Here is a 230,686-nt window from a genome sequence, read left to right as displayed (position 1 = left end):
CGAAGGCACGATGGTCGCGCTCAGCGGCGCCGAATACCGGCTGCTGCGCGTGTTCGTCGACAATCCGCAGCGCGTGCTGACGCGCGACCAGCTGCTCAATCTCACGCAGGGACGGCAGTCCGATCCGTTCGAGCGGTCGATCGACCTGCTCGTGAGCCGGCTGCGCCAGCGGCTGCGCGACGGCGCGCGCGAGCCGCGCTACATCAAGACGCTGCGCAACGAGGGCTACGTGTTCTCGTCGGCGGTGACCGCGGTCGAAGGTGGCGCATGAGCTCGCGCGCGTTGTCGGCGTTGTCGTTGTGGCACTGGCCGCGTTCGCTGTTCGCGCGGCTCGCGCTGATTCTGTGCGTCGGCCTCGCGCTCGCGCAGACGCTGTCGTTCTGGCTGACCGTGACCGAGCGCGACCAGGCGACCACCAACCTGATGATGGGCTACATCGAGCGCGAAGTCGCCAGTTCGGTCGCGCTGCTCGACAACCTGCCGCCCGCGCAGCGCGCCGCGTGGGTGCCGCGTCTCGCGCGGCGCAGCTACACGTTCATTCTTGGGCCGGGGCAGACCGGCACGCCGCCGGAGGCGCGCCTGTCAGCGCGCGTCGAGCGCTCGATCTCGGACGGCATCGGCGGCGACTATCCGCTGACCGCGAACGCGATTCCCGGCGATCGCGAGCATCTGCAGGTGCATCTGCGCCTGACCGACGGTTCGCCGCTGACGATCGACATCCATCCGATGTCGACGGTGCCGCTGTCGGGCTGGCTGCCGTACGTGCTGGCGCTGCAGCTCGCGGTGCTGGCTGCGTGCTGCTGGTTCGCGGTGCGGCTCGCGACGCGGCCGCTGAACCAGCTCGCGCAGGCGGCCGACGCGCTCGGCCCCGACCTGAAGGGCGAGCGTCTCGACGAGAACGGGCCGTCCGAGGTCGCGCGCGCGGCCCGCGCGTTCAACGCGATGCAGGAGCGCATCGCGCAGTACATGGCCGAGCGCATGCAGATCCTCGCATCGATCTCGCATGATTTGCAGACGCCGATCACGCGGATGCGGCTGCGTGTCGATACGATGGACGACGACGTGCAAGGCGCGAAGCTGCGCCACGATCTGCTCGAGATGGAGCATCTGGTGAAGGAGGGCGTTGCGTATGCGCGCACGCTGCACGGCACCGACGAGGCCGCGCGCCGCATCGATCTCGACGCGCTGCTCGACAGCATCGTGTGCGACTACACGGATGCGGGGCAGGATGTCGCGTTGCACAGCGGCGGGCCGCTCGCGCTCGTCACGCGGCCGAAGGCGCTGCGCCGGATAGTCGGCAATCTGGTCGACAACGCGCTGAAGTTCGCGGGCGCAGCGGAGATCGACGTGCAGGCGGCGCCCGACGGCGGCGCGGTGATCGCGGTGCGCGACCGCGGGCCGGGCATCCCGGACGATCAGCTCGATGCGGTGTTCGAGCCGTTCCGACGCGTGGAGACGTCGCGCAACCGCGATACGGGCGGCACGGGCCTCGGCCTCGCGATCGCGCGGCAGCTCGCGCTCGCGATGAGCGGCACGCTGACGCTGCGCAACCGGGAGGATGGGGGCGGGCTGGAGGCGCGGTTGACGTTGGTGAATGCGGGGTGATGGGGGGAGCGGGGAAGTACGGGCGCCGATCACGCGAGACGAATCGTGCGAGATGAATCAAGCGTGACGAGCGAAGTGCGACGAAGCAAATGTATATGGCTGGACTAGACCAAACAGACAGCGCCAGGTGTCTGACTAAGTTCCGGCCAGGATCGGACGCTCGACATATGAGGCTAGATTGCCGACAATCCGGCGATGTCCGAACTGAAAGAGTGACTCAACTGATGCAGCTGCAATGTTTGCCGCCCGAGATCGCGCTGCAATCGATTTCACCAAGGGAAATCGTCCTTCCGCTAAATGCGGCTATCGCAGCCATCGACTACTGTGCGAACAACAAGATTCGCATCCTGGGTTGGGAAGGATGGATTCAGTCGCCGGATGGACGGGTCGGTCACGGTAACGCGCCGCAGGGAACGACGAGTCTGGAGGATCTTTCGATACCGGAAGCCGCGGATTTCTGCCGTCGGACAATCGCGGCGGCGGCATTGGAGTGGACGGAAAATAATCTCGGAACGACGGACAGACTGCACTTCTGTATTACCGTTGAAGCCAATGATGCGGCGACAAATTCATAGGCATTTGACGGCCATGAAGCAGACGTTCGACATCGTTGTCTGAATCGCAGACAATGACCGCGATCCATCACAAAACGCCGCCATTTAGAGGACGGACATTGATCGATGTTGTTCGGTTCAAAATCTGAGTTTGCCATCGAAGCCATGATCGAACCTGGTCTGGTCCCGCCTTCCGCCGTCTACGGGCGAATGCAAGTATGGTGCGCAAATACATCGATAGGGGATTTTTCTAATCCTCGATGTTCTTTGTATCCGGCATATCTCGGATTCAAACAGCTCGTGGGAGCCCTTCCAAATCTTTGGCGAAGTGATCTGGACGGTCTGAGCGACGAACAATTAATTGATCGTCTTGATCGACTTCTGTACGGGGCTCAAGGCGACGAATTGCTTGAAGACGACGATCGAACCATCTTCGAATGCAAGCGCGATCGGGAAAAATATGGTGCTTTCAATTTCTTGACGAATTGGGGCGAGCAATTCGACCGGGAAGGCAAGGCTTTCATTTTCTGCCCACCGGCACAACCAGCGAAGATTCTTGTTCTGCGACGCGGCTCCGACACGGTTCAGCCCTTGCATGCATCGATACCCGCCGCCGCCGACGCTATCGATAAGTTCCTCAGGTGGTTTGATGAGTCATCAGCGCTGCTTGCCAACCAAAACCCAATCTAGCCGCGCACGTTGAACGGCTGCTTTGGGGAAGGTCGAAGGTCCGCAACGGGTCGGGTTCGGCCAACGGCATCAGGCGACAGTCGGCCAGAACGAGCCGTCGAACCGATGCGTCCAGATCGACGATGATCGCGCTTCCGCAGACTCGCTCAAGCTCGCCGGCTCCGACTATCTCAGCTGGCATACGCAGAGGCTGCCTTAAATCCACTGGTCGTTCTCGACAGTACGCTCGCCCGCTGCGCCGTCGCCCGTGTTCACCACACCTCGCGGCTCGATCAGCAGCAGCTTTACTTCGGCATTTGCACAGGGCTTGTGTTCGACGCCCTTCGGCACCACCGCCATCTGACCGGCACGCAACACAATAGAACCATCGCCCGAAGGGCCCGCGCGAAATTCGATACGCAACTCGCCTCCGAGCACGATGAACGTTTCGTCGGTATCGGCATGGCGGTGCCACTGAAACTCGCTTTCGACTTTCACAACCTTGAACTGATAGTCATTCATTTCCGCGACGACACGCGGTTGCCAGTGACCGTCGATCAGCGCGATCTTGCCGGTCAAATCGATGGTCTGGCACTGGCCGCGTTCGGCCGGCACGTTGTTGTGTTTCGAGGATTGGGACACCGTTCTCTCCGTTCAAGGGGCAATGCTTCGAGGATATACATGCTCCTTGCGGCCGTATTGAACGATCGTGTGTGTTTTCAGCCGCGGTGAATGCTGCCCGTGACCTGGAGCCAGCGCCCTGGCGTCAGCCCGAATGTTTTCGAGAAGTGTCGCGTCATGTGGCTCTGATCAGAAAAACCCGCGGCCGCAGCGGCGTGAGCGAGCGAGGTGCCAGCGAGCAGCATGCGGCGCACCGTATCGAGGCGCCGCATCGTCAGATAACGGTACGGGCTCGTGCCGTAGAAGGTGCGAAAGTCGTGCGACAGACTCCAGCGATCGCGGCCCGTCGCCGCTTCAAGTTCGACGAGCGTGACGACGCGCGCGCAGTTCACGTGCAAATAGTCGCGCGCGCGCCGCGCCGCGAGGAAATCGCCTTTCGGACGGCGTGTGGGCGTGCCGGCAACAGCGGCAATCGCATGCGTCAGTTCGACGAGGGCATCGCTTTGTTCAAGCGGTTCAAGCCTATAGCCGACGTGCTGCAGCAATGTCGTGGTTGCCGCCGCAAGGCGCGCATCGGTCGTCACGCCGCCTTCGAGGAACGGCAGCGCGCGCCCGCCGAGCACGTCCTGAAAAAGCGCGGGTTCCACGTAGATCATCCGGTACCGAAACCCTTCGTCGGTGCCCGCCTGACCATCGTGAGCCTCGTCGGGATGCAGCACCATCGTGTGGCCTGCCAGGCTGTTTCGCAGGCTGCGCCGATAGTTGAAACTCTGGACGCCAGCGAGCGTGCGACCAATCGCATAGGTATCGTGGCGGTGCATGGCATACGCCTTGCCGTGAAACCACGCTTCGATGCGTTCGACACCTTCTATCGGCTCGGCGCGCCTTACCCAGTCGGGGCATGAGATTGCGGGTTGTCGGTTCATGATGTAGAGCGTGGATGGCCTGACGCATCACGCTGCGGCACGGGCGCTCAGGCGCTGTACGATGCAAAGCCGCTATCCGAATTGTCGCATCGGATAGTCCACTAGCGATGACATGCTACGGTCGACGCGCCGGGTTGAAACGCGGCCGTTCGCGACGCCAAGAGACCACCATTTGAAAACAGCGCAACCCTACGCCTTGATATCTGTTGCCGCGAGATTCCGAACTTCTCTCGGTCGAAGGATTTTTTCAACGAGCCGAGCCGACATCTGACGGCTCAGTAGTCTCTGCAAGTTCGCAAGCAGTCGATTTCGCGTCCCCACAACCCGATAGCTCAGATTACGATCGAGCGCCCACAACGCATCCCGCACCACGTTGGCGACCGGCATCGGCACGCCGACTGCAGCCTCCTTCGCGCCAACAACGTCGAAAAACGGCCGTTTGCGTGGCGCCGGGACATAGCGCGACGACCCGGATGCCCCGCTGCCGGTTTTCAGCCCAAACAGCTTCCGAAAATGACAGGAGAAAGGCCTTCGTCGCGCCGTAGACGGCCATATACGGATCGGGCTGGAATGCCGCGGTTGACGCGACGTTGATGACTGCGCCGCCGGATCGCGCTTGCATCCCCGGCAGCAGAAGATGAGTCAGCTCGATCGCGGCGATGCAGTTCACCAGGACTTCATCGCGCTGGCGCGTCAGCGGAATCGTTTCAAAGCGCCCGTAAGCTGCGAAGCCCGCATTGTTGATCAGCACATCGACGAACGTGCCGGTCCCCTTCAGATGGCGATCGATCGTGTCGACGGCGTCGGCTGCGCTCAGGTCGACCGTCAGAAAATCGGCGTCGCACGCGTAATCGCGCCGCAGTTCCGCGGCCAGATCACGCAGCTTGTCGTGAGAGCGTGCGACCAGCAGGAGTCTCGCACCGCGTTCGGCCAACGCGTGGGCAAACGCGCGCCCGATACCCGATGATGCACCCGTGACGAGTGCTGTTTTTCCGCCAAAATCGAAAGATTTGCTCATGGGCTGCTGATGGAGTGGAACGGGAGTTGCACTCTAAACCGTTGACTATAGGCAACGGTCAAGCGTAAATGACGGTCCACGACATTGATTGGAGGCAGCATGCGCATCGGCGAGCTATGCAAGCGGGCGGGTGTATCGCGCGACACCGTCCGTTACTACGAGCGTATGGGTCTGCTGGATAAAGCAACGCAAGGTAACGCGACGAACACTTACAAGCACTATTCCGAACTTTCGTTACAGCGGATACGGCTGATCGTCCACGCGAAGGCGTTGGGCTTCACGCTGGCGGAAATTGGCGACGTTGTCCATGTATGGGAAAGTCCGACGTTCGGCGTTGACCAAAAGGTCGCGTCCCTGCAAGCAAAGCTCGCCGAACTCGACGCAAAGAGTCTCGCGTTGACCACGCTGCGAACCGGGCTGCTGAATGCGCTGGCCAAAGTTGGCGGCGATTGTGTCGAAGAAGTAGCGTGATCAGTCGCGGCCGTGCAAGTGTCATCCTGCCCCGCACAGGAACTTCGATGGCCGCTTTGATCGCCCGTGAGGGTCCCTTCAGGGTCGGGTTGAGCCAGTCGCTGCCTGCCGGGGCTGCGGCCGGCCGAGTCCGGCCACAAACGGTCAGTCGGAAGACCACGCTCAAAGCGGCCATTCGCCGGTATTGACCTGCGCAGCCAAACGACGCTAGGATCGTCAGCATGATTAGTCGCTCCAAATCCCTCTTTTCGCTGGTCCGCGCATGTTGTCAAAACGTGCCGGGGAGATGCTGCGTCTAGCGATTAACTACACGTCGCATCAATCGCCTCTGGCCGCCCGTTGCAAAACCGGCGGCCTTTTTGTTTTTGCCCCCTTCGAGACGGAGAGAGTTGATGCAACTTACGTTGTATGACACCTGGTCGCGTACCGTGCGCTCGTTCACGCCAATTCACGCTGGCCGCGTTGGCATGTATTGCTGCGGCCCCACCGTCTATGACCATGCGCATATCGGCAATCTAAGAACGTATGTGTTCGAAGACATTCTGCGCCGGGTGCTCATTCGCAACGGCTACGAGGTCCGTCACGTCGTCAATATCACCGATGTCGGTCATCTGACTTCGGATGCTGACGAAGGCGAAGACAAGATGGAAAAAGGTAGCAGACGGACCGGAGAGTCAGCATGGGCTATCGCTCAGCGCTACACCGAGGCCTTCTTCGCGGATTGGCATGCCCTCAACTTGCTGGAGCCGACGGTATGGTGCCGTGCGACCGATCACATCGCCGAACAGATCGCGTTTATCGGCGAGTTGGAACGGTCAGGCTACGTATACAGGACCAACGACGGCCTCTATTTCGACACAAAAAAGCAGGACGATTACGGCTTTCTGGCCCGGCTCGACCGTGCCGGCCTGCAGGCGGGCAAGCGCGTCGTAGTTGGTGCCAAGCGGAACATCACAGATTTTGCGCTATGGAAGTTCAGTCCGGCGGGCGTAACGCGGCAGATGGAATGGGATAGCCCATGGGGGCGTGGATTTCCGGGCTGGCATATTGAGTGCTCGGCCATGTCGGCGAAGCACCTCGGCATCTGGTTCGACATCCACTGTGGCGGAGAAGACCATATCGCCGTGCATCACAGCAACGAGATTGCACAAACTCAAGCGGCCCACGGCACTCGGCTTGCGAACTTCTGGATGCACGGACATTTTCTAACGCTCGATGCCAACACGAAGATGTCGAAGTCGAGTGGCGATTTTGTTCGCTTGCAGACCTTGCGCACTCGGAACATCGATCCACTTGCCTACCGTTTCCTGTGCATGACGGCTCATTACCGGAGCAAGCTGCATTTCAGCTGGGCGTCTCTTGACGCAGCGCAGACAGCCTTGAACCGGCTGAGGCATCTCTATTCCGGTTGGCCGGACGGTGGCCGCATCGATCCGGATTTCGCCGCGCGCTTCGACGCCGAAGTGAATGAGGACCTGAATCTGCCGAGGGCATTGGCCGTGCTATGGGAGTTGGTCAAGAGCGAGCTCCCATCTGCGACCTTGAAAGCGACTGTCGACAGCTTTGATTATGTTCTGGGCCTTGGGTTACGCGATTGGAAGCCAGTTGCGTCTGACATTCCGGAAAGCATCCGAGTGTTGCTCGGTGAACGTGCTCAGGCCCGAGAGGCAAAGGATTGGGCAAAGGCCGATGAGATACGAAAGATGTTAAACGCCCGAGGCTGGAGAGTCGAGGATGGCAACGACGGACAACGTCTGATCGAAATCGCCACGCCCTCGACAGATATCTGAATGGGTGTTAGCTGCATGGGAGCCGCACTGAATGTCCGGATGGCACAGGCTCGATTGACCGCTTGGGGTCGGTGCGCGCCGTCCTCCGATCCAACGCAGTGTGACGGCGGCATCGGGCGGTCGTCGGCCACAAGCGGTCGGCCGACCACGCAGTCGGAATCGGCGACAATCACGACGAGTTGAGCATATTCCGTGCGACCATGTCCAATGACCAAAGAAATGTTTGCCAGCGATTCGGTACAGAATAATGCGTATGAACACTTTGGGAAGCTCTGAATTACGACGCACTTTGATGGCACTGGGGATCGTCCTGTTGACCGGTGTCTCTATGTTCTACGCGACCGACGAGGTCGGGCAAGCAGATATTGATCGTCCATCGATTGAGCGAACAACCACCAAGACCGCTGGTGTTTGGCAGTCCACGACGCGTATGGTGCTCGCCCGCTACGGGCATACCGCAACCTTGCTACCCAATGGCAAGGTGCTGGTGGCTGGTGGTTTCGGTGGCCCCGGAGGCGGCGGTCTTCTGGCGGTGAGCGAGCTTTACGATCCCGCCCACCCAAAATGGTCCAAGGCGGGCGCCATGGTGCTTCCACGCCAAGCGCACAAAGCGGTCTTGTTGGCCGATGGCAATGTGTTGGTGGCCGGCGGGCTGGCCGCTGACTCAAATAACCTCTCTGCGACGCCTTCGGCTGAGGTCTATAGCCCTACCCGTGGCGTTTGGAATCGTGTCGGGAACATGGCGACGGGGCGATTGGGTCATACGATGACTGTCTTGAAGGACGGTCGCGTGCTTGTCACCGGCGGCCATCGCGCGGATGACGTGATGGATGACGACGCTTTTGCTTCGGCCGAGCTGTTCAATCCCACCGATGGCCAATGGGCAGTCACCGCCAGTATGAGTATTGGACGTCGGGGCCACACTGCCACGCTGTTGCCGAACGGCAAGGTGCTTGTGGTTGGCGGGAGAATGGCGGGGAGCAACGGCGACGCGACCGCCATGGCTGAACTCTTTGACCCCGTCAAAGATACTTGGGTAGCGGTTGCCCCGATGAGGAACGCGCGCTACGGTCACTCCGCAACGCTTCTGCGAAGTGGGAAGGTACTCGTCGTGGGGGGCGAGGACGTCAAGAAAGCCGGCGACGACACCAAGAGGTTGGATGCCGCGATGGCGGAAGTCGTCAAGGAGAAAGGCTCGGACTTCACATCGACCGACTTGGCCATCGCGCTTGCCAAGGATCCCGGGCCTTATCGAAGCTTGGCCGAAATTTACGATCCAGTCACGAACCAGTGGTCGCCCGCGGGAAACCTGAACGCGGCGCGATCTGGGGCTCGCGCTGTGCTGTTGCCGAATGGAAACGTGCTTGTGGCACGAGGCGCTGATGACGAAAGCCTCGACCTTAATTCTTCAGAGATCTATGACGTAAAGACGGGTGTGTGGCGCCTGACGGCGCCCATGAACGACGGCGTGGGCATAGGGGCCACGCTTACCGTGCTGCCCGGTGGTGAGGTGCTCGCTGCGGGCGGGGATCGAGGTTACGTCAAGTCCAAGCCGGGCCTTCGAGAGCGTTTGGCGCAAGGAATCTATCGGGCAGACGATTTCAACGATAACAGCGCACTCTCCTCCGCAGAAATCCTGCGCTACTGATCACTTGATGCGACGCACCTCGCGAAACGCTGCGTTGGTCACGTTCATGTACAACCGATAAGCCACAGCAGAACCCGGAGCGGTGGGGAGGAGACTACGCTAACACGAACGACTGGTTCGGAGAAAAACGGGTGACCGCAGTGGGTCGATCACGGCCCTTGATGAAGTGACGGCAAAAGCAATCTTAGACCTGATCTGACGCTAACTGAGACATCAGGTCTTGACTTACGCAAATTCAAACGCGCCGAACCAAGCGCACCCGACTAAGCGCACCGCCCCACGGCCCCACCGCTGTCACAACACCGTCCACCTCGCGCCGCGCGTGCCGAAGCACACAGCCTCAAACCCGCTGCAGATGCGCATCGACGAGCGGCGCGAGCGTATCGGCATGCACGGCCGCGAGATCGTGCCGGCCGCCCGGCACCAGATGCAGCCGCGCATCGGGCAGCCGTTCGAGCAGGCGCTGGCCGGCCGCGACCGGGCTGATCGGATCGTCGTCTCCCCACAGCAGCAGCGTCGGTTGTGCGATGCGTCCGATCGCGTCGGACAGGTCGACGTGCAACGTCAGGAACCAGTCGGGCAAGTGCGGATTTGCGCGCGCGAAATCGGTGCGCCAGTCCTGCGCGCCGAGGCCGCGCATGTCGAGGCCGCCGGACGTGACCGTCAGCACCAGATGCGTGACGAGTGCCGGACGTTCGAGCGCCGCGTGCATCGCAATGACCCCGCCCATCGATTGCGCGATCACGGCGGTCGGCCGGTCGATCGTGTGCAGCACGCGGCGCACGAGGCCGTCGAAATCGGTGACGTCGGGATCGGCTGGCGTGTCGCCGAAGCCCGGATAGCCGACGATGCGCCGTTCGGCCGGATGCACGAGGCGGCTCGCGAGCGGCTGCCAGAACGCGGTGCTGCCCGACGCGCCGGGGAGGAAAAGCAGTTGCGAAGGAACGGGCATCGGGCGGTGATTTTCCAGTAAAAGAAGGATGGCGAACGTGACCTGACGGCGCGTCAGCAGCGGCCGGTGCGCAGCGCGACGGCCCACTCGTCGCGGCCGCGCGCGGCGGCCGTGTCGGCAGCCGTCTGCCAGTCGTATTCGACGGTATGAAGTTCGGCGTGCCAGCCCGCCGGCGTGCGCGACACGATCGCATAGCGCGCGTGCGGCGAGCCGGTTTCGATCCGGTGCGGATACGGCAAATCGTCCGCATAGGCCGGCAGCCCGACGCTTCCAGGGTTGACGATCGTGCGGCCGTCGGCGAGCCGCGCGACGCGCGGCACATGCGTGTGGCCGCACAGGATCAGCGACGCCGGCTCGTCTCCGGCGCGCTGCGCGATTTCGTCGGGCGTCGCCGCGCGGCAGCCGTCGCGCGTCACCGTTTCGACAAAATAGTCGAGGTCGCTCGCGGGCGTGCCGTGCACCAGCAGCACGTCGTCGCCGAGCGTCGCGCGTTCGGGCAATGCGGCGAGCCACGCGCGGTGGCGCTCGTGCAGCGTGTCGTGCGCCCAACGGTCGGACAGCCCCATCGCGTCGCGCATGCGCTCCAGCAGTTGCCGTTCGTGATTGCCGCGGATCGTCGGCAGATCGAGTGCGATCAGGCGATCGGCCGTTTCCGCCGGATGGAGCGCGCCCGAGACGATATCGCCGAGATTGACGATCACGTCGGCGCCGCGGCGGCGCACGTCGTCGAGCACCGCGTCGAGCGCGGCGAGGTTGCCGTGGATGTCGGACAGCGCAGCGATTTTCATGGCGGGGCGAGTCGAGCCGGGGAATGCCGATTGTCGCGAATTCGCCGCGGGCCGTCCAATCGCTTCGACGGCGGGCGCAGTGCCATTCACGAGGCCGGTGCCGGTCGCCCGACGCGTCAGTCCGTCGCGAGGCGCGCGTATATCGCGAAATCGCCGGGCACGCCGCGCACCATCCGGGACGCACGCGACAATATTTTTTTCTTTCATTTAAATTTCTATTTGTAATCATTCAATCGATTCCGCGCGCGATAAAACCGCTGTGCGAAAATCAGAAAAAATGACATGCGCGCATCGAATTATTCGGAATAAAGTGCCGAAAAATTCGGCCTGCACAATGCGGGCGCGACACATCGTAGCGTAGCGGCACGCCCAGCGTTGACGAGCAAAGCGCGCGACATCCGCATAACGTAAAGCCGCAAAATAATTCTCGGCACAATTTGATGGAATTTTTCAGAAATCACCAATGTTTCATCTGCGCCGAATTACAGTATCAACAAACAATCGTCCGGGAGCCTCAGTCATGTCAGTGAAACGAATCGGCGCGGTATTGCTTGCGGCATGCATGATGCTCACGGCACCGCTCGCCCACGCGCAGACGCAATACTCGACGGACTGGCTCGCCAACACGTTCGGCACGCTCGCCGCGCACGTGGGCAACGGCGCGCGCTCGCTGTGGGTCGCGCCCGAAGGCGTGATCTATACGTCGTCGCGCTGGGACGAGAACGCCGGCGGCGTCGCGATCTACCAGAACGGGCAGACGCTCGGCACGATCGGCATCCATGACGAGTTCCAGGGCGGCGCGATCACCGGCAACGCGAATTCGCTGTTCGTCGCGCTCGGCTACAACCGCACGTTCGGCAGCGGCTCGGTGGGGCGCTACAACCGCAGCACGAACCAGCGCGACCTGCGCATCCCGGTCAGCACGTGGACGGGCATCCAGTACGCCGACGTGATCACCGGCCTCGCGGCGGCCGGCAACCTGCTGTACGCGAGCGACTTCTACGGCAACCGCGTGCGCGTGTACACGACGGACGGCGTGTGGCAGCGCGACATCGCGGTGTCGGGGCCGGGCGCGCTCGCGCTCGACGCGGCCGGCAACCTGTGGGTTGCGCGCAAGAGCGCGGGCGTGGTCGCGCAGTTCAGCCCGAGCGGCACCGCGCTGGGCACGATCCAGATGGCGGCCCGCGCGCGGCCGGCTTCGCTTTATTTCGATGCGCCGAGCGGGCAGTTGCTGGTGGGCGATGAAGGCCCGGACATGAACATCAAGATATACGCGCTCGCGGGCCAGCCCGCGCAGGTCGGCACGTTCGGCGTGCAGGGCGGCTATCTCGACACGACGACGGGCATCAAGGGGCAGGTCGGCGACAAGCGCTTCACGCGCGTCGCGGGCATCGGCAAGGACGCGGCCGGCAACCTGTACGTGCTCAACAACGCGTGGGGCGGCGGCTGGGATCTCGGCCGCAACGGCAGCACCGACCTCCATTCGTACAGCCCGACCGGCCTCTTGCAATGGAAGTTGCAGGCGCTGAACTTCGAGGCAGCCGCGGCGCCCGATCCGCTCACCGACGGCGCGTTCTTCTACAGCGGCAACACCGTGTACACCGGCACCGCGGGCGGCACGTTCGTCGCGAACACGATCGATCCGTTCACCTATCCGAAGGATCCGCGCCTCGACATGAACGACTATCAGCGCGGCCAGCATTTCGGTCAGCTCGCGTGGGTGAACGGCACGCGGATGCTCGTCGCGACCGGGCAGAACCCCGGCAACTACAACATCTATCACTTCAACGCGGCGAACGGCTACATCGCGATTCCCGACGGCTCGATCCCCGGCAAGCCGTTCAATACGAGCCTGCAGGCGACCGCCGGTTTCATGCTCGACGACAACGGCGACGTCTGGGCCGGCCTCGATCGCACCAATACGATCTCGCACTATCCGATGACGGGCCTCGACGCGACCGGCAAGCCGTCATGGGGCAAGCCGGTGCAGATTCCGATTCCGCGCACGGTGCTGCCGCTCACGCGGATCATCTATCAGGCCGACAGCGACACGATGATCCTCGCGCAGGGCATCGCGGGCACCTGGGACTGGACGGCGATGAACGGGCACATCGAGGTCTATCGCGGCTGGAAAGCCGGCAATACGACCACGCCGAACGTCGCGATCGACCTGACCAGCGCGAACCCGAAGTCGATCGCGGCAGCAGGCCATTACCTGTTCGTCGGCTACGTGCACACGGTGCCGAACGTCGACGTGTTCGATCTGAACACCGGCAGCCTCGTCACCACGCTGACGAACTCGAACACCGCGGCGATGGATGTCGGCAACGACGTCGACTCGATGTACGGAATTCGCGCGTATCTGCGCTCGACGGGCGAGTACGTGATCACGAAGGACAATTACAACGGTTCGAGTCTCGTCGTGTATCGCTGGCGGCCGTGATGCGCGTGTGGCGCGCGGCCGCCGCACATCAGAACGACACCGTGGTCGTCAGCGTGACGAGCCGCGGCTCGCCGACCGCCACGATCAGGTTGCTGTTGCTCGACGGGTAGTAGGTCTTGTCGAGCAGGTTCTTCACGTTCAGCTGGATGCGCGTCGGGAACTTGCCGACCATCGTTTCATACGCGGCGAACGCATCGACCGTCACGTAGCCGGGCAGCGTGAAGCTGTTGGCGGTGTCGCCGGGCCGCGCGCCGACCAGCCGCGCGCCGCCGCCGAAGCGCCAGCGTCCGGGCAGATTCGCGATCGCCGTGTCGTACACCGCGAACAGGCTGCCGGTGTGGCGCGCGACGTTGACGAGCGGCGTGTTGCTGTCGCGATCGTTCGCGTTCGTGTAGGCGTAGCTGCCGATCAGGCTCAGGTGCCGCGTGAGCTGCCCGGCGACGTCGAGCTCGATCCCGCGCGAGCGCGCGGTGCCGATCGTCGACGTGAGGTCGCCCACGGTGACCGCGACGTTGCGCTTGTCGATCTGGTAAGCGGCGAGCGTGCCGCTGATCGCGGGCGTCATGCTGAACTTCAGCCCGGCCTCCAGCACGCGGCCGAACTCCGGCGCGAGCGGCGCGGCGACGTTCGACGCGACGTTCGGCTTGAACGAGCGGCTCACGTTCGCGTACGCGGTCAGCGACGGCGTGAGCGCATACGCGAGCCCGAACTGCGGCAGCCACACGTTGCCGTGCGAGCGGTCGGCGAACACGAACGGCCGGCCCATTCCCGATTCCTGCTGCCAGTCCTCCCAGCGCAGCCCCGCCGACGCGGTGAGCCGCTCGGTGAGCTTCACCGTGTCCTGCACGATCATCGAATACGCGTGGACTTTCGACAGCGAATCGCTTTGCTTGGCGCTGACCGTGCCGCCCGGCGCGAGCAGGCCGTACACGGGATCGTAGAGATCGAAGCCCTTGGTCGCCGTGCCGCGGATCGTGTCGCCGCGGAAGCTGCGCTGCAGTTCGTATTCGCCGCCGATGTACAGCGCATGGTGCATCCCGGCGAGCGTCAGGTTGCCGAGCAGGCCGAGCGTCGCGATCTGGTCGGCGTCGTTGCGGCCGAGGTTCGCGTCGGACGAGCGCGTCAGCGCGCCGGTCTTGCTGTTGAACGCAGCCGCGCGCGTGAGGTACTGATCGTAGCGATCGCGGCCCCAGCCGTAGGTCGCGCGGACACGCCACGCGTCGGAGAAGCGATGCTCGATGCGCGCGCGCAGCGTTTCCTGGATGCCGCCGCTCTGCGACCACGCCTCCTCGTAGCGGCGGTAGCGCAGCGCATCGTCGGGGCGGCCGTTGACGAGCACGGTGCCGCGGTCGAACGGCGTCGTGTAGTCGACGTATTGATAGGCGACGTCGATCGACGTGTTCGCGTCGTGCCACGACAGCGCGGGCGCGATCAGCGCATCGCGCTCGCGGCCGAAGCTGCGCCAGTAGCGGCTTGTGTCGTATTCGCCGGTGAGGCGGAACGCGAGCGTGCCGCCGGCGACCTGCCCCGGCTTGCCGAGCGGGCCGGTGAGGTCGAACTGCGCGCTGCTGCCGCCATGGCTCGTGCGCGATGCCGAGATCGAGCCGCCGAATTCGGCCTCCGGCTTGCGCGTGACGAGATTGATCACGCCGCCCGGGTCCTGCATCCCGTACAGGAGCGAAGCCGGGCCCTTCAGCACTTCGACGCGATCGATCGTCGCGAGATAGCTGTGCAGCACCGGCGTACGGACGCCGTCGACGAGCACCGAGCCGTCGTTGTTCGAACCGAAGCCGCGCTTGATGAACGCATCGCGCGTGCCGCCGAGCGTGTTGGTCTGCGTGATGCCGCTGACGTTGCCGAGCACGTCGTCGAGCGAGTTCGCGTGCTGGTCCTCCATCACGGCGCTGCTGACGACGGCGATCGATTGCGGAATGTCCTTGAGCGCGCGATCGTCGCCGCCCGCGATGCTGCTGGTGCGCGGCTGGTAGCCGACGGTCGGATCGGCGACCGCCGACGCGCTGACGCTGATCGCCGGCAGTTCGCGCTCGGCCGCGGGCGGCGCGGCGGGCGACGCCGCGTCGGCCGCCGAGGCCGCCGAGGCAGGCGCGGCACGCTGGGCCTGCGCGTGTGCGCCGCCGGCGACGCAAAGGGTGATCAGGGCAGGCAGGCCCGCGCGCCACGGACGCAAAGCCCGCGCGCGGCGGAGCGGTCGACGAAATGACATGAATCGTTCAATGACGGAGTGCTGAGGAAAGAGCCGCAGCGTCCGAATGCGTCACCGCGGCAGGATGCGCATGATATATGTAATGAGAATCGTTTTCAATTGTAAATGTGGGACGGCGCACGTCGAAGCCGTCGCGGCCGCGGCTCGCGAAGTGACCGCCGTGTGGGTGACACGTCGATCGTCTGCTGCATCGGGAACGGCGGCCTATGGCCGCCCGCGTGCCGCGTCTACAGGTCGAGCACGAGCAGGTCGCTGCGGGCACGCGAACAGCACGGCATGAACTGGTCGCCGGCGGCCTGTTCCACTTCCGTCAGATACGAATCGCGATGGTCGGGCTCACCTTCGAGCACGCGCGTCACGCAAGTGCCGCATATGCCCTGCTCGCACGAGGTCAGCACGTCGATGCCGTGGGCCGCGAGGGCGGCGACGACCGTGCAATCCGCCGGCACGTCGACCACCTTGCCGCTGCTCGCGAGCCGGACCTGGAACGCGCGCTCCGCACCCGACGCGACGACCGCGCCGCCGAAGAACTCGTAGTGCAGCCGCGCGTCGGGCCAGCCGCGTGCGCGTGCGGCGTCCAGCACCGCGTCCATGAAGCCGCGCGGGCCGCAGACGTACAGGTGCGTGCCGGCAGGCGCCGCGTCGAGCGCGGCGGGGAGATCGAAGCGCTGCGCGGCGTCGCCGTCGTCGACGTGCAGGCGCGTGCGGTCGCGGAACGCGGCGGTATTGATCTGCTCGACGAACGCCATGCGTTCGAGCGAGCGCGCGCAGTAATGCAGGTCGAACGACTCGCCGGCCGCGGACAACTGTTCGGCCATGCTGAGCATCGGCGTGACGCCGATGCCGCCGGCGAGCAGCAGATGGTGTGAGGCGTCGCGCGCGAGAGGGAACTGATTGCGCGGCATGCCGATGCGCAGCGTGTCGCCCTGCCTGACCTCATCGTGAATCGCACGTGAGCCGCCGCGGCCGTCGGCGTCGCGCAGCACCGCGATCCGATAGCGATCGCCGTGGCGCGGGTCGTTGCACAGCGAATACTGGCGCACGAGGCCGCCCGGCAGATGGACGTCGATATGGGCGCCGGCGTCGAAGCGCGGCAGCGGCGAACCGTCGTCGGCGACGAATTCGAAGCCGCAGATGTCGCGCGCTTCCTGCCACTTGCGGGCGACCCGGACGGTCAGCGTCGGCGCGCTCACGACGCCGCCTCGATCCGCACGACAGCACCCGCGGCCGACGGCGCGCCGGCCGCCTCCTCGGCGGCGAGCAACCGGTCGATCACCTTGCGCGACAGCACGCCGCCCGCGTCGATATTGAGCTTCAGCAGCTTGCGCTCGGGCCATTGCTCGAGATTGCGCTGCTGGCGCTCGAGCATCTCGAGATCCTCGGCGAAGATCTTGCCCTGGCCTTCGCGGATCGTCGCGGTCAGCGCATCGTCGTCGGGCCGGAAGTTGCGCGCCATTCCCCAGAAATACCAGATCGAACCGTCGGTTTCCGGCGTGATGAAATCGACGACGATCGACGACGCCTTGTGCTCCGCCGGCGCGTCGTAGCCGCCGTGGCCCGCATGCGCGACGCCCACTTCGATCATCACGTGGCTCGGTGGCGTGAAGCGGCAGATCTGCCAGCGGTCGACCGGCACATCGTCGGCGAGCCCGTTGCCGCGCAGCGCCATCTGCCAGAACGGCGGCGGCATCACGTTGTGCATGAAGCGGCTCGTGACGACTTCGTCGCCGTGGCTGGTGGTCTTCGGCGGTGCTTCGTCGATTTCCTTCTGGCCGATGCTCGTCGCGTGCACGTAGGTCTCGTGCGTGAGGTCCATCAGGTTGTCGATCATCAGCCGGTAGTCGCAACGGATGTGATACAGGCCGCCGCCGTGCGCCCACGCCGGATCGTCGGCCCACGTCAGCGCGGGCAGGGCGGCCGGATCGGCGCGGGACGCATCGCCCGGCCACACCCACACGAAGCCGTAACGCTCGACCACCGGAAAGCTGCGGATCGCCGGAAAGCCGCCGACGCGCTGGCCGGGCATCGCCGCCGTCTTGCCGTTGCAGCCCATCTCCAGCCCGTGATAGCCGCAGACGAGCACGCCGTCGCGCACGAAGCCGAGCGACAGCGGCGCGCCGCGGTGCGGGCAGAAATCCTCGAGCGCGGCGACGCGGCCGTCCGCCGCGCGATAGAACACCATCGATTCGTTGCAGATTTTGCGGCCGAGCGGCTTGCCGTCGATTTCATCGGGCGTGCATGCCACGTACCAAGCGTTCTTGAGAAACACGTTCGTCGTCTCCTTCGGGGCGGTGCCGGTGGTCGGCACTTCTTCATTCCGTGTACTGAATGAGATTCAGTGTACTTATCGAAATGGGCGACGACAAGGCGGGCGGTATACTGGTTTTCCCGGCCAATGGCGCGACGCCGCGCGATGCCGCTGGCGCGCGCGACCGCGTGCGCCGCCTTATGTGACCGACTCATCCATGGAAAAAACGAATCCCGCCAGCGCGCCGGCTTTCCCGTTCGATCTGTACGACGAACCGGGACACCTGATCCGGCGTGCGCACCAGATCGCGGTGGCGATGTTCTACGAGAAGCTGGGGCGCGACGTCACGCCGGTGCAGTACGCGGTGCTGAGGATGCTCCAGGAAAGCCCCGGGCTCGACCAGGTGACGCTGGCGCAGCGCGTCGCGCTCGACACGTCGACGACCGCCGATCTGGCGGCGCGCCTCGAAGCGAAAGGGTTGATCGTGCGCGAAGTGCTGCCGCGGCGGCAGCGGCGCCTGCTGTTGACGCCGGCGGGCGTCGAACTGCTCACGCATCTGATTCCGTCGGTGCAGGCGTTGCGCGCGGGCCTGTTCGACGGGATGGGCGAAGACGACTCACGCGAACTGGTGCGGCTGTTGCGCAAGTTCGTCCATTTGAACAACGAGCAAAGCCGCGCGCCGTTGCGGGCCGCGGACGCGTCGTAGCGGCAGCGAGGCGCCATCGCGCCACGCGCGTCGAGCTACGGATCACGGCGGCACAACTTCGCCGCCCGCATCATGCCTCCGGCGCGTGTCCTTCCAGCCGGCGCATCGCTTCGGCCACCTCGTTCCTGAAGCGCACCAGCGCCGCCTGCTCCGGCGCGGGCGGCTGCACGGCCGCCCACAGCATGTCGATCAGCTGCGTGGCCGTCGTTTCCGTGTCGAGCTTGCGGTGCCCGAGGATCGCGTCCCACAGCACGTGCTCGATCGGCCCGAACACCATCGAGCGCAGCAGGCTCAGCGGCATGTCGCCGCGCACCTGGCCGGCCGCCTGGCCGCGCGCCAGCACATCCATCAGCGGCGCCGTGTAGCGGCGCTGCAGCGCGGTCAGCTCGTCGCTCAGCGCATGCTGCTTCGCGCGGCCTTCCGACAGCACCAGCGCACACAGCCCCGTGCCGTTCACCAGCATCAGCCGCAGGTGCGTGCGCACGATGAACGCGAACTGCTGCTGCACCGACGCGTCCTGCGGCATGCCGAGTTCGAACGCGGCGATGATCTCGTCGTACCAGTCGGCGATCACGCGCGCGCACAGCTCGCGCTTGCCGCGGAAATAGCTGAACACCGTCGCCTCCGACACGCCGACGCGCTGCGCGATCTCGGCAGCCGTCGCATGCTCGTAGCCCTTTTCGGCGAACACCTCGCGCCCGGCGCGCAGGATGTCCTGCACGCGCTGCTGGGACTTGCGCCCGGCGGGGGCGCGCGACGGCTCGGCGCGCTCGGCTTTGGCGGTGGCGGTCATGGTGTCGGGGCGGGCGTCTGTCATGCCCGCAATGATATCTGAGTGTCACTCAAAAAACTATTGACGCCAAACCGGACGACGCGCGAAACTGTGCGAAATATACGCTGCATTGGCTTAATGAATCGACGCATTGATCCGATTTGAGCGAAACTCAGAAATCGGCGCATGCGCAACTTTCTGGAGACGGAGGAGACATGATCAACCTGCCTGGCGTGCAATTCATGCTCGGTGAAGACATCGAGATGCTGCGCGACGCCGTCGCGACGTTCGCGGCGAAGGAAATCACGCCGCGCGCGGCGGAGGTCGACCGCACCGACCAGTTTCCGATGGATTTGTGGAAGAAGTTCGGCGATCTCGGCGTGCTCGGCATGACCGTCTCCGAGGAATACGGCGGCGCGAACCTGGGCTACACGGCGCACATGGTCGCGATGGAGGAGATCTCGCGCGCCTCGGCGTCGATCGGCCTGTCGTACGGCGCGCACTCGAACCTGTGCGTGAACCAGATCCACCGCAACGGCAGCGACGCGCAAAAGCGCAAGTACCTGCCGAAGCTCGTGTCGGGCGAACACATCGGCGCGCTCGCGATGAGCGAGCCGAACGCCGGCTCCGACGTCGTCAGCATGAAGCTGCGCGCGGACAAGCACGGCGACCGCTACGTGCTCAACGGCACGAAGATGTGGATCACCAACGGCCCCGACTGCGACACGCTGGTGGTCTACGCGAAGACGGACGTCGACGCCGGCTCGCGCGGCATCACCGCGTTCATCGTCGAGAAGGGGATGAAGGGCTTCTCGGTCGCGCAAAAGCTCGACAAGCTCGGCATGCGCGGCTCGCACACGGGCGAGCTGGTGTTCCAGGACGTCGAAGTGCCGGAGGAGAACATCCTCGGCCAGCTCAACGGCGGCGTGAAGGTGCTGATGAGCGGCCTCGACTACGAGCGCGCGGTGCTGTCGGGCGGCCCGACGGGCATCATGGCCGCGTGTCTCGACGCGGTGGTCCCGTATATCCACGACCGCAAGCAGTTCGGCCAGTCAATCGGCGAATTCCAGCTGATCCAGGGCAAGGTCGCCGACATGTACACGACGTTCCAGGCGTGCCGCGCGTATCTGTACGCGGTCGGCCGCCATCTCGACTCGGCCGGCAGCGACCACCTGCGCCAGGTGCGCAAGGACTGTGCGGGCGTGATCCTGTACACGGCCGAGAAGGCCACCTGGATGGCCGGCGAGGCGATCCAGATCCTCGGCGGCAACGGCTACATCAACGAATATCCGGTCGGCCGGCTGTGGCGCGATGCGAAGCTGTACGAGATCGGCGCCGGCACCAGCGAGATCCGCCGCATGCTGATCGGCCGCGAGCTGTTCGCGGAAACGATGTAACGCCCCACGTCACGCGAACGGAGCCTCGCCGATGCCGATCATCGAATCGAAACTGAACCCGCGCTCGGAAGACTTCCGCGCGAACGCCGCGGCGCTGGAGGCCGTCGTCGCCGATCTGCGCGCGAAGATCGAACAGCTCGCGCAAGGCGGCGGCCAGGCCGCGCGCGACAAGCACCTCGCGCGCGGCAAACTGCTGCCGCGCGACCGGATCGCCCAGCTGCTCGACCCCGGTGCGCCGTTCCTCGAGCTGTCGCAGCTCGCCGCGAACGGGATGTACAACGACGACGCGCCGGGCGCGGGCCTGATCACCGGGATCGGCCGCATCGCCGGCCGCGAATGCGTGATCGTGTGCAACGACGCGACGGTCAAGGGCGGCACCTACTACCCGATGACCGTGAAGAAGCATCTGCGCGCGCAGGAAATCGCCGCGGAAAACCGCCTGCCGTGCGTGTACCTCGTCGATTCGGGCGGCGCGAACCTGCCGAATCAGGACGACGTGTTTCCCGATCGCGACCACTTCGGCCGGATCTTCTACAACCAGGCGACGATGTCGGCCGCGGGCATCGCGCAGATCGCGGTCGTGATGGGCTCGTGCACGGCCGGCGGCGCGTATGTGCCGGCGATGAGCGACGAGTCGATCATCGTGAAGAACCAGGGGACGATTTTCCTCGGCGGACCGCCGCTCGTGAAGGCCGCGACCGGCGAGGAAGTGAGCGCCGAGGATCTCGGCGGCGGCGACGTGCACACGCGGCTGTCGGGCGTGGTCGACCACCTCGCGCAGAACGACGCGCACGCGCTGTCGATCGCCCGCAACATCGTCAGCCATCTCGCGCCGAAGATCGCCGCGCCGGTCGCGCTGCGCGAGCCGAAGCCGCCGCGCTACGACGCGCGCAGCCTGTACGGCGCGATTCCGGTCGATACGCGCAAGCCGTTCGACGTGCGCGAGGTGATCGCGCGGATCGTCGACGATTCGGAATTCGATGAATTCAAGGCGCGCTTCGGCACGACGCTTGTCACGGGCTTCGCGCACATCTGGGGCCATCCGGTCGGGATCGTCGCGAACAACGGCATCCTGTTCTCCGAATCGGCCGTGAAGGGCGCGCATTTCATCGAGCTGTGCTGCCAGCGCAAGATCCCGCTCGTGTTCCTGCAGAACATCACCGGCTTCATGGTCGGCCGCAAGTACGAGAACGAAGGCATCGCGCGCCACGGCGCGAAGATGGTGACGGCCGTGTCGAACGCGAAGGTGCCGAAGTTCACGGTGATCATCGGCGGCTCGTTCGGCGCGGGCAACTACGGAATGTGCGGCCGCGCGTTCGGCGCGCGCTTCCTGTGGATGTGGCCGAACGCGCGTATCTCGGTGATGGGCGGCGAGCAGGCGGCCTCGGTGCTCGCCACCGTGCGTCGCGACGGGATCGAGGCGAAGGGCGGCACGTGGTCGGCCGACGAAGAGGAAGCGTTCAAGCAGCCGATCCGCGATCAATACGAGCGCCAGGGCCATCCGTACTACGCGAGCGCGCGGCTGTGGGACGACGGCGTGATCGATCCGGCGCAGACGCGCGACGTGCTCGGGCTCGGCCTCGCTGCGTCGATGAATGCGCCGATCGACGAGACGCGCTTCGGCGTGTTCCGCATGTGACGGCGCGGAGGACTCACCGATGCGATACGAAACGATCAAGGTAACCGAGGCCGGCCGCGTGGCGACCGTCACGCTCGCGCGGCCGGACGTGCGCAACGCGTTCAACGAGACGACGATCGCCGAGCTGACCACCGCGTTCGAATGGCTCGACGCGCATGCGGGCGTGCGGGCGGTCGTGCTCGCCGCCGAAGGCGCGGCGTTCTGCGCGGGCGCGGACCTGAACTGGATGAAGAAGATGGCCGGTTACTCGGACGCCGAGAACCGCGCCGACGCGCGCAAGCTCGCGCGCATGCTCGAGGCGATCCACGGCTGCAGCAAGCCGGTGATCGCGCGCGTGCACGGCGACGCGTATGCGGGCGGCGTGGGCCTCGTCGCGGCGGCCGACATCGCGATCGCGGCCGACGGCGTGAAGTTCTGCCTGTCGGAGGCGCGGCTCGGGCTGATCCCCGCGACGATCGCGCCGTACGTGGTGCGCGCGATGGGCGAGCGGGCGGCGCGCCGCTACTTCACGACGGCCGAAGTGTTCGACGGCGCGCGCGCCGCGTCGCTCGGCTTCGTTCACGACACGGTGCCGGCCGCGGCGCTCGACGACACGGTCGCGAAGCTGGCCGCGACGCTCGTCGCGAACGGCCCCGACGCGGTGCGGGCCTGCAAGCGGCTCGTTGCCGACGTGGCAGGCCGGCCGCTCGACGCGACGCTCATCGAGCAGACCGCCGACTGGATCGCGCGCACCCGCGCCGGCGCGGAAGCGCGCGAAGGGATCGCGTCCTTCCTCGAAAAACGCACGCCTTCGTGGCGTGACTGACGGCGTGCCCATCACTTTCCGGACGACATCGAAGCCATGTTCGACAAGATTCTGATCGCCAATCGCGGCGAAATCGCCTGCCGCGTCGCCGCGACGTGCAAACGTCTCGGGATTGCGAGCGTCGCCGTCTATTCCGACGCGGACGCGAACGCGAAGCACGTCGCCGCCTGCGACGAAGCCGTGCACATCGGCGGCTCGGCGGCCGCGGACAGCTACCTGCGCATCGAGCGCATCATCGACGCCGCGCGCGCCACCGGCGCGCAGGCCATCCACCCCGGCTACGGCTTCCTGTCCGAGAACGAGGATTTCGCGCAGGCGTGTCACGCGGCCGGCATCGCGTTCATCGGGCCGCCGGTCGACGCGATCGCGGCGATGGGCTCGAAGGCGGCCGCGAAGGCGCTGATGCACGCGGCGGCGGTGCCGCTCGTGCCCGGCTATCACGGCGACGACCAGACGCCGGCCCATCTGCATCGCGAAGCCGACCGGATCGGCTACCCGGTGCTGCTGAAGGCGAGTGCGGGCGGCGGCGGCAAGGGGATGCGCGTGGTCGAGCGCTCGGAGGACTTTCCGGCGGCGCTCGCGTCGTGCCAGCGCGAGGCCGCGAGCAGCTTCGGCAACGATCGCGTGCTGATCGAGAAGTACCTGACGCGGCCACGTCACGTCGAAGTGCAGGTGTTCGGCGACACGCACGGCAACACCGTCTACCTGTTCGATCGCGACTGCTCGGTGCAGCGTCGTCACCAGAAGGTGCTCGAGGAAGCGCCGGCGCCCGGCCTGCACGACGACGTGCGGCAGGCGATGGGCGAAGCGGCCGTCGCGGCGGCGCGCGCGGTCGGCTACGTCGGCGCGGGCACCGTCGAATTCATCATGACGGGCGACGCGTTCTATTTCATGGAAATGAACACGCGGCTGCAGGTCGAGCATCCGGTGACCGAGATGGTCACGGGGCTCGATCTCGTCGAATGGCAGCTGCGCGTCGCCGCGGGCGAGCCGCTGCCGTTGCAGCAGCACGAGCTGCGCGTGCAGGGCCATGCGATCGAGGCGCGCCTCTATGCGGAGAATCCGGCGCGCGGCTTCCTGCCGTCCACCGGCACGCTCAGGCATTTGCGGCTGCCGGACGGCGTCGAGTTCGCGATCGGCGCGCCGGTGCGCGTCGACAGCGGCGTGCGCGAAGGCGATGCGATCACGCCGTTCTACGATCCGATGATCGCGAAGCTGATCGTGCACGGCGCGGATCGTGCGGAAGCGCTCGGCCGGATGCTGCGCGCGCTGCGCGCGTGCGAAGTGGTCGGGCTGCACACCAACGCGGCGTTTCTGCAGCGGATCGTCGCGTGCGAGCCGTTCACGATGCCCGATCTCGACACGGGCCTGATCGAGCGCAATCACGACGCGCTGTTCGCGCCGCGCAAGCCGCCGCGCGCGGCGCTCGCGCTGGCGTGCGCGGCGCTCTTCGCGCGCGAGCGCGACGCGGCCGCGCATGCGGGCCGCTCGCCGTGGTGCGCGCTGCCGGATTGGCGTCTGAACGCCGGCTATCGCCGCACGCTCGAATGGCATGAGCCGGAGCGCGAAGTGGACCTGACGGTCGCGTACGACGACGACGGCGGCCGTGCGTGCCTCGCGATCGGCGACGCCGCCGCGCAGCCGTTCGAGTGGACGCGCGGCGCGACGCCGCTCGACTTCGACGTGACGCTCGGCGGCGTGCGCAGCAGCGGGCGCGTCTATGCCGACGGCGATACGTTCCACGTGTTCACGCAGGGCGCGGCCGAGACGTTCGAATGGCGCAACCTGCTCGCGCATGCGGGCGATGCCGAGCACGGCGGCGGCCGCCTGACCGCGCCGATGCCCGGCAAGGTGATCGCGGTGCTGGTCGAGCCGGGCCAGAAGGTCGAGGCCGGCACGCCGCTGATCGTGATGGAAGCGATGAAGATGGAGCACACGATCGGCGCGCCGGGGCCGGGCGTCGTCGCCGAAGTGCTGTACGGCGTCGGCGATCAGGTCGCCGATGGCGCGCAGCTGCTGATGATGGCGGAAGGCTGATGCAGGCAGCGGCCGAGCGTCGGCCGGCAGGCCGGGCGAGACGGCGGCTGCCGTCGCAGCGGCAGCGGCAAGCAGCAGGTTGATCGGCGTTGGAAACGCGTGAAAAGCCCGCGCTCGGGCGCACGTTCGAGTGGCCGGGCGCCCGCGCGGCGCATGACGATCCATGACAGTCGGGCGGCGCACGCTACGTTAGACTGGCGGATAGTTCGCGCGGCTGCCGGCCGCGCTACACTGCGTCCAGTCCATCTCTCCTCCCGCCCACGATGAAGTCTCCTGTCCTGAACGGCCTGCGTATCGGTATCACGATCGGCCTGCGCACCGCCGACGAAAGCATGTGGATCAACGGCATCAAGCAGAACGCACTGTTTCTCGCGAAGCTGTTGATGGCGTCGCCGCACGGCTACCGCGTGACGCTGGTCAACACGACCGACGTGCCGTTGACCGACGCGCTGCCGTGGGATCGCACCGTGTACGACACGCGCGCGTTCGCCGACATGAAGGATGCGCTCGACGTGGTGATCGAACTGGGCGGCCAGATCGACGGCGCGCAGACGGCCTACCTGAAGGCGCGCGGCGCGAAGCTCGTCAGCTACTGCTGCGGCGTCGAGTACATCAACGCGATGGAGTCGATGCTGTTCGGCCGCCGGATGTGGGATTCGCTGTTCATCAACCGCGGCTACGACGAGGTGTGGGCGATTCCGCAGATCGCGCCGTCGTCGCTGCCGTTCCTGCAGTCGCTGCGCCGCTGTCCGGGGCGCGTGGTGCCGTTCGTGTGGGACCCGATGTTCGTCACCGAGCGTGCGGCCGTGCTGCCCGGGCACGGCGAATACCGGCCGCGCACCGAGCCCGGCAAGCGGCTCACGGTGATGGAGCCGAACCACGACGTCGTGAAGTTCTGCGTGTATCCGATGCTGATCATCGACGAAGCGTATCGGCGCGACCCCGACGCGATCTGCTTCACGCACGTGACGAACGCCGACCGGCTTGCGCACGACAGCCCCGAGTTCGTGATGCTGATGAACTACCTGGACATCGTGCGCGCGGGCAAGGCGAGCTTCGTCGGGCGCTTCGAGACGCCGCTGTTCCTCGCCGACATGACCGACGTCGTCGTGTCGCATCAATGGTCGAACCCGCTCAACTACTTCTATTTCGACGTGTGCTGGCAGGGCTATCCGCTCGTGCACAACGCCAGCCTCGCGCCCGATCTCGGCTACTACTATCCGGACAACGACGTGCAGAAGGGCGCGGATGCGCTGCTGCACGCGCTGCATACGCACGACGACGACTGGGAAGGCTACACGCGGCGTCAGCGCGAGATCCTGCGCCGCTACACGTCGGCGAACCCGGCGCTGGTCGCCGAATACGACGCGCTGTTCGCGAATCTGATCGGCGCGACGCTCGCGTGACGGGCAACGCGATTCCCGGATTCAGGTCCGAGACAATCGCTGGCGACGCGATAAAAAAAGAAACCGTCGAAACGGGGAGATTCGACGGTTTGAAGGCACGAAAATCGACGGCTCCGAGGGGGAAGTCCGTCAGAAATAATTTTATAGGTTAACTGGTCTGAAAGATTGTTAAACATCTTTCGGCAGATAATCGTAAGATTATTTGAAGATCAATTGTCTATTTGATTTTTCAGAATTGCGTTTCGTGAGTTATCAATCTCGCTTGCGGCAGCGGCATTCGATCCGGCCGCGACCGGACACTTAATATTCGCTATTGATTGTTCTGCCGCGTGGCGCGACGGCGTTGCGTTTCGGCAGATTCGGCGGATTCGGCCGCCAATATCGAAAATACATAATCGTCACATCAAATTAATAACGTTCAGGCGTTTTCGAACAAATCGAACCATGCTGAGTGTCGGCGGATGAGAGGCGCCGGCGGCCGAACCCGATTGTTTCCGAATCGGCGGGTTATGTGACCTGCCGCACCGTCAATGAATCGGGTGCGTGGTGTATTAATGGTATTTGAATATCCTTGACAATGCCGTGTTTGACGGCGCGCCGGCATGAAACGTACGCTGTCGGAAAAGATGAAAACCTGAGGATGGGCCGGGTAAGCGGTGGCACGTGTCGTGGTCGGCATCTGCCATATGTTTCGTGAGCGCGGGCCGTCCATCGGCGGCTCGCCATTTGCCGGAGCGCCGGATGAATGCGGTCGAACCTCGCCTGGAGGCTAACAGGGAACGGAATCGGGACGATATCGAGTGCGTGTTCGGCGCGTCGGACGATCACCCGGATTCCGCGTCGGTACGCAGTTTCGTCGAAAGCCGGCTCGGGTTCGCGCGCGAGCCCGTATGCCGGGCCGATCTGTCCGGCGGCGTTCTGTATCACGAATGCCTCGCGCGGTTGCGCTGGGGCGCGGGCGAGAGTTTGGCGCCAGGCGCATTTCTGCCGCGCCTCGAGGCGCTCGGCCTGATGCGCTGGTTCGACCGGCTCGTGGTCGGCCGGACGATCGATGCGCTGCGTGCCGATCCGAATGCCGTATACGGCTGCAACATCGCGGCGGCGAGTGCGGTGCTCGACAGCGCGTGGCTAGCGATCTTCCGGCGCCTCGAACGTGAGCCGTCGGTTGCAGCGCGGCTGGTCGTCGAGATCACGGAGACGGAGCCGCTGAACCCCGTTGCCGGGCGCGCGTTCGTGCATCGGTTCCGCCAGGCCGGCTGCCGCGTCGCGATCGACGATTTCGGCGTCGGCTACAGTGCGCTGAACAATCTGGTGGTCGGCAATCCGGACATCGTGAAGCTCGACCGGTCGGTGCTATCGCTGATCAAGCGCAATGCGATCGGGCGCTACCAGTTTCGCCGGCTCATTGCGTTCGCGCACGAGAATGCGCGACACGTCGTCGTCGAAGGCGTCGAGAACGAACTCGACCGGGAGATTCTGGTGGATTCCGGCGTCGCGTGGGCGCAGGGCATCCGCTTCTCGTGGCGGTCGCCGGCCGCCGCGTGACAGCGTGGCAGCACGCGTCGGTACGGTATCGGACAATGGCGGATCGCAAAGGAGCGAGAGCATGGCGGTGACGAAGCTGAAGACCGGACACGGGGTGCACGAGCGGCGCGATGGCGCAGGCGCGCTGGTCGCGCTCGCCGAGCTGGCCGACATGCTGCGGGAGTTCAATGCCGAAGCCCGCGAGGCAGCCGATGCGGCCGTCGACATCGCCCCGTTTCTCGAAGGCCTGAAAGCCGTCGAACGGCATATTCGCGCGCTGAAGCCGCTCGATGCCGACGGCCGCGAGTGCGCGGCGCGGCATTATTTTGCCGGCGTGTTCGCCGGCGCCTGCGGCGACGATTCGGTGATCGCGCGCGGTGTGTCGGGCAGCCTCGCGCAGCAGGCGCGCGGCTTCAGCGGGATGGCGGCGCGCTGTTTCGCGCGCGTGGCGCGCATCGGGCAACGGCATGGCCGCGTATTCGCCACGTGGCGCGCACAGCGCGAGCCGGCCTAGCGGCCGATCGCGGGTGTCGGCCGCTTGTCGTCGGCCGCTTCGTCAGTCACTTCCGGAACTCTCCAAGCACGTACGTGAGCGCGCGATCGATCGCGTCATCCCATCGGCCGGGATGGGCGGCGCGCGCTATCCGGACACTGCGGTACAGCGCCGTCTGCGAACCGGTTTCCCAGCGCGCATCGGCCTTCGGGCTCAGCAGCAGAACTGCCGGCACGCCCAACGCGCCGGCCAGATGGATATGCGCGGTGCAGGTCGTGACGACCGCGTCCATCGCGAGCATCAGCGCGGCCAGGTCGCTGAAATCCTCGATCGCATGATGCGCGAAGGTGATCGGCAGATCCGTCTGCTCGGACTGCGCGGACATTTCGCGATTCACGCAGTACGCCGCGTGTCCGTGCAGGCGTGCGAGCGGCGCCAGATCGCGCACGCTGGCCGCTCGCAGAAAGCGTGCGTCGCTCTCTTCGCGACCGCGCCAGTTCAGCCCGATGCGGCGCGTGCCGGGCGCGCTGCCGTCGCGCGCGATGCGCTCGCGCCACGCGGCCGCGCGCTCCGGCGGGCATGACAGATAGGTGGCCGGTGCGTGCTCCGGCGCCGGCGCAAAGCCGAAGATTGCGGCCAGCACGAGGAACGAGCACCAGTAGTCGTGTGCAAGTTCCGACGCGTCGATCCACGGGCCCTGCGCGGCGACGAATTCGATCTGCGGGAACGTGTGGCGCATCAGCGTGGCCAGCGCGGCCGGGACGATGACCGTCACCGCCGCGCAGCCGAGCGCGTCGAGCGCATGCAGGTAGCGCGCGTATTGAAGCTGATCGCCAATGCCGCCGTAGCTGACCACGAGCAGCCGCTTGCCGTGCAGCGGCTGGCCGTCGTAGAGCCGCTCGATCGGCAACCCGAACTGCGCGGCGCTCAGCACTTTCTCGCTGGCGATGGTCGCGCGTGCGGCTTCGTCGCGCCGGCCGGCGCGCAGCAGCAGCGCCGAGCGCACCAGCTCGACGCGGCCGCGCAGCGGGTCGGGCAGTACGGCCCGGTCGCCGAAGCGTTCGAGCGCCGCGAGGCCGGCGTCGGGCACGCCGGCGAAGCCGTAGCACGACGCGAGCTGGAACGCGATCGCATCGTCGTCGAGGCCGCGGCCGCGCGCGCGTAGCCAGCGGTCGATCGCGTGCCCCCATTCGCAGCGCGCCTCGTGCTCGAGCGCGCGGTTCCAGTTCGTTTCGGGCGCGTCGGCGTCCGCTATCGCAGCGGCGGCAGCGCCGCGTTGCGCAGCCGGCGCGGTGACGAGCGGCTCGCCCGAGATGAACAACCGCTGCCGGTCCCAGCGCGCATTCGGCACGCACAGCATGTTGAGCCCGTCGATCTGGAAGAACGTGTAGTCGAGCCCGGCAAATGTGTCGGCGATCGCCTCCATGCCGACCTTCCAGTACTCGATCCAGCACCACGGCAGATGCGTTTCGATCAGCTGCCGCGCGCCGCGCAGCGCGTCGATCTCCATCCCTTCGATGTCGAGCTTCAGAAAATCGAGCCGCGGCAGGCCGAGCGAATCGAGTCTGACGATCGGCGTCGGCGTGCCGCCCGCCGCGTGTTCGCCGACGAGCGAGACCTGGCCGAAGTCGCTCGCGCGTCCGTAGTCGACGTCCGGCACTTTCATCGTGCCGTTGCTGCTGCCGAGCCCCATGTTGAGCAGATGGAGGTTGTCGAGCTCATTGAGCGCGATGGTGCCGCCCAGCGCATGATAGAGCGTGCGCTGCGGCTCGAAGGCGTACACCTGGCCGCCGCGCTCGCGCAGCCGGTGCGCAATCGGCACGCACACCAGCCCGGCGTTCGCGCCGCCGTCCACCGCGATCGCGCCGTCGGGCAGCTGGTCGATCACGTGCATGATCGTGTCGAGCTCGCGCTGGATATGCGGGCGGCCGGTCTTGATCAGCGCGTCGGCCTGCAGGTCGCAGTGCCGATTGATCAGGAACGGGCCGTGGATCGATTCGATCACGACGAAATTGCGGATGGTCTGATTCATCGGCGCGCGGATGGATGGGATGTGGGGAAGGCCGTCAGCCCGGCGTACGGCCGCCGAACAGGCGCTGGATCTGCTCCGAATACGTACGCACGTTGTGCTCGGCGAGCGTATCGACCTGTTGCAGGCAGCGGCGTGCCGCCGCCGCGTAGTCGTCGAGCCGCGCGTCGTGCGTCTGCGCGGCGGTTGCGATCGCTTGCGCGGCGTCGAAGATTTCGAAGTCCGGATAGTAATAGCCGACGTCGCGCAGGAACGCCGAGTTGTGCACGAGCGGGTAGTTGCCGTACAGCGCGTCGTACAGCAGGTAGTTCAGGCCGTTTTCCCAGTGGTGCGACACGACGATGTCGGTATGATGCGCGGCCCACGCGACGAACGGCGCGCGCACGTCCGCCGTCGCCTTGCCGTCGCGCACCATCTCGAGCCCGAGCGCGAGGTGCTTGAAGGCGACGTTTTCCTTCTTGTCGAACGTGTTGGTCATGTACACGTGTTCGATCAGGTCGGGATGCTCGACGTAGCATGCGTTCGCGGCGAGCATCGGCACGATCGAGCTTTTCACGACGTTCAGGTTCGGCTCGAAGAACGCGATGCGCTTGGCCGGCCCGTGATTGCGGTAGCCGAAGCGCGCCTTGAGCTCGGGGTCGGCGTCGAGGCTGCGTTCGATGAAGTACGGCGACCAGATGTGCGGCAGCTCGATCACCGGCGCGCGATAGACCGCGCGGAAATATGCCGCGCACGTATGCATGTGCTGCGGATTGGTCCAGATCTCGTCGAACTGCACGCGGTTCGGGTTCGGCCGCCAGTCGTTCTTGCCGAAGTTGATCGTCTCGACCGCGATCACGTAGTCGTTGCCGAAGCGGTACGACACGCACTTGCCGCCGCGTCGGCGCACGGCGTCCGTGTGCGACGAGTCGATGAACGCGTTCATCTCGATCAGCAGGTCGGTGTCGTGGACGATCGCCGACAGCGGCCGCAGTGCGTCGCCGAACGCGTCCATCATCAGCGCCGGCGGATAGTCGGTGATGCCGTCGTCGTGCGCGAGCCACACGTTGCCGATCAGCGGCGAGCGTTTCAGCAGCATGTAGAGGAACACGCAATGCTGGTTCGCGCCGTTGTACCAGATCGACTGCGCGGAGTCGCGCTGCACGTTCATCGTAATCGCGACATTGATCTTCATCGCTGGCTCCGGGCGCGCGGCTTAGGGCGCGTAGTTTTGCGATTGACGCGGCACGTAGCCGGTCAGATGCCAGAGGCCGTCGTCCTCGAGGCGGAAGCTGAGCTTTTCGTACACGGTCGTGCCGGTGGTGAGCGTCGTTGCATAGTCGACGTTCGCGTACAGCCCGTCCGGCGTCGTGCCCGCGTTCGTATAGCGGATCCGCGTGATCTGCGCCCAGCCGCGATGACGCACCGTGCCGACCGACTGGCGCGCGCGCTGCATGTCGGCCGCGAACTGGTCCTGCTTGATGCGCGCCTTCACGAACGCGGCCGAATCGGCCCATACCGCGCCGTACTGGCCCGCGTCGAGCTGCTTGAAGACGGTGTCGGCGTCGCGCAGCAGCGCGTCCGCCGATTCGCCGCCGGCCTGCGCGTGCGCGCCGATCGCGAGGGACGCGGCGGCGCAGCCGATCAGCCATTTCGCGCGGGAGAGGGACGGGTGTGCGTTCATGTCGGAGTCCGGAAAGGGCGGCGCGTCATGCGTCGCGATAGAGCGCCGCGATCGCGTCCGAATAGGCGGCGACGTTCTCGGGGTTGTAGATGCTGACCGAGTCGAGCACGTGCTTCGATTGCTCGCGGTAGGCGTCGAGGTTCGCGTCGTGTTGCGCGAACGCCTGCAGCAGCGCCCGGCCGCCGGCCTGACAGTCGAAGTCCGGATAGAAATACCCGGCCTTGCCGAGGAACGGCGAGTTGTGGATCAGCGGATAGTCGCCGTACAGCAGTTCGTAATAGAGGTAGTTTTGCGCGTTTTCCCACGTGTGCGACACGACCGCGTCGCCGTAGGCGGCCATGAACTCGTAGACCGCATAGCGGCTTTCGAACGTCGTGATGCCGTGGTTCACGATGTCGAGGCTCTTCGCGAAGTGGACGAAGGTCGGATGCTCTTTCAGATGCAGCGTGTTGCACACGCGCACGAATTCGAGGAAATCCGGCTTCGCGCGATAGGCCTCCTCGGCCACCAGCATCGGAATGATGCTCGTTTTCACCATGCAGATGTTCGGCTCGAACATCGTCACGCGCCAGCGCGGCTTGCCCGGCCGATAGCCGTACGACAAGCCGGCGCCGAGCGTCGCGCGCGCCTTGTCGAACAGCATCGGATGCCAGATGTGCGGGACGATCGTCACCGGCGCGCGCAGGCCCGTCTGGTAGTAGTGCAGGCACGAGCGCTCGAATTCCGGAATCGTCCACACCGCGTCGTACGGCGCGCCCGAGAACAGGAAGCCCGACGGCTTGTCGAACATCGCGCGCTCGATGTCGATCACGTAGTCGTTGCCGACCCGCATCGTGACGACCTTGCCGCCGCGCTCGTGGAAGGCGCGCAGGTAGTCCGCGCCGAACTGCGCGCTCATTTCGATCAGTACGTCGCAGCGCTCGAGCGCTTCGTCCATCGACAGCAGCGGCACGTCCCATTCGCCGAGCATCATCTGCGGATCGGCGACCTGTTCGCCGCCGTTCACCATCACGGCTTCGGCGACGAGCGGCGACTGGCGCAGCAGCAGGATCAGCAGCAGGCAGTTCTGGAAGATGCCGTTTTCCCACAGCGACTGGCCGGCGCCGCGTACGAACAGCGACACGCCGACGACGAGACGCTTGCCCTCGCCGGGCGCTTGACGGGCATTGGAGTCCGACATGCGTATGCTCCGGTTCAGGCGACCAGGCGCGCGACGAACGCGTCCAGGTTCGCGGGGTTGTCGATCGAGACGGCCTGCAGCAGCCGGCCGGCCTTCGCGCGATAGTCGTCGAGCCGCTCGTCGTGATGCAGCCACGCGTCGTACAGCGCGCGGCCGCCTGCGGCCGAATCGAAGTCCGGATAGTAGTAGCCGGCGTCGCCGAGCAGCGTCGAGTTGTGGATCAGCGGATAGCCGCCGTACAGCACGTCGTAGTAAAGGTAGTTCTGCGGATTTTCCCAGTGATGCGAGACGACCGCATCGGCGTGGCGGGCCATGAAGCCCGGCAGGTCCATGCGCGGCTCGAACGTCGCCTTCTGCTGGCGCACGAGGTCGAGGTTGTTGGCGAAATGGACGAAGGTCGGATGCGCCTTCATGTGAATCGAATTGACGACGAACAGATGTTGCACGGCCTCCGGATGCGCGCGATAGAACTCGTCGCACGCGAGCATCGGGTAATGGCACGACTTGACGACCGAGATGTTCGGTTCGAGCGTCGCGAGGTGCCACGGGCGGCGGCCGGGCCGATAGCCGAAGGTCACGCCTCCGCTCGCGAGCGCGGCGATGCGGCGGTCGAGGAAATACGGCGACCACAGATGCGGCATCGTATGGACCGGCGCGCGCGTGAGCGTGCGCAACAGCGGCACGTCGATTTTCTGCGACTTCTCGAGCACCCACACTTCGTCGAACTGCGTGCCGTTGAACACGTGGCCCGACGGCTTGCCGAAGATCGGCGTTTCGGCGAGACCGCTGTAGGTATGGCCGACGTAGCACGCGACGAGCTTCGTGCCGAGCGCCTTTACGTGTCTGAGCCATTCGACCGGCAGTTGTGCGCCCATCTCGATCACGACGTCGATGTCGTGCGTGACGTCCGTGGGTTTCACGAGCGGTATGTCGAGGCTGTCGAGTTCGAGGCCGGCGGGCAGCGCGTTCGCGTCGCCGCCGTTCAGGAAGTAGACCGGACCGATGCGGTCCGAGCGCTTGAGCATCATCGCGAGATACGCGATGTTCTGATGAATGCCGTTTTCCCAGATTGCCTGGCCGTCACGCGCAAACAGCGAGATGCCGACCGCCGGTCGTTCTCTGCGAGTGCCGCCTGACGCGGCTTGATCGATGTACGTCACCGGTTGGTTTCCTCTGCGGCGTCGCGCGTCAGGCGCTGGTGTCGAGCGACTGGCCGGCGGACGGCGCGCCGTGGATTGTCGTGGTTGCGTTCGCGTCGGCGCGCGCTGACGACGGATCGGGCGGCGCGGATCGCGAGGCGGCCGCCGGATTCCGGTGTGTCGTCGCGCGAAGCTGGCACGGCGCGCGACGCGGGCGGAAAGTTCCGGCGACAGTCTGCGGCGATTGTGGCACGGAAGACGCCGGTTTGTGGAGGGCCATGACGATGTTTGACATAGCGGAGGGTCGGCGCCGGGGCCGCTGTTCGGCGCGTCAGCGCTTCAGCGAGATCTCGACGCGGCGGTTCGCCGCACGGCCTTCGGCCGTCGCGTTCGACCCGACCGGATCGGCGCTGCCGCGGCCGGCGACCGCCATCGTATGAGCTTTCAGCCCGTGCGCGTGCAGGTAGCGCGCGACGACGTCCGCCCGGCGTTTCGACAGCGCGAGATTGGCCGCGTCGCTGCCGGCCGAGTCGGTATAGCCGGTGACCGTCACTTCGGTGTACGTGTGGTCTTCGCGTTCGCTCAGCAGCTTGTCGAGCGATGCGCGCGCGGCGGGCGTCAGCGTGGCCTGGCCCGTTGCGAACAGCGCGTCGCCCGCGAGGTTCACGTGTTCGACCGCCGCGGGCGCGGGCGCCGGTGTCGGCACGGGCGCGGCGGCCGCGGCCGTTTCGGCTGGTGCGGCGCCGCACTGGAAGACCAGCGTGGCCGGATCGGCGTGGTTGCGCAGTGCATGCGCCGAATCGGCGACGCGCACCGGCTGCTCGCCGCAGATCTTGCGCGCGGCGTTCATGCAGGTCTGCGGGCCCGACAGCAAGCCGTGGCAGTCGACCTGGAACGTGCGCACGCCGTCGCGCGGCTGCAGTTCGGAGGCGCTGTAGGTCGGGCCGGATGCGGTCGAGCACGCGGCGAGGCCCAGCGCCGAGAGCGCGAGCGCAAGAGCGAGTTTGTTCACGGTTACGTCCTCAAAACTGGAGTTGACTGAAGCGCGCGGCACGCCGCACGCCGCCCGGCCGGTGGGCCGGACGGGCGGCGTGCTGCGCGACGGGTTACTTCCACTGATACAGCATGCCGGCGCCGATCACCTTCTGACCGCCGCTGAAGCCGCCGTTGATCGACGCCTTCAGGTTCTCCGTGATGCGCGCCTGCATGTTGACCGCCATCGCCTTCTGGCCGAGGAACGTCGACGTGCCGATACCCATCCCGAAGTTGGCGTCGCGGTCCATCTGCGGGATCGAGGCCATCGCGCCGACGGCCGCGATGCCCTGCTTCGCCATCTGGTCCGTCTGCTGCAGTTGCGTGCCGAGCGAGTTGATCTGCGACTGCTGGCCCGACAGCGCGGTCGACAGCGTCGTCTGCACTTGCGTCAGCTGGTTCACGTTCACCGCGTCGGTGCCTTGCGTGCCCGGCGCGACGTTCGTGATCTGGCGCTGCTGCGTGTCGCTGCCGACCGACACCACGTTCGAACGGCCGCCGTCGCTCGAATTCGCGCCGATCGCCACCGAGTTCGAGCCGGCGGTGACGGTCGGGCGGTCGGTGCCGGTGCCGTTCATGTCGGCCGCGATGCCGGAGTTGTTCGCCGTACGCGCCTGGTTGTTGTTCACCGTCGTCGACAGCTGGTTCAGCGTGTTGCTGATGCTCGTCACGCCGGTCGACAGCGACGCCACCGTGCTGTTGGTCGAGCTCAGGCCGGTGGACAGCGAGCCGATGCCGGTCGAGGTCGACGTGGACAGCGACGTGAGGTTGCTGTTGGTCGAGCTCAAGCCGGTGGACAGCGAGCCGATCGCGGTCGAGGTCGACGTGGACAGCGACGTGAGGTTGCTGTTGGTCGAGCTCAGGCCGGTGGACAGCGAGCCGATCCCGGTCGACAGCGACGAGATGTTCGAGGCCGTCGACGTCGACAGGCTGCTGATGGCCAGGTTCGTTGCGTTGAGCTGGCTGCCGTTGACGGCGTCCGTGCTGGTGGCCGAGACGCGGCCTGCGGCGACGTTCGTGATCTGACGTTCGGCGCCCGGTGCGCCGACGCTGAAGACGCCCACCGGTGCGATGCCGCTGACCGCGTACGTGACGCCTCCGACCGTCATGCTCGACACCGCGACTGCATTGCTCGTGGTCGAGTTCGCGCCCATCGCGATCGAGTTGGCGACGTTGGCCTGCGCGTTCGTGCCGAACGCGAGGGCGTCGGTGGCCGTGGCCGCTGCGGCGGAGCCGTAGGCTTGCGCACCGGTGGCGCTGGCGACCGCGTTGCTGCCGAGCGCGAGCGCGCCGGTGCCGGTTGCCGTGTTCGCGTTGCCGAGTGCCACTGCGCCGGTGCCGGTCGCCGTGTCGTTCGCGCCCATCGCGACTGCGCCGGTGCCCGTTGCGACGCTCGGGTCGCCGATGGCGACCGCGCCGTCGCCGCTCGCCGTGTTGCCGGAGCCGATCGACACCGCCTTGCCGCCGGTGGCCGATGCGTTCTGGCCGATCGCGACGGCACCGGCGGTTTGCGCGTTCGAGCCGTCGCCGACGGCGACGCTGCTCGCGCCGGCGGCGCTGGCGTTCACGCCGGCTGCGAGGGCGTTGACGCCCGTCGCGCCGTCGTTCGCGTAGTTGCCTTGCTGCGTGCCGTTGTCGTTGACGCTGAAGTAGTGCGTCTTCGCAGCTTCGATCGCGGTCGACGTCGAGGTGGACAGGGACGTGATCGAGCTCGTGGCCGACGAGAGGCCGGTCGAGGTCGAGGTCGACAGCGATGTCACCGTGCTGTCGGTGGAACTCAGGCCGGTGGAGAGGGAGCTGAGGCCGGTCGAGGTCGAGGTGGAGAGCGAGGCGACCGTGCTGTTGGTCGAGCTCAGGCCGGTGGACAGCGAGTTGATGCCCGTGGAAGTCGAGGTGGACAGCGACGTGATCGAGCTCGTGGCCGACGACAGACCCGTCGACGTGGATGTCGAGAGCGATGCCACCGAGCTGTCGGTCGAGCTCAGTCCGGTGGACAGCGAGTTGATGCCCGTGGAAGTCGACGTGGAGAGCGAGCTGATTGAGCTCGTCGCCGACGACAACCCCGTCGACGTCGAAGTCGAGAGCGATGCCACCGAACTGTCCGTCGAGCTGAGGCCGGTGGACAGCGAGCTGATACCGGTCGAGGTCGACGTGGACAACGACGAGATCGAGCTGGTCGTGGACGAGAGGCCCGTCGACAGCGAGCTAATGCCCGTGGAGGTCGAGGTGGACAGCGAGCTGATCGAACTCGTCGCCGACGACAACCCCGTTGACGTCGAGGTCGAGAGCGACGCGACCGAGCTATCGGTCGAACTGAGGCCCGTGGACAACGAGCTGATGCCGGTCGAGGTCGACGTGGACAGCGACGTGATCGAGCTGGTGGCCGACGAGAGACCGGTCGACGTGGAGGTCGACAGCGAAGCGACCGAACTATCGGTCGAGCTCAGACCGGTGGACAGCGAGCTGATGCCGGTCGAGGTCGACGTGGACAGCGACGTGATCGAACTCGTGGCCGACGACAGACCGGTCGACGTGGAGGTCGACAGCGAGACCACCGAGCTGTCGGTCGAGCTCAGGCCGGTAGACAGCGAGCTGATTGAGCTGGTGGCCGACGAGAGACCGGTCGACGTGGAGGTCGACAGCGAAGCGACCGAACTATCGGTCGAGCTCAGACCGGTGGACAGCGAGCTGATGCCGGTCGAGGTCGACGTGGACAGCGACGTGATCGAACTCGTGGCCGACGACAGACCGGTCGACGTGGAGGTCGACAGCGAGACCACCGAGCTGTCGGTCGAGCTCAGGCCGGTAGACAGCGAGCTGATTGAGCTGGTGGCCGACGAGAGACCGGTCGACGTGGAGGTCGACAGCGAAGCGACCGAACTATCGGTCGAGCTCAGACCGGTGGACAACGAGCTGATACCGGTCGAGGTCGACGTGGAGAGCGACGAGATTGAGCTGGTCGCCGACGACAGACCCGTCGACGTGGAGGTCGACAGCGAGGCGACCGAGCTGTCGGTCGAGCTCAGGCCGGTCGAGAGCGAGCTGATACCCGTCGAGGTTGACGTGGACAGCGACGAGATTGAGCTGGTCGCCGACGACAGACCGGTCGACGTCGAGGTCGACAGCGAGGCGACCGAGCTGTCGGTCGAGCTCAGGCCGGTCGAGAGCGAGCTGATACCGGTCGAGGTCGAGGTGGAGAGCGACGTGATTGAGCTGGTTGCCGACGACAGACCCGTCGACGTGGAGGTCGACAGCGAGGCGACCGAGCTGTCGGTCGAGCTCAGGCCGGTCGAGAGCGAGCTGATACCGGTCGAGGTCGACGTGGAGAGCGACGAGATTGAGCTGGTCGCCGACGACAGACCCGTCGACGTGGAGGTCGACAGCGAAGCCACCGAACTGTCGGTCGAGCTCAGGCCAGTCGACAGCGAACTGATGCCCGTCGAAGTCGACGTGGACAGCGAGGTGATCGAGCTGGTCGCCGACGACAGACCTGTCGACGTGGACGTCGACAGCGAGGCGACCGAACTGTCGGTCGAGCTCAGGCCAGTCGACAGGGAGCTGATGCCCGTCGAAGTCGACGTGGACAGCGACGTGATCGAGCTGGTTGCCGACGACAGACCGGTCGACGTGGAGGTCGACAGCGAGGCGACCGAGCTATCTGTCGAGCTCAGGCCAGTCGACAGCGAGCTGATACCGGTCGAAGTCGAGGTGGACAGGGACGTGATCGAGCTGGTGGCCGACGACAGTCCGGTCGACGTGGAGGTCGACAGCGAGGCGACCGAACTATCGGTGGAGCTGAGGCCGGTGGACAGCGAGCTGATCGAGCTGGTCGCCGACGAGAGGCCGGTCGACGTGGACGTCGAGAGCGAGGCGACCGAACTGTCGGTCGAGCTGATACCCGTCGACAGCGAGCTGATACCCGTCGAGGTCGACGTGGACAGCGAACTGATCGAGCTGGTCGCGGACGAGAGGCCGGTCGACGTGGACGTCGACAACGAGGCCACCGAGCTATCGGTCGAGCTCAAGCCGGTCGACAGCGAGCTGATACCCGTCGAGGTCGACGTGGACAGCGACGTGATCGAGCTGGTCGCGGACGAGAGGCCGGTCGACGTGGACGTCGACAACGACGTCACCGTGCTGTCGGTCGAGCTGAGGCCCGTCGACAGCGAGCTGATACCGGTCGAGGTCGAGGTGGACAGGGACGTGATTGAGCTGGTCGCCGACGAGAGGCCCGTCGACGTGGACGTCGACAGCGACGCCACCGAACTGTCGGTGGAGCTCAGACCCGTCGACAGCGAGCTGATGCCGGTCGAAGTCGAGGTGGACAGCGAGCTGATCGAGCTGGTGGCCGACGACAGCCCGGTCGACGTGGACGTCGAGAGCGAGGCGACCGAACTGTCGGTCGAGCTCAGGCCCGTGGACAGCGAGCTGATGCCGGTCGAGGTCGACGTGGACAACGATGTGATCGAACTGGTCGCGGACGAGAGGCCGGTCGAGGTGGAAGTCGACAGCGAGGCCACTGAACTGTCGGTCGAGCTGAGGCCCGTGGACAACGAGTTGATGCCCGTCGAAGTCGACGTGGACAGCGAGGTGATCGAGCTGGCGGCCGACGACAGGCCCGTCGAGGTCGAGGTGGACAGCGACGCCACCGAGCTATCGGTGGAGCTGAGGCCCGTGGACAGCGAGCTGATGCCGGTCGAGGTCGACGTGGACAACGACGAGATCGAGCTGGTCGCCGACGAGAGACCCGTCGACGTGGACGTGGAGAGCGAGGCGACCGAGCTATCGGTCGAGCTCAGGCCAGTCGACAGCGAGCTGATGCCCGTCGACGTGGACGTCGACAGCGAGGCCACGGTGCTGTCGGTCGAGCTGAGGCCAGTCGACAGCGAGCTGATCGAGCTGGTTGCCGACGACAAACCCGTCGACGTCGAGGTCGACAACGACGCCACCGAACTATCAGTCGAGCTCAACCCCGTCGACAACGAAGTGATGCCGGTCGACAGCGACGAGATTGCGCTGCTGGACGACGACACCGTCGTCGACAGCGAATTCACCACCGAGTTGGTCGCGAACAGTTGCGAGCCGTTGATCGCATCGGTGCTGGTGGGCGTGATCTGGCCTGCCGCGACGTTGGTGATCTGGCGCGTGATGCCGGCGCTCGGGTCGCCGACGCTGACGGTGCTCGTCGGGTTGCCGCCCGCGAACGTGGTGGTCACGCCGCCGACGGTGCCGGTCGGCGTCGGGTTGGGCGCCGCGGTGACCGAACCGTTGCCGAGCGCGACGTCGCCGGCGTTGTTGGCGATGGCGTTCGGGCCGATCGCGACCGAGTCGGCGCCGAGCGCCTGGCTGTCGGCGGCCGTCGAATTCGCGTGGAAATACTTGATGCCCTGGCTGTTGATGCTGTCGATCGCCGAGCCGACGCTGTTCGCGGTGGACGTCGTACCGTTCGCGTTGTACATCGTGTACGACGGAGCGGACATGGTGCCGGTCGCCGGATCGTAGGCGGCGCCGCCGCCGAGCGCCGCGGCGGTGCTGCTGCCGAGATTGTCGGTCTTGGTCACGACCGTGCTCAGGCCGGTGGACAGCGAGCCGATGCCGGTCGATGTCGAGGTGGACAGCGACGTGATTGAGCTGTTGGCCGACGACAGGCCCGTCGACGTGGACGTCGACAGCGAAGCCACCGTCCTATTGGTCGAGCTGAGACCGGTGGACAGCGAGCCGATGCCGGTCGATGTCGAGGTGGACAGCGACGTGATCGAGCTGGTGGCCGACGAGAGGCCGGTCGACGTGGAGGTCGACAGCGAGGCAACCGAGCTGTCGGTGGAACTCAGACCCGTGGACAACGAGCTGATGCCCGTGGAAGTCGACGTGGACAGAGAGCCGATCGAGCTGGTCGCCGACGAAAGGCCCGTCGACGTGGACGTCGAGAGCGAGGCGACCGAGCTGTCGGTCGAACTGAGGCCGGTCGACAGCGAGCTGATACCGGTCGAGGCCGACGTGGAGAGCGAGCTGATCGAACTGGTCGCGGACGACAGACCGGTCGATGTCGAAGTCGACAGTGAGGCCACCGAGCTATCGGTCGAACTCAAGCCCGTCGACAACGAGCTGATACCGGTCGAGGTCGACGTGGACAGCGACGTGACGGAGCTATTGGTCGAGCTCAGTCCGGTGGACAACGAACTGATACCCGTCGACGTCGACGTGGACAGAGAGCCGATCGAGCTGGTCGCCGACGAAAGGCCCGTCGACGTGGACGACGACAGCGACGTTACCGAACTATTAGTCGAGCTCAGGCCTGTCGACAACGAACTGATGCCGGTCGAGGTCGAGGTGGAGAGCGAGGTGATCGAGCTGGTGGCCGACGAGAGGCCGGTCGACGTGGAGGTTGACAGCGACGCAACCGAGCTGTCGGTGGAACTCAGACCCGTGGACAACGAGCTGATACCGGTCGACGTCGAGGTGGACAGCGACGTGATCGAACTCGTGGCCGACGACAAGCCGGTCGACGTGGACGTCGAGAGCGATGCCACCGAGCTATCGGTCGAGCTCAGGCCTGTTGACAACGAGCTGATACCGGTCGAGGTCGACGTGGAGAGCGACGTGACGGAGCTCGTCGCCGACGAGAGGCCGGTCGACGTCGACGTCGACAGTGAGGCTACCGAACTGTCGGTCGAGCTCAGGCCGGTGGACAACGAGCTGATACCGGTCGAGGTCGACGTGGACAGCGACGTGATCGAGCTGGTGGCCGACGACAAGCCCGTCGACGTGGACGACGACAGTGACGTCACCGAACTGTTGGTCGAGCTGAGGCCGGTGGACAGTGAGCTGATACCCGTCGAGGTCGAGGTGGAAAGCGACGTGATCGAACTCGTGGCCGATGACAAGCCGGTCGACGTGGACGACGACAGCGACGTCACCGAGCTGTTGGTCGAGCTGAGGCCGGTGGACAGCGAGCTGATACCCGTCGACGTCGAGGTGGACAGCGATGTGATCGAGCTCGTTGCCGACGACAAGCCCGTCGACGTGGACGACGACAGCGACGTCACTGAGCTATTAGTCGAGCTCAGGCCCGTCGACAGGGAACTGATACCGGTCGAGGTCGAAGTGGAAAGCGAGACCACCGAACTATTGGTCGAGCTGAGACCTGTCGACAACGAGCTGATGCCCGTGGACGTCGAGGTGGACAGCGACGTGATCGAGCTATTGGCCGACGACAGCCCCGTCGACGTGAAGGTCGAAAGCGACGTCACCGAACTGTTGGTCGAGCTCAGGCCGGTGGACAGCGAGCTGATACCCGTCGAGGTCGAAGTGGAAAGCGAGCTGATCGAACTGGTTGCCGACGACAGACCCGTCGAAGCCGAAGTTGACAGCGACGTGATCGAGCTGGTGGCCGATGACAAGCCCGTCGACGTGGACGACGAAAGCGACGTCACCGAGCTGTTGGTGGAGCTCAGGCCGGTGGACAGCGAGCTGATGCCGGTCGACGTCGAGGTGGACAGCGAGACCACCGAACTATTGGTCGAGCTGAGACCCGTCGACAACGAGCTGATGCCCGTGGAAGTCGACGTAGACAGCGACGTAATCGCGCTATTGGCCGACGAGAGGCCGGTCGACGTCGACGACGAAAGCGACGTCACCGAACTATTGGTCGAACTGAGCCCGGTCGACAGCGAGCTGATACCCGTGGAAGTCGACGTAGAAAGCGATGTCACCGAACTATTGGTCGAACTGAGGCCCGTGGACAACGAACTGATGCCGGTCGAAGTCGACGTAGAAAGCGAAGTAATCGAACTACCAACCGTCGACAGCCCCGTCGACGTCGAAGTCGAAAGACTGCTGATACTTGACGTCGTCGTGCTGGCGACCGAATAGAGCTGGCTTCCGTTGACCGCATCGGTGCTGCCCGAAGTCACGAGCCCGGCCGCGACGTTCTGGATCCGCCGCTCCGCGCCGGGGCTGCCGATGCTCACGACCCCCGCGGCCGAGCTCGTGCCGGCGAACCCGGTGAAGGTCTGCGTGCCGACCGTCGCGTTGCTGACGGCCCCGGTGCCTGCCGTCGTCGTGCTGCTCGCGCTGGTGGTCACGGCGTTCTTGCCGAGCGCGACCGAGCCGGCGACGTTGGCCGTCGCGCCGTTGCCGAGCGCGGTCGCGCCGCTGGCCGCCGCGGTCGCGGCGGAACCCAGCGCCGTTGCGTCGGTGCCGGCCGACGTGACGACCGAGTTGGCGCCGATCGCAACGCCCGACGTCGCCGCCGCATCGACATTGGAGAACCGGCCGATCGCGATCGCGTTCGTGCCTGCCGCGACCGCACCGCCCGTGCCGCTGCTGTTGCCGCCGCCCAGCGCGACCGAACTGATGCCCGATGCCGTCGTGTCGTTGCCGACCGCGGTCGCGCCGGTATTGAGTGCCGTGGAGCCGGAACCGATGCCGATCGAGCTCGAGCCGGTGGCCACGGAACGCTGACCGAATGCTTGCGAATAGTTGCCCGACGCTGTCGCGTTCGCGCCAATCGCGATCGAGGTTGCGCCGCTGGCCGTCGTCGTGCTGCCGGCGTTGCCGCCGATCGCGATCGCCTGCGACCCCGACGCGACGACGGAGCCGCCGAACCCGCCCGCACTGTACTGCGCGTGCGCGACGTTGCCGACCGTCGCCCCCGCGACGAGCGCCACTGCCGCAACAGCCTTCGCGACGGCGGATTTGTTCGGCTTACCCCGTGCCGAGTCGTGTTCCGAGGCCGCGACCCAGGCGCCGAGAGCTTCGTTCCAGATCGAGCGGTATGTGCGGTTCATGTCCTGCTGCCTCCAAATAAGCGCGCCGCACACACCGCCTTTCATTAGACGAATATTTCGTGCGCTCGCGCGAAACTCTTAATCGATGCGCGAATTTTATTTGAGGCGTTATTTGGAAATTGATAAACAGTGATAAATGTAGTGCGTGGAAGTTTAAAGAATCGTTAATACATCGCGATTTGATGTATTGATTAACAACCAATCCGAAAGTATGAAGAGTTGTTTTTGTAAAGTGCCGGAGGTCTGATGTTCACGCATAAAAGTCGTTTGAAATCAATGGTTTGCATGGGTTGTTTGCGCGATGGCGCGCATTTTGGCCCCGAAAAGGTAGGAAGAATTGAATAGCAAACGTTTGCGCGTCGCATGTTTCTTTCTGTTCTGTAATGCGACCACGATGTCGATCTACAAGAATATGAACATATTTATCAATTCGCTATTTTAATATCATGAGTGGCATTTTTATTATGTCGTTAATCATGGGAGATAATCGATTGACGACGCGGGGCGAGCCGTCGCGATATGCTGATTTGCGCATCGCGCCGCCCGCGCTGGTCCGTCGGGCGGGCTTCCGGCAGCGCTCACTATCAGTCGATGACAAAGAAACCGCTGCAGCGCAATCGCTCGCTAATTGAGAGCACATGTTGAAACGATCCTATTGATCGTGTTCCATATGGCGGGCAATTGAGCGATTCGGCTAATCGCAGATGGGGGCAGCCGGAGGCTCCAACCGCTCGGCTGCGCGAAGCCACCGGCGGGCGCGAAATTGTCAGATCATCGCCGCCGCGTCCGGGCCGACTGTCCACGGCGCAACTCCGTTACGAGGAGCGGCAAGCCGAGCAGCGAAGTGGAAACGCGAGTAGGAACGGCGATGCGCCATCGCATTCGAAACGGCCGTGCGGTAATGGCCGCGCACTGACCGGCATCGTGTCGCGCGCGATGCGACCCGGCCAAATCGGGAACCGTGCGTTTTTGCTCCGGGAGCAAGCCTGCAAACGTTGCGCGGCGGGCACAGCATGAGCCGGACGACACCACGATGGCGCCACCTGCCGCCCCGTTGGCCAGCACGAATCGCCGGCGGTCCGCGGCCGCGATACTCGTTCGCCGCAGAACCGCCCCGTCGCAACGACGCCTATTTCCGCAGAAAGCGCAGCGCGAGCCGCGCCATGCGCGGCACGAACGTCGGGCGCAGCAGCCGCTCGTCGTACCCGGCCATGCGTCGGTCGTTCTCCGTCAGACACAGCTCGATCAGCTCGCGCGGGTCGAGTGCGTCGCCGATTTCGGCGGTGCTCGTCGCCGGAAAGTTCGCGTCGTGCGCCACGCCGTCCGTATCGATCCCGCGCGCGATGCCGACGCGCTCCCATATCAGGAACGCCCATACGGCGACGACACGGGCGAAGAACCACGGTCGTCGCCACCACGGCAGATTGCGCCAGTACCACGCGTACCAGTTCACGAAGAACAGGATGTGGCGGCCTTCCTCCTGGATCACCGGTTCGAACGTCTCGACGAGTTCGGCCGGGAAATAGCCGGAGCGCTGCGCGGAGCGGAACAGCCCGAACGCGAAGAAGCTGTCGATGCATTCGCTGAAGCCGGTCACCATCCACGACCACTCCGCGTCCTTCGGCGCCGGATACGGCGGTTCGGGCGCAAGCTCGATGCCGTATGCGGCCACCAGCTTCGACAGCACGACCTTGTGGCGCGCTTCCTCGCCGCCGTCCATGTCGAGTGCGCTGCGCAGTAGCGGATCGTCGACGGTTGCCGCGAAGGTGGCGACGCGGACCGACGCGCGGCCTTCCGTCTGCACGGCGATGTCCCAGATCGGCAGCGACGTGAGCCGCTTGAGCGCGTCGGGTTTCAGCGGCGGCCAGTCGATGACGGCCGGTTTGTATGGGTTGTGCGTATCGAGGAGCATGCGGCAGAACATCCGCTTGTGCGCATCGGAACCGATCTTGACGGGACCTTGACTCTCGAAGGTCCAGTGGCGCATGGCGTGATCTGCCGCTGCATGTTGTTCCTGCAGCGTGTCGGACATGGCTATTGTTATACGATTACAAGACGAAAGATTCTTGCATAGCTTTCGTCAGCGCGTATTTTCGTGCAGCCCGGCGCTGCCGCGCGTCGCGTTCAGGCCTGCGTGTCGACCCACAGGCGTCCCCAGCGGGATGCATACGCGAGCGCGTGTTCCTCTTCGAAAAAGAAATCGATCGCGTCGAACGACACGGCGCGCGGCGACGGGCCGCCGCTCGCCTTCTCGATCGTCAGGTTCGCGGCGAACAGCCCGTTCGGCAGACGGGCGGCGGCGGGGGCGACTTCGTAGCCCTTGTAGCGGATCGTGCGGTTCATGGCTCGCGCGTGGAAGGTACGGGCTTTCAGCGTACGAAAACCCGCGCCGCGCGTGAACCAATCTTTCGGCCAATGCTAATCACGCGGTGAGCCGAATCGTTATCGGCTGGGGGAGTCGCGAACGGCGGGAGCATCGCGGCGGACGCCGCTTGAACGTGCGAACGCCGCGCGCGCGGCGAACGTCGCCGGCCGCGCGCGGGCGGTGTGCGGTTACTGGTTGGCGATCTTCAGTACGGGCGCGAGCGCGTCGACCGATGCAGCGTGCGTGGCCGCGCGATGCGACGCGAACGCGAGCGCGAATTCAGCCGCCTGCGAGCCGACCGTCTCGAGCTGCGCGACGACCTTCGGGTCCGAGCAGCTTTCGGCGCTCTCGAAGCGCGTTTCGAGCGTATTGACGGTCGCACCGAACGGCGTCGGCCAGCCGCGCAACGCATGGACGATCGACCGCAGCGACGTGAGCACGGTGCCGGCGGCCTGCCAGCCGTACGCGGTGACGATCAGGCCGACCGCGCGGCCGTCCAGATACGGGCGCTCGTCGGCGCGCAGTTCCTCGAGCGTGTCGAGCGCGTTCTTCACGAGGCCGGACACGCCGCCGTGATAGCCCGGCGTCGCGATGATGATCGCGTCGGCCTCGCGCACGGCGTCGATCAGCTCGCGCTGTGCGTCGGTCAAGGCCTTGTGCTCGGGGGCGTAGTGCGGCAGCGTGTGCAAGAACGGGCCGTCGAACAGGCGCGTGCGCGCACCGGCCGCCTGTGCGCCGCGCAGCGCGAACGACAGCGCGCGCTCGGTCGACGATGCGGCCCGGGTGGTGCCGCCGATGCCGACCACGAACGGCCGGCGGTGTTGATCGAATGCAGTCAAGGGGCGCTCCTTGGGGATGGTTGCCCGGCTAAGCGCAGGCTTAAAACCAGATGGTAACGACCCCGCCGCCACTCTGAAAACGACTTTTCGTTCTATCGATATGCGATGCGCGCAGGTCGCGCGCGGATGCGGCGCCGCAGATGGATAGCAGAAATGCTTGGTTGGGACGCCATGCCGGGCTCGATATGATGAGCCCGTCTCCTCCATGATGTCTCTACTGACATGGGTTGGCCCCGCCGCGCGGATGCAGGCGGGGCTTTTTTTCGTCCGGCGCCGCAAAGGCGCGGCTTACTCGAACACCGGCCGGAAGAAGCTGCGCTCGTAGCTGACGATGCAGCGCGTTTCCTCCGCGTAACGGAACGCGGCCTGGCATGCCGGGTCGGCCTTCGAGCGTTCGCGGTAGCGCTCGTATTCGGCAAGGCTCGGGAACGAGAACATCGCGAGCGCGATGTTGCTCGCGCCCTCGGACGGCAGGAAGTAGCCGTGATGCGTGCCGCCGAATTGCTCGACGAGCGGAATCCACATCTTGCCGTAGGTTTCGAACTGCTCGAGTTTGTACGGATCGACGACGTAACGAAGAAAGCAGGTGACCATGGGCGCTCGCAGGGCGATGAACGAGCAGCGAGCATGGAATGCGCGGCCGGCCGTGTCAACGGGGCGCCGTCCCGCGCATGGGTCCGGCGCCGTCATCCTGCCGCGCGATGCCACGTCATTCGTCGCGCTTGCGTACCTCGCCGCTGCCGCGCGCGAGACGCCACGCGATCGTGCCGAGCACCGCGACCGCGGCGACCAGCGCGCCCCACAGCACGTAGCGGCGGGTCGCGTCCGCGTCGGCGCTCGGCTCCGGCGCGGCCTCCGACGTCGCCAAAGCCGCGCCCACGCGCGCGGGACGCACTTCGGGCGCCATGCCGATCAGCAGCGCATCGCGGCTCACGGCCGACGACGACAGCGCCGCATTGCCGACTCCGAGCGTGAAGGGCGGCGTGCCGCGCGCGACGAACGTCAGTGCGGCCGGATGCCAGCCGATCGCCACGGCCGGCTGACCGCCGCCGAGCCCGCCGTTGCGCATGTCGACGACGATGCGCCAAGCCCGGTCGGGATTCGGCGCGAACGCGAGCGGCGGGTTGCGTTGCTCGCCGCCGTCGCGTTGCAGCCGGAACAGCACCGCATCGGCGACGTCGCGCCACGGCGACTGCGCATCGCTGCGGCTCTGCACCGTTGCGCGCGCAACCGTATTCGGCTGCGGCAGGTCGATGCGCAAGCGGTCGACCGGATACGGGCCGTCGGTGTCGAACCGGTATTCGCCCGGCGTGTCGCCGGCTCGCACGTGTACGGCGTCGCGCCATTGACGCGGCACCGCGGCGGCTTCCACCGCGCGCGCATCGCGCGGACGCGTCTCGACGTCGATCGAAGCGATCGACGGCACGTCGTCGAGCCATTCGAGCCGCAGGTAGCGCGAACTCATGCCGTCGAGTGCGATACGTTCCTGCACCAGCGTGTCGCCGCCGCGTGCCACCTTCAGCAACTGCACGCTGCCGAGCGAGCGCCAGTCGTGCAGATCGTCGCTGGCCTCGACCGCGACGCGTCCCTGGTAGCTGTCGTCGCCGAGGTGCACGAGCAGCGCGTCGACGTCGCCGTCCGCATGAGACAGGTCGACGAGATCCACCGCATGCGTCGCGCGTGCCGGCGCGGCGAGCGTCGCGCGTAGCGAGCCGTCCGGCGCGACCGCTACGCCGAGCGGTGCGCGGTCGTCGTTCCCGCGCGTGCGCGGCAGCGCGAACCAGTGTGCCGGCGTGCGCGTCGGCGGCAACGCGGCCGCGGTCGTCGCGGGCGCATCGAGCGAATACGGCACCGGCTCGCCCGCGCCGTTGAAGATCCGCACGTCGCCGAGGTCGTCGCGCCGGCTGCCCGCATAGACGGGTTGCGGCACGGTGAGCTGGTAATACGCGGCGCTGCCGTCGAGATCGAGCGCGAAGCGCCGTGCGACGCGTTCGGCGCCGGGCGGGCCGCCAGCGGCCGCGAACGATGTCAGCAGGCTCAGGCTGAGCAGGGCTGCGAGTCGCTTCATGATTGGCGATCGTCCGGTTGAGCCGCTGCCTTCGGCGGCAGCGGCGAGAAATAGCCGATCAACAGCAGCAGCACACCGATGCCGATGAACGACACGATGCGTTCGATGCCGGTGACGTGCGACAGGTCGAACACGAACAGCTTGATCACCGTGAGCGCGAGCAGCGCGGCGCCGACGAACCACAGCGGACGCAGCCCGCGGCGCGTTGCCCAGATCATCGTCGCGAGCGCGCAGAGCGTCCAGTACACGGACACGGACGCCTGCACGAGCGTCGATTCCGCCATCGCGTCGAACGCATAAGGCACGCCCGCCCAGTGATGGAGCGTGCGCAGCAGGATCGCGTTCAGCCACAGGAACGCCGTCGCGCCGGCCGCCGCGAGCAGCTCGACGCGATACGCGCCGAACGACCAGCCGAGCCGGCGCACGCGCACGAACCACGACGCGGCGAGCGCGTAGACGGCCACCAGCACGAGATCGAGCGGATTGAGCAGCGGGATGCGCGCCCAGCTGCCGCCGTCCTGCGTGAAGTTCGCGTAGAAGGTCCAGAGCCACATCACGACGATCAGCGGCAGCGACGCGAGCGCGCAGATGCGTGCGATGGCGTCGCGCCGCATCAGCCACATGCCTGCGAACGCGAACACGCTCCAGCCGACCATGAACACCTGCTGAATGCCGAACGACGACAGCACGGCGTCGACGTCGTAAGCGAGGTGGAAATGGTGATGCAGCGTGCGCAGCAGCAGCGCGTTGAACCACAGGAACACCGTCGCGAGCGCCGCGAGATCGGCCGCGAGCGGATGCCACGTCACGCCGAGCGCTTTCAGGCGGCGCAGCCACATCGCGAACGCGACGAAGATCAACAGCTGCGCGACGTCGAGCGGATTGAGGATCGGCAGCCAGAACAGCGGCGACGCGTCGCCGTCGCTCGTCACGCTCGCGATGCTCCACAGCCACAGCAACGCGGCGAGCGGTGCGGCGCCCCACAGCTGGTAGGCGCGCGGGTACGCGCCGATCGGCCAGCGCAGCCGCGAGCCGGGGCCCGAAACCAGCAGGAGCAGCGCGCCGAAGCCGTACGCCCATGCGCTCCAGCTCCACGCGCCTTCGGGCACGAACGCGCGCAAGCGCCAGAAGCCTTCGAGCGAGCACAAGCCGCACAAGGTCCAGAACATCAGCGTGTGCAGCGGCGCGAGCCACGCCGCGGGCACGGCTGCGACGGTCGGCGCGCCGGCTGCGGCGCGGGCCGTCGCCGAGGCCGCCGAGGCGGGGATCGCGCGCGACTGGCGCAGCAGCAGCGCATAGCATGCGATCACGGCGATCGGCCACGCGAACGCGCCCATGCCGGACAGCGGCGCGTCGTGCGTATCGAACGCGCGGATGGCGAGCAGCGCGAGCACCGGCGTCAACGCGAGCGCAGGCCATTCGGCGATCGGCCACGCGAGCTTGCGGCGCGCCAGGTGCGCGAGCCATGCGGTGCCGGCCGCGAACAGCGCGGTCGCATCGACGACGAAGCGGTCCGCATGCAGATCGACGTGGCGGCTCGCATAGACGAGGATCTCGTGCAGCCCGCCGCTGAGCCACCACAACAGCCCCCAGACCGCGGCCGCGGAGCCCACGTCGGGCATCCACGCATGCCATGCGCGCGCTTCGTTGCGCCCGTGCAGCCACCAGCCGGTGAAGAGCCCGGCGAGCGCGATCAGCAGCATCGCGATGTACGGGCTGTTGAGCACCGGCAGCGCGTTCGCGTCGGGCGCGCCGAGCAGGCTCGTGAAGAACGCGCCGGCGGCCGCGAGTTGCATCGACAGGCCGAAGGCGAACGGCGCGAGGCGCCGTTCACGCACGCCGACCCACACGATCGCCGCGCCTTCGATCGCCCACGCGGCGCTCGTCGTCGGGCCGGAGAACGCGAGCGGCACCGCGAGCGTCGCGAAGATCACCGCGAGCGCGAGCATCGCGTCGAACAGCAGCGCGAGACGCGCGCGGCGCCGCGCGAGCCACGCGACGACCACGAGGTAGAACGCCGACAGCGCGACCGCGCTCCACGCGAGCGCGAACGGGATGTCCTTCACGAGCGCCGCCTGCAGCGCGGTCGCGACGATCGGCGTGCCGAACACGAGCGTGCCGTCGACGTAGTGACGCAGCGCCAGCTCGCGCTTCACCGCATACAGCAGCGCGATGCCGACGTACATCAGGAAGAACAGGATCAGGAACGGTTCGGTGCTCGCCAGCAACGCGGGACGATACGCGGTCACGCCCCACGCCGAACCGATCGTGAACGTGAACACGAAGCCGAGCAGATTCAGCGGACGCCAAGCCTTGAACCATGCGATCGCGAACACGCCCGCGTTCAGCAATGCGTAGTAGCTGAACAGCGCGACGTGGCTGCCGTGTCCGGTCGACAGCAGCACCGGCGCGAGGAAGCCGCCCGCGGTGCCCATGAACGCGAGCGGCAGCGCGTTCTGCATCACCGCGAGGAACGCGCCGAGCGCGCATATCGCGACCATCAGCGGGAACGCCGCGCCGACCGGCAGCAGCGCGTAGAGCTTGGTGGCGGCGAAGATCGTCAGATACAGGATGCCGATGCCGCCGCCTTGCAGCACGAGCCCGTATGCCGCGCGCCGCGCGCGCACGCGCCAGCCGATCGCGAGCAGCGCGGCCGCGGCGAGCGCGGTGCCGGCCAGGCGGAATTCGATCGGCAGCAGGTCGTTGTCGGCGGCGTACTTGAGCAGGAACGCGACACCGAAGAACAGCACGATGATGCCGACCCGCACGACCGTGTTGCCGCCGAGCAGCCAGTCGCGTGCGGCGCGCAGCGCGCGCTCCGCGATACCGGGCTCGCGCGGCTTCGGCGGGGCGGGTGGGGCAGGCGGTGCAGGCGGCGTGGTCGCGGCGCGCGTAGTAAGCGTCGGTGCGACGGCGGCCGCAGGCTCGGCGCTCGCGCGCGCCGAAGCGGCAGGCGCGGGCGCAGGCGCAGGCGCAACCGCGATCGTCGACGCCGGCGTGGCGACACGCACGGCCGCCGGTTGCACCGATGGTTGCGGCGGCATCGCGGCGGGTGACGGCGTGACAGCCGGTTTGCCCACCGGTATGACCGCCGACGCGTGCGCGGCGCTGCCGGCCGCGACGCCGGCGTTCGCGCCGGCCAGCTGCCCGCGTAGCGCGTCGAGCTCGTGGGTGAGCGCGTCGACGGTCGCTTCGAGCCGCGCGACGCGATCGGCGAGCGGCACCACCACAGATGGCGGCGCGCTGCCGGGTGTGGAAATTGCAGATGCGTCGGATGTCGTGTCGCCGCTCGTGCGCCTGCCTTCCTGCAGCGCGTAGCCGACGCAGAATCCGGTCACCGCGCCGAGCAGCGCGCCGGTGGTGACCGAGACATCCCCGAACAATGCGGCGATACCGCCCGCGATGAAGCCGATTGCGGCCAAGGCCCAAGTCATCGCCTAACTCCCTCTCTCATTTCGTTATCGTCCTTCGATCGTCGCGCTGCCCGATCGAGGCGGTTTTTCCATTCTGGCCGGCAGGCGAACCGGCATGCGCGCACCGCTCGAGCGTGCGCCGCGCAAGGCGCGCGGTGATGTCCCGAATGGCGTGGTTGCCGGCAATGTATCACAGTGGCCATGCGGGAATTTCAGGGTTGCCGACGGCCCGCGAACGTGGCGGTACACGTTCGCGATGCAGTCTTTTCGTACGACCATTCTTTTAATTTGCGCACGGCGCCGCGACGCGGCCGATCGGACGCAAAATTGTCGTAAAGCGACGCGCGCCACTTGTGTTTTTTCGCCCGACTGCGCGGGCTGCGCGTCGCGCTGCTGCGCACAAGTCCGGGACGCGATGCCCGTCGTTGCTGACGCTGCGCGTAGTGCGTCGCCGCAATCGGGGGCCGCCGCGCGCCGCGGCCCGCGGGGCGCGGCTGTGGGGTGTGTCGTATTTGCGCAAGCGTTTGTCGTAATTCGTCGGCAGGTCGGGGTTTTTTCTGGCAACTATGTAGGCACGCTAGACACGCGTGAGTCCCCGCTACACGAGGAGAAGGTTTCGATGGATGCCCCCAAGGTCGTGGTCGAAGGTCTGTGCAAGGTGTTTGGAAGTAACCCGCAACAGGCGCTCGACATGCTCGCCGCCGGCGCGACGAAAGATGATGTGCTCAAGCGTACCGGTCAGGTCGTCGGCGTGCACAACGTATCGTTCGACGTGCAGGAAGGCGAAATATTCGTGCTGATGGGCCTGTCCGGCTCCGGCAAATCCACGCTGATCCGCCTCGTGAACCGGCTGGTCGATCCGAGCGCCGGCAAGGTGCTGATCGACGGGCTCGACGTCGCGTCGGCGCGCCGCTCGGCGCTCACCGCGCTGCGCCGCAAGGACATGAGCATGGTGTTTCAGTCGTTCGCGCTGATGCCGCATCGCACCGTGGTGTCGAACGCCGCGTTCGGCCTCGAGGTCGCGGGCGTCGGCAAGAAGGAGCGCGAGCGGCGCGCGATGGAAGTGCTCGAGCAGGTCGGGCTCGCGCCGTTCTCGCACAAGCTGCCGTCCGAGCTGTCGGGCGGGATGCAGCAGCGCGTCGGCCTCGCCCGCGCGCTCGCGGTGAACCCGTCGCTGATGATCATGGACGAGGCGTTCTCCGCGCTCGATCCGCTCAAGCGCCGCGAAATGCAGGACGTGCTGCTGCAACTGCAGAAGGAGCAGCGCCGCACGATCATGTTCGTGTCGCACGATCTCGAAGAGGCGCTGCGCATCGGCAACCGCATCGCGATCATGGAAGGCGGCCGGCTCGTGCAGGTCGGCACGCCGCAGGACATCATCGCGAACCCGGCCGACGAGTACGTACGCGCGTTCTTCGACGGCATCGACACCAGCCGCTACCTGACGGCCGGCGACCTGATGCAGACGGGCGCCGTGCCGCTCGTGTCGAAGTGCGATGCGGAAGGCGTCGCAGCGACGCTGAACGGCAGCGCCGAATATGCGTTCGTGCTCGACGCGCAACGCAAGATCCGCGGCTTCGTCACGCGCGACGCGCTCGGTCAGGCCACGCCGTCGGTGCGGCCGATCGAGAGCATCCGGCGCGACGCGTCGCTCGAACATGTCGTCGCGCGCGTCGTCGCGAGCCCGAATGCGCTGCCCGTCGTCGACGACGAAGGCTGCTACTGCGGCTCGGTCGACCGCGCACTTATCCTGAAGGCCATCACGCGTTCGCGAGGCTCCCATGTCTGAAATCATTCCACTCGGCAGCTGGGTCGACCAGTCCGTTCACTATCTGCTCGATCACGACGCAAAGACCTTCGACGCGATCGGCCAGGCGATCGAGAGCCTCGCCGCATTGGTCGAACACGGCCTGCAGGCGATTCCGATGTGGCTGATGATGGCGATCTTCATCGGCGTCGGGCTGTGGCGCGTCGGCTGGCGCTTCGCGCTGTTCACCACCGCATCGCTGCTGCTGATCTTCGCGACCGGCTTCTGGGATCAGACGGTCATCACGCTCGGCCTCACGCTGTCGTCGACGATCATCAGCCTCGTGCTCGGCATTCCGCTCGGCATCTGGGCGGCCAAGAGCAAGTGGGTCGCCGCGACCCTGCGCCCGGTCCTCGACCTGATGCAGACGATGCCCGCCTTCGTCTATCTGATTCCGGCCGCGATGCTGTTCGGCCTCGGCCGCGTGCCGGGCATCCTGTCGACGGTGATCTTCGCGATGCCGCCGGCCGTGCGGCTGACGAGCCTCGGCATCCGCCACGTGAACCGCGAGATCGTCGAAGCCGGCCAGGCGTTCGGCTGCACGCCGTGGCAACTGCTGTACAAGGTGCAGTTCCCGAACGCGCTGCCGTCGATCATGCAGGGCGTGAACCAGACGATCATGATGGCGCTGTCGATGGTCATCATCGCGTCGATGGTCGGCGCGGGCGGTCTCGGCAACGACGTGCTGGCGAGTATCCAGCGCCTCGACATCGGCCTCGGCTTCGAAAGCGGTCTGTCGGTCGTGCTGCTCGCGATCATCCTCGACCGCATCACCGAGAGCTTCGGCCGCGCGCCGGGTGCCGTGAAAGCGCCGCTGTTCTCGGGCCTGAAGCACCTGTTCCGCGCGAAGGCCGCGCCCGCGCAAGCGTAACGCCCGGCGGCCGCGCGCTGCGGCCGCTTTTCCCGATCCGATACCGGCTTCCGTGGCCTGCGCCACGGGGCTGGCTGCGTGCAACCTGATCAACCGTTCGCCAGGAGCCCGATGTGACGTTCGCCGCCGCCGCACCCGCCCCCTGCGTTTCACCGGTTTCTTCCCTCGCTCATTTCGGTTTTCTCACGCTGCCGAACTTCTCGATGATCGCGTTTTCGAGCGCGGTCGAAGTGCTTCGGATGGCCAATTACGTCGGCCGCGCCGATCACTACAAGTGGTCGATCTATTCGCTCGACGGCAAGCCGGCGCAGGCCAGCAACGGCATCGCGGTGCGGCCCACTCAGGCGCTCGACCATGACAACCTGCCCGACGTGATGATCGTGTGCGGCGGCGTGCGCATCCGCGACGTGGTCGACGACGTCGCGCGCGACACGTTGCTCGCGCTCGCCGAGCGCGGGCTGCCGCTCGGCGGCATCTGCACCGGCGCGTATGCGCTGATGTCGAGTGGGTTGCTCGACGGCTATCGCTGCACCGTGCATTGGGAGAATCTGTCGGCGCTGCATGCCGAGTTTCCGCGCGTCGGTTTCGCCGACGAGCTGTTCGTCGTCGATCGCGACCGCCTCACCTGCACCGGCGGCACCGCGCCGCTCGACCTGATGCTGAACCTCGTCGGCATGCGCTTCGGCCAGCAGCTCGCCGCGCAGGTGTCCGAGCAATTCATTCTCGAACGTATCCGCAGCGCCACCGACACGCAGCCGATTCCGGTCGATGCGCGCGTGGGTTTTTCGCGGGCGGAGCTGATCGAGGTCGTGCGGCTGATGGAGGCGAACATCGAGGAGCCGCTGTCGCTCGAGGAGCTCGCGCGGCTCGTGCGGCTGTCGCAGCGTCACCTGCAGCGCATGTTCAAGGTGTATCTGAACGTCTCGCCCACCCACTACTACCTGACGCTGCGACTGAAGCGCGCGCGCGACCTGCTGCGCACGACCGACGCGTCGATTGCGCGCGTGACGACGACGTGCGGCTTTCATTCGCCGTGTCATTTCAGCAAGGCGTATCGCGCGCAGTTCGGTCACGCGCCGAGCTACGAGCGCCGCCTGCCGGGGCGCTGACGCGAACGGCGCACCGATACGCGAACCATCCGGTCCGCGACGCCGCCGGGATCGCGGCGCGCGGCTTTACCCATCGATCCCGTAGCCCAAGCAAACGACGTCACTTTGAGGAGAAGAAAGATGAAGCGCCTATTGATCGCAACGGTATGCGGGATCGGGATGGCAGCGCCGATGTCGGCGGTTTACGCGGCCGACCCGCCCGTGTGCAAGACCGTGCGCTTCGCGGACGTCGGCTGGTCCGACATCGCGGCCACCACCGGCCTCGCATCGGCGATGCTGCAGGGGCTCGGCTACACGCCGACCAAGACGATCGCGTCGGTGCCGATCACGTTCGCGGGCATCAAGAGCAAGCAGATCGACGTGTTCCTCGGCTACTGGTCGCCGACGATGGACCCGATCATCCAGCCGTTCACGAAGGCCGGGCAGATCAAGGTGCTCGCCACGCCGAACCTGACCGGCGCGAAATACACGCTCGCGGTGCCGGACTACGTGTACCAGGGCGGCCTGAAGTCGTTCGCCGACATCCAGAAGTTCGCGGACAAGCTCAACGGCAAGATCTACGGGATCGAGCCGGGTAACGACGGCAATGCGCTGATCAAGAAGATGATCGACGGCAACCAGTTCGGCCTCGGCAAGTTCAAGCTGGTCGAGTCGAGCGAGGCGGGGATGCTGGTCGAAGTGAATCGCGCGATCCGCGACAAGCAGTGGATCGTGTTCCTCGGCTGGGAGCCGCATCCGATGAACGTGCAGATGAAGATCGATTATCTGAGCGGCGGCGACGACGTGTTCGGCCCGAACTACGGCGAAGCGAAGGTGCTGACCGCCACGCCGCCCGACTACGCGCAACGCTGCCCGAACGTCGCGAAGTTCGTGTCGAACCTGCAGTTCACGACGACCATCGAGAACCACGTGATGGTGCCGATCATGAACAAGCAGGACCCGAACAAGGCCGCCACCGAGTGGCTGAAGGCGAATCCGCAATCGCTCGACAAGTGGCTGGCCGGCGTGACGACGATCGACGGCAAGCCCGGCTTGCCGGCGGTGAAGGCGTATCTCGGCGTGCATTGAGCGAGGTCGTACACGGCGCGCCGGCCGAATGGTCCGGCGCGCCGGACCTCGCGCGTTACCCGAAGCGCACGCAATACACCGGCGGCAAATGCGCGGACACCTGACGCCAGTTCTCGCCGCCGTCGCCGGACGTCCATAGCCCGCCCGTCGTCGACGCCATCGCGAGGTGCGTGCCGGTGTCGTCCACCGCGAGCCCGTGCCGATACACGAGGTCGTAGGCCGGCGCGGGCGGCAATCCGTTCGACAGGCTCTCGAAGCTGCGGCCGCCGTCGCGCGTGCGCGTGACGACGAAGCGGCCGTTCACCGGAATCCGGCACGCATCCTTCACGGCCGGCACGAACCAGGCCGTGTCGGGATCCTTCGGATGCACGGCGACCGCGAAGCCGAAGCTCGACGGCTGCGCGTCGATGCGCTGCCAGCGTGCGGCGCCATCGGTCGAACGGAAGATCGCGCAGTGATGCTGCGTCCACAGTACGTCGGGCGCGGCCGCGCACTGGACGACCCGATGCGGATCCTGCGCGTTGGGCTCGCCGCGCCGCTCGGGCGGCATGTAGTCCGCTTCCATCCCGTCGGCGCTGACGTGCCAGCTCGCGCCACCGTCGACGCTCTGCCAGACGCCGCCGCACGAGATGCCGACCGTCAGATGTCGGCTGTCGCGCGGATCGACCATCACCGAATGGATGCCCGGCGCATCGTAGCCGCCGCCGAACCACTCGGCGCGTTCCGGGCGGTCCCACAGCGCACGGTTCAGCGCCCACGAGTCGCCGCCGTCGTCGGAGCGGAACAGCCCGCCCGGTATCGTGCCGGCCCACAGCACGCCGGGTTCGTCGGCGCCGCCGGGTTCCAGCGACCAGATCTGCTGAAGCGTCCACGGCGCGCGCGGCGCGGCGGGCGCTTCGGCATCCGTATTGCCGGCGCCCGCGTCGGCCGGCTGCGGCGGATAGACGGGCACCGCGCATTCCTCCCATTCGTCCGCATCGGCACGCCTGCGATGCAGCTTGACCCCGAAATGGCCGAGATGGAGCGCCGCATACAGCGTGCCGTCGCGCGGATCGGCGAGCGTCATGCCGACCGGCTCGCCGATGAAGTGCGGCTCGCCGAGCGACCAGCCGCCGTCGCCGTCGGCGTGCAGCACGAACAGGCCCTTGCGGGTCGCGACGAGCAATCGGTCGTTCATGTCCGGTGTCTCCTGTGGGCTCGGGCGCGGCTGGCTGCGCCGCGCATGCGCCCCGTTATCCGCCCGACAACGCCTGCACGACATAGACGCGGCTGGCGTCGTCGAGCGTATCGGACAAGTGTTGCCGGTCGCGTACCGGATGGCCGTCGATGAACACCGACAGGTGCTTTCTCAGCGCACCCTGGTCGTCGACGATGTAGCCGCGCAGCCGCGGCTGCGCGGCGAAGGCCGTTTCCAGCGCGTCGCGCAGCGTGCGCGCGTCGATGTCGCGCTCGGGCATCTCGACATGCCGTTGAATCGATGCCGCGAAGAAGAGGTGTGCCATGGCAGGGGCCGGCAGCAGCGTGCGGGGGACGGTCTGTAGTTTAGGCGATCGTTCGGCAAATCGAGCAGGGCATCAGCCCGCTTCACCGGGCCGGCCGGCGACGCCATGCGCTTGCTGCGCCGCGCAACGGCGGCGCGCGGCGCGGCGTTACGCGTACTTGTCGCCGACCGTGCTGCGGATCGGGTAGGTGTCGTAGATGATCGTCATGCGCTCGATGCGTGCGGCGTCGTCGAATTCGAATACGTCGACGCACTCGAAGCGCACCGCCGAGCCGTCGTTCAATCCCCAGTCGTACACGAAATAGCCGGTGGCCCGACGTGCGCCGGTCGTGCTGACGCAGACGTCGATCGGCGTGATGCGGCTCTGGCCGGACGCCGCCGCGACTTTTTCGAAGAACGGCTGCGGCGTCATCCAGCCCAGAAACGGCGAGAAGATGCGCGCATCGGGCGTGAACAACGCGCAGATCGCCGCGACGTCGCCGCGCTCGAGCGCCTTCAGGTAGGTATCGACCTGCCGCGTGTATAGTGCGTCGGACGAGGAAATCATGGTATTTCTCCGCTGATGATGGACCGGCCCGTCGCGACTGCCGTCGCGCGCCGGTTCCGCCACGATAGCGACGCAGCGATGACCGAACAAACGAATAATCCGCAACCCGGGTATGCGGCCGGCGCATACCCGCTGGCGGACCTGACGCGCGCATTGCCGCCGCTGACGGCGTTGCAGGCGTTCGTCGCCGCCGCCGAGCTCGGCAGCTTCAGCCGTGCTGCCGAGCATCTGTGCCGGACCCAGGGCGCGGTGAGCCGGCAGGTGCAGCAGCTCGAAGCGTATTACCGCTGTGCATTGTTCGTCCGCCATGCGTCGGGCTTGACGCTGACCGCCGAAGGCGGCGCGCTGCTGGCGGTGGCCGTCGACGTGCTCGCCCGACTGGCGCGACACGCAGATGCGCACGCGCAGGCCGCGTCGGTCCTCACGCTGCGCGTGCCTTCCACGTTCGCGGTGCGCTGGCTGCTGCCGAGGCTCGCGGCGCTCAACCGTGCGTTGCCGCGCACCGAGCTGCGCATTCACACGTCGGCGGACGACACGCCGGATTTCACCGACGCCGGTTTCGACGCGATCGTCGTGCGCGGCAGCGGAACCTGGGCGGGAATGGCGGCCGTGCCGCTGTTCGACGAATGCTTGACGCCGATGTGCACGCGCGAGGCCGCTGCGTCGTTGCACGCGATCGACGATCTCGCGCGGGCCACGCTGCTGCATCCGGCGCGCAACCGCGACGAATGGCGCTGCTGGCTGGACGCGGTCGGCGCGACGCAGATCGACCGCAGCGCCGGCCTCGTGCTCGATACGCTCGAACTGACGCTGACGGCCGCGGAGCAAGGGCATGGCGTCGCGATCGGCGATCCGCGCATGGCGGCCGACCGGCTGGCCGCCGGAACGCTCGTCACGCCGTTTCCGCAGGTGGTGCGCAATGGCCTCGGCTACTACCTGGTTCATCCGGTGCAGCGCGCCGCGCAGCCGGCGATTCGCGCGCTCGCCGATGCGCTCGCGCAGCTCGCGCGCGAGGACTGACCGCTACGCAGGTGCGCCCGGTGGGCCGCTAAACGGGAATCGAGCGCCCGCGGATGCGGATCCCGAGCCGCACGATGCCGATCACCGCATTCGACAGCCACGTGAGCCATCGCGGCATTCCGCGCCGGCGGATGTCGAGCAGCAGCACGATGCGCACGTCGTCGCTGTCGTTCCATACCTCGTGCACGAACGTGTCGTCCCACAGCAGGAAGCGCCCTTCGTCGAGCCGGTATTCGCGGCCGTCGACCTTCAGCACGGCGGCGGGCGTGCCGTCCGCGCGCGTCGGCATCGACAGCACCAGGTAGCCGCGCAGGATGCCGCGAAACGGCCCGCGATGCGGCGGGATGTGCTTGCCCGGCGCGAGGAACGACAACGATGCGGACAGCACGTCCGGCGACGTCGCGACGAGCGACTCGACCGTCGGGCAGCGCGACAGGTTGCGCGGGAACGGCTGACCGTAAGCCTGCATGATGAACATCCGCCAGTCGCGCGCGTCGTTGGCGGAGATGTCGCGCTGCTCGCGCATGATCTCGTGAAAGCGCGGGATGCGCGGCATGTCGCGCGCCACGGCCAACGCCTCTGCCTGGATGTCGCGCCATGCGCCAACGAAACGCACGGCATCGGGAAACGCGGCCGTGTCGAGCACCGCGCTGCCGTCGATATGGCGGTCGTACAGCGTGCGAAGCAGGCCGGCTGCGTAGTCGTAAGCGACGGACATGATCGGAGGGCGATCCACGAGGTGTCGTCAGTCTGCCCCACGCGCGGTGGAGCGTGCGTTACGTGAGGTTACGCCCGCTGACGAAAGAATGACAGGGCGTTCGAGATGCGGCGCCGCGAATGAATGGCCACCATGCGTCGTCGGACCGGTGGTCATGCGCGCGCTCGTCGATTGGCGCAGCGATCGAATATGAAGCCGCAACGGCCAGGGGCCGCGACGTGCGTGGGCGGGTGCCCCGACGCCTGCATCGGCCCAGGTGCTGTCGCGCGCAGGTTTGCGACGCGCCGATCGGTGCGGCGGCGGCCGGTGTGGCCGGTAGAAGGGGGAAGGCGGGGATTCGGCGGAAGATCGCGACCTTGGCCGCCGTGCATAGGTACATGGGCACATCGACGATGCGGTAGCAGGCCGACGCCAGCCTGCTACCCGGTGCCGACGCGAGCGCGTCCCGCGTCGGCGCTACGGCATCGAGCATGCCGTTCCCGGCATGCTCACCACGGCATCATCCGCTGCATGGTCTGGTCGCGCAGCACGAAGCGATGCGCGAGTGCGGCCGCGACGTGCAGACAGATGCCGGCGAACAGCACCCACGCGAGCACGCCGTGCACGTCGCCCATCGCGTGCCCGAACTGCGATCCGGCTTCCGACAGCGCCGGCAGCGGCAGGACGCCGAGCAGCGTGACGGCCCATGCGCGCGACGACGCATTGATCCAGCCAAGCAGCGGCACGACGATCAGCAGCGCATAGAGCGCGAAATGGGTGGCGCCGGACAACTTGCGCATCGTGGGCGACAGCGTGTCGGCGGGCGGGCGATGCGTCACGCGCCACAGCACGCGGCACACCATCGCGGCGACCAGCGCGGTGCCGACGAGCAGGTGTGCGGCGATCAAGCCGACCGGTTGCGTGTCGCGATGCACGTCGGGCATCGTCCAGCCGATCAGGTACTGCGCGACGATGAGCGCCACGATCAACCAGTGAAGAAGACGGGCGACGGCGTCATAGCGTGCGGGTGTGGACATGGAGGCTCCTGGCAAGGCGGTGGGGATCGTAGGTATCGACCGGATTCTACGGCGGGATCGTTAACGAAACATTAAGCGTTCGGCAGCGCGCGGCGCCGCCGGTCCGGCGCATGACGCACCAGCTGCACGACGGCGTCGCCGCTCGAGCACCCCGCGCGCGAGACTGTCGTTCATCGTCGACGAGATACGGGAATTACAGGTACGGCCGGAGCCAGCCGAGCCCTTCGGACGTGCCGGCCTTCGGGCGGTATTCGCAGCCGATCCAGCCGTCGTAGCCGAGCGCGTCGATCAGCGCGAACAGGTACGGGTAGTTCAGCTCGCCGACGTCGGGCTCGTGCCGCTCGGGCACGCCGGCGATCTGAATGTGGCCGATGCTCGCGAAGTCGCGCCTGAGCTTGGTCGCGAGGTCGCCTTCGACGATCTGGCAGTGATAGCAGTCGAACTGCACCTTCAGGTTCGGCGCGCCGACTTCCGCGCAGATCGCATGCGCATCGTCCTGGCGGTTCAGGAAATAGCCGGGCATGTCGCGCGGGTTGATCGGCTCGATCAGGATCGTGACGCCGTGCGCGGCGGCGGCCTGCGCCGCGTGGCGCAGGTTCGCGACGTAGGTGTCGCGCTGGCGCGCGCGGTCCGCGCCCGGCGCGACGATCCCGGCCATCACGTGCAGCTTCTTGTTGCCGAGCACGCGCGCATAGTCGAGCGCGCGGTCGATGCCGCGGCGGAATTCGTCGTCGCGGCCCGGCAGCGACGCGATTCCGCGTTCGCCGGCGTCCCAGTCGCCGGGCGGCGCGTTGAACAGCGCCTGCTCGAGGTCATGCGCGTCGAGGCGCGCGCGGATGTCCTCGGCCGCGAAGTCGTACGGGAACAGATACTCGACGGCGCGAAAGCCGTCGTACGACGCAGCGGCGAAGCGTTCGAGGAACGCGTGCTCGGTGTACATCATCGACAGATTGGCGGCGAAGCGGGGCATGGCAACGGGTCCAGGAAGTGAATGGGGCGGGGCAGAGGGCGCCCCGCGTCGAATGTCGGTTCAGCGGTTCACGAGCTTCGCGCGCCGCGTGCCGCCCGTGCACGCGCGATCGCATGCGCGCACAACCAAACGGCAGGCGCGCCGGTCAGTCCGGGATGTCTTCGACTGAATCGGCAACGGCAACGGCATCGGCCGCCACGCCGGCGTCCACGGCTTCGCCGCCGCGCTCGCGATAGGCGGCCGGCGGCACGCCGAACTGCTTGCGGAATTCGCGGCCGAGGTGCGACGCGTCGGCGAACCCGCAACTCGACGCGATATCGGCGACGGTGCGGTCGGAGCTGGTCAGCAGCCATGCGGCGGTGCGCAGCCGCACCTGCTTTGCGAACGCCTGCGGGCTCTTGCCGGTTTCGGCCTTGAACAGCCGCTCGAGCTGGCGCGTCGACATGTCGAGCTTGCAGGCGAGCTCCTCGAGCGGCAGCGCGCGCCCGACGTGCTGTTCCATCAGAAGAATCGCGCGCTTGACCTTCGGATGCGTGGCCGGCTCGAGTCCCGGCGGATGCGGTTGCGGCGCATTGCCCTTCTGCATCTCGCCGACCAGCAGGATGCGCAGCGCCTTCTGCACGGTCGCATGGTCGAAATGGCGCAGCAGGATCGCGGCGGCGACGTCGATCGACGCGCGCCCGCCCGAGCACGTGATGCGGCGCCGGTCGATCACGAACAGGCGATCGGCGATCAGCATGTCGGGGTCGGCGTTCGGAAAGCGTTCGACGAAATCCCAGTAATGGAACCAGCTGACGCAGGTGCGATAGCCGTCGAGCACGTTCGCGCGCATCAGTGTGAACACGCCGGTGCAGATGCCGACCACCGTCGCGCCGCCCGCGGCCGCGCGGCGGATGAACTCCAGCGTGTCGGGGCCGGCTTGCGGCCCCGAATGCAGCAGCCCGCCGACCACGACCACGTAGTCGAACGGCTCGGCGTTCTCGAACGTTTCCCACGGCGTGATCTGGATCCCGCAGCTCGCCCGCACCGGCGCGAGCGTCTCGCCGATCACGCTCCACGCGCAGCGCACCGGCTTGCTGTAGTCGCCGTCGTCGGCGGACAGCCGCAGCATGTCGACGAACCCCGAAAAAGCCGTGAGCGTGAAGTTCGGCAGCAGCACGATGCCGAAGCGGATGCGCTGCGGCGCCGGTTCGGCGAGGGGGGAAGCGGGTACGTCGGATGTCATCGCGGTCAATCTCGTCACGCCCGGAAGGCGGGTCTCAGTCGTTTCACTCTGCGCGCGGGCACGGCGCCCGACTTGTGTTTTTGCGTCGCCAACCATCGTCAAAACGCATTTTCCTGCCGTCCTGCGTGGGGCTTGGCGGCGCTATCCCACGCCGATGCCGTTTTTGTTCTATCGGCCGATTTTACGCTTTGATGTACTGACGCCAACGACATTTCACGTACGCCTACCCAGAGGAAGCCAGATGAACGTCAGCGCGTTCGACCTGTTCAAGATCGGCATCGGCCCGTCGAGTTCGCATACGGTCGGCCCGATGATCGCCGCGTGCCGCTTCGCGTCGCACATCGACGATGCGAACCTGCTCGGCTTCGTGCGCCGCGTGCGGGTCGAACTATATGGGTCGCTCGGTGCCACCGGCAAGGGCCACGGCACCGACAAGGCGGTGCTGCTCGGCCTCGAGGGCCATCTGCCGGACACGATCGATCCCGACCTGATCGAGCCGCGGCTCGCGGCGATCCGCGCGGAGAAGTCGCTGACGCTGCTCGGCCGGCAGACGATCCGCTTCGAGGAAAAGGAGCATATCGGCTTCTTCCGCAAGATGATGAGCGGCACCAGCATCGTTCACCCGAACGGGATGCGCTTCCAGGCCTTCGACGAGCACGGGCAGTTGCTCGTCGAGAAAGAGTATTACTCGATCGGCGGCGGCTTCGTCGTGAACCGCGACGGCGATCGCGTGAACGGCGTGCGTGCGGCGGCCGACGTGCCGTATCCGTTCCGCACCGGCGACGACCTGATGCGCCAGTGCCGCGAGCACGGGCTGTCGATCGCCGAGCTGATGCTGCGCAACGAAGCCGCGCTGCGCCCGGCCGACGAAGTGCGCGCGGGGCTGCTCGCGATCTGGCGCACGATGGCCGCGTGCGTCGAGCGCGGCTGCAAGGTCGAGGGCGAGCTGCCCGGCCCGATGCGCGTGAAGCGTCGTGCGGCCGAGCTGAACGGCCGCCTGCGGGCGCGCTCGGAGGAGTCGCTGCGCGATCCGCTGTCGATGCTCGACTGGGTCAACCTGTACGCGATGGCCGTCAACGAGGAGAACGCGGCGGGCGGCCGCGTCGTCACCGCGCCTACCAACGGCGCGGCCGGCGTGATCCCCGCGGTGCTGCACTACTACGTGAAGTTCGTGCCGGGCTCGAACGAAGCCGGCATCCTCGAATTCCTGCTGACGGCCGCGGCGATCGGCATCATCTACAAGGAAACCGCGTCGATCTCCGGCGCCGAAGTCGGCTGCCAGGGCGAAGTGGGCGTCGCGTGCTCGATGGCCGCGGCCGCGCTCGCGGCGGTGATGGGCGGCACGCCGGACCAGGTCGAGAACGCGGCCGAGATCGGCATGGAGCACAACCTCGGGATGACTTGCGACCCGGTCGGCGGGCTCGTGCAGATTCCGTGCATCGAACGCAACGCGATGGGCGCGATCAAGGCGCTGAACGCGTCGCGCATGGCGCTCAAGGGTAACGGCCAGCACTACGTGTCGCTCGATTCGGTCATCAAGACGATGCGCGAGACCGGTGCCGACATGAAGACGAAATACAAGGAAACGTCGCGCGGCGGCCTCGCCGTGAACGTCATCGAATGCTAACGAAGGATCACTAACATGAGCCGCTACTCGATATTCAGCCTGTTCCGCAACGGCCTCTCGTATCACGAGAACTGGGAGAAGCAGTGGAAGAGCCCGGAACCGAAGAAGGAATACGACGTCGTGATCGTCGGCGGCGGCGGCCACGGCCTCGCGACCGCGTACTACCTCGCGAAGGAGCACGGCATCACCAACGTCGCGATCCTCGAGAAGGGCTGGATCGGCGGCGGCAACACCGCGCGCAACACGACGATCGTGCGCTCGAACTATCTGTGGGACGAATCGGCCGCGCTGTACGAGAAGGCGATGAAGCTGTGGGAGGGCCTGTCGCAGGATCTCAACTACAACGTGATGTTCAGCCAGCGCGGCGTGATGAACCTCGCGCACACGCTGCAGGACGTGCGTGACACCGAGCGGCGCGTCAACGCGAACCGGCTGAACGGCGTCGATGCCGAATTCCTCACGCCGGCCCAGGTCAAGGAAATCGAGCCGACCATCAACCTGAACAGCCGCTACCCGGTGCTGGGCGCGTCGATCCAGCGCCGCGCGGGCGTCGCGCGTCACGACGCGGTGGCCTGGGGCTTCGCGCGCGGCGCCGACCGCGCCGGCGTCGACATCATCCAGAACTGCCAGGTGACGGGCATTCGCCGCGAAGGCGGCGCGGTGGTCGGCGTCGATACGGTGAAGGGCTTCATCAAGGCGAAGAAGGTCGCGGTGGTGGCCGCAGGCAACACGACGACGCTCGCCGACATGGCCGGCGTGCGCCTGCCGATCGAGAGCCACCCGCTGCAGGCGCTCGTGTCCGAGCCGATCAAGCCGGTGGTCAACTCGGTGATCATGTCGAACGCGGTGCATGCGTACATCAGCCAGTCCGACAAGGGCGACCTCGTGATCGGTGCGGGCATCGATCAATACACGGGCTTCGGCCAGCGCGGCAGCTTCCACATCATCGAAGGCACGCTGCAGGCGATCATCGAGATGTTCCCGGTGTTCTCGCGCGTGCGGATGAACCGTCAGTGGGGCGGCATCGTCGACGTATCGCCGGACGCCTGCCCGATCATCAGCAAGACCGACGTGAAGGGCCTCTATTTCAACTGCGGATGGGGCACCGGCGGCTTCAAGGCGACGCCGGGCTCGGGCTGGGTGTTCGCGCACACGATCGCGCGCGACGAACCGCATCCGCTGAACGCGCCGTTCGCGCTCGACCGCTTCTATACGGGCCACCTGATCGACGAGCACGGCGCCGCCGCCGTGGCGCACTGATCCCGACCACCATTGGAGAAACCAACATGTTGCTGATCGAATGTCCGTGGTGCGGGCCGCGCGCCGAATCCGAGTTCACGTGCGGCGGCGAAGCCGACATCGTGCGCCCGGTCGCTAACGAGAACATGACCGACCGCGAATGGGGCGAGTACGTGTTCATGCGCGAGAACAAGCGCGGGCTGCACCGCGAGCAGTGGCTGCACACGCAGGGTTGCCGCCGCTGGTTCAAGGTGACGCGCGATACGGTCACCTACGAAATCAAGGGTTACGAAAAGTTCGGCGGGGCCGCCGGTCATGCACACGAAGAGGGCACGAGCAAATGAGCCAGAAAGACCGCCTCGGCACCGGTGGCCGCGTCAATCGCGCGATTCCGCTGACGTTCACGTTCAACGGCCGCACCTATCAGGGCTTCCAGGGCGACACGCTCGCGTCCGCGCTGCTCGCGAACGGCGTGCACTTCGTCGCGCGCAGCTTCAAGTACCACCGTCCGCGCGGGATCGTGACGGCCGACGTCGCCGAACCGAATGCCGTCGTGCAGCTCGAAACCGGCCCGTACACGGTGCCGAACGCACGCGCGACCGAGATCGAGCTGTACCAGGGCCTCGTCGCGACGAGCGTGAACGCGCAGCCGTCGCTCGAGCACGACAAGTACGCGATCAACCAGAAGCTGTCGCGCTTCATGCCGGCCGGCTTCTACTACAAGACCTTCATGTGGCCGCGCAACATGTGGCCGAAGTACGAAGAGAAGATCCGCGAGGCCGCCGGCCTCGGCAAGGCGCCGGACGTGCTCGACGCCGACCGCTACGACAAGTGCTACGCGCACTGCGACGTGCTCGTGGTCGGCGGCGGCCCGTCGGGCCTCGCCGCCGCGCATGCGGCCGCGACGGCCGGCGCGCGCGTGATCCTCGTCGACGATCAGCGCGAACTCGGCGGCAGCCTGCTGTCGTGCCGGGCCGAGATCGACGGCAAGCCGGCGCTGCAATGGGTCGAGAAGATCGAGGCCGAGCTGCGCAAGCTGCCCGACGTGACGATTCTGTCGCGCAGCACCGCGTTCGGCTATCAGGACCACAACCTCGTGACCGTCACGCAGCGCCTGACCGAGCACCTGCCGGTGTCGATGCGCAAGGGGACGCGCGAACTGCTGTGGAAGGTCCGCGCGAAGCGCGTGATCCTCGCGACCGGCGCGCACGAGCGCCCGATCGTCTTCGGCAACAACGACCTGCCGGGCGTGATGCTCGCGGGCGCGGTGTCCACCTACGTGCATCGTTACGGCGTGCTGCCGGGCCGCAACGTCGTCGTGTTCACGAACAACGACCGCGCGTACCAGACCGCGCTCGACCTGAAGGCATGCGGCGCGAAGGTGACGGTCGTCGATTCGCGTGCGTCGTCGAACGGCGCGCTGCCGGCCGCCGCGAAGCGGCAGGGCGTGACGGTGATGAGCGGCGCCGTCGTCACGGCGGCATCGGGCAAATGGCGCGTATCGTCGGTCGACGTCGCGTCGTATTCGAACGGGCAGACGGGCGGCAAGCTGCAGTCGCTGGCATGCGACCTGGTCGCGATGTCGGGCGGCTTCAGCCCGGTGCTGCACCTGTTCGCGCAGTCGGGCGGCAAGGCCTGCTGGAACGACGAGAAGGCGTGCTTCCTGCCGGGCAAGGCCGTGCAGCCCGAGGCGAGCGTGGGTGCGGCGGCCGGCGAGTTCGGTCTTGCCCGCGCGCTGCGGCTCGCGGTCGATGCGGGCGCCGAGGCCGCGAAGGCGGCGGGCTTCGTCGCTGCGCAGCGCGCGGTCGCGCCGCAGGCCGCGGAACTCGTCGAAGGCGCACTGCAGCCGCTGTGGCTGGTCGGCAGCCGTGAGGCCGCGGCACGCGGGCCGAAGCAGTTCGTCGACTTCCAGAACGACGTGGCCGCGGCCGACATCCTGCTGGCCGCGCGCGAAGGCTTCGAATCGGTCGAGCACGTGAAGCGCTACACCGCGATGGGCTTCGGCACCGATCAAGGCAAGCTCGGCAACATCAACGGGATGGCGATCCTCGCGCAGGCGCTCGGCAAGACGATTCCGGAAACGGGCACGACGACGTTCCGCCCGAACTACACGCCCGTGTCGTTCGGCACGTTCGCGGGCCGCGAGACCGGCGACTTCCTCGATCCGATCCGCAAGACCTGCGTGCACGAATGGCACGTCGAGCATGGCGCGATGTTCGAGGACGTCGGCAACTGGAAGCGGCCGTGGTACTTCCCGAAGAAGGGCGAGGACCTCCATGCGGCCGTGCAGCGCGAATGCCTCGCGGTGCGCAACAGCGTGGGCATTCTTGATGCGTCGACGCTCGGCAAGATCGACATCCAGGGCCCGGACGCGGTGAAGCTGCTGAACTGGATGTACACGAACCCGTGGAACAAGCTCGAGGTCGGCAAGTGCCGCTACGGGCTGATGCTGGACGAGAACGGCATGGTGTTCGACGACGGCGTGACGGTGCGCCTCGCCGACCAGCACTTCATGATGACCACCACCACGGGCGGCGCGGCGCGCGTGCTCACGTGGCTCGAGCGCTGGCTGCAGACGGAATGGCCGGACATGAAGGTGCGGCTCGCGTCCGTCACCGATCACTGGGCGACGTTCGCGGTGGTCGGCCCGAAGAGCCGCAAGGTCGTGCAGAAGGTCTGCCAGGACATCGATTTCGGCAACGAAGCGTTCCCGTTCATGAGCTACCGGAACGGCACCGTCGCCGGCGTGAAGGCGCGCGTGATGCGGATCAGCTTCTCGGGCGAACTGGCTTATGAAGTCAACGTGCCGGCCAATGCGGGCCGCGCGGTGTGGGAGGCGCTGATGGCGGCCGGCGCCGAGTTCGACATCACGCCGTACGGCACGGAGACGATGCACGTGCTGCGCGCGGAGAAGGGCTACATCATCGTCGGCCAGGACACCGACGGCTCGGTCACGCCGTACGACCTCGGGATGGGCGGGCTCGTCGCGAAGTCGAAGGACTTCCTCGGCAAGCGCTCGCTGTCGCGCGCCGATACGTCGAAGGAAGGCCGCAAGCAGTTCGTCGGCCTGCTGACCGCGGACGATCAGCTGGTGCTGCCGGAAGGCGCGCAGATCATCGCGAAGGACACGCAGGTGTCGGCCGCCGAGCCCACGCCGATGATCGGCCACGTGACGTCGAGTTATTACAGCCCGATCCTGAAGCGCTCGATCGCGCTCGCAGTGGTGAAGGGCGGCCTGAACAAGATGGGCGAGAGCGTCGTGATTCCGCTGGCCGACGGCAAGCGCATCACCGCGACGATTTCGAGCCCGGTTTTCTACGATACCGAAGGGGTGCGCCAGCATGTGGAATGAAACCAGAAACCAGACGCCGGTGGCAGGCGCGGGCGTCATGCTTGAATCGCCGTTCGTCGGCGCGGCCGATGTGCTGAAGCCGCATCAGGCGCGCGCATCGAAGAAGTTCACGCTGCGCGAGCGGCCGTTCCTCGATCTCGTCAACGTGCGCGGCGAGCCGGGCGACGCGGCGTTCGTCGCCGCGTTCGAGCGGGTGGTGGGCTGCCAGCCGCCGTCGGCCCCCAACACGGTCGCGCGCGGCGTCGGATACGACGTGCTGTGGCTCGGCCCCGACGAGTGGCTCGTGCGCTCGAACGGGCCCGTGCAGGCCGGCATGCTCGAAGGGCAGCTGGCCGAGGCGATGCAGGGGCTGTATGCGGCGGCCGTCGACGTCGGCAGCGGCTACACCGTCGTCGAGATCAGCGGCGAACGCGTGCGCGACGTGATCGCGCGCGGCTGCCCGCTCGATCTGCATCCGCGCATGTTCAAGCCGGGCCAGTGCGCGCAGTCGCACTACTTCAAGTCGCCGATCACGCTGATTCCGACCGGCGACGATACGTTCGAGATCGTCCTGCGCCGCAGTTTCGCCGACTATTTCGTGCGCATCATGCTCGACGCCGCAGCGCCGCTGGCATCATGAAGCCGTTCGACGAACCGTTCGTGGCGATCGATGCGCCGCGCCTGCGCGGGCGCGGCTGGAGCGTGTTCGTCGACGAACTGAAGGTGCCCGCGCGCATCGGCATTCATGCGCACGAGCATGAAGCGCCGCAGCCGGTCGTGATCGATGCGCGGCTCGGTTATCGCTGCGAGCCGAGCGAGGAAGGCGAGTGGATCGATTACGACGGCTACTGCGCGCGCGTCGCGTCGTTCCTGTCGCACAAGCCGCATACGCGGCTGCTGGAGACGCTCGTCGCCGATCTCGCGGTGATGTCGTTTCGGGAATGGCCGGCGCTGGAGTCGCTGACCTTGTCGATGTACAAGCCGAAGATCCGGCCGGGCACGAAACGCGTCGGCGTGTCGCTCGACTGGACGCGCGGCGATTACCTGCGGTGGACGGGCGCGGCGGGGCAGCTGTAAGCGCGCGCGGAGCGTCTACTTCGCGTTGCGGTTCACCGATGGCGCCGCGTTCGACGGATCGCTGACCGGTATCATCCGCGGCGTCGCATCGGCGGCGTTGCGTGAGCCGTCTTCGGGTTCGAGCACGAAGCGGAACGCGTCGACGCGCTGCATCACCTTGGCCGCATAGGCATTCGATCCGCCGTAGCTCTTCAGGCCGGCCTGCACGTTGCCGCCGGCCGCGCGCACGTAACCCGACAGAATCCTGGAGCCGACGTCGACGTTCGCGTTCGGTTCGGTGAGGTCCTTCACGTCGCGCAGCATGCCGCGGTGGGCGGTCGGCACGACCTGCATCAGGCCGGTCGCGCCATGCTGGCCGCGCGCCTTTTCCTGGAAGCGCGATTCGATCGAAATGATTGCGTAAACCAGCGCCGGCGGCAGCGAATATTTCGTCGCGGTGAGGTTCACGATATCGGCGAGCCGCGTCGCCTTTTCCTTCGCGAGACCGAATTTCTTCGTCAGATACGACGTGATGCGGTGGTTTGCTCCGTTGGGCTGATCGTTGGCGAGCGGCGCGGATGCGGCGTCCGCTGCCGACGCGCTCGCTTGCGGCGCGGAGGCCGGTTGCGCGGAGGCCGGCAGCCCGGGCGCTTGCTGCGCCGCTGCCTGTTGCGCAATGCCGAGCGAAACCACGATCAGCCAGAGAAACCGTCGTCGCATGGTCGAGTGCGAGGAATTGGGAGGCGCATAGTATATCGGCCAATTGCGGCGCAGGGTCGAGCGCAGGGTCGAGTGAAAGGGCGATGTAGGGTTGGGGCGGTGGGGATGGGGATGGTTGTGGGCGCCCGCATCGGAGTCCGCATCGAGCGTGTGAGTCAGTCGCGCTCTGGCTCTGTTTTGGTCGCGAGTGAGCCACCCACGCGCACTACCCCCGCCGCCCACCCGCCACCCTTGCCAGTGCCCCGATCGCATCGCTGACCAGCACCGCGAGCAGCCCGACGATCACGCCGCCTTGCAGCACGAACGCGGTGTTCGACGTTTGCAGTCCTGCGATGATCACGTCGCCGAGGCCGCGCGCGGCGACCGTCGAGCCGATCGTCGCGGTGCCGAGATTGATCACGACCGCGAGCCGCACGCCGTTGACGATCACCGGAAACGCGAGCGGCAGCTCGATCGACACGAGTTGCTGCCAGCCGTTCATTCCCATCCCGCGCGCGGCCTCGACGATGTCGCGCGGCACGTCTTCAATGCCCGCGATCGTGCTTTCGAAGATCGGCAGGAGCCCGTACAGGACGAGCGCGATCAGCACCGGCTTCAACCCGAACCCGACCGCCGGCACCGCCAGCGCGAGCACGGCAACCGGCGGAAACGTCTGGCCGATGTCGGCCACGCTGCGCGCGACCGGCAGAAAATCCGCACCCCACGGCCGCGTGACGGCGATGCCCGCCGCGACCGCGACGAGCGTGCCGATCAGGCTCGACAACGCCACGGTGCCGAGATGCGCGAGCGTCAGGTCGAGCAGGCTCGCGCGGTCGTAGATGACGGGCGCGCCGTTGTCCGCGAACGGCGCGAACGCGCCTTGCAGCCACGCGGGGCGCAACAGCAGCACGAGCAATAGCGCGAGCGCGGCCGCGCGCGCGACCTGCGCGACATGCGGCGCCAACCGCCGCGGCAGCGGAGCACGCGCCGGCTGTGCAGGCGCGCTCATGCGGGCTTCCTCGCGTGCGCGCGAATCGCGTCGAGCGTGATGCGTCGCGCGGCCGGCGCACCGTGCGCGCCATCGCCGTTCGCCTCGCCGACCGGCAATGCTTCGACGCCGCGCCACAGCAGCTCGGACACCGCGTCGCGTAACGTGCGCGTCGCGGCGATCGGTTCGCCGTCCGCGTGACCGGGCTCGGCCACCGCGTCGATCGGCGTCAGCGCGAGCAGCCGCAGCGGCCGGTCGACACCGGCGACGAGCTGCTCGACTACACCCGCGGCCGGCTTGCCGAGAATCTCCGCCGGCGACGCGACCTGCAACAGCCGCCCGCCGTCCATCACGGCGATCGTGTCGCCGAGCTTCAGCGCTTCCTCGATATCGTGCGTGACGATCACGACGGTGATGCCGAGCCGGCGCTGCAGCGCGTACAGATCGTCCTGCGCCTTGTTGCGGATGATCGGATCGAGCGCGCCGAACGGCTCGTCCATCAGCAGCATCGCCGGCTCGGCGGCCAGCGCGCGCGCGACGCCCACACGTTGCTGCTGGCCGCCCGACAGCTCGTGCGGCAGCTTGTCCGCGAACTCGGACGGCGCGAGATGAAACAGTTCGAGCAGTTCGCGCACGCGCGCGTCGATGCGCGCGGCGGGCCAGCCGAGCAGGCGCGGCACGGTCGCGATATTGCGCGCGACGCTCCAGTGCGGGAACAGCCCGTGCCCCTGGATCACGTAGCCGATGCGCCGCCGCAGCTGCTCGGGCGGCACGCCCGCGGTATCGACGCCGTCGATGCGGATCGTGCCGCTGCTCGGCGCGATCAGCCGGTTGATCATGCGCAGCAGCGTCGATTTCCCGCTGCCCGATGCGCCGACGAGCGCGGTGATCGTGCCTTGCTTCATCGTCAGCGACACGTCGTCGACGGCGACGATCTCGCCGAAGCGTTTGCCGATGCGTTCGATCTCGATCATGCGGTACGTCCCTTCGCGAGCGTGGTCGCGGCCTCGAACACGACAGCGGCCGTCATCGCGAGCGCGATCGTCGGAATCGCGCCGAGCAGCACGAGGTCCGCCGCCGATTGCCCGATGCCCTGGAAAATGAAAGTGCCGAAGCCGCCGCCGCCGATCAGCGCGGCCACCGCCGTCAGCCCGATGTTCTGCACGAGCACGATGCGCACGCCGCTGAGGATCACCGGCAGCGCGAGCACGAGATCGACGCGCAGCAGCCGCTGCACGCGCGTCATGCCCATCGCGCGCGCGGCTTCGGTCACATGCGGCGGCACCTGCGCGAGCCCGACCACGACGCTCGACGCGATCGGCAGCAGCGAGTAGAGGAACAGCGCGAGCACGGCAGGCGCGACGCCGATCCCGCGAATCCCGAGCGCGGCCGCGAGCGGCACGCGCGCGGCCAACAGCCCGAGCGGCGCCATCATCAGCCCGTACATCGCGATGCTCGGGACCGTCTGCACGATATTGAGCGCCGGCATCACGACGGTGCGTACCGATACGAACCGCGTGCACGCGATGCCGAGCGGCAGGCCGGCGACCAACGCGGCCGCGACCGAGCCGCCCGCGAGCGCGACGTGGCGCGTCGCCTCGCGCCAGAAGTCGTCGCTGCGCACCGCGTATTCGCGCATGATCGACAGCCCGTCCCACCAGCCGCTCGCCAGCGGCACCGAAATCGCCGCGATCGCGACTGCCAGTGCGGCGAGGCGCCGCCACGGGCCGAACGCGAGCCGTGCGAGCGCGTCCGCGACCAGCACGGCCGACGCGAACAGCAGCACCCACACGCTCGCGGCGGGCGACACGCGCGCGAGCATGTCGTCGGGCGCGACGACGTGCGCGGCGGCCGCGCCGAGCGCATACGCGAGCGTCGCGAGCGAGGCGCAACCGGCCGCGAGCCGCCACACGGGGCGGCTCGCCTTCATCGTCCACAGCGCGCCGGCGGTCCACAGCACGGCGAGCGCCGCGCCCGATGCGGCGGGCAGCGCGGCGAACACCGACAGCCCGGTGCCGGCCGCGATGCGGTTCGGCCGCAGCACGACGAACGGCATCCCGAACACCGCGATGATCGTCAGCACACCGATCAGGACGCCCAGCTTGTCGAGCGCGATGCGCGCCGCGCGTTCCGTCACTTAACGAAGCCCTTCGACTTCAGGTAGCGCTTTGCGACGCCGGCCGCCGGTTCGCCGTTGATCTGGATTTGCGCGTTCAGCGACTGCAGCGTCTTCAGGTCGAGGCTGGCGAACACCGGTTTCAGATAGTCGGCGATTTGCGGATGCGCCTTCAGCACGGCTTCGCGAATCACCGGCGTCGGCGCATAGACGGGCTGCACGTGCTTGTCGTCGTCGAGCACGACGAGGCCGCTCGACGCGATGCCGCCGTCGGTGCCGTACACCATCGCCGCGTTCACGCCGTCGGTCTGGTTCGCGGCCGCCTTGATGGTGGCGGCCGTGTCGCCGCCGGACAGCACGACCAATTGATCCTGCTTCAGCTTGAAGCCGTACGCCTTCTCGAACGATGGCAGCGCAGACGCGCTGTTCACGAACTCGGCCGACGCCGCGAGCTTGAGCTTGCCGCCGCCCGCGACCCATTTGCCGAGATCGGAGAAGGTCTTCAGATGCTGTGCCTGCGCGACGGGCGCGAGCACGGCGACGCCCCACGTGTTGTTCGCCGGCGCCGGCGTGAGCCACACGAGATGGTTCGCCGAATAGTCGAGCTTCTTCGCGGTGTCGTAGCCCTGGCTCGCGTTTTTCCACACCGGGTCGTCGGCCTTGTTGAAGAAGAACGCCGCGTTGCCGGTGTATTCGGGGTAGATGTCGATCTCGCCGCTGGTGAGCGCCTTGCGCACGATCGGCGTCGTGCCGAGCGCGATCTTCTCGGTGACGGCGATGCCGTGGGCCTTCAGCACTTGTGCGATGACGTTGCCGAGCAGGTTGCCTTCGGTGTCGATCTTCGACGACACCACGACGGGCGTATCGGCGTGCGCGCCGGGCGCGACGACGGCGGCGGCGAACGCGAGCCCCAGGAGCGGGGCGGGCAGGGCGAGCTTCATCGGGCCAATCTCCAGTATCGGGACGTACGCCGAAAGTTACTTGACTGGACGGCCTTTGGCAAACCGCGCGCGGCGGCGTGCCCACAGCGTGCGTGGGGCTAACGGCACGCGCCGCGCGCCGTTGTTACACTGGAACGCATTCCCGCCTGCGGACACTTGCTGACATGAAACCCGAGTTGCTGGTTCTGATCGCGCTGCGCGACGACGCGCACCGCCGCATCGCCGCGTCGTACCACGTTCACCACGCGCCGACGGCCGAGGCGCGCGGCCAGGCGATCGCCGCACACGGCGGCACGATACGCGCGGTGCTGACCAACGGCAGCACGGGGCTCACGGCCGCGGAAATCGATCTGCTGCCGCAGCTCACGTTGGTCGGCGCGCTCGGCGCCGGCTACGAGCACATCGACGTCGCGCATGCGAAGGCGCGCGGCATCACGGTGGTCACCGGCGCGGGCACCAACGACGATTGCGTCGCCGATCACGCGTTCGCGCTGCTGCTCGCGGCCGTGCGCGACGTGGTGCGGCTCGATGCGGCCACGCGCGACGGCGTGTGGCGCGACGCGCTGCAGATGCCGCCGAACGTGTCGGGCAAGAAGCTCGGCATCGTCGGGCTCGGCAGGATCGGCGAGAAATGCGCGCGGCGCGCGGCGGGCTTCGACATCGAGATCGGCTATCACAACCGGTCGCGCAAGGAGGTTCCCTACCGCTATTTCGACCGGATCGACGCGCTCGCGCAATGGGCCGATTTCATGATCGTCGCGACGCCGGGCGGCGCGCACACGCGTCATCTGATCGACGGCGCGGTGCTCGATGCGCTGGGTGCCGGCGGTTTTCTCGTCAACGTGTCGCGCGGCAGTGTCGTCGATACCGCTGCTTTGGCGGAGGCGCTGCGCGAACGGCGCATCGCGGGCGCCGCGCTCGACGTGTACGAAGGCGAGCCCGAGCCGCCCCGCGCGCTGACGGCGCTCGACAACATCGTGTTGACGCCGCACATGGGCGGATGGTCGCCGGAGGCGCTCGATCGGTCGGTGCAGCTGTTTCTCGACAATGCCGCGCGGCATTTCGCGGGCGCGCCGGTGCTGACGCCGGTGTGAATGAAACGGCATGCGGTCGCATGCTCGAGCGGCGCGTGCTCGTGAGGAATCCGCAGCGCGATCGGACGCGCCCGGCAGTCGGTCATGCCGGGCGCGCCCGCTCGGTCGCTCACTCTTGCACCCGATCGCTCACGACGATACCAGCGGCACCGTGACCGACGTGCCCGCCGGATCGAGCGCAAGGCCCGTGCCGGGCGTCGGCCGCAACGTCGCTTCATAGTCGCTCGACAGCACGACGAGCCCGAGCGTGTGGCCCGCGGCGAGCGTGTAGTCGCGCGGCATGAAGGTCAGCTTCAGGTCGTACGGCGTGCCCGGCAGCACGGGTTGCGAGAACCATTCCGACACGCGGTTGCGCGGGTCGGTCCATGCACGTGTGACGATCGTCGCCGTACCGTCGGGCGCACGATCGACCAGCAAGGCGGTGACGTTCGCGACGCCGGTGAAGGTCAAGCGCACGCGCGCGGTCGCGGTGCCCGACATGCGCGTCGCGGTCGCGAACGGCGCGGTCTCGAAGCGGCTGCGATGCTCGCCGGTCGTTGCATTGGCGAGCGTGAGCGCCGGTATCGACGCATCGTCGGTGAAGCGTGCGAGCGGACCGCCGCTCGGTATCCGCAGCAGCGTGCCGATACCCGTGCCGTCGCCGCCGGCGAAATATGCAACGGGCGTCGCGTGGCGCGCGGCCCAGTCCGCTTCCTTCAGCAGCGTGCCGTCGGGCTGCTCGATCACCGCGCGCGGGTCGCGCTCGACGCCGTTGTCGACGCCGATCAGATAGCGCGTGAACCAGCGGTTCACTTCGGCGGGCCACGCGTTCGCCATCGCCGGCACGCGGGTCGGGTCGGTGTGCTTCAGGCGGTGCAGCCACAGCTGCGTGGGCACGTGCTGGCGTCGCATCGCCAGATACCACGACGTCGACTGATCGGTGCGCACGTTGTCGTCCGTCAGCCCCTGTGCGACGAGCGCGGGCGCGACGGCCAGCGCGGTGGGGATCTCGCGCGCGGCCCAGAACGGCGAATAGTCGCCGGTCTTGCGGTCTTCCTGCTGCAACGCCTCGTCGACCAGGTGTGTGCAGCGCTCCGGATGCGCATTCGTCAGAAGCGCCTTGATATAGACGTCGACGTCTTCGCCCTGATAGCCCTCCGGCGCGCGCACGAGGCCGCCGGAGCGGTAGTAGCCGTACATGTTCGACAGCCCGGCGATCGGCACGATCGCATCGAGCCCGCGCGTGCGCAGGCTCGCGACCATCTTCGGCAGCGTGCCGTCGTACGACACGCCGTACATGCCGACGTGCCCGGTGGACCAGCTCGCGACGAGCGGCTTGCCGTTCGCATCCTTCGCGGTCGCATCGCGGCCGAGCCAGCGGATCACCGACGCCATTGCGACGGATTCTTCGCGGGTGAGGATGGTCGGACAGCCGTCGGAGCCGGCCGTGCCGAGCGAATCCGCATAGACGATCGTGAAGCCGCGCGGCACGAAATAGCTTTCGATCCACGAGCGGCCGGCCGCGGCCGCTTCGAGCTGCTGCAGCATCCGCGTTTGCGGCGCGGCGGCCATGATCCGCGTGGCCGAGCCGCCTGCGGCGGCGGTGGCGGTGGCGGGATGAGGCGTGCCGTCGAGCTCGACGTCGACATCGTGGTTGGGGCTGTCGGCGAGCCCGGCGTAGTACGGGCTCGCGAGCACGATGACCGGCGTGCGTGCGCCGCTGGCCGTTTCCGACGGGCGCACGATCCGTACGTGAATCCGGTCCCTGGTGCCGTCGCCGTCGGAATCGACCGGCGTGTCGACCCATGCATTTTCTTCGATCGTCGCGCCCGACAACGACGGCTGCACCTGGCCGTCGTCGATCACGGGCTTATAGCGGCCGCCGCTGGCCGGATTCGCATACGGGACGCCGGACGGCGACACGCGCGACGCGAGCGATCCAGCGGCGTCCGCCGAGGCGGACGCCGCGTCCTGTTGGGTTTGCGCGAGCGCGGACGCGCCCGCCACGCTGCCGCCGTCGTCGCCGCCGCAAGCGGCGAGCGTCGCGGCTGCGGCCAGCGCCGGCAGCCATGCGCGACGGAATCCTCCTGGATGGAATTGCATTGTCGACCTCGTTGTTCTGATTGTGTGGATACGACCGTTCCGCGATACGCCCCCTGCGGGCCGGGCCGATTACCGCCTGCGACGAACAGATGACCGCACCGCCGAAAGCGCCGGGGCGACCGCCCACGGCCCGATGCGGCGCGGCTCATGCAGTACTGCCAATCAAAGTCGTGCCGGGTACCTTGCCTCGTCAAACCAGGCGGTATCGGCAGAGAAAACGGGGATATTGCGAGCTGCGGTGCTGCGCTGCGGACGACACGACACGCGTGCGAGCGGCGACGGGATGAAACGGACCGGCGATGTCCGACGCGCCGCGCGTCTTATGAGCTTGCCGGTCTGCGTTTGCTTTCCGGAAGCTTGCGCAAAACTTATCTCAGGGAAAACGGCGTGTCAAACTTTTTTAACCACAGGTAAATAAAGTTTCTCGCACTTGACCGGTGACATGTCGTCGGCATCGCCGGATGCAAAACGGGCGGCGACGGATCGCATCCGTTACCGCCCGCGCGTGGCCGTTCCGCCGTTCCGGCGTTTGCCGCTGCGCGCCGTCACCCGCTTTCGGCTTTCGTCTGCAAGTCCTTCAAGCCCTGGATCACCACCAACAGCGCGCGCCCGTGCTCGTCCGAGCCGTCCCAGGCGTCGACGATCGCCTCGCGCAGCAGGTCGTTGTAGCGACGCGGGCCGGGCGCATTCAGTCCATAGAAACTGCATAGCTTATTGAATGGCGCGCTGCGCCGCAGCCGGCGCCCGTCCGACATCCGAAGCCGCGACACCGTCGGTTGGCTAACGCCAGAAAGTCGCGCAATTTCGCTGGACGAGCGTGTATCTGCCAGCAAATGGCGTAACAGGTCTTGTACAGGAAAATCGCGGTCCGGGGCTTCCATGTCATGCATTATACCTATACAGTTATGGTTGTTGAATGGGCTTGCTGTCGCCAGCGAGGCTGTATCCCGAGAAAGTCGATGACACTGAAACACCTCCCTCCCACGTTCTGCTGGACGAAGATCGGTACCGAGTCCGGCGAGGAACTTCCGACCGTCGTGCTCCGCAAGGAATGGGAGCGCCGGCTCGGGGGCGGGCGCTTTCTGTGGGGCATCAACCAGCCGCTCGGCAGCAGCGCGCAGGTCGCCGCGCATCGCACCGGTTCGCTGCTCGCGTTGTTTTCGCCGGTGGCGTCGCGGGTGCGGCCGGGCGAGCGCAAGCGCGCGGACGCGCTGCTGTGGAATGCGTGGATCGATGCGAGCGGCCAGGTGCGGCCCCTGCCGCCTCATACCTTCATCGCCAGCCGCGCGACGCTGCCGTCGGGCCGGCGCCGCGAACAGCACTACGCGCTCGTATGCGCATCGTCGACCGCGTTGACGGTCGGTACGCAACTGCGCGTGTTTCCCGAGCACCTGCGCAGCGTGAGCACGGGCAAGCCGCTCGGCGTCGCGCAGGGCGCGGCCGTGGTCGATTGCGTCGGCCGCGCGAAGGAGCAAACGGGCAGGAGCTATCCGCTTGCGCTGTCGGTCGAGCTGGAAGCGCCGTATTTCGTGCGGCTCGCGCAGCCTTGCGTGCTGAAGGCACGCGATCTCGCTGACGTGAACAACGCGACGCGTGCCGGCGATTTCGATCGCTTCGTCGAGCTGGTTGCTCGTCTGCGCGGCCGGTCGCCGACGGACACCGTGCGCGGCGTCACGCGCGATCTGTTCGACGTGGCGCCGATTGAAACGGCTGCCGCCTATGTCGCGCCCGCGCACGTCGTGCGGCTTCGGCACCGGCCCGCGGCCGAGCATCCGCGCGAGCTCACCGGCGATCTGTTCGATCTGGGGCCGGCCGAGGCAGCCGCGTTCGGCGGTGTTGCGCAGCCGCGCATCGGCCGCGCGTGACGGTTGCGCCGCGAGCGCGCGGCGTGCGGTTCAGGGATTGAAGGTCGATGCGTGCGCAACGACCGGCAGCGGCGTCGCCATCATCGCGGAGTGCGCGAGGAATTTGTTGCAATCTCGCCGTAGCGGGCAAGCGGACATCGCGCGACAATCGCGACGAAGCGCGCCGCTCGGCGATTCGCGCATCGCCCGGCAAGCGGCCGTCGGTCACGCGGCCGACACGCGGGCCGCGCACACTGCGCGGCGGCTTGCTTCACACTGCAATCCTCAGGGAGAAGTGTCGATGTCGATCCACATCCGTTCGCGGGAAGCCCGGGCCGCACAACGCTTCGTCGAGGCCACGCGCAACGTCGATCAGGCGTTTCGCGCCGTGCGCGGCGAAAGCGACGACGACATCTCGTCGGCCGACTATGCACGCGCGATGTCGCGCCTCGATCGCGCGCTCGACGAACTGGCGCGCGCGCAGGAGATCTTCGATCGAGTGGTGAACGCCGACGCGGCGCAGCGCAACTGAGCGCAACCGAGCGCGTGGTTCGGCTGGCGCTCGACGCTGGTTTTCCGTTTTCTTTTCCCTTCCTGTCGCGTCACCGCGCGCGCTCATCGTCTGTTGCACATCGCCATGCGAGCCGGTGCGATACGACACGCCACCCACTTGCCATGCGCCGGTAGTGCGTGCGTTACGCGTAACCGCCGTGCTGGAACGACGTCGCGAAGAACTGCATCTGATAGCGGATCGCGTGTGCCCAGTAATCCCAGGTGTGGCCGCCCGGGCGCTCCGCGTAGTCGTGCGGCACGCCGAGCGCGATGAGCCGTTGATGCAGCGTGCGGTTCGAGCCGACCAGCGAGTCGTCGCGGCCGCAGTCGATCGTCAGGTCGAGGTGCGCGCGCACGAACGTACGCGCGCTTTCGATGATCGCATTGCGGTTCCAGAACGACGGATGGCGGACGGGGTCGCCGAACACGTGATCGATGCCGGGTTCGTCCTCGCAGCAGCGCGGGTCGACTGCGCCGCTGATGCTGCCGACCGCGCCGAACGTGTCGGGCCGGTCGAGCGCGATGCGCAGTGCGCCGAAGCCGCCCATGCTGAGGCCGGTGATCGCGCGTGCGCCCTTGGCGTCGATCGTTCTGAAATGGCTGTCGACGTACGACACGACTTCGTCGCCGATGAAGGTTTCGAAGCGGCTGGCCGAATCGAACGGGCTGTCGATGTACCAGCTTTCGTGGCCGCCATCGGGCATGACGAGGATCACGTGATAGCGGTCGGCGAGCGCGGCGATTCGGGTGTTGGTGGTCCAGTCGGTGTGGTCGCCGCCGGAGCCGTGCAGCAGATAGACGACCGGAAAGCGCTCGACGCTGCGCTCCGGGCCGTGCCGAAGGCGCGCATACGCATCGGGCAGCACGACGGTCGCCTTCAGCGTCGCGTTCATCGCGGCGCTCGGGATCGCGACGATGCGCGACTCGAACGCGGCGGCCGGTACGGCGGCCGCGAGCAACAGCAGTAGCCACAACGTGCGTAACAGGTTCATGGAGCCTCGCATGTGTCGTGCCCTTTCGGCAGTCCGGCATCGGGAAAACCCTGTGCGGACACTCTAGCAACGGTGCCTTTCAGACAAATTTCTGCGAAGCCTACGAGTTGTCAGGCGGTCGTCGCATGACTGGTGAGTACGGGTATCGAGGAGCGGCATCGCGGGCTCGCCGCCCGCGCTTGATTAATCGCACCGATCGGCCGCCGCACGGCGACTCGACCGGCGCAGCGTGTGTCAGTCGATGGCCGCGCGGGCGCGGGACGAGATGCGCGGCCGGCCGTGCGCGTGCGTCGAGCGTGCCGATGCAACCGTGAACGTAGACAACCGACCTGCACGACCGCTCATTCGGCGGTAGACGGGCGAAGCGGCGGCAACTCGAGTTCAGCGAGCAATTCGTCGAGTTCGAGAAGGTGGGTGCGATCGTGATCGAGCAGTTCGCGGACGAGTTCGTCGAGCGACATCCGGCGGATGCCGTCGCGTAGGCCGCAGCGTGCAAGTTCCTGTGGCTGCAGCGCCGCGACCGTCGCGCACAGCGCGGCGCGCCCGCGGCCGAACGCGGCGAGCGCTTCGCCGAGCGGCTGCGCGAGGTAGTCGCGCTGGGCGGCGAGCGCGGTGCCGTCGACGGACGCGATCACCGGCAATTCGCTGCTCCGGACCAGATCGATGCGCTCGGCGAACACGGCGTCGAGGTCGCGCAGGTGGCACGCATGCTCGACCAGCGAGAAGCCCGTCCCGGCCGGGCGGCGCGTGACGAGTGCGGCGGGAACGTGCGCCGCGTACGCGGCGATCCGGGACGGCATCTCGGCCAGCGCGGCCGCGAGGTCCGCGAACGGCAGCACCTGCGGATACGCGCTGAATACCGCGCCGTAGCTGAACAGGGCGCCGCCGAGCCGGCCGCGCGCCTGCACGACGTCGTGCCCGTGGCGACGCATCACGTCGGCGACCATCGAGCCGCAGAACTGCCGCGCCGTCGTATCGGCGGCGACTTCGGGGAATTTGCTCGCGATCTCGTGCTGGATCGCGCCGATCGCGGCGACGCCCACCCGCGACAGCGCCGCGAATTCGACGTAGCGCTCCGGTTGTCCGATCAGCGCTTCAAGCTGCGCGCCGAGCGGTGTCTCGCGAAAACGGTCGAAACGGGAATGCATGACGACGACTCCGTATAGTAACGTATCAAAACGATACGTTACTATACGGAGTCGTGTCAATCCGGGTGGTCGTCCTGCTCGCTGACCCGCGCCGGCGTGCCGCGCTCGGTCAGCGAACCGCGCCCACCCGTCGCCTCACTCGCCATGCTTGCCGTCCAGCTCCGCGCGCAGCCGCGCTTCCTGGGCCTGCAGTTCCGGCGTGAATGCCTCACCGAAGTCTTCGGGTGAAAAGATCGGGCGAATCTCGATGTCCGAGTCGACCGGCATCGGGTTCGGGCAGCGCTTGACCCATTCGACCGCCTCGTCGATCGAGCCGACCTGCCACACCCAGTAGCCGGCGATGAGTTCCTTGGTTTCGGCGAACGGGCCGTCGATCACGGTGCGCTCGTTGCCGGAGAAGTGCACGCGCTTGCCGCGCGAGCTCGGATGCAGGCCTTCGCCCGCGAGCATCACGCCGGCTTTCACCAGTTCCTCGTTGAAGCGGCCCATCGCGGCCAGCAATTCGGTGTCGGGCATCGCGCCCGCTTCGGAAGAGGCCGTGGCCTTGACGATCACCATGACGCGCATTGTCGTTGCTCCTTTGACGTGGGGAAGAGGCGTCCGTTTGCGGCCCGTCGTACCGACGTCGAAACGAACGCTTGCGTCACTCCGACGTGCGAGCGGCGCAGGAATCGACATCGCATGCGAAAAATTTTTGGTGGTGGTCGATGGGTCAAGCCGGTTTCCGCACGCCACCGCCGATGCGCTGCGGCCCGAAGCCGAAGCCCGCGATCACCCTCACGCCCCCATCGGCTCGGCGGTAACGGAGCCGGTCCGCAACGCGGTCCGGCTCAAGCCGCCTTCACATTCCGGTCGAGCACACTCCGAATCCGCGCCGCGAGCTCATCGCGGCGGTACGGCTTGCCGAGCAGCATCACACCGGGATCGAGCCGCCCCGAATGGAAAATTTCGTCGCGCGTATAGCCGGACGTGAACAGCACGGGCAGCGGCGGCGTGCGCTGCGCCGCACGGCGCGCCAGTTCGCCGCCCTTGATGTGCCCCGGCATGATCACGTCGGTGAACAGCAGGTCGATCGGCGTGCCGCTGTCGAGTATCCGCAGCGCGGCTTCGCCGTCCGACGCGCTGAGCACCTTGTAGCCGAGCTGCGCGAGCATGTCGACGACGGTGAGCCGGACGTCCGCGTCGTCCTCGACGATCAGGATGGTTTCCCGCCCGCGCACCGGATCGGGCCGCGGCGCGCATGCCGGTTCCTCGGCGAACGCATCGTGACAGCGCGGGAACGTCAGCCGCACGGTGGTGCCCTGGCCCGGCGCGCTGTCGATCGCCGTATGGCCGCCGCTTTGCTTGACGAAGCCGAACACCATGCTGAGCCCGAGCCCCGTGCCTTCGCCGTCGGGCTTGGTCGTGAAGAACGGTTCGAACACGCGTTCGAGCACGTCCGGCGTCATGCCGCTGCCCGTATCGGTGATCTCGAAGGTCACGTATTCGCCGGGCGGCAGCGGCGTGCGCCGGGCGCCGACGGCAGTCGTGTCGTTGTAGGCCGCGATCGTCAGCGTACCGTCGCCGCGCATCGCGTCGCGCGCATTGATCGCGAGGTTCAGCAGCGCGTTTTCCAGCTGGTGGCGATCGGCGAGCACGTTGCCGACGTCGGGCGCCAGCGCGGCCACGACGCGCACGGTTTCGCCGAGTGCGCGGTGCAGCATCTCGCTCATGCCGTCGATCAGCTTGCGCGGGTTCAGCACCGTCGGCGACAGCGGCTGACGCCGAGCGAACGCCAGCAGGTGCGACGCCAGCTGCGCGCCGCGCCGCACCGCGTTGTTCGCGCTCTCGATCCGCGGCTGCGCGCTCGCCCGCTCGCCGAGTTCGACCGCCAGCACCTGCAGATTGCCGCTGATCACCTGCAGCACGTTGTTGAAGTCGTGCGCGATGCCGCCGGTCAGGCTGCCGATCGCCTCCATCTTCTGCGCGTGACGCAGCTGCTCCTCGATGGCCGCGCGCTCGGCGATCGCGTCGGCGACGCGTTGTTCGAGCGTTTCGGTCAGCCGGCGCAGCGCGTCGTTCGACGCTTGCAGCGCGGCTTCCGCGTGTGCGCGTTGACGGGTGGCGAGCACGCGCTCGGTCGTCTCGATCACGACGGCGAGCACGCCGCCCGGCGCACCGTCGTCGTCGGCGAGCGGGCTGTAATGGAGGTCCATCCACACGTCTTCGGGCCGGCCGTGGCGCAGCAGCACGAGTTCCTTGTCGCGATAGGACAGCGTGCCGCCCGCGAGGCAGGTATTCATCACGTTGCGGTTGAAATCGGCGACTTCGGGCCAGCCGAGTTCGACCGGCTTGCCGAGCAGATACGGATGGCGGCCGCCGGAGAATGCGGCGTACGCATCGTTGTAGATCATGTAGCCGGGCCGGCCCCACAGCATCACCAGCGGCAGCGGCGACGCGAGCACGGTGCGTACTGCGGCGATCAGGCTCGCCGACCATTGCTCGATCGGCCCGAGCCCGGCCTCCGACCAGTCGAAGGCGGCGATGCGCCGGGCCATTTCACCTTCCCAGCCCGGACAACCGTGGTGTTGTGCGAACAACTCGACACGCATGAAAACGCTCCGAAAAAGACATCGCGGTAACGTGGCCGCGTCCGGGGACGGCGAGTTGGCAAGCGGGTCCATTCTAGTGCAGATCGACGGCCCGGCGGCGTTCCTGGCCGCCTGCCAAGCTGGTATGCTGACCAGCGTTACGTTCGTGCGGAGGGCGCCATGGCAGCGAAGGAAGTGTCGAAGAAGAAGTATCTGAAGATTCTGAACAAGCGTCTGCGGGCCGAGCCGGAGGCGCCGGCCGGTGCATCGTTCGTGTTCTTTCCGCTCGGCGCGAAGGCCAAGCATGCGACCGGCGTGGTGTCGGGCGAGCCGCACACCAAGCGCGAACTGGCCGTGCTGGCCGCCGTGCAGAGCAAGGCGGCCGACGAATTCGTCGTCACCGGCGCCTGAACGGCGGCCGTCGCCGCGCCGCGCTGTGCACTACGCGGCGGCAGCCTCGCAATGCGCGATGACGCCGGCGATCACGCGCTGAACGTCGCGCGTGATCGCCGGGCCGTGCATCGGCAGCACGATGTCGATATCGAGCGCCTGGACGCGGCGCAGCGCGCTCGCGAGATGCGCGAGCGACGGCAGGTAGTCGGCGCGGGCGATCGCGTCGAGGATCGCCGGCAGCGGATCGTCGGCGTCCTGCGTGCCGAAGCGCATCAGGATGTCCGACGACAGCAGCGCCTTGTACGCCGGCAGATAGACGACGAGCGCGTCCCACTGATGGACGTGCTTCGTGAACACCGGCACGACGTCGATGCCGGACAGCGTCGTCGGCTCGCCGTCCTGCAACGGTACGGCGCGCACGCCGAACACGTCGGCCAGCCCCCACGCGCACATCGGATGCGCGTAGGCGACGAGCGCCGGGTTGGCTGCGAGGAAGTCGGGCAACGCGCCCATCTCGTCGGCCTCGAAATGCGGGACGATCACGTTGCTGACCATCGACGGCGCAATGCCGACCGCGTCGAGCGCCGCGCTCAGTTGCGTGAAATTGGCGCGCGTGCCGGTTTCGACGCACAGCACGTCGCCGTGCGGCGAGCGTATGAAGAACTGGCTGAAGCCGAGGTCCAGCGTGTCGACGTAGGTGGTGGCGCGAAACAGGCCGTCGCGGACGGCGTCGATTCGGGAGGCGCTCATCGGGATCCTCGCGCAGGCAATGGGGCGGGAAGCGCGCCGCGCGTACCGCATCATGCTGCGATGCGGCAGGCGGCGCCGGTCGATCTCCGGCCCAGTCTAGCAGCGCAACTTCTCCCCGCGAACCGGGGCGATCCCGCGCCCGCGCGCGTCAGTTCTTCAGCTTGTAGCCGGTGCGGAACATCCACGCGACGATCGCGAGCAGGATCGCCAGGAACAGCGAGGTCGCCGCGAGGCTGATCCACACGTGCACGTCGGCCAGCCCGTAGAACGACCAGCGGAAGCCGCTGATCAAATAGACGATCGGGTTGAACAGCGTGACCACGCGCCACACGGGCGGCAGCATGTCCACCGAATAGAAGCTGCCGCCGAGAAACGTGAGCGGCGTGATGATCAGCAGCGGCACGAGCTGTAGCTTCTCGAAGCTGTCGGCCCAGATCCCGATCACGAACCCGAACAGGCTGAACGTGATGGACGTCAGCACGAGGAACAGCACCATCCAGAACGGATGCAGGATGTGCAACGGCACGAACAGGCCGGCCGTCGCGAGAATGATCAGCCCGAGCAGCATCGACTTCGACGCGGCCGCGCCCACGTACGCGATCACGATCTCCCAGTACGACACGGGCGCGGACAGCACCTCGTAGATCGTGCCCGTGAAGCGCGGGAAGTAGATGCCGAACGACGCGTTCGAGATGCTCTGCGACAGCAGCGACAGCATCACGAGGCCGGGCACGATGAACGATCCGTAGCCGATCCCGTTCACGTCGCTGATGCGCGAGCCGATCGCCGAGCCGAACACGACGAAGTACAGCGACGTCGAGATCACCGGCGCGATGATGCTCTGCATCAGCGTGCGTCGCGTGCGGGCCATTTCGGCGCGGTAGATCGCGCGGATCGCCTGCAGGTTCATGTTGGTCATGTGCGTTACGCCCCTTGTGCGCCGTTGCGGCGATTGTCGATCAGGCTCACGAAGATGTCCTCGAGCGAGCTCTGCGTCGTATGCAGATCGCGAAAACCGATGCCGGCCGCGCCGAGCGCGGCGATCAGCTTGGCGATGCCCGCGTCGTCGCGCTGCGAGTCGTAGGTGTAGACGAGCGCGGTGCCGTCGGCCGCGCGTTCGAGCCCGAACGCCGCCAGCTCGGCCGGCACCGCCGCGAGCGGCTGCTCCAGCTGCACGGTCAGCTGCTTCTTGCCGAGCTTGCGCATCAGTTCGTGCTTGTCTTCGACGAGCACGAGCTCGCCGCCGAGAATGATGCCGATGCGGTCGGCCATTTCCTCGGCTTCCTCGATGTAGTGGGTGGTCAGCAGGATCGTCACGCCGCTTTCGCGCAGCGAATCGACCAGCTTCCACATGTCGCGGCGCAGCTCGACGTCGACGCCGGCGGTCGGCTCGTCGAGGAACAGGATGCGCGGCTCGTGCGACAGCGCCTTCGCGATCATCACGCGGCGCTTCATGCCGCCCGACAGCGTCATCAGCTTGTTGTCGCGCTTGTCCCACAGCGACAGCGCCTTCAGCGTCTTCTCGATGTACGCGGGATCGGGCGCCTTGCCGAACAGGCCGCGGCTGAACGACACCGTCGCCCAGACGGTCTCGAACGCATCGGTCGTCAGTTCCTGCGGCACGAGCCCGATCATTTCGCGCGCCGCGCGGTAGTGATCGCGGATGTCGTGGCCGCCGACCGTCACGCGCCCTTCGGTCGGCGTGACGATGCCGCAGATCGAGCCGATCAGCGTGGTCTTGCCCGCGCCGTTCGGCCCGAGCAGCGCGAAGATCTCGCCGGGGCGGATGTCGAGGTTCACGTGCTTGAGCGCCTGGAAGCCGGACGCGTAAGTCTTGGAGAGGTCGGAAACGGAGAGGATCGGTTGCATGCTCACGGATGGCACGGCTGCTCGGGCCGACCCCGTGCGCCGCGCGAGCCCGGCGCCGCCGCTGCGACACGGCTGGCTGCGGGTGCGGCATGGCGAACGGGCGTCATGTCGAACGGCGTTGTGGTGCGGGATCGCAGGATCGCCATATTAGCAACCGGAAGATGGAAATGCATTTCGGCGCAAACGATATGCGATGCATGCACGGAATTCGCGCGAAATAGGCGCGCACTGCTCATCAATCAGGCGATTTATTTGAATCGGCTGAACAATGAGCGGTATTTTGCCGGAGCGTGCCGGGCCGTAGCGGTAAGCAGCACATGTACCGCCGAAGTATTTGTCTGAGCAAATAAATCGAAGGTCGTTTGAAAAATTGTGAAAGGCCCTGAGCGCGCTTGGATCGAGCCGTCCGGTTCGTTTGGAACTCTGCATCCATTTACTTGCGCGCAACGCCCGATCATAGTCTCGGCAAACGTCGCATCACGATAACGAATCCAGCGTACGTACGGAGACCAACCCATGAGACGCCTTTCCGAGGGCCCGGCCAAGCTGCCGTTCATCAGCTGTTCGCCTGACGCAGGCGCGACGCGAGTCGCCTGCCTGCGTTACCGCATCGCGTCGGCGCTGTAGCGACGCATCCCGATCCGTTTCGATTGTTCCGATGGCGCCGTGCCCGATGGCGGCGCTGCCGGCTTGCGCCTGCGTGTCGCCGCGACTCCGTGTTCGCTCGGACGAGCCGTGCGGCGCGCGCTGCGCGCATCGTCATGCGCCGCGCCCGATGTGCGCGGCGTGATACCAACCGGCGGGCCACGCAGCCCGACCGGACGAGACTCGTCGTACCTCAAAAGGAGGGGTTGATGCTTTGCATTCCTGAGTGGCGGAAAGCGATCCTGTCGTGTGCCGTGCTGGCGCTGCCGTTCGTCGCTGGCTGCGGCGGCGGTGACGACCCGGGGCCGATCAACGTGCCGCAGTGTTCGGGCAGCGCGTGCGGGCCGAGCGGCGCCGAAACGGCGCCGCCCGTCGTGACGAAGCTGTGCCCGGATTCGCTCGACTACACGACCACCTACACCGGCGGCTCGGGCAGCGGCGAATACGTGAAGGTGAAGTTCGACACGACCAGGCTCACTTACCAGATGCAGTTCCTCGAATCGTCGGTGCCGACGTCGGCGGGGCAGGTCAACGACACGCGTGCGGGCCTGACGATCAGCGGCGCATTCCATCACCCGACCAACCTGCCGACCGCCGAGCAGAACCGCTGCGCGTTCGTGCTCGACAGCGGCGCGACGAGCGACGGTGCATATTCCGTGACGATCAATCGCGCCGATCCGCCGATGCTGTTCGTCGGCAACGGCGTGGTCGGCGGCGGCATTCCGGGTGCGACGATCGCGTTTCCGGGCATCGAGCTGCTGCCGGGGCTGTTCCTCGGCACCGTGCCGTCGCGTACGTTCGACTTCTATCCGTTCATCGGCTTCACCGACACCGAGACCGATTTCGCGAAAGTCGCGGGCAACTACAACGAGGTGGGCATCCATCTGTCGCCGCTCGGCGGCAACGCGCAGAGCACGGCCGGCCCGGTCGGCTGGGAGCCGGACGTCGTGAACTGGAACCAGACGCTCAATGCGGACGGCTCCTGCACGATCACGCCGAACAGCGACTACTCCTGCCAGACCACCGGCTCGCCGTGGACGCTGCGCAAGAACGCGGACGGATCGAACGACAACGTGTTCGTGAGCAATGCGGTGGCGAGCCAGTTCGGCACGCCGGTGTACCCGCTCGCGGGGCAGGGCGCGTCGCTCGTGATCGCACCGAGCCAGGCGAAGGGCATCATGATCGTCGGCAAGCTCAACGGCGTGCGCGTGCCGGTCGTGATTCGCGTCGGCTACAACCACGTCGATGCCGGCAATCTGCTTGCGTCCGTCGCGGACCCCGAGGTCGGCATCTCGATGCTTTCGTCGACGACCGCGATCGCCGCGAATTCGCTGAAGGGCGGGTACATCGGTGCGACGAGCGCATCCGCATGCGGCATCGTGACGTCGACCGGGCAGGCGAACGCGCTGGCGGTGGGCGGGCCGAGCCTGGACGTGAGCGTCCCGCACCCCGACCTGCCGGGCACGTTCATGAACGGCGCGTTCTATTCGGCGGCCGGCAGTTGCAACGACGGCACCGCCGTGTCGACGATGGCGGCGAACTACACGTCGACGCTGTTCCAGGGCGCCACCGCGGCGTTCATCGATCCGCAGACTTCGTCGGTCACCTCGCAGTTCGCGCTCGACTACACGCAGGCCACGCCGGGCAAGATCAAGGTGACGGTCGCCCAGGACTTCAACGCGAAGGGCGCGAACGGCAACGTGGCGATCTTCGCCAAGGGCGACACGGGCTGGCTCGTGACGGCGGGCAACGTCTACGCGATGGTCGTCAACAACAGCAAGGTCAACCCGTTCTTCACGGTCGGCGCGTTCGTTCAGTAACGGCGCATCGAACACGGAACCCCGGCGGCGCACGCAGCGCCGCCGGCGAACAAAATTTCAAGAGGATTCCTATGAACGTGAAGCATTGGATGGTGGCGGCGTCGCTCGCGCCGCTGGTGGCCGCGTGCGGCGGCGACGGCGACCCGCCGGCCGTCAGCCCCGTGCGGCTGTGTCCGCAGACGATCGACTACAACACGGCCTTCGTCGGCGGCTCCGGCTCGGGCGAGCTCGTGAAGGTGCAGCTCGACACCACGAAGATGACGTACCGCGTGACCTACCTCGCGTCGCCGGTCCCGACCACGACCGGCACGGTCCAGCCGACGCGCGACGCGGCGCCGGCCAACGTGGTCGACGGCACGCTGGTCGACGAGACGGGGCTGCCGACGGTGAAGCTGAACCAGTGCACGTTCCGGATGCAGAACGCGAGCCTCGACCCGACCAGGCCGGCCCGCCTGTTCCTCGGCGAAGGCGTGCTCGGCGGTGCGATTCCCGGCGCGACGATCCAGTTCGACGGCGTGATCGGCGTCGGCAAGATCTCGAAGACGACGTTCCCGTACTACCCGTTCATCAGCTTCTCGTCGCTCGAAACCGATCTGTCGAAGATCGCCGGCACCTACAACCAGCTCGGCTATCACCAGGTGCCGTCGCAGAGCTTCGCGCCGGTGGCGCTCGACCAGCAGGTGACGATCCACGCGGACGGCAGCTACGTCGAAACCGACAACTTCGGCAAGAAGAACGGCGGGCAGCCGCTGGCGTCGAGCGCGACCGTGAACCAGCCGTTCACGCTGCGCGCCGACGCGCCGGCCTTCCAGTCGCTCAACTACCAGCCGCAGATTGCGCCCACGCTCGCGGCCGTCGATCCGGCGAAGGCCGGCAAGGGCATTCTGATCGTCGGCAAGCTGCGCAATCAGCTCGTGCCGATCTTCATCCGGACCGGCGCGGCGAATGCGGACCTCACGCAGGGCCCGCCGAGCGCCGACGACGAATCGGGCATCTCGTTCCTGAGCCCGCAGACGGCCATCGCGCCAGGCTCGCAGAACGGCGAGTACACGGGGGTCGACAGCACGTTCAACTATCGCGCCACCGCGCTCGTCGGCGCGCAGGCGACGCTGCTCGATCCGTTCAACGCGTCGCAGGCCGCACTCGCGCGCGCGCTGAACCTCGACTTCACGCAGCAGGTGCCGGGCGTCGTGACGACCGTGCATGCGGACGCGGCGTCGGGGCCGGCCACCGGCAAGTTCGTGTTCACCGGCGGCGTGTTCGGGTTCCTCGACATGGCCGATGCAAGCAATCCGTACTTCACGGTCGGCGCGTTCGTGCAGTGATTGCGCGCAGCGACACGGCGGCGCCGCGCAAGTGCGCGGCGCCCGGACAGAACAGGGGAGACTTCATGAAGAAGGTGATTGCCGCGGGTGCCGTCGCATGCATGTCGACGCTCGCATCGGCGCAGCAGGCGGGTGACAACGTCGCGACGCTGGGCTGGCTGCACATCATGCCGCAGGATTCGACCAACGGGCTGACGACCAATCTCGCCAACATGCCGATCAACGGGCCGCTGCGGCTGCCCGGCTCGTTCACGTCGCCGGGCACCAGCCTGACGGTGAACAACGCCGATACGGTCGGCCTCACGCTCACGCACTTTTTCACCGACCACATCGCGGTGACCTCGGTACTCGGCGTGCCGCCCGAATTCACGCTGACCGGGCACGGCGTGATCCGGCCGCCGGGGCCGTCCGGCGCGCTCGGCTCGGTCGACATGGACAAGACGTCGAACCAGCCGGCCGTGAAGAACGCGCGGCAATGGAGTCCGACCGTCATTCTTCAGTACTACTTCAATGCGCCGACCGCGAAGTTTCGTCCGTTCGTCGGGATCGGCGTCGCGTACAGCTGGTTCAGCAACATCGAGCTGAACGGCAACTTCGCGAGGGACATCAACGAGAACCTCGGCAGCGTGCTGGCGGCCGGGGCCGGCAAGCCGGGACCGACGTCGGTGGAGGGCAAGGCGTCGTCGTCGTTTACGCCCGTCTACAACATCGGCGCGAGCTACGCGATTGACAAGCACTGGGGGCTGACGGCAACGCTGACCTACATGCCGCTGAAGACTTACTCGTCGCTCGTGATCAAGGCGGCCGACGGCTCGACGCTCGCCACCACGCGCACCAGGCTGAAGGCCGATCCGCTGATTACGTTCGTCGGGATTTCCTACAAGTTCTGAGCCGCGCGGCGCGCCCGGTGCGCGCCGTGCGGCTTCCTGCGACGGGCCGGCCGTTCGCTTCGTCCGGGCCGTCGCGTTTCCGGCGGCATGCCGCCATTTGTGAAGAGAGGGGGCAGTTCAAATGAGCATTCGTCAAATCGCATCGCTTGTTGCTGCAGTGGCATTCACCGCGGCTGCGGCCGCGCCCGCGTTCGCGGTGACCGTATCGCGCGCGGACGGCCAGCCGATGAACCCCAACGGCGAACCGTTCTCCGCGTCCGGGCTCACGACGCTCAGCAAGGGGTCGATCAATGCGGCATGCAACGCGACGTTCAACGGCACGATCACGTCGACCGGCATCGTCAACATCACGTCGACGACCTTCACGGGCGGCGCCACCTGCGGGCTGATCAGCGGCAGCGCGACGAGTGCGTCGCCGTGGACCGGCCAGGCCGACAGTCCGACCCAACTGTCGATCAACAATGCGAAGGTGACCGTCACGCTGCTCGGCACCTGCGGGCCGAGCAAGGTCGTGACCGCGTGGAGCGATCCGAACTCGTCGCTGACGTTCAACAACGCGGTGCTGACGCCGGACTGCAAGGTCAGCGGCACGGTCGTCACGTCGCCGAAGTTCCACGTGCAGTAAGCATCGCGCGATCGCGACCGCACGCCTGCCGGTTACGAGGGCCGTGAGAGGATGCGCGGCGGGCGTCGCGGTTTCGCGGGACGTGGGCGTGGCCGCTCGGATGAGCGCGAATCGACGCGGCGGCGAGGCAGGCGGTGCGGCTCATCGCACCGCCTGCGCTTGACGGGACCGCTCGACCGGCCCACTACATAACAACCATTCCGATTCGCCGGAACTCCTTCGGACCACCCATGCTCACCGACCCAGCGAAGTATGGCGATGCCCGCGGTGCGACGCCTGACCGGCTGCGCACGGCCGCGTGGCTGCAGTATCTGATCGAACGTCTACAGGTGCCGGCCGGTGCCGAGGCCGACGCGGCCGCTGCGGCCGCTGCTTCGTCGACGGACTCGCGCGATGCGCGCGTGCGCGCCGGCGCAGCGCTTTCCGATGAGGCGATCGCCGTCCTGCACGAGGTCGCGCCGTGGCTGGCGACGGATGGCGGCGGTTGCGCATGCGACGCGGGCGACGCGCTCGAAGCATGCGTGCACGTGCCCGACGCGCAGCAGTTGGCGCATGCGGAGCGTCGCTGCCCCGGTTCGCGCGTGGCGTTCGAAGCCGCTCACGGATTCGTCGCTGCGTGGACCTTCGACGATCCCGACGATGGCTGGGCCGCACTCGAGCGGATTGCCAGCGGCGTCGCCCTCGATGACGGCAGCGGCGAACGCGCACCGCATGAAGCCGAAGCAGACGGCGAAGCACCGCCTGCGAAGAACCCGAGAGAACGCCGCGTGGCGGTCGCCGCGGGCGGCATGGACGCGTCGGCCGGCCACGACGCGATCATCGACGCGCTCGTGCTGCGCGTGTGCGGGCCGCGCGACGCGGCGGCGCGCATCGACGAGATGGCCGCGCTCGCGACGTACTGCGCGGCACTCGCCGCAGGCACGCGGATGTCGCTGGCCGCATACGGCGGCCGGCACAATCTCGTCGCGCGCGCGATCCGCGAACGACGCGGCGATCTCGCCTCGGTGTCCGGCCTGCTCGCGGCGGTGTCGGTGTGCCGGCTCGAACGGCTCGTCGGCGCGGGCAGCTTCTGGGCGTATTACCTGCTGGCCGGCGTCGTGATCGCGGCGCCCGACACGGTGCGCGCATATGCGCGCCGCTTCTACGGCGACGCATGGCAGAGCTGGCTCGATCAGACGCTCGCATGGCCGGCGATCGGCCGCTTCGGGCCGAAAGAAGAGGTCGCGTTCGACCGCTTGCGCGGCGCGATGAGCCTGACGTCGCGTGCGAACCCGATCGTGCGCGCGAAACGCATACGGTCGCGAGCGACCGCGATCACGCGCTTCAATGCGGGCGGCAGCGACGCCCAATGAAAAACGGCTCGCGGCGAGAACGCCGCGAGCCGTGCACGCTGTCGTCGCGCGCGGACGCGCCTACGCCGTCTCCGGTTGCCGCACCGCTTTCGCGACGTTGCGCGCCGGCCCGCCGTTCGCGACGTAGTACGCGACGTTCGCACGCGCGAGCGGCTGACGCCCGCGAATCCGGTCGGCGATCTTCTCCGCGATCATGATCGTCGGCGCGTTCAGGTTGCCGGTCGTGATGATCGGCATGATCGACGCGTCGACGACCCGCAGCCCGTCCAGCCCATGCACGCGGCCTTCGTCGTCGACCACGGCCATGTCGTCGTAGCCCATCTTGCACGAGCACGACGGATGGAACGCGGTCTCGGCGCGCGCGCGCACGAACGTATCGAGTTCCTTGTCGGAGCGGCAGTCGGCGCCCGGGTTCAACTCGCGGCCGCGATAGCGGTCGAGCGCCGGTTGCCGCATGATCTCGCGCGTCGCGCGGATCGCATCGCGGAATTCGCGCCAGTCGAGCGCTTCGGCCATGTAGTTGAACAGGATGCTCGGATGGTCGTTCGGGTCGCGCGAGCGCAGCTTCACGCGGCCCCGGCTCGGCGAGCGCATCGAGCCGACGTGCGCCTGGAAGCCGTGCATCTCGATCGCGTTCGAGCCGTTGTAGTTGATCGCGACGGGCAGGAAGTGATACTGGATGTTCGGCCAGGGATCGTCGTCGCGCGTGCGGATGAAGCCGCCGGCCTCGAAATGGTTGCTCGCGCCGAGGCCCGTGCCGTTCAGCATCCATTCGAGCCCGATCTTCGGCTGGTTCCACCACTTGAGCGCCGGATACAGCGAGACGGGCTCCTTGCATTCGTACTGGATGTACATCTCCAGATGATCCTGCAGGTTCTGGCCGACCCCCGGCAGGTCCAGCACGATCGGGATGTCGAGCTCCTTCAGCCATGCACCGGGGCCGACGCCCGAGCGCTGCAGCAGTTGCGGCGACGCGATCGCGCCGCTGCACACGAGCACCTCGCGGCGCGCATGCGCGGTCGCGCGCTCGCTGCCGCGCAGGTATGCGACGCCCGACGCGCGCTTGCCGTCGAACAGGATGCGGTCGGCCAGCGCGTGCGTGACGATCTCGAGGTTCGCGCGCGTCTTCGCCTGATCGAGGTAGCCGCGCGCGGTGCTCGCGCGGCGGCCCTTCGGCGTGACGGTGCGGTCCATCGGGCCGAAGCCTTCCTGCTGATAGCCGTTGAGGTCGTCGGTGCGCGGATAGCCGGCCTGCACGCCGGCCTCGACCATCGCTTCGAACAGCGGGTTCGCGCCCGGCTTGCTGGTCGTGACCGACACGGGGCCGTCGCCGCCGTGGTAATCGTTCGGGCCGACGTCGCGCGTCTCGGCCTTCCGGAAGTACGGCAGGCAATCGAGATAGGTCCAGCGCTCGAGGCCCTGGTGCGTCGACCAGTTGTCGTAGTCGAGCGCGTTGCCGCGGATGTAGCACATCCCGTTGATCAGCGACGAGCCGCCGAGCCCCTTGCCGCGGCCGCATTCCATCCGGCGGTTGTCCATGTGCGGCTCGGGGTCGGTTTCGTACGCCCAGTTGTAGCGGCGGCCCTGCAGCGGATAGGCGAGCGCCGCCGGCATCTGCGTACGGAAGTCGAAGCGGTAGTCGGGGCCACCGGCTTCGAGCAGCAGCACCGTGACGTTCGGATCTTCCGTCAGGCGCGTCGCGAGCACGTTGCCCGCGGAACCGGCGCCGCAGATGATGTAGTCGTATTCGCGTGTCGTCATGACGGGATATCTCCTATCGTTCTCAAAACACCGGGTTGTAGCGGCCGAGTTCGACCTGTACCGATTTGATTCGAGTGTAGTGTTCGAGCGTCGTGATGCCGTTCTCGCGCCCGACACCGGATTGCTTGTATCCGCCAACCGGCATCTCGGCCGGCGATTCGCCCCACGTGTTGATCCAGCAGATGCCGGCTTCGAGGCGATGGATCGTGCGATGCGCGCGCGACAGGTTCTCCGTGACGACGCCGGCCGCAAGGCCGTAGTGCGTGTCGTTTGCGCGCGCGATCACTTCGTCCTCCGATTCGAAATCGAGGATGCTCATCACCGGCCCGAAGATTTCCTCGCGCACGATCTTCATGTCGTCGCGGCAGTCGCCGAATACCGTCGGCGCGACGTACTGGCCGTCGGCGAAATGGCCGTCGGTGAGCCGCGTGCCGCCGGCCATCAGCTTCGCGCCTTCCGCCTTGCCGCTGGCGATGAAGCCGAGCACCTTGTCGAGCTGCGCGGCCGACACGAGCGGGCCGAAGTTGGTGTCGGCATCGGTCGGCTTGCCCACGCGGATCCGCTTCACGCGTTCGAGCACCTTGGCGGTGAACGCGTCCTTGATCGAGCGCTGCACGAACACGCGCGTGCCGTTGGTGCAGACCTGGCCCGAGCTGAAGAAGTTGGCGGTCACCGCGATGTCGGCCGCGCGATCGAGGTCGGCATCGTCGAACACGATCAGCGGCGACTTGCCGCCGAGCTCCATCGTCACTTCCTTCAGCGACGACGCGCCGGCCAGCGACATCACTTTCTTGCCCGTCTCGACGCCGCCCGTGAACGACACCTTCGCGATGCCCGGGTGACCGGTCAGCAGCGCACCGACCGAGCCGTCGCCCTGCACGACGTTGAACACGCCGGCCGGCACGCCGGCTTCCGTATAGATCTCGGCGAGCTTCAGCGCGGTGAGCGGCGTGACCTCGCTCGGCTTGAACACCATCGCGTTGCCGGCCGCGAGCGCGGGCGCCGTCTTCCAGCATGCGATCTGAATCGGGTAGTTCCATGCGCCGATGCCCGCGCACACGCCAAGCGGCTCGCGGCGCGTGTAGACGAACGACTCGGCGCGCAACGGCACCTGCAGCCCTTCGATCGCGGTCGCGAGGCCCGCGTAGTACTCGATCACGTCCGCGCCGGTGACGATGTCGACCGCGAGCGTCTCGCCGATCGGCTTGCCGGTGTCGCGCGTCTCGATCGCTGCGAGTTCGTCGTTGCGCTCGCGCAGCAGATCGACCGCGCGGCGCAGGATGCGCGAGCGCTGCATCGCGGTCAGCGCCGCCCATTCGCGCTGCCCTTGCTGCGCCGAGGCGACCGCACGGTCGACGTCGGCCGCGCTCGCTTGCTGCACCTGCGCGAGCAGCTCGCCGGTGGCGGGATCGAAGGTGTCGAAAGTCTTGCCGCTGGTGGCGTCGACATAAGCGCCGCCGATGTACAGGCGCTGCAAACCGTATACGGACATGAGGATCTCCAGGTTGGCGACTGCGCGACGCGTCACGCGGACGCGAGCAGCAGGTCGATGTAATCGTGGGCGAGCTTCAAGGCCGCCCGGGTGTCGATCGGGCCGCCGGCGAGCGCGCCGCGCAGCCACAGGCCGTCGATCAGCGCGGCGAGGCCGCTGGCCGCTTCGCGCGCCTTCGCGCGCGGCAGGCGCTTCGCGAATTCGGCGCACAGGTTCGAGTGCAGGCGCCGCGTGTTGACGTGCTGCAGGCGCTTGAGCCTCGGCTCGTGCATGCTCTGCGACCAGAACGCGAGCCAGGTCTTCATCACCGGCGCGCTGACCTGCGTGTCGTCGAAGTTGGCGGCGACGATCGCGCGCAGCCTCGCGCGCGGATCCTTGCGCGCGGCGACGCGGCGGCGCGTGGTGGCCGCCCACAGATCGCGCAGCACGTGCCGCATCGTGGCTTCGAGCAGGCCGTCCTTGTCGCCGAAGTAGTGACTGACGATGCCCGTCGAGATCTTCGCGCGCTGCGCGACCGACGCGAGCGTCGTGCCGGGCAGGCCGGCCTCGTCGATCGAGCGCAGCGTCGCGTCGATCAGCTGCGCGCGACGGATCTCCCGCATTCCGACTTTCGGCATCGCGCACTCCTTCGCCCCGGACGGGCCGTTCGTGGAAGTCGAGAGCTTATCGGTTTTTTATTGATCGTTCAATCAACAAAAAATCGGGTCCGACGATGTGCGGCGGCGACGCCGTGCGGCGGCGCGGCGCCGGCTCGGGCTTCGCGCGGCCGATGTCGGCACCGGTCAAACACCTGTCGCGTTTGAGACATCGGCGCCCCGGTCTCGGGGACTACTCTCGAACAGCACGTTGCAGGTGCGCCGCAGTCGTGCGGCGGCCCGCAGCGCGAACCAACGAGACATGGAGACAATACGATGAGCAGCAATCGAGGTGTCGTCTATCTTGGGCCGGGCAAGGTCGAGGTGCAGAAGATCGATTATCCGAAGATGGTCGATCCGACCGGGCGCGCGATCGGCCACGGCGTGATCCTGAAAGTGGTGAGCACGAACATCTGCGGTTCCGACCAGCACATGGTGCGCGGCCGCACGACCGCGCCGGTCGGACTCGTGCTCGGTCACGAGATCACCGGCGAGGTGGTCGAGGTCGGCCCCGACGTCGAGACGCTGAAGATCGGCGATCTCGTGTCGGTGCCGTTCAACGTCGCGTGCGGACGCTGCGCGATGTGCAAGGACACCCATACGGGCGTGTGCCTGAACGTGAACCCGTCGCGTGCGGGCGGCGCGTACGGCTACGTCGACATGGGCGGCTGGATCGGCGGACAGGCCGAGTACGTGCTCGTGCCGTACGCGGACTTCAACCTGCTGAAATTCCCGGACCGCGATCAGGCGATGGCGAAGATCCGCGACCTGACCTGCCTGTCCGACATTCTGCCGACCGGCTACCACGGCGCGGTGAGCGCGGGCGTGAAGCCGGGCTCGACGGTCTATATCGCGGGCGCAGGCCCGGTCGGGATGGCGGCGGCCGCGTCGGCGCGGCTGCTCGGCGCGGCGGTCACGATCGTCGGCGACATGAACGCGGAACGCCTCGCCCATGCGCGCGCGATGGGCTTCGAGACGGTCGACCTGTCGAAGGATGCGTCGCTCGGCGAGCAGATCGCGCAGATTCTCGGCGTGCCGGAAATCGACTGCGCGGTCGACTGCGTCGGCTTCGAGGCGCACGGCCACGGCTCGTCGGGCAGTCCGGAGGAAGCGCCGGCGACGGTGCTGAACTCGCTGATGGAGATCACGCGGCCTGCCGGCGCGATCGGCATCCCGGGCCTCTACGTGACCGACGATCCGGGCGCGAAGGACAAGGCCGCGCAGCACGGCAGCCTGAGCATCCGCTTCGGCCTCGGCTGGGCGAAGTCGCATTCGTTCTTCACGGGTCAGACGCCGGTGCTGAAGTACAACCGCAACCTGATGCAGGCGATCCTGTTCGACCGGCTGCCGATCGCGAAGATCGTCAACGTCGAGGTGATCTCGCTCGATCAGGCGCCGGAAGGCTACAAGAAGTTCGACGGCGGCGCACCGCGCAAATTCGTGATCGACCCGCACGGCCTGCTCGCGGCCTGACGCGCGAACGGCTCACATGAAGCGGGCGGCGCCGGAGACGGCGCCGCCCGTTTTTCATTCCTCGACGACTCTCCCGACGCCTGCCGCGCTACCGGTCAGAACGAAGTCACCACCATCCCGACCGCGATCACGAACATCACGATCGTGGCGAGCCAGCCCAGCGCGCGCAGCCAGCCCTTGACGCTGAAGGCACCCATGATGTCGGTGCGCGACGCGATCAACATCATCACGACCATCACGGGCACGGCGATCACGCCGTTGAGCACGGCGCTCCAGTAAAGCGCCTTGATTGCGTTGATGGAGGTGAAATTGATGACCATCCCGATCAGCGTGGCGATCGCGATGGTGGCATAAAAGGCCTTGGCTTCCTGGACCTTCCGCGAAAACCCGACGGGCCAGTCGCGTGCCTCGCCTACGGCGTAGGCGGCCGAGCCTGCCAGCACCGGCACCGCGAGCAAGCCGGTCCCGACGATGCCGACGGTGAACAGCAGCGCAGCGAAGTGTCCCGCGATCGGCCGCAGTGCGAGCGCCGCCTGCGCCGAAGTCTGGATGTCCGTGATGCCGCCCGCGTTGAGTGTGGCGGCGGTGGTGGCGAGGATGGCGAGGGCGACCAGATTGGACAGGCCCATCCCGGTCACCGTGTCCATCTCGATGCGGTGCAGCGCCGTCGGCGCCTGTGCCGGCGCGCTGAAGAGGTCGCGGCGGGTCGGATGCGCATGCATGTCCTCCACTTCCTCTTCCGACTGCCAGAAGAACAGATAGGGGCTGATGGTGGTGCCGAAGATCGCGACGACGAGCGTCAGGTAGGACGACGTCCAGCTCAGATGCGGAACGAACAAATGGCTCGCCAGACGCGCCCATTCGATATGCGCGATCGCGAGCACCGCGAAGTACGCGAACAGCGACAACGTGAACCATTTCAGCACGGCGACGTAGCGCGTGTACTGCAGCAGCAGCTGCATCGCGATGCAGATGGCCGAGAAAAGCAGCACGTACAGCCACTTCGGGCCGGGCAGCAGGAGCGCCATCGCATCGGCCATCGCGCCAAGATCGGCGCCGAGATTGATGATGTTGGCGATGAGCAGGAGCACGACGACCCATTGGAGCAGCCAGTCGGGATAGTGCCGGCGCAGCACGCCGGCGATGCCGTGGCCGGTGGTGCGCCCGATCCGTGCGCTGATCATCTGGATCGCGACCATCAGCGGATAGCTGAACAGCAACGTCCACGAAAGCCCGTAGCCGAACGCCGCGCCGGCCTGACTGTAGGTTGCGATGCCGCTCGGGTCGTCGTCCGATGCGCCGGTGATCAAGCCGGCGCCGAGAAAGCCGAACAGGCGCGGTTTGGACGGACCGACGACGGGGTCGCGCGTGGGTAGGGGATCGTTCTGTGAATTGCTGTCCATGGGACGAGGGTCTTTGCGCGAGGGCGGGAATTCGGGTGGGTGTCTACCGACGCGGGTTATGACGCGCGCCTGTTCCGTCAGACGCCCGCGAGGGTTGCGCCGTAAGCCGACCTGCCGTGCGGGATGAGCCGGTAGACGAGGCAGCCGATAGCGTATCGGATTCTGGCGAAGGAGGCATTCTCGTTCGCTCCTCGCGGCCGAGCGCGGGCGGTTGGTCGACCAGCGGCGGCGGGAGGCTTGCGAGCGGGGTCGTGACTATGCGGGGTTGGTCGGCGGGTGCGCGCGGCTGGCCGGGGCAGGCTTCGTCAGCGGCCACGGATATTGTCCGGCGCCGACTGGAGCGGCGGCGACCGACGGCTCCGCTACCGACATCCGCGGCAACTGACGCGCAACCAGGTTCCTCGCTGCGCGGCCGTCAGTGTCCGCGGTACAGATAGGCCATTTCGGCGTCGGTCGCCCCGCGTCGCAGATGGCGCGCGTGCCAGCTCACGCGACGGGTCGCATGCGTGCGCCGGGCCGGGACGCCGCCTTTCCAGTCGGCGACGCGGATGCCGCCTTGCGCGCGGTCCGTGTCGCGAAGCGGCGGCACTTGCCGCGCGAGCGTCGCGGGCGCGCCTGCGCCCGCTCTCGCACTCGCCCTCGCGTGGCGGCTCGAGGCCGCACCACGCGGACCGTCGACGGTGGCCGGCTGGCCGGCATCGGCGAGCGGGCCGGCCGCCGGCGCCAGCGTCTCATCCCGACGAAACGCATAGACGGGTGCGGGCAGCACCGGCAACGCGGGCGTGTCGGCGACCTGCACGCCGGCGTCGGCCGCGCCGGTGCTCGTTGCGCCGTGGCCGCGACAGACCGGGTCGGCCCGGCACGTGCGGTCGAACGTCACGTAACCGCCGACGAGCAGGACCAGCGTCAACACGCTGAGCAACGGTGCGCTCGATGCGCGCGGCCGATGAATCGCCGCGTTGCGTACGGCGGCCGCGAAGCGCGACACCCATGTGGGTGCCGACGGCGCGCCGTGGTCGGGAGCGGCCGGCTCGCCGCCGCGCCAGCGACCGAGCGGGGCGAACGGCCGGTTCCCCGTTCCGCACACGGGGCAGGTATCGCTGGCGCGGAATGCCATGAAGCCGCATTCCCGACAGCGCTGACTGACCGTCACGCGCGGCTGGACGCGCACATTCATCGCGCCGAGCAGCGTGTCGCGTGGGCGGATTCTCCGGCTGGGCAGGACTCGCATCGTCGTTGCTACCTCGTTTGTCGTTACCGGTCGGCGAGCGTTCCGAGGGTCCGGATCGCATCCTCGACGGCGGGAGGCCACGGCCAGCGATGGCTGAGCCGGGTATGGCGTGCTTGAACTGGTCGGTCGACTGGAATGTCGCGTCGTCGTCGCGCGCGGTTTGCGACGCGTCGGTGCGGTGCTGGATCGCAATGCATTCGCGTGGCGTGGTGGTTCGGGACAAGCTGACCACGGCGCGCACATGCGGCGGTCGGCGGCTCGCTTTCGCACATGTAGAAGCCGCGCCGCGCGGTAGCAGGATTTACACGACGCGCGCCGAATGCGGACGGCTCAGTCGCGACGCGCGCGACATGGGAGAAATCACCGTACCGGATCGAGTTGGCGACCATTTGCGCGATCGCCGCATATCGCTTCATGCGTGGCCTCCGGCCGGGCGCGGCCGGCGCTGAAGAAAGAGTAGCAACGGCAACCGCCGCATTCAATCCCGCCCCAATCGCCAATGTTTCGCGGGCGATTCCGCTCCGCTGCATCGGTTCGGGAACCGGGCGTCCTGCGCAAGTCTCGTTCCCGCTGACGGGTCGGTACGGCGTCACGTTTTCCGCTGCCGAGCGGCGAGGTTGCTGAAGCCGAACGCGCGCGAATGCACATTCGAGGATCGTGTACGCGGCGCGCGATGCAGCTACCTGCCACGCTTGCCGAAACGCACGCGCCGAAATCGTCAGCGCAAAAGAAAAGCGGCCCATCGGGCCGCTTTCATGATTGCACCGCGCGCGCCGCCGTCGGCGCCGGTGTCACGCATGGAGCGCATGCACCGGAAACATCGGCGCGGCCGCCGCCGCTGCGCCCTGCGCGAGCGGCGCCACCTGCTTGCGGCGCTCGCGCGTCGGCGCGACGCCGAACGCGTCGCGATAGCTCTTGCTGAAATGGCACGCCGACTGGAACCCGCACGCCATCGTGATGTGCATGATCGACATGTCGGTCTGCAACAGCAGCTCGCGTGCGCGGCGCAGCCGCAGCGTCAGGTAATAGTGGGTGGGCGTCATCCCGAGGTGCTCGCGGAACAGCCGCTGCAACTGCCGCTGCGACATGTTCGCGAGCCGCGCGAGCTCCTCGCGCGACAGCGGCTCCTCGATGTTGTTCTCCATCAGCGCGATCACTTCGAACAGCGACTTGTTCGCCGAGCCGAGCCGTGCGACGAGCGGCATCCGCTGCTGCGCGCTCGTGTCGCGCACGTGTTCGACGATGAACTGCTCGGCGATCTGCGTGACGCGCGCGGTGCCCACGCGTGCGGCGATCAGGTTCAGCATCATGTCGAGCGGCGCGACGCCGCCCGTGCAGGTGATGCGATCGCGGTCGATGACGAACAGCTCCTTCAGGAAGCGCGTGTCCGGAAACTCCTCCTTCAGCGCCGACATGTTCTCCCAGTGGATCGCGCACGCGTAGCCCGCGAGCAGCCCCGACTTCGCGAGCGCATAGGTGCCCGTGCACAGGCTGCCGAGCGCGACGCCCGAGCGCGCGAAACGGCGCAGCGTCGACAGATGGTCGGGCGTGGTCGCGCGCTGCACGTCGACGCCGCCGCACACGAAGACGATATCGGGCAGCCCGACGCAATCGGCCGGCCCCGTGTCGACCGTGAGCCCGTTGCTGGCCGTCACCGGTCCGCCCTCCGGGCTGATCACCGACCAGCGGTAGAGCGGCTGGCCGCTCAGATAGTTCGCCATCCGAAGCACCTCGATCGCATTCGTGAACGCGATCATCGTGAAGTTCGGCAGGGGCATGAACGCGAAGTGAGACAGCGACGCTGTGCGGTCGGGCGACATGGGGAGCGTTCCTTGAATCTCTAATAGCTATGGGCCCGAGTGGCACGGATCGGGCTGCCGTATTGTGTGAGCCAGCGCAACAAGCGTGCCATACGGCTAAACCCTAGCTCCATACGTTGTCTGGGCGTCCGGCCGATATTGCACTGCACCGTAAGCGTGATGCGCTGCACCCCACGCGCGCAGCGGCGGCACCGGCGAAGTGCTTGCGCACGAACGCAGCGCACGACGCCGCGCGCAGCGGCGCTTCGAAAAGCACGATCGGTCACTTGTGCAAAACGGACGCGCATGGCGGAAAAGGCAAAGAACGCGTCTAAATTCATCAATCCGCCGAAAATCCGAACGACAAGAATAGAGCCGTCGGCAGCCTTGCACTGGAAGCGCTGGAAACCCAGGTACGGCGGGCCTCGAGCTTCGGTTACACGCCCTTCATTCTTCGTCACGGACGCACTATGTCGAACACCCAGCCTTTCTTCTCGCAGCCCCTCGCCGAGCGCGACGCCCCGGTGCGCAGCGCCATCCTGAAGGAGCTCGAGCGCCAGCAGTCGCAGGTCGAGCTGATCGCGTCGGAAAACATCGTGTCGCGCGCCGTGCTGGAAGCGCAGGGTTCGGTGCTGACCAACAAGTATGCGGAAGGCTATCCGGGCAAGCGCTATTACGGCGGCTGCGAATTCGCCGATGAAATCGAGGCGCTCGCGATCGAGCGTGTGAAGCAGATCTTCAACGCCGGCTATGCGAACGTGCAGCCGCATTCGGGTGCGCAGGCGAACGGCTCGGTGATGCTCGCGCTCGCGAAGCCGGGCGACACGGTGCTCGGCATGTCGCTCGACGCCGGCGGCCACCTCACGCACGGCGCGAAGCCGGCGCTGTCGGGCAAGTGGTTCAACGCGGTGCAGTACGGCGTGAACCGCGACACGATGCGCATCGACTACGACCAGGTCGAGGAGCTCGCCCACCAGCACAAGCCGACGCTGCTCATCGCCGGCTTCTCCGCTTATCCGCGCGCGCTCGACTTCGCGCGCTTCCGCGCGATCGCCGACAGCGTCGGCGCGAAGCTGATGGTCGACATGGCGCACATCGCGGGCGTGATCGCGGCCGGTCGCCATGCGAACCCGGTCGAGCACGCGCACGTCGTCACGTCGACCACGCACAAGACGCTGCGCGGCCCGCGCGGCGGCTTCGTGCTGACCAACGACGAAGAGATCGCGAAGAAGATCAACTCGGCCGTGTTCCCCGGCCTGCAGGGCGGCCCGCTGATGCACGTGATCGCCGGCAAGGCCGTCGCGTTCGGCGAAGTGCTGCATGCCGACTTCAAGACCTACATCGACCGCGTGCTCGCGAACGCGCAGGCGCTCGGCGACGTGCTCAAGGCAGGCGGCGTCGATCTCGTCACCGGCGGCACCGACAACCACCTGCTGCTGGTCGACCTGCGCCCGAAGGGGCTGAAGGGTGCGCCGGTCGAGCAGGCGCTCGAGCGCGCGGGCATCACCTGCAACAAGAACGGCATTCCGTTCGACACCGAGAAGCCGACCGTCACGTCGGGCATCCGCCTCGGCACGCCGGCCGGCACGACGCGCGGCTTCGGCGTGGCCGAGTTCCGCGAGATCGGCCGCCTGATTCTCGAAGTGTTCGACGCGCTGCGCGCGAATCCGGACGGCGACCACGCGACCGAGCAACGCGTGCGCCGCGAGATTTTCGCGCTTTGCGAGCGCTTCCCGATTTACTGATCGACGACCCCACACACGCAGAGACTAGAGCGAGAGGCAGATATGAGCACGCTGCATCAGGACAGCATCATCATCGACGGATTGAACATCTCGAAGTTCGAGAAGCCGGTGTTCGAAGACATGCGCCGCGGCGGCATCACCGCCGCGAACTGCACGGTATCGGTGTGGGAGAACTTCACCAAGACCGTCGACAACATCGGCGTGATGAAGAAGAAGATCCGCGACAACGGCGAGCTGCTGACGCTGGTGCGCACCACCGACGACATCTTCCGCGCGAAGCAGGAAGGCAAGACCGGCATCATCCTCGGCTTCCAGAACGCGCATGCGTTCGAGGACAACATCGGCTACATCGAGGCGTTCGCCGACATGGGCGTGCGCGTCGTGCAGCTTTGCTACAACACGCAGAACCTGGTCGGCACCGGCTGCTACGAGCGCGACGGCGGCCTGTCCGACTTCGGCCGCGAAGTGATCACGGAAATGAACCGCGTCGGCATCATGGTCGACCTGTCGCACGTGGGCGGCAACACGTCGTCGGAAGCGATCGCGTTCTCGAAGAAGCCGGTGTGCTATTCGCACTGCCTGCCGTCGGGCCTGAAAGAGCATCCGCGCAACAAGAGCGACGCGCAGCTCAAGGAGATCGCCGACGCCGGCGGCTTCGTCGGCGTGACGATGTTCGCGCCGTTCCTGAAGCGCGGGATCGAAGCGAACATCGACGACTACATCGAGGCGATCGAATACGTCGTGAACCTGATCGGCGAAGACGCGGTCGGCATCGGCACCGACTTCACGCAGGACTACGCGAAGGAATTCTTCGACATGCTGACGCACGACAAGGGCCGCTATCGCCAGCTGACGAACTTCGGCAAGGTGATCAACCCCGAAGGCATCCGCACGATCGGCGAATTCCCGAACCTGACCGCGGCGATGGAGCGCCACGGCTGGAAGGAGTCGCGCATCCGCAAGATCATGGGCGAGAACTGGGTGCGCGTGTTCAAGGACGTGTGGGGCGCGTAAGCGCACGCACGAACCGAACCGAGCCGAACCGCCCCAGCGATTCAACACCACAAGAATCCGGCCGTGCCGGCGCGTCGCGCGCTGGCGCGCGGACGATATCGCGCCTGCGCCCGAGCCGCGCGGCGTTTTTCCTCACGGAGCCACCACGATGCAACCGCAACTGCCGATCAACGTCGATCCCGATACCGGCGTCTGGACCACCGACGCGCTGCCGATGCTGTACGTGCCGCGTCACTTCTTCACGAACAACCACGTCGCGGTCGAGGAAGCGCTCGGCGTCGAAGCGTATGCGCAGATTCTCTACAAGGCCGGCTACAAGTCCGCCTACCACTGGTGCGACAAGGAAGCGAAGCTGCACGGGCTGACCGGCATGGCCGTGTTCGAGCATTACCTGAAGCGCCTGTCGCAACGCGGCTGGGGCCTGTTCTCGATCATCGAAGCCGATCCGGCCAGCGCACGCGCGAAGATCGAGCTGCGCCACTCGTCGTTCGTGCTCCAGCAGCCGGAGAAGGAAGGCAAGCTCTGCTACATGTTCGCGGGCTGGTTCGCCGGCGCGATGGACTGGGTCAACGACACGACGCCGGAAGGCCAGGGTGCGCCGCGCGCGCAGTCGAAGGAAGTGCAGTGTGCGGCCGAGCACCACGATCACTGCGTCTTCGAAGTGTCGCCGATCGCCCACTGACGCACTGAAGCCGCCCAGCAACACCACAACACCCGCAATACGAGACATTCGAACGCCAGAGGTCGCCAGCGATGCGTTATCCCCACCTGTTCAAACCCATGCAGCTGAACCAGCTGACGCTGCGCAACCGGATCGTCAGCACCGCGCACGCGGAGGTGTATGCCGAGCCGGGCGGCCTGCCGGGCGACCGCTACATCCGCTACTACGAGGAGAAGGCCAAGGGCGGCGTCGGCCTCGCGATCTGCGGCGGCTCGAGCCCCGTGTCGATCGACAGCCCGCAGGGCTGGTGGAAGTCGGTGAACCTGTCGAACGACAAGATCATCGATCCGCTCACGCGCCTGGCCGACACGATGCACAAGCACGGCGCGAAGATCATGATCCAGGCGACGCACATGGGCCGCCGCTCGTCGTTCCACGGCGAGCACTGGCCGCATCTGATGTCGCCGTCGGGCGTGCGCGAGCCGGTGCACCGCGGCAACGCGAAGATCATCGAGATCGAGGAAATCCGCCGCATCATCGGCGATTTCGCGGCGGCCGCGAAGCGCGTGAAGGCGGCCGGCATGGACGGCATCGAGATCTCGGCGGCGCACCAGCATCTGATCGACCAGTTCTGGAGCAAGCGCTCGAACCATCGCACCGACGAATGGGGCGGCAGCCTCGAGAACCGTCTGCGCTTCGGCATCGAAGTGCTGACGGCCGTGCGCGAGGCGGTGGGCAAGGACTTCTGCGTCGGGCTGCGCATGTGCGGCGACGAATTCCACGAAGATGGCCTCGATCACGAAGCACTGAAGGAAATCGCGCAGGCGATGTCCGAGACGGGCCTGATCGACTACCTGAGCGTGGTCGGCTCGGGCGGCGACACGCACAACACGATCGCGAACTGCATGCCGCCGATGGCGCTGCCGCCGGAGCCGTTCGTGCATCTCGCGGCCGGCATCAAGTCGGTCGTGAAGATCCCGGTCATGCACGCGCAGAGCATCCGCGATGCGGGCCAGGCCGAGCGCCTGCTCGCGAACGGGATGATCGACCTGGTCGGCATGACGCGCGCGCAGATCGCCGATCCGCACATGGTGATCAAGATCCGCGACGGCCGCGAGGACGAAATCAAGCAATGCGTCGGCGCGAACTACTGCATCGACCGCCAGTACAACGGCCTCGACGTGCTGTGCATCCAGAACGCGGCCACCTCGCGCGAAGCGACGATGCCGCACATCATCGAGAAATCGCGCGGCCCGAAGCGCAAGGTCGTCGTGGTCGGCGCGGGCCCGGCCGGGCTCGAGGCCGCGCGCGTCGCTAAGCTGCGCGGCCATGACGTCGTGCTGTTCGAGAAGAACGCCGAGGTGGGCGGCCAGGTGATGATCGCGGCGAAGGCGCCGCAGCGCGAGCAGATGTCGGGGATCATCCGCTGGTTCGACATGGAAACGAAGCGGCTGGGCGTCGACCGGCGTCTGGGCGTCGCTGCCGACGAGAAGATGATCATGGCCGAGAAGCCGGACATCGTCGTGCTCGCGACGGGCGGCTCGAGCTTCACGTGGCAGGTGCCGGCGTGGGGCGTCGCCGAAGGGCTGGCGGTCAGCTCGTGGGACATCCTGACCGGCAAGGTCGAGCCGAAGCAGAACGTGCTGCTGTTCGACGGCGTGAGCACGCATGCGGGCGCGGGCGTCGCCGACTTCATGGCGAGCCGCGGCTCGAAGGTCGAGGTCGTCACGCCCGACGTGAAGGTGGCCGACGACTGCGGCGGCACGACGTTCCCGATCTTCTATCGGCGCCTGTACGCGCTCGGCGTGATCCCGACGCCGAACACGATGCTCGACCGCGTGTACGAGGAAGACGGCAAGAAGATCGCCGTGCTGCGCAACGAATACACGGAAGAACTCGAAGAGCGCGCGGTCGACCAGGTCGTGATCGAGAACGGTTCGTCGCCCAACGACGAGCTGTACTGGAAGCTGAAGCCCGAGTCGGTGAACCGCGGCCAGATCGATCCGCACACGCTGTTCGCGGCCGAGCCGCAACCGTGCCTGTCGGAAGAGCTGGGCAACGGCCGCTTCCTGCTGTTCCGTGTCGGCGACTGCATCTCGATGCACAACGTCCACGGGGCGATCTACGACTCGCTGCGTCTCGTCAAGGATTTCTGAAGATGAATCCGGCTTTCCTCATTACCGCACTGCTGTGGCTGTCGGTGGCGGGGCTCGTGTTCGCGGTCGCGAAGCGCTCGTCCTACTGGCGTCTCGGGCGCGCGACGGCGCCCGGCTCGTTCGGCGTAGCGAACCTGTTCGCGATTCCGAAGCGCTACTTCGTCGACCTGCACCACGTGGTCGCCCGCGATCCGTACATCGCGAAGACCCACGTCGCGACCGCGGGCGGCGCGATCGCCGCGCTCGCGCTGGTGTTCGTCAACTACGGCCTCGCGATCTATTCGCCGTGGCTCGACCGGCTGATCTTCGTCGCGGCGCTCGCGATGCTGGTCGGCGCGGTGTTCGTGTGGCGCCGTCGTGCGGCGAAGAACGTGCCGGCCCGGCTGTCGCGCGGCCCGTGGAACACGCTGCCGTGGATGCTCGGTTCGTTCGCGCTCGGCCTCGTGCTGTTCATGGTCGTGCCGACCGGCGCGATGTCGGGCGCGTTCGCCGTGCTCTGCGCGCTGCTGATCGCGGCCGGCGCGTTCACGATGACGGTCGGCGCCGCGAAGGGCGGCCCGATGAAGCATGCGATCGCCGGGCTGCTGCACCTCGCGTTTCACCCGCGTCAGGAACGTTTCGCGGCCACCCGTGAATCGTTCACCGGCAACGGCACCGCGACGCCGCCGACCGCGCTGAAGCTGCCCGATATCGAACACGACGAGTACGGCGTCGCGAAGCCGGTCGAATTCCGCTGGAACCAGCTGCTGAGCTTCGACGCATGCGTGCAGTGCGGCAAGTGCGAAGCCGCGTGCCCCGCGTTCGCATCGGGCCAGCCGCTGAACCCGAAGAAGCTGATCCAGGATCTGGTCGTCGGGATGGCCGGCGGCACCGATGCCGCGTATGCGGGCAGCCCGTACCCGGGCATCCCGGTCGGCCAGCATCGCGGCGAGCCGAACGGCCCGATCGTGTCGGGCCTGATCGAGGAGCAGACGCTGTGGTCGTGCACGACCTGCCGTGCATGCGTGCAGGAGTGCCCGATGCTGATCGAGCACGTCGACGCGATCGTCGACCTGCGCCGCAACCGCACGCTGGTGCACGGCACGGTGCCGGGCAAGGGCCAGGAGGTGCTCGCGAACCTGCGCGAGACGGGCACGATGGGCGGCTACGACACGGCCGCGCGCTACGACTGGTCGGTCGACCTGAACGCGCCGATCGCGCAAGCGGGCAAGCCGGTCGACGTGCTGATCGTCGCGGGCGAAGGCGCGTTCGACATGCGCTACCAGCGCACGCTGCGCGCGTTCATCAAGGTGCTGAACAAGGCGGGCGTCGACTACGCGGTGCTCGGCGGCGCCGAGACCGACACGGGCGACGTGGCGCGCCGCCTCGGCGACGAAGCGACGTTCCAGCAGATGGCGAAGCGTCTGATCGGCACGCTCGACGCGCTGTCGTACCAGCAGATCGTCACGGCCGATCCGCACGTGATGCACAGCCTGCGCAACGAGTATCGCGCGCTTGGGCTGCGCGTGACGGTCAAGCATCACACGACCTACCTCGCGGAGCTGGCCGACAGCGGCAAGATCGCGCCGAAGGCCGTCGATGCGCTGCGCGAGAAGCGCACCACGTACCACGATCCGTGCTATCTCGGCCGCTACAACGGCGAGACGGAGTCGCCGCGCAAGCTGCTGAAGAAGATCGGCATCCAGGTCGTCGAGATGGAGCGCAACGGCATGCGCGGGCGCTGCTGCGGCGGTGGCGGCGGTGCGCCGCTGACCGACATCCCGGGCAAGCAGCGCATTCCCGACATCCGCATCGCCGACGCGCGCGCGATCGGTGCGGACGTGGTCGCGGTCGGCTGCCCGAACTGCACGGCGATGCTCGAAGGCGTCGTGGGCCCGCGCCCCGATGTGCTCGACGTAGCCGAACTCGTTGCCGCCTCGCTGGAGTGAATCGATGAACCCGATCAAACGAATCGATCCGCGCCGGCCGTTCATCATCACGGCTGCCGGCCTGAAGCGCATCACGCTCGGCGAGGAAGGCAGCGCCGACGCGAGCGCCGCGCAGTGGTCCGCGCACGGTCATGGCGGCGCGGCCGCGAAGCCGCGCCGCGCGGTGCAGGACCCGAAGCACGTGATGCTGGTGGTCGCGCACACCGAGCGCGGCGCGCTCGACGACCACGCGCGGCAGGCGATCGCCGCCGCCGCGGTGCTCGCCGACGCGCAGACGGAAGTCGCGCTGCTGGCGTTCGGCGAACTGAAAGACGACGCGGCCGCGCTCGGCGTCGACAAGCTGGTCGAGCTGACCGGCTTCGACCGTCGCGCGTTCGCGCCCGAAAGCGAATTGCAGGCGTTGCAGGCCTGTGCGGCCGCGCTCGCGCCGAAGCACGTGCTGATGCCCGACAACGCGACGGGCGACGGCGATCTCGGCCGGCGCTACGCGGCGGCGGCCGGCGCGAGCGTCGCGACCCATGTGGTCGAGATCGACGCGAAGCACGTCGGCGCGTATGCGCACGCGGGCCGCGCGTTCGCCACCCGTGACCTGCCCGACGTGATCCTGCTCGCGCCGAACGCGGTGGAGCCGAAGCTGCCGTTCGTCGGCGCCGGCGAGCGCCTGGCTGCGGACTTCATTCATCCGACCGGCGACGCGGCCGGCGCGGCCGGTGCGGCCGACGCCTATCGCGACCTCGGCCTCGACGAAATCGACGCGGCGCAAGTCGCGCTGGAGGAAGCCGACTTCATCGTGTCGGCCGGCAACGGCGTGTCCGACATCGCCGCGTTCGAGCGGCTCGCCGGCGTGTTCGGCGCGGCGATCGGCGCGAGCCGCGTCGCGGTCGACAACGGCCATTTCACGCGCGACAAGCAGGTGGGCGCGACCGGCAAGACGGTCGAGGCGAGCGTGTACATCGCGTTCGGCATCTCCGGCGCGGTGCAGCATCTGCAGGGGATCAAGGACTGCCGCCACGTGATTGCGGTCAACCTCGACGGCAGCGCGCCGATCGCGAAGCGCGCGAACCTGACGGTCGTGGGCGACGCGCAGGCGACGATCTCGGCGCTGATCGAACAGGTGCAGGCCGCGCGCGCGGCGCGCGGACAATCGCCGGCCGCGGTCGGCGCCCGTGAAACGGAAGGAGTCGCAGCATGAACGCCCCCCGCCAGTTGCAACGCATCGCGGTGCTCGTGTCCGTGGGCCGGCATCCGGTCAGCGGCACCGCACGATACAGCCGCAACGACGCGGCCGCGCTCGAGCTGGGCCGCCAGCTCGCCGAGCGGCACCGCGCGCAGCTCGACGTCGTCCATGCGGGCGACCCCGCCAATCAGGCGCTCGCCGAATACCTCGCGCTCGGCGCGCGCGAGGTCGAGGTGCTCGCGTGCCGCGACGGCGACGACGCCGCGCACGCGCTCGCGGCCCGCGTCGAAGGCTACGACCTCGTGCTGACCGGCACCCGCGCGGAAGGCGCGTACGACACCGGCATGCTGCCGTACCGCGTCGCCGCGACGCTCGGCTACCCGCTGGTCGGTGCGGCCGTCGACGTGACGGTGGACGCCGGCCGCGCGGCGGTCCGGCAATTCTTGCCGAAGGGGCTGCGGCGCCGGGTCGACACGGCGCTGCCGGCGGTCGTCGCGGTGCATCCGCTCGCGAACGCGCAGCCGCGCTACGCGTATGCGCGGCTGCGGGCCGGCGCGATCCGGCCGGCGCTCGCGTCGAGCGGCGCGGATGCCGAGGCGGCCGCGTGGAAGGTCGGTCCGATCGAGCGTAAACCCGTAAGACTGGTCGCCGCCGAGAAGCGCTCCGGGCACGCGCGGATGCTGTCCGCGACGACGACCGAAAGCCGCGGCGGGAACGTCGTAAATGAAGGGAGTTCAGTCGAAAAAGCACAAGTGATCCTCGCGTATTTGCGCGAGCATCAGCTCATCGACTACTGATTTTTGGGGCCTGTCGGCAACCACCCAGGGATGCAAGGAATCCGGAGCAAACGATGAAAGTATCGGCAGACATTCGCGCACTGATCGAACGACGCAAGGCAGGCTACAGCCTCGAGGCACCGTTCTATACGAGCGAGGAAATTTTCGCGCTCGACATGGAGGCAATCTTCCGCCAGCACTGGATCCAGGTCGCGGTCGAGCCTGACGTCCCGGAGCCGGGCGACTACGTGACCGTCGAGCTGGGCAGCGACTCGATCCTGATCGTGCGCGACGACGACATGGAGATCCGCGCGTTCCACAACGTGTGCCGCCACCGCGGCGCGCGCCTGTGCAACGAGGACAAGGGTTCGGTGGGCAACATCGTGTGCCCGTACCACAGCTGGACCTATAACCTGACCGGGCAGCTGATGTTCGCCGAGCACATGGGCGAGCAGTTCGACCGTTGCAAGCACAGCCTGAAGTCGGTGCACGTGCAGAACCTCGCGGGCCTGATCTTCGTGTGCCTCGCCGACGAGCCGCCGGCCGACTTCGCGCAGCTGCGCGCGCAGATGGAGCCGTACATGCTGCCGCACGATCTGCCGAACGCGAAGATCGCCGCACAGGTCGACATCATCGAGGAAGGCAACTGGAAGCTCACGATGGAGAACAACCGCGAGTGCTATCACTGCGTCGCGAACCATCCGGAGCTGACGATCTCGCTGTACGAATACGGCTTCGGCTACCAGCGCTCCGACGCGAACGCCGAAGGCATGGACGCGTTCGCGGAAACCTGCGTGCGCCGCGGCAAGGAATGGGCCGAGATGGGCCTGCCGTCCGCCGAGATCGAGAAGCTGCTCGACGTGACCGGTTTCCGCACGCAGCGCCTGCCGCTCGACCGCAGCGGCGAATCGCAGACGCTCGACGCGAAAGTCGCGTCGAAGAAGCTGCTCGGCAAGTTCGAACAGGCCGACCTCGGCGGCCTGTCGTTCTGGACGCAGCCGAATTCGTGGCATCACTTCATGAGCGATCACATCGTCAGCTTCTCGGTGATTCCGCTGTCGGCCGGCAAGACGCTCGTGCGTACCAAGTGGCTCGTGCACAAGGACGCGAAGGAAGGCATCGACTACGACGTGAAGAACCTCACGGCCGTGTGGAATGCGACCAACGACCAGGATCGCGCGCTCGTCGAATTCTCGCAGCGCGGCGCGAGCAGCAGCGCGTACGAGCCCGGCCCGTATTCGCCGTACACGGAAGGCCTCGTCGAAAAATTCTCGGCCTGGTACATCGCCCGGCTCGCCGAAAAGATCGGCGCATAGTATCCAGCAGCGGACAAGCGGAGCAAGACATGATGCGAGATGCGGCCAATTTCGAGCCGGTGGACAGCCGGGTCACGCACCCGGCGTTCTGGAACGCGCTGCCGGAGCGCTGGACGAGCGACGTCGAGGAAACGCTGGTGTGCTGCCACGTGCGGCAGGAAACGCATGACGTGAAGAGCTTCTTCTTCCGTTCGCCGCAGGGCCGTACGTTCTCGTTCGAGCCCGGGCAGTTCATCACGCTCGAGCTCGACATCGACGGCGAGACGATCAATCGCTGCTACACGATCTCGTCGTCGCCCGCGCGGCCGCACACGATTTCGATCACGGTCAAGCGGGTGCCGGGCGGCAAGGTGTCGAACTGGCTGCACGACAACCTGCAGCCGGGCGCGCCGGTGCGCGTGCTCGGCCCGGCCGGCGAATTCACCTGCGCGCGGCATCCGGCGCGCAAGTATCTGTTCCTGTCGGCCGGCTCGGGCATCACGCCGCTGATGTCGATGAGCCGCGCGCATCACGATCTCGCCGAGGATCGCGACATCATGTTCGTACACAGCGCGCGCACGCCGGACGACATCATCTTCGCGCGCGAGCTGGACCTGATCGCATCGAACCACACGAACTTCCGCACGTCGTTCGTCGTCGAGCGCGTCGGCGCGCGCACCAACTGGCCGGGCGTCACGGGTTTCCTGACGCTGCCGCTGCTGAAGCTGATCGCGCCGGACTTCATGGAGCGCGAGATCTTCACTTGCGGGCCGGCGCCGTACATGAAGGCCGTGCGCGACCTGCTCGACGAGGCCGGCTTCGACCGCAAGCAGTATCACGAGGAGAGCTTCTCGTTCGAAACGCTCGCGCAGACCGCGAGCGACGACGTGCTCGCCGAACTCGTGCCCGCGGCCGACGGCGGCGACGTCGCGACGAAGCAGTACACCGTCAGCTTCGCGAAGAGCAACCGCGAGATCTCGTGCGGCTCCGAGCAGCACGTGCTCGACGCGGCGCGCCAGTCTGGCGTGCGGCTGCCGGCATCGTGCACGCAAGGCATGTGCGGCACCTGCAAGGTGAAGCTCGTGTCGGGGCAGGTCGAGATGAAGCACAACGGTGGCATCCGCCAGCGCGAGATCGATCAGGGCATGGTGCTGCTCTGCTGCAGCAAGCCGCTGTCGGATCTCGTCATCGACAAATAGCGCGCAACGCATCGTCGGCCGTCCGTGCGCGTCGCGTGCGGACAAGCATCCGTCGCAAAATAGCGATACCGTGGATTTGTGGTTGAAGAACCTAGAGAGGCAACGCGCGGTGAGCGCATATCAAGGAGATCGACCATGAAGCTGTTCGGGAAACTGCTGTGGGCCGGCGCAGTGTCGGCGATGGTGACGCTGAGCGCGTCGGCAATCGCGGATACGAAGCCGACGCTGAAAATCGGTTACGTAGAAGGCTGGGACGACAGCGTCGCGACGTCGAACGTCGCGGCCCGCGTGATCGAGAAGAAACTCGGCTACCACGTGCAGCTGGTGCCGGTCGCCGCCGGGATCATGTGGCAAGGCGTGGCGCGCGGCGACCTCGACGCGACGCTGTCGGCGTGGCTGCCCGTCACGCACGGCTCCTACTGGAGCGAATACAAGACGAAGGTCGTCGACCTCGGCGTGAACTTTCCGGACGCGAAGATCGGCCTGATCGTGCCCGACTACGTGAAGGCGAAGAGCATCGACGATCTCAACGCCGAGAAGAGCAGCTTCGGCGGCCGCATCGTCGGTATCGACGCGGGTGCGGGCGTGATGCGCAAGACCGACGAGGCGATCAAGAGCTACGGGCTCAGCTACACGCTGATGCCGAGCTCGGGTAGCGCGATGACGGCCGAGCTGTCGCGCTCGGTCGGTGCGAACAAACCGGTGATCGTGACCGGCTGGGCACCGCACTGGATGTTCGCGAAGTGGAAGCTGCGCTTCCTCGACGATCCGAAGAAGGTGTTCGGCGGCGCGGAGCACGTCGACAGCGTCGTCAATCCGCAGCTCGAAACGAAGGCGAAGCCGGTCGTCGCGCTCCTGAAGAAGTTCCAGTGGAAGCCGGGCGAGATCGACAGCGTGATGCTGGCGATCCAGAACGGCTCGAAGCCGGATGCGGCCGCCGACGCATGGATCGCAGCGCATGCAGACCGCGTGAATGCGTGGACCGAAGGCGCGCAATAAGCCGCAATAAGCACATGACGATTCGTCCCGCGAATCGTCACGACGACACGTCGGGAATGGCTCGCAGGAATCCGAAACAATCGTGAACCCATGCGTCCATATCCCGGCTTTCTTTTGCTGATTCTGCAAAAAACCCCGCAAGTTGTTACACTACGGCGCTCGTGCGGAGTCATCTGCTTTGCATCGAACCAGCGTAAACGCTAAAGCGCCAACACTGATCGAGAGGAGGAATTGGATGAGTCAAGCAGGACTGCGTGCGAATCGCACCAGCGATGTCGAGACAACCATCTCACATGATTCGACGGGCCACACGCTGCAGCGTGGCCTGACATGGAAAGACGCATTCTGGGTGACGAGCGGCGTGCCGGCTGGCGTGCTGTTCACGATCGGCGGCGTATGCACGACGATCGGCCAGCCCGCGTGGGCTATCTGGATCGCCGCGATCACGATGGGGCTGATTCAAAGCGCGACTTATGCGGAAATTTCGGGGCTATTTCCTCATAAATCGGGCGGCGCGTCGGTGTACGGCGCGATCGGTTGGGTCCGTTACAGCAAGCTGATTGCCCCGGTTTCAGTGTGGTGCAACTGGCTCGCATGGTCGCCGATGCTCGCGCTCGGCTGCGGCCTCGCGGCGAGCTACGCGCTCACGAGTCTCTTTCCCGCCGACGCGGCGGTGCTGCACTGGCAGCTCAAGGTCGCCGATCTCGGTTTCATCAAGCCCGGCCTCTCCCTGCGAATCAACGCGACGTTCATCATCGCGACGATTCTTCTCCTCATCACGTTCAAGCTCCAGCACAGCGGCGCATCGAAGGCGGCGCGCACGCAGCGCATCCTCGGCATCGCATCGCTCACGCCGCTGTTGATCGTCGGCATCGTGCCGTTCGTCACCGGCGACGTGCCGATGTCGCACCTGCTCCCGCTGCTGCCGCTCGGTCACGACGCGAACGGCAACGTCACGGCCGCGACGTTCGGCACGTGGAACGGGCAGGGCGTCACGATGGCGCTCGGCGCGATGTTCATGGCCGGCTGGGCGTCGTATGGGTTCGAGACGGCCGTCTGCTATACGCGCGAGTTCCGCGATCCGCGCCGCGACACCGCGAAGGCGATCTTCTGGTCGGGCGCATTGTGCCTGGTCGTGATGACGCTGGTGCCGATGGCGTTCCAGGGCGCGCTCGGCACGCAGGCGCTGCTCGATCCGGCGATCGGCGACGGCACGGGCGTCGCGGCCGCGATGGCGAAGATCGTCGGCGGCGGCGTGTGGGTCGCGAATGCGGTCGTCGTGATGCTGATGCTGTCGATCCTGCTGATCGTGATGACGTCGATGATGGGCTCGTCGCGCACGCTGTATCAGGCATCGGTCGACGGCTGGCTGCCGAAGTACCTGTCGCACGTGAACGAGCACGGGTCGCCCACGCGCGCGATGTGGACCGATCTCGGCTTCAATCTCGTGCTGCTGATGATGTCGGACTACATGACGGTGCTGTCGATCTCGAACGTCTGCTACATGTTGTTCGTGTTCCTGAATCTGCAGTCGGGCTGGATCCACCGGCTGGATCGCGGCAACTGGGAGCGGCCGTTCCGCTGCCCGACCTGGCTGCTCGTCGGCGGCGCGATCTGCGGCTATGCGAATCTCGTCTACGTCGGCGCCGGTGCGAACCTGCAGGGCGACGGGACGCTGCGCAACGGGCTGATCGCGATGCTGCTGATCGTGCCGGTGTTCCTGTATCGCCACTACTGGCAGGATCGCGGCCGCTTCCCCACCCAGATGCAGCGCGACATGGAGCTCGAAGTACCGCAGCGTGCGATGTGGCTGAACCTGATGCCGTATGCGTCGCTGGTCGGCGCGGCGCTCGCGATCGGGTTGTCGTATTACTTCGCCTGGGTGAAATGAGTCACCGCGCGCGACACGCGTCGCGCGCAGCCCGCGTCCGAGCGGGACCGTCGGCGCGCGCTTACGGAAACACCACCGTCCGGTCGCCGTTCAGGAACACGCGCCGCTCGATGAACGCCTTCACCGCGCGCGCGAGCGTGAGGGCTTCGACGTCGCGGCCCACCGCCAGCAACTGCTCCGGCCGCAGCGCATGATCGACGCGCTCGACGACCTGCTCGATGATCGGGCCTTCGTCGAGATCGTCGGTCACGAAGTGCGCGGTCGCGCCGATCAGCTTCACGCCGCGCGCATGCGCCTGGTGATACGGCTTCGCTCCCTTGAAGCCGGGCAGGAACGAGTGATGGATGTTGATCGCGCGATTCGCGAGCTTCGCGCTGGTCTCCTGCGACAGCACCTGCATGTAGCGCGCGAGGATCACGAGTTCCGCGCCGCTCGATTCGAAGAAGTCGAGCCACTGCGCTTCCTGCTGCGCCTTCGTATCTGCCGTAATCGGGAAATGGCGGAACGGCAGCCCGTGCTGCGCGGCGAGCGGCTCGAAGTCGGGATGGTTCGACACGATGCCGACGATGTCCATCTTCAGCTCGCCCATCCGCCAGCGGAACAGCAGATCCGCGAGGCAGTGCTCGAGCTTCGACACCATGATCAGCACCTTGGGCCGCGCGTTGACGTCGTGAATCGCCCATTGCGTGTCGCCGCCGTCACCAGCGAGCCCGGCCGCGATCGGCCCGAACTCGTGGCGCAGCGCGTCGATCTGCAGCGTCTCGTCGGTCGGATGAAACACGCAGCGCACGAAGAAGTGGTTGCTGAGATCGTCGTCGAACACGTTCAGCGCGTCGACATAGCAGCGATGGCGCTCGAGAAAGCCGACGACGGCGGCGACCTGGCCGGCCGCGCTCGGGCACGACAGCGTCAGGACGAATTGATCGGGGCGTGAGTCGGCGGTCATGGGATTCCTCGGGTGTCATGGGGCGCGAAGCCGCGGCGCAGCGCGGCTTCGCGCCGCGTGTCGCGGTAGCGGGAGGCTCAAGTAAATCAGGACGATTACGCGGCGGATAGAACCAACCCGCCGTGTGGCTGGTATCGGCGCGCCAGCGCCGCCGCGCCCATGCGCGATCGCGCGCGGCGCGTCACGCCGTTGCGCACGCGTCGAGCAGCCAGCGCCGGAACACGTGGGTCGCGTCGGTCTCGGGCCGTTGCGGCGGCCGCACCAGGAAGTAGCCGCGCGACGTGACGACCGGCGCGTCGACGAGTTTCACCAGTTGCCCGGACGCGACCAGCTCGTCGACGAGCGGCGACCAGCCGAGCGCGACGCCTTCGCCGAGCAGCGCCGCGTGGATCACCAGCGCATAGCTGTTGAAGGTCACGCCGCGCGCGGCGGCCGGCGCGTCGAGGCCGTGCGCGTCGAACCAGCCGGCCCACGACAGCCAGCGCTCCGGGTGCGTCGGCTGCACGTGCAGCAGCGGCAGCGCGTGCAGATGTTCGGGCCGCGCGACGTGCGCGTGCGCCGCATGGAACGCCGGTGCGCAGACGGGCGTGACCGCTTCGGGAAACAGCCGCGCGGCCGTGCACGACGGCCAGTGGCCGTCGCCGAACAGGATCGCGATGTCCGCGTGATCGCGCTGCACGTCGTAATCCTGTGACGTGACGACGCGCACGTCGACGTCCGGCATCACGCGTTTCAGCCCGGCCAGGCGCGGCATCAGCCAGTAGGTCGCGAAACCGACGTCGGTGACGATCGTCAGCGCGCCGTGCTCGCGGCGCGCGCGCAGCGTCGCGGTCGCGCCGCGCAGCGTCTCGAGGCTCGCGCGCACGGCTTCGTACAGGCACTGGCCGTCGTTCGTCAGCGTGACGCCGCGCGGGCTGCGCTCGAACAGCGGAACGCCCAGCTCCGCTTCCAGCTGGAACACCTGCTGGCTGACGGCCGGCTGCGTCGAGCCGAGCTCGCGCGCGGCGGCCGTGAAGCTCTGCAGACGCGCGGCCGATTCGAACGCGCGCAGCGCCTGCATCGACGGTAACGATTCGGATTTCGACATAAGCCTCTCTAATGGCCCCATAAGAGCCGGACGTCTTCCCGCGCGGATTCGGGCGGGAGATAGTGCATCGGACGGCTCGGCGCCGCGCCGCCTGTCGCGATTCTAGCCAGTCGCGGCCCGAGCGCGCGGCACTTCGTGCAGCCGCGTCCGTCATGCCGGCTGCGTCGCTGCAACAGCGTCGCGCCGTTCCGTTCGAACACCGATTTCCCCACGACCGCCGATGACGAACCCGACACCCAACATCCTGATCCTGATGGCCGACCAGCTCACGCCGTTCGCGTTGCCGGCCTACGGCAACCGCGTCGCGCGCACGCCGACGCTCGACCGGCTCGCCGCGCAAGGCGTGGTGTTCGACGCCGCGTACTGCGCGAGCCCGCTGTGCGCGCCGTCGCGCTTCTCGCTGCTGACCGGCAAGCTGCCGTCGCGTATCGGCGCCTACGATAACGCCGCCGAATTGCCCGCGCAAACGCTGACCTTCGCGCACTACCTGCGGGCGGGCGGTTACCGGACGATGCTGTCCGGGAAAATGCACTTCTGCGGCCCCGACCAGTTGCACGGCTTCGAGGAGCGGCTCACGACCGACATCTATCCGGCCGACTTCGGCTGGGTGCCCGACTGGGACCACCCGACCGAGCGGCCGAGCTGGTATCACAACATGAGCTCGGTGCTCGACGCCGGGCCGTGCGTGCGCACCAATCAGCTCGACTTCGACGACGAAGTGACGTTCGCGGCCCGCCAGAAGCTGTTCGACGTCGCGCGCGAGCGTGCGGCCGGCCACGACGCACGGCCGTTCTGCATGGTCGTGTCGTTGACGCATCCGCACGATCCGTATGCGATCACGCGCGAATACTGGGACCTGTACCGCGACGACGAGATCGACATGCCGGCGGTGCGGCTCGACGCCCAGCAGAGCGATCCGCATTCGCAGCGGCTGCGCTTCGTCTGCGAGAACGACCGTACGCCGCCCACCGATGCGCAGATTCGCGCCGCCCGCCGCGCATACTACGGCGCGACCTCGTACGTCGACGCGCAGTTCGCCAGCGTGCTCGCCGCGCTCGAGCAATGCGGCTTCGCCGACGACACGATCGTGATCGTCACGTCCGACCACGGCGACATGCTCGGCGAGCGCGGGCTCTGGTACAAGATGACGTTCTTCGAAGGCGGCTGCCGCGTGCCGCTGATCGTGCATGCGCCGCAGCGCTTCGACGCGGCGCGCGTGCGCACGCCGGTGTCGCACCTCGACCTGCTGCCGACGCTGGTGGACCTCGCCGGTGTGACGCCGGCCGGCGGCTGGCCGGACCCGGTCGACGGCGCGAGCCTCGTGCCGCAGCTGCGCGGCGCGCCGGCGCACGACGTCGCGCTCGGCGAATATCTCGCCGAAGGCGCGGTGGCGCCGATCGTGATGATTCGCCGCGGCGACTGGAAGTACGTGCAGTGCGCGGCCGACCCCGACCAGCTGTACAACCTCGCCGACGATCCGCACGAGCGCATGAACCTGGCCGGCCTGCCCGAAGCGGCGGAGGCGCTCGCCGCGTTGCGCGCGGAGGCCGCGCGGCGCTGGAACCTGACGGAGCTCGACGCGCAGGTGCGCGCGAGCCAGCGGCGCCGGCGCTTCCATTACGCGGCGACGACGCAGGGCCGCATCCACGCATGGGACTGGCAGCCGTTCACCGACGCGAGCCAGCGCTACATGCGCAATCACATCGAACTCGACACGCTCGAAGCGATGGCGCGCTTTCCGCGCGTCGGCCGCTGAACGCATACATCGCGCACACTGACGAACGACGGAGGAACCGACTCATGAAACGGCAATGCAATGCAGCAATCCGCAGACTCGGCACGGCGCTCGCCGCAGCCGCCTGCGTCGCGGCGACGGCGCTGCAGCCCGCGCACGCCGCCGACGCGCAGACGTGTCGCGACGTGAAGATGGCGGCGCCCGGCTGGACCGACATCGACGCGACCAACGCGATGGCCGGCGTGGTGCTGAAGGCGCTCGGCTACCGCCAGGACGTGGCGAACCTGTCGGTGCCGATCACGTACCAGGGGCTGAAGAAAGGGCAGGTCGACGTGTTCCTCGGCAACTGGATGCCCGCGCAGGCGCCGCTCGTGAAGCCGTTCGTCGACGAGAAGGCGATCGACGTGCTGCACGCGAACCTGAGCGGTGCGAAATTCACGCTCGCGGTGCCCGACTACGTGGCGGCGGCCGGCGTGCACACGTTCGCCGATCTCGCGGCCCACGCGGACCAGTTCGGCGGCAAGATCTACGGGATCGAGCCGGGCGCGCCCGCGAACCAGAACATCAAGCGGATGCTGGCCGATCATGCGCTGGGCGCGGCGAACTGGTCGCTGGTCGAATCGAGCGAGACGGGGATGCTCACGCAGGTCGAGCGCGCGGTGCGCGACAAGCGCTGGATCGTGTTCCTCGCGTGGGAGCCGCACCTGATGAACACCAAGTTCCATCTGACCTACCTGTCGGGCGGCGACGCGTACTTCGGGCCGAACTACGGCGGCGCGACCGTCAACACCGTGACGCGCGCGGGCTTTGCCGGCCAGTGCGCGAACCTAGCGCGGCTGTTCCGGCAGATGACGTTCTCCGTCGACGTCGAGAACCGCATGATCGCCGACATGCTCGACCACAAGACGCCCCCCGCCGTCGCGGCGCAGCACGTGCTGAAAGCTGACCCATCGCTGGCCGAGCGCTGGCTCGACGGCGTGACGACGGCGGCCGGCGCGCCCGCGCTGCCGGCCGTGCGCGCGGCGCTCGACGCGCGCTGACGGGCTCTCGGGCGGCCGGTTTTCGGCCGCGCCGTCCGTCTCCGTGTTTTCCCGAACGGTCGCAACGAGACTATTTGTTGTCGCCTTCAGACGGGTGAGCCGAAATATGGGTTTGTACTTTTTGCCAATGGCTGCGTTATTGCGGAATACGTAATAGCGAAGCCAGAGGAGTACCGAATTCGAATCAGCCAGCGCAATGCGGCGCGCGCCAGCCAAGATTCCTTCCATCGAACGGTTCAGGGGGTAGTCGACAATGAAGCAAACGAAAGTTGCCGTAGCCGCCGCGCTCGCGTGCGCGGCCTGCATTCCCACCATCGGCCACGCGCAGAGCAGCGTGACGCTGTACGGGATTCTCGACGCCGGCATCACGTACGTGAACAACACGGGCGGCTCGCACGTGGTGAAGTTCGACGACGGCGTCTCCTACGGGAACCGCTTCGGCCTGAAGGGCACGGAAGATCTCGGCGGCGGCCTGAAGGCGGTGTTCGCGCTCGAGAGCGGTTTCCACCTCGGCAACGGGCAACTCGGCTTCGGCGGCGCCGAATTCGGCCGGCAGGCTTATGTCGGGCTGCAGAACGACTGGGGCACGCTGTCGTTCGGCAACCAGCTCGACATCACGAACGAACTCGTATCGATCTACAACATCTCGGCGTGGGGCAGCGGCTATGCGATCCACCAGGGCGACTTCGACCGGTTCAACGGCGACCGCCTGCCGAATTCGGTGAAGTTCCTGTCGAACGACCTGAGCGGCTTCAAGTTCGGCGCGATGTACTCGTTCGGCAACGTCGCCGGCAACTTCCATCGCAACAGCGCGTGGAGCGCGGGCGCGAGCTTCACGAAGGGCGACTTCTCGATCGGCGCCGCGTACACGCGCCTGAACAACCCGAACGGCATCTATGCGTTCGACCCGTACGCGATGATCGGCACGCATACGTTCCTCGGCCAGCAGACGGTCACCGTCGATCCGGCCACCGGCGCGCGCACCGACCTGTTCGCGAACACGGCGATGGACGTCGACAGCCAGGGCACGTTCGGCATCGGCACGAGCTACACGATCGGCAAGCTGTCGCTCGACGCGAACTTCTCGTACACGACGATCAAGGGCTTCGGCCAGTCGTCGCACATGCAGGTCTACGAAGGCGGCGGCTTGTACCAGTTCACGCCGGCGCTCAGCTTCATCGCCGGCTACCAGCACACGCGCTTCGAGGGCCACCACTGGAACCAGGGCACGGCCGGCCTGCACTACCTGCTGTCGAAGCGCACCGACGTGTACATCTCCGGCGATTACCTGCGCGCGTCGCAGGGCGTCGACGCGGTGATCGGCTACAGCTTCACGCCGTCGACCACGCAGACGCAGGCCGACGTGCGGATCGGGATGCGGCATTCGTTCTGAGCCCGGCAGGGTAGTTCATTCGACGTCTTCAGCGAGGTCTCTCTTTCGCGCGAACTGCGGTTCGCGCTTTTTTTTGTCGCGATTCTTGTTGCGACTCTTGTTGCGATAGGGCGCCGCGCGCGGCATGCGTGTGCCAAGCGCCTGCCGAGCGCGGTCGCGGCACTTGACGATATCATCGCGGTTCGACACGCGCCGTGTCGCGCCGATCGCCTGCCGGCGACACGACGCTATCCCGTCGATCACCCGCCGATGACCCGATGACCACCCCGTTACCCGAATCCGCTCCGCCGTCGCCGCTACCGGCGAATCTGTTCCGTCATGCGCCGTTCCAGCGTTTCTGGGGGACGCGCGTGACGTCGTCCCTAGCGTTCCAGATCCTGTCGGTCGCGATCGGCTGGTACGTTTATACGCTCACGCACAGCGCGTTCGCGCTCGGCCTCGTCGGGCTTGCGCAGTTCGTGCCGATGTTCGCGCTGACGCTCGTCGTCGGGCAGGTGGCCGACCGCTACGACCGGCGGCGCATCGCGACGATCTGTCAGAGCGTCGAGGCGCTGGCTGCCGGCGTGTTCCTGCTCGGCGCGGCCCGCGGCTGGCTGACGGCGCCGGGCGTCTATGCGCTCGCCGCGCTCGTCGGCACCGCGCGCGCGTTCGAATCGCCTTCGGTGTCGTCGCTGCTGCCGGCCGTCGTGCCGCGCGGCGACCTGCCGCGCGCGACCGCGCTGTCCACCTCGGCCAATCAGGCCGCGCAGATTCTCGGGCCGGCGTTCGGCGGCCTGCTGTACGGCGTTGGCGCACCGGCCGCGTTCGGCACGAGCGCCGTCGCGTTCGCGATTGCCGCGGTGCTCAGCGGCACCATCCCGCTGCGCAGCGCGCCGCCCGCGCGCGAGCCGGTCACGCTGCGTTCGGTGTTCTCGGGCATCGCGTTCATCCGGCGCGAGCCGGCGATCCTCGGCGCGCTGTCGCTCGACCTGTTCGCCGTGCTGTTCGGCGGCGCGACCGCGCTGTTGCCGATCTATGCGCGCGACATCCTGCAGGTCGGGCCGTGGGGGCTCGGCGCGCTGCGCGCGGCGCCGGCCGTCGGCGCGCTCGCGGGCACGCTGTGGCTCACGCGCTTTCCGCTCGACGTGCGGCCGGGCCGCGCGATGTTCGGCGGCGTGATCGCGTTCGGCATCGCGACGATCGTGTTCGGCCTGTCGCGGCATTTCGCGCTGTCGCTCGTCGCGCTCGCGGCATTGGGCGCGTCGGACGTGGTGAGCGTCGTCGTGCGTCTGTCGCTCGTGCAGCTGCGCACGCCGGACGACATGCTCGGGCGCGTGAGCGCGGTGAATTCGCTGTTCATCGGCACGTCGAACCAGCTCGGCGAATTCGAATCGGGCGTGACGGCCGCATGGTGGGGTGCGCCGGCGGCGATCGTCGTCGGCGGCACGGCGACGATCGCGGTCGCGCTCGCGTGGATGCGCCTGTTTCCTCAGCTGACCGGCATGAAGTCGCTCGAACGCGACCGGTGATGCGCGTCACGCATCGGGCGTCACGCACACCGCGGTGCCGTAGCAGATCACTTCGGTGACGCCCGAGCCGATCTCGGTCGAGTCGTAGCGCATCGCGACGATCGCGTTCGCGCCGAGCTTGCGCGCATCCGCGAGCATCTTCTCGAATGCCTGCTCGCGCGCCTTCTCGCACAGCGACGTATAGAGCGTGATGTTGCCGCCGAAGATGGTCTGCAGCGCCGCGCCGAACGAGCCGACGATCGAGCGCGAACGCACGATGATGCCCTGCGCGACGCCGAGCGAGCGGACGGTCGTGTGGCCCGGCAGATCGAAGGCGGTCGTGACGCGTGCGGGCGTGAGCGTATCGGCGGAGCGGGAAAGGTCGGTCATGGCGGCGCACCGTATCGCGGAAGTGGATGGACGACGATTCTATCCGGAATGACGGGCCTGCCCGGCGCGGGCCGCGTGCGCATGCCGTGCGCGCACTGGCTGCGCGATCGCTAGCGTTCGCCTTCTGCCTCGTTCATTCGCCGCGTCGATCGCGCATCCGCGCGAAGGCATCGCGCAACTCCACACAGAATGCATCGCCGAGCATCGACAGCGGCTGCGACGCGGACGTCACCAGATAGAAGTGATCGGGCACGGCCGGCTCGAACGGCTTCACGGCCACGCGATGCCCGGCAAAGGCCGCCGTCACCGGATCGATCAGCGCGACGCCGGCGCCGTTCGCGACGAAGGCGACGATCGTCTGCGACAGCTGCGCCTCGATCGACAGCACGCGCGACACGCCGGCCTCGACGAACAAGCGGTCGATCGCGCTGCGCGCGTCGAAGCTCGGCGGAAACGAGATGAACGACTCGCCGCTCAGATCGGCCGGCCGCACCACGCGCTTGCGCGCGAGCCGGTGCCCGCGCGGCACGATGCAGCACATCGCGCCTTCCGCGAGACGCTCGGTGCGCACCGCCGGATGCGGGACCGGCTCCGCGATCAAGCCGACGTCGCACTGGCCCGACGCGACCTTGTCGACCACGGTGGACGCGCTGTGCGCGAGCAGCGTGATGTCGACGCCCGGATGCGCGTGCGAGAAACGCGTGACGAGTTCCGGCTGCAGGTCGAGCGCGACGGCCGGCGAGCCGGCCACGCGCAGCGTGCCGCGCCGCATCGCGCGGATCTGCTCGGCGGCCTGCGCGACGCGATCGAGCCCGACGAACGCGCGCTCGACCTCCTCGTACAGCACGCGCGCCTGCGCGGTAGGCGTGAAGCGTCCCTGCTGGCGCTCGAACAGCACGAAGCCGACGCGATCCTCGAGATCGGCGATCAGCCGGCTCACGGCCGGCTGCGAGATATGCAGATCGCGCGCCGCGCGCGTGACGGTATGGCGTTGCATCACCGCGCGGAACGCTTCGATCTGCCGGATTCTCAGGGATGGCGTGGTCATAACACTGGATTATGGGTCGTTGATCAAGCTGTATTGGACAGCCTATTTTGCCTGCCCGAACATCGGTTCATCAACGATATATACGCAAGGAACCGCGCCGACATGGCCCATAACACGCATCGACCGACCGGCTCGCCGCGGAGCCGCACATGAGCACGCGCGGCTTCGACGTCGTCGTCGCTGGCGGCGGCCTCGTCGGCATGGCGCTCGCGTGGGGCATCGCACGCGCCGGCAAGCGCGTCGCCGTGTGCGACGGCGACGACATCGCGTTTCGCGCGGCCCGCGGCAACTTCGGGCTCGTCTGGGTGCAGGGCAAGGGCGGGCGCTGCCTGCCGTATGCGCGCTGGTCGCGCGAATCGTCGGAGCGCTGGCATGCCTTCGCGGCGCAGCTGCAGCGAGAAACCGGCGTGAACTGCGGTTTCGAACGCCCCGGCGGCATCGAACTGTTCGAGCACGCCGACGAACTCGCGAGCGCGACCGCGCTGCTCGAGTCGCTGCATCGGCAGGACGCGGCGCTGTCGTACGAAGTGCTCGATGCGGCCGCGCTGCGCAGACGGATCCCCGCGGCGTCCGCTGCGCTCGCCGGCGCGCTGTGGTCGCCGAACGACGGCCATGCGAATCCGCTCTATACGCTGCGCGCGATGCTGCAGGCGTTCGTGCAAAGCGGCGGCGTCTATCTGCCGCGCAACCCGGTGAACGAGATCCGTCCGCGTGCCGGGCGCTTCGAGATCGACACGCGCGAAGGCCGTCTCGAAGCCGGGCGCATCGTGCTCGCGGCCGGACTCGACAATGCACGCCTCGCGCCGATGGTCGACATGCACGCGCCGATCGCGCCGCTGCGCGGCCAGATCATGGTCACCGAACGGCTCGCGCCGTTTCTCGACTATCCGACGCTGGTCGTGCGTCAGACGCCAGAAGGCTCGGTGCTGCTCGGCGATTCGGCGGAAGACGTCGGCTTCGACGACGGCCAGACACGTGCCGCGATGGTCGACATCGCACGCCGCGCACGCACCGCGTTTCCGGTGCTCGCGCATGCGCGCATCGTCCGCGCCTGGGGCGCGCTGCGCATCATGACGCCCGACGGGCTGCCCGTGTACGAAGCGTCGACTACGCATCCCGGCGCGTTCGTCGCGATCTGCCACAGCGGCGTGACGCTCGCGGCCGCGCATGCCGACCTCGTCGCGCCCTGGATCGCAGGCGACGCCGCACCGGCCGACCTGTCCGCCTTCAACACCGCGCGCTTCGCCGCGCCCCCGGAGCACCGGCATGTTTGAATCCATCGTTCCCGCCGCCGCGACGCGCGAGCGCGTGCGCATCCATATCGACGGCACGCCGCACGACGTGCCCGCGCACTACAGCGTCGCCGCCGCGTTGCTCGCCGCGGGCGTGCTCGCGTGCCGCGCCAGCGCCGTCGGCGGCGCGCCGCGCGGCCCGTTCTGCATGATGGGCGTGTGCTTCGACTGTCTCGTCGACATCGACGGCGTGCCGAACGTGCAGGGCTGCATGACGCCCGTGCGCGACGGGATGCAGGTGCGTGCGATGCATGGCCGCGCGAGGCTCGCATGACGCGCAGCCAGTGCGATCTGCTGATCGTCGGCGCCGGGCCGGCCGGGATGGCCGCGGCCGCCGCCGCGTGCAAGGCGGGGCTGTCGGTCGTGGTCGCCGACGAAGGCACGGCGGCCGGCGGCCAGATCTATCGCAACGTCGCGGCCGCGCCTGCCGAACTCGCGCGCTGGCTCGGCAGGGATTACGTCGCCGGCCGGCCGCTTCTCGACGCGTTGCATGCGAGCGGCGCGCGTTATCTGCCGCGCAGCACGGTATGGCAGGTGGCGTTGGAGCCGGAGCCGGTCGCGATGCTGACGCGAAGCGGTCCGTCGGGCGGCACGCTCGAAATCGGCGCGCGCGCGGTGCTGATCGCGGCCGGCGCGCAGGAGCGGCCGTGGCCGATACCGGGCTGGACGCTGCCGGGCGTGATGGGCGTCGGCGCCGCGCAGTCGTTGCTGAAATCGTCGGGGCTCGCGCCGTCGGCCGACACCGTGCTCGCCGGCAGCGGCCCGCTGCTGTGGCTGTTCGCGGCGCAATTGCTGAACGCGGGCAGGCGCGTGCGCGCGCTGGTCGACACGACGCCGCGCGATGCGTGGCGCCGTGCGCTTCCGCACGCGCTGCCGGCGCTGCGCGGCGCCGACTATCTGCTCAAGGGCTGGCGCATGCTGCGTGCGGTGCGCGATGCGGGCATCGCGGTTCATCGCGGCGCGACCGACGTGCGGATCGACGGCGACGGCCGCGCGCAAGCCATCCACTTTCGCGACGCGCACGGCATCGCGCATTCGCTCGACACGTCGCTCGTGCTGCTGCACCAGGGCGTGATTCCGTCGACGCAGCTCGCGCGCGCGCTCGGCTGCGCGCATGAATGGGACGGACGCGCGGCATGCTGGCGGCCGCAATGCGACGCGCGCGGCCGCAGCAGCGTCGCGCCGGTCTGGATTGCCGGCGACGGCGCCGGCATCGGCGGCGCGCAGGCCGCGGCACTGGCGGGCGAAGTCGCCGCGCTCGACGTTGCTGCCGCGCTCGGCGTGCTCGATCGGCACGCGCAGGCCGAACGCGAGCGCCCGTTGCTGCGTGCGCGGCGCCGTCATCTCGCCGTGCGTCCTCTGCTCGATGCGCTCTATACGCCGCCCGCCATGCTGCGCCGCCCCGACGGCGACACCATCGTATGCCGCTGCGAGGAGATCACGGCCGCCGAAATACGCGGCCTCGCGGCGCTCGGCTGTCCGGGGCCGAACCAGATGAAGGCGTTCACGCGCTGTGGAATGGGGCCGTGCCAGGGGCGCTGGTGCGGCGCGACGGTCGGCGAACTGATCGCCGACGTGCAGCGGCGCGACGTTGGCGACGTGGGCCACTACCGGATCCGCGCGCCGATCAAGCCCGTGACCGTCGGCGAGATGGCCGACGCGCTCGAACTGTCGAACGATTTCCGGCGCGGCGAATTCCCGAGCTGACGCACGGCCCGCGCATGCCCCAGCTTGCCCACCCGAACGGAGCCTGACCATGAAGAACAAGACCCGCATCACGATCCTGCTTTCCGCCGCCACGATGGCCTTCGCGACGCTGGCGTCGGCGAAGGAGTGGACGACGATCCGCATCGGCGTGGACCCGACCTATCCGCCGTTCGAATCGACCGCGACCGACGGCAGCGTGCAGGGCTTCGACGTCGACCTCGGCAATGCGCTGTGCGCGAAGCTGAACGCGAAATGCGTGTGGGTGTCGAGCAGCTTCGACGGACTGATTCCGGGCCTGCAGGCGCGCAAGTTCGACGTGATCCTGTCGTCGATGGCCGCGACCGAACAGCGCCGCCAGCAGATCGACTTCACCGACCGCCTGTACCGCAACCAGACGCGCCTGATCGCCCGCACGGGCGCCGGGCTGCTGCCCGACGCGGCGAAGCTCGCCGGCAAGCGCATCGCGGTCGAACAGGGGACGATCCAGGAGACCTATGCGCGCGAGAAATGGGCGCCGGCGAAGGTCGAGGTCGTGCCGTACCCGAGCTACGACCAGGCGTATGCGGACCTCGTGACGGGGCGCATCGACGGCGTGCTGATGGATGCGGTGCAGGGCCAGCTCGGCTTCCTGGCGACGCCGCGCGGCAAGGGCTTCTCGTTCGCGGGCGGCGTCGTGTTCGATCCGCGGATCATGGGCAACGGCGACGCGATCGGCGTGCGCAAGGCCGATACCGACCTGCGCGACGCGCTGAATCGCGCGATCGCGCAGATTCGCAGCGACGGCACGTATCGCAAGATCGAGTCGAAGTACTTCGACTTCGACATGTACGGGAACTGACGGCCGTCGCCGCGGCGCACGGCAACGCATCGGTTCGTGCCGCGCCCCGCATCGCTCAGCGCTTCGGCGCGAGGCCGCCGCGGTCGCTGCGCGGGCTCACGCCGAAGCGCGTGCGGTACGTGCGCGAGAAATGCGACGGCGATTCGAACCCGCACGCGACGCACACCGACGTGATGCTCATGTCGGTCTGCTGCAGCAGCTCGCGGGCGCGATCGAGCCGCAGGTTCAGATAGAAGCGCGTCGGCGTGTCGTTCAGCGTCGCGCTGAACAGCCGTTCGAGCTGGCGTCGGGTGATCGACACCTCCTGCGCGAGCGCGTCGGAGCCGAGCGGCGTCTCCATGTGCCGCTGCATCGAATCGATCACCTGGATCAGCTTGCGGTTGTGCACGCCGTAGCGCGCGGCGATCTCGAGGCGCTGGCTGTCCGAGCGCTGCCGGATGCGGCTCACGACGAACTGCTCGGAGATCGCCGCGGCGAGATCGGCGCCGTGCCGCCGGCCGATCAGGTCGAGCATCATGTCGATCGACGCGGTGCCGCCCGCGCAGGTGATGCGCCGCTCGTCGATCTCGAACAGCTCCTGCGTCGCGTTCAGGCGCGGGTAACGCTCGCGGAACGCGGCGAGCGCCTCCCAGTGCAGCGTCAGCGTTTGCGACGCGTCGAACAGCCCGGCTTCCGCGAGCACGAAGCTGCCGGTGTCGATGCCGCCGAGCGTCGCGCCGTGCCGGTGCTGGCGGCGCAGCCAGTCGGCGAGCGCGCGGTCGTAGCAGGCGAGCGGATCGAAGCCGGCGACGACGAACACCGTGTCGACCTGCCCGACGTCCGCATAGGCGGCCTCGGCCGCCACCGGGATGCCGTTGCTCGCGGCGACGGGTGCGCCGTCCGCGCTGATCACGTGCCAGCGGTACAGCTCGGTGCGGAACCGGTTAGCGACCCGCAGCGGTTCGACCGCGGACATGAAGCCGAGCGCGGAGAAGCCGGGCAGCAACAGGAAGTGGAAATCCTCGGGCATCGCGGGGTCGCGTCGAATCGGATGAAGGCCGGGCGGCGAGCGGGGCGCAGCGCGCGCCGGACGCTCGACACTGGATTATCGCGGGTTTGCGCGGCGCTCCGCGTATTTTCGTGCGACGGCCGCTGCAGCCGCTCGACCGAGAAGCGGGCGACGAGATCGAAGTTCAGCGGGATCAGGCGGTACAGCGAATGCGTCGACTGGCCCGCGAAACGCTCGGCGTGCGGTCGCCGACGGCAGCTCGCCGAATTGCGTGTTGTAGACGGTCGCGAAATTTCCGAGGCGGATGAGGCCCCGGCGCGCGGCGGCAGCGCTGACCGGCGTCTCGGCGTGGCGCGTGCCGCCGGTCTAACCGCTGCAGCCTCATCATGTTCAGATCTGCTGCTGACCGCCGTCGACGAACAGCTCGATGCCGTTCACGAAGCTCGCATCGTCCGACGCGAGGAACAGCGCAGCGCCCGCGATTTCCTCGGGTTCGCCGAGGCGCCCCATCGGAATCAGCGAAGCCAGATAGTCGGCGAGCCCCTGACGCTGCGCGGCGTCCTGGCCGGCGAGGTCGAGCAGGCCCGGCGTACGCGTCGCACCGGGGCTGATCGTGTTCACGCGGATGCCGCGCTCCTTGAGGTCGAGAATCCAGTTGCGTGCGAACGAGCGTACCGCGGCCTTCGACGCCGCATACACGCTGAACGCCGCGGTGCCGGCGCTGGCTGCCGTCGAGCCGGTGAGGATCACCGACGCGCGGTCGGCGAGCAGCGGCAACGCCTTTTGCACCGTGAACAGCACGCCTTTCACGTTGCGATCGAACGTGTCGTCGAAGTGCTCTTCGGTGATGCTGCCGAACGGCAGCATCGAGCCGCCGCCCGCGTTCGCGAACAGCACGTCGAGGCGGCCGCGTTCTTCGCCGATCTGCGCGTACAGCGCGTCGAGTTCGTCGAGCTTCGTCGAGTCGATCCGCACGCCGGTCGCGCTGCCGCCGTTGTCGCGGATCGAGCCGACCGCGGCGTCGAGTTCGGCCTGACGGCGGCCGGTCACGTAGACGTGCGCGCCTTCCGCGGCGAAGCGCTGGGCGGTCGCGAGGCCGATCCCGCTGGTGCCACCGGTGACGAGTGCGATCTTGTTGTCGAGCTTGCGTGCCATGGTGCTTCTCCTTTCGATATCTGGATGAGTGGGTTCGTGTTACGTGCTGCGATGCAAGGAGAATATCGACGCACCCAGGCTTTCGAAATAGAATTGATTGCAAGCCAACGTTGCATAAATGAAAAGATGAGGGGAAATGGCCAGATTGCCTGACTTCGAGGGGCTCGCAATGTTCGCGAAGGTCGCCGAGGAGGGCTCGTTCGCGGCGGCGGCCCGCTCGATGGGCGTGTCGGTGGCGACCGTGTCGCGCGGCGTCGCGCGCCTGGAAGACCGGCTCGGCGGGCGGCTCTTCAACCGCACGTCGCGGCAGCTCGCGCTCACCGAGTTCGGCCGGACCTTGTGCGAAAAGGCGGGCGACATGTATCGCCACGCGGAAGAAGCGGAGAGCGCCGCGCGTGAGATGGCCGTGCAGCCGCGCGGGCTCGTGCGGCTCGCGGTGCCGATGTCGTTCGGCCTGCGTTGGGTCGCGCCGCTGTTGCCGGCGTTCTTTCGCGCCTATCCGGAAGTGTCGATCGACCTGCATCTGTCGGATGCGTCGGTCGATCTGATCGCCGACGGTTTCGATGCCGCGCTGCGGATCGCCGCGCTGCCCGATTCGTCGCTGGTCGCGCGGCGCCTGTGCGCGGTGACGCAATACGTGGTCGCGTCGCCGGCCTATCTGGCGCGCGAAGGCCGGCCGACGCATCCGCGCGATCTGGCCGGGCGCGCATGCCTGTCGTATGCGTACCGCGCGCACAGCGACGTGTGGCGCTTCACGAACGACGCCGGCGAAGAAGAACCGATCCTGCCGGACGGGCCGCTGCGCGTGACGAATTCCGACGCGCTGCTGCCGACGCTGCTCGAAGGGCTCGCGATCGGCGAGCTGCCGGAGTTCATCGCCGGCGAATATCTGGCCGACGGCCGGCTCGAAGCGATCCTGACCGACTGGTCGCTCACCAAGGGCGGCCTGTACTTCATCACGCCTTCCGCGCGCGCCCGACCGGCGAAGATCGCCGCGCTGTCCGACTTCTTCGCCGAACATCTGTCGGAGCCGAGCTGGCGGTGGCCGAGGTAGGCGAGCGGCGCGGCAACGCGCAGCGCGCCTCCGCGCCCCGTCGTACCAAGCGCAGCGGCTTTCGCTAGAATCGGTCGTCGTCGATGCAACCGTCATCCGATGTTGCATTGCAGCGGCGGCGTCCGCCCGGATGCCGCGCGCGCTCATCCCATGCCAGATTCTTTACCGGAGGCGAACGTGCCAGGATTACTTCCCGATGTCGACCGCGACGGGCTTCTCGAATATTCGGTGGTGTACACCGACCGGTCGATCAATCACATGTCGCAGCGCTTCCAGCACGTGATGCGCGACATTTCCGCTGCGTTGAAGCAGGTCTACCACGCGAAGGCCGTCGCCATCGTGCCGGGCAGCGGGACCTTCGGCATGGAGGCCGTCGCGCGGCAGTTCGCGACCAACCGCAAATGCCTCGTGATCCGCAACGGCTGGTTCAGCTTCCGCTGGTCGCAGATCTTCGAGATGGGCGGCATTCCGTCCGAAGCGATCGTGCTGAAGGCGCGTCCGGTCGAGCCGGGCCGGCAGGCCGCCTATGCGCCTGCGCCGCTCGACGAAGTGGTCGCCGCGATTCGCGAGCACAAGCCGGATCTCGTGTTCGCGCCGCACGTCGAGACCGCCTCCGGCATGATGCTGCCCGACGCGTATCTGCGCGCGGTGGCGGACGCCGTGCATGCGGTCGGCGGGATGTTCGTGCTCGATTGCATCGCGTCCGGCACGGTGTGGGTCGACATGGAGGCGACCGGCGTCGACGTGCTGATCAGCGCGCCGCAGAAGGGCTGGAGCGCCTCGCCCGGCTGCGGACTGGTGATGCTCGGCGCGCTGGCGCGCGAGCGGATCGACGCGACCACCAGCACCAGCTTCGCGTGCGATCTGCGCAAGTGGCTGCAGATCATGGAGGCGTACGAGAACGGCGGCTTCGCGTATCACGCGACGATGCCGACCGACAGCCTCGCGACGCTGCGCGACGTCATCGCCGAAACACAGGCGTACGGCTTCGACAAGGTGAAGGCCGAGCAGCTCGAGCTCGGCGCGCGGATTCGCGCGTTGCTCGCGCAGAAGGGGTTTCGCAGCGTGGCGGCCGAAGGCTTCGAGGCGCCGGGCGTGGTCGTCAGCTATACCGACGACGACGGGATCCGTTCCGGCAAGAAGTTTGCCGACGTGGGCGTGCAGATCGCGGCCGGCGTGCCGCTGCAATGCGACGAGCCGGCCGACTTCAAGACCTTCCGCATCGGCCTGTTCGGCCTCGACAAGCTGCATGACGTCGATGCGGCGGTGGCGCGCTTCGCCGCTGCGCTGGAGCGCATCGTATAAGCGCAACGGGCGGTGCGCAGCACCGGACGAGGGGCCGCCTCGGCCGCCCCTCGTCCGTGGTCGTTACGCCGCCGCGTTGCGATTCGCCTCGATCACCGTCAGCGCGGTCATGTTCACGATCCGCCGCACGGTCGCGCTCGACGTGAGGATGTTCACCGGCGCATTGACGCCGAGCAGGAACGGCCCGACCGCGACGTTGCTGCCCGCTTCGGTCTTGAGCAGGTTGTACGCGATGTTGCCGGCGTCGACGTTCGGGCACACGAGCAGGTTTGCCGCACCCTTGAGCGGCGACATCGGCAGCAGCCGCAAGCGCAGCGACTCGTCGAGCGCGCAGTCGCCGTGCATCTCGCCGTCGGCCTGGATGTCCGGCGCCTGCGCGCGGATGATCTCCAGCGCGTTGCGCATCTTCGCGCCCGACGCCGCGCTCCCCGACCCGAAGTTCGAACGCGACAGCAGCGCGACCTTCGGCGTCAGGTTCAGCCATTCCATCTGGCGCGCCGCCGCGATCGTGAATTCGGCGATCTGCTCCGCATCGGGGTTGTCGTTGACGTGCGTATCGACGAGCGCGACGGTCCGCTGGTTCAGCAGCAGGATGTTCATCGCCGCGTAGGTCGACGCATCGGGCTTCCTGCCGATCACTTCGTCGACGAAGCGCAGGTGGTTGTGATATTCGCCGACGGTCCCGCAGATCATCCCGTCCGCATCGCCGAGCCGCACCATCATCGCGCCGATCAGCGTCAGGCGCCGGCGCATCTCGACGCGCGCCATCTCCTTCGAGATGCCGTCGCGGCAACGCAGTTCCCAATACGTCGTCCAGTACTGCGGGAAGCGCTCGTCGTATTCCGGATTGGTGACCTCGACGTCCTGGCCGAGCCGCAGGCGCAGCCCGAAGCGCTCGATGCGCGCGAGCAGCACCTCGGGGCGACCGACCAGGATCGGACGCGCGAGCTTCTCGTCGACGATCACCTGCACCGCGCGCAGCACGCGTTCGTCCTCGCCCTCGGTGAACACGATGCGCGCCTTGCCGCCGTCGCGCACCAGCTGGCGCGCGGCCGCGAACAGCGGCTTCATGAACGCGCCCGAGTGATAGACGAACTGCTGCAGCTGCTCGACGTACGCGTCGAGGTCGGCGAGCGGGCGCGTCGCGACGCCGCCTTCGATCGCGGCCTTCGCCACCGCCGGCGCGATACGGACGATCAGGCGCGGGTCGAACGGCTTCGGAATCAGGTATTGCGGGCCGAACGACACCTCGTCGCCGCCATAGGCCGCCGCGACGATGTCGCTCTGTTCTTCCTGCGCGAGACCGGCGATCGCGTGGACCGCGGCGATTTCCATTTCACGCGTGATCGTGGTCGCGCCCACGTCGAGCGCGCCGCGGAAGATGTACGGGAAGCACAGCACGTTGTTGACCTGGTTCGGGAAATCCGAGCGGCCGGTCGCGATCACGACGTCGTCGCGGGTCGCATGCGCGAGCTCCGGGAAGATCTCCGGCGTCGGATTCGCGAGCGCGAGGATCAGCGGGCGCGCGGCCATCGCGCTCAGCATCTCCGGCTTCAGCACGCCGCCGGCCGACAGGCCGAGGAAGATGTCGGCGCCGCCGATCACCTCGGCCAGCGTGCGCGCATCGGTTTCCTGCGCGAAGCGCTCCTTGGCCGGGTCCATCAGCGTGGTGCGGCCGCGGTAGACGACGCCTTCGATGTCGGTCGCCCACACGTTTTCGATCGGCAGCCCGAGGTCGACGAGCAGGTCGAGGCAGGCGAGTGCGGCCGCGCCGGCGCCCGAGGTCACGACCTTCACGTCCGAGATCGACTTGCCGACCACCTTCAGCCCGTTGATGAACGCGGCCGCGACGGTGATCGCGGTGCCGTGCTGGTCGTCGTGGAACACCGGAATCTTCATGCGCTCGCGCAGCTTGCGCTCGACGGTGAAGCACTCGGGCGCCTTGATGTCCTCGAGGTTGATCCCGCCGAAGGTCGGCTCGAGGCCGGCGATGATGTCGACCAGCTTGTCCGGGTCGGTCTCGTTGATCTCGATGTCGAACACGTCGATCCCGGCGAACTTCTTGAACAGCACGGCCTTGCCTTCCATCACCGGCTTCGACGCGAGCGCGCCGATGTTGCCCAGACCCAGCACCGCCGTGCCGTTGGTGATCACGCCCACCAGATTGCCGCGGCTCGTGAAGCGATGCGCGTTCAGCGGTTCGGCGGCGATCGACTCGCAGACGCTCGCGACTCCCGGCGTGTAAGCCAGCGCCAGATCGCGCTGCGTCACGAGCGGCTTGCTGGCGACGACCGAGATCTTCCCCGGCGTCGGAAACTCGTGATAGTCGTACGCGGCTTGCTGCTGAGTCTCTGTCTGTTTCATGTTTTGGGTCCGGGCAGGTGCGTCAGGCCAGTCCCGACGCGATCGATGACGGCCATTCTAGGGATCGGCCATAAGGAGATGATTCTGTTTTAATATCGGGCCATCACTTTTTCCTGATAGTGCGGCGGTCCCAAGGTGACATTCGACGCAAACGACGTGGTCCGGCGCCTCGGCGCGCGGCTGAAGATGCGGCATCTGATGCTGTTGCTGCAGATCCAGCAGCACGGCTCGCTGACGCGCGTCGCGGAGCACATGGCCAGCAGCCAGCCGGCCGTGACCAACGCGCTGTCCGAGCTGGAGAGCATGTTCGGCACGCCGCTGTTCGAGCGCTCGTCGCGCGGGATGCGGCCGACCGCGCTCGGCGCGGTCGTGCTGGAGCGCGCGAAGGCGATGCTGAAGGACCTCGAGCATCTGGCCCACGAAATGGAGGCGGTGGCGGCCGGCCATGCGGCCCACCTGCACATCGGCGTGATCCCGTTCATTTCGGGCCAGATGCTGTCCGCGGCGCTCAAGCGGCTGCAGGCGGGGATGGAGCGGCGTCTGACCGTGACGATCCACGAGGGCACCAGCGACCAGTTGCTGCTGCAGCTGAAGGATCACAGCGTCGATCTGGTGATCGGCCGCGCGTCGTCGGCGATCGATCTCGGCCAGGTGTCGTTCGAAGTGCTGTATCAGCAGCAGCCGCGGATGATCGCGAGCCGGCGTCTGGCCGCGAAGCTGGCCCGCATGCCGCTCGACTGGGAGAGGCTGCGCGCGCTCGACTGGATTCTCGGCGCGCCGCACACGCCGATGCGCGAGCAGGTGACCGACCTGTTCCTGTCGGCCGGCATCGCGCCGCCGGTGCCGATCGTCGAGAGCTACTCGTCGAAGCTGATCGGCGAAATGATCGCGTCGAGCGACGATGCGGTGTCGATCGTGCCGGCCGATATCGCCGAGGAAATGGTGCGCATCGCGGGCGTCGCGATCGTGCCTTACTCGCTGGTCTGGACGCTGCCGCCGATCGCGCTGTTCACGCGCGCGGCCGAACCGCATGCGCCGACGCGCGATCTGCTGGTCGACGCGCTGCGCGCCATCTGCCGCGAAACCTACGTCGACGTACGGCGCTGACGCGTCGCCGTTGCGGCGCCTCCGCGTCACCGTCCCGACGCCGCATCCGGACAACCGCCCGCCCGCCGCGATCGCCGTAAAACCCCCGCCGCACAAGCCGCTGCGCGCGCGTAGTGGTTTCCACTCATAGTCGCAAACAGTCAAGAACAGGTCGCCGGCGGTCGCCTTGCGGGCAATATGGCCCGTTACTTTTACTCCCACGATGCAGGCCGGGACGCACTTCCGCGAACCCGTCGGACATCGGTCCAACCGGGAGAGAAGACCATGAAGTCGACAAAGATCGCCGCGTTCGCCGCGGCCGTGCTGGCGACCGGCGCATGCGCGACTGCCGCGCAGGCCGAGACGGAGGCGGCGAGCTGCCGCAACGTCCGCTTCGCCGACATCGGCTGGACCGACATCACGTCCACCACGGCGCTCGCGTCGACGGTGTTCGAAGGGCTCGGCTACAAGCCCACGACGACGATCGCGTCGGTGCCGATCTCGTTCGCCGGCCTGAAGAGCAAGCAGCTCGACGTGTCGCTCGGCTACTGGTGGCCGGTGCAGCAGAAGCAGCTGCAGCCGTTCCTCGACAGCAAGTCGATCAACGTGGTCGAGCCGCCGAACCTGTCGGGCGCGAAGGCGACGCTCGCGGTGCCGAGCTACGAATACCAGGCCGGCCTGAAGACCTTCGACGACATCGCGAAGCATCGCGCGGAGCTCGACGGCAAGATCTACGGGATCGAGCCGGGCAGCAGCGCGAACGCGACGATCCAGAAGATGATCGACACGAACCAGTACGGCCTCGGCGGCTTCAAGCTGGTCGAGTCGAGCGAGGCCGGGATGCTGGTGACGGTCGAGCGTGCGATCCGCGAGAAGAAGTGGGTCGTGTTCCTCGGCTGGGAACCGCATCCGATGAACATCCAGATCGGCATGAACTATCTGGCCGGCGGCGACGCGGCGTTCGGCCCGAACTACGGCGAAGCGCGCGTGTACACGCTGACCGCCTCCGACTTCATCTCGCGCTGCCCGAACGCCGGCAAGCTGGTCGAGAACCTGCGCTTCACGACGCAGCTGGAGAACCAGCTGATGCAGTCGGTGATGAACAAGACCAAGCCGTCCGACGCGGCGAAGGCCTACCTGAAGAAGAACCCGCAGGTGCTCGGTGCGTGGCTCGCCGGCGTCAAGACGTTCGACGGCAAGGACGGGCTGCCGGCGGTGAAGGCCTATCTCGGCCTGTGACGCGGCACTGCGGAAACTGAACGACACGAACCGAATCAAGCGAGGGCAAGCGGCATGAACAATGAAGTCATCATCACCTGTGCGGTCACCGGTGCGGGCGATACGGTCGGCAAGCATCCGGCGATTCCGGTCACGCCGAAGCAGATCGCGGCCGCCGCGATCGAAGCGGCGAAGGCCGGCGCGACCGTCGCGCACTGCCACGTGCGCGATCCGCACACGGGCCGCGGCAGCCGCGACCCGAACCTGTACCGCGAGGTGGTCGACCGGATCCGCTCGGCCGACGTCGACGTGATCATCAACCTGACGGCCGGTATGGGCGGCGATCTGGAGATCGGCGCCGGCGAAGATCCGATGCGCTTCGGCCAGGGCACCGACCTCGTCGGCGGCCTCACGCGCCTCGTGCACGTGGAGGAGCTGCTGCCCGAGATCTGCACGCTCGACTGCGGCACGCTCAATTTCGGCGACGGCGACTACATCTACGTGTCGACGCCCGCGCAGCTGCGCGCCGGCGCGCGGCGCATCCAGGAGCTCGGCGTGAAGCCGGAGCTGGAGATCTTCGATACGGGCCATCTGTGGTTCGCGAAGCAGCTGCTGAAGGAAGGGCTGCTCGACGATCCGCCGCTGTTCCAGCTGTGCCTCGGCATCCCGTGGGGCGCGCCGGCCGACACCGGCACGATGAAGGCGATGGTCGACAATCTGCCGCCCGGCGCGCACTGGGCCGGCTTCGGCATCGGCCGCATGCAGATGCCGATGGTCGCGCAGGCGATGCTGCTCGGCGGCCACGTGCGGGTCGGCCTCGAAGACAACATCTGGCTCGATCGCGGCGTCCATGCGACCAACGGCACGCTGGTCGAGCGCGCGCGCGAAATCGTCGAACGCCTCGGCGGGCGCGTGCTGACGCCGGCCGAAGGGCGTCGCAAGCTCGGCCTGCCGGCGCGCGGCGAGCGCGCGCTCGAGCGCCGCCCGATCACCGAATTCGCCTGAGCGCCGGTTCAGCAGTTCAGCGATTCATTGCGGCGGCGCGCAGCTGCGCGCGCGCCGTCCGATTTTCCTCGCTTCGAAGGATGCATTGACATGGCAGTGAAGACCGACATCAGGACGTTCGCCGCGATCGGCACCGGCGTGATCGGCAGCGGATGGATTTGCCGTGCGCTCGCGCACGGTCTCGACGTGGTCGTGTGGGACCCGGCGCCGGGCGCGCCGGAGCGGCTGCGCGCGAGCGTCGCGAACGCATGGCCCGCGCTGGAGCGCGTCGGCCTCGCGCCGGGCGCGGACCCGGCGCGGCTGCGTTTCGCAGCGACGATCGCGGAGTGCGTCGCCGACGCGGACTTCATCCAGGAAAGCGCGCCCGAGCGCGAAGCGCTGAAGCTCGAGCTGCACGAGCAGATCAGCCGCGCGGCGAAGCCGGACGCGATCATCGCGTCGTCGACGTCCGGGCTGCTGCCGAGCGACTTCTATGCGCGGGCCACCCATCCGGAGCGCTGCGTGGTCGGCCATCCGTTCAATCCGGTCTACCTGCTGCCGCTCGTCGAGGTGCTCGGCGGCGAGCGCACGTCGCCGGAGGCCGTCGAAGCGGCGATGACGATCTATCGCACGCTCGGCATGCGGCCGCTGCACGTGCGCAAGGAGGTGCCGGGCTTCATCGCGGACCGGCTGCTCGAGGCGTTGTGGCGCGAGGCGTTGCATCTCGTCGACGAAGGCGTCGCGACGACCGGCGAGATCGACGACGCGATCCGCTTCGGCGCGGGCATCCGCTGGTCGTTCATGGGCACGTTCCTGACCTACACGTTGGCGGGCGGCGACGCGGGCATGCGACACTTCATGCAGCAGTTCGGCCCCGCGCTCGAACTGCCGTGGACGAAGCTGGTCGCGCCGCAACTGACCGATGCGCTGATCGACCGCGTCGTCGACGGCACCCGCGAACAGCAGGGCACGCGCAGCATCAAGGAGCTCGAGCGCTATCGCGACGAGTGCATCACCGAGGTGCTCAACGCGATCGCGACGGTGAAGGCGCGGTATGGGATGCGATTCGAGGATTGAACCAACATGACCGGCGATACTCCGCTGACGATTTACCACGACGTCGTGCGGCCCGAGTGGGTCGACTATAACGGCCATCTGCGCGATGCGTTCTATCTGCTGATCTTCAGCTTCGCGACCGACGCGCTGCTGGACCGGATCGGCCTCGACGACGCCGCGCGTCGCGAGCGCGGCCGCTCGGTCTACACGCTCGAAGCGCACGTCAACTATCTGCAGGAAATCAAGGAGGGCGCGCGCGTGCGCGTCGACGTGCGCGTGCTCGCGCACGATGCGAAGCGGCTGCATCTGTATCTCGAACTGTTCGCCGACGGGTACGACGCCGCGGTGGCGGCGAGCGAGCAGATGCTGCTGCACGTCGCGACGCGCGGCGGCGCGAAATCGGCGCCGTTCGACGACGACGTGGCCGCGCGCGTGGCCGGCTTGCACGCGTTGCAGCTCGATTGCGCGGCGCCCGCCTACGCGGGGCGCATGATCGGCCTGCCGCCGCGCCGCTGACGCGGCGAACGACGGCGCGCACGCGATGCTCGAAGCGCAAATCGCAGCGTTCGTCGCCGCAGTCGACGCCGCGTATCCGGCCGGCACGGCCGCGCGCTCGCCGGCCGAGCAACGCCGCATCTACGATCGCTTCGCGGCCGCGTGGACGCCTCCCGAGCTGCCGCCGGGCATCGTGCGCCACGACGCCTTATGGCGCGCGCCGCACGGGCCCGCGATCGCGCTGCGGCGCTACGCGCCGGCGCACGGCGCACCGCGCGGCACCGTGTTGTTTTTCCATGGCGGCGGCTTCGTCGTCGGCTCGCTCGACAGCCATGCGCTGATCACCGCGCAGCTCGCGGCCGACACCGGGCTCGCGGTGATCGCCGTCGCTTACCGGCTCGCGCCCGAGCATCGCGCGCCGGCCGCGCTCGAGGATTGCCTGGCCGTCACGCGCGCCGCGCGCGATGCGGCGCACTGGCCGTTCGGCCCGTGCGCGCGGCCGCTGACGCTCGCGGGCGACAGCGCGGGCGGCAATCTCGCGGCGGCCGTCGCGACCGCGCTGCGCGACGCCGGCGAAGCGGGCCTCGACGGCATCGCGCTCGCGTATCCGCTGCTCGGCATCGAGCCGCAGGCACCGGCGCGCGACACCGAAGCGCATGCGCGGATGCTCACGCTCGACGACGTTCGTCGCTATCGCGCGCTGTACTGGGCGCAGGCCGACGCAGCCGCACTGAGCGCCGATCCGCTGCTGCGCGCGTCGGTGCCGCTCGTGGCGTCGCGCTTCGACGGGCTGCCGCCGGTGCTCGCGATCGGCGCGCAGCACGATCCGCTGCGCGACGATGCGCGCGTCTACGTCGAACGGATCGTCGCGGCCGGCGGCGTGGCGCGGTACTGGATGGGGGAAGGGCTGGTGCACGGCTGCTGGCGCGCGCTCGGAACGAGCCCGCAGGCGGCGCGGATGCACCGGATGATCGGCGGGTTTCTGCTCGCACCACACGCGTAGCGGGCGTTTCCGGGAGGCAACGATGCAGGCAGCGCAACACCGTATCGAGGACTGGCGGACCTTTTCCGCCGACGCGACGATCGCCGCGGCGACGCTCGGCGACGCCGCGGTGGAGGTCGAGTGGAGCGACGCGCGCCGTTCGCCGTTCCACTTCGACTGGCTGCGCGACAACTGCGCGTGCGCCGCGTGCGTGCATGCGCTGACGCGCGAGCAGGTGTTCGAGATCGCCGATGCGCGCGCCGATCTGTCCGCGCGCGCCGTGCACGTCGACCGCGACGGCGCGCTGCACGTCGAATGGAACGACGGGCATCGCAGCGCGTGGTCGCCCGGTTGGTTGCGCACACATGCATATGACGACGCATCGCGCGCCGAACGCCACGCGGCGCACGGGCCGCACGTATGGCTCGGCGACGATGCCGCGGCGCTCGGCGTGTTCGCGTGGCGCGATCTGATGGACGACGACGGCGCGTTGCACGCATGGCTCGGCGCATTACAGCGCACCGGCCTGACGCTCGTCGAAGGCGTGCCGGCCGAGCGCGGGCGGGTCGCCGACGTCGCGCGGCGCGTCGGCCTGATCCGCGAGAGCAATTTCGGCGTGCTGTTCGACGTCGAATCGAAGCCGCGGCCGGACAGCAATGCGTACACGTCGCTGAACCTGCCGCCGCACACCGACCTGCCGACCCGCGAGCTGCAGCCGGGCGTGCAGTTCCTGCATTGCCTCGCCAACGACGCGACGGGCGGCGACAGCGTGTTCATCGACGGCTTCGCGCTCGCCGACGCACTGCGACGCGAACGTCCGGCCGATTTCGAGCGCCTCGCGTCGACGCCGTTCGAGTTCTGGAACAAGAGCGCGCACAGCGACTATCGCTGCTCCGCGCCCGTGATCGGGCTCGATGCGCGCGGCAACGTCAGCGAGGTGCGCGTCGCGAACTTCCTGCGCGGGCCGCTCGATGCGCCGGCCGATGCGGTCGCCGCCGTCTATCGCGCGTACCGGCGCTTCCTCGTGCTGGCGCGCGAGTCGCGGTTTCGCGTGCAGCGCCGGCTGCGCGCGGGCGACATGTGGGCGTTCGACAACCGCCGCGTGCTGCATGCGCGCACCGAGTTCGATCCGGCGACCGGTCGCCGGCATCTGCAAGGGTGTTACGTCGATCGTGACGAATTGCTGTCGCGCTGGCGCGTGTTGTCGCGAACGCTGGGCGCCGTGGCCGCGCCGCGTTGACGGCGCACGGCTTGGCCGCATCTACCTCGGCGGGGAAAAAGCGCCCGGACGCGGTGCGTCCGGGCGAAGCCACCCGTTGCCGGGCGGCGGAGGTATGCGTATCGCAAAACAAGACGAGCCCGCTTGACGGGCTCGTCCGGGTACTGCTTCAGCGCGTCAGGCGCTGTGCGCCCGCCGAGGGCGCGTCGGCTTACTGGCCGAAGAAAACCGAGTCGCGGGCGTTCGACGACGTTGCTGCCGCCGGGGCGCCCGAATGGACGACCGGCGCCGGCTGCGCGCCGTAACCGCTGGCGTCCGCACCGTGCACGCGCGCTTCGGCGGCCTGGATGTCGGTCGGGTAATACGGGCTCGCGAGGCCCGGCTTGTAGCCGGCCTTTTCGAGCTGAACCAGTTCGTTGCGCACTTGCGCACGCGTCACGGTGCTTTGAGCGAACGCGCCGAGCGAAGCGGACAGCGCAACAGCGGCAACGACTGCGGAAACGAGCGATTTCATGATGACCTCCGGTGTTTTATTTGATTCGCTTGCGACACCATGTCTGCAGCGATTGGGTTGAATCTTAGTCACCGGGTCGTTCAGGGTAAACGCTGATTTTGACGATAGATTGTTTCCTGATGAGTAACAGTGCGGCGCCGATCCAGCCTTTCATCGTGCTTTCGTTTCCGCCTGTGCAATGAGTCGCAGCGCGCCGCGACGTCACGTCGGCCGACTCGGCTGCATGCCGGCGCGACGCCCGTGCGTGCGGATACCCACGGCGTGCGCGTCGGATGACACGGGCAGCAGAGACGGGGAATCGGCGCGCCGCTTGCGCGTCGCGCAGCCGCCGACGTGGCGGCGCCGCCGCGCGCTTAGCGGTTGCCGGCCAGCGCGAGCACTTCGGCCGCGGAGATCATCGCGGCCGCGTTGGCGGGTGCCGGGCGTTCGGCCGGGCGGAACACTTCGTCGCCGCGCTGGATCACCTGGCGCGACAGCGCGCAGGTGCCGGTGCGTTGCGCGAAGCGGCGGCGCCAGCGCTGTTCGCCGTAATGGCAGCGGCCGGGTTCGACCCAGCGAACCACCAGCAGCGTATCGGAACGTTCGAGAATTTCGACGTGGACGTCGGCGGGATCAAGCGCAGGCATGGATTGGGGTGCCTTCATTTTGCCGTTTCCTAAAGCGCAGTGCGGTTTCGTCGATGGCAGTGGATGTCACTACCCGAGCGCGAATCCGTAGCGGTTTCCATGAGTGGTGCGCTAAATGTAAGCGTCTGTGACGGGAAAAAACATCCTGTTTGGCTCAAATTACCTTTTGCCGATTTAGAAACAATGAGGGCGCGTTTTCGGGTAAAACGCCCACGACAAAAGCGCCCCGGACTTAAACGTCCGGGGCGCGAAATCGGCCCGCGCCAACGTGCCCGCTCGCCCGGGCACGTCGGACCCCGCGGGGGACGGAGATGCCCGCCGCACTTGGCGGCGGACGCTGCGGTGGACCGGTAGGGCGCGGCCGACGACGCCATGATCCCGTGCGCGCCCGGTTGCCAGCCTGACGCGAACATGACTTTTTTGTCAGTTTCGTGCCGGCCGCACTCGCGGCGCGCGCGCGCCAATCGGCGCGAGCCGCATGCCTATTGGCGTTGCGGGCAATCGCGCGGCGCGGCGAAGGCTCGTTTCCCGACTTCTCCGCTGTTTGGCGACCGATTTTGTCGCTCGGGAAAACACTGAATCCCACGTTCGTGACAAATCCGGATTCTCTTCCTAAGATTGGTTGGACCTTTGGTCCTTTGTGCCAATCGGCCGGCTCGACCGGCTCTCCCGGAGGGGCTCATGAGATTGCAGGGCAAGCGTGCGCTGGTGACGGCGGCTGGACAGGGCATCGGCCGCGCGACCGCGCTGCGGTTCGCAAGCGAGGGCGCCGACGTGCTGGCGACCGACATCAACGACACCGCGCTCGAGCAGCTCGCGGCCGATGCGCAACGTGCGGGCGGCCGGCTGTCCACGCGCCGGCTCGACGTGACCGCTGCGGCCGACGTGGCGGCGCTGGCAGCGCGGGAACGCGCGTTCGACGTGCTGTTCAACTGCGCGGGCTTCGTGCATCACGGCTCGATCCTCGACTGCGACGAGCGCGCGTGGGCGTTTTCGTTCGATCTGAACGTCACGTCGATGTACCGGCTGATCCGCGCGCTGCTGCCGGCGATGCTGGAGGCGGGCGGCGCGTCGATCGTCAACATGGCGTCCGCCGCGTCGAGCGTGAAGGGCGTGCCGAACCGCTTCGTCTATGGCACGACCAAGGCGGCCGTGATCGGCCTCACCAAGTCGGTCGCCGCCGATTTCGTCGAACGGCGCATTCGCTGCAACGCGATCTGCCCCGGCACGATCGCGTCGCCGTCGCTCGAACAGCGCATCGCCGAGCAGGCGCGCGCACGCGAGGTGTCGACCGACAGCGTGCGCGCGGCCTTCGTCGCGCGCCAGCCGATGGGCCGCATCGGCACCGCCGACGAAGTGGCCGCGCTCGCCGCGTATCTCGCGTCCGACGAAGCGTCGTTCACCACCGGCACGATTCACGTGATCGACGGCGGCTGGTCGAACTGACCGCGGCGGCCGCCCGCACCTTTCCATCCACTTCCGTTTCGCTGGGACGACATGAAACTGCTGAGATTTGGCGACAAACACCACGAGAAACCGGGGCTGCTCGATGCGCAGCGCAGGATCCGCGACCTGTCGGGCGTGATCGACGACGTCGCCGGCGACGCGCTCACGCCCGCGTCGCTCGCGCGGCTGCGCGAGCTCGATCCGGCGTCGCTGCCGCTCGTCGACGGCACGCCGCGGCTGGGCGCCTGTGTCGGCCGGGTCGGCAAGTTCATCTGCATCGGCCTGAACTATTCGGATCACGCGGCCGAGTCCGGCATGGAGGTGCCGAAGGAGCCCGTCGTGTTCGGCAAATGGACCAGCGCGATCTGCGGCCCGAACGACGACGTCGAGATTCCGCGCGGCTCGGAGAAGACCGACTGGGAAGTCGAGCTCGGCGTGGTGATCGGCCGGCCCGGCCGCTATATCGACGAAGCCGAAGCGCTGTCGCACGTCGCCGGCTACTGCGTGGTGAACGACGTGTCGGAGCGCGAGTACCAGCTCGAACGCGGCGGCACGTGGGACAAGGGCAAGGGCAACGACACGTTCGGCCCGCTCGGCCCGTGGCTCGTCACGGCCGACGAAGTGCCGGACCCGCACGCGCTGCGCTTGTGGCTCGAGGTGGACGGCCACCGCTACCAGAACGGCTCGACCGCGACGATGGTGTTCCGCGTGCCGTTCCTGATCAGCTATCTGAGCCGCTTCATGAGCCTGCAGCCGGGCGACGTGATCTCGACCGGCACGCCGCCGGGCGTCGGCCTCGGGCAGAAGCCGCCCGTCTATCTGCGCGCCGGGCAGGTCATCACGCTCGGCATCGACGGGCTCGGCGAGCAGCGCCAGCGTACCGTGCAGGCCTGAAACCCTTTAACGGAGCGTTCGCCATGCCTGTCATTCGATCGATGCGCGTCCTCGACGTGCGCTTTCCGACCTCGCGCGAGCTCGACGGCTCCGATGCGATGAATCCGGACCCCGACTACTCGGCCGCCTACGTCGTGCTCGAAACCGACCGCGACGGGCTCGCGGGCCATGGGCTCACGTTCACGATCGGGCGCGGCAACGAGATCTGCTGTGCGGCGATCGAGGCGATGCGTCACCTCGTCGTCGGCCTCGATCTCGACTGGATCCACGAGGACATGGGCCGCTTCTGGCGGCACCTGACGTCGGACAGCCAGTTGCGCTGGATCGGCCCCGACAAGGGCGCGATCCATCTGGCGACGGGCGCCGTCGTCAATGCGGTGTGGGACCTGTGGGCGAAGGCGGTGGGCAAGCCGTTGTGGCGGCTGGTGGCCGACATGAGCCCGGAAGAGATCGTGCGCGCGATCGACTTTCGCTACCTGACCGACTGCCTCACGCTGGACGAGGCGCTCGACCTGTTGCGCCGCCAGGCGCCGGGCAAGGCCGCGCGGATCGCGGCGCTCGAGCGTGACGGCTACCCGTGCTACACGACTTCGGCCGGCTGGCTCGGCTACGGCGACGACAAGCTGCGCCGCCTGTGCCGCGAGGCGGTCGACGCCGGTTTCGACTACGTGAAGCTGAAGGTCGGCGCGAACCTCGACGACGACATCCGCCGCGTGTCGATCGCGCGCGACGTGATCGGCCCGGCGCGCAAGCTGATGATCGACGCGAACCAGGTGTGGGAAGTCGGCGAGGCGATCGACTGGGTGCGCGAGCTGGCGTTCGCGAAGCCGTGGTTCATCGAGGAGCCGACGAGCCCCGACGACGTCGAAGGGCATCGCAAGATCCGCGACGCGATCGCGCCCGTGCAGGTCGCGACCGGCGAGATGTGCCAGAACCGCGTGCTGTTCAAGCAGTTCATCGCGCGCGGCGCGATCGACGTCGTGCAGATCGACGCGTGCCGGCTCGGCGGCGTCAACGAGATTCTCGCGGTGATGCTGCTGGCCGCGAAATACGGGCTGCCGGTGTGTCCGCACGCGGGCGGCGTCGGGCTGTGCGAATACGTGCAGCATCTGTCGATGATCGACTACGTGTGCATCTCGGGCACGAAGGAAGGGCGCGTGGCCGAATACGTCGATCACCTGCACGAGCATTTCGTCGAGCCGTGCATCGTGCGCGGCGCGGCCTACATGCCGCCGACCGCGCCCGGCTTCTCGATCGAGATGAAGCCCGACTCGCTCGAGCAGTACCGGTTCCGCGGCTGACGCAGGGTGCTGGCGGCGCGGCGTCGCACGACGTCGCGCGACGAGATGGACGATACGAACGACGGAGACGCGAAGTGGATCTGGATCTGCAGGACAAGGTCGTGATCGTGACCGGCGGCGCATCGGGCATCGGCGCGGCGATCACGTTGCGGCTGGCCGACGAAGGCGCGATTCCGGTGGTGTTCGCGCGCCACGCCCCGGACGACGGCTTTCTGCGTGCGGTCGAACGGAAGCAGCCGCGCGCCGTGTGCGTGCGCGTCGAGCTGCAGGACGACGCGCAGTGCCGCGACGGCGTCGCGCAGACCGTCGCGCGCTTCGGCCGCATCGACGGGCTCGTCAACAACGCGGGCGTCAACGACGGCGTGGGGCTCGACGCCGGGCGCGACGCGTTCGTCGCGTCGCTCGAGCGCAACCTGATCCACTACTACGCGATGGCGCATCACTGCGTGCCGCACCTGAAGGCGACGCGCGGCGCGATCGTCAACATCTCGTCGAAGACGGCCGTCACCGGGCAGGGCAACACGAGCGGCTATTGCGCGTCGAAGGGCGCGCAGCTCGCGTTGACGCGCGAATGGGCCGTCGCGCTGCGCGACGACGGCGTGCGCGTGAACGCGGTGATTCCGGCCGAGGTGATGACGCCGTTGTACCGCAACTGGATCGCCGGCTTCGACGATCCGGACGCGAAGCTCGCCGCCATCGCCGCCCGCGTGCCGCTCGGCAAGCGCTTCACGACGGCGGAAGAGATCGCCGATACCACCGTGTTCCTGCTGTCGGCGCGCGCGTCGCACACGACGGGCCAGTGGCTGTTCGTCGACGGCGGTTACACGCATCTCGATCGTGCGATCGACTGACGGCGGCGACCGATGCGAGCAGACCCGAACCCCAACGACGCGCCGCCGCTGATCGCGTTGAGCGGCGTCAGCAAGCGCTTTCCCGGCGTGCTCGCGCTCGACGACTGCCGCTTCGACCTGCGCGCCGGCGAAGTGCATGCGCTGATGGGCGAGAACGGCGCGGGCAAATCGACGCTGATGAAGATCCTCGCCGGCGTGTATCAGAAGGACGGCGGCGAGATCCGGATCGACGGCCGCGCGGTGGAGATCGCCGAGCCGCGCGCGGCGCAGGCGCTCGGCATCGGCATCATCCATCAGGAGCTGAACCTGATGAACCACCTGAGCGTCGCGCAGAACATCTTCATCGGCCGGGAGCCGCGCGGCCGCTTCGGCGTGTTCATCGACGAGGACCGGCTCAACCGCGACGCGGCCGCGATCTTCGCGCGGATGCGGCTCGCTCTCGATCCGCGCACGCCGGTCGGCCGACTGACGGTCGCGAAGCAGCAGATGGTCGAGATCGCGAAGGCGCTGTCGTTCGACTCGCGCGTGCTGATCATGGACGAGCCGACCGCCGCGCTGAACAACGCGGAAATCGCCGAGCTGTTCCGCATCATCGGCGACCTGCGGGCGCACGGCGTCGGCATCGTCTACATCTCGCACAAGATGGACGAGCTGCGCCAGATCGCCGATCGCGTGACGGTGATGCGCGACGGCAAATGGGTGGCGACCGTGCCGATGGCCGATACGTCGATGGACGCGATCATCGCGATGATGGTCGGCCGCCAGCTCGATACGCAGCCGCGCACGCCGCCCGATACGTCCGCGAACGACGTGGCGCTCGAAGTGCGCGGGCTGTCGCGCGGCCGCGCGATCCGCGACGTCGGCTTCACGTTGCGGCGCGGCGAGATTCTCGGCTTCGCGGGGCTGATGGGCGCGGGCCGCACCGAGGTCGCGCGCGCGGTGTTCGGCGCGGACCCGGTCGACGCGGGCGAGATTCGCGTGCACGGCAAGCCGGTGACGATCCGCACGCCGGCCGACGCGGTCGCGCACGGGATCGGCTACCTGTCGGAGGACCGCAAGCATTTCGGGCTCGCGCTCGGCATGGACGTGCAGAACAACATCGCGCTGTCGAGCATGCCGCGCTTCGTGCATCGCGGCATGTTCGTCGACGCGCGCGCGCTGCGCGCCGCCGCGCACGCGTACGTGCGGCAGCTCGCGATCCGCACGCCGTCGGTCGCGCAGCCGGTGCGGCTGCTGTCCGGCGGCAACCAGCAGAAGATCGTGATCGCGAAGTGGTTGCTGCGCGATTGCGACATCCTGTTCTTCGACGAGCCGACGCGCGGCATCGACGTCGGCGCGAAAAGCGAGATCTACAAGCTGCTCGACGCGCTCGCCGCGGACGGCAAGGCGATCGTGATGATCTCGTCGGAGCTGCCCGAGGTGCTGCACATGAGCCACCGGATTCTCGTGATGTGCGAAGGGCGCGTGACCGGCGAGCTGCGCGCGGCCGACGCCACGCAGGAAAAGATCATGCAGCTCGCGACGCAGCGCGAGTCGACCGTGTTGTCCTGATTCAGGTGTCCACTCCGATCATGTCCAACGATACGCATCCCGTTCCGCCCCTCGCGTCCGCCGACACGCCGGCCGGCGCCGCGAACCTGAAGTCGCGCCTGTTCAACCCGGCCGCGCGGCAGAAGCTGCTCGCGTTCGCGAGCCTCGTGCTGCTGATCGTGTTCTTCGGTTTCGCGTCGCCGAACTTCCTCGAGGTCGACAACCTCGTCGCGATTCTGCAGGCCACGGCCGTCAACGGCGTGCTGGCCGTCGCGTGCACGTACGTGATCATCACGTCGGGCATCGACCTGTCGGTCGGCACGCTGATGACGTTCTGCGCGGTGATGGCCGGCGTCGTGCTGACCAACTGGGGGATGCCGCTGCCGCTCGGGATCGTCGCCGCGCTCGGCTGCGGCGCGCTGTCGGGCTGCGTGTCGGGCTTCGTGATCGCGAAGATGAAGGTGCCGCCGTTCATCGCGACGCTCGGCATGATGATGCTGCTCAAGGGGCTGTCGCTCGTGATCTCCGGCACGCGGCCGATCTACTTCAACGACACGCCCGGCTTCACGTCGATCGCGCAGGACTCGCTGATCGGCAGCGTGATCCCCGCGCTGCCGATTCCGAACGCGGTGCTGATCCTGTTCGTCGTCGCGATCGGCGCGTCGATCGTGCTGAACCGCACGCTGTTCGGCCGCTACACGTTCGCGCTCGGCAGCAACGAGGAAGCGCTGCGGCTGTCGGGCGTGAACGTCGATGCGTGGAAGATCGCCGTCTACACGTTCGGCGGCGCCGTGTGCGGAATCGCCGGGCTGCTGATCGCGTCGCGGCTGAACTCCGCGCAGCCCGCGCTCGGCCAGGGCTACGAGCTCGATGCGATCGCGGCGGTCGTGATCGGCGGCACGTCGCTATCGGGCGGCTCGGGTAGCATCGTCGGCACCATCATCGGCGCGTTCATCATGAGCGTGCTGACCAACGGGCTGCGCATCATGTCCGTCGCGCAGGAGTGGCAGACGGTCGTCACGGGCGTGATCATCATCCTCGCCGTCTACGTGGACATCCTGCGCCGGCGCCGCCGCTGATGCACGAAAGAACGCAGACACGCAAACCCGCATGCGCTTCATCGCCGGCCGGGCCGGCATTTCAGTCGATACAACCAAGGAGACGCGAAGTGATCAGGAGCAAGGTGTTGAACGCGATCGCCGGGCTGACGTTCGCCGTCGGCGTGACGGCCGGCGCGCATGCGCAGGAAGCCTATATCCCGCTGATCTCGAAGGGCTTCCAGCATCAGTTCTGGCAGGCCGTGAAAGCCGGCGCGATGCAGGCGGCGAAGGACTACAAGGTGAAGGTCACGTTCGAAGGCCCCGAGACCGAGGCGATGGTCGACAAGCAGATCGACATGCTGTCCGCGGCGATCGCGAAGAAGCCGGCCGCGGTCGGCTTCGCGGCGCTCGACAGCAAGGCCGCGCTGCCGCTGCTGAAGAAGGCGCAGGCGGAGAAGATTCCGGTGATCGCGTTCGACTCGGGCGTCGACAGCGACATTCCGGTGACCACCGCCGCGACCAACAACAAGGCGGCGGCCGCGCTCGCGGCCGACAAGCTCGCCGCGCTGATCGGCGACGAAGGCGAGGTCGCCGTGGTCGCGCACGACCAGACGAGCCGCACCGGCATCGACCGCCGCGACGGCTTTCTCGAACGGATGAAGGCCGCGCATCCGAAGGTGCAGGTGGTGACCGTGCAATACGGCGAAGGCGACCAGCTGAAGTCCACCGAGGTCACGAAGTCGATCCTGCAGGCGTATCCGAAGCTCAAGGGGCTGTTCGGCACCAACGAGGGCTCGGCGATCGGCGTGGTCAACGGCGTGCGCGAGATGAAGCGCAAGGTCGTGATCATCGGCTACGATTCGGGCAAGCAGCAGAAGGACGCGATCCGCAGCGGATTGATGGCCGGCGCGATCACGCAGAACCCGGTCGGGATCGGCTACAAGACGGTCGAAGCCGCGGTGAAGGCGATCAAGGGCGAAAAGCTGCCGAAGGTCATCGACACCGGCTTCTACTGGTACGACAAGACCAACATCGACGACCCGAAGATCACCGCGGTGCTGTACGACTGAGCGTCATGCGGCGCGCGACGATGCTGCGCGCGGCGACGACGCGGGGTGAAGCACGAGGACACCATGAGCGCAGTGCGTATCGATTCCCATCAGCACTTCTGGCGTTATCGCGCGGCCGACTATCCGTGGATCGGCCCGGCAATGGACGCGCTCGCCCGCGACTACCTGCCCGCTGCGCTGTGGCCGCAGATGCACGCGCATGCGCTCGCTGCGTCGATCGCGGTGCAGGCGCGCGCCGGGCGCGACGAGACGGCGTTCCTGCTCGAGCTCGCGCGCGACGACGCGCGAATCGCGGCGGTGGTCGGCTGGGAGGATCTCGCGGCGCCGGAGCTGGCCGAGCGCGTCGCCGCGTGGCGCAGCCCAAAGCTGCGCGGCTTTCGCCATCAGCTGCAGGACGAAGCCGACGTCGCGGCGTTCGTCGGGCAGCCCGCGTTCAATCGCGGCGTCGCGTGGCTTCAACGGCATGGCTACGTATACGACGTGCTGGTGTTCGAGCGCCAGTTGCGCGACCTGCGCGCATTCTGCACGCGGCACGACGCGCATTGGCTCGTGCTCGATCATGCCGGCAAGCCGGCGCTCGCCGAATTCGAGCGCGACGCGACGGCGTTCGCGCGCTGGCGTGCCGAATTGCGCGAGCTGGCCGCGCTGCCGCACGTCGTGTGCAAGCTGTCGGGGCTCGTGACCGAGGCGGACTGGCGGCGCGGCCTGTGCGCGCCGGACCTGCGCCACGTCGAGCAATGCCTCGATGCGGCGCTCGCCGCGTTCGGCCCGCAGCGGCTGATGTTCGGATCGGACTGGCCCGTGTGCCTTCTCGCGGCGTCGTATGACGAAGTGGCGTCGCTGGTCGAGCGCTGGGCCGCCGCGCGGCTGTCTCCGGCCGAGCGCGACGCGCTGTGGGGCGGCACGGCCGCGCGCTGCTATGCGGTGCCGGGCGATGCGATGGCCGGCATATAGAATAGGCGCGCACGGCCCGGCGCTCGATGCGTCGGACCGTGCGCAAAACAACCGCTCATCCGTATCGAAGTATGTCCATCCAGCCGATTCAGAACCGCCGCCTGTACCAGCAGATCGCCGACAAGCTCAGTGCGATGATCGAGTCCGGCGATTTCCCGCCGGGCAGCTACCTGCCGCCCGAGCGCGAACTGGCCGAGCGGTTCGGCGTGTCGCGCACGTCGGTGCGCGAGGCGCTGATCGCGCTCGAGGTCAACGGGCTCGTCAGCGTGCGCGTCGGCGACGGCGTGAAGGTGCGCCAGCGCGAGGCCGCTGCCGCGCCGCAGCCGCTTGCCGCCGCGAAGGTCGCGCCGTTCTCGATCGTCGAGATCGATCCGGAGCTCGGCATCGCGCTCGACCTCGACACCGAGATCCCGCCGTTCGCGCTGTTGCAGGCGCGCCGCCTGATCGAGCCGGAGGCGGCGGCGCTCGCCGCGCAGCACGGCTCGGACGCGCAGATCGAGGGGATTCGCGACGCGTTCCTGCGCAACCAGGAAGACAACCAGAGCGGGTCGCTCACGCATCCGGGCGATCGTCTGTTTCATATCCGGATCGCGGAGGCGAGCGACAACGCAGCTTATGCGCTGATGATCAAGCAGTTGCTCGCGCACAAATACGATCCGATGTTCCAGCGGCTGCAGTCGCTCTACATGCCGAACGACATGCCGCACCGGTCGGAGCTGGAGCACCGCGCGATCCTCGACGCGATTCGCGCGCGCGACCCGGAGGCCGCGCGTCGCGCGATGGCCGAGCATCTGGACGAAGTGATCGAGATCTTCGGCCGCGCGCTCGACTGAGCGCAGGCCGCCGGCGTCAGAAGCGCTCGGCGCGGTAGGGCGTCGGATCGGTGAACGGCGTTTCGCCGGTCATCATCTCGGCCAGCAAGCGGCCGGACACGGGGCCGAGCGTGAGCCCGTGATGGTTGTGCCCGAACGAGAACCACAGCCCGCGATGCGCGGGCGCGGGGCCGATCACCGGCCGCATGTCGGGCGTGCACGGGCGAAAGCCGAGCCACGGCTGCGGATCGAGCCGCTCGCCGAAGCCGAACACCGGACGCGCGATGCGTTCCGCGCGATCGAGCTGCACGCCGGTCGGCGGCAGGCCGCGGCGCGCGATTTCGACGCCCGTGGTGAGCCGCAAGCCGCGCCGCATCGGTGCGATCACGTAGCCGTATTCGCGATCGACGATCGGCGCCGACGGCGTGCCGCGCTCCGATGGCGCGTAGTGCATGTGATAGCCGCGCTTCTCGCGCAGCGGGATCTTGTAGCCGAACTTGCCGAACACCGTATCGGACCACGGGCCGAGCGCGACGACCATCGCCGGCGCGGCGATCTTGCCCTGGTCGGTCATGACCTGCCAGCCGGGCGACAGCGCGTCGACGCTCGCGGCATCGCCGGTGAGCAGCGTGCCGCCGCCTTGCACGAACAGCTGCGCATAGCTTTTGACGAGCGCGGACGGATCGACGACGCTTTTCGGATCGAGCCAGTGCAGTGCGCCGCAGAAGCCGGCCGCGAGGCTCGGTTCCTTGGCGCGCAGTGCTGCGGCGTCGAGCGGCTTGATGCCGAGCCCGTGGCGGCGCGCGGTGAGGCCCGCATCGGCGACGGCGCGCTCGAACGCGGAAGGCGTGCGGAACGCTTCCATCCAGCCGCTCGCGCGCACGAGCTCGCCTGCGCCGGCGCGCGCGATCAGCGCGTCGTGCTCGGCGATGCAGCGCTCGATCAGCGGCAGCATGTCGCGCGACGCGGCCGCGTGGCGCAGCGGCGCCGATTCCCACCAGAAGCGCGCGAGCCACGGCGCGAACGCCGGTAGCGACGCGCTGTGCCAGTAGAGATCGGTCGAGCGGTTCAGCGCGTAGCGCATCAGCGTGAACGGGCTGCGCGGAAACGGATACGGCTCGATCGACGAGCGCTCGATCAGCCCCGCGTTGCCGAAGCTCGTGCCTTCGCCGGGCGCGGCGCGGTCGACGAGTGCGACCTTGCGGCCGCGATCCTGCAGGTGCAGCGCGGCGCTGACGCCGACGATGCCGGCGCCTAGAACGATTACGTCGAAGTCCATCATGTCAGTGGCTGTTGGCGGGGCGCTGGGCCGGGTGACGGGGTGCGCGCCGGGATTGGAGAGTGTTCGAACCCCAAGCATACTCGCGGCGGAGTGGGGCACCAAGCGGGTATGCGCTGTCGACGTAGTGCAGATGGGCCGTGCGCGACTATTGGAGGTTGTCCGGCTCAGTCGGGGCAGCAGCCCGCGCACGGTCCAGCAGTCGGGTGGGACGGGCGATATATGCGCTGCGGATTTGACGCGCTCCAATGCGATGGGCGGCGTGTTCGTGGGGGCGGACGAGATTCCGGCCGAGCTCTTTTGATGTGCCGATGTCGCGGCTCGAACTAGTGGCAGGACCTGTTGCGTGGACAACCAACGTAACCACGAGCAGTGGACTTCTACCGGCTGCAATGAACGCATCGTTGGCGATATTCGTTAACGGCGCGGACATGCGGTAAGCGTTTGCGTACGACGCGGGCCGGACATTCGGCGGGGCGCTACTGACGAGGGTATGGAGTTTGCCCGCGACGATCTGTGCTCTCCCGTGCAAGTTCGCTCGTTGCATAGCCTGGCCCTCCAGATCATTGAGTGTCGCCAGCCTTGGCCGAAAAGTCGGGGGCTTCAAACGGCGGCGGCAGATATGTCGTGTCGATTGTGTAGCCCTCAGCCGTCCATTCTGCTTCATGTTTCGCTCGTTCCGCCCTTGCCGGCGTCAATTCGTCAGACAGGTATTTCTTCCATTGCCTCCGGCGTTCGATGCTATCAGTAAAATACGGCGTGTAATTATCAGATGCCGTGCTTACCTGAATATCTGTCAGGTAATATCCCATGCCGGGAGTCGACGACGATTGAAATGAAAGGGATAGTGTCAAAAAGACGCCGTCAGCATAAAAAAGCCATCTTGGCTCGGATGAGATTAAGCTTTTCCATTCCTCCGCGGTCGGTGTGTAGGTAGAGTCGATCGAATAAAGCGTACCGGGTTGCGACAAAGCATAAGCCGTTGCCTCTTTGCCGACGAGCCGCGGATCGGATGTCTCGATATACCTCTTCCACCCCGCATCTCTCAGTTTTGTCAGCAGGGCTATGATTTTGTCGCGAGCCTCTTCGTACGAGGTTGTACCCGAAGGTGAGATGTTGAAATTGACATCCCAACTATCAACTCCGCTTTCCGGACTGTCTTTGTCGCCCAACCCGGTCGCGATCGCCACGTTGTCGAGATCGAATGAATACTGTCCTTGAAGATATCTTGCCCGTCCGAGCTTCTTTGGATCGTCCCAGCGCATTTGATATACGTACACGCCAGACGGGTGATTCATCGTGGAAAATCCTTGTGCCACGGCATCCGATTTTCCGTCTGATCCGAATTTAATGGTGACAACTTGAGGTGATATTCTTGTGTTCTTTTCGCGTCGGACGGCTGTTGATGCGTAAATTGCAGCGCACAAAGCGATGGCTGAAAAAATGCACCACAGAAATTTCATCGATTTACGTTCAGGCAACATGGGCATTGTCGCCTTTGTGTGAAAAATCAATCATGTTAGACCGCTCATGACTGCAGTCGCTGTTTCGGAAACGGCTCCAACCGCTTCCGGCATTGTCATCTTAGACCTTGCCTCGATCGACGATCGCTATCTTGAATGTCTCGCGGCTGCAAGCAAATCCCTTTGCAAGCTTGGACTGAGTGACGATAACTCATGCAAATTGTTTCAAATCGCCGCATTCTTGAAATCGAGTGACGTTGCTGGCATCAGCGAATGAGACGCCGCCGTGCGCACAAGCAATTGCATGCCTATGCCTAATGGCGAACGTTAAGGCGAGTCGGAAATATTGCGCGTAAATGATGTCCTAATAGGACTGTCCAACGATGATCGCGCGTATATCGCGCGCGCGAATGGGCGCTAGGCGTTCACCGGACATGTCGAAGCATCGGCTCGTCGAATGAGTAAAAAGGAGGAATCCGGGAAATCAAAAAATCGGCAGTAAACGAGCGCGGGCCGCAAGTGCTACCAACACTCACGGCCCGCTGACCACAGCCAACTAACCAGGAGTTGCCCATGGCTAAGGCGAATGATAAAGCACGTCCCCCGATTACGGAACGCTTTGTGACGGTCCAGGAGATCTGGGGTTTTCCGAAAAACATGAGCGTCAGGCCCAAGACGTTTTATCCGTACATGAAGATTGGCGGAATGTGGCTCGTCAATGATGCGGGTTTTGAGCCGGGCGAGAAGGTGCGGATAGCGATCGAGCCAGGTAGGCTGGTCATCACGGCGATGTGAGACGCCGCCGCGGCGCTGCACGTCGATGCGATTCGTCGAGAGGCGCATCGGCTGATCGGCTAGTGTGGCGGAGCAACTACATCCCGCCCAGGGACCGCCGTTGAATCGGCGATAGCGAAGGCCGCGCGGACGCACCGCGCGGCCTAGTAGAATTTCGCTACGCTCAAGTACGAGTCTCAACTCCGCGTGCGGTCGTGTCCCGCAAAGCCGCACCTCAAGCCCCGGCAGGACAGCTGCTACCCCACCACAGCCCCCATCACCTCCCGATATTGCAAACCGACCGCGACGTCCCCGCGCCGCGCGTAACCACGCAACGCGAGCGCGCACCGTTGTCGTAGAACAACGCACGCGGCGGCGGTGGCAGCACAGCCGAATTGAACCGGTTCGACGCGTCGGGCACGTAGAGGAATGGATTCGGCGCGCCGATGGAGTAGTGCGGTACATCGACGGGCCGCTGCTCGTCGGCCCACCGATGTTCGTTCCGGCGCTGCTCGCGCTGTTCGATCTCCGACAGCACGCGACCGAGGCCGCCGCCCGTCGAAGGCTGCGGCTCGAGCTTGTCCCCCGACACACGCAATGCACGCGTATCGCGCGTATCGAACGGGCTGCGCTTGAGCGGCGCCGCTTCCTTCGCGCGTCGTTTCGCGCGAGCCGGGCGGACGTCATTCCGGGTCGCGGCGCGACGTTCCGAATGAAACAGATTGGTATTGCCTGAACCGTCGATCAGCGAATCGCGACTCGAAGCGTCGGCAGCACCGAGCGAAAGCGCGCAGGCAATGGTGGCGGCGGAAGAAAAACGAAGAGGATGATGCATCGGGCCCTCCGGCAGGTGACATGCAACGAGAAAAAACGGCAGATCACTGGCTGGCTGCGGTGCGACAGGGGGCGCGACAGGGGCGCGTCAAACGACGTGCAGGAGGGCTGGCTGGATTGCGGTTGCGAGTTCGAATTATTTCACAGATATAACAATATGCTTTCGTAACGCGTGAAATCGTCAGCATAAAGAAGGAAATAGCGCGATCCGCTCGCGCCCCACGCCGGTGCGTTCGCCCGAATCCTCTGTTGAATACCTGCCGCGGCATACAGCCGTGCACGACTTCCGAATCACGCGTCATGTCTCCCGATCTCGCCGAACGCATTGTCCAGCAAGGCTTCATCGTGCAGAGGGCTTAAAAATCGCAACCCGATTGCACCGGCCACCAACCTCACGACCGTCACCCAGTTGCTCCCCGATCGCCACCGCCACCGCCCGAGGTTTCTCCGTGTTTTCCCTCATAGGAGACGCATTTTTGACAGACGTTTCAAAAACGCCCATATAATTTCGGCTGCCTTGCCAACGGCTGTCGGAACATCCCTCCGACCAGCGATTTGGCAAGCGGGGCAGGCGAAACGCTTGCGCAATGCAAGACGCATCACGATGTCTTTCCGAACCAGACGTCCCCTTCGGGGACTGCAAGAGCCGGGCCCCGCTACGCATCATCCATCCGCAGGTCCGTCTTCATGTGTCTCGGGCGTGTCCCATATCCTCGCCCCGGGTGCTGTTCGATTGCGCAAGTCATGCCGCCTTTGCCCGTATGACTAACAACATCGAGGAGTTCCTGATGACGCTGTCCCGTCTTACCTCCATTTCCGTCGCCGCCGTGCTGTTCGCCGCCGGCGCCGCCGCCGCGCAAGCGGAAACCGTGAAGATCGCCTTCGCCGGCCCGATGAGCGGCTCGGTCGCCCAGTATGGCGACATGGTGAAGGCCGGCGTGCTGACCGCGGTCGAACAGATCAACGCGGCAGGCGGCGCGGGCGGCAACAAGCTCGAACTGGTGACGATGGACGACGCATGCGAACCGAAGCAGGCCGTCGCCGTCGCCAACAAGATCGTCAGCCAGAAGATCAAGTACGTGATCGGCCACGTGTGCTCGGGCTCGACGATTCCCGCCTCCGACATCTACGAGAACGAAGGCATCGTGATGGTCACGCCGTCGGCCACTGCGCCGCAGCTGACCGAAGGCAAGAAGCGTCACTTCATCTTCCGCACGATCGGCCGCGACGATCAGCAAGGCCCGGCCGCCGCGCACTACATCATCAACAACGTGAAGCCGAAGAAGGTCGCGATCCTGCACGACAAGCAGTCGTACGGCCAGGGCATCGCATCGTCGGTGAAGAAGGACCTCGAAGCCGCGAAGATCCCCGTCGTGCTGTTCGAAGGCATCAACGCCGGCGATTCGGACTACTCGGCGGTCATCACGAAGCTGAAGTCGCAAGGCGTCGATTTCGTCTACTTCGGCGGCTACCACCCGGAAATGGGCCTGCTGATGCGCCAGGCGCGCGAGCAGGGCGTGAAGGCCACGTTCATGGGCCCCGAAGGCGTGGGCAACAAGGACGTGACCGCGATCGCCGGCCCGGCGTCGGAAGGCATGCTGGTCACGCTGCCGGCCGACTTCTCGGCCGACCCGGCCAACGCGGGCCTCGTGAAGGCGTTCGCCGACAAGAAGCGCGACGCGAACGGTCCGTTCCAGATGCCCGCATACGCAGCGGTGAAGATCATCGCCGATTCGATCGCGGGCGCGAAGACGACCGACCCGACGAAGGTGGCCGCGTACATGCACAAGACGACGTTCGACACGCCGATCGGCAAGGTCGCGTACGACGCCCAGGGCGACCTGAAGGCGTTCAAGTTCGTCGTCTACACGTGGCACAAGGACGCGACGAAGACCGCCGCCAAGTAACAACGCAGTACCCGCCCGCGCACCCGCCTCGTCCGGCATCCGGACGGGGCGGCGTGCGTATTGGTCGCGCATCGGCCGCGCATCGGCCCGATGCGCGCCGACGGGCGGCCCGAGACACACCAGACACACCGTGCATCGCGCGCGGCCCCACGCCACGATCCGGCGGCGGCCCGCGACCGATGCCAACGGGAGCTTCCCGCACATGACTGACTTCTTTCCCCAATTCGCCCAGCAGCTGGTCAACGGCCTGACGCTGGGCGCGATCTATGCGTTGATCGCCATCGGCTATTCGATGGTCTACGGCATCATCGGCATGATCAACTTCGCCCACGGCGAGATCTACATGATCGGCGCGTACGTGGGCCTCGTGACCCTCACCGCGATCGGCATCTCGGCCGGCTATCCGCTGCCGCTCGTGCTCGGCGCCGCGCTGATCGTGTCGGTGCTCGTCACCGGCCTGTACGGCTTCGCGGTCGAGCGCGTCGCGTACCGGCCGCTGCGCGGCGGCCCGCGCCTCGTGCCGCTGATCTCGGCGATCGGCATGTCGATCTTCCTGCAGAACTACGTGCAGATCGGCCAGGGCGCGCGCGACGTGTCCGTGCCGGTGCTGATCTCCGGCGCGTTCGACATCCATCTCGGCGGCGACTACGACGTGACGGTGCCGTATGCGCGCCTGCTGATCGTCGGCGTGACGCTCGTGCTGATGATCGCGCTCACGCTGTTCATCTCGCATTCGCGGATGGGCCGCGCATGCCGCGCGTGCGCCGAGGACATGAAGATGGCGAACCTGCTCGGCATCGACACGAACCGCGTGATCTCGTTCACGTTCGTGCTCGGCGCGATGCTGGCGGCCGTCGGCGGCGTGCTGATCGGGCTGACGATCGGCAAGCTCAATCCGTACATCGGCTTCGTCGCCGGCATCAAGGCGTTCACCGCCGCCGTGCTCGGCGGGATCGGCAGCATCCCGGGCGCGATGCTCGGCGGCGTGCTGCTGGGCCTCGCCGAAACCTTCGCCGCAGGCTACATGCCGGCCGAGTACAAGGACGTGGTCGCGTTCGGCCTGCTCGTGCTGATCCTGCTCTTCCGCCCGACCGGCCTGCTCGGCAAGTCGGACATCGAAAAGGTCTGAGGGAGACGCAGATGAGTCAAGTCATTTCCGTGCGCCGTCCTTCCGCTGGCGCGACCGCCGGCCAGGCGCTGAAGAATGCGGTGGCCGCCGCGCTGCTGACCGCGATCCTCACGATTCCCGTGTTGGGCCTGCAGCTGAAGCTCGACGGCTATCAAGTGGTGCTGACGCCGCACTGGCGTCCGGTCTGGATCGCGGTCGCGGCCGTGTTCCTGTTCCAGCTGTTCAAGCCGTGGCTCGTGCGCGCGAAATCGGCGGTGAAGCTGCCGGCGGCGCCCGCGATCGGCGCGCCGCAGCAGCGCGCGATCATCTGGGTGCTGCTCGCGGTCGGGCTCGTGTGGCCGTTCTTCGGCTCGCGCGGCGCGGTGGACGTCGCGACGCTCGCGCTGATCTACGTGATCCTCGGCCTCGGGCTGAACATCGTGGTCGGCTTCGCGGGGCTGCTGGATCTCGGCTACGTCGGGTTCTACGCGGTCGGCGGCTATACCTACGCGATGCTCAACCAGTATTTCGGGCTGTCGTTCTGGGAGTGCCTGCCGATCGCGGCGCTGGCCTCGGCGACCTTCGGCTTCCTGCTCGGCTTCCCGGTGCTGCGGCTGCGCGGCGACTATCTGGCGATCGTCACGCTCGGCTTCGGCGAAATCATCCGCCTGCTCGCGAACAACCTGACCGACCTGACGGGCGGCCCGGACGGCATCTCGAGCATTCCGAAGCCGACGGTGTTCGGCTTCGAGATGGCGCGCTCGGCGAGCGTCGAAGGCGCGAAGACCTTCCACGAGCTGATCGGGCTGGAATACAGCGGCGAGCACATGGTGATCTTCCTGTACCTGATCGCGCTCGCGCTGGTCGGCTTCACGCTGTTCGTGACGAGCCGCCTGATCCGCATGCCGATGGGGCGCGCGTGGGAAGCGCTGCGCGACGACGAGATCGCGTGCCGCTCGCTGGGCCTGAACCCGACCCGCATCAAGCTGTCGGCGTTCACGCTCGGCGCGGCGTTCGCCGGCATCGGCGGCGCGTTCTTCGCGGCGCGCCAGGGCCTCGTGAATCCCGAATCGTTCACGTTCATCGAATCGGCGCTGATCCTCGCGATCGTCGTGCTCGGCGGGATGGGTTCGCAGCTCGGCGTGATCCTCGCCGCGATCCTGCTGACCGTGCTGCCCGAAGTCGCGCGCGGTTTCGCCGAATACCGGATGCTGATCTTCGGTCTGGTGATGGTGTTGATGATGATGTGGCGTCCGCAGGGCCTGCTGCCCGCGAGCCGTCCCCACGTGGAGCTGCCGCAATGAGCGCGAATCCAGAACTGTTGAAGGTCGCCGGGCTGCAGATGCGCTTCGGCGGGTTGCTCGCGGTGGACGGCATCGATTTCGACGTGCGCCGCAACGAGGTGTTCGCGATCATCGGGCCGAACGGCGCGGGCAAGACCACGGTGTTCAACTGCGTCGGCGGCTTCTACAGGCCGACCGGCGGCGACGTCGTGCTCGACGGTCATGCGATCGCCGGGCTGCCGAGCCACAAGATCGCGTTGAAGGGCCTGGTGCGCACGTTCCAGAACATCCGTCTGTTCAAGTCGCTGACGGTGGTCGAGAACCTGCTGGTCGCGCAGCATCGCAAGGTGAAGTCGGGGCTGCTGCCGGGCCTGTTCGCGACGCCCGCGTATCGCCGCGCCGAGAAGGAAGCGCTCGAACGCGCGGCCGTGTGGCTCGACCGGATGGGGCTGACGGCGGTCGCCAACCGGCCGGCCGGCACGTTGTCGTACGGGCACCAGCGGCGTCTCGAGATCGCGCGCTGCATGATCACCGAGCCGCGCCTGCTGATGCTCGACGAGCCGGCGGCCGGCCTGAACCCGCAGGAGAAGATCGAGCTGCAGCAGCTGATCGACAGGTTGCGCCGCGAGTTCGGCGTATCGGTGCTGCTGATCGAGCACGACATGAGCCTCGTGATGGGCGTGTCGGACCGCATCCTCGTGATGGAGCACGGCCGGCCGATCGTGATCGGCACGCCCGACGCGGTCCGCAACGACCCGCGCGTGATCAAGGCGTACCTGGGGGAAGAGTGATGCTGAAGCTGGAACGGGTCCATACGCACTACGGCGCGGTCGAAGCGCTCGCCGGCGTGTCGATCGAAGTGAACAAGGGCGAGATCGTCACGCTGATCGGCAGCAACGGCGCCGGCAAGACGACGCTGATGATGACCGTGTGCGGCACGCCGCGCGCGTCGTCGGGCCGCGTGCTGTTCGAGGGCAACGACATCACCGCGATGTCGACGCACCAGATCATGCGGCAGGGGATGGCGATCTCGCCGGAAGGGCGGCGCGTGTTCCCGAGCCTGACGGTGCTCGAGAACCTGAAGATGGGCGGCTTCTTCGCGAGCCGGCACGAGATCGACGACGGCATCGAGCACGTGTTCAAGCTGTTTCCGCGCCTGAAGGAGCGCGCGGCCCAGCGGGCCGGCACGATGTCGGGCGGCGAGCAGCAGATGCTCGCGATCGGCCGCGCGCTGATGAGCAAGCCGCGCCTGCTGCTGCTCGACGAGCCGACGCTCGGCCTCGCGCCGCTCGTGATCGCGCAGATCTTCGACATCATCCGGACGATCCGCGACGAAGGCGTCACGGTGTTCCTGGTCGAGCAGAACGCCAACAAGGCGCTCGGCGTGGCCGATCGCGGCTACGTGCTGGAGACGGGGCGCGTCGTGCTGGCCGACACCGGCGCGAACCTGCTCGCGAACGACCGGATCAAGCAGGCGTATCTCGGCGGCTGAGTGCACCGCGCGCCGCCGGCCTGCAACGGGCCGGCGGCTTGCGGCGCGCGGTGCCGCTGCCGCTCGTTCACACGTACCGAGGAGGCAACCGATGAAGGTCAAACGCATCGTCGCGAACGTCGACACGCAGTCGGTCGACGACGCCAAGCGCTTCTATCAGCAGATCTTCGGTCTGGACCTGCTGATGGATCTCGGCTGGATCGCCACCTACGGCAGCGCCGAGCGGATGCGCGTGCAGATCAGCTTCGCATCGCAGGGCGGGTCCGGCACGCCGACGCCCGATCTGTCGATCGAAGTCGACGACCTCGACGAGGCGCTCGCGCGCATTCAGGCGGCCGGCATTGCGGTCGAATACGGGCCGGCCGACGAGCCGTGGGGTGTGCGGCGCTTCTTCGTGCGCGATCCGTTCGGCAAGCTCGTGAACGTGCTCGTGCATCGCTGACCGGCTCGCGCGCCGCGCCGCACGGACACCTTCATGCGTGCAGCGAGAGCCCCTTCACGGCCTTGTCGACGGCCTTCTTCGGCCCGTGCAGCGCGAGGCCGACCAGATCCAGATTGGCGGCATCCTCGGCGCGAAACGCGTCGCGGTTGGCCGCGTCGTGCCCGGTCGAGAACATCGCGCGCACGTACGGCACGATCCTCAGCTCGCGCGACAGCGCCTGCCGATGCGCGGCCTGCAGCCCGTTCAGATCGGCCGCGAACACCAGCATCGGCTGGCCGAGCATGCGGCCGTAGCGATTGCCGGCCGCATCCTCGTATGGCTCGCCGAGCGCATCGGGTGCACCGGCCGCGACACCCGTCGCGAGAAACGCGACCACGTTGAGTTTCTGCCACGCCGCGAGATCGTCGCGCACGATCAATGCCACCTTCGTATCGAACATGAGTGCTCCTGGTTGAAGCGCTCATGATCGGACGCCGCGCGCGTTCAGTCTGGAACGTTTGTGCAGATCCGCCGATACGCGGCCGGCGTCATCCGGTACGCGCGGCGGAACCAGCGGCCGAGGTGGCTCTGGTCGGCGAAACCGACGTCCGCGGCGGCCTGCGCGGGCGTGCGGCCGGCCGCGAGCAGCCGCCGCGCGGCGCGCAGCCGCAGGCGCACCAGATACGCGTGCGGCGACGTGCCGTAGGCCCGCTGGAACAGCCGCGTGAGCCGGAAGCGATCGACGCCAGCGAGTTCGGCGAGTTCGTCGAGCCCCGGGTTGCCGTCCATTCGCATGTGCAGCAGCTCGCGCACGCGCGCGATCGCGGGCGGCACGTCGCGGCCGCCGACGCCGGTCGGCGACGACGCGCGCAGCTGGCCGCCGAGCCGCGTGAGCAGACGGTCGAGCGTCTGGTCGCGCGCGAGCTTGCCTTCGTTGCCGTGCAGCGCGACGAAGGCGTCGCGGATCGCCTCGACGAGCGCGCGATCGTCGACCAGCGTATGGCCGAACGCGGCTTCGACGCCGCTCAGGCCTGGAAGATCGATGCGGCGCGCCGCACGCTCGACCCATGCCTGCGGCAGGTACAGCATCGAATACGTGAAGCCGCCGGCTTCCGGCGCATGGCCGTCGTGCGTCGCACCGGGCTCGATCAGGATCGCGCGGCCCGGCACGCTGGTATGCAGCGACCGATGGCACTGGAACCGCTGCACGCCCTGTTCGGTGAAGCCGATCAGCATGTCGTCGTGATCGTGCGGGTCGTAAGCGTGGCCGCTGAAATGCGCGCGCAGGCTTTCGATCCCCGTTTCAGGATCGCGGCGCGCGACGAGCCAGTGCTCGTGCGTGCCGCCGTCATCCGCTGCGCGTCCCATCGCTCGCCTCGCTGCCCGTCGTTGCCCGGCGGATAGTGTACGCAGATCGCGGAGGGTCCGTGCGCCGCCGGCGCGCGTGACGGCGTTACAGCGCGCGCGCGATCGCCTGTTCGAGCAGCGACAGCCCGAGATCGATTTCGGCTTCGCTGACCGTCAACGGCGGCGCGATCCGGAACACGCCGCCCATCCCCGGCAGCTGCACGATGTTCATGCTGAGCCCGAGCTTCATGCATTCGCGCGTGATCTTCGCGCCGAGGCCGTCGGCCGGCTCCTTCGTGCGCCGATCCTTGACGATCTCGACGCCGAGCAGCAACCCGCGTCCGCGCACGTCGCCGATGCATTCGAAGCGCTCCATCAGGTCGAGCAGCCCGCGCCGCAGCCGCTCGCCCATCAGGTTCGCGCGTTGCACGAGGCCGTCGCGCTGCACCACGTCGAGCACGCGCAGGCCGACCGCGGCCGGCAGCGGGTCCGACACGTGGGTCGTGTAGAACAGGTAGCCGAGCGCGTGCGCCCGCTCCTCGATCTGTGCGGACGTGACGACGGCCGCGAGCGGCAGCCCGGCGCCGAGCGTCTTCGACAGCGTCAGGATGTCGGGCATCACGCCGTCGCGCTGGCACGCGAACATCGTGCCGGTGCGGCCGACGCCCGTCTGCGCTTCGTCGAGGATCAGCAGCATCCCGCGCTCGTCGCACTTGCGCTTGAGCGCCGCCATGTAGCCGTCCGGCAGCTCGATGATGCCGCCCGAGCTGAGGATCGGCTCCGCGATGAACGCGGCGAGATTGCCGCTGGACTGGCGATCGATCAGATCGAACGCGTAGTCGAGCTCGGCAAGGTAGTCGTACGCGCCGTTGCGCTCGAAGCGCGGCCGGTACGCGAACGGCGCCGGAATCGCGAACGAGCCCACGGCCGCCGGGCCGACGCCCCTGCGGCCCGCGCTGTAGGTGGCGGACGCCGCCGCGCCCGTCATCCCATGCCACGACTGCGCGAAGCCGACGATCTCGTACTTGCCGGTGACGAGCTTCGCCATCCGGATCGCCGCTTCGTTCGATTCCGCGCCGGTGCTCAGCAGCAGCGCGCGATCGAGGCCCGGCGGCGTGAGGTCGGCGAGGCGCGTCGCGAGCTCGACGACCGGGCGCGACAGCATCCCGCTGAACAGGTGATCGAGCTTGCCCGCATATTCGGCGATGACCGCGACGATGTCCGGATGGCAATGCCCGAGCACCGCGCTCATCTGGCCCGACGTGAAGTCGAGGATCGCGCGGCCGTCCGCGTCGTAGACGAAGCTGCCCTGCGCACGCTCGACGATGAGCGGCTCGAACGTGCCGCCGTAGCGGATCAGGTGATGCGTCGCGTTGTGCCAGAACGTTGCGTCGTCGTTTGCGGACATCGTTTTCTCCAGGCGAGGGGCAGGGAACGCTTGCAGTCTAGGCGCCGCTCTGTTTTGATGGAAACGAATAGTTCTTATGCAAGGTAGAAAAGGAGCTAATACCTTGGCACGTTCGCTCGACATCGATCTGCTGCGCTCGTTCGTCGTGATCGCCGAAGTGCGCTCGCTCAGCCGCGCGGCGGCGCGGGTCGGCCGCACGCAGTCCGCGCTCAGCCAGCAGATGCGGCGGCTCGAGGAGAGCGTCGACCAGCCGCTGTTCCAGCGCACCGGACGCGGCGTGGTGCTCACGCATCCCGGCGAGCGGCTGCTGCTGCATGCGCAGCGCATCCTGCGGCAGCACGACGAGGCGCTGGCCGATCTGTGCGGTACGGGGCTGTCGGGCACGATCCGCTTCGGGTGCCCGGACGATTACGCGCAGGTGTGGCTGCCGTCGCTGCTGCGGCAGTTCTCGAGCCATCATCCGCACGCGATCGTCGAGGTCGTGTGCGGGCCGACGCCGCGGCTGCTCGAACAGCTTGACAAGCGCGCCGTCGATCTCGCGATGATCTCGGTGCCCGACGAGGCGGCAACCGACGATTTCATCCGCCGCGAGCAGCTGGTGTGGATCGGCTATCCGGGGCTCGATACCGCGCAGTTCGAGCGGCTGCCGCTCGCGCTTTCCGATCCCGACACGCTCGATCACATCGCGGCGTGCGATGCGCTGGCGCGCGCCGGGCGCGACTATCGCGTCGCCTATGCGAGCAGCAGCCTCGCGGGGCTGATCGCGCTGGTGCGCTCCGGCCAGGCGATCGCGGTGATGACGCAAACGGCGGTGCCCGCCGACCTCGCGATCCTCGCCGCCGATCGCGGGCTGCCGCCGCTGCCGGCCGTGGGCATCACGCTGCGCTTCGACCGGAAGCGGCCGTCGCATCTGACGGCGGTGTTCGCCGAGCACATACGCTCGGTGTTGCCGCTGTTGTGACTCGCGGCGGCTGAGGTGGCGCATGCCGTTATGGTACGTCGCAGCGCAACTCCCGTCAGAACCGATGATGCGCGTGCCCGCGGTGCGGCTTTCCGCATCGCGGGTCGTAAGTTCGGTCGCGTGCAGGCGCGTTGCAGCCGCGCGACCGTCTTACGACGTCGCGCGCCTTCTGTCGCATTTACACGCGTCGATCGCGAAATAGACTTCGAATCGAGCGACCCGATGCGCGGGTCGACAGGGCCGCCCACCATCCCGCGTCGCTCATGCAACGGCCTTCGCACGTCGTTCGACGGTAGCTGGCTACCGGGGACCGTCGACCATCGGGCCGCGTTCGGGGGAGCGCGCCTGTTTCGGTGGAAGCGCGGGTGACGACGTCAAGCGATGCGCCACCCAACTGTTTTCGCACGAACCCGTTCCGTCCCGCTGGCCGACCTCGGTCGCGCCGGCTCGCCGTCGACCGCCGACCTCATCGGGCCGGATGCCGCCGCATCGGATGCCGCTGCGGGCGGATGGGCAACGAGGGGTCAGCATGAACAGGTCACTTCGGATCGTCAGTGCCGCGCTCGCCGCGCTGGCATGCAGCGCCGGCCATGCGCCGGTTCCGGTCCACGCGGCGACGCTCACGTATACCGCGCCGTCGCACGCGTTCCACCCATCCCGCGCATCGCGCGTGCGACCGGCCGCATCGGCTACGCTGCCGCCCGTGATCGTCAAGCCGGCCGTCGACGGCAGCGACCAGGCCGACGCGCTGCAGACGGCGCTCAATGCATTGCAGGCCGGGCAAACGCTGATACTTTCGCCGGGACGCTATACGGTCAGCCGGTCGCTGTCGGTTGCGATGTCGGGTGTCGTCGTGTCGGGCTACGGCGCGACGCTCGCGGCGACGAATCCGGCCGACCAGACGATCGTGATGAGCGGCGCCGATTCGACGCTGGTCGGCGTCACGCTGATCGGCGCCGGCACGACGCGCCTCGCGACACCGGCGTCGACCAAGGTCGAAGTGACCGGCACCGGCGTTCAGGTGCTCGGCGTGACGGTGCAGGGCGGCGCGAGCGCGGGCATCTTCGTGTTCGGCGGCCGCAACGTCGCGATCGTCGGCAATACGGTGCGCGCGACGCTTGCCGACGGCATCCACATGACCGACGGCGCAGCCAACGTGCTGGTGCAGGGCAACACGGTGACGGGCACCGGCGACGACCTGATCGCCGTCGTCAGCTATCTGTCCGACGGCCGCGTGAGCAACAACGTGCTGATCGACCACAACACCGTATCGGGAAACTACTGGGGGCGCGGAATCGCCGTCGTCGGCGGCCAGGCGGTGACGATCTCGAACAATACGGTCGACGGCGTGCAGAAGGCGGCCGGCATTCTGGTCGCGCAGGAGGACAGCTGGCGCACCTACGGCGTCTCGAACGTCGTCGTCGACAACAACGTCGTGTCGAACGTCCAGAACGCGAACGTCGACAACGGACTGTTGCCGACGCAACAGGGCGCACTCGAGCTCGATACGTGGTCGGGCACGGTGTCGTACGTCGTCGTCACGCGCAATCGCGTGACCGGGTCCGGCTATACCGGGTTCCGCGCGCTGGGGAACGTGTGCGCGTTCGAGGCGGCAAACAATGCGTTCGCGTCGATCGCGCAAGCGCCGGTGTCGTTGCTGTCGCGCGGCTGCCCGGCCAGCCGGATCGTCGTGGCCGGCAACACGCTCGACGGCGTTGCGCTGGTCGCGCCGGTCGGCGCATCGCCGTCGGGAACGATTCAGGCGACCGGCGCGGCGACGGCGACGATGCCGCAGGTGCGTACCAATCTGATGCGGTAGCCGCGCGGCGCAACGCCGTCACGCGGCGCCGCACGGACCGCAGGTTTCGGCATACGCGTGCATCATCGTCGCGACGTGCGGCCGAATCGCGTCGGTGCCGAATGTTGGCCTCGGCGCGCGCCGACAAGCACATCGCGCGTCGGGCCATCCGGCGCGGGCGTGCGGGCAAATCCGGCCGCCGCATCGGGGCGTACATGCTGCGATCGGTGCGATCGGATCTCGCGGCGCTTGTCGCGCGTGCGCGAGCTGCCCATCCCGGCTCACAGCAGCCCGGCCTTGCGCGCGGCCGCTGCCGCCTGGGTACGGTTCAGCACATTGAGCGCCTTGAAGATCGCCGTGACGTGCGCCTTGACCGTCTTCTCGGACAGATTGAGGCGATCCGCGATCACCTTGTTGGGCACGCCTTCTGCAACGTATCGCAGCACCTCGATCTGGCGCTGCGTGAGCGGCCCGGCGCTGCGCGTCGCCGGCGCAGGACGCGGGCTGCCCGGTGCGGCCGACGACGAATCGTCGAGCATCAGCGGCGGCACGTAGCGCTCGCCGTCGAGCACCATCCTGATCGCCGACAGCACCGTATGCGGCCCCGCCGATTTCGGCACGTAGCCGAGCGCGCCGCGCGCGAAGGCGGCCCGCACGTCGGCCGCATCCTCGGACGTGGACAGCACGATGATCTGCAGTTGCGGGCACTTGCCGGCAAACGCGGAGATCGCATCGAGGCCGTTCATTCCCGGCAGCTTCAGGTCGAGCACGATCGCGTCGAAATCGGCGGATTGATCGAGCATCCGCATCGCATCGTCGGCGTTGCCGGCTTGCGCGACCGTTACGTCTTCGCCGTTTTGACGCAGCAATGCGGCTACGCCGTCGCGCAGAATCGGATGATCGTCGACGATGAGAATCTTCATGAGAATCCGCGATGCCGAAGGGAGGAAAAGCTGCCGGTTGAACGAGGCCCGAGGTTGCGTGCAAGGCCCGGATGGCTGGTCGTGGTCGCGTTCCGCCGTGCGATCTTACAGGCAATCGTGCGCGTGCAACGCGCCTGTTTCGGCGACGTCGATCGTTGCGGCGACATCGTATTTACATTGCCGCATGAATCGCCGCGACTGACTCGCGCCGGTAACCAATCCCCGGCGATCGTCGCTGCGTGGTGGCGTCCCGGTGCAGGCCAAATTCGATGCGCCGACAACCAAACAGAATCGCGGCAATGGCCGGATCGCCGGATGGGCGGACCGCCGGATTGCGCGGATTCGAACTGCAATTTGGCGCGGATGCCGAGGATTCGTGATTCGGGTGACGCAGTGTGGGAGTCGAACGTGTCGTACTTGTGGTTGTCGCTGCAACGACTGCTGGCGGATTGCGCGACCGCGACGTTCCGGCTCGGCATGACGGGCGACCCGGCCGATGCGAATGCATCGCTGTCGATGACGCTGAGGATCGAGAGGAGCGAACTCGCGTCGTTCGATCGATCTGCGTGCCGCGCCGGCGTGTGCCCGGCTCACTCCGGTTCGCCGCTCCGCGCGCGCACGCCGGCCGCGATCAGGTTGCCGATCGCCGCGCGCAGCTTGCCGTTCGGGATCGGCTTGTGCAGCAGCAGGCAATGGCTCGCATGGGCTTCGGCAAGGCGGTCGGCGGCCGTGTCGCCGCTGATCAGCAGCGCGGGGATGTCGTCGTTGTATTCGCTGCGCAGCCGCTCGATCACCGTCAGCCCGTTTTCGGCGCCGCGCAGGCGGAAGTCGCAGACGAGCAGGTCGGGGCGGCGCGCGCATGCCGACAAGCGTTCGATCGCAGCGTCGCCGCTGTCCGAGACGATCGTTTCATAGCCCCACAGTTCGAGCAGTCTGGCCATGCCGTCGCGGATCGCGAGCTCGTCGTCCACGACGACGACGAGCCCCGAATGATGCGACACGTCGTCGGCGGGTTCGGCCGATGCGTCGGCATGCGCCGCAGCGTGATCGCAGCGGCTCACCCACACTTCGAAGCACGATCCGCGGCCGGGCGCCGAGCGCACCTTCAGCTCGCATTCGAGCAGGTCGGCCAGCCGTCGCACGATCGCGAGCCCTAGCCCGAGGCCGTTTTCGCGGTCGCGTTCCGGGTTGCCGACCTGGTAATACTCCTGGAACACCAGCTCGAGCTGGTCGGCAGCGATCCCGCGTCCGGTGTCCCATACCTGGATCGCGACGCGTGCGCCGCGTCGTCGGCAGCCGACCACGATCCGGCCGGCATCCGTGTAGCGCACCGCGTTGGACACGAGGTTGCGCACGATGCGCTCGAGCAGCACCGGATCGGTATCGACGATCGCGCGGCACGGGACGCGCGTCAGCGTCAGGTTTTTCGCCGCCGCGTCGAGCAAGTGATCGGTGCATGCGTGTTCGAGCACCGCGTCGACGTGCACCGGCCTGCGATGCACGTCCACCACGCCGGCATCAAGCCGCGACACGTCGAGCAGCGCGCCGAACAGCGAGTCGAGCGCATCGGTCGAACGCTCGATCTGCACGAGTATCTGCGCCCGCTCCGCGTCGGTTTTCGTGCCGCGCAACGCGCCGACCAGCAGGCTCAGCGCGTGGGACGGCTGACGAAGATCGTGGCTCGCGGCGGCGAGAAAGCGCGATTTGGCGAGATTGGCTTCTTCGGCGATCTGCTTCTGGCGCAGCAGGTCGTCCGCGAGCCGCTTCGCGGTCCGGTTGCGCGCGCGCAGATCGCGGGCGAGCTGTTCCGCGCGAAAGCGCAGGCGAATGTTCTGCGCCGCGCTTCGGTTGGCGAGCAGGCCGAGATAGGCGATCACGCAGACGAACAGGAACATCATCGGCGCCGTCGCCTGCTGCACGCGATTGTCGGACAGCGCGGCGGCGACGACGTACGGGACGGTGGCCGGCAACAGGAACGCGAGGAACGCCGGAAGATACGTGCCGAAGACCGGCACGGCGCCGGCCACTACCCCGAGCGTGGCGGTGACCGCGAGGCTCTCGACCTCGAACCCGCGTCCCTTCGCCAGTTCGATCGACGACCACCCCCAGCCGATCCCGGCCGCCGTGCTGCAGGCGACGAATCCTGCCGCCCAGCGCGATCTGCGCGTGTCGCGGTTGGCCGAGCGGTGGTAGCGCCACGCGAGGCACGCGTGCGCCGTCGAGCACGCGACGATGTACGACAGCCACGCGGCGCCGGCCAGCGGATCGACGCGCCCGAGGCGCTCCAGCGAAACGACGAGTGTCGCGGCCAGCAGCGTTCCGCCGCACACGCTCAGGGTCACGATGCCGTAGACGAGCTTCAGTTGTTCGGCGGCGATCGGGCTTTCCGGATGCATCGTCATCCAACGGGCTCCCCGAGGTACGAACGCAATTGCAGCAGGCGGCGCACGTCGGTCCTGCTGGGCCGGCATGTCGACGCTGGGTTGGTCGATCGTCGGCAAGGATCGCGCCGATGGACGGTCAAGTATCGCCATGTCGGATCATGGCGTCCATCGGTCGATCGTCCGTTTTGTGGCGCCGAGCGGAACGGCGTGGGGAGGGGAGCATCGCTCGCCGGGGAGCCGACCGGGATCGGCGAACGATGTCGCGGCACGCGCACGCGCGCCGCCGTCGATTGCTGCGGCCGAGCGATCCGCGCGTTGTGCGCGCCCAATAAAAAAACCGCGAAGCGTTGCGCTGTCGCGGTTTCTTTTCTGTGCCCGAAACACGGTCGATGAAAACCGTATCTGGTGCCGACGGCGAGACTCGAACTCGCACAGCTTTCGCCACTACCCCCTCAAGATAGCGTGTCTACCAATTTCACCACGTCGGCACTTCGGTACTGCAAGGGGCGCAATTCTAGCGTCACATTGCGCGTTTGTGAAGGGGGTATGCCGCGATTGCGCTGGCGGGTGCGCGATCCCGGTAAAATCCGTCGGTCCGCCCGGCCCAACATCGCATCCGTACCCGCTTCTTCCCGTGACGACCACCCTCGAACGACTTCAATCCGGCCAGTTGTCCGGCGCCCGAGAACTCAAGCTCGCGTGCGGGCTGACCGAATTCCCGCGCGAGATCTTCGACCTCGCGGACACGCTCGAAGTGCTCGATCTGTCCGGCAATGCGTTGTCCACGCTGCCGGATGACCTCGCGCGGCTGCACCGGCTGCGCATCCTGTTCGCGTCCGGCAACCGCTTCACCGAATTTCCCGCAGCGCTCGGCGCGTGCCCGCAGCTCGACATGATCGGCTTCAAGGCGAACCGGATCCGCACGGTGCCGCGCGGCGCGCTGCCGCGTGCGCTGCGCTGGCTGATCCTGACCGACAACGAGATCGACGCGCTGCCGGCCGACATCGGCGACTGTTCACGCCTGCAGAAGCTGATGCTCGCCGGCAACCGGCTGCGCGCGCTGCCGGCCGAATTGGCGGCGTGCCGTGCGCTCGAGCTGGTGCGTCTGTCCGCGAACCGGCTCGACGCGCTGCCGGACTGGCTGTTGCGCCTGCCGCGCCTTTCCTGGCTCGCGGCCGCCGGCAATCCGCTTGGCGCGGGCCCGGAGGCCGCCGCGTCTGCCGAGCCCGGCGTGGCCGAGATCGATTGGGCGTCGCTCGCATGCGAACACCGGCTCGGCGAAGGCGCGTCGGGCGTGATCTACCGCGCGCAGTGGCGTGCGGAGGGCCGCGCGACGCGCGCGGTCGCGGTGAAGCTGTTCAAGGGCGCGGTGACGAGCGACGGGCTGCCCGACTGCGAAATGGCCGCGTGCCTGCACGCGGGCCGCCATCCGAACATGATTCCGGTGATCGGCAAGCTGCGCGGTCATCCGGACGGCGCGCACGGCCTCGTGATGGAGCTGGTCGATCCGGCGCTGACGAATCTCGCCGGGCCGCCGAGCTTCGCATCGTGTACGCGCGACGTCTATGCGGCCGATGCGCGCTTCGCGCCGGCCGACGCAGCGCGGCTCGCACACGGCATCGCGTCGGTCGCCGCGCATCTGCATGCGCGCGGCATCATGCACGGCGACCTGTACGCGCACAACATCCTGCACGACGGGGCAGGCGGCGCGCTGCTCGGCGATTTCGGCGCGGCGTCGCTCTACGACGTGAACGACCGCGTGCGCGCGGCGCGGTTCGAGCGGCTGGAAGTCCGCGCGTTCGGTTACTTGCTGCGCGAGTTGCTGGAGCGATGCGAGCCGCGTGCCTGGGCCGCCGCGCAAGCCCTCGGCGCGCTGGCCGCTGCGTGCGTGAACGACGAGGTCGACGCGCGGCCGTCGTTCGAGCAGATCGTCGCCGCGCTGGCTGCAACGATGGACTGACGGTGTCGTGCGCGCGGTGCCCGCGCGGGCGTTCGCGCTCAAGCTTGCCGCGCCGTCAGCAGCTTGATCCCGAGCCCGACGAACAGCAGCCCGCTCGCGCGCTTGGCCGCGCGCAGCCACGGGCTGACGCCCAAGCCGCGATGAAGCCGGCGCACGCCGAACGAATAGAGGCTGTGCACGACGATGACGGTGCATGCGATCGTCGCGTACATCGCGACGAACTGCATCGCGAGCGGCCGATCGTGCGAGATGAACTGCGGCATGAACGCGGACAGGAAGATCATCGTCTTCGGATTGCTGCCCGACACGAACAGCGCTTCACGGAACAGCTTGCTGCGATCCGGTTCGACGCTTGCCGCGCCGCTGTCCGGCGCGCGCCGGTGGCGATCGCCGCGCAGTTGCCGGATGCCGATGAAGATCAGGTACGCGGCGCCGACGACTTTCATCGCGACGAACAGCGGCGGCATCGCGGCCAGCACCGCGCCCACGCCGAGCGCGACCAGCCCGACCACCGCGCCCTGCGCGACGAGATTGCCGGCGATCGTGGCTGCCGTGCCGCGCGAGCCGTAGCGCACCGTATTGCGGATCACCAGCAGCACGTTGGGGCCGGGCGACAGCGTGGTCGCGAGATAGGCGGCGGCAAACAACATCCAGGTCTGAACGGACATGCGGCGCTCCGGAAGGCGGGGTCTGCGGTCGGGGTGAATCGCTGCATGATGCCACGGCTGCGCGCGGCTCACCCCGGCGCATCGCGTCAACGCGTGTCGCGCACGCAGGATGCGACGATCGACGCAGGCGAATCGATCGCGGCCGGCCGCGTGATCCACGCGACCCACGCCGCCCATAAACCGCAGACGATCAGCACGGCGAGATTCAGCGGCGTCCGGTAGCGGACGATCCGGTCGGCGAGCGTCGGGCGTTGATGGCTCATGTTGGTCTCCTTCGGGCGGGGATAGGGCGTTACTGGCCGGTGTACGACGGCGCCTTCGCGTCGCAGGTCACGGACACCGTCGAGCCGTCGGCGAAGTGCAGCGCGAGCGGCACCTTCGCACCGGGCGCGACCGGCTTGCGCGCGTCCTCGAGCATCACGTGATAGCTCTTCGGCTTGAACGTGACCGTGCCGTGCGCGGGCACCTCGACCGCGTCGACGTGGACCATCTTCGCGGTGCTGCCGGCCGTCAGCGTTTCGTGGATCATCGCCATCCCGTATGCGGGCGTGTCGATGCCGGTGAGCGTGGCCGGCTTGTCGCCGTCGTTCTTCAGCGTGAAGTAGCCGGACGACGGGACCGTCGCCGGCATCGTGCGGATCCAGCAGCCATCGGCCTGGACGGCCGACGCGGCGAAGGTGGCGGGCGCCTGCAGCGCGAGCAGGGCTAACAGCAGGCTGGCGGGAATCGAGCGTTTCATCGAGTGCATTCCTTGTCGGGTATCGGAAGTTGCCGTGCGGGCATCGTCGGCGTCACTTCACCGTGAACGTGTAGCGGCCCTGCGTGCGATGGCCGTCGCTTGCCACCGCGACCCACGCGACCGTGTACGTGCCGGCCGCGAGGCTTGCGAGGGCGACGTGCATGCGCTTGCGGTTGCCGGCGTCGACCGCCGATTTCCCGTCGGCGACCGACTGGCCGTGGCTGTCGGTGACCACGATCGAGCTGAATGCGGGTTCGAGCGTTTCGCTGAAGTCGATCGCGACCTCGTGCGGCGCGCTCGCCAGCGTGGCATCGGCGGCGGGGTCGAGGGTTTTCGGGTGTGCGTGCGCATGAGCAGCCTGCGCGATGACGAAGCCGGCGACGACGAGTGCGCCGCGAACGAACGAAGTGATTTTCATGTTGGTTGAACCGATCGGAGATGACGAGGAGAACGATGCGTTCGACGCGTCGCCGCGCGCGTTCGCACGCGCGCATGCCGCAAGCGGGCGTGCGCGCACGGTGCGATGCCGCGGGCAGGCAATACGGTCGAACAGGAACGTTTTGGCGCCGCGCGCGACGAGGCGCGCGCAGGCGGACGGCGCGATGCGCCAACGCATCACGCGCGGTGACGGTGCTTCAGGCGGCGGACGGTGGCGCGCGCGGTTGTGCGACGGTGAGCGGCAGCGCGCGCGGCAGGCTCTCGAAGCGGGTCGCTTCGCGGTGCTGCAGCGGCGCACGATTGGCCGCGAACGTCAGTTCGGGCGCGGGCAGGGCCGGCGTATGCGCGAGCAGGCTGCAATAGCCGCATGCCTGCAGATGGGCCTGCAGGCTCTTCGACGACGCAGCGTCGCCGTGGTCGGCATCGCTCGGCCCGGCCGTGCAGTAACCGGCGAGCAGCGCGTCGACGCGGTGTTGCGTCGTCAGCGCCTGTGAGATCGTCGGCGCGAGCGTCGTCATCAGGATGGCGAGCATCCCGATCAGACTGACGATCTTGCGGAGACGACGACTCAGCATGCGATGCGCGGCGGCATATGGAGGAAGGCGATGCTGCGGATTATGCCACGCAGCCGCCGCGGCGGCGGGCGCGGCACACGGCCGCGCGCCGCGCTCATTCGATCATTTGGGCGTCGGGCACGTCGAGCACGAGGTCCGACGTCGCGACGGCCACGCACGGCAGCGTATAGCCTTCGGCCTTCTCGTCGCGGCTCAGCCCCGGCCACTCGATCGTGTAGCGCACGCTGCCGCTGACGATCCGGCACAGGCAAGTGCGGCACGTGCCGTTGCGGCACGAGCGCGGCAGGCTGACGTGCGCGAACGCGGCGGCTTCGAGCAGCGTCAGCGAGTCGGGCGCGTCGAACGTCGCGCCGAGCGGCTCGACGCGCACGAGAGGGGGACGTTCCGGATCGGTCATGGTGAAGGCGGGCGGCAGGCGGCGGCAATGCGATGCGAGCGCCCAAGCATACCCGAAGCCGCGCGCGGCCGGCGCCGTGCAGGCCGCCGGCCGCGATCTCAGTGCCGGCGCAGATAGCGGTAGACGGTATTGCGCGCGAGCCCGAGTTCACGCGCGGCAGCCGACACGTTGCCGCCGTGCCGCGCGAGCACCGCATCGATCACCGCGGCCTGGTGGCTTTGCAACGTCGTTGCCGCGCGCGTGCCGGCCGGCGCGGGCGAGGTTGCCGGCGCGTCTTCGCAGTCGAGCCAGAAATCGTCGGGCAGGTGCGCGAGCGCGATTTCGGCTTCGTCTTCGGCGAGCATGCCGGCCGTGCGCAGCACGTTGGTCATCTGCCGCAGGTTGCCGGGCCAGCGGTGGCGCAGGAATGCGTCGAGGACGTCGGCGGCGACGCGCGTCGGCATCGGCTCGCTGTGCGCGAGCCGCGCGAGGATGCGCTCCACCAGCACCGGCAGGTCGGTGCGCGCGGCGAGCGGCGGCAGCGTGACGGCGAGCCCGTTGATCCGGTAGAACAGGTCTTCGCGGAACGTGCGCTCGGCGATCATCGCGCGCAGGTCGCGGTGAGTCGCGCACACCACGCGCACGTCGACCGGCACCGCGCGTGCGCCGCCGAGCGGCATCACCGCCCGTTCCTGCAGCACGCGCATCAGCCGCACTTGCTGCGCGAGCGGCATGTCGCCGATTTCGTCGAGAAACAGCGTGCCGCCGTCGGCCTGCGCGATCTTGCCGGGGCTGCCGCGCTTGCGCGCGCCGGTGAACGCGCCGTCCTCATAGCCGAACAGCTCGGCCTCGATCAGCGAATCGGGCAGCGCGGCGCAGTTGACGGCGACGAACGGGCCGTCGGCGCGCGGCGACGCCTGGTGCAGCGCGCGGGCGAGCCATTCCTTGCCGGTGCCCGTCTGGCCGAGGATCAGCAGCGGCAGGTCGCGGCCGCGGATCTTCGCGACCCGGTCGAGCACGGCAGCCATCCGTGCATCGCCGGTGTCGAGCGTCGCGAACGTGATCGCCTCGGGGTCGACCGCGCGCGGGCGCGCGGCGACGGGCGCCGGTGCGGGCGGCGTGACGGCGACGGTCGTCTTGCGCGCCTCGGCGAATTCGCAGCGCGCGAGCACGCGCACGCCGGTCGACAGCGTCAACTGGAACGGCGCGCCCGGCGCACGGGCCGCCTGCTGCGCGAGCTGATTGAACTGCATGCCGAACAGCGCGCCGCAGCCCCGATGCTGCAGTGCATCGAACGTCGCGCCGAGCTGGAACTGCGCGCTGCGGTTCGCGGCGATCAGTCCGCCGTCGCGGTCGAACGCGACGAGCCCGGCGAACAGCGAGTCGACGCAATCCTCGTGGGCGTGGAAGCGCAGCCGCAGCGCTTCGGCGCAGCGGTTCGCGAACAGATGGTTCTCGATCAGCTGCGCGGACATTCGCACGAGCGCGAGCGTGTGCGGGCTGAAGCCGCGCGGATCGCCGCTCACGTCCAGCGTGCCGAGCGTGCGGCCGAACGGATCGATGATCGGTGCACACGAACAGGTGAGGATGTGATTCGCGCGCAGGAAGTGTTCGTCGCCGTGCACGGCGACGGCCTGGCCCGACGCGAGCGCGGTGCCGATCGCGTTGGTGCCGCGCGTGCCTTCGGCCCACGACACGCCGGTGCACAGCGCGACGCGGTTCGCCTTCTCGATGAAGTCCGCGTCGCCGATGCTGTGCAGGATCACGCCGTCGGCATCGGTCAGGAGCACGAGGCTTTGCGTGTCGGCGATCTGCGCGTGCAGGTTCTCCATCACCGGGCGCGCGTGGGCGAACAGCGCATGGTTCGTGTCGAGGAGTTCGCGCAGCGCGAGCCGCGACAGCGGCGAGAAATCGGGGCGCTCGTCCGCGCGCAGGCCGAGCGACGTCGAGCGGGCGTGCGCCTGTGCGAGCAGGTCGTTGCGGCCCGCGGCGGCGGGCAGCACGAAAGGTTGAGGCATGTGTCGTCTCCTGTCGGCCGCGGGCGGCGCCGAAGCGCGTGCCGGGGCACCGTGCGTCGCGGTCGGCCCGCCGTGACGCGTTGCGCGGCGCCATCCGGGCTGCGCTTGGCGGGCTGCGCCCGCGCGCCTCGGCGGCCGCCATCGATATCGCCTCATCATACAAGCGCCGCGCGCGTTGTGCGCGCCGCGTATAAACCCGTCTTGCTTTCACGCGGCCGCCTGCAATGATGGAAGTGGAGCACGCACGCGCCGTGTTCCGCATTGCAACATGCATGCGACGTGACATGCATCCGTTCGGGAGACCCATCATGGTTCGGACGGAACTCAGAGTCGTGCTGGCGGCCATCGCCACTTTCATCATGCTCGGCGGCATCGGCGTCGCGATCCACGGTTTGCTGTTCGACGCGATCGGCGCCGTCCGGTACGGGGCGGCCGCAATCGCGGTGGGCGCGACGACCGCCGCGATCGCGCTCAACATCTGGCCCACCGATCCTCACTGACGCCGCGCGGCGCACGCCGCTGCAGGGCGCGCTGGTCGGACGAAAATGCGCGTCGGAACGACGCACGCCCAAAATTTGCCTCCTGCGCGAAACCGTCTAAAGTGGAATGCAACCGGCATGCATCGTCCGCGCGACAAGCCCGTGGGCGACGCCCCTGCCGGCGAGCCCGCGTCCATTTTCGTCCGGCCGGTGGCGGACGACGGACGCGGTCACGTGTTGACTACCGGACGAAGGGCGGCGCCATGCAGATCCATTTCACGAACGAGAAGCCCGAATATTCGGGGCGCGACCTGATGCTCGGATTCACGGCGCTCGTGAATGGCGAGCGCGTCAAATGCCAGATCACGGCCGAAGCGCTGGAAGACCATTTCGGCGCCGCGTCGCCGCGCTTCGAGGACATGGTCGGCGCGTACGACCAGCATCGCGAGCGCATCGAGGCGGCCGCACGCCGGCTCTTGTCCGAAACGCGCGCGCAATGCGTGACGCTGCGCAGCGGCTACGTGCGCTTCTACGAGGCGAACTGGCGCTGAGCCGCACGCTCGGGTAGTGACGCAGTGGGCGCCGAATTCCGGCGCCCGTGTCGTATCGGCGCGGCGCGCATGCGGCGCCGCGCGTGCGGCGACCCGCGCGTCGCATTGCGCCCGGTTCGCGCCGCCCGAACCCGTCAGGATTCCATCGCGTTCAATCCGTCGCGACCAGCGCATACGCGCCGTCGGTCGCGCCGTGCGCGCGGGCGATGCGAGCGAAGCCCGTATCGGCGAGGTGCATGCCCGCGATCATCAGGTTCTCCCCAGCGGCGTGCGCGAGCGTGGCCGCGCGCGTCGCGCATGCCAGCGACGCATCGTGGTCGAACGCGATCGACACGTCGGGGTGCGCGACCTGAACCGGCGCGAAATGCACGAGATCGCCCCAGATCAGCAGGCGCTCGCCGCGCGATTCGACGCGATAGCCGGTATGGCCGGGCGTGTGGCCCGGCAGCGGCACCGCCGCGATGCCGGGCAGCACGTTGCCGCCTGCGATGGTGCGCAGCTGCGCGCGACAGGCGTCGAACGCGCGCCGTGCCAGCTCGAAATTCCCGCGTGCGCGCTCGCTGGCGCGTTCGTATGCGTCGTGATCCAGCCAGAACGCCCGTTCCCGTTCGTGAATCAGCACCTCGGCGCGCGGGAAGGCCGGCTGTCCGCGCGCATCGAGCAGGCCGCCGATATGGTCGGGATGCGCGTGCGTCAGCAGGATCGTGTCGATGTCGCGCGCATCGATCCCGGCTTGCGACAGCGCCGCCGGCAGCAGGCCGCCCCAGTTGCGGAAGCCGCCGGCGCCGGCGTCGACCAGCACGGTCCGGCCGCCGCCGCGGATCACATAGCAGTTGATGTTGACGTCGGACGGCGCCGGCACGCCGGCCCGCTGCATGATGCCCGCGGCCGCGTCGACGTCGATGTTCGACAGCAGATCGAGGCCGGCGCTCAGCGTGCCGTCGCTGAGCGCAATGACGGAGAAATCGCCGATCTGACGGCACGGGAACGGCGGGCGCGCAATGGACGGGTTCATGGTCAGTTCCGGGCGTGAAGGTGGGCGCTGTCGTGGCCGAAGCAGCGGATGCGCGCGACCAAGCCGGTGTGGCGGAGAATTTCGCGGTCGAGCGAAGCCATGAATCGATCGATCAATTCGGCGGTGCGCAGTGGGCCGAGGCGAAAGCGGATCTCCGCGCTGACCGGGTGTCCGCAGCCGTGCCGCACTGGCACGAACGCGACGTGGACGGTGCCGGGCGCGGCATTCAGCACGTCGGTGCAGAGCGTGTCGCATGCCGACGACAGCGCGGCGAGGGACGTCTGCGCCGGCATGCCGGCCTCGGCGATGAAAATCGTGACGCTGGGCATGGCCGGCTCCCGTCAGCGTGCGGCGGCCGTGGCCGGCGTGCCGACGAGCTGCTCGCCGATCGGCGCATAGAGCCGGATCGCCGCGCCGGCTGCGTGCGACGCGAGCCGTGCTCCGTCGCGATCGAGCACGGCCAGCCAGCGGTGGGCCGGCCGACGATCCAGCGCGACCGCATGCAGCGCGGCGGCGGCGATGCCGGCCTGGGCGAACGGCGCGGCGTCGTCGCTCACGGCCAGCCATTGGCCGTCGGCGACGGCCGGCGCGGGCGCGGCGCTGTCGTACACGTTGCGGCGCCACTCGACGATGTGCGGCTGCCAGCGTGCGAAATTGCCGCCGCCCTTCGCGCGATACTCGGCCGACGTCAGCACGTCCGGCGCGTCGATCGTATGCAGCGCCAGATAGACGGGGCCGTCGCCGCGGAGCGCGCGAAAGCGTTGCGACGTGCGAAAGCCCGACACGGAGATCAGCGCGGGCAGTTTGACGCGGCTGTAGAAGTCGTTCCACTCGGCTTCGACGGCCGGCTCGGCGATGCTGCATTCAACGGCATAGATCATGACTTCTCCACGGGTGGCGAGCTGCCGTCGGCATCGGCGGGCTGGCTCGTTGATTGAGTTTTTGTCATGATAGTGAGTCGCCGAACGGTGGAAAAACGATGATTCGTCATCGTTCAGTGACATTCGATCAAGCTGTGGCCCAACCGGGGGAAACGTGACGCGACGCAGGATTCCGAGCAACTCGGCCTTGATGGCATTCGAGGCCGCCGCGCGGCACGGCAGCTTCGCGCGGGCCGCCGACGAGCTCGCGCTGACCGAAGGCGCGATCAGCCGCCAGATCGGCCGGCTCGAGGCGTTCCTGGGCGTGGCGCTGTTCGAGCGTGTCGGCAACCGCGTGCGGGTCGTGCCGAACGGCGCGCGTTACGCGGCGCAGGTGCGCGAAGTGCTGGACCGGCTCGAGCGCGACAGCCAGTACCTGATGGGGCAGGCGGGCGACGGCGGCAGCATCGACATCGCGGTGACGCCGACCTTCGCGACGCGCTGGCTGATTCCGCGGCTCGGCGGATTCCAGGCGGAGCATCCGAACATCACCGTGCATCTGGCCGATCGGGCTGAGCCGTTCGTGCTCGCCGGCAGCGGCTTCGATGCCGCGATTCATTTCGAGCATCCGGCGTGGGCCGGCATGCATACGTATCGGTTGTGCGAGGAGGTGCTGGTGCCGGTCTGCCGCCCGTCGCTGCTCGCGGGCGGGCACCCGGACGCGCTGCTCGGCACGCTGCCGCGCCTGCACAAGCGGCAGACGCCCGACGCGTGGTCGGCCTACGTGCAGGAGACGGGATTGCCGGTCGACAACCCGGCTGCCGGCGCGCGGCACGATCTTTATTCGATGCTGATCGCCGCGGCGCTGGCCGGGCTTGGCGTCGCGCTGGTGCCGCGGCTCTACGTGGAAGCCGAGATCGCGCAGGGTTTGCTCGCGGCGCCCTGGCCGGACGGCCGCGGCGTGGTCAAGCGCTTCTGTCTCGTGGTGCCCGAAGCGCTCGAATTGGGCGACGGCCCGCTGCGTACTTTCGCGCGCTGGGTGCTTCGGCAGGCAGGCGCGTGATGCGGCGGCGCGTGCGCCGCATGCGCGCCCCAACGAAAACGCCACCCGAAGGTGGCGTTGCGTCATCGTGGGTCGCGCCGCGGCGCGTGCGTCACTCGCCGCCGAGGTAGAAGTAGCGGAACAGGAACACGGCCGCGATGATCCACACGATCGGCTTGACCGTGCGGGCCTGGCCGGTCAGCAGCTTCAGGCCGCCGTATGCGATGAAGCCGAACGCGACGCCGTTCGCGATCGAATACGTGAACGGCATCAGCAGCGCGGTGAGCGCGGCCGGCACGGCTTCGGTCGCGTCGTCCCACGGGACGTCGACCATCTCGCGCAGCATCAGGCACGACACGTACAGCAGCGCGGGCGCCGTCGCGTAGCCTGGCACGACGCCCGCGAGCGGCGCGATGAACAGGCAGGCGAGGAACAGCACGGCGACGGTGATCGCCGTCACGCCCGTGCGGCCGCCGGCCTGCACGCCCGAGGCGCTCTCGATGTACGCGGTGGTCGACGACGTGCCGAGCACCGAGCCCGCGACGATCGCGGTGCTGTCGGCGAGCAGCGCCTTGTTCAGGCGGTCCATCTTGCCTTCGACGAGCAGGCCGGCGCGGTTCGCGACGCCCATCAGCGTGCCGGTCGCATCGAACAGCTCGACGAGGAAGAACACGAGGATCACGTTGATGATTCCGGTCGACAGCGCGGCGCCGATGTCGAGCTTGAACAGCGTCGCGTCGATCGACGGCGGGGCGGAGAACACGCCATGGAACTGGTTGTCGCCGAAGAAGAACGACAGGACCGTGACGCCGATGATGCCGATCAGGATCGCGCCGCGCACGCGCAGATAGTCGAGCGTGACGATCGTGAAGAAGCCGACGATCGCGAGGATCGTGTCGTGTTTGTGCAGGTCGCCGAGCGTGACGAGGGTCGCGGGACTGCCGACGATCACGCCGGACGTCTTCAGCGAGATGATGCCGAGGAACAGGCCGATGCCGGCGGTGATCGAGATGCGCAGCGATTTCGGAATGCCGTTGACGATCGCCTCGCGCACGCGCAACAGCGTGACGAGCAGGAACAGGCAGCCGGAGATGAACACCGCGCCGAGCGCGGCCTGCCACGTGAAGCCCATGCCCTTGACGACGGTGTAGGCGAAATACGCGTTCAGGCCCATGCCGGGCGCGCACGCGATCGGATAGTTCGCGTACAGGCCCATGATGATCGACGCGAGCGCCGCGACGAGGCAGGTCGCCACGAACACCGATTCCTTCGGCATGCCGGCGTCGCCGAGAATCGCAGGGTTGACGAAGATGATGTAGGCCATCGTCAGGAACGTGGTGACGCCCGCGAGTATTTCGGTGCGGAAGTCGGTGCCGGCTTCAGCGAAGCCGAAATACCGCTTGATGGATTCCATGAAGGCGTTTCTCCGGTCGGGTTGTCGTGTTGCTTGTTGTTCGTGCCGAATTGTTGTAAGCCAGCGCGAGGCCGGCGTACTGTAACCAGCCACTATTGCGACGCTATCGGCGGATTGTAATAGCGTGGATAGCTCGGACGATATAGTCGCGGGGCGCGATCGCGCGAGTTCGCGCGGACGGCCGCAGATGCACGTTGCAGATGCACGTCGCGCGACGGCGGCGCGCATTTTACCGGTTCGGGCGAAGCGGCCGGGCGCAAACGATGGAAACGATTCGGTGGCGGGTACGACGGCGATGGCACGACGCCGTGCGGTAGAGAGGGTGCGCCTGCAAGGGCGCGCCCGCCCGAACGGGCGGGCAACTGCGCGCGCCGGCCGTTCGGCAGGCCGGGCGGCGGCGGACATCGGGCTATGCTGCTCCGAAGCCGGCGCGTGCGCAACTGCGATTTCGCGCCGCTCGCGCGACTGTGGTTTCTGTGTAAAAGATCGCAAGACGCCATCGCGTTAACCGGCAAGTCTTTCTACGATAGATGAACCGTGCACGCACGCCGGCCGATCGCTGCCGACGCGGGGGAGTCGCAGTCCGTGCAGGCCAGGCGGCGAAGTGCGGTAACGGTCGTTGCGCGTTCGGGCACGCGCGACCGGTTGCGATAGCCCGATGCGGGTTCGTCCGTCATCACGGAGGTCAGCATGTTGAACTGGATCAGCCGTTGGGCGATGCGGCACGCCCCCACGCCGGAAAAAACCGCTGCGTCGATGCTCGTCACGGCGCGCATGGAACTGTTCACGGCCGAACAGCGCGTCATCGATGCGAAATTACAAGCGGATTACTGGCGCACGCGTGTGTCGTTCCTCGAGGAGGTGCAAAAGCAGGGCATCGATCCGTGGGTGACCTCGCAGGCGGCGCAACGTCCGGACGTCGACACCACACCCCGCGGTACGGGCCCGCGTCTCGCCGCCAGCACCTGACGCATGCGTTGCATGTGAAAGCTGCGCAGGGCGCGCGATCGCGCGCGGCACGCAGCGGCGTGCCGCGCCACTCGAAGCGCACCCGCGGCCGATTGCGCCGCGGGTGCGTTCGTTTTCCGACGCGGTCGTTCGCCGCGTCAACGCGTTGCGCGGCAGCGCAGCGTCAGTCCCGCCTTCTCCCTCTTGCGGCGAGCCAGCCGCGCATCCGCGCGAGCGTGCGTCCGAGGCGATCGCCGCGCCGCACGTATGCGGTCGTGATCGATGCTTCGGCGGGGCGGCCGTCGTAGGTGCCGAGCCAGACGCGATCGCCGCGCGCGATGCGCAGCACGTCGCCCGGTCGCACCCAGTAGTCGTCGACGCTCGGCGGGCGCGTGATCCACAGCGCGGCGCCGTGCGCGCGGATTTCCGCATCGCTCGGCGCGCGCCACGTCAGCGTCGTGTGCGGTGCAACCGCGAAGCGGATCACGACGGTCGGTAACGCGATCGCGCCGGCGCGGCGCGAGTCGGGACGGTCGAACAACGGGCTTGCCTGGTCCATCGTCTGCTCCATTCGTTGGGCCGGACGAATGAAGCGCACCAGAACAAAAAGGCCTCATCCGTTTCCGGTGAGGCCTCGTGTGACATGCGTACTGCTCGGATGCTAACGCACAAGCGCCTCCCGTGATCCATTCTTTCGAATGTTCACCGGGCAATGAATCGCGATGGCGATGTGCTTGAACGTAGGCATGCGAACGAGTGTGTCGATGTCGTACGGCGTTGTCAACGACTATTTGGGCGTCGCGCGGCGCTCACGCGTCGCGCTGCGCGAGGCCGTTCACGAGCAGTTCGGACAGCAGGCCCGTCATCCCGTTCGGATGGGTGGCCGCACGCGCCTTCAGCTGTTCGACGAGTTCGGCGTTGAGCTTGCACGCGAACGGCACGAGACCCTGTTCCTGGTCGAGCTTGCGCTGTGCGCGGCGATCGAGCTTCGCCGCTTCGTCGGCGCCCTTGCCGAAGCGCGCGGAGCCGGACTGCTTCATCGCTTGCGTGAGCTTCAGCGCCTTGTTCTTTTCGAGATCGGTTTTCTTCATGGCCATCGCGGCACCTCCGGGAAATGAAGCCGCGATTGTACGCATTTCGGCGCACGCACCGCCGGAACCGTCGAGTTGCAGGGCGTGGCGCGGCGCGGGCGTCGTCCTTCGTCGCGCTCCGGTTGCCGTTCTGCGCGGCGGGCCGGCGCGTCATGTCATATATGAGAGCGCTGGTTCGAGCCTTCGCAATGCGGTGTGTATGTAACCGGCCTTGAAGTCACGCAGCGCTGCGCCGCTCGGGTTCGAGAACGGCGGCCGGCAACCGCGGTAGGGACGGGAGGCACCAGGACGCGGCGCAGCGCCCCACGCGAGGTCCGCGCACGCGTCCGGATGTCGCGCCGGATCAATTCGCCGTCGCGTCGTGGCGCGACGCTGTCAAATTGCCGAAATAATTTCGTCACATCATTCGCCCCCATTCGACGCCTTTGCGGCCTCGAATGGGGGCGATGTGTCGCGCGTCGCGCGGGGCAGCGGCCGAAGCCGATTCGGCATTTCAACGGAGAGATACCATGCAACGCCGCAAGTTCATCAACACCCTTGCCGCGGCGACCGCTGCGACGCCGCTGATGCTCAAGGCCGGCATGGCCGGCGCGAAGAGCGCGACCGCGCCGGACGCGCTGGACCCCGGCCGCTGGTCGCGGTTCAACGCCGCGCGCCTGCAGACGGTGCTCGACCGGCATGGCGTCGCGAGCGCGGGCTACGACGCCAGGCGCCGCCCGTATGCGGTGTTCGACTGGGACAACACGTGCATCATGAACGACTGCGAAGAAGCGTTGCTGATGTACCAGATCAACCATCTGCAATACAAGCTGACGCCCGACGAGTTCGTCGGCGTGATGTGGAAGGACGTGCCGAAGGGCGCGTTCATGAAGGACTACACGACGGTCGACGGCAAGCCGGTGACGATGGAGGACCTCGCCGCCGACGTCGAGTCCGACTACCGCTGGCTCCATGCGAACTACCAGGGCTTCGGCGGCGACAAGAGCCTCGACGAGATTCGCGAGACCGACCAGTTCAAGGACTTCCGCGCGAAGCTGTACTTCATGTACGACGCGATCTGCGACACGCATCCGCTCGAAGTCGGCTACAAGTGGATCATCTACTTCTACAAGAACATGACGACCGCCGAGCTGCAGGCGATGGCGGAAGCGTCGAACAACTACGGCATCGGCGACGCGCTGCGCAAGGTCCGCTACGAAAGCCCGAAGGCGCTGCCGGGCAAGGCGGGCGTGGTGGCCGATACGCATTTCCACGGCATCCGCATTCACGAGGAGATCCGCTCGGTGATGCATACGCTGCGCGCGAACGGCATCGACGTGTACGTGAGCACCGCGTCGCTCGACGACGTCGTGCGCGTGTTCGCCGGCAACCCGAACTACGGCTACGGCGTGGCGCCCGAGAACGTGATCGGCCTGCGGCTCGACATGCAGGACGGCAAGTACACGAGCACCTATCCGGCCGGCTGGCATTTCAACTGGGGGCCCGGCAAGACGGTGGGGATCCGCAACGTCCTCGCGTCGAAGAAGGGCTACGGCCCGCTGCTGGTATTCGGCGACAGCGACGGCGACGCATGGATGCTGCGCGATTTCAAGGACACCGCAGCCGGCGTGATCGTCAACCGGATGAAGAAGGGCGAGATCGGCGCGGACAGCAAGCTCGCGTCCGAACAGATCGGCAACCCGGATGCGCGCTTCCTGCTGCAGGGCCGCGACGAGCACACCGGGCTGATGATTCCCGACGAGAAGTCGATCAAGTACGGCAAGACCGAGCGCAAGCTGCTGGCCTGACGCGCCGCGGGCGCCGCCGCACCCATCGGCGCCCGCGTCCGGCATATCCGAGCCTCAATGCTCGGGCGGTGCGCCGAGGCGGTCCAGCAACGCCCCGAGCAGATCGATCGGCAGCGGAAACACGATCGTCGAATTCTTGTCCGCCGCGATGGTCGTCAGGGTCTGCAGGTAGCGCAGCTGCATCGCCTGCGGCTGCTGCGCGAGCCGCTGCGCGGCCTGCAGCAGCTTCTCCGACGCCTGCAGTTCGCCTTCCGCATGGATCACCTTCGCGCGCCGCTCGCGCTCGGCCTCGGCCTGCCGCGCGATCGCGCGGATCATCGTCTCGTTCAGGTCCACGTGCTTGATCTCGACCGTCGACACCTTGATGCCCCATGCGTCGGTCTGCGCGTCGAGCGTCTTCTGGATGTCGGCGTTCAACTGCTCGCGCTCGGCGAGCAGCGCGTCGAGTTCGTGCTTGCCGAGTACCGCGCGCAGCGTCGTCTGCGCGAGCTGGCTCGTCGCCTCGAAGAAGCGCGCGACCTGAATCACGGCCTTTTCCGGATCGACGACGCGGAAATACACGACCGCATTGACCTTCACCGACACGTTGTCGCGCGTGATCACGTCTTGCGCGGGCACGTCGAACACGACGGTGCGCAGGTCGATCCGCACGACCTGCTGGACGATCGGGATGATCAGCACGAGGCCCGGCCCCTTGACCTTCCAGAAGCGGCCGAGCATGAACACGACGCCGCGCTCGTACTCGCGGAAGACGCGGATCGACGAGGCGACGAGCACCACGATGAAGACGATCAGGACGCTGCCTAAGCCGAACGTATAGCCGATCATGACGGGGCTCCCCGCTGTGGTGGTTCGTGTGCCGGCACGTCGTAGAGCGGCGTGACGGTGAGCGTCAGTCCGTGGCGGCCGGTGACGCGCACGCGACAGCCTGCCGCCAGCGGCGTGCTGCTCGCGACGCGCCAGCGCTCGCCGTGCACGCGCGCCCAGCCGGCCGCCGACGGCGCGGGGCCGGCGGCGCCGTGCGGCTCGTCCGGACGCAGGCCGTCGTCGAGCACTTCGCCGACGCTGCCCAGCATCGCCTCGGCGCCCGTCACGACCGGCCGCCGCCGCGCGCGCAGCGCGACGCTCGACACGCCGGCCACCAGCAGCGCGCCGGCGGCCGCGAGGCCCGCGATCAGCGGCCACGGAATGCCGTAGCCCGGCACGTCGGTGTCGATCAGCATCAGCGCGCCGATCGTGAACGCGACGATCCCGCCGAAGCCGAGCACGCCGAAGGTCGGCAGGAATGCCTCGGCGACGAGGCAGCCGAGCCCGAGCAGCACGAGCCCGAGGCCCGCATAGCTGACCGGCAGCAACTGCATCGCGAACAGGCCGATCAGCAGGCAAATGGTGCCGGCCACGCCCGGCAGCACGAAGCCCGGATTCGCGAATTCGAAGAACAGCCCGTAGATGCCGATCGTCAGCAGGATCAGCGCGACGTTCGGATCGGCGACGATCGACAGGAAGCGGCTGCGCCAGTCGGGCGCGAGCACGACGAGCGGCGCGTGCGCGGTCGCGAGCCGCAGCGTGCCGGCGCTCGTCGTCACGGTGCGGCCGTCGAGCCGGCGCGCGAGATCGGCCGGGTCCTGCGCGATCAGATCGACGACGTGCTGCGCGCGCGCGTCGTTCGCGGACAGGCTCACGGCCTCGCGCACCGCGCGCTCGGCCCAGTCGGCATTGCGCCCGCGCAGCTGCGCGAGGCCGCGGATGTACGCGGCGGCGTCCTGCGTCGCCTTGCGGATTTCGGTCGATTGCGTGTCGTTCGGCAATTCGGCCGACGTCGCCGACGTGCCGGATGCGCCCGAGGCCGCGGCAGGCGACGATCGCGGCGTACCCGGCGCGCCGCCGCCGATCCCGAACTGCACCGGCGACGCCGCGCCGAGATTGGTGCCGGGCGCCATCGCGGCGACGTGGCTCGCGTAGACGATATAGGTGCCGGCGCTCGCGGCCCGTGCGCCGCCCGGCGCGACGAAGGCCGCCACGGGCACCGGCGAGCCGACGATTGCCTTGATGATCTGGCGCATCGACGTGTCGAGCCCGCCGGGCGTATCGAGCTGCAGGATCGCGAGCGGCGCATGCACGCTTGCCGCACGGTCGAGCGACCGGACGATGAAGTCGGCACTGGCCGGGCCGATCGCGCCGTTGACCGGAATCACGACGACCGGCGCCGCGGCGGCGGGCGCGTTGGCCGGCGCGGCGGCGCCTGGAGCGGCAACCGCCGCGCACACGACGAGCAGCGCCGCGAACAGCGCGGCGCGCGCGACCCGCGCGGACAGCGGGTGACGGGAACGGGCGCCGCGCACGGCGGGCGCCGGCGGCGCGTGACGATGAATGCGCATCGGGGCGTCCGGGCGGCGCGCGGCCGCGCGCCGTCCGGCTCGCGGAAATGGGCGTTGGCCCGATGCTTGAAGATTAGGCGCTTTCGGCGGAAAGCGCGAAGGCGGCGGCGTTCAGCGCGCGCCGCCCGCGCGCGCAAGCGCCTCTTCGCGGTACTCGGCCGGGCTGCGCCCGCTCCATTTGCGAAACGCGCGGTAGAACGCGCTCGGTTCCGCGAACCCGGTGGCCGCCGCGACGTCGGCGATCGTGCGCGACGGATCGGCCAGCGCCTCGAACGCGAGATCGCGTCGCAGCGTGTCCTTGATCGACTGGTACGCCTGGCCTTCCTGGTGCAGCTTGCGCCTGAGCGTCGCCTCGGCCACGTGCAGCCGCGCGGCCATCCCGTCCGCGCCCGGCCACGACGCGGGCGGCATCCCGCGCAGCACGGCGCGCACGCGCTGTGCGAGCGCGTTCGGATTGCGGTACTTGACGATGAAGCTGGCCGGCGCGTTGCGCAGGAAGGTTTTCAGCGTCTTTGCGTTCTGCACGACGGGCAGCGTCGCGAATTCCGGATCGAAATCGACATACGAATCGGGCTGGTTGAACCGCATGTCGTCGCACAGCATCGACGGATATTCGTGATCGGCGGGCGGCGTGTCGCAGCGAAAGCTCGCGTGCAGCACCGGGATGCGCCGCCCGATCAGCCAGCAGGTCAGCCCGTACACGATGATGAAATAGGTCGCGTACGTGAACATCGCCGGCGCGGCGCCGTTGTTGCGGTGCACGAAGCGCAGCCGCACGCGCTGCGGATTGGCGTCGAGCTCCGCGTGGAGATCGTCGAGCACGCAGTGCATGAAGTTCACCGCGCGCGCCATCGCGCGCAGCCCGTCCTGCGCGGACAGCGCGGCCTGGCTCATCGCGATGAAGCTGCCACTGCGCATCGGATGGCGGTCCTGCCCGAAAAACTCGTCGTCGAGCGCGCGCGCGATCGCATTCCACAGCGCGCCGTATTGCTGCGCGCTCACGCGCGCGCGCGGCTGCGCGAGCAGCGCGGGCGCGATGCCGGCCTGCGCGAGCAGCGGCTCCGCCGCGACGCCGCGGCGGGCGGCCAGCGCGACGCTGTACGCGACCAGGCTGATCGCGATGGTTCCCCTTTCGTCCTGCTTCATCCGTATCGCCGGTATGGCAAAAACGCTCAGTGTAAATGAGCGGCGCGAGCATCGAACACCGGCGCGCGCTTGCCTACACTTGTTGCATCGAAACGAAACGACGGCCGTCACAGGCGGCCGCAGGAGACGGCAGGACCATGGACGAGCTTTACACCGAAGATCAGCGGATGATCCGCGACGCCGCGCGCGCCTTTGCCACCGAGGTGCTGGCGCCGAACGCCGCGCAGTGGGACCACGACGCGCGCTTGCCCGACACCGTCGTCGCGCAGCTCGGCGAACTCGGCCTGCTCGGGATGATCGTGCCGCAGGAGCTGGGCGGCGCCTATACCGACTACGTCGCGTACGCGCTCGCCATGGAGGAGATCGCGGCCGGCGACGCCGCCTGCGCGACGATGATGAGCGTGCACAATTCGGTCGGCTGCGGGCCGATCCTGGGCTTCGGCACGCCCGCGCAGAAGGATCGCTGGCTCGCCGAGATGGCGGCCGGCCGCGTGATCGGCGCGTTCTGCCTGACCGAGCCGCACGCCGGCTCCGAGGCGCACAACCTGCGCACCCGCGCGGAGCTGCACGACGGCCACTGGGTGCTCAACGGCGCGAAGCAGTTCGTGACCAACGGCCAGCGCGCCGGCGTCGCGATCGTTTTTGCCATGACCGATCCCGATGCCGGCAAGCGCGGCATCTCGGCGTTCCTAGTGCCCACCGACACGCCGGGTTTCATCGTCGGCAAGCCCGAAAAGAAAATGGGGATTCGCGCGTCCGACACGTGCCCGATCACGCTCGAGAACTGCACGCTTCCCGCCGACGCGCTGCTCGGCAATCGCGGCGAAGGGCTGAAGATCGCGCTGTCGAATCTCGAAGGCGGACGCATCGGCATCGCCGCGCAGGCGCTCGGCATCGCGCGCGCCGCATTCGACAAGGCGCGCCGCTATGCGGGCGAGCGCGTGCAGTTCGGCAAGCCGATCGCCGAGCATCAGGCGATCCAGCAGAAGCTCGCCGACATGGCCACCCAGATCAACGCGGCGCGCCTGCTCGTCCATCACGCGGCGAAGCTGCGCACGGCCGGGCTGCCGTGCCTGTCGGAGGCGTCGCAGGCGAAGCTGTTCGCATCCGAGATGGCCGAGCGCGTGTGCTCGGACGCGATCCAGATCCACGGCGGCTACGGCTACCTCGCCGACTACGAGGTCGAGCGCCACTATCGCGACGCGCGCATCACGCAGATCTACGAAGGCACCAGCGAAGTGCAGCGGATGGTGATCGCACGGCAGCTGTGAGCGGCTGCGCGCGCAACGAAGCAACGGGCAATCAGGCAGGGCACGCAGCGACGCGGTGAAGGTGGTGAAGGTGGTGAAGGCGGTGAACGCGGCACGCAACGACGTGACCGTGCGCCGCGACGATGGGGGACCGGCGCATGCGCCGGTCGTCCGCAGTATGGATGGAGACAATCCGGGCACGGAGCGCGAGCAAGGTGCGATGCACCGACGCTCGCGGACAGGAGACGACACGATGACGGTACAGGCATTCCTGGACGCACGCGACTTTCTGCTGCGCCATCGCACCGACTACGAAACCGCGTACCGCGATTTCGAATGGCCGGTGCTCGATGCGTTCAACTGGGCGCTCGATTATTTCGACCCGATGGCGCGCGGCAACGACGCGCCCGCGCTGTGGATCGTCGATGCGGCGACCGGGACGGGCGACCCGTATTCGTTCGCGCAGATGTCCGAGCGCTCGTCGCGGATCGCGAACTGGCTGCGCGGCATCGGCGTCGTGCGCGGCGACCGGATCCTGCTGATGCTGCCGAACCGCGTCGAGCTGTGGGACGCGATGCTCGCCGCGATGAAGCTCGGCGCGGTCGTGCTGCCCGCGACCACGCAGCTGTCGGCCGACGACGTGCGCGATCGCGTGCAGATCGGCGGCGCGACCTATGCGATCGTCGACGAGCACGAAACCGCGAAGTTCGAACAGGCGGGCCTCGGGCTGAAGCGGAAGATCGTGGCCGGCGCGCCGCGCGACGGCTGGCTCGCGATGAACGACGGCTACGCGGCGAGCGCGGCGTTCGAGCCCGACGCCGTCACGCGGTCGAACGAAGCGATGTTGCTGTACTTCACGTCGGGCACGACGTCGAAGCCGAAGCTCGTCGAGCATACGCATCGCACGTACCCGGTCGGGCACCTGTCGACGATGTACTGGATCGGGCTGCAACCGGGCGACATCCATTGGAACATCAGCTCGCCGGGCTGGGCCAAGCACGCGTGGAGCTGCTTCTTCGCGCCGTGGAATGCGCAGGCGTGCGTGTTCGTCTTCAACTACGCGCGCTTCGAGCCGAAGGCGGTGCTCGACGCGCTCGTCAAATACCGCGTGACGACGCTGTGCGCGCCGCCCACCGTGTGGCGCATGCTCGTGCAGCAGCCGCTCGCGACGTTCGACGTGCAGCTGCGCGAGATCGTCGGCGCGGGCGAGCCGCTCAATCCGGAGATCATCGAGCGCGTGAAGAAGGCGTGGGGCATCACGATTCGCGACGGCTACGGCCAGACCGAAACCACCTGCCTGATCGGCAACACGCCGGGGCAGCCGGTCGTCGCGGGCTCGATGGGCCGGCCGCTGCCCGGCTACCGGATCGCACTGCTGGACCCGGACGGCGCGCCCGTCGGCGAAGGCGAGGTCGCATTGCCGCTCGGCGGCGGCACCGGCGCGATGCGCCCGGTCGGGCTGATGAACGGCTACGCGAACAACCCGGATGCGACCGCGTACGCGATGCGCGACGGCCACTACCGCACGTCCGACATCGCGATGCGCGGCGACGACGGCTACTACGTGTACGTCGGCCGCGCGGACGACGTGTTCAAGTCGTCCGACTACCGGCTCAGCCCGTTCGAGCTCGAAAGCGTGCTGATCGAGCACCCGGCGATCGCGGAAGCGGCCGTGGTGCCGAGCCCGGACCCGGTGCGGCTGTCGGTGCCGAAGACCTTCATCACGTTGCGCGACGGCTTCGAGGAAAGCCCGACGCTCGCGCTGGAGATCTTCCGCTTTTCGCGCGAGAAGCTCGCGCCGTACAAGCGCATTCGCCGACTGCAGTTCGCCGAGCTGCCCAAGACCATCTCGGGAAAGATCCGTCGCGTCGAGCTGCGCCGCCGCGAGATCGAGCGCGGCGACGATGCGACCGCACGCATGCCCGGCGAGTACTGGGAAGAAGATTTCGCCGCCGAACTGAAGTGACCGCCGGCGGGCCGGGCGCGCCGCTTGCGGCGATCATGCGCGGCCCGTCGACGCGGCAGAAGATGATCTAACCGATCGAACCGACTGACCCGGCCGCCCGGCGCGAGCGCGCGACGCGGCCCACTGCAAGGAGAGCACACCGATGAACGCGAATGCGACGCCCCAGCCGGGGCAAGACGTGCCGACGGTCAAGCTGCTGATCGACGGCGCCTTCGTCGAGTCCGCCACGAGCGAGTGGCGCGACATCGTCAATCCGGCCACGCAACAGGTGCTCGCGCGCGTGCCGTTCGCGACCGCGGCGGAAGTCGACGCGGCCGTGCAGGCCGCGCACGCCGCCTATGCGACCTGGAAGAACACGCCGATCTCCGCGCGCATGCGGATCATGCTGAAGTTCCAGGCGCTCGTGCGCGCGAACCAGCAGCGCATCGCGAAGACGCTGACCGCCGAGCAGGGCAAGACGCTGCCGGATGCCGAAGGCGACATCTTCCGCGGCCTCGAAGTGGTCGAGCATGCCTGCTCGATCGGCACGCTGCAGCTCGGCGAATTCGCCGAGAACGTCGCGGGCGGCGTCGACACCTACACGCTGCGCCAGCCGCTCGGCGTCTGCGCCGGCATCACGCCGTTCAACTTCCCGGCGATGATCCCGCTGTGGATGTTCCCGATGGCGATCGTGTGCGGCAACACGTTCGTGCTGAAGCCGTCCGAGCAGGACCCGCTGTCGACGATGGAACTGGTCGAGCTGGCGATCGAGGCCGGCGTGCCGCAGGGCGTGCTGAACGTCGTGCACGGCGGCAAGGAAGTCGTCGACGCGATCTGCACGCATCCGCTCGTGAAGGCGATTTCGTTCGTCGGCTCGACGGCCGTCGGCACGCACGTGTACAACCTCGGCAGCCAGCACGGCAAGCGCGTGCAGTCGATGATGGGCGCGAAGAACCACGCGATCCTGCTGCCCGACGCGAACCGCGAGCAGGCGATCAACGCGCTGGTCGGCGCGGGCTTCGGCGCGGCCGGCCAGCGCTGCATGGCGACTTCCGTCGCGGTGCTCGTCGGCAGCGCGCGCGAGTGGCTGCCCGACATCGTCGCGAAGGCGAAGACGCTGAAGGTCAACGCGGGCTCGGAAGCGGGCACCGACGTCGGCCCGGTGGTGTCGCGCGGCGCGAAGGCGCGCATCCTGTCGCTGATCGATGCGGGCGTCAAGGAGGGCGCGAAGCTCGAACTCGACGGCCGCGATGTGAAGGTGCCCGGCTTCGAGGACGGCAACTTCATCGGTCCGACCATCTTCTCCGCCGTGACGACCGACATGACGATCTACACGCACGAAATCTTCGGGCCGGTGCTCGTCGTGATGGAGGTCGACACGCTCGACGAAGCCATCGCGCTCGTCAACGCGAACCCGATGGGCAACGGCGTGGGCCTCTTCACGCAGAGCGGCGCGGCCGCGCGCAAGTTCCAGAGCGAGATCGACGTCGGCCAGGTCGGCATCAACATTCCGATCCCGGTGCCCGTGCCGTTCTTCAGCTTCACCGGCTCGCGCGGCTCGAAGCTCGGCGATCTCGGCCCGTACGGCAAGCAGGTCGTGCAGTTCTACACGCAGACCAAGACGGTCACCGCGCGCTGGTTCGACGACGATACGACGGCCGGCCCGGTCAACACGACGATCCGGCTGCACTGAGCCGGGGAGGACACCAACATGAAGATCGGATTCATCGGCCTCGGCCACATGGGTGCGCCGATGGCGCTGAACCTGCTGAAGGCCGGCCACGACGTGCATGCGTTCGACCTGAGCGCCGACGCATTGCGCGCGCTGCAGGACGCCGGCGCGCAGGTGGCCGCGTCGCCGCGCGATGCGGCGGCCGGCGCGGCGTTCGTGATCACGATGCTGCCGGCCGCGCCGCACGTGCGCTCGGTGCTCGCCGGCGAGAACGGCGTGCTGGCCGGCCTGGGCGCCGGCGCAACCGTGATCGATTCGAGCACGATCGACCCCGCGAGCGCGCAGGCGTTCGGCGCGCTCGTGCGCGAGCATGGCGGCGCGTTCGTCGATGCGCCGGTGTCGGGCGGCACCGGCGGCGCGGCCGCCGGCACGCTGACCTTCATGGTCGGCGGCAGCGACGCCGATTTCGAGCGCGTGAAGCCCGTGCTCGCCGCGATGGGCAAGAACATCGTCCACTGCGGCGCGACCGGGATGGGGCAGGTCGCGAAGGTCTGCAACAACCTCGTGCTCGGCATCTCGATGGCGGCCGTGTCGGAGGCGATGTCGCTCGGCGTCGCGCTCGGCATCGATCCGAAGGTGCTGGCCGGCATCGTCAACACGTCGACGGGCCGCTGCTGGAGCTCGGACACCTACAACCCGTATCCGGGCGTGATCGACACCGCGCCTTCGTCGCGCGGCTACAGCGGCGGCTTCGGCACCGATCTGATGCTGAAGGATCTCGGCCTCGCGAACGATGCCGCGCGGCAGGCGCGCCAGCCCGTCTATCTCGGCGCGCTCGCGCAGCAGCTGTACCAGACGATGAGCAGCCGCGGCGACGGGCAACTCGATTTCTCGGCGGTGATCCGCCTGTACCAACCGGCTGGCAAGAAGGACGCGTGATGATCGAACTGGACTACGTCGACGACGGCGCGATCGCGTGCGCGACGCTCAAGCGTCCGCCCGCGAACGCCTTTACCGCCGACGGACTGCGGCAACTGCAGGACACCGTCGCCGAACTGAACGCGAACCCGCGCGTGCGCGCGCTGGTGATCACCGGCGACGGCCCGAAGTTCTTCAGCGCCGGCGCCGATCTGAACACGTTCGCCGACGGCGACGCCGCGGTCGCGCGCGCGATGGCCGCGCGCTTCGGCGCGGCGTTCGAGACGCTGCACGACGCGCGCGTCGTGACGATCGCGGCGATCAACGGCTATGCGATGGGCGGCGGCCTCGAATGCGCGCTCGCGTGCGACATGCGCATCGCGGAGACGCATGCACAGATGGCGCTGCCCGAGGCGTCCGTCGGCCTGCTGCCGTGCGGGCTCGGCACGCAGACGCTGCCCTGGCTCGTCGGCGAAGGCTGGGCGAAGAAGATCATCCTGGCCGGCGCGCGCGTCGATGCGGCCACCGCGCTGCGCATCGGGCTGGTCGAAGACGTCGTCGAAAGCGGCGCGGCGCGCGACGCGGCGCTGGCGCTCGCGCGCAACGTCGTGCGGCAGAGTCCGCATGCGCTCGCGTACAGCAAGGAGCTGATCGGCCTCGCACGCCGCGGCGTGCCGCGCAGTGCGGCGCTCGCGGTCGAACGCGAACGCTTCGTCGACCTGTTCGATACCGCCGATCCGCGCGAGGGCGTGGCCGCGTTTCTCGGCAAGCGCGCGCCGCAATGGCATACCGATGGAGATACGCAACGATGAGCACGCCGATGACGACCGATGACCGCTTCGCGCAACCCGCGCCCGAGGTGCTGTTCCGCGTGGTGAACCGCGTGGCGTTGATCACGCTGAACCGGCCGGCCGCGCTCAATGCGTTGTCGTATTCGATGATCGGCGAGCTGGCCGCGCTGCTCGAGCGCTGCCGCGGCGACGACCAGATCGTCGCGGTGGTGCTGCGCGGCGCTGGCGAGAAGGGCTTCTGCGCGGGCGGCGACGTGCGCGCGCTGCACCGGATGGTCGCGCAGCGCGAAACCTGGCTGCCGTTCTTCGTCGACGAGTACCGGCTCGACTACGCCATTCACACGTTTCCGAAGCCGGTGGTCGCGTTGATGGACGGCGTGACGATGGGCGGCGGCATGGGCCTCGCGCAGGGCGCGGCGCTGCGCGTCGCGACCGAGCGCAGCAAGATCGCGATGCCCGAGACGCGCATCGGGCTCGTGCCCGACGTCGGCGCGACGCATTTCCTGGCGCGCATGCCGGTCGAGCTCGAGCTGTACGTCGGGTTGACCGGCGCGGTGTTGTCCGGCGCCGATGCGCTGATCGCGAAGCTCGCGGATCTGTGCGTGCCGTCGTCGTGGCTCGATACGTTCGAGACGCGCATCGAAAGCGTCAAATGGGACGGCGACGTGCTGGCGGCGCTGCGCAAGGTGTTCGAGCCGCCGTGCAACGTCGTGCCGCATGCGGCGCTCGACACGCAGATGGGCTGGATCGTGCGTCACTTCGACAAGCGTTCGACCGTCGAGCGGATCGTCGCGACGTTGAAGCAGGAGTTCGCGCGCGACGAGCTCGCACGCGAGCATCGGCAGTGGCTGCAGACGACGCTCGACGCGCTCGCCGGCCATTCGCCGACGATGCTGTGCGTGACGCGCGAAGCGTTGTTGCGCGGGCGGCAGATGACGCTGGCCGAGTCGTTCCGGATGGAGCTCGGCATCGTCGCGCGTGCGATCGAGGAGGGCGACTTCCGCGAAGGCGTGCGCGCGCACCTGATCGACAAGGACCGCAAGCCGCGCTGGGCGCCGGCGTCGCTGGTCGAACTGCGCGCCGAGCGCGTGCGGCATTTCCTGACGTCGCCGTGGAAACTGTTCGCGCATCCGCTCGTGGATCTCGGCGGGGTGTGAACAAGGCGGGGTGATCGGCGCGGCGTGTCGGGCGCGGTTGCGCTCATGTGTGCGTGCGCCGTGTTCAACCGGCTTTTTCGGGGTTCCGGGCGTCCGATCATCGGCGGCACCGCCTGAACGAGCGCGTCGATGATGGTGCGATCGCGCATTCAGAATGGACGCGCGCGTCCGGTCGCGGCGTCCCCCCATGGCGAATCCACGGCCGCCGCTCCGTTTCGTCATCCGTTCATATTCGTGCAACGTGGCTGCGGCAACAATCGCGGGCAGACATTCGACAACCTTGCGGCGCCGCGCGCGACCGCAAGCCTTTTCCGAGGACATGCCATGTTGAACACACTCGCCCGCACCGTGGCGGCGCTCGCCGTCGCATTCGCGTCGCTGCATGCCGTCGCGCAGACCAGCTACGACTACCTGTTGCTCGCCGCTTCGTGGGAGCCCGGCTTCTGCGCGTCGCACGACACGCCGGAGTGTACGAATCTGGCCGGCACGTACGCGGCGACGAGCCTGTCGCTGCATGGCCTGTGGCCGAACAACTACGACGGCAACCAGCCGTTCTACTGCGGCGTGCCGCAGAGCGACGTCGACCTCGACAACGCGCACCAGTGGTGCAGCATGGATGCGTATCCGATCAGCACCACGACGCGCAACACGCTGTCGACGTACATGCCGGGCGTCGCGTCGTGCCTCGACAAGCACGAATGGTTCAAGCACGGCACCTGCTCGAATTCGGCGTCGGCGGACGCCTACTGGAATCAGGCGACCGGCATGGTGAGCCGGCTCGGCAACACGTCGTTCAACGCGTTCCTGCAGGCGAACGCGGGCAAGACCGTGACGCGCAACCAGCTGCTGTCCGCGTTCGAAGGCGCGTTCGGCAGCAACACGCGCAGCGCGGTGTCGTTGAAGTGCACGAAGACCAACGGCGTCAGCTATTTCACCGAAGCATGGATCGCGGTGAAGACGAGCGCGACCACGCAGTTCCCGAGCGCGGCGTCGCTCGTGACCGACGGCAATACGCAGGGGACCTGTCCGACCTCGGGCGTGTATATCGCGAAGTGAGGCGCGACGTCGCGCGTGCCGCGCCGGCCGCCCACGGTGTGGTCGGCGCGGCCGGCGCGCTGCGCATTCACGTGAGCAGGCGCAGCGCCTGTTCGAGCGACAACACCGTCGTGCGCGTCTCGAACGCGGTCGCGAACAGATGTTCGTGCACGATCGGGTCCGGGTCGTAACAGCAGTCCTTCACCGTGTACAGACGGAAATCCGCATCGCTTGCGTGCGCAACCGACGACAGCACGACGCCGGTCGACGCGATCCCGACCAGGATCAGCGTGTCGATGCTTCGCGCGGCGAGCCGTGCCTGCAGATCGGTGCCGAAGAACACACTCGCGCGATGTGCGGCGATCAGCGGCTCGCCGTCGAGCCGGCCGAGTTCCGGGCATGGGCCGTCGTCGACGAACCGGCCGAGCTGCTTGATCCCTTGGCCGTTCTTGTTGCGCGGGCTGACTTCGGGGTAGCCGCGACTGAAGCGGAGATTCGCGAAGCAGACGTGCACGCCGCCCGCGCGCGCCGCGTCGCAGAGCCGGCGTGTGTTCGCGAGCAGCGTGGGCGCCGCCGACGGAAACAGCCCGAGAATGTCGGTCTGGTAGTGCATGACGATCAGTGCGGTTTGCGCGGGCACGAGCGGCGGAAGCGGCGCGTGTGCGCGTGCATCCGGGCCTGTCGGGTCGTTCGTGGCGTGATCTGAAGCGTGTTCCGGTTGCATGGCTGATGCTCTCCCGTGGGTCACTTCGATGGTCACTTCGGTGGGTTCAAACAATCGGCTGGGGCGGATACGGCGGCAACGGTTCGGGCGCGCGCGTGTTTCAGGTCGGGCAATGTAAGCCGGTGGGGTGGTACACGTGCCGACCATGCGGGCGTGCGCCGCGTTGCCTTCTGCCAGCGGCTGCGGCCATTATCGGCTATTCGCGAGCGGCGTTCGTGTCGGCGCTCAGGTTCGTGGAGTGCGGCAAAATATGCGTTTTGTCGCGCAGGCGGCCGCGATGGGCGGCACACCGGAGCGCGCGCGTCCCCAGGCGTGCGCCCCGTGCGATGATGCGCGACGATCAACACGAGAGATGGCATGACGACTACCTTCGACGAGGCGACAACGGCGGCGATCGCCGCGTTTGCCGAACTGGATTTCTATACGGCTGTGCAAGCGATGCGCGCCGAGGCCGATTACGACCGCGAGCTGGATCAGTGGATCTCGCGCTATATCGACGACCACGGCGGCGGCGTCGACGATGCCGAATACGACGCGTTGCATGCGCGGGCGCAGGCGACGCCCGAATACGCGCAGTTCGTCGATGCGGTACGCCGGGAGATTTGCGAATACTTCGACGTGACCGACGAGCAGCTCGACTGGATCGTCGTATTGCGCAACGACGACAGCGACGAGCTTTGGGCCGAAGTCAACCGGCGGCGCAGCGCGCTGGGAACGGGGGAGGTGCGGGGAGATTTGTGAGCGCGGTTCGGTGGTTGGTTTTGAGGTCTGACGCCGGAGGTGTACGTTGCACGGGAATGCTTCGATCGCCGCAATGATACGAAGCTCCCGCGCGATCGCACCGCCGGCGGTTCCGGTTGCGCGACCAACCGCTTTCCGCAGCCCGTTTTCCGCGTCGGCATCCGTATGGTGGGCTGGATGCATCGCGATCGCGTTCGGCAAGGGCTTGCGGCCCTTGCCTGAGCCATGTCGAAGCGGCGGCGGCAGTCCTACGACGATCGGGAAAAGTCCAATATGTCCTGATTGAGGCGATCCTTGTGCGTGTAGTACAACGCATGATAGGCGCCCTCGTAGACAACCAGTCTTGCACCGGGAATCAGCTCGGCAGACACCTTGCCCGAAAGGTCGATTCGCACAACGGGGTCGGCGCCGCCGTGGATGACCAGCGTGGGGATATCGAATTTTTTCAGGTCGGGACGCAAATCGGTTTCGGAAAACGATGCAATGCAGTCATGGGTTGCCTTGATGCTCGCCGTGATTGCCATATCGAATGTCCAGTCGAGCATCGCCTGCGTGACCACCGACGCGTCATGATCGGCTCCTGTAAAGGCGCGGCCGAAATTGACCAGAAAATCGGCGCGATCATGGAGTACGCCGGCACGCAACCCGTCGAAAATGTCGCGGGGAACGCCCGCCGGGTTATCGGCCCCTGCCATGAGTAACGGGGTCGTCGCGCTGAGAAGAACGACCTTGGCGACACGCTTCGATCCGCGCGTACCGATGTATCGTGCAACTTCTCCGCCGCCCATCGAGTAGCCGACCAAAATGGCGTCGCTGAGGTCCAGCTGCTGAATCAACTCGTCCAGGTCGCTCGTGAGGCTGTCGTAGTCGTAGCCCGACCACGGCTGGCTCGACCGTCCAAAGCCCCGGCGATCATACGCTATGACCCGAAAGCCGTTGCTGGCGAGGAAGTGCGCCTGGTATTCCCACATGTCGGCGCTGACCAGCCACCCGCCAACCAGCACGATCGGCTGCCCGGTTCCCCAGTCGTTGTAATAGATTTCAGTACCGTCAGGCGTCGTAATCCGGCTCATTTTGCTCGCTCCTTCAGATGGGAATTGCCTTTCGCTTCATGGGCCGGCTTTCCGCGCATCGATATGAAGAGCGTCGCGCGACGCTTCCGGCTGCTGTGCAGCAATGATAGGTTGGGCAGCAGAGCAGCAATCTGAAATGTTCTGAACGACGCTAGCGCAAGCGCTGAAAAAACAGCACGGGGCCACCGGCCGGGCGCCCGATCCAGTTATAGCCTCGAAGCCGCAATCAAGACCCCGCCAGTGCCTGCCGCCCGGCCTGCAGATATGCGTTCATCTCAGCTTGCGGCACCATACCGCCGCCCGTTGCCCAGATCACATGCGTCGCGTCCCGCATGACGGAGTCGTCCAGCTGCATGCGGGCACGGTAACCTTGCCGCTCCGTCGACACGCGCGCGAAACCCGGCGCGCCGGCCAGCGCCGACGGCTCCAGCCGGATGTCGCTCGTCTGCGCCATCAGCGCGAGCATTGCATATAGCTCGCGATCCTCGACGGTGAAATAGCCATCGATCATCCGTTGCATCGCACGACCGACGAATCCGGAAGGGCGTCCGACCGCGAGGCCGTCGGCGGCCGTCACGTTGTCGATACCGAAATCCTGCACCGCAAGCTGCTCGTGCAAGCCGGTCAGCACGCCCATCAACATGCACGGCGAATGGGTCGGCTCCGCGAAAACACAGTGCACCGCATCGCCGAAGGCGAGCTTCAAGCCGAACGCGACACCGCCCGGGCCGCCGCCTACGCCGCAAGGCAGATACACGAAGAGCGGATGCGTCGCATCGACACGCACGTTCGACGCTTCGAGCTGACGCTTCAGGCGCTCACCCGCGACCGCATAGCCGAGGAACAGCGTCGTCGAATTTTCGTCGTCGACGAAGTGGCACATCGGATCGTTAGCCGCAAGACGCCGGCCGTTCTCGATCGCTTCGCCGTAATCGCCCGCATACTCCACGACCGTCACGCCATGCGCGCGCAGGCGGTCCTTCTTCCATTGGCGCGCATCGGTGGACATATGCACGGTCGCCGCAAAGCCGAGCGTCGCGCTCGCGATGCCGATCGACATGCCGAGATTGCCGGTCGACCCGACCGCGATGCGGTGCTCGCGAAACAGCGCGCGACATGCGTCGCCGGCGAGGACGCGGTAATCGTCGCCGTCGTTGAGCAAGCCGTGGCGCAGCGCAAGCTGCTCGGCGTAGAAGAGCACTTCATAGATGCCGCCACGCGCCTTGATCGAGCCGGAGATCGGCAGATGGCTGTCCTGCTTGAGCAGCAGGCGCCGCGGCGTTTCCACGCCGTAACGTTCGCTCAATGCCTGCGCGAACGCAGGCACGTCGGTGAGCGGCGATTCGATGATGCCGCCCGTGTCGCGCACATCGGCGAACAGGTCGGCCAGCAGCGGCGCGAAGCGTTGCAGGCGCGCGCTCGCATCGGCGATATGCGAGGCGTCCAGCGCAATGTCATCGAGCGCTTCGGTCAGCGGCGCGACGGCGGGGTTGAACCACTCGACCGGCTCGAGCGCCATCAATGGGCGCAGAAGCGGGTAGTCGCGAAGCCAGGATTCGAGTGGCTTGCCGTAGATGGAATCGGTCATGGGCAAAATCAGACTGCCGAAGCGCAAGCGTGGGAGGACGACGCTGCGTCCAGCACCGGCGGATGCGTGACGATGGAACGGAGATCGACATCCGATGCGCGCAATTTCACGACATCGGGAATCGGGCGGCGCATTTCGTCCGACGACTCGAAGAGCGTTTCGAATGCGCGTGCCGCGTCGAGCAGCGCAAGATCGCCGCGAAATGCACCGATCATCTGCAAGCCGAACGGCATGCCGCGATGATCGACGCCGCACGGCAGCGACACGGCCGGATTCGTCGTCAGCGTGACGACATAGGTCAGCGACAGCCAGCGATAGTAGTTTTCCAGTGCGATGCCGTTCACCGATTTCAGATACGGCTGCGTCCAACGGAACGGCGAAACAGGCGTCGTGGGCGACAGGATCACGTCGTAGCGATCGAACAGCGTCTGGAAGCGGCGGAACAGCCGCGTCTGGTCGGCATGCGCGCGCACGCAATCGGCAAGACCGAGGTTGATGCCCATTTCGTAGTTGGCGCGCGGATTCGGCCCGAGCAGATCGGGATTCGTCTCGTAGGCTTTTTGCAGACCCGCGACGAAGGCTTCCGCGCGCAGCACGTCGAAGCATTGATGCGCGCCCGAGAAATCGACGTCGATCGGCTCGCAGACGGCCACTTCGCCGCGCAGCAGCGCGATCCTGCGGCGAAACACGGCGCGGATATCGTCATCGACAGCGCAGACGCCGAAATCTTCCGTGTAGCCCACACGCAGCGTCGCGAGATCCGTGTGCGCGCGGCGTTCCATCGTCGCGTCGAGCGCGCACGGATAACCGAGCGGATCGCTGCCGGATTGCCCGACCGTCGCGGCGAGTTGCAGCCACGTGTCCTCGACGGTGCGACCCATCGGCCCCACCACGGCAATTGGCGTCCAGCCGAGCGGCTTGCGATCGCTGGGCACGAGCCCCGGCGAGGTGCGCAAACCGACCACGCCGCATTTGGCCGCTGGAATCCGTAGCGAGCCGCCCGTGTCCGAACCGGACGCGAGTGGCACCATATCGAGCGCAAGCGCCGCTGCCGAGCCGCCCGACGAACCGCCCGCATTCAGACGCGGATCGAATGGATTGCCCGTCGCGCCCCACACCGGATTGAAGCTGTTCGCACCCGCGCCCATTTCGGGCACGTTGGTCTTGCCGACCACGATCGCGCCTGCCGCGCGCAACCGGCGCACCAGCGTGTTGTCCTGTGCGGGAATGTTTGCGCGGTACAACGGCGAACCGTAGGTGGTCAGAAGGCCTTCGGTTTCTTCGAGATCCTTGATGCCGACAGGCAAGCCGTGCAGTACGCCGACGGCATTGCCGCGTGCGAGCGCGGCGTCGGCGGCGCGCGCTTCGCGGCGTGCGCGTTCGAAACTCGTCGCCGTGATCGCGTTGACATACGGATTGAGCGTTTCGATGCGCGCGATGCAGGCATCGAGCAGTTCAACAGCGGAGATTTCCCGCGCCAGCAACAGCGCGCGCAACGCGACGGCGCTATGGCGGGTGAGTTCGTGGCGGTCGCTCATCGGGCGGTCCTTTAAACGGTCATGCAACAGAGCGCCAATGTAGACGACGAGAAAGGCAGCGACCAGTGATGAATATCGAAACGTGGATTCACTTTTGCTCAACGCGTGCGGCAGGTGCGAGCTCGCGGCTCAAGTGTTCGATAAACGCGTCCAGAAGCGGCGGCAACGCACGCCGCGCGAGCGTCTGGATTTCGATGGCGCGTTCGCTCGTCGTGAGTTCCGGCACGTGCAACGCGACCAGCTCGCCCGATGCCAGACGCGGCCGCACAAACAGTTCTCCGCTGAACGTGACGGCGTCGCTGGCGATGGTGAAGCCGAGCAGCGTTTCGAGCGTTGCGCTGCTCAGCACGCTCTTGCATGCGACGCCTTCGCGGCTGCAATAGATATCGATCAGCTTGTGCAGCGTCGAATGCACGCCCGGCAACGCGAGCGGATAAGCGAGCAGTCGACGGAACGAAACCTGCGGCTCCTGCGCGAGCGGATGCGATGCCGCGACGATCGCGTGAATCGGCGAAGGCATGGAGAACGCGGTGTGGATGTCTTTTTCCGGTCCGAAACTGAACGTCAGACCGACATCGCATTCGGCTTCGCGCACGCGCTGCGTGACGCCTGCGGCCGTGTCGACCACGACCTCGAACGACGCCGGGGCGACGGTTCGGCGGAACACCGCCATCGCGCGCGGCACGAACGTGGCCGCGAATCCTTCCGTGCAGGCGATGCGGATCGTGCGTTCGGCTTCACCGCGCAGTGCGTCGATTTCCAGAGAAACCTGCTCCGCGTCGAGCTGCGAACGGCGCGCATACGCGGCGAGCATTTCGCCTGCCTTGCTCGGCACCATGCCGCGCGATCGCCGCACGAACAGCGGCGTGCCGAGCTCGCTTTCGAGCCGCGCGATTTGCCTGCTCACGGCGGAAGGCACGACGTTCAAACGACTGGCGGCGTCGGCAACGGAGCCGGTGTTGACCACTTCGAGGAAGTAGCGGACGGCGGCTTCCTGAAGAATGCGGGCGCTCATGATGGATCGATGTGATGACACGTGATGCTTCATCATAGCGCCTGTCGCCGCCGTCGAGCGATCAGGCTTCTTTCGTCGCGCCCACGTGCGGAGTGGCTTCGGGAACGAGACGAATCGACAGACTCGTGACGAGCGCGAACGCCGTTGCCACGATCAGAAAGCCGAACACGGCGTCGTAGTTGCCCGTCGCCGACACCAGCAAGCCGATGATTGCAGGCGCAACGAACCCCGCCACCTGCCCGCCGAAGTTGACCATTCCCGCGCCCGTGCCGATGAGATTGGTCGGCAGGAATTTGGCCGGCAACGCGAACACGCCTGCGAACACGAACGATTTGAAGAAGTAGACGATCGACTGGTACGCGATCACGCCCATCACCGTTTGCGCCGTGTACATCTGGTAGAGGAAGAACCCCGAGATCGCGCAGCACGCGGCCATCAGCCACTTCTCGCGACCATCGAACCAGCGCGTGAGAATCCAGCCGCCGAGTGCGGTCGAGATGCTCGCCGCGACGAACGGCAACGGTGTCAGCATGCCGACGGCCTTCAGATCGAGGTGGCGCTCGGTCAGCAGATACGCGGGCATCCACGCGTCGAGCCCCTTGTTGACGATCCCCATGCCGAACCACGTCAACAGGATCTTCCACATCAGCGGCATCTTGAGCAGCGCGCGCGTCGCGTCGCCGTCGATGCGCGCGGCGCGGCCATTTGAATCGCGCTTCTGATGCGTATCCTTCACGGCGAACAGATAGAACAGCGCGAACACGAGGCCGGCGCAGCCCGCAACGAAAAATGCATGGCGCCAGCCGAGTAGCAGAATCAGCGGTGCGATCGCGAGCGGCGCGATGAAACTGCCGACGTAGTTCGACGACATCAGCAGCGCGGACATCTTCGGACGATCCGCTCGCGCCACCGATTCGGTGACGCCCTTGACGGCCGCGCCGGGATAACCGCCTTCGCCCAGACCGAAGATGAAACGGATCGCGATCAACGAGGCGAGCGACCACGCGAGGCCGGTCATCAGAGTGAACAGCGACCAGAATGCCACCGAGACGACGATGACCTTCTTGCTGCCCCAGCGGTCGGCGATCCAGCCGCCGGGAATCTGCATGGCGGCATAGCTGATATAGAACGTGCTCATGACGACGCCGAGCGCGGCCGAGCCGACATGAAACTCCTTGCCGATGGCAACGAGCGAGAGCGCGATCGCCGAGCGGTCGATGTATGAGATGCAATAGCCTAGATAGAGCAGCGCGAATACGGCGAAGCTGGCGCGTCTGCTCTTGTTCGGGTCGATCATGCCGGGCACCTGTCGATAGAGAAGAGACCGGGCTCGCGTCGGCCATGCCGAGCGCGCCCGCCTTGACTAGTCGAATCGATCGTAAGCAGCCGCAAATGTGCCGACAAGTGACATATTCCGATGTCTCCATTCGCGAAAACTCATCCGAGAAGCGCGGCGACGGGGCGGAGTGAATTACTGCCCGCCGTGACCGGTCCCTAGATACGCGCGTGCTTCGCCGTGCTTGCGGTGCGACAGTCTGTATATTGGGCTGCGTTTCGTCACCTTTTCGCCAAGCTCGCGCATCGGCGCGATCCGGCGCCGTCTGTCATGGCACGATGCACGCTGCGCAACGAGGGACCGCTGGGGGCCGGAGCGATGCCCCCAACCCGTCGATTCCCCTTGCACCTGACGCTACGTCAGCTTTTAACGTTGACCCTCGACGATCGAGAAAGCAATGCGACTGAAAATCGGCGAACTCGCGAACAAGGCGGGATTGACTGTCCGTACGCTTCACCACTACGACGCGATCGGGCTGCTGTCGCCGTCGCAGCGTACCGAAGGCGGCGCGCGCCTGTATGGGCAGGACGACCTGATCCGGCTGCATCGCATCGAGGCGCTGAAACGTTTCGGGTATTCGCTGCCGGACATCAAGGCGAGCCTCGAGGGCGACCCGGCTCGCGTTCCGCTGGAACTGCTGCAACGACAGATCGCCGAGCTGAATGCGCAGGCGCTGCGCGCGCAGCGCCTTGGCCGTCGCTTGCAATACATCGTCGACATGGTTTGCGCCGGCAGCGAGATCGCCGCCGCCGATTGGATGAACGCTCTGGAGCTGATGAACATGTACCAAAAGCATCTCGATGACGAAGAACTCGATGCGTTGCTGGCATCCGGGCCCGAGACGGCGGCGCCGTCGGATCCGGCATGGGCCGCGCTGATAGAGGAGGTCCGCGTTGCCATGCAGAACGCGTTGCCCACCGCGAGCGATGCGGCGCAGGCTTTGGCGTGGCGCTGGATCCGGCTCGTGGTCCGGATGACGCGCAATGACCCGGACCTCGCGACCAAGCTGATGCTGATGCAGCTGCGCGAGCCGCGTGCGCGGAAAATCGTGGGCATTACCGTCGAGATGCTGGAATGGATCGACGAAGCCTTCATGCACGCGCGCTGCGCGCTGCTCGCGAAGTATCTCAGTCCGGCGCAGGCCGACGAGGTGCGCCGTCGTCAGTTCGCGAGCGCGAAGCATCGCGCATGGCCGGCGCTGGTGGTCGAGCTGAGGGCGAACATGGCAGCCGGTGTCGACCCCGGCGCCGCGCCGGTGCAGGCGATCGTCGGGCGCTGGCAGCAACTGTTCCGCGACAGCTTTTGCGGAGACGACGCGGTGCTGGAGGCACGTGTGCGCGATGCGTTGATGCGCGAGCCCGATCTGCAACTGGGCGTGGGCCTCGACGATTCGCTGCTCGCGTATCTGAACGCCGCGCATCTCGCCGGCCGCGACATGTCGCCAGTCGACGGCGGCCCGAAGCCGAGCGCGTTGATGGTGGCGACGCAGCGCGCCGCACATCAACTGCTCGATCGGCCGCTGGTGCTCGACGATCCCGTTGCGCTGCCGATCCTCGGCGCCGCCGAAGCACAGGCGCTGCGTGACAATCTCGACCGATTCCGCGAGCCGCCGTCGGTCGGCATGCGCAGCTCGGTCATCGTGCGCAGCCGGCTGGCCGAAGACGTGTGGCGCGAGGCCGTCGAACGCGGCATTCGTCAGTACGTGATTCTCGGGGCGGGGCTCGATACCAGCGCGTTTCGGCATCCCGATATGCCCGGGCGAATCTTCGAGGTCGATTTGCCGGCAACGCAGGCGTGGAAGCAGGCTCGCTTGCGTGAGGCAGGCATCGCGGTACCGTCGTCGCTGCATTTCGTGCCGGTCGACTTCGAAAGCGTCGGGCTGGCGGAGGGACTGGCGCGGGCGGGTTTCGACGCCGACGCGCCGGCTGTTTTCAGCTGGCTCGGCGTGACGATGTATCTCGACGAGGAGGCGGTCATCGACACGTTGCGCTTCATCGCCGGTTGCGCGAAAGGCAGCGCGGTGCTGTTCGAGTACGTGACGCCGCTTTCGGGCTTGCCGACGATCATGCGTATCGCGATGGAGCAGTTTACGGCGCGGCTCGCCGAGCGCGGCGAACCGTGGAAGACCTTTTTCGAACCGGCCGTCATTGCCGAGAAGTTGAGTGCGTTGGGGTTCAGCCAGGTCAATGCGTGGACGCCGGACGAATTGAACCAGCGCTATCTGGCGAACCGCGACGACGGACTGCTCATCGGGGTGACGCCTACGCGGTTGGTTCTTGCGACGGTTTGAGAACGGTTCGTGCGTGGGGAGTTCGATACCGATAAGCGTCAAGACGAAGCATGCATTTGAATGCGACGGCTATTGAGCCGGTTTAGCCCATTTTGGCCGTGCTAGAGTGAGTCCGCCCATCATGGTCTTCTCAAAGGCTACAGCGCTTTTATGACCTACGTTGCCCAACTCGCCGCCGTCGGCGGCGTAATGCTTCTGGCCTGCGTCAGCCCCGGTCCCGACCTCATCGCCGTCACGTCGCATGCACTTGCCAAACGACGGGCCGGTCTTTATGCCACTGCCGGCATTTCGACTTCACATGCGTTATGGGCGGCGCTCGCAATCTTCGGCCTTGGGCTCATCCTCGCAAAGCTCGCGTGGCTGTATGAAGTCATTCGGATCGCCGGCGCGGTTTATCTCCTCTATCTCGGCGGAAAGACGCTCGCCGGGTTGAGAAAACCGATGCAGCAAACCGAGGTAGATGCGCAGTCCGCCAAGAGCGACGGGCAGGCATATCGACGAGGTCTGTTGGTCGGACTTACCAACCCGAAAGCGGCGGCGTTTTTCGGCAGCCTTTTCATCACGGTCCTGCCGGCGCATGCCCCGCTGTGGGTGCACGGCGCGACCCTGGCCATCGTTACGGCAGTCTCGCTGACGTGGTTCGGCGCGATGGCGATTCTGTTTTCCACCGAGCGCGTGCAAGTGGGTTACGCGCGCATACGCAAGCCGATCGATGCCGTGATGGGGACTGTCTTGCTCGGTCTGGGTGCGAAGCTCGCGCTGGATCGATAGCCCGGTTATCGGGCATTGCGAATGCCGACCACGGCTGCCCGCAAGCGGCCGAGGGTGTGTCAAAACCCGCGCGATCGCCTAGACTGAATCAACCTGTTAGCGCGAGAGGCGGAGATGGGGCGATTCGTCGAAGGTGCAAGCCGCAATCAGGCCACGTTGCTGCCGGAGTGTCTCGAAGACTTTATCGCTGAAGACGATCCCGTGCGGATCGTCGACGCATTCGTAGACGAACTCGATCTGGCTTCCATGGGCTTCGAAGGCACCACGCCGGCGATCACGGGCCGACCGTCTTACCATCCGTCCGTTCTGCTCAAACTCTACATCTACGGCTACTCAATCGTGTGCAGTCGAGCCGACGTCTGGAGCGCGAGTGCCAGCGTAATGTCGAACTGATGTGGCTGACCGGTCGCCTCGCGCCGGACTTCAAGACGATTGCCGAGTTCACGGGCAGCAATGGCGCCGGCATTCGCAATGTATGCCGCCGCTTCGTGGTGATATGCCGCGACCTGAAGCTGTTCACGCAAGCAGTCGTTGCCATCGACGGCAGCAAGTTCAAGGCGGTCAACAGTCGCGATAACAACTTCACGCCCAACAAGATCGCAAAGCGTCAGGAGCAGATCGAGCAAAGCATCCAGCGCTATCTGGATGCGCTGGAAACTGCTGATCGCACGCAACCCGCAGAGGTCGAAGCGAAAACCGAACGGCTGCGGGAAAAGATCGAGACGCTGCGCGAGCAGATGCGCGATCTGGATCGGGCCGCGGAACTGTTGAATGATTTACCGGAAAAACAGGGTTCGCTGACTGATCCCGACTCACGTTCGATGATGTCGCAAGCCACGTGCACAGGCGTGGTGGGCTACAACGTTCAGGTGGCTGTTGATACGAAGCACCACCTCATCGTGACACACGAAGTGACGAACGTCGGTAGTGACCGCGCTCAGCTAAGCCCGATGGCCAAAGCCGCGCGTGAAGCGATGGGCAAGAAGAAGCTCAAGGCGCTGGCCGATCGCGGGTATTACAGCGGCACGGAGATCAAAGCATGCGATGACGCTGGTATTGCAGCGCTGGTGCCAAAAACACAAACCTCCAGTGCAAAGGCAGATGGACGGTTCGATCGGGCCGACTTCATCTACATCGCCAAAGACGACCAATACCTATGTCCAGCGGGGCAACGGGCGATTTACCGATTTACTTCCGTCGAGCGCGAAACTCCGGTGGCCCTGCGTACCTACTGGAGCAGCGCTTGCCCGAAATGCCCGATAAAGAACCGGTGCACGCCCACTGACTACCGGCGTATTCGACGATGGGAACACGCAGCGGTGCTCGAGGCGATGCAGTCCAGGCTGGATCGCCAGCTCGATGCCATGACGATGCGACGGCGCACGGTCGAGCACGTGTTCGGCACACTCAAGCACTGGATGGGGGCGACGCACTTCCAGACGCGCGGACTTGGCCATGTCGCCGCTGAAATGAGTTTGCACGTGCTGGCATACAACCTCAAGCGAGTCATCAGGATTCTCGGGTTCGCAAAGACGATGCGAGCGATGAAGCTGGCAGGCGCGTGAATGCGCGCGCCGACGCTGTTTGCCAGTAAAACATGATCACTTCATTTGCCTGCGTCACGTCCTAACGCAACTGTGCTCCCGCCGAGGAGGGATCGGTCGGCCGTTCTGCGCGTTTTTACACGGCCTCGGCCAGAAGCGGTCAGTCGACTGCCGAGGCAGAATCGTCGACAAAATCGGACAGACAGCGTTCCACAGCGCAGCCATGAGCGGTCGTTCCAATGCCAGCACTACAATTCCCACTTCGTAATCTGCTACTACGATCGTTGAACTACTCAACAAGGATGAGTGAAGATGATGAAAAGAACTCTGCTTGCTGCACTCTTCGTCGTGCAAGCAACGGGGTTGCCCCATGCTATGGCCGCCGGTGTTGACGATGGTTTTGGAGCGTACAAAGATGCGGACTGGCAGACCAAGTTTGTGGCGTGCGAGAAAGCGATCTACGAGCGGAACTGGTTCACTTACGACCGTGACCTTCTACTGAAAGGTGGCTTGAACACACAACAAGCGGAGGCGGTCTACGAGGCAATGAGAGAAGCAAGCATGCGCATGATCTTCTTCACCGCGCTGGCTCGAGGAACAGACAACGAGGCGTATTCAGGGAAGTCGCAGCAGGTGGACGCGGCCAATTTTGGCATGTACGAGCGAGACGCTGCTGCCGCAGTACGCGAATACAAGCGCCTTGGGGAGTATTGCTTGACCTATGTATACCCCGCATTGATTGCCCGTGGTAGCGCGTTGGCAGAACTGGACAAGTCCGTTCGTAGTACACCGATACCAGAAGAGTTGGCAAGGGCGGCCAAAGCCGAATTCATAAAGCAGGCGACAAAGGCTGTCGCAAAGTAGGTTGCGTTGCCGTTGAGTGGGATGAGCCGTCATGGCCAGGTACTCTTAGCTTTGCTCGTCGAAATCTTCTTTGGCACCACAAGGCTCAACGGTTGATTCGTGCTTTGGAGCGACCGCTTTGCAGAAAATCGAGGGACCGCTCCGGGTCAATCGCTGCCAATGGCCGAATCCACCATTAAGCGCACCGGTGCGCGCCGATATTCACCTGCCGCCGTCGCGCCCGCTGAGGCGAGCTTGTCCCCGCCACCTCAAAAAATCGACCGCCCCGAATACGTGGTCAGCCATTCGAGAGCCAGCGTCCCCGCCAACGAATTTCCATTCGCATCGAGCCCCGGCGCCCACACGCAAACGGCCATTTCCCCCGGCAGCACCGCGACGATCCCGCCGCCCACGCCGCTCTTCGCCGGCAGCCCGACCCGATAGACGAAATCCCCCGCCGCGTCATAGGTGCCGCAGGTCAGCATCAGCGCCGACAGCCGCTTGGCCGAGCTCGCATCGACGATCCGCTCGCCGGTGACGGGCGCGACGCCGCCGTTCGCGAGAAACAGCGCGGCCTGCGCGAGTTCGATGCAGTTCATCTCGATCGCGCACTGGCGACAGTACGCGTCGATCACCGTGTCCGGCGGCATCTGCATGTTGCCGAAGCTCGCCATGAAATGCGCCATCGCACGGTTGCGCTCCGCGTGCTGAAGCTCGGAAAGCGCGACGCGCGAATCGTAATCCACGTCGGTCGCGCCGATCAGCCGCCGCACGAATTCGACGAGCGCCGTCTCGGCCTTCACGAAACGGCGGCACAGCACGTCGGTGACGACCAGCGCGCCGGCGTTGATGAACGGATTGCGCGGCTTGCCGCGCTCGCTTTCGAGCTGCACCAGCGAGTTGAACGCGGTGCCCGACGGCTCGCGGCCCACCCGCTCCCACAGCGCGTCGCCGAGCAGCTGGAACGCCAGCGTGCACGCGAACAGCTTCGAGATGCTCTGGATCGAGAAGCGCTCCCGCGCGTCGCCGACCGTGTAAACGTTGCCGTCGAGCGTCACGACGGCCATCCCGAACTTGTCGGCCGGCACTTTCGCCAGCTCGGGAATGTAGTCGGCCACGCGGCCCTGGCCGATCCAGGGGGCGAGTTCGGTGTGGATGCGTTCGAGAATCGGCTGGTAGTTCATCACGTGGAGCAGGGCGGGCGCACGGCCCGAATTCCGGGGAGCCCGTATGGAACAGTTTTGCCGCCGATTCGTCAAGCGCGACCGCCATGGCGCCCTTATTTTCAAGATGCCTCAACGTGCGACCGGCGGGCGCAGTATCATGCGGTACGTTTCGGCCGCCGGCCGGTATCCGCGCAAGCCGGTGCCGGTACGGTCCTCCCGTATGTTCCGACCGTTGACCATGTCCTTTCGCATCCTGCTCGTCGAAGACGACACCCGCCTGTCCACGCTGATCGCCGGCTACCTGCGCAAGAACGACTATGAAGTCGACACGGTGCTGCACGGCGACGCCGCCGTGCCGGCGATCCTGTCGACGCGCCCCGATCTCGTCATCCTCGACGTGAACCTGCCGGGCAAGGACGGCTTCGAGATTTGCCGCGAAGCGCGCAAGCAGTACGACGGCGTGATCATCATGGTGACGGCGCGCGACGAGCCGTTCGACGAACTGCTCGGCCTCGAATTCGGCGCCGACGACTACGTGCACAAGCCGGTCGAGCCGCGCATCCTGCTCGCCCGCATCAAGGCACAGCTGCGCCGTGTCCCGGCGCGCTCGATCGAAGGCGCGGCGGCGCAGCCGGAGCGCTACACGTTCGGGCAGTTCTCGATCGATCGCACCGACCGCTCGGTCGTGCTGCCGGGCGGCGGCTCGCCCGACCTGACGTCGGCCGAGTTCGACCTGCTGTGGGTGCTGGTGTGCCGGGCCGGGGAAGTCGTCAGCCGCGACGACCTGATGCTGCAGCTGCGCGGCGTCGAATTCGACGGCCTCGATCGCACGATCGACGGCCGCATCTCGAAGCTGCGCCGCAAGCTGCACGACGACGCGGGCAACCCGCAGCGGATCAAGACGATCCGCAGCAAGGGTTACCAGTTCAGCAAGCATGCGTGGGACTGATGGCGCGCCGCCGCCGCTGCGCCGTCGGCCGCCGCATCCGCGCAGCGCACGATAGCCGGAAGCCGCGATGATCCGACGCAACCCCTCGCATCCCGACGCAGCGCCGCTGTCGCCGCTGCGCTACGCCAAATGGCGCTGGCTGCATTTCCGCCGCGCATGGACGGACACGCGCGCCGACCGCATTCCGAGCTGGTCGCGGCTCTACGTGCGCACCTACCTGCATCTGCTCGGCCTCGTGCTGCTGACCGCGCTCGTGCCGGGGCTCGCGCTGTGCGTCGTGCTGTCGCCGCAGGTCGTATGGCATGCGTTCGACGCGTTGCCGGGCGACATCTGGATCGTGCTCGCGTTCATGCTCGCCGCGCCCGCGCTTGCCGCCTATCGCTGGATGCGGCCGGTCTGGTCGGATCTCGTGATGGTGCGCGAGCGCGCGATCGACTTCACCGGCGGACGCTTCAACACGCGCGCGCGCGAATCGCACAGCGTGATCATCGGCCCGCTCGCGCGCACGCTGAATGCGCTGGCGATGCGCATGGAGCGGCTGATCGCCGCGCAGCGCGACCTGACCAACGGCATCTCGCACGAGCTGCGCACGCCGCTCGCGCGCGTGCGCTTCGCGCTCGAGATGCTGCGCGAGCCGGGCTCCGCCGCCGAATACTACGGCGCGCTCGACAGCATCGCGCAGGACGTGACCGAACTCGAAGAGCTGATCGACATGAGCCTCACCTATGCACGGCTCGAATACAGCTCGCTGCAGTCGAACCTCGAGCTGACCGCGCCCGTCGCGTGGTTCGAGCATCAGATTAGCGACGCGCAGCTGCTGTATCCGGAGCGCGCCATCGAGTCGCGCATCGCGATCGCGTCCGATCTGCGCGTGAAGATGGACCGGCGGCTGATGTCGTATGCGATGCGCAACCTGCTGCGCAACGCGAGCAAGTACGCGAACGCGCGGATCGTCGTCGGCATCGCGCTCGAGCACGGCAACATCGCGATCTTCGTCGAGGACGACGGCCCCGGCGTGCCGGAGAACGACCGCGAACGGATCTTCGACGCGTTCGTGCGCCTCGACCGCCGCACCGGCGGCTACGGGCTCGGGCTCGCGATCACGCGCCAGGTGCTGCACGCGCACAACGGCCGGATCGCCGTCGTCGATCCGGTCGTGCTCGGCGGCGCGCGGTTCGAGATCAGCTGGCCGATCTGAGCGCCTTCGCCTTCAATACGTGCGGCCGAGCTGCAGGTAGATGTTGCGCCGCCCGCCCGGCGCGAGCGCGACGCCCATGTACAGCGGCCCGAACGCGGTCGTCAGGCTCGTGAAGAACGTATAGCTCTGCTTGAGCGTGCTGCCGCCGACCTTCACGCCGCTGGTCCACACGTTGCCGAGTTCGGCGCTCGCGCCCACCGACAGCGCCTTGATGGGCGACGCGTTGAACGTCATCAGCTGGTTCATGTACGTCACGTTGCCGTACGCGAGCTCGTTGCCGGTGAGCTGGTCGGCCGCATACGCGGCCAGATGCTGGAAGCCACCGAGCGTGAAGTTGAACGCGTTGATCAGGTTGGTGCCGCCGATGCTCTTGCCGCCCTCGAGCGTGGCGCTGACGCTGTGCCGGCCGTACTGCTGCGCGATCATCGCCTTGCCGTAGAGCTCGGTGTAAGGCTTGTTCGACGTATCTGCGAGATCCTCCGCCGACTGGCTGTTGTGCGACCACAGCGAGCGTTCGATGCGCAACTCGGTGTAGTAGCCGCGGCGCGGGAACATCGGGTCGTCGAGCTGATCGATGACGAGGCGCGCGCGCGCCGTCAGCGCCTGCGACGTGAAGCTCGGCCACATCAGCGTCGAGCCGTTCTCCTCGAACGGGAGCGGCAGGTTGTAGTTCGGCGAGCCGTGCCCTGTCGCGTAGCCGATGCCCATCCGGAAGTCGCCGAGCCGCGCGATCGGCAGCCCGAAGTCGAGCCCGGCGCGCGCCGTCTGCATCAGATACTGGTTCAGCTTGACCTCGCCGGTGTTGTCGTACACGTTCACGTAGCGGCGCTGATATTCCGCGTACGGCGAGATGTAGAAGCCATAGGCGGCCGGCAACGGCTGGCGCAGCTCGACGCGCGCGGACTGCAGGTCGCTGCCGATCGTCGCATCCGCGCGGAATTCGAGGCCCGATTCGGTGAGCCACGGCCGCCGGTAGCCGACGTGCAGGCGGAAGCCGCCTTCGTCGGTCGAGCTGCTCGACATCCCGACGCCGAACAGCAGGAAATTCGGCCCCCAGTATTTCTCGCGCGCATCGATCTCGAGCACGTTGTCGTCGCCGTGGCTCACGATCTGCTGCGTCACGCTTTCGAAATTGCCGTCGGTCGTGAGCCGCAGCAGGTCCTGGCTGACGGTCGCCGGATCGTAGATGTCGCCCGGCTTCACGTGCAGCGCATCGCTGACGACGCGTTTCGGCACGCCGCCGGTCGTCTTGATCTCGATGCGCGTGATGCGGATCGGCGGCGGCAGCGGCTGCGCATGCGCGGACCGGTACGCCGCGTACTGCTCGGGCGTGAGCGCGAGGTGCCTGAGGCGCGGCAGCGCGGCCGTCGCTGCAGCCGCGCCCGCGGCGATCGCCTGCTTCGCGTTCTGAAAGTCGGTGAACGCCAGCGAGCCGAGGTCGGGCGTGAGCAGCACGTCCTGCGCGGCGAGCTGCTTGCGCTGCGACGTCACGTTCTGGCGAATCAGGATGCCGACCATCTGCTGCATCACGTCGGCCGGCGACGCGAGCGCGTCGAGCGGGCGCAGCTGCGAGCCGATGTCGACGGCGATCACGACCTTCGCGCCCATCTGCCGCGCGGTGTCGACCGGCAGGTTGCTGACGAGCCCGCCGTCGACCAGCGCGCGCCCGTTGATCTCGGCCGGCGCGAACAGGCCGGGCATCGCCATGCTCGCGCGGATCGCGAGCGGCAGCGAGCCGCGGTCCAGCACGACCATCTGGCCCGTCTGCAGATCGGTCGCGACCGCGCGGTACGGGATCGGCAACCGGTCGAACGGCTGGTTGGTCGGCACGGCGGCGGTCCAGTCGGCGAGCAGCGCCTGCAGCCGGTTGCCCTGCACGAGGCCGACCGGCGCCTTCACGCCTTTCTTGCCGAACCCGAGCGTCAGGCTGTTGATGTACAGGCGCTCGTCCTCGCGGCTGCTTTGCGGCAGGTCGGCGCGGTCGGTCACGTCGAACGCGATGTCGGTCAGGTTCACTTCGGACAGGCGCTTGCGCATTTCATCGGCGGCCATCCCGCTCGCATACAGGCCGCCGACCACGGCGCCCATGCTGGTGGCCGCGATGCAGTCGATCGGGATACGGTTGTCTTCCAGCACCTTCAGCACGCCGAGGTGCGCGTAGCCGCGCGCGCCGCCGCCCGACAGCACGAGGCCGACCGGTGGGCGGCCGGCCGGACCGCCGTCGGCGGTGCAGCTCGGTGTGGGGGCGGGTGCCGCGGCGGCGGCCACGGCTGCAGGCGCTATCGTCGCGGATGCCACGGCCGCGGCCGAAGCGGCGCCGGCCGTGCCGGCGCCTGCCTGGGCGGCGCGCGTTGCGGGGTCGGCGGCCGGCACGGGCTGCGCGGCGGCGGCGCAGCACCAGAGCGCAACGAGCGTTGCGCCGAGCCGGCGCGCCGCGAGCCAGTGAAGGGAGGCAGGCGCTGTCATGTTGGAATACCTGGCGTGATCGGGCGTCGGAAGCCTGCCGGGGGCAGGCAAGACCGAGAGATTACCGTGTTTTACAAGCGCAGCGCGAGCGCTCGGCGCGTAGTCGTGCGGCGGCCGGCCCGGGTTTTCGGTCATTTCGTCGCAAAAAATCATTAGAATTGCCTAAAGTATCGGAACGATTTGCCGCTAAGTCCGTGATGGGACCGCAAATGCGTGCCGCATCGATGCGGGCCGGCCGTTCCGGCCGGTTTGTTCATGAAAAGGGTTGATATGTCGACACCGCTGTTCGGAAAGTTGTTTGCGCAACCCGTTGCGATCGACCCTGGAACGGCGAGTACGCGGATTTATACGCACGAGCGCGGCGTGGTCCTCAACCAGCCGTCGGTCGTCTGCTTCCGCAAGGCCGGCATGTCCGATGCGCGTCCGACCCTCGAAGCGGTCGGCGAGCGGGCGAAGGCGCTGCTCGGGCGCGAACCGGGGCATCTGCAGGCCGTGCGGCCGATGCGGCACGGCGTGATCGCCGATGCGCACGCCGCCGAACAGATGATCCGCCGCTTCATCGACATGTCGCACACGCGTTCGCGCTTTCGCCGGCGCGTCGAGGTCACGCTATGCGTGCCGTCGGACGCCACGGCGGTCGAGCGTCGCGCGGTGCGCGAAGCCGCGTTCGCGGCCGGCGTATCGGACGTGGCGCTGATCGAGGAAGCGCTCGCGGCCGGGCTCGGCGCGGGCCTGCCGGTCACCGAGCCGGTCGGCTCGATGGTCGTCGACATCGGCGCCGGGACGACCGAAGTCGCGGTGATCGCGCTCGGCGGCGTCGTATATCGCGAGGCGATCCGCGTCGGCGGCAACCAGTTCGACGCCGCGATCATCAACTACGTGCGCAACGTGTACGGCGTGCTGCTGGGCGAACAGACGGCCGAGCGCGTCAAGCAGACGATCGGCTCGGCCACCAGCGCCGTGCCGCGCACGTCGACGCGCGCGATCGGACGCGGCATCGGCGATGGGCTGCCGCGCTCGATCGAGCTGTCCAATCACGACGTGGCCGACGCGCTCGCCGCGCCGCTCAAGCAGGTGATCGGCGCGGTGAAATCGGTGCTGGAAAACGCGCCGGCCGAACTGGTGACCGACATCGCGCATCGCGGCGTGGTGCTGACGGGCGGCGGCGCGCTGCTCGCGGATCTCGAACGCCTGCTGCGCGACGAGACGGGGCTGGTCGCCCGCGTCGCCGACGAGCCCGCGACCTGTGCCGTGCGCGGCGCGGGCGAGGCGATGGGGCGGCTCGCGATGTGCCCGGTGGACTGACGCCGGGCGGGCCACGCCAGCCACTCGCGCCCACGCAGCGCCTCTGCCACACACGCGCTGCGCACATCCATCGTTCTGGCCTATCCTGTGCGAAACACGCGACGCGCGCCGCGCGTTGCGTTTCGACACAGGAGCATCGATGCCGAATCACGCCGAAGCCACCACGACGCAGGCGCCGCAAGTCGCGCCGGTTTCTCCCGCCCGGGCGTCGGGTCCCGCGTTCATCGCGCCCGAAGCCGACCCGCAGGCGCTCGCACGCAACAATCAGTACGTCCTCAAGTCCGGTGACGCGTTCGTCGTCAGCGATGCGCTCGGCGACATCGGCGGCCGCGACGACGGTCTGTTCGTCGACGACATGCGCGTGCTGTCCGCATGGCGTCTGACCTTCGGCGGTCGCGCGCCGTCCTTGCTGTCGGGCGCGACGAGCGCCGACAACGCGTCGTTCACCGCGCATCTGACGAACCGTCCGCTGCCGCCGCTCGGCGGCCACGAGACGCCCGAAGGCGTGATCCACATCGAACGCACGCGCGTGCTCGCGGGCGACGTGCTGTACGAAGCGCTGACGCTCACCAACTACGGCGCGAGCGAGGCCGAGGTGCCGCTGTCGCTGTCGTTCGCGGCCGATTTCAAGGACATGTTCGAAGTGCGCGGCACGCAGCGCCCGAAGCGCGGCACGGTCGCCGCGCCGCGCGTCGCCGACGGCGCCGTGCGGCTGCGCTACGACGGCCTCGACGGCGTCGAGCGCAACGTCACCGTGCATTTCTCGCCGGCGCCCGACGCGCTGTCGGTCGACCGTGCCGACTACACGCTGACGATCGCCGCCCAGGCGTGCCTGTCGATCTATCTGACCGTCGACGCGACGCTCGGCCCCGCGCACGACGGCGAAGGCCCCGGCTGCGGGCGCGTCGCGCTGCGCACCGCGCTCGTCGGCGTGCACCGCGAGATGCGTTCGCGACGCGAATCGATGGCGCGCGTGAACACCGGCAACCCGCTGTTCGACGCGTGGCTCGACCGCTCGCTCGCGGATCTCGGCCTGCTCACGACACAGCTCGACACCGGGCCGTACCCGTATGCGGGCATTCCGTGGTTCTCGACGCCGTTCGGCCGCGACGCGGTCATCACGTCGTTGCAGATGCTGTGGCTGCAGCCGTCGCTCGCGCGCGGCGTGCTGCGCTTTCTCGCGGAGCATCAGGCGCGCGAGACGTCGGCGTTTCGCGACGCGGAGCCGGGCAAGATCATGCACGAGTTCCGCCGCAGCGAGATGGCGGCCACCGGCGAGGTGCCGTTCGCGCTGTACTACGGCGGCGTCGACACGACTCCGCTGTTCATCGTGCTCGCGGGCGCCTACGTCGAACATACCGGCGACGATGCGCTGATCGACGAGCTGTGGCCCGCGCTCGAGCGCGCCGCGCAGTGGGTGATCGACAAGTGCGACCGCAATCCCTACGGCTTGCTCGATTATCAGCGCACGTCGGAGCGCGGCCTCGCGAACCAGGGCTGGAAGGACAGCCACGACTCGGTGTTCCACGCGGACGGCCGCTTCCCGGACGGGCCGATCGCGCTCGTCGAAGTGCAGGCGTATGCGTGCGCGGCGCTCGACGCGATGGCGACGTGTTCGCATCGGCGCGGTCATGCGGCCGATGCGGCGCGCTACGCGTTGCGCGCGAAAACGCTGCGCGAGCAGGTCGAAGCGCTGTTCTGGATGCCGGACGGCGACTTCTACGGGATCGCGCTCGACGGGCACGGCGAGCTGTGTCGCGTGCTGGCGTCGAACGCCGGCCATCTGCTCGCATTCGGCTTGCCCGATGCCGAACGCGGGGCGGCGGTGGCCGGCGTGCTCGGCTCGACGCTGTTCCAGACCGGCTGGGGCATCCGCACGCTCGCGGCCGGGCAGCCGCGCTTCAATCCGATGGCCTATCACAACGGCTCTGTGTGGCCGCACGACAATGCGCTGATCGCACGCGGGCTCGCGCGCTATGGCGACAAGACGGCCGCAGTGAGCCTGCTGCGTGCGTTGTTCGAAGCAGCGGTCAGCTTCGAGATGCGGCTGCCCGAGCTGTTCTGCGGCTTCCCGCGCCGGCGCGGCGAGCCGCCGACGGCCTATCCGGTCGCGTGTCTGCCGCAGGCGTGGGCGGCGGGCGCGCCGTTCATGATGCTGCAGGCGTGCCTCGGCGTGAGCGTCGACGCGTCGCGTCTCGAGGTGCGCGTCGAGCGCCCGGCGCTGCCGGAAGGGGTGGACTGGCTGCGCATCGACGAACTGCGCGTCGGCGACGAGACGGTCTCGCTGATGTTCCGCCGCGTCGACGGGCAGGTGGTCGCGGCGGCCGAGCGGTCCGGGCGCGTGAAGGTGGTCGCGGTGCTGTAGCGGCCGGGCGGCGCGTCGTTGAGCCAGGTCGTGCCACATACGCGCGCCGCGGCATAGAATCGCGACATGACCCTTTAACTATGGCGGAGGCATCCAAGATGACCACGGACAACCGGCCCGACGATCGGGACGAGCACAAGCTAGAAAATCTCGAAGCAGCAGTCGACCATCTGCACAAGTCGATCGAATCGCAGAGCATTGCGGCGGGCGCGGCGAAAGGCATTCTGTTCAGCCTGATCGAGACGCTCGGTGCGCTGATCGGCGACCCCGATCTGCCCGAACATGCGCGCTCGGGCTACGAGGCGCTGCGCGACAAGGCGAGCGAGCTGCGCAGCGGTCTCGACCGGCATTGACGCGGACAGTGCCGGCGCGTGCGTTGCTGCTCGCGCCGGCACTGCCCGATCCAGCGCCGTGCATACAAATTCCCGTGCGCTCAATGAGTTAGCGGCGCGGTGCGCAGGATATCCACACGCTTGCCAACAAAATCTGTGGAGAACCGGCTCACGATCCGACACTTCTCGGACGGTCGTGAAACGGGCACGGC

The 230,686-nt window shown here is 67.3% G+C and carries 196 protein-coding genes, 1 tRNA gene and 5 pseudogenes (1 of these 202 cut by a window edge); 107 read left to right on the top strand and 95 right to left on the bottom strand.

Features of this window, described 5'->3' with window-relative positions:
• The 4 genes from MYA_RS15205 to MYA_RS31145 all read left to right on the top strand — a co-directional run.
• Positions 1-271, top strand: the final stretch of a protein-coding gene (locus MYA_RS15205) for a response regulator (protein WP_014724041.1). It extends 470 nt beyond the left edge of the window; only the last 271 of its 741 coding nucleotides appear in the window; its start codon lies beyond the left edge, outside the window; it ends in the stop codon at positions 269-271.
• Positions 272-282: 11 nt separating this feature from the next.
• Positions 283-1,605, top strand: a complete 1,323-nt coding sequence (locus tag MYA_RS15200) for an ATP-binding protein (RefSeq protein WP_041494234.1) — start codon at positions 283-285, stop codon at positions 1,603-1,605.
• A gap of 212 nt (positions 1,606-1,817) precedes the next feature.
• Positions 1,818-2,180, top strand: a complete 363-nt coding sequence (locus tag MYA_RS31150) for a hypothetical protein (protein WP_131753930.1) — start codon at positions 1,818-1,820, stop codon at positions 2,178-2,180.
• Between the two features lie 105 nt (positions 2,181-2,285).
• A complete protein-coding gene (locus MYA_RS31145) occupies positions 2,286-2,849 on the top strand; it encodes a hypothetical protein (protein ID WP_131753929.1) in 564 nt (187 codons plus the stop codon).
• 195 nt (positions 2,850-3,044) lie between these two features.
• On the opposite strand, the gene MYA_RS15190 is transcribed toward MYA_RS31145, so the two are convergent.
• The 3 genes and pseudogenes from MYA_RS15190 to MYA_RS15180 form a co-directional block, all read right to left on the bottom strand.
• Positions 3,045-3,470, bottom strand: coding sequence for a cupin domain-containing protein (locus MYA_RS15190; RefSeq protein WP_014724038.1), 426 nt, complete (start codon positions 3,468-3,470; stop codon positions 3,045-3,047).
• 77 nt (positions 3,471-3,547) lie between these two features.
• Complete coding sequence (locus MYA_RS15185) at positions 3,548-4,375, bottom strand: AraC family transcriptional regulator (protein ID WP_014724037.1); 828 nt, start codon at positions 4,373-4,375, stop codon at positions 3,548-3,550.
• Between the two features lie 189 nt (positions 4,376-4,564).
• Positions 4,565-5,393, bottom strand: a pseudogene (locus tag MYA_RS15180) (SDR family NAD(P)-dependent oxidoreductase).
• Between the two features lie 99 nt (positions 5,394-5,492).
• Here MYA_RS15180 and MYA_RS15175 point away from each other — a divergent pair.
• From MYA_RS15175 to MYA_RS15165, 3 genes are all read left to right on the top strand, one after another.
• The gene (locus tag MYA_RS15175) at positions 5,493-5,864 is read left to right on the top strand and encodes a heavy metal-responsive transcriptional regulator (RefSeq protein ID WP_014724036.1); all 372 of its coding nucleotides are present in this window, start codon (positions 5,493-5,495) and stop codon (positions 5,862-5,864) included.
• Between the two features lie 392 nt (positions 5,865-6,256).
• On the top strand, positions 6,257-7,654 hold the full coding sequence (gene cysS / locus MYA_RS15170; RefSeq protein WP_014724035.1) for a cysteine--tRNA ligase: 1,398 nt from the start codon (positions 6,257-6,259) through the stop codon (positions 7,652-7,654).
• Between the two features lie 253 nt (positions 7,655-7,907).
• Complete coding sequence (locus tag MYA_RS15165) at positions 7,908-9,302, top strand: Kelch repeat-containing protein (RefSeq protein ID WP_196480344.1); 1,395 nt, start codon at positions 7,908-7,910, stop codon at positions 9,300-9,302.
• A 340-nt stretch (positions 9,303-9,642) separates the two neighbouring features.
• Here the strand turns inward: MYA_RS15165 and MYA_RS15160 are convergent, their stop codons facing one another.
• From MYA_RS15160 to MYA_RS32515, 3 genes and pseudogenes are all read right to left on the bottom strand, one after another.
• On the bottom strand, positions 9,643-10,254 hold the full coding sequence (locus MYA_RS15160) for an alpha/beta fold hydrolase (protein ID WP_034195550.1): 612 nt from the start codon (positions 10,252-10,254) through the stop codon (positions 9,643-9,645).
• A 53-nt stretch (positions 10,255-10,307) separates the two neighbouring features.
• Positions 10,308-11,042, bottom strand: coding sequence for a metallophosphoesterase family protein (locus MYA_RS15155; protein WP_014724032.1), 735 nt, complete (start codon positions 11,040-11,042; stop codon positions 10,308-10,310).
• Positions 11,043-11,158: 116 nt separating this feature from the next.
• Positions 11,159-11,233 (bottom strand): annotated as a pseudogene (locus MYA_RS32515) (GNAT family N-acetyltransferase); the annotation flags it as partial.
• 329 nt (positions 11,234-11,562) lie between these two features.
• Here MYA_RS32515 and MYA_RS15150 point away from each other — a divergent pair.
• Complete coding sequence (locus MYA_RS15150; protein ID WP_014724031.1) at positions 11,563-13,485, top strand: SMP-30/gluconolactonase/LRE family protein; 1,923 nt, start codon at positions 11,563-11,565, stop codon at positions 13,483-13,485.
• A 28-nt stretch (positions 13,486-13,513) separates the two neighbouring features.
• Here the strand turns inward: MYA_RS15150 and MYA_RS15145 are convergent, their stop codons facing one another.
• From MYA_RS15145 to MYA_RS15135, 3 genes are all read right to left on the bottom strand, one after another.
• Entirely contained in the window at positions 13,514-15,709 is a 2,196-nt protein-coding gene (locus MYA_RS15145) for a TonB-dependent siderophore receptor (protein ID WP_014724030.1), read from the bottom strand.
• 227 nt (positions 15,710-15,936) lie between these two features.
• A complete protein-coding gene (locus tag MYA_RS15140) occupies positions 15,937-16,902 on the bottom strand; it encodes a PDR/VanB family oxidoreductase (protein WP_014724029.1) in 966 nt (321 codons plus the stop codon).
• Positions 16,899-17,978, bottom strand: a complete 1,080-nt coding sequence (locus MYA_RS15135) for an aromatic ring-hydroxylating dioxygenase subunit alpha (protein WP_041494232.1) — start codon at positions 17,976-17,978, stop codon at positions 16,899-16,901. Before MYA_RS15135 ends, MYA_RS15140 begins: the two co-directional genes overlap by 4 nt.
• Positions 17,979-18,174: 196 nt before the next feature.
• Here MYA_RS15135 and MYA_RS15130 point away from each other — a divergent pair, with 196 nt between their 5' ends.
• Entirely contained in the window at positions 18,175-18,663 is a 489-nt protein-coding gene (locus MYA_RS15130) for a MarR family winged helix-turn-helix transcriptional regulator (RefSeq protein WP_014724026.1), read from the top strand.
• A 70-nt stretch (positions 18,664-18,733) separates the two neighbouring features.
• On the opposite strand, the gene MYA_RS15125 is transcribed toward MYA_RS15130, so the two are convergent.
• Positions 18,734-19,480 (bottom strand): TetR/AcrR family transcriptional regulator, encoded by a 747-nt coding sequence (locus MYA_RS15125; protein ID WP_011880847.1) that lies wholly within the window; start codon positions 19,478-19,480, stop codon positions 18,734-18,736.
• Between the two features lie 170 nt (positions 19,481-19,650).
• Here MYA_RS15125 and MYA_RS15120 point away from each other — a divergent pair, with 170 nt between their 5' ends.
• From MYA_RS15120 to MYA_RS15090, 7 genes are all read left to right on the top strand, one after another.
• Positions 19,651-20,832: an isovaleryl-CoA dehydrogenase gene (locus MYA_RS15120; RefSeq protein ID WP_014724024.1), complete on the top strand. Its 1,182-nt coding sequence runs from the start codon at positions 19,651-19,653 to the stop codon at positions 20,830-20,832.
• Positions 20,833-20,863: 31 nt separating this feature from the next.
• A complete protein-coding gene (locus MYA_RS15115; RefSeq protein ID WP_014724023.1) occupies positions 20,864-22,471 on the top strand; it encodes a carboxyl transferase domain-containing protein in 1,608 nt (535 codons plus the stop codon).
• Between the two features lie 19 nt (positions 22,472-22,490).
• On the top strand, positions 22,491-23,276 hold the full coding sequence (locus MYA_RS15110) for an enoyl-CoA hydratase/isomerase family protein (RefSeq protein WP_014724022.1): 786 nt from the start codon (positions 22,491-22,493) through the stop codon (positions 23,274-23,276).
• Positions 23,277-23,312: 36 nt separating this feature from the next.
• Positions 23,313-25,313: an acetyl/propionyl/methylcrotonyl-CoA carboxylase subunit alpha gene (locus MYA_RS15105; protein WP_014724021.1), complete on the top strand. Its 2,001-nt coding sequence runs from the start codon at positions 23,313-23,315 to the stop codon at positions 25,311-25,313.
• 263 nt (positions 25,314-25,576) lie between these two features.
• Positions 25,577-26,719, top strand: coding sequence for a DUF2827 domain-containing protein (locus tag MYA_RS15100; RefSeq protein ID WP_011880842.1), 1,143 nt, complete (start codon positions 25,577-25,579; stop codon positions 26,717-26,719).
• 741 nt (positions 26,720-27,460) lie between these two features.
• Positions 27,461-28,264, top strand: coding sequence for an EAL domain-containing protein (locus MYA_RS15095; protein ID WP_011880841.1), 804 nt, complete (start codon positions 27,461-27,463; stop codon positions 28,262-28,264).
• A gap of 61 nt (positions 28,265-28,325) precedes the next feature.
• Positions 28,326-28,757, top strand: a complete 432-nt coding sequence (locus MYA_RS15090) for a hypothetical protein (protein ID WP_011880840.1) — start codon at positions 28,326-28,328, stop codon at positions 28,755-28,757.
• A 46-nt stretch (positions 28,758-28,803) separates the two neighbouring features.
• Here MYA_RS15090 and MYA_RS15085 read toward each other — a convergent pair whose 3' ends face one another.
• The 14 genes and pseudogenes from MYA_RS15085 to MYA_RS15005 all read right to left on the bottom strand — a co-directional run bounded on the left by MYA_RS15085 (position 28,804) and on the right by MYA_RS15005 (position 53,274).
• The gene (locus MYA_RS15085; RefSeq protein WP_014724018.1) at positions 28,804-30,768 is read right to left on the bottom strand and encodes an FkbM family methyltransferase; all 1,965 of its coding nucleotides are present in this window, start codon (positions 30,766-30,768) and stop codon (positions 28,804-28,806) included.
• A gap of 34 nt (positions 30,769-30,802) precedes the next feature.
• Complete coding sequence (locus MYA_RS15080; protein ID WP_011880838.1) at positions 30,803-31,939, bottom strand: DUF2827 family protein; 1,137 nt, start codon at positions 31,937-31,939, stop codon at positions 30,803-30,805.
• A 21-nt stretch (positions 31,940-31,960) separates the two neighbouring features.
• The gene (locus MYA_RS15075) at positions 31,961-32,428 is read right to left on the bottom strand and encodes a DUF4019 domain-containing protein (RefSeq protein WP_011880837.1); all 468 of its coding nucleotides are present in this window, start codon (positions 32,426-32,428) and stop codon (positions 31,961-31,963) included.
• A gap of 25 nt (positions 32,429-32,453) precedes the next feature.
• A complete protein-coding gene (locus MYA_RS15070; RefSeq protein WP_011880836.1) occupies positions 32,454-33,608 on the bottom strand; it encodes a DUF2827 domain-containing protein in 1,155 nt (384 codons plus the stop codon).
• Positions 33,609-33,622: 14 nt separating this feature from the next.
• Positions 33,623-34,768, bottom strand: a complete 1,146-nt coding sequence (locus MYA_RS15065; protein ID WP_014724017.1) for a DUF2827 domain-containing protein — start codon at positions 34,766-34,768, stop codon at positions 33,623-33,625.
• Between the two features lie 310 nt (positions 34,769-35,078).
• On the bottom strand, positions 35,079-35,759 hold the full coding sequence (locus MYA_RS15060; RefSeq protein WP_014724016.1) for an OmpA family protein: 681 nt from the start codon (positions 35,757-35,759) through the stop codon (positions 35,079-35,081).
• 94 nt (positions 35,760-35,853) lie between these two features.
• On the bottom strand, positions 35,854-44,232 hold the full coding sequence (locus tag MYA_RS31135) for a YadA-like family protein (RefSeq protein WP_443101905.1): 8,379 nt from the start codon (positions 44,230-44,232) through the stop codon (positions 35,854-35,856).
• Positions 44,233-44,481: 249 nt separating this feature from the next.
• A pseudogene (locus tag MYA_RS32605) lies at positions 44,482-44,568 on the bottom strand (ESPR domain-containing protein); the annotation flags it as partial.
• A 1,129-nt stretch (positions 44,569-45,697) separates the two neighbouring features.
• Positions 45,698-46,600, bottom strand: a complete 903-nt coding sequence (locus MYA_RS15030) for a hypothetical protein (protein ID WP_014724012.1) — start codon at positions 46,598-46,600, stop codon at positions 45,698-45,700.
• A gap of 92 nt (positions 46,601-46,692) precedes the next feature.
• A complete protein-coding gene (locus tag MYA_RS15025) occupies positions 46,693-46,911 on the bottom strand; it encodes a hypothetical protein (RefSeq protein WP_006749916.1) in 219 nt (72 codons plus the stop codon).
• A gap of 210 nt (positions 46,912-47,121) precedes the next feature.
• Complete coding sequence (locus MYA_RS15020; RefSeq protein ID WP_014724011.1) at positions 47,122-47,772, bottom strand: NADPH-dependent FMN reductase; 651 nt, start codon at positions 47,770-47,772, stop codon at positions 47,122-47,124.
• A gap of 288 nt (positions 47,773-48,060) precedes the next feature.
• On the bottom strand, positions 48,061-48,366 hold the full coding sequence (locus MYA_RS15015; protein WP_011880828.1) for an NIPSNAP family protein: 306 nt from the start codon (positions 48,364-48,366) through the stop codon (positions 48,061-48,063).
• Between the two features lie 115 nt (positions 48,367-48,481).
• Positions 48,482-49,840 carry a DUF3999 domain-containing protein gene (locus MYA_RS15010; protein WP_014724010.1) on the bottom strand — a complete coding sequence of 453 codons (1,359 nt, stop codon included), beginning with the start codon at positions 49,838-49,840 and terminating at the stop codon, positions 48,482-48,484.
• Positions 49,837-53,274, bottom strand: a complete 3,438-nt coding sequence (locus MYA_RS15005; RefSeq protein WP_014724009.1) for a DUF2339 domain-containing protein — start codon at positions 53,272-53,274, stop codon at positions 49,837-49,839. The genes MYA_RS15010 and MYA_RS15005 overlap by 4 nt, the downstream gene beginning before the upstream one ends.
• A 94-nt stretch (positions 53,275-53,368) precedes the next feature.
• Here MYA_RS15005 and MYA_RS15000 point away from each other — a divergent pair.
• From MYA_RS15000 to MYA_RS14985, 4 genes and pseudogenes are all read left to right on the top strand, one after another.
• Positions 53,369-55,042 (top strand): annotated as a pseudogene (locus tag MYA_RS15000) (quaternary amine ABC transporter ATP-binding protein).
• Complete coding sequence (choW, locus tag MYA_RS14995) at positions 55,035-55,931, top strand: choline ABC transporter permease subunit (protein WP_011880824.1); 897 nt, start codon at positions 55,035-55,037, stop codon at positions 55,929-55,931. Before MYA_RS15000 ends, choW begins: the two are co-directional and overlap by 8 nt.
• Before the next feature lie 113 nt (positions 55,932-56,044).
• Positions 56,045-57,040 (top strand): GlxA family transcriptional regulator, encoded by a 996-nt coding sequence (locus tag MYA_RS14990; protein WP_011880823.1) that lies wholly within the window; start codon positions 56,045-56,047, stop codon positions 57,038-57,040.
• 120 nt (positions 57,041-57,160) lie between these two features.
• Entirely contained in the window at positions 57,161-58,108 is a 948-nt protein-coding gene (locus MYA_RS14985; RefSeq protein WP_014724007.1) for a choline ABC transporter substrate-binding protein, read from the top strand.
• Between the two features lie 55 nt (positions 58,109-58,163).
• Here MYA_RS14985 and MYA_RS14980 read toward each other — a convergent pair whose 3' ends face one another.
• From MYA_RS14980 to MYA_RS14970, 3 genes are all read right to left on the bottom strand, one after another.
• Positions 58,164-59,285 (bottom strand): WD40/YVTN/BNR-like repeat-containing protein, encoded by a 1,122-nt coding sequence (locus tag MYA_RS14980; protein WP_011880821.1) that lies wholly within the window; start codon positions 59,283-59,285, stop codon positions 58,164-58,166.
• Positions 59,286-59,340: 55 nt separating this feature from the next.
• Positions 59,341-59,610 (bottom strand): MoaD/ThiS family protein, encoded by a 270-nt coding sequence (locus tag MYA_RS14975; protein ID WP_014724006.1) that lies wholly within the window; start codon positions 59,608-59,610, stop codon positions 59,341-59,343.
• Between the two features lie 147 nt (positions 59,611-59,757).
• Positions 59,758-60,156: a nuclear transport factor 2 family protein gene (locus MYA_RS14970; protein ID WP_014724005.1), complete on the bottom strand. Its 399-nt coding sequence runs from the start codon at positions 60,154-60,156 to the stop codon at positions 59,758-59,760.
• Between the two features lie 78 nt (positions 60,157-60,234).
• On the opposite strand from MYA_RS14970, the gene MYA_RS14965 reads away from it, so the two are divergent.
• Positions 60,235-61,176, top strand: a complete 942-nt coding sequence (locus tag MYA_RS14965) for a LysR substrate-binding domain-containing protein (protein WP_034195543.1) — start codon at positions 60,235-60,237, stop codon at positions 61,174-61,176.
• A gap of 28 nt (positions 61,177-61,204) precedes the next feature.
• Here the strand turns inward: MYA_RS14965 and MYA_RS14960 are convergent, their stop codons facing one another.
• The 4 genes from MYA_RS14960 to MYA_RS14945 all read right to left on the bottom strand — a co-directional run bounded on the left by MYA_RS14960 (position 61,205) and on the right by MYA_RS14945 (position 65,105).
• On the bottom strand, positions 61,205-61,894 hold the full coding sequence (locus MYA_RS14960) for an aspartyl/asparaginyl beta-hydroxylase domain-containing protein (protein WP_014724003.1): 690 nt from the start codon (positions 61,892-61,894) through the stop codon (positions 61,205-61,207).
• A gap of 488 nt (positions 61,895-62,382) precedes the next feature.
• Positions 62,383-62,910 carry a cytochrome b gene (locus MYA_RS14955; protein WP_014724002.1) on the bottom strand — a complete coding sequence of 176 codons (528 nt, stop codon included), beginning with the start codon at positions 62,908-62,910 and terminating at the stop codon, positions 62,383-62,385.
• A 193-nt stretch (positions 62,911-63,103) separates the two neighbouring features.
• Positions 63,104-63,880, bottom strand: a complete 777-nt coding sequence (otnI, locus tag MYA_RS14950; protein ID WP_014724001.1) for a 2-oxo-tetronate isomerase — start codon at positions 63,878-63,880, stop codon at positions 63,104-63,106.
• 145 nt (positions 63,881-64,025) lie between these two features.
• On the bottom strand, positions 64,026-65,105 hold the full coding sequence (locus MYA_RS14945; RefSeq protein WP_014724000.1) for a GlxA family transcriptional regulator: 1,080 nt from the start codon (positions 65,103-65,105) through the stop codon (positions 64,026-64,028).
• Positions 65,106-65,346: 241 nt separating this feature from the next.
• Here MYA_RS14945 and MYA_RS14940 point away from each other — a divergent pair, with 241 nt between their 5' ends.
• Genes MYA_RS14940 through MYA_RS14915 form a run of 6 tightly spaced genes read left to right on the top strand, consistent with a single transcriptional unit; the run spans position 65,347 to position 72,379 of the window.
• A complete protein-coding gene (locus MYA_RS14940; protein ID WP_011880813.1) occupies positions 65,347-66,732 on the top strand; it encodes an L-serine ammonia-lyase in 1,386 nt (461 codons plus the stop codon).
• Positions 66,733-66,747: 15 nt separating this feature from the next.
• A complete protein-coding gene (locus tag MYA_RS14935; RefSeq protein WP_011880812.1) occupies positions 66,748-67,992 on the top strand; it encodes a sarcosine oxidase subunit beta family protein in 1,245 nt (414 codons plus the stop codon).
• A 26-nt stretch (positions 67,993-68,018) separates the two neighbouring features.
• Complete coding sequence (locus MYA_RS14930) at positions 68,019-68,315, top strand: sarcosine oxidase subunit delta (protein WP_011880811.1); 297 nt, start codon at positions 68,019-68,021, stop codon at positions 68,313-68,315.
• Positions 68,312-71,323: a sarcosine oxidase subunit alpha family protein gene (locus MYA_RS14925; protein ID WP_011880810.1), complete on the top strand. Its 3,012-nt coding sequence runs from the start codon at positions 68,312-68,314 to the stop codon at positions 71,321-71,323. The genes MYA_RS14930 and MYA_RS14925 overlap by 4 nt, the downstream gene beginning before the upstream one ends.
• Positions 71,313-71,942, top strand: a complete 630-nt coding sequence (locus tag MYA_RS14920; protein ID WP_011880809.1) for a sarcosine oxidase subunit gamma — start codon at positions 71,313-71,315, stop codon at positions 71,940-71,942. Before MYA_RS14925 ends, MYA_RS14920 begins: the two co-directional genes overlap by 11 nt.
• Positions 71,939-72,379 (top strand): dihydroneopterin aldolase, encoded by a 441-nt coding sequence (locus MYA_RS14915; protein WP_011880808.1) that lies wholly within the window; start codon positions 71,939-71,941, stop codon positions 72,377-72,379. The genes MYA_RS14920 and MYA_RS14915 overlap by 4 nt, the downstream gene beginning before the upstream one ends.
• A gap of 15 nt (positions 72,380-72,394) precedes the next feature.
• Here the strand turns inward: MYA_RS14915 and MYA_RS14910 are convergent, their stop codons facing one another.
• From MYA_RS14910 to osmF, 5 genes are all read right to left on the bottom strand, one after another.
• Positions 72,395-73,078 carry a lytic transglycosylase domain-containing protein gene (locus MYA_RS14910; protein WP_011880807.1) on the bottom strand — a complete coding sequence of 228 codons (684 nt, stop codon included), beginning with the start codon at positions 73,076-73,078 and terminating at the stop codon, positions 72,395-72,397.
• Between the two features lie 205 nt (positions 73,079-73,283).
• The gene (locus MYA_RS14905) at positions 73,284-74,066 is read right to left on the bottom strand and encodes an ABC transporter permease (RefSeq protein ID WP_011880806.1); all 783 of its coding nucleotides are present in this window, start codon (positions 74,064-74,066) and stop codon (positions 73,284-73,286) included.
• The gene (locus MYA_RS14900) at positions 74,063-75,019 is read right to left on the bottom strand and encodes an ABC transporter ATP-binding protein (protein ID WP_014723999.1); all 957 of its coding nucleotides are present in this window, start codon (positions 75,017-75,019) and stop codon (positions 74,063-74,065) included. The genes MYA_RS14905 and MYA_RS14900 overlap by 4 nt, the downstream gene beginning before the upstream one ends.
• Positions 75,016-76,182 carry an ABC transporter permease gene (locus tag MYA_RS14895; RefSeq protein WP_014723998.1) on the bottom strand — a complete coding sequence of 389 codons (1,167 nt, stop codon included), beginning with the start codon at positions 76,180-76,182 and terminating at the stop codon, positions 75,016-75,018. The genes MYA_RS14900 and MYA_RS14895 overlap by 4 nt, the downstream gene beginning before the upstream one ends.
• Positions 76,179-77,102 carry a glycine betaine ABC transporter substrate-binding protein OsmF gene (gene osmF, locus MYA_RS14890; protein WP_014723997.1) on the bottom strand — a complete coding sequence of 308 codons (924 nt, stop codon included), beginning with the start codon at positions 77,100-77,102 and terminating at the stop codon, positions 76,179-76,181. Before osmF ends, MYA_RS14895 begins: the two co-directional genes overlap by 4 nt.
• 164 nt (positions 77,103-77,266) lie before the next feature.
• Between osmF and MYA_RS14885 the strand changes: the two genes are divergently transcribed.
• Positions 77,267-78,196, top strand: a complete 930-nt coding sequence (locus MYA_RS14885) for a 2-hydroxyacid dehydrogenase (RefSeq protein WP_014723996.1) — start codon at positions 77,267-77,269, stop codon at positions 78,194-78,196.
• Between the two features lie 129 nt (positions 78,197-78,325).
• Here MYA_RS14885 and MYA_RS14880 read toward each other — a convergent pair whose 3' ends face one another.
• On the bottom strand, positions 78,326-80,278 hold the full coding sequence (locus MYA_RS14880) for a Xaa-Pro dipeptidyl-peptidase (RefSeq protein WP_014723995.1): 1,953 nt from the start codon (positions 80,276-80,278) through the stop codon (positions 78,326-78,328).
• Between the two features lie 545 nt (positions 80,279-80,823).
• On the bottom strand, positions 80,824-81,159 hold the full coding sequence (locus MYA_RS14875; protein ID WP_011880800.1) for a helix-turn-helix domain-containing protein: 336 nt from the start codon (positions 81,157-81,159) through the stop codon (positions 80,824-80,826).
• A gap of 78 nt (positions 81,160-81,237) precedes the next feature.
• Here MYA_RS14875 and MYA_RS14870 point away from each other — a divergent pair, with 78 nt between their 5' ends.
• Positions 81,238-82,143 carry a hypothetical protein gene (locus tag MYA_RS14870; protein ID WP_034195504.1) on the top strand — a complete coding sequence of 302 codons (906 nt, stop codon included), beginning with the start codon at positions 81,238-81,240 and terminating at the stop codon, positions 82,141-82,143.
• Positions 82,144-82,423: 280 nt separating this feature from the next.
• Positions 82,424-82,654, top strand: coding sequence for a hypothetical protein (locus tag MYA_RS14865; RefSeq protein ID WP_014723991.1), 231 nt, complete (start codon positions 82,424-82,426; stop codon positions 82,652-82,654).
• 163 nt (positions 82,655-82,817) lie between these two features.
• On the opposite strand, the gene MYA_RS14860 is transcribed toward MYA_RS14865, so the two are convergent.
• The 4 genes from MYA_RS14860 to MYA_RS14845 form a co-directional block, all read right to left on the bottom strand.
• The gene (locus MYA_RS14860; protein ID WP_014723990.1) at positions 82,818-83,666 is read right to left on the bottom strand and encodes an alpha/beta hydrolase; all 849 of its coding nucleotides are present in this window, start codon (positions 83,664-83,666) and stop codon (positions 82,818-82,820) included.
• 341 nt (positions 83,667-84,007) lie between these two features.
• Positions 84,008-84,814 (bottom strand): DinB family protein, encoded by an 807-nt coding sequence (locus MYA_RS14855; protein WP_014723989.1) that lies wholly within the window; start codon positions 84,812-84,814, stop codon positions 84,008-84,010.
• A gap of 135 nt (positions 84,815-84,949) precedes the next feature.
• On the bottom strand, positions 84,950-85,381 hold the full coding sequence (locus MYA_RS14850; protein WP_014723988.1) for a YciI family protein: 432 nt from the start codon (positions 85,379-85,381) through the stop codon (positions 84,950-84,952).
• Positions 85,382-85,644: 263 nt separating this feature from the next.
• Entirely contained in the window at positions 85,645-87,405 is a 1,761-nt protein-coding gene (locus MYA_RS14845; RefSeq protein WP_014723987.1) for an ATP-binding protein, read from the bottom strand.
• Between the two features lie 159 nt (positions 87,406-87,564).
• On the opposite strand from MYA_RS14845, the gene MYA_RS14840 reads away from it, so the two are divergent.
• On the top strand, positions 87,565-87,795 hold the full coding sequence (locus MYA_RS14840) for a hypothetical protein (RefSeq protein ID WP_011880793.1): 231 nt from the start codon (positions 87,565-87,567) through the stop codon (positions 87,793-87,795).
• Positions 87,796-87,825: 30 nt separating this feature from the next.
• Here MYA_RS14840 and MYA_RS14835 read toward each other — a convergent pair whose 3' ends face one another.
• The 3 genes from MYA_RS14835 to MYA_RS14825 all read right to left on the bottom strand — a co-directional run bounded on the left by MYA_RS14835 (position 87,826) and on the right by MYA_RS14825 (position 90,396).
• A complete protein-coding gene (locus tag MYA_RS14835) occupies positions 87,826-88,527 on the bottom strand; it encodes an MBL fold metallo-hydrolase (protein ID WP_011880792.1) in 702 nt (233 codons plus the stop codon).
• Positions 88,528-88,675: 148 nt separating this feature from the next.
• Positions 88,676-89,437 (bottom strand): ABC transporter permease, encoded by a 762-nt coding sequence (locus tag MYA_RS14830; RefSeq protein WP_085954514.1) that lies wholly within the window; start codon positions 89,435-89,437, stop codon positions 88,676-88,678.
• 14 nt (positions 89,438-89,451) lie between these two features.
• The gene (locus MYA_RS14825; protein WP_014723986.1) at positions 89,452-90,396 is read right to left on the bottom strand and encodes an ABC transporter ATP-binding protein; all 945 of its coding nucleotides are present in this window, start codon (positions 90,394-90,396) and stop codon (positions 89,452-89,454) included.
• Between the two features lie 854 nt (positions 90,397-91,250).
• On the opposite strand from MYA_RS14825, the gene MYA_RS14820 reads away from it, so the two are divergent.
• The 5 genes from MYA_RS14820 to MYA_RS14800 all read left to right on the top strand — a co-directional run bounded on the left by MYA_RS14820 (position 91,251) and on the right by MYA_RS14800 (position 97,053).
• On the top strand, positions 91,251-92,861 hold the full coding sequence (locus tag MYA_RS14820) for a DUF2957 domain-containing protein (protein ID WP_014723984.1): 1,611 nt from the start codon (positions 91,251-91,253) through the stop codon (positions 92,859-92,861).
• Positions 92,862-92,932: 71 nt separating this feature from the next.
• Positions 92,933-94,186, top strand: a complete 1,254-nt coding sequence (locus MYA_RS14815; RefSeq protein WP_014723983.1) for a DUF2957 domain-containing protein — start codon at positions 92,933-92,935, stop codon at positions 94,184-94,186.
• A 65-nt stretch (positions 94,187-94,251) separates the two neighbouring features.
• Entirely contained in the window at positions 94,252-95,076 is an 825-nt protein-coding gene (locus MYA_RS14810; protein WP_014723982.1) for an OmpW/AlkL family protein, read from the top strand.
• 121 nt (positions 95,077-95,197) lie between these two features.
• Positions 95,198-95,701: a hypothetical protein gene (locus MYA_RS14805; RefSeq protein WP_011880786.1), complete on the top strand. Its 504-nt coding sequence runs from the start codon at positions 95,198-95,200 to the stop codon at positions 95,699-95,701.
• A gap of 230 nt (positions 95,702-95,931) precedes the next feature.
• Positions 95,932-97,053 carry a hypothetical protein gene (locus MYA_RS14800; protein WP_011880785.1) on the top strand — a complete coding sequence of 374 codons (1,122 nt, stop codon included), beginning with the start codon at positions 95,932-95,934 and terminating at the stop codon, positions 97,051-97,053.
• A 60-nt stretch (positions 97,054-97,113) separates the two neighbouring features.
• On the opposite strand, the gene betA is transcribed toward MYA_RS14800, so the two are convergent.
• From betA to betI, 3 genes are read right to left on the bottom strand one after another with little or no spacing between them, the layout of a single operon-like run.
• Entirely contained in the window at positions 97,114-98,814 is a 1,701-nt protein-coding gene (gene betA / locus MYA_RS14795) for a choline dehydrogenase (RefSeq protein ID WP_014723981.1), read from the bottom strand.
• 22 nt (positions 98,815-98,836) lie between these two features.
• Complete coding sequence (betB, locus tag MYA_RS14790) at positions 98,837-100,306, bottom strand: betaine-aldehyde dehydrogenase (RefSeq protein ID WP_014723980.1); 1,470 nt, start codon at positions 100,304-100,306, stop codon at positions 98,837-98,839.
• 32 nt (positions 100,307-100,338) lie between these two features.
• Positions 100,339-100,923: a transcriptional regulator BetI gene (gene betI, locus MYA_RS14785; RefSeq protein WP_011880782.1), complete on the bottom strand. Its 585-nt coding sequence runs from the start codon at positions 100,921-100,923 to the stop codon at positions 100,339-100,341.
• Between the two features lie 294 nt (positions 100,924-101,217).
• On the opposite strand from betI, the gene fdhA reads away from it, so the two are divergent.
• Entirely contained in the window at positions 101,218-102,414 is a 1,197-nt protein-coding gene (gene fdhA, locus MYA_RS14780) for a formaldehyde dehydrogenase, glutathione-independent (RefSeq protein WP_014723979.1), read from the top strand.
• Between the two features lie 95 nt (positions 102,415-102,509).
• Here fdhA and MYA_RS14775 read toward each other — a convergent pair whose 3' ends face one another.
• The 4 genes from MYA_RS14775 to MYA_RS14765 all read right to left on the bottom strand — a co-directional run bounded on the left by MYA_RS14775 (position 102,510) and on the right by MYA_RS14765 (position 106,868).
• Positions 102,510-103,817: an NRAMP family divalent metal transporter gene (locus MYA_RS14775; protein ID WP_014723978.1), complete on the bottom strand. Its 1,308-nt coding sequence runs from the start codon at positions 103,815-103,817 to the stop codon at positions 102,510-102,512.
• Between the two features lie 415 nt (positions 103,818-104,232).
• The gene (locus tag MYA_RS14770) at positions 104,233-105,048 is read right to left on the bottom strand and encodes a hypothetical protein (protein ID WP_041494002.1); all 816 of its coding nucleotides are present in this window, start codon (positions 105,046-105,048) and stop codon (positions 104,233-104,235) included.
• A 23-nt stretch (positions 105,049-105,071) separates the two neighbouring features.
• The gene (locus MYA_RS31130; protein ID WP_148278566.1) at positions 105,072-105,464 is read right to left on the bottom strand and encodes a hypothetical protein; all 393 of its coding nucleotides are present in this window, start codon (positions 105,462-105,464) and stop codon (positions 105,072-105,074) included.
• 375 nt (positions 105,465-105,839) lie between these two features.
• Positions 105,840-106,868 carry a GlxA family transcriptional regulator gene (locus MYA_RS14765; RefSeq protein WP_011880777.1) on the bottom strand — a complete coding sequence of 343 codons (1,029 nt, stop codon included), beginning with the start codon at positions 106,866-106,868 and terminating at the stop codon, positions 105,840-105,842.
• A 449-nt stretch (positions 106,869-107,317) separates the two neighbouring features.
• On the opposite strand from MYA_RS14765, the gene MYA_RS14760 reads away from it, so the two are divergent.
• The 11 genes from MYA_RS14760 to MYA_RS14710 all read left to right on the top strand — a co-directional run bounded on the left by MYA_RS14760 (position 107,318) and on the right by MYA_RS14710 (position 121,688).
• Complete coding sequence (locus tag MYA_RS14760) at positions 107,318-108,592, top strand: serine hydroxymethyltransferase (protein WP_014723975.1); 1,275 nt, start codon at positions 107,318-107,320, stop codon at positions 108,590-108,592.
• 42 nt (positions 108,593-108,634) lie between these two features.
• The gene (locus tag MYA_RS14755) at positions 108,635-109,606 is read left to right on the top strand and encodes a dipeptidase (RefSeq protein ID WP_011880775.1); all 972 of its coding nucleotides are present in this window, start codon (positions 108,635-108,637) and stop codon (positions 109,604-109,606) included.
• 148 nt (positions 109,607-109,754) lie between these two features.
• Positions 109,755-110,288 (top strand): DUF5943 domain-containing protein, encoded by a 534-nt coding sequence (locus MYA_RS14750; RefSeq protein WP_014723974.1) that lies wholly within the window; start codon positions 109,755-109,757, stop codon positions 110,286-110,288.
• 71 nt (positions 110,289-110,359) lie between these two features.
• Positions 110,360-112,423 carry an NADH:flavin oxidoreductase gene (locus MYA_RS14745; RefSeq protein WP_041494001.1) on the top strand — a complete coding sequence of 688 codons (2,064 nt, stop codon included), beginning with the start codon at positions 110,360-110,362 and terminating at the stop codon, positions 112,421-112,423.
• A gap of 2 nt (positions 112,424-112,425) precedes the next feature.
• Entirely contained in the window at positions 112,426-114,351 is a 1,926-nt protein-coding gene (locus MYA_RS14740) for a (Fe-S)-binding protein (protein ID WP_014723972.1), read from the top strand.
• A 4-nt stretch (positions 114,352-114,355) separates the two neighbouring features.
• Positions 114,356-115,543 (top strand): electron transfer flavoprotein subunit alpha/FixB family protein, encoded by a 1,188-nt coding sequence (locus tag MYA_RS14735; protein WP_011880771.1) that lies wholly within the window; start codon positions 114,356-114,358, stop codon positions 115,541-115,543.
• Entirely contained in the window at positions 115,540-116,325 is a 786-nt protein-coding gene (locus MYA_RS14730) for an electron transfer flavoprotein subunit beta/FixA family protein (RefSeq protein WP_014723971.1), read from the top strand. Before MYA_RS14735 ends, MYA_RS14730 begins: the two co-directional genes overlap by 4 nt.
• A gap of 53 nt (positions 116,326-116,378) precedes the next feature.
• Positions 116,379-117,620 carry an aromatic ring-hydroxylating oxygenase subunit alpha gene (locus MYA_RS14725; protein ID WP_011880769.1) on the top strand — a complete coding sequence of 414 codons (1,242 nt, stop codon included), beginning with the start codon at positions 116,379-116,381 and terminating at the stop codon, positions 117,618-117,620.
• Positions 117,621-117,649: 29 nt separating this feature from the next.
• The gene (locus tag MYA_RS14720) at positions 117,650-118,798 is read left to right on the top strand and encodes a hybrid-cluster NAD(P)-dependent oxidoreductase (protein WP_011880768.1); all 1,149 of its coding nucleotides are present in this window, start codon (positions 117,650-117,652) and stop codon (positions 118,796-118,798) included.
• Between the two features lie 135 nt (positions 118,799-118,933).
• Complete coding sequence (locus tag MYA_RS14715) at positions 118,934-119,797, top strand: glycine betaine ABC transporter substrate-binding protein (protein WP_014723970.1); 864 nt, start codon at positions 118,934-118,936, stop codon at positions 119,795-119,797.
• 235 nt (positions 119,798-120,032) lie between these two features.
• Positions 120,033-121,688 (top strand): APC family permease, encoded by a 1,656-nt coding sequence (locus MYA_RS14710; RefSeq protein WP_014723969.1) that lies wholly within the window; start codon positions 120,033-120,035, stop codon positions 121,686-121,688.
• A 61-nt stretch (positions 121,689-121,749) separates the two neighbouring features.
• Here MYA_RS14710 and purU read toward each other — a convergent pair whose 3' ends face one another.
• Together purU and MYA_RS14700 are read right to left on the bottom strand one after the other, a co-directional pair.
• A complete protein-coding gene (gene purU / locus MYA_RS14705; RefSeq protein ID WP_014723968.1) occupies positions 121,750-122,634 on the bottom strand; it encodes a formyltetrahydrofolate deformylase in 885 nt (294 codons plus the stop codon).
• 181 nt (positions 122,635-122,815) lie between these two features.
• Complete coding sequence (locus tag MYA_RS14700) at positions 122,816-123,742, bottom strand: choline sulfate utilization transcriptional regulator (protein WP_080938588.1); 927 nt, start codon at positions 123,740-123,742, stop codon at positions 122,816-122,818.
• A gap of 199 nt (positions 123,743-123,941) precedes the next feature.
• Here MYA_RS14700 and betC point away from each other — a divergent pair, with 199 nt between their 5' ends.
• The 3 genes from betC (at position 123,942) to MYA_RS14685 (ending at position 127,889) form a co-directional block, all read left to right on the top strand.
• On the top strand, positions 123,942-125,477 hold the full coding sequence (gene betC / locus MYA_RS14695) for a choline-sulfatase (RefSeq protein WP_014723965.1): 1,536 nt from the start codon (positions 123,942-123,944) through the stop codon (positions 125,475-125,477).
• A 44-nt stretch (positions 125,478-125,521) separates the two neighbouring features.
• Complete coding sequence (gene choX / locus MYA_RS14690) at positions 125,522-126,496, top strand: choline ABC transporter substrate-binding protein (RefSeq protein ID WP_014723964.1); 975 nt, start codon at positions 125,522-125,524, stop codon at positions 126,494-126,496.
• Between the two features lie 253 nt (positions 126,497-126,749).
• Positions 126,750-127,889, top strand: a complete 1,140-nt coding sequence (locus tag MYA_RS14685) for a porin (RefSeq protein ID WP_011880761.1) — start codon at positions 126,750-126,752, stop codon at positions 127,887-127,889.
• 15 nt (positions 127,890-127,904) lie between these two features.
• Here the strand turns inward: MYA_RS14685 and MYA_RS31710 are convergent, their stop codons facing one another.
• Entirely contained in the window at positions 127,905-128,078 is a 174-nt protein-coding gene (locus tag MYA_RS31710) for a hypothetical protein (protein ID WP_155624610.1), read from the bottom strand.
• 68 nt (positions 128,079-128,146) lie between these two features.
• Between MYA_RS31710 and MYA_RS14675 the strand changes: the two genes are divergently transcribed.
• Positions 128,147-129,397, top strand: a complete 1,251-nt coding sequence (locus tag MYA_RS14675; protein WP_011880760.1) for an MFS transporter — start codon at positions 128,147-128,149, stop codon at positions 129,395-129,397.
• A gap of 6 nt (positions 129,398-129,403) precedes the next feature.
• Here MYA_RS14675 and MYA_RS14670 read toward each other — a convergent pair whose 3' ends face one another.
• Both MYA_RS14670 and MYA_RS14665 read right to left on the bottom strand, forming a co-directional pair.
• Entirely contained in the window at positions 129,404-129,766 is a 363-nt protein-coding gene (locus tag MYA_RS14670) for a YbjQ family protein (protein WP_011880759.1), read from the bottom strand.
• A 133-nt stretch (positions 129,767-129,899) separates the two neighbouring features.
• Positions 129,900-130,814 carry a LysR family transcriptional regulator gene (locus tag MYA_RS14665; RefSeq protein WP_014723962.1) on the bottom strand — a complete coding sequence of 305 codons (915 nt, stop codon included), beginning with the start codon at positions 130,812-130,814 and terminating at the stop codon, positions 129,900-129,902.
• A gap of 149 nt (positions 130,815-130,963) precedes the next feature.
• On the opposite strand from MYA_RS14665, the gene MYA_RS14660 reads away from it, so the two are divergent.
• Genes MYA_RS14660 through MYA_RS14645 form a run of 4 tightly spaced genes read left to right on the top strand, consistent with a single transcriptional unit; the run spans position 130,964 to position 134,651 of the window.
• On the top strand, positions 130,964-132,088 hold the full coding sequence (locus MYA_RS14660) for an NAD(P)/FAD-dependent oxidoreductase (protein ID WP_011880757.1): 1,125 nt from the start codon (positions 130,964-130,966) through the stop codon (positions 132,086-132,088).
• Positions 132,081-132,380: a (2Fe-2S)-binding protein gene (locus MYA_RS14655; RefSeq protein WP_011880756.1), complete on the top strand. Its 300-nt coding sequence runs from the start codon at positions 132,081-132,083 to the stop codon at positions 132,378-132,380. Before MYA_RS14660 ends, MYA_RS14655 begins: the two co-directional genes overlap by 8 nt.
• Positions 132,377-133,813 carry an FAD/NAD(P)-dependent oxidoreductase gene (locus MYA_RS14650; protein WP_014723961.1) on the top strand — a complete coding sequence of 479 codons (1,437 nt, stop codon included), beginning with the start codon at positions 132,377-132,379 and terminating at the stop codon, positions 133,811-133,813. Before MYA_RS14655 ends, MYA_RS14650 begins: the two co-directional genes overlap by 4 nt.
• A gap of 49 nt (positions 133,814-133,862) precedes the next feature.
• A complete protein-coding gene (locus MYA_RS14645) occupies positions 133,863-134,651 on the top strand; it encodes an ABC transporter substrate-binding protein (protein WP_011880754.1) in 789 nt (262 codons plus the stop codon).
• 55 nt (positions 134,652-134,706) lie between these two features.
• Here MYA_RS14645 and MYA_RS14640 read toward each other — a convergent pair whose 3' ends face one another.
• Both MYA_RS14640 and MYA_RS14635 read right to left on the bottom strand, forming a co-directional pair.
• Positions 134,707-135,660, bottom strand: a complete 954-nt coding sequence (locus tag MYA_RS14640; protein WP_011880753.1) for a GlxA family transcriptional regulator — start codon at positions 135,658-135,660, stop codon at positions 134,707-134,709.
• A gap of 369 nt (positions 135,661-136,029) precedes the next feature.
• Positions 136,030-136,794: an SDR family NAD(P)-dependent oxidoreductase gene (locus MYA_RS14635; RefSeq protein WP_014723959.1), complete on the bottom strand. Its 765-nt coding sequence runs from the start codon at positions 136,792-136,794 to the stop codon at positions 136,030-136,032.
• Between the two features lie 136 nt (positions 136,795-136,930).
• Between MYA_RS14635 and MYA_RS14630 the strand changes: the two genes are divergently transcribed.
• Positions 136,931-137,848, top strand: coding sequence for a LysR family transcriptional regulator (locus tag MYA_RS14630; RefSeq protein WP_034195485.1), 918 nt, complete (start codon positions 136,931-136,933; stop codon positions 137,846-137,848).
• 177 nt (positions 137,849-138,025) lie between these two features.
• Positions 138,026-139,153 carry an aminotransferase class V-fold PLP-dependent enzyme gene (locus MYA_RS14625; protein ID WP_014723956.1) on the top strand — a complete coding sequence of 376 codons (1,128 nt, stop codon included), beginning with the start codon at positions 138,026-138,028 and terminating at the stop codon, positions 139,151-139,153.
• A gap of 63 nt (positions 139,154-139,216) precedes the next feature.
• Here the strand turns inward: MYA_RS14625 and MYA_RS14620 are convergent, their stop codons facing one another.
• A complete protein-coding gene (locus MYA_RS14620) occupies positions 139,217-141,517 on the bottom strand; it encodes an NADP-dependent malic enzyme (RefSeq protein WP_011880749.1) in 2,301 nt (766 codons plus the stop codon).
• Between the two features lie 135 nt (positions 141,518-141,652).
• On the opposite strand from MYA_RS14620, the gene MYA_RS14615 reads away from it, so the two are divergent.
• From MYA_RS14615 to MYA_RS14585, 7 genes are all read left to right on the top strand, one after another.
• Entirely contained in the window at positions 141,653-142,624 is a 972-nt protein-coding gene (locus MYA_RS14615) for a LysR substrate-binding domain-containing protein (RefSeq protein ID WP_014723954.1), read from the top strand.
• Between the two features lie 264 nt (positions 142,625-142,888).
• Positions 142,889-143,842 carry a choline ABC transporter substrate-binding protein gene (locus MYA_RS14610; protein ID WP_014723953.1) on the top strand — a complete coding sequence of 318 codons (954 nt, stop codon included), beginning with the start codon at positions 142,889-142,891 and terminating at the stop codon, positions 143,840-143,842.
• A gap of 54 nt (positions 143,843-143,896) precedes the next feature.
• Positions 143,897-144,826, top strand: coding sequence for a 3-keto-5-aminohexanoate cleavage protein (locus MYA_RS14605; protein WP_014723952.1), 930 nt, complete (start codon positions 143,897-143,899; stop codon positions 144,824-144,826).
• A gap of 90 nt (positions 144,827-144,916) precedes the next feature.
• Positions 144,917-145,882 carry an L-carnitine dehydrogenase gene (locus MYA_RS14600; protein WP_014723951.1) on the top strand — a complete coding sequence of 322 codons (966 nt, stop codon included), beginning with the start codon at positions 144,917-144,919 and terminating at the stop codon, positions 145,880-145,882.
• 6 nt (positions 145,883-145,888) lie between these two features.
• On the top strand, positions 145,889-146,377 hold the full coding sequence (locus tag MYA_RS14595) for a thioesterase family protein (RefSeq protein WP_014723950.1): 489 nt from the start codon (positions 145,889-145,891) through the stop codon (positions 146,375-146,377).
• A 25-nt stretch (positions 146,378-146,402) separates the two neighbouring features.
• The gene (locus tag MYA_RS14590) at positions 146,403-147,359 is read left to right on the top strand and encodes an alpha/beta hydrolase (RefSeq protein ID WP_014723949.1); all 957 of its coding nucleotides are present in this window, start codon (positions 146,403-146,405) and stop codon (positions 147,357-147,359) included.
• Between the two features lie 22 nt (positions 147,360-147,381).
• Positions 147,382-148,578, top strand: a complete 1,197-nt coding sequence (locus tag MYA_RS14585) for a TauD/TfdA family dioxygenase (RefSeq protein ID WP_014723948.1) — start codon at positions 147,382-147,384, stop codon at positions 148,576-148,578.
• A gap of 190 nt (positions 148,579-148,768) precedes the next feature.
• On the opposite strand, the gene MYA_RS14580 is transcribed toward MYA_RS14585, so the two are convergent.
• Together MYA_RS14580 and MYA_RS14575 are read right to left on the bottom strand one after the other, a co-directional pair.
• The gene (locus tag MYA_RS14580; protein ID WP_014723947.1) at positions 148,769-149,071 is read right to left on the bottom strand and encodes a DUF4148 domain-containing protein; all 303 of its coding nucleotides are present in this window, start codon (positions 149,069-149,071) and stop codon (positions 148,769-148,771) included.
• A 353-nt stretch (positions 149,072-149,424) separates the two neighbouring features.
• A complete protein-coding gene (locus MYA_RS14575; RefSeq protein WP_011880740.1) occupies positions 149,425-149,715 on the bottom strand; it encodes a DUF3331 domain-containing protein in 291 nt (96 codons plus the stop codon).
• A gap of 663 nt (positions 149,716-150,378) precedes the next feature.
• Between MYA_RS14575 and MYA_RS14570 the strand changes: the two genes are divergently transcribed.
• From MYA_RS14570 to MYA_RS14530, 9 genes are all read left to right on the top strand, one after another.
• Positions 150,379-151,143, top strand: coding sequence for an SDR family oxidoreductase (locus tag MYA_RS14570; protein ID WP_011880739.1), 765 nt, complete (start codon positions 150,379-150,381; stop codon positions 151,141-151,143).
• Positions 151,144-151,194: 51 nt separating this feature from the next.
• On the top strand, positions 151,195-152,037 hold the full coding sequence (locus tag MYA_RS14565) for an ureidoglycolate lyase (protein ID WP_014723946.1): 843 nt from the start codon (positions 151,195-151,197) through the stop codon (positions 152,035-152,037).
• Positions 152,038-152,060: 23 nt separating this feature from the next.
• Positions 152,061-153,338 carry an L-fuconate dehydratase gene (locus tag MYA_RS14560; protein ID WP_014723945.1) on the top strand — a complete coding sequence of 426 codons (1,278 nt, stop codon included), beginning with the start codon at positions 152,061-152,063 and terminating at the stop codon, positions 153,336-153,338.
• 74 nt (positions 153,339-153,412) lie between these two features.
• Positions 153,413-154,189, top strand: coding sequence for an SDR family oxidoreductase (locus MYA_RS14555; protein WP_011880736.1), 777 nt, complete (start codon positions 153,413-153,415; stop codon positions 154,187-154,189).
• A 12-nt stretch (positions 154,190-154,201) separates the two neighbouring features.
• Positions 154,202-155,740: a sugar ABC transporter ATP-binding protein gene (locus tag MYA_RS14550; protein ID WP_014723944.1), complete on the top strand. Its 1,539-nt coding sequence runs from the start codon at positions 154,202-154,204 to the stop codon at positions 155,738-155,740.
• A 20-nt stretch (positions 155,741-155,760) separates the two neighbouring features.
• Entirely contained in the window at positions 155,761-156,798 is a 1,038-nt protein-coding gene (locus MYA_RS14545) for an ABC transporter permease (RefSeq protein ID WP_011880734.1), read from the top strand.
• 89 nt (positions 156,799-156,887) lie between these two features.
• Positions 156,888-157,829, top strand: a complete 942-nt coding sequence (locus MYA_RS14540; RefSeq protein WP_011880733.1) for an ABC transporter substrate-binding protein — start codon at positions 156,888-156,890, stop codon at positions 157,827-157,829.
• Positions 157,830-157,892: 63 nt separating this feature from the next.
• On the top strand, positions 157,893-158,783 hold the full coding sequence (locus tag MYA_RS14535) for an amidohydrolase family protein (protein ID WP_014723943.1): 891 nt from the start codon (positions 157,893-157,895) through the stop codon (positions 158,781-158,783).
• A gap of 71 nt (positions 158,784-158,854) precedes the next feature.
• A complete protein-coding gene (locus tag MYA_RS14530; RefSeq protein ID WP_014723942.1) occupies positions 158,855-159,616 on the top strand; it encodes a FadR/GntR family transcriptional regulator in 762 nt (253 codons plus the stop codon).
• A 16-nt stretch (positions 159,617-159,632) separates the two neighbouring features.
• Here the strand turns inward: MYA_RS14530 and MYA_RS14525 are convergent, their stop codons facing one another.
• The gene (locus MYA_RS14525) at positions 159,633-160,874 is read right to left on the bottom strand and encodes an NAD(P)/FAD-dependent oxidoreductase (protein WP_014723941.1); all 1,242 of its coding nucleotides are present in this window, start codon (positions 160,872-160,874) and stop codon (positions 159,633-159,635) included.
• 563 nt (positions 160,875-161,437) lie between these two features.
• A complete protein-coding gene (locus tag MYA_RS31115; protein ID WP_131929098.1) occupies positions 161,438-162,358 on the bottom strand; it encodes a hypothetical protein in 921 nt (306 codons plus the stop codon).
• 46 nt (positions 162,359-162,404) lie between these two features.
• On the opposite strand from MYA_RS31115, the gene MYA_RS31110 reads away from it, so the two are divergent.
• Complete coding sequence (locus MYA_RS31110) at positions 162,405-162,614, top strand: hypothetical protein (protein ID WP_126220612.1); 210 nt, start codon at positions 162,405-162,407, stop codon at positions 162,612-162,614.
• 296 nt (positions 162,615-162,910) lie between these two features.
• Complete coding sequence (locus MYA_RS14515; protein ID WP_034195476.1) at positions 162,911-163,132, top strand: SymE family type I addiction module toxin; 222 nt, start codon at positions 162,911-162,913, stop codon at positions 163,130-163,132.
• Between the two features lie 256 nt (positions 163,133-163,388).
• On the opposite strand, the gene MYA_RS14510 is transcribed toward MYA_RS14515, so the two are convergent.
• Positions 163,389-163,946 (bottom strand): hypothetical protein, encoded by a 558-nt coding sequence (locus MYA_RS14510; protein ID WP_014723939.1) that lies wholly within the window; start codon positions 163,944-163,946, stop codon positions 163,389-163,391.
• Positions 163,947-164,733: 787 nt separating this feature from the next.
• Between MYA_RS14510 and MYA_RS14505 the strand changes: the two genes are divergently transcribed.
• The 6 genes from MYA_RS14505 to MYA_RS14480 all read left to right on the top strand — a co-directional run bounded on the left by MYA_RS14505 (position 164,734) and on the right by MYA_RS14480 (position 170,177).
• A complete protein-coding gene (locus MYA_RS14505; RefSeq protein ID WP_034195540.1) occupies positions 164,734-165,852 on the top strand; it encodes a branched-chain amino acid ABC transporter substrate-binding protein in 1,119 nt (372 codons plus the stop codon).
• Positions 165,853-166,054: 202 nt separating this feature from the next.
• Positions 166,055-166,981, top strand: a complete 927-nt coding sequence (livH, locus tag MYA_RS14500; RefSeq protein WP_011880725.1) for a high-affinity branched-chain amino acid ABC transporter permease LivH — start codon at positions 166,055-166,057, stop codon at positions 166,979-166,981.
• Positions 166,982-166,992: 11 nt separating this feature from the next.
• On the top strand, positions 166,993-168,264 hold the full coding sequence (locus MYA_RS14495; protein ID WP_011880724.1) for a high-affinity branched-chain amino acid ABC transporter permease LivM: 1,272 nt from the start codon (positions 166,993-166,995) through the stop codon (positions 168,262-168,264).
• Positions 168,261-169,034: a high-affinity branched-chain amino acid ABC transporter ATP-binding protein LivG gene (gene livG, locus MYA_RS14490; RefSeq protein WP_011880723.1), complete on the top strand. Its 774-nt coding sequence runs from the start codon at positions 168,261-168,263 to the stop codon at positions 169,032-169,034. Before MYA_RS14495 ends, livG begins: the two co-directional genes overlap by 4 nt.
• Positions 169,034-169,735, top strand: coding sequence for an ABC transporter ATP-binding protein (locus MYA_RS14485; protein WP_011880722.1), 702 nt, complete (start codon positions 169,034-169,036; stop codon positions 169,733-169,735). The genes livG and MYA_RS14485 overlap by 1 nt, the downstream gene beginning before the upstream one ends.
• Before the next feature lie 91 nt (positions 169,736-169,826).
• Positions 169,827-170,177, top strand: coding sequence for a VOC family protein (locus MYA_RS14480; protein WP_011880721.1), 351 nt, complete (start codon positions 169,827-169,829; stop codon positions 170,175-170,177).
• A gap of 31 nt (positions 170,178-170,208) precedes the next feature.
• On the opposite strand, the gene MYA_RS14475 is transcribed toward MYA_RS14480, so the two are convergent.
• The 3 genes from MYA_RS14475 to MYA_RS14465 all read right to left on the bottom strand — a co-directional run bounded on the left by MYA_RS14475 (position 170,209) and on the right by MYA_RS14465 (position 172,911).
• Complete coding sequence (locus MYA_RS14475; RefSeq protein WP_011880720.1) at positions 170,209-170,616, bottom strand: DUF2000 domain-containing protein; 408 nt, start codon at positions 170,614-170,616, stop codon at positions 170,209-170,211.
• Positions 170,617-170,660: 44 nt separating this feature from the next.
• Positions 170,661-171,524 (bottom strand): AraC family transcriptional regulator, encoded by an 864-nt coding sequence (locus tag MYA_RS14470; protein WP_011880719.1) that lies wholly within the window; start codon positions 171,522-171,524, stop codon positions 170,661-170,663.
• A gap of 85 nt (positions 171,525-171,609) precedes the next feature.
• Complete coding sequence (locus MYA_RS14465; protein WP_014723937.1) at positions 171,610-172,911, bottom strand: aspartate aminotransferase family protein; 1,302 nt, start codon at positions 172,909-172,911, stop codon at positions 171,610-171,612.
• A gap of 76 nt (positions 172,912-172,987) precedes the next feature.
• On the opposite strand from MYA_RS14465, the gene MYA_RS14460 reads away from it, so the two are divergent.
• Both MYA_RS14460 and MYA_RS14455 read left to right on the top strand, forming a co-directional pair.
• A complete protein-coding gene (locus MYA_RS14460) occupies positions 172,988-173,872 on the top strand; it encodes a LysR family transcriptional regulator (protein WP_175935931.1) in 885 nt (294 codons plus the stop codon).
• A 529-nt stretch (positions 173,873-174,401) separates the two neighbouring features.
• Positions 174,402-175,691: a right-handed parallel beta-helix repeat-containing protein gene (locus MYA_RS14455; RefSeq protein WP_014723934.1), complete on the top strand. Its 1,290-nt coding sequence runs from the start codon at positions 174,402-174,404 to the stop codon at positions 175,689-175,691.
• Between the two features lie 260 nt (positions 175,692-175,951).
• Here the strand turns inward: MYA_RS14455 and MYA_RS14450 are convergent, their stop codons facing one another.
• From MYA_RS14450 to MYA_RS14440, 3 genes are all read right to left on the bottom strand, one after another.
• Positions 175,952-176,593, bottom strand: coding sequence for a response regulator (locus MYA_RS14450; protein ID WP_011880715.1), 642 nt, complete (start codon positions 176,591-176,593; stop codon positions 175,952-175,954).
• Positions 176,594-177,183: 590 nt separating this feature from the next.
• Positions 177,184-178,995 carry an ATP-binding response regulator gene (locus MYA_RS14445; protein ID WP_014723932.1) on the bottom strand — a complete coding sequence of 604 codons (1,812 nt, stop codon included), beginning with the start codon at positions 178,993-178,995 and terminating at the stop codon, positions 177,184-177,186.
• A gap of 385 nt (positions 178,996-179,380) precedes the next feature.
• Positions 179,381-179,465: transfer RNA gene (locus MYA_RS14440), tRNA-Leu, on the bottom strand.
• Between the two features lie 146 nt (positions 179,466-179,611).
• Between MYA_RS14440 and MYA_RS14435 the strand changes: the two genes are divergently transcribed.
• The gene (locus MYA_RS14435) at positions 179,612-180,937 is read left to right on the top strand and encodes a leucine-rich repeat-containing protein kinase family protein (protein ID WP_014723930.1); all 1,326 of its coding nucleotides are present in this window, start codon (positions 179,612-179,614) and stop codon (positions 180,935-180,937) included.
• Between the two features lie 38 nt (positions 180,938-180,975).
• Here MYA_RS14435 and MYA_RS14430 read toward each other — a convergent pair whose 3' ends face one another.
• From MYA_RS14430 to MYA_RS14405, 7 genes are all read right to left on the bottom strand, one after another.
• Positions 180,976-181,605, bottom strand: a complete 630-nt coding sequence (locus MYA_RS14430) for a LysE family translocator (protein ID WP_014723929.1) — start codon at positions 181,603-181,605, stop codon at positions 180,976-180,978.
• A gap of 86 nt (positions 181,606-181,691) precedes the next feature.
• Positions 181,692-181,868, bottom strand: coding sequence for a hypothetical protein (locus tag MYA_RS31945; RefSeq protein WP_011880711.1), 177 nt, complete (start codon positions 181,866-181,868; stop codon positions 181,692-181,694).
• A 29-nt stretch (positions 181,869-181,897) separates the two neighbouring features.
• Positions 181,898-182,344, bottom strand: coding sequence for a copper chaperone PCu(A)C (locus MYA_RS14425; protein ID WP_014723928.1), 447 nt, complete (start codon positions 182,342-182,344; stop codon positions 181,898-181,900).
• A 52-nt stretch (positions 182,345-182,396) separates the two neighbouring features.
• Positions 182,397-182,762: a copper homeostasis periplasmic binding protein CopC gene (copC, locus tag MYA_RS14420; protein WP_041494228.1), complete on the bottom strand. Its 366-nt coding sequence runs from the start codon at positions 182,760-182,762 to the stop codon at positions 182,397-182,399.
• 217 nt (positions 182,763-182,979) lie between these two features.
• Positions 182,980-183,357, bottom strand: a complete 378-nt coding sequence (locus MYA_RS14415) for a DUF2946 domain-containing protein (RefSeq protein WP_014723926.1) — start codon at positions 183,355-183,357, stop codon at positions 182,980-182,982.
• A gap of 94 nt (positions 183,358-183,451) precedes the next feature.
• Positions 183,452-183,754, bottom strand: a complete 303-nt coding sequence (locus MYA_RS14410; protein ID WP_034195467.1) for a 2Fe-2S iron-sulfur cluster-binding protein — start codon at positions 183,752-183,754, stop codon at positions 183,452-183,454.
• Between the two features lie 98 nt (positions 183,755-183,852).
• Positions 183,853-185,751 (bottom strand): sigma-54-dependent Fis family transcriptional regulator, encoded by a 1,899-nt coding sequence (locus tag MYA_RS14405; RefSeq protein ID WP_014723924.1) that lies wholly within the window; start codon positions 185,749-185,751, stop codon positions 183,853-183,855.
• A 224-nt stretch (positions 185,752-185,975) separates the two neighbouring features.
• Here MYA_RS14405 and MYA_RS32510 point away from each other — a divergent pair, with 224 nt between their 5' ends.
• Together MYA_RS32510 and MYA_RS14395 are read left to right on the top strand one after the other, a co-directional pair.
• A complete protein-coding gene (locus MYA_RS32510) occupies positions 185,976-186,251 on the top strand; it encodes a DUF2964 family protein (protein WP_014723922.1) in 276 nt (91 codons plus the stop codon).
• Positions 186,252-186,493: 242 nt separating this feature from the next.
• Positions 186,494-186,781 carry a DUF1488 domain-containing protein gene (locus MYA_RS14395; protein ID WP_011880704.1) on the top strand — a complete coding sequence of 96 codons (288 nt, stop codon included), beginning with the start codon at positions 186,494-186,496 and terminating at the stop codon, positions 186,779-186,781.
• Positions 186,782-186,932: 151 nt separating this feature from the next.
• On the opposite strand, the gene MYA_RS14390 is transcribed toward MYA_RS14395, so the two are convergent.
• From MYA_RS14390 to MYA_RS14380, 3 genes are read right to left on the bottom strand one after another with little or no spacing between them, the layout of a single operon-like run.
• Positions 186,933-187,796 (bottom strand): MBL fold metallo-hydrolase, encoded by an 864-nt coding sequence (locus tag MYA_RS14390; protein ID WP_014723921.1) that lies wholly within the window; start codon positions 187,794-187,796, stop codon positions 186,933-186,935.
• A 2-nt stretch (positions 187,797-187,798) separates the two neighbouring features.
• Entirely contained in the window at positions 187,799-188,125 is a 327-nt protein-coding gene (locus MYA_RS14385) for a hypothetical protein (protein ID WP_011880702.1), read from the bottom strand.
• Positions 188,126-188,137: 12 nt separating this feature from the next.
• Positions 188,138-188,677, bottom strand: coding sequence for a hypothetical protein (locus MYA_RS14380; protein WP_014723920.1), 540 nt, complete (start codon positions 188,675-188,677; stop codon positions 188,138-188,140).
• Positions 188,678-188,867: 190 nt separating this feature from the next.
• Between MYA_RS14380 and MYA_RS14375 the strand changes: the two genes are divergently transcribed.
• Entirely contained in the window at positions 188,868-189,719 is an 852-nt protein-coding gene (locus MYA_RS14375) for a LysR substrate-binding domain-containing protein (protein ID WP_014723919.1), read from the top strand.
• Between the two features lie 91 nt (positions 189,720-189,810).
• Here the strand turns inward: MYA_RS14375 and MYA_RS14370 are convergent, their stop codons facing one another.
• Positions 189,811-191,112, bottom strand: a complete 1,302-nt coding sequence (locus tag MYA_RS14370; protein ID WP_011880699.1) for an NCS2 family permease — start codon at positions 191,110-191,112, stop codon at positions 189,811-189,813.
• A 690-nt stretch (positions 191,113-191,802) separates the two neighbouring features.
• On the opposite strand from MYA_RS14370, the gene MYA_RS14365 reads away from it, so the two are divergent.
• Complete coding sequence (locus tag MYA_RS14365; protein ID WP_011880698.1) at positions 191,803-192,081, top strand: hypothetical protein; 279 nt, start codon at positions 191,803-191,805, stop codon at positions 192,079-192,081.
• A 163-nt stretch (positions 192,082-192,244) separates the two neighbouring features.
• Here the strand turns inward: MYA_RS14365 and MYA_RS14360 are convergent, their stop codons facing one another.
• Positions 192,245-192,619: a DUF2917 domain-containing protein gene (locus MYA_RS14360; RefSeq protein ID WP_014723916.1), complete on the bottom strand. Its 375-nt coding sequence runs from the start codon at positions 192,617-192,619 to the stop codon at positions 192,245-192,247.
• Between the two features lie 250 nt (positions 192,620-192,869).
• Positions 192,870-193,157 carry a hypothetical protein gene (locus MYA_RS14355; RefSeq protein WP_011880696.1) on the bottom strand — a complete coding sequence of 96 codons (288 nt, stop codon included), beginning with the start codon at positions 193,155-193,157 and terminating at the stop codon, positions 192,870-192,872.
• Between the two features lie 503 nt (positions 193,158-193,660).
• On the opposite strand from MYA_RS14355, the gene MYA_RS14350 reads away from it, so the two are divergent.
• Complete coding sequence (locus MYA_RS14350; RefSeq protein ID WP_041494000.1) at positions 193,661-194,938, top strand: HAD family hydrolase; 1,278 nt, start codon at positions 193,661-193,663, stop codon at positions 194,936-194,938.
• A 54-nt stretch (positions 194,939-194,992) separates the two neighbouring features.
• On the opposite strand, the gene MYA_RS14345 is transcribed toward MYA_RS14350, so the two are convergent.
• The 3 genes from MYA_RS14345 to MYA_RS14335 all read right to left on the bottom strand — a co-directional run bounded on the left by MYA_RS14345 (position 194,993) and on the right by MYA_RS14335 (position 198,462).
• Positions 194,993-195,766 carry a slipin family protein gene (locus tag MYA_RS14345; protein WP_014723913.1) on the bottom strand — a complete coding sequence of 258 codons (774 nt, stop codon included), beginning with the start codon at positions 195,764-195,766 and terminating at the stop codon, positions 194,993-194,995.
• Positions 195,763-197,316, bottom strand: a complete 1,554-nt coding sequence (locus MYA_RS14340; protein WP_014723912.1) for an NfeD family protein — start codon at positions 197,314-197,316, stop codon at positions 195,763-195,765. The genes MYA_RS14345 and MYA_RS14340 overlap by 4 nt, the downstream gene beginning before the upstream one ends.
• 111 nt (positions 197,317-197,427) lie before the next feature.
• A complete protein-coding gene (locus MYA_RS14335) occupies positions 197,428-198,462 on the bottom strand; it encodes an AraC family transcriptional regulator (RefSeq protein WP_011880692.1) in 1,035 nt (344 codons plus the stop codon).
• Between the two features lie 137 nt (positions 198,463-198,599).
• Here MYA_RS14335 and MYA_RS14330 point away from each other — a divergent pair, with 137 nt between their 5' ends.
• From MYA_RS14330 to MYA_RS14300, 7 genes are all read left to right on the top strand, one after another.
• The gene (locus MYA_RS14330) at positions 198,600-199,733 is read left to right on the top strand and encodes an acyl-CoA dehydrogenase family protein (RefSeq protein WP_014723911.1); all 1,134 of its coding nucleotides are present in this window, start codon (positions 198,600-198,602) and stop codon (positions 199,731-199,733) included.
• 232 nt (positions 199,734-199,965) lie between these two features.
• The gene (locus MYA_RS14325) at positions 199,966-201,678 is read left to right on the top strand and encodes an AMP-binding protein (RefSeq protein WP_011880690.1); all 1,713 of its coding nucleotides are present in this window, start codon (positions 199,966-199,968) and stop codon (positions 201,676-201,678) included.
• Between the two features lie 142 nt (positions 201,679-201,820).
• Entirely contained in the window at positions 201,821-203,350 is a 1,530-nt protein-coding gene (locus tag MYA_RS14320; protein ID WP_014723909.1) for a CoA-acylating methylmalonate-semialdehyde dehydrogenase, read from the top strand.
• An 18-nt stretch (positions 203,351-203,368) separates the two neighbouring features.
• Positions 203,369-204,268, top strand: coding sequence for a 3-hydroxyisobutyrate dehydrogenase (mmsB, locus tag MYA_RS14315; RefSeq protein WP_014723908.1), 900 nt, complete (start codon positions 203,369-203,371; stop codon positions 204,266-204,268).
• The gene (locus tag MYA_RS14310) at positions 204,268-205,059 is read left to right on the top strand and encodes an enoyl-CoA hydratase (protein ID WP_014723907.1); all 792 of its coding nucleotides are present in this window, start codon (positions 204,268-204,270) and stop codon (positions 205,057-205,059) included. The genes mmsB and MYA_RS14310 overlap by 1 nt, the downstream gene beginning before the upstream one ends.
• Positions 205,056-206,195 (top strand): enoyl-CoA hydratase/isomerase family protein, encoded by a 1,140-nt coding sequence (locus MYA_RS14305; RefSeq protein WP_014723906.1) that lies wholly within the window; start codon positions 205,056-205,058, stop codon positions 206,193-206,195. Before MYA_RS14310 ends, MYA_RS14305 begins: the two co-directional genes overlap by 4 nt.
• 324 nt (positions 206,196-206,519) lie before the next feature.
• Positions 206,520-207,251, top strand: a complete 732-nt coding sequence (locus MYA_RS14300; RefSeq protein WP_041493999.1) for a ribonuclease T2 — start codon at positions 206,520-206,522, stop codon at positions 207,249-207,251.
• Positions 207,252-207,318: 67 nt separating this feature from the next.
• On the opposite strand, the gene MYA_RS14295 is transcribed toward MYA_RS14300, so the two are convergent.
• The gene (locus MYA_RS14295; protein ID WP_014723904.1) at positions 207,319-207,954 is read right to left on the bottom strand and encodes an isochorismatase family cysteine hydrolase; all 636 of its coding nucleotides are present in this window, start codon (positions 207,952-207,954) and stop codon (positions 207,319-207,321) included.
• Between the two features lie 357 nt (positions 207,955-208,311).
• Between MYA_RS14295 and MYA_RS14290 the strand changes: the two genes are divergently transcribed.
• Positions 208,312-208,695 carry a hypothetical protein gene (locus MYA_RS14290; protein ID WP_014723903.1) on the top strand — a complete coding sequence of 128 codons (384 nt, stop codon included), beginning with the start codon at positions 208,312-208,314 and terminating at the stop codon, positions 208,693-208,695.
• Between the two features lie 248 nt (positions 208,696-208,943).
• Here MYA_RS14290 and MYA_RS14285 read toward each other — a convergent pair whose 3' ends face one another.
• The 5 genes from MYA_RS14285 to MYA_RS14265 form a co-directional block, all read right to left on the bottom strand.
• Entirely contained in the window at positions 208,944-209,768 is an 825-nt protein-coding gene (locus MYA_RS14285) for an alpha/beta fold hydrolase (RefSeq protein ID WP_014723902.1), read from the bottom strand.
• A gap of 226 nt (positions 209,769-209,994) precedes the next feature.
• Positions 209,995-211,356, bottom strand: coding sequence for a D-serine ammonia-lyase (locus MYA_RS14280; protein WP_034195454.1), 1,362 nt, complete (start codon positions 211,354-211,356; stop codon positions 209,995-209,997).
• A gap of 8 nt (positions 211,357-211,364) precedes the next feature.
• Positions 211,365-212,894, bottom strand: coding sequence for an amidase (locus MYA_RS14275; RefSeq protein ID WP_014723900.1), 1,530 nt, complete (start codon positions 212,892-212,894; stop codon positions 211,365-211,367).
• Between the two features lie 88 nt (positions 212,895-212,982).
• Positions 212,983-213,909, bottom strand: a complete 927-nt coding sequence (locus tag MYA_RS14270) for a LysR family transcriptional regulator (RefSeq protein WP_238539594.1) — start codon at positions 213,907-213,909, stop codon at positions 212,983-212,985.
• 61 nt (positions 213,910-213,970) lie between these two features.
• Entirely contained in the window at positions 213,971-215,206 is a 1,236-nt protein-coding gene (locus MYA_RS14265) for an MFS transporter (RefSeq protein ID WP_014723898.1), read from the bottom strand.
• 436 nt (positions 215,207-215,642) lie between these two features.
• Between MYA_RS14265 and MYA_RS14260 the strand changes: the two genes are divergently transcribed.
• The 4 genes and pseudogenes from MYA_RS14260 to MYA_RS14245 all read left to right on the top strand — a co-directional run bounded on the left by MYA_RS14260 (position 215,643) and on the right by MYA_RS14245 (position 220,714).
• A complete protein-coding gene (locus tag MYA_RS14260) occupies positions 215,643-217,535 on the top strand; it encodes an SAM-dependent methyltransferase (protein ID WP_011880677.1) in 1,893 nt (630 codons plus the stop codon).
• Between the two features lie 150 nt (positions 217,536-217,685).
• The gene (locus MYA_RS14255) at positions 217,686-218,306 is read left to right on the top strand and encodes a LysE family translocator (RefSeq protein WP_014723897.1); all 621 of its coding nucleotides are present in this window, start codon (positions 217,686-217,688) and stop codon (positions 218,304-218,306) included.
• 114 nt (positions 218,307-218,420) lie between these two features.
• Positions 218,421-219,871, top strand: a pseudogene (locus MYA_RS14250) (IS1182 family transposase).
• Between the two features lie 291 nt (positions 219,872-220,162).
• Positions 220,163-220,714, top strand: a complete 552-nt coding sequence (locus tag MYA_RS14245; RefSeq protein WP_041493998.1) for a hypothetical protein — start codon at positions 220,163-220,165, stop codon at positions 220,712-220,714.
• A 248-nt stretch (positions 220,715-220,962) separates the two neighbouring features.
• Here MYA_RS14245 and MYA_RS14240 read toward each other — a convergent pair whose 3' ends face one another.
• Complete coding sequence (locus MYA_RS14240) at positions 220,963-221,877, bottom strand: glutaminase (RefSeq protein ID WP_011880674.1); 915 nt, start codon at positions 221,875-221,877, stop codon at positions 220,963-220,965.
• Positions 221,878-222,097: 220 nt separating this feature from the next.
• Between MYA_RS14240 and MYA_RS14235 the strand changes: the two genes are divergently transcribed.
• Both MYA_RS14235 and MYA_RS14230 read left to right on the top strand, forming a co-directional pair.
• Complete coding sequence (locus MYA_RS14235; RefSeq protein WP_011880673.1) at positions 222,098-222,808, top strand: response regulator; 711 nt, start codon at positions 222,098-222,100, stop codon at positions 222,806-222,808.
• Between the two features lie 67 nt (positions 222,809-222,875).
• Positions 222,876-224,006, top strand: coding sequence for an ATP-binding protein (locus tag MYA_RS14230; RefSeq protein ID WP_011880672.1), 1,131 nt, complete (start codon positions 222,876-222,878; stop codon positions 224,004-224,006).
• Between the two features lie 12 nt (positions 224,007-224,018).
• On the opposite strand, the gene MYA_RS14225 is transcribed toward MYA_RS14230, so the two are convergent.
• The gene (locus MYA_RS14225) at positions 224,019-226,472 is read right to left on the bottom strand and encodes a patatin-like phospholipase family protein (RefSeq protein WP_011880671.1); all 2,454 of its coding nucleotides are present in this window, start codon (positions 226,470-226,472) and stop codon (positions 224,019-224,021) included.
• Between the two features lie 270 nt (positions 226,473-226,742).
• On the opposite strand from MYA_RS14225, the gene MYA_RS14220 reads away from it, so the two are divergent.
• From MYA_RS14220 to MYA_RS14210, 3 genes are all read left to right on the top strand, one after another.
• The gene (locus MYA_RS14220; RefSeq protein WP_011880670.1) at positions 226,743-227,777 is read left to right on the top strand and encodes a rod shape-determining protein; all 1,035 of its coding nucleotides are present in this window, start codon (positions 226,743-226,745) and stop codon (positions 227,775-227,777) included.
• A gap of 139 nt (positions 227,778-227,916) precedes the next feature.
• Positions 227,917-230,142, top strand: coding sequence for an amylo-alpha-1,6-glucosidase (locus tag MYA_RS14215; protein ID WP_014723893.1), 2,226 nt, complete (start codon positions 227,917-227,919; stop codon positions 230,140-230,142).
• Positions 230,143-230,240: 98 nt separating this feature from the next.
• Positions 230,241-230,495: a hypothetical protein gene (locus MYA_RS14210; protein WP_011880668.1), complete on the top strand. Its 255-nt coding sequence runs from the start codon at positions 230,241-230,243 to the stop codon at positions 230,493-230,495.
• Positions 230,496-230,686 lie beyond the last annotated feature (191 nt).

This window comes from Burkholderia sp. KJ006 (assembly GCF_000262695.1).
Lineage (GTDB): Bacteria > Pseudomonadota > Gammaproteobacteria > Burkholderiales > Burkholderiaceae > Burkholderia > Burkholderia vietnamiensis.
Note: the sequence above shows the minus strand (reverse complement) of the source record. Positions and strands in the feature narration are given on the sequence as shown.

Coding starts and splice junctions, on each gene's coding strand:
- MYA_RS14720 (WP_011880768.1), top strand. CDS start 117,650: ATGATGCGAGATGCGGCCAATTTCGAGCCGGTGGACAGCCGGGTCACG.
- MYA_RS14385 (WP_011880702.1), bottom strand. CDS start 188,125: ATGCCCAGCGTCACGATTTTCATCGCCGAGGCCGGCATGCCGGCGCAG.
- MYA_RS14710 (WP_014723969.1), top strand. CDS start 120,033: ATGAGTCAAGCAGGACTGCGTGCGAATCGCACCAGCGATGTCGAGACA.
- MYA_RS14675 (WP_011880760.1), top strand. CDS start 128,147: ATGACCACCCCGTTACCCGAATCCGCTCCGCCGTCGCCGCTACCGGCG.
- MYA_RS31110 (WP_126220612.1), top strand. CDS start 162,405: ATGACTGCAGTCGCTGTTTCGGAAACGGCTCCAACCGCTTCCGGCATT.
- MYA_RS14775 (WP_014723978.1), bottom strand. CDS start 103,817: ATGGACAGCAATTCACAGAACGATCCCCTACCCACGCGCGACCCCGTC.
- MYA_RS14330 (WP_014723911.1), top strand. CDS start 198,600: ATGGACGAGCTTTACACCGAAGATCAGCGGATGATCCGCGACGCCGCG.
- MYA_RS14670 (WP_011880759.1), bottom strand. CDS start 129,766: ATGACCGACCTTTCCCGCTCCGCCGATACGCTCACGCCCGCACGCGTC.
- MYA_RS31130 (WP_148278566.1), bottom strand. CDS start 105,464: ATGAAGCGATATGCGGCGATCGCGCAAATGGTCGCCAACTCGATCCGG.
- MYA_RS14265 (WP_014723898.1), bottom strand. CDS start 215,206: ATGATCGACCCGAACAAGAGCAGACGCGCCAGCTTCGCCGTATTCGCG.
- MYA_RS14410 (WP_034195467.1), bottom strand. CDS start 183,754: ATGACCGATCCGGAACGTCCCCCTCTCGTGCGCGTCGAGCCGCTCGGC.
- MYA_RS14830 (WP_085954514.1), bottom strand. CDS start 89,437: ATGAACCTGCAGGCGATCCGCGCGATCTACCGCGCCGAAATGGCCCGC.
- MYA_RS15150 (WP_014724031.1), top strand. CDS start 11,563: ATGTCAGTGAAACGAATCGGCGCGGTATTGCTTGCGGCATGCATGATG.
- MYA_RS15155 (WP_014724032.1), bottom strand. CDS start 11,042: ATGAAAATCGCTGCGCTGTCCGACATCCACGGCAACCTCGCCGCGCTC.
- cysS (WP_014724035.1), top strand. CDS start 6,257: ATGCAACTTACGTTGTATGACACCTGGTCGCGTACCGTGCGCTCGTTC.
- MYA_RS14220 (WP_011880670.1), top strand. CDS start 226,743: ATGTCGACACCGCTGTTCGGAAAGTTGTTTGCGCAACCCGTTGCGATC.
- MYA_RS14740 (WP_014723972.1), top strand. CDS start 112,426: ATGAATCCGGCTTTCCTCATTACCGCACTGCTGTGGCTGTCGGTGGCG.
- MYA_RS14295 (WP_014723904.1), bottom strand. CDS start 207,954: ATGCAACCGGAACACGCTTCAGATCACGCCACGAACGACCCGACAGGC.
- MYA_RS14455 (WP_014723934.1), top strand. CDS start 174,402: ATGAACAGGTCACTTCGGATCGTCAGTGCCGCGCTCGCCGCGCTGGCA.
- MYA_RS14805 (WP_011880786.1), top strand. CDS start 95,198: ATGAGCATTCGTCAAATCGCATCGCTTGTTGCTGCAGTGGCATTCACC.
- betC (WP_014723965.1), top strand. CDS start 123,942: ATGACGAACCCGACACCCAACATCCTGATCCTGATGGCCGACCAGCTC.
- MYA_RS14255 (WP_014723897.1), top strand. CDS start 217,686: ATGACCTACGTTGCCCAACTCGCCGCCGTCGGCGGCGTAATGCTTCTG.
- MYA_RS14935 (WP_011880812.1), top strand. CDS start 66,748: ATGAGCCGCTACTCGATATTCAGCCTGTTCCGCAACGGCCTCTCGTAT.
- MYA_RS14900 (WP_014723999.1), bottom strand. CDS start 75,019: ATGATCGAGATCGAACGCATCGGCAAACGCTTCGGCGAGATCGTCGCC.
- MYA_RS32510 (WP_014723922.1), top strand. CDS start 185,976: ATGATGGAAGTGGAGCACGCACGCGCCGTGTTCCGCATTGCAACATGC.
- MYA_RS14505 (WP_034195540.1), top strand. CDS start 164,734: ATGACGCTGTCCCGTCTTACCTCCATTTCCGTCGCCGCCGTGCTGTTC.
- MYA_RS14915 (WP_011880808.1), top strand. CDS start 71,939: ATGAAGCCGTTCGACGAACCGTTCGTGGCGATCGATGCGCCGCGCCTG.
- MYA_RS14845 (WP_014723987.1), bottom strand. CDS start 87,405: ATGCGTGTCGAGTTGTTCGCACAACACCACGGTTGTCCGGGCTGGGAA.
- MYA_RS15080 (WP_011880838.1), bottom strand. CDS start 31,939: ATGAAGATCAATGTCGCGATTACGATGAACGTGCAGCGCGACTCCGCG.
- MYA_RS14880 (WP_014723995.1), bottom strand. CDS start 80,278: ATGCAATTCCATCCAGGAGGATTCCGTCGCGCATGGCTGCCGGCGCTG.
- MYA_RS14355 (WP_011880696.1), bottom strand. CDS start 193,157: ATGGCCATGAAGAAAACCGATCTCGAAAAGAACAAGGCGCTGAAGCTC.
- MYA_RS14510 (WP_014723939.1), bottom strand. CDS start 163,946: ATGCATCATCCTCTTCGTTTTTCTTCCGCCGCCACCATTGCCTGCGCG.
- MYA_RS14560 (WP_014723945.1), top strand. CDS start 152,061: ATGCCTGTCATTCGATCGATGCGCGTCCTCGACGTGCGCTTTCCGACC.
- MYA_RS14225 (WP_011880671.1), bottom strand. CDS start 226,472: ATGACAGCGCCTGCCTCCCTTCACTGGCTCGCGGCGCGCCGGCTCGGC.
- MYA_RS14910 (WP_011880807.1), bottom strand. CDS start 73,078: ATGCGACGACGGTTTCTCTGGCTGATCGTGGTTTCGCTCGGCATTGCG.
- MYA_RS14640 (WP_011880753.1), bottom strand. CDS start 135,660: ATGCCCGAGGATTTCCACTTCCTGTTGCTGCCCGGCTTCTCCGCGCTC.
- MYA_RS15145 (WP_014724030.1), bottom strand. CDS start 15,709: ATGTCATTTCGTCGACCGCTCCGCCGCGCGCGGGCTTTGCGTCCGTGG.
- MYA_RS14685 (WP_011880761.1), top strand. CDS start 126,750: ATGAAGCAAACGAAAGTTGCCGTAGCCGCCGCGCTCGCGTGCGCGGCC.
- MYA_RS14310 (WP_014723907.1), top strand. CDS start 204,268: ATGATCGAACTGGACTACGTCGACGACGGCGCGATCGCGTGCGCGACG.
- purU (WP_014723968.1), bottom strand. CDS start 122,634: ATGACCGCCGACTCACGCCCCGATCAATTCGTCCTGACGCTGTCGTGC.
- MYA_RS14800 (WP_011880785.1), top strand. CDS start 95,932: ATGCTCACCGACCCAGCGAAGTATGGCGATGCCCGCGGTGCGACGCCT.
- MYA_RS14550 (WP_014723944.1), top strand. CDS start 154,202: ATGCGAGCAGACCCGAACCCCAACGACGCGCCGCCGCTGATCGCGTTG.
- MYA_RS14390 (WP_014723921.1), bottom strand. CDS start 187,796: ATGAACCCGTCCATTGCGCGCCCGCCGTTCCCGTGCCGTCAGATCGGC.
- MYA_RS14985 (WP_014724007.1), top strand. CDS start 57,161: ATGAAGCGCCTATTGATCGCAACGGTATGCGGGATCGGGATGGCAGCG.
- MYA_RS15120 (WP_014724024.1), top strand. CDS start 19,651: ATGATCAACCTGCCTGGCGTGCAATTCATGCTCGGTGAAGACATCGAG.
- MYA_RS15010 (WP_014724010.1), bottom strand. CDS start 49,840: ATGAAGCGACTCGCAGCCCTGCTCAGCCTGAGCCTGCTGACATCGTTC.
- choX (WP_014723964.1), top strand. CDS start 125,522: ATGAAACGGCAATGCAATGCAGCAATCCGCAGACTCGGCACGGCGCTC.
- MYA_RS15025 (WP_006749916.1), bottom strand. CDS start 46,911: ATGAACCGCACGATCCGCTACAAGGGCTACGAAGTCGCCCCCGCCGCC.
- MYA_RS14470 (WP_011880719.1), bottom strand. CDS start 171,524: ATGGGACGCGCAGCGGATGACGGCGGCACGCACGAGCACTGGCTCGTC.
- MYA_RS14450 (WP_011880715.1), bottom strand. CDS start 176,593: ATGAAGATTCTCATCGTCGACGATCATCCGATTCTGCGCGACGGCGTA.
- MYA_RS14855 (WP_014723989.1), bottom strand. CDS start 84,814: ATGCATTCCCGTTTCGACCGTTTTCGCGAGACACCGCTCGGCGCGCAG.
- MYA_RS14820 (WP_014723984.1), top strand. CDS start 91,251: ATGCTTTGCATTCCTGAGTGGCGGAAAGCGATCCTGTCGTGTGCCGTG.
- MYA_RS14825 (WP_014723986.1), bottom strand. CDS start 90,396: ATGCAACCGATCCTCTCCGTTTCCGACCTCTCCAAGACTTACGCGTCC.
- MYA_RS14415 (WP_014723926.1), bottom strand. CDS start 183,357: ATGCTGAGTCGTCGTCTCCGCAAGATCGTCAGTCTGATCGGGATGCTC.
- MYA_RS14885 (WP_014723996.1), top strand. CDS start 77,267: ATGAAACCCGAGTTGCTGGTTCTGATCGCGCTGCGCGACGACGCGCAC.
- MYA_RS14590 (WP_014723949.1), top strand. CDS start 146,403: ATGCTCGAAGCGCAAATCGCAGCGTTCGTCGCCGCAGTCGACGCCGCG.
- MYA_RS14975 (WP_014724006.1), bottom strand. CDS start 59,610: ATGGCACACCTCTTCTTCGCGGCATCGATTCAACGGCATGTCGAGATG.
- MYA_RS15075 (WP_011880837.1), bottom strand. CDS start 32,428: ATGAACGCACACCCGTCCCTCTCCCGCGCGAAATGGCTGATCGGCTGC.
- MYA_RS14665 (WP_014723962.1), bottom strand. CDS start 130,814: ATGACCACGCCATCCCTGAGAATCCGGCAGATCGAAGCGTTCCGCGCG.
- MYA_RS14345 (WP_014723913.1), bottom strand. CDS start 195,766: ATGATCGGCTATACGTTCGGCTTAGGCAGCGTCCTGATCGTCTTCATC.
- MYA_RS31945 (WP_011880711.1), bottom strand. CDS start 181,868: ATGAGCCATCAACGCCCGACGCTCGCCGACCGGATCGTCCGCTACCGG.
- MYA_RS14595 (WP_014723950.1), top strand. CDS start 145,889: ATGACCGGCGATACTCCGCTGACGATTTACCACGACGTCGTGCGGCCC.
- MYA_RS14365 (WP_011880698.1), top strand. CDS start 191,803: ATGTTGAACTGGATCAGCCGTTGGGCGATGCGGCACGCCCCCACGCCG.
- MYA_RS14405 (WP_014723924.1), bottom strand. CDS start 185,751: ATGCCTCAACCTTTCGTGCTGCCCGCCGCCGCGGGCCGCAACGACCTG.
- MYA_RS14715 (WP_014723970.1), top strand. CDS start 118,934: ATGAAGCTGTTCGGGAAACTGCTGTGGGCCGGCGCAGTGTCGGCGATG.
- MYA_RS14870 (WP_034195504.1), top strand. CDS start 81,238: ATGACACTGAAACACCTCCCTCCCACGTTCTGCTGGACGAAGATCGGT.
- MYA_RS15105 (WP_014724021.1), top strand. CDS start 23,313: ATGTTCGACAAGATTCTGATCGCCAATCGCGGCGAAATCGCCTGCCGC.
- MYA_RS14545 (WP_011880734.1), top strand. CDS start 155,761: ATGTCCAACGATACGCATCCCGTTCCGCCCCTCGCGTCCGCCGACACG.
- MYA_RS14965 (WP_034195543.1), top strand. CDS start 60,235: ATGACCGAACAAACGAATAATCCGCAACCCGGGTATGCGGCCGGCGCA.
- MYA_RS14865 (WP_014723991.1), top strand. CDS start 82,424: ATGTCGATCCACATCCGTTCGCGGGAAGCCCGGGCCGCACAACGCTTC.
- MYA_RS14750 (WP_014723974.1), top strand. CDS start 109,755: ATGCAACCGCAACTGCCGATCAACGTCGATCCCGATACCGGCGTCTGG.
- MYA_RS14875 (WP_011880800.1), bottom strand. CDS start 81,159: ATGGAAGCCCCGGACCGCGATTTTCCTGTACAAGACCTGTTACGCCAT.
- MYA_RS14835 (WP_011880792.1), bottom strand. CDS start 88,527: ATGAGCGCCTCCCGAATCGACGCCGTCCGCGACGGCCTGTTTCGCGCC.
- MYA_RS14630 (WP_034195485.1), top strand. CDS start 136,931: ATGGCCAGATTGCCTGACTTCGAGGGGCTCGCAATGTTCGCGAAGGTC.
- MYA_RS14275 (WP_014723900.1), bottom strand. CDS start 212,894: ATGAGCGACCGCCACGAACTCACCCGCCATAGCGCCGTCGCGTTGCGC.
- MYA_RS14650 (WP_014723961.1), top strand. CDS start 132,377: ATGACGCGCAGCCAGTGCGATCTGCTGATCGTCGGCGCCGGGCCGGCC.
- MYA_RS14525 (WP_014723941.1), bottom strand. CDS start 160,874: ATGGACTTCGACGTAATCGTTCTAGGCGCCGGCATCGTCGGCGTCAGC.
- MYA_RS15005 (WP_014724009.1), bottom strand. CDS start 53,274: ATGACTTGGGCCTTGGCCGCAATCGGCTTCATCGCGGGCGGTATCGCC.
- livG (WP_011880723.1), top strand. CDS start 168,261: ATGAGCGCGAATCCAGAACTGTTGAAGGTCGCCGGGCTGCAGATGCGC.
- MYA_RS14585 (WP_014723948.1), top strand. CDS start 147,382: ATGCAGGCAGCGCAACACCGTATCGAGGACTGGCGGACCTTTTCCGCC.
- MYA_RS14235 (WP_011880673.1), top strand. CDS start 222,098: ATGTCCTTTCGCATCCTGCTCGTCGAAGACGACACCCGCCTGTCCACG.
- MYA_RS14325 (WP_011880690.1), top strand. CDS start 199,966: ATGACGGTACAGGCATTCCTGGACGCACGCGACTTTCTGCTGCGCCAT.
- MYA_RS14210 (WP_011880668.1), top strand. CDS start 230,241: ATGACCACGGACAACCGGCCCGACGATCGGGACGAGCACAAGCTAGAA.
- MYA_RS14375 (WP_014723919.1), top strand. CDS start 188,868: ATGGCATTCGAGGCCGCCGCGCGGCACGGCAGCTTCGCGCGGGCCGCC.
- MYA_RS14760 (WP_014723975.1), top strand. CDS start 107,318: ATGTCGAACACCCAGCCTTTCTTCTCGCAGCCCCTCGCCGAGCGCGAC.
- osmF (WP_014723997.1), bottom strand. CDS start 77,102: ATGAAGCTCGCCCTGCCCGCCCCGCTCCTGGGGCTCGCGTTCGCCGCC.
- MYA_RS14840 (WP_011880793.1), top strand. CDS start 87,565: ATGGCAGCGAAGGAAGTGTCGAAGAAGAAGTATCTGAAGATTCTGAAC.
- MYA_RS14735 (WP_011880771.1), top strand. CDS start 114,356: ATGAACCCGATCAAACGAATCGATCCGCGCCGGCCGTTCATCATCACG.
- MYA_RS15085 (WP_014724018.1), bottom strand. CDS start 30,768: ATGAATCAGACCATCCGCAATTTCGTCGTGATCGAATCGATCCACGGC.
- MYA_RS14425 (WP_014723928.1), bottom strand. CDS start 182,344: ATGAAACGCTCGATTCCCGCCAGCCTGCTGTTAGCCCTGCTCGCGCTG.
- MYA_RS14350 (WP_041494000.1), top strand. CDS start 193,661: ATGCAACGCCGCAAGTTCATCAACACCCTTGCCGCGGCGACCGCTGCG.
- MYA_RS31145 (WP_131753929.1), top strand. CDS start 2,286: ATGTTGTTCGGTTCAAAATCTGAGTTTGCCATCGAAGCCATGATCGAA.
- MYA_RS14565 (WP_014723946.1), top strand. CDS start 151,195: ATGAAACTGCTGAGATTTGGCGACAAACACCACGAGAAACCGGGGCTG.
- MYA_RS15125 (WP_011880847.1), bottom strand. CDS start 19,480: ATGACAGACGCCCGCCCCGACACCATGACCGCCACCGCCAAAGCCGAG.
- MYA_RS15165 (WP_196480344.1), top strand. CDS start 7,908: ATGAACACTTTGGGAAGCTCTGAATTACGACGCACTTTGATGGCACTG.
- otnI (WP_014724001.1), bottom strand. CDS start 63,880: ATGCCCCGCTTCGCCGCCAATCTGTCGATGATGTACACCGAGCACGCG.
- MYA_RS14290 (WP_014723903.1), top strand. CDS start 208,312: ATGACGACTACCTTCGACGAGGCGACAACGGCGGCGATCGCCGCGTTT.
- MYA_RS14980 (WP_011880821.1), bottom strand. CDS start 59,285: ATGAACGACCGATTGCTCGTCGCGACCCGCAAGGGCCTGTTCGTGCTG.
- MYA_RS15185 (WP_014724037.1), bottom strand. CDS start 4,375: ATGAACCGACAACCCGCAATCTCATGCCCCGACTGGGTAAGGCGCGCC.
- MYA_RS15115 (WP_014724023.1), top strand. CDS start 20,864: ATGCCGATCATCGAATCGAAACTGAACCCGCGCTCGGAAGACTTCCGC.
- MYA_RS15100 (WP_011880842.1), top strand. CDS start 25,577: ATGAAGTCTCCTGTCCTGAACGGCCTGCGTATCGGTATCACGATCGGC.
- betB (WP_014723980.1), bottom strand. CDS start 100,306: ATGTCCGTATACGGTTTGCAGCGCCTGTACATCGGCGGCGCTTATGTC.
- livH (WP_011880725.1), top strand. CDS start 166,055: ATGACTGACTTCTTTCCCCAATTCGCCCAGCAGCTGGTCAACGGCCTG.
- MYA_RS14655 (WP_011880756.1), top strand. CDS start 132,081: ATGTTTGAATCCATCGTTCCCGCCGCCGCGACGCGCGAGCGCGTGCGC.
- MYA_RS14270 (WP_238539594.1), bottom strand. CDS start 213,909: ATGAGCGCCCGCATTCTTCAGGAAGCCGCCGTCCGCTACTTCCTCGAA.
- MYA_RS14755 (WP_011880775.1), top strand. CDS start 108,635: ATGAGCACGCTGCATCAGGACAGCATCATCATCGACGGATTGAACATC.
- MYA_RS14570 (WP_011880739.1), top strand. CDS start 150,379: ATGAGATTGCAGGGCAAGCGTGCGCTGGTGACGGCGGCTGGACAGGGC.
- MYA_RS14340 (WP_014723912.1), bottom strand. CDS start 197,316: ATGCGCATTCATCGTCACGCGCCGCCGGCGCCCGCCGTGCGCGGCGCC.
- MYA_RS14370 (WP_011880699.1), bottom strand. CDS start 191,112: ATGGAATCCATCAAGCGGTATTTCGGCTTCGCTGAAGCCGGCACCGAC.
- MYA_RS14925 (WP_011880810.1), top strand. CDS start 68,312: ATGAGCCAGAAAGACCGCCTCGGCACCGGTGGCCGCGTCAATCGCGCG.
- MYA_RS14300 (WP_041493999.1), top strand. CDS start 206,520: ATGTTGAACACACTCGCCCGCACCGTGGCGGCGCTCGCCGTCGCATTC.
- MYA_RS14215 (WP_014723893.1), top strand. CDS start 227,917: ATGCCGAATCACGCCGAAGCCACCACGACGCAGGCGCCGCAAGTCGCG.
- MYA_RS14955 (WP_014724002.1), bottom strand. CDS start 62,910: ATGTCCACACCCGCACGCTATGACGCCGTCGCCCGTCTTCTTCACTGG.
- MYA_RS14810 (WP_014723982.1), top strand. CDS start 94,252: ATGAAGAAGGTGATTGCCGCGGGTGCCGTCGCATGCATGTCGACGCTC.
- MYA_RS15160 (WP_034195550.1), bottom strand. CDS start 10,254: ATGCCCGTTCCTTCGCAACTGCTTTTCCTCCCCGGCGCGTCGGGCAGC.
- MYA_RS14905 (WP_011880806.1), bottom strand. CDS start 74,066: ATGAGCGCGCCTGCACAGCCGGCGCGTGCTCCGCTGCCGCGGCGGTTG.
- MYA_RS14465 (WP_014723937.1), bottom strand. CDS start 172,911: ATGTCCGCAAACGACGACGCAACGTTCTGGCACAACGCGACGCATCAC.
- MYA_RS14945 (WP_014724000.1), bottom strand. CDS start 65,105: ATGACATCCGACGTACCCGCTTCCCCCCTCGCCGAACCGGCGCCGCAG.
- mmsB (WP_014723908.1), top strand. CDS start 203,369: ATGAAGATCGGATTCATCGGCCTCGGCCACATGGGTGCGCCGATGGCG.
- MYA_RS14240 (WP_011880674.1), bottom strand. CDS start 221,877: ATGAACTACCAGCCGATTCTCGAACGCATCCACACCGAACTCGCCCCC.
- MYA_RS14495 (WP_011880724.1), top strand. CDS start 166,993: ATGAGTCAAGTCATTTCCGTGCGCCGTCCTTCCGCTGGCGCGACCGCC.
- MYA_RS14575 (WP_011880740.1), bottom strand. CDS start 149,715: ATGAAGGCACCCCAATCCATGCCTGCGCTTGATCCCGCCGACGTCCAC.
- MYA_RS14485 (WP_011880722.1), top strand. CDS start 169,034: ATGCTGAAGCTGGAACGGGTCCATACGCACTACGGCGCGGTCGAAGCG.
- MYA_RS14815 (WP_014723983.1), top strand. CDS start 92,933: ATGAACGTGAAGCATTGGATGGTGGCGGCGTCGCTCGCGCCGCTGGTG.
- MYA_RS31115 (WP_131929098.1), bottom strand. CDS start 162,358: ATGTTGCCTGAACGTAAATCGATGAAATTTCTGTGGTGCATTTTTTCA.
- MYA_RS14515 (WP_034195476.1), top strand. CDS start 162,911: ATGGCTAAGGCGAATGATAAAGCACGTCCCCCGATTACGGAACGCTTT.
- MYA_RS15030 (WP_014724012.1), bottom strand. CDS start 46,600: ATGTCCGACACGCTGCAGGAACAACATGCAGCGGCAGATCACGCCATG.
- MYA_RS14850 (WP_014723988.1), bottom strand. CDS start 85,381: ATGCGCGTCATGGTGATCGTCAAGGCCACGGCCTCTTCCGAAGCGGGC.
- MYA_RS14765 (WP_011880777.1), bottom strand. CDS start 106,868: ATGTCGCCCGACCGCACAGCGTCGCTGTCTCACTTCGCGTTCATGCCC.
- MYA_RS14245 (WP_041493998.1), top strand. CDS start 220,163: ATGATGAAAAGAACTCTGCTTGCTGCACTCTTCGTCGTGCAAGCAACG.
- MYA_RS15090 (WP_011880840.1), top strand. CDS start 28,326: ATGGCGGTGACGAAGCTGAAGACCGGACACGGGGTGCACGAGCGGCGC.
- MYA_RS14610 (WP_014723953.1), top strand. CDS start 142,889: ATGAAGTCGACAAAGATCGCCGCGTTCGCCGCGGCCGTGCTGGCGACC.
- MYA_RS14460 (WP_175935931.1), top strand. CDS start 172,988: ATGCAAGGTAGAAAAGGAGCTAATACCTTGGCACGTTCGCTCGACATC.
- MYA_RS14700 (WP_080938588.1), bottom strand. CDS start 123,742: ATGGGGCCATTAGAGAGGCTTATGTCGAAATCCGAATCGTTACCGTCG.
- MYA_RS14395 (WP_011880704.1), top strand. CDS start 186,494: ATGCAGATCCATTTCACGAACGAGAAGCCCGAATATTCGGGGCGCGAC.
- MYA_RS14280 (WP_034195454.1), bottom strand. CDS start 211,356: ATGACCGATTCCATCTACGGCAAGCCACTCGAATCCTGGCTTCGCGAC.
- MYA_RS14620 (WP_011880749.1), bottom strand. CDS start 141,517: ATGAAACAGACAGAGACTCAGCAGCAAGCCGCGTACGACTATCACGAG.
- MYA_RS14930 (WP_011880811.1), top strand. CDS start 68,019: ATGTTGCTGATCGAATGTCCGTGGTGCGGGCCGCGCGCCGAATCCGAG.
- MYA_RS14725 (WP_011880769.1), top strand. CDS start 116,379: ATGAAAGTATCGGCAGACATTCGCGCACTGATCGAACGACGCAAGGCA.
- MYA_RS14360 (WP_014723916.1), bottom strand. CDS start 192,619: ATGGACCAGGCAAGCCCGTTGTTCGACCGTCCCGACTCGCGCCGCGCC.
- MYA_RS14380 (WP_014723920.1), bottom strand. CDS start 188,677: ATGATCTATGCCGTTGAATGCAGCATCGCCGAGCCGGCCGTCGAAGCC.
- MYA_RS14335 (WP_011880692.1), bottom strand. CDS start 198,462: ATGAAGCAGGACGAAAGGGGAACCATCGCGATCAGCCTGGTCGCGTAC.
- MYA_RS15175 (WP_014724036.1), top strand. CDS start 5,493: ATGCGCATCGGCGAGCTATGCAAGCGGGCGGGTGTATCGCGCGACACC.
- MYA_RS14530 (WP_014723942.1), top strand. CDS start 158,855: ATGTCCATCCAGCCGATTCAGAACCGCCGCCTGTACCAGCAGATCGCC.
- MYA_RS14230 (WP_011880672.1), top strand. CDS start 222,876: ATGATCCGACGCAACCCCTCGCATCCCGACGCAGCGCCGCTGTCGCCG.
- MYA_RS14660 (WP_011880757.1), top strand. CDS start 130,964: ATGAGCACGCGCGGCTTCGACGTCGTCGTCGCTGGCGGCGGCCTCGTC.
- MYA_RS15070 (WP_011880836.1), bottom strand. CDS start 33,608: ATGTCGGACTCCAATGCCCGTCAAGCGCCCGGCGAGGGCAAGCGTCTC.
- MYA_RS14960 (WP_014724003.1), bottom strand. CDS start 61,894: ATGTCCGTCGCTTACGACTACGCAGCCGGCCTGCTTCGCACGCTGTAC.
- MYA_RS14320 (WP_014723909.1), top strand. CDS start 201,821: ATGAACGCGAATGCGACGCCCCAGCCGGGGCAAGACGTGCCGACGGTC.
- betI (WP_011880782.1), bottom strand. CDS start 100,923: ATGCCGAAAGTCGGAATGCGGGAGATCCGTCGCGCGCAGCTGATCGAC.
- MYA_RS14480 (WP_011880721.1), top strand. CDS start 169,827: ATGAAGGTCAAACGCATCGTCGCGAACGTCGACACGCAGTCGGTCGAC.
- MYA_RS14535 (WP_014723943.1), top strand. CDS start 157,893: ATGAGCGCAGTGCGTATCGATTCCCATCAGCACTTCTGGCGTTATCGC.
- MYA_RS15110 (WP_014724022.1), top strand. CDS start 22,491: ATGCGATACGAAACGATCAAGGTAACCGAGGCCGGCCGCGTGGCGACC.
- fdhA (WP_014723979.1), top strand. CDS start 101,218: ATGAGCAGCAATCGAGGTGTCGTCTATCTTGGGCCGGGCAAGGTCGAG.
- MYA_RS14580 (WP_014723947.1), bottom strand. CDS start 149,071: ATGAAATCGCTCGTTTCCGCAGTCGTTGCCGCTGTTGCGCTGTCCGCT.
- MYA_RS14260 (WP_011880677.1), top strand. CDS start 215,643: ATGCGACTGAAAATCGGCGAACTCGCGAACAAGGCGGGATTGACTGTC.
- MYA_RS14860 (WP_014723990.1), bottom strand. CDS start 83,666: ATGAACCTGTTACGCACGTTGTGGCTACTGCTGTTGCTCGCGGCCGCC.
- MYA_RS14605 (WP_014723952.1), top strand. CDS start 143,897: ATGAACAATGAAGTCATCATCACCTGTGCGGTCACCGGTGCGGGCGAT.
- MYA_RS14770 (WP_041494002.1), bottom strand. CDS start 105,048: ATGCGAGTCCTGCCCAGCCGGAGAATCCGCCCACGCGACACGCTGCTC.
- MYA_RS14730 (WP_014723971.1), top strand. CDS start 115,540: ATGAACGCCCCCCGCCAGTTGCAACGCATCGCGGTGCTCGTGTCCGTG.
- MYA_RS14430 (WP_014723929.1), bottom strand. CDS start 181,605: ATGTCCGTTCAGACCTGGATGTTGTTTGCCGCCGCCTATCTCGCGACC.
- MYA_RS14445 (WP_014723932.1), bottom strand. CDS start 178,995: ATGACGATGCATCCGGAAAGCCCGATCGCCGCCGAACAACTGAAGCTC.
- betA (WP_014723981.1), bottom strand. CDS start 98,814: ATGACGACACGCGAATACGACTACATCATCTGCGGCGCCGGTTCCGCG.
- MYA_RS15130 (WP_014724026.1), top strand. CDS start 18,175: ATGGAAAAAACGAATCCCGCCAGCGCGCCGGCTTTCCCGTTCGATCTG.
- MYA_RS14645 (WP_011880754.1), top strand. CDS start 133,863: ATGAAGAACAAGACCCGCATCACGATCCTGCTTTCCGCCGCCACGATG.
- MYA_RS14920 (WP_011880809.1), top strand. CDS start 71,313: ATGTGGAATGAAACCAGAAACCAGACGCCGGTGGCAGGCGCGGGCGTC.
- MYA_RS14285 (WP_014723902.1), bottom strand. CDS start 209,768: ATGAGCCGGATTACGACGCCTGACGGTACTGAAATCTATTACAACGAC.
- choW (WP_011880824.1), top strand. CDS start 55,035: ATGTCTGAAATCATTCCACTCGGCAGCTGGGTCGACCAGTCCGTTCAC.
- MYA_RS14305 (WP_014723906.1), top strand. CDS start 205,056: ATGAGCACGCCGATGACGACCGATGACCGCTTCGCGCAACCCGCGCCC.
- MYA_RS15095 (WP_011880841.1), top strand. CDS start 27,461: ATGAATGCGGTCGAACCTCGCCTGGAGGCTAACAGGGAACGGAATCGG.
- MYA_RS14475 (WP_011880720.1), bottom strand. CDS start 170,616: ATGTTCGATACGAAGGTGGCATTGATCGTGCGCGACGATCTCGCGGCG.
- MYA_RS15015 (WP_011880828.1), bottom strand. CDS start 48,366: ATGGTCACCTGCTTTCTTCGTTACGTCGTCGATCCGTACAAACTCGAG.
- MYA_RS14600 (WP_014723951.1), top strand. CDS start 144,917: ATGGCAGTGAAGACCGACATCAGGACGTTCGCCGCGATCGGCACCGGC.
- copC (WP_041494228.1), bottom strand. CDS start 182,762: ATGAAAATCACTTCGTTCGTTCGCGGCGCACTCGTCGTCGCCGGCTTC.
- MYA_RS14635 (WP_014723959.1), bottom strand. CDS start 136,794: ATGGCACGCAAGCTCGACAACAAGATCGCACTCGTCACCGGTGGCACC.
- MYA_RS14970 (WP_014724005.1), bottom strand. CDS start 60,156: ATGATTTCCTCGTCCGACGCACTATACACGCGGCAGGTCGATACCTAC.
- MYA_RS14940 (WP_011880813.1), top strand. CDS start 65,347: ATGAACGTCAGCGCGTTCGACCTGTTCAAGATCGGCATCGGCCCGTCG.
- MYA_RS14745 (WP_041494001.1), top strand. CDS start 110,360: ATGCGTTATCCCCACCTGTTCAAACCCATGCAGCTGAACCAGCTGACG.